This is a genomic window from Citrobacter sp. Cf125 (assembly GCF_030333935.1).
In the GTDB taxonomy this organism is placed as follows: Bacteria; Pseudomonadota; Gammaproteobacteria; order Enterobacterales; family Enterobacteriaceae; genus Citrobacter; species Citrobacter freundii.
Genome location: NZ_JAOWEY010000016.1, coordinates 1 through 230686 on the forward strand (window position 1 = coordinate 1; position 230686 = coordinate 230686).

At 52.9% G+C, this 230686-nt stretch carries 209 protein-coding genes, 1 tRNA gene, 2 other RNA genes, 3 pseudogenes and 1 riboswitch (1 of these 216 cut by a window edge); of the genes and pseudogenes, 85 read left to right on the forward strand and 130 right to left on the reverse strand.

Features of this window, described 5'->3' with window-relative positions; translation table 11 throughout:
• From tuf to fkpA, 9 genes are all read right to left on the reverse strand, one after another.
• Window positions 1-1169 (reverse strand): elongation factor Tu (gene tuf / locus OGV89_RS01175; RefSeq protein WP_049014834.1); only part of this gene is annotated, 1169 nt, incomplete at its 3' end.
• A 69-nt stretch (window positions 1170-1238) separates the two neighbouring features.
• Window positions 1239-3353: an elongation factor G gene (fusA, locus tag OGV89_RS01180; protein ID WP_003023659.1), complete on the reverse strand. Its 2115-nt coding sequence runs from the start codon at window positions 3351-3353 to the stop codon at window positions 1239-1241.
• Window positions 3354-3449: 96 nt separating this feature from the next.
• On the reverse strand, window positions 3450-3920 hold the full coding sequence (rpsG, locus tag OGV89_RS01185; RefSeq protein WP_003023657.1) for a 30S ribosomal protein S7: 471 nt from the start codon (window positions 3918-3920) through the stop codon (window positions 3450-3452).
• A 95-nt stretch (window positions 3921-4015) separates the two neighbouring features.
• Window positions 4016-4390, reverse strand: a complete 375-nt coding sequence (rpsL, locus tag OGV89_RS01190) for a 30S ribosomal protein S12 (RefSeq protein ID WP_003023654.1) — start codon at window positions 4388-4390, stop codon at window positions 4016-4018.
• 125 nt (window positions 4391-4515) lie between these two features.
• Window positions 4516-4803 (reverse strand): sulfurtransferase complex subunit TusB, encoded by a 288-nt coding sequence (tusB, locus tag OGV89_RS01195; protein ID WP_003023651.1) that lies wholly within the window; start codon window positions 4801-4803, stop codon window positions 4516-4518.
• A 7-nt stretch (window positions 4804-4810) separates the two neighbouring features.
• On the reverse strand, window positions 4811-5170 hold the full coding sequence (tusC, locus tag OGV89_RS01200) for a sulfurtransferase complex subunit TusC (RefSeq protein WP_003837966.1): 360 nt from the start codon (window positions 5168-5170) through the stop codon (window positions 4811-4813).
• Window positions 5170-5556 carry a sulfurtransferase complex subunit TusD gene (gene tusD / locus OGV89_RS01205; protein WP_003023646.1) on the reverse strand — a complete coding sequence of 129 codons (387 nt, stop codon included), beginning with the start codon at window positions 5554-5556 and terminating at the stop codon, window positions 5170-5172. Before tusD ends, tusC begins: the two co-directional genes overlap by 1 nt.
• On the reverse strand, window positions 5556-6278 hold the full coding sequence (locus OGV89_RS01210) for a helix-turn-helix transcriptional regulator (RefSeq protein WP_003023643.1): 723 nt from the start codon (window positions 6276-6278) through the stop codon (window positions 5556-5558). Before OGV89_RS01210 ends, tusD begins: the two co-directional genes overlap by 1 nt.
• A 167-nt stretch (window positions 6279-6445) precedes the next feature.
• Window positions 6446-7264, reverse strand: a complete 819-nt coding sequence (gene fkpA / locus OGV89_RS01215) for an FKBP-type peptidyl-prolyl cis-trans isomerase (protein ID WP_003023641.1) — start codon at window positions 7262-7264, stop codon at window positions 6446-6448.
• A gap of 232 nt (window positions 7265-7496) precedes the next feature.
• On the opposite strand from fkpA, the gene OGV89_RS01220 reads away from it, so the two are divergent.
• Window positions 7497-7715 carry a protein SlyX gene (locus OGV89_RS01220; RefSeq protein WP_003023639.1) on the forward strand — a complete coding sequence of 73 codons (219 nt, stop codon included), beginning with the start codon at window positions 7497-7499 and terminating at the stop codon, window positions 7713-7715.
• 199 nt (window positions 7716-7914) lie between these two features.
• Here the strand turns inward: OGV89_RS01220 and slyD are convergent, their stop codons facing one another.
• The 4 genes from slyD to kefG form a co-directional block, all read right to left on the reverse strand.
• Entirely contained in the window at window positions 7915-8520 is a 606-nt protein-coding gene (gene slyD, locus OGV89_RS01225) for a peptidylprolyl isomerase (RefSeq protein ID WP_003023634.1), read from the reverse strand.
• 94 nt (window positions 8521-8614) lie between these two features.
• Window positions 8615-8815 (reverse strand): YheV family putative zinc ribbon protein, encoded by a 201-nt coding sequence (locus OGV89_RS01230; RefSeq protein ID WP_003023632.1) that lies wholly within the window; start codon window positions 8813-8815, stop codon window positions 8615-8617.
• Window positions 8816-8824: 9 nt separating this feature from the next.
• On the reverse strand, window positions 8825-10630 hold the full coding sequence (gene kefB / locus OGV89_RS01235; RefSeq protein ID WP_003023630.1) for a glutathione-regulated potassium-efflux system protein KefB: 1806 nt from the start codon (window positions 10628-10630) through the stop codon (window positions 8825-8827).
• Window positions 10630-11181 carry a glutathione-regulated potassium-efflux system ancillary protein KefG gene (gene kefG, locus OGV89_RS01240; protein WP_003023629.1) on the reverse strand — a complete coding sequence of 184 codons (552 nt, stop codon included), beginning with the start codon at window positions 11179-11181 and terminating at the stop codon, window positions 10630-10632. The genes kefB and kefG overlap by 1 nt, the downstream gene beginning before the upstream one ends.
• A 132-nt stretch (window positions 11182-11313) precedes the next feature.
• Between kefG and OGV89_RS01245 the strand changes: the two genes are divergently transcribed.
• Entirely contained in the window at window positions 11314-13215 is a 1902-nt protein-coding gene (locus OGV89_RS01245; RefSeq protein ID WP_181825945.1) for an ABC transporter ATP-binding protein, read from the forward strand.
• A 109-nt stretch (window positions 13216-13324) separates the two neighbouring features.
• Here OGV89_RS01245 and OGV89_RS01250 read toward each other — a convergent pair whose 3' ends face one another.
• Together OGV89_RS01250 and prs are read right to left on the reverse strand one after the other, a co-directional pair.
• Window positions 13325-14815, reverse strand: a complete 1491-nt coding sequence (locus OGV89_RS01250; RefSeq protein WP_181825944.1) for a nicotinate phosphoribosyltransferase — start codon at window positions 14813-14815, stop codon at window positions 13325-13327.
• A gap of 14 nt (window positions 14816-14829) precedes the next feature.
• A complete protein-coding gene (gene prs / locus OGV89_RS01255; protein WP_003023622.1) occupies window positions 14830-15690 on the reverse strand; it encodes a ribose-phosphate diphosphokinase in 861 nt (286 codons plus the stop codon).
• A 191-nt stretch (window positions 15691-15881) separates the two neighbouring features.
• Between prs and OGV89_RS01260 the strand changes: the two genes are divergently transcribed.
• The 4 genes and pseudogenes from OGV89_RS01260 to OGV89_RS01275 all read left to right on the forward strand — a co-directional run bounded on the left by OGV89_RS01260 (window position 15882) and on the right by OGV89_RS01275 (window position 18843).
• Entirely contained in the window at window positions 15882-16601 is a 720-nt protein-coding gene (locus tag OGV89_RS01260; protein ID WP_003847950.1) for an NUDIX hydrolase, read from the forward strand.
• Between the two features lie 35 nt (window positions 16602-16636).
• Window positions 16637-17705 (forward strand): annotated as a pseudogene (locus OGV89_RS01265) (hydrolase).
• A complete protein-coding gene (locus OGV89_RS01270; RefSeq protein WP_003023615.1) occupies window positions 17702-17920 on the forward strand; it encodes a YheU family protein in 219 nt (72 codons plus the stop codon). Before OGV89_RS01265 ends, OGV89_RS01270 begins: the two are co-directional and overlap by 4 nt.
• 53 nt (window positions 17921-17973) lie before the next feature.
• Window positions 17974-18843, forward strand: coding sequence for a phosphoribulokinase (locus OGV89_RS01275; RefSeq protein ID WP_003827751.1), 870 nt, complete (start codon window positions 17974-17976; stop codon window positions 18841-18843).
• 98 nt (window positions 18844-18941) lie between these two features.
• Here OGV89_RS01275 and OGV89_RS01280 read toward each other — a convergent pair whose 3' ends face one another.
• Window positions 18942-19346, reverse strand: coding sequence for an OsmC family protein (locus tag OGV89_RS01280; RefSeq protein ID WP_003023611.1), 405 nt, complete (start codon window positions 19344-19346; stop codon window positions 18942-18944).
• A gap of 306 nt (window positions 19347-19652) precedes the next feature.
• On the opposite strand from OGV89_RS01280, the gene crp reads away from it, so the two are divergent.
• Together crp and OGV89_RS01290 are read left to right on the forward strand one after the other, a co-directional pair.
• The gene (gene crp, locus OGV89_RS01285) at window positions 19653-20285 is read left to right on the forward strand and encodes a cAMP-activated global transcriptional regulator CRP (protein ID WP_000242758.1); all 633 of its coding nucleotides are present in this window, start codon (window positions 19653-19655) and stop codon (window positions 20283-20285) included.
• Between the two features lie 51 nt (window positions 20286-20336).
• Window positions 20337-22424, forward strand: coding sequence for a YccS/YhfK family putative transporter (locus OGV89_RS01290; RefSeq protein ID WP_003023605.1), 2088 nt, complete (start codon window positions 20337-20339; stop codon window positions 22422-22424).
• On the opposite strand, the pseudogene OGV89_RS22960 reads toward OGV89_RS01290, so the two are convergent.
• The 6 genes and pseudogenes from OGV89_RS22960 to ppiA form a co-directional block, all read right to left on the reverse strand.
• Window positions 22417-22515 (reverse strand): annotated as a pseudogene (locus OGV89_RS22960) (hypothetical protein); the annotation flags it as partial. The gene OGV89_RS01290 and the pseudogene OGV89_RS22960 sit on opposite strands and share 8 nt — an antisense overlap.
• A 4-nt stretch (window positions 22516-22519) precedes the next feature.
• Window positions 22520-23737, reverse strand: coding sequence for a bifunctional acetylornithine/succinyldiaminopimelate transaminase (gene argD / locus OGV89_RS01295; RefSeq protein ID WP_003837946.1), 1218 nt, complete (start codon window positions 23735-23737; stop codon window positions 22520-22522).
• Between the two features lie 85 nt (window positions 23738-23822).
• A complete protein-coding gene (gene pabA, locus OGV89_RS01300; protein ID WP_003847954.1) occupies window positions 23823-24386 on the reverse strand; it encodes an aminodeoxychorismate synthase component 2 in 564 nt (187 codons plus the stop codon).
• A gap of 31 nt (window positions 24387-24417) precedes the next feature.
• Window positions 24418-25020: a putative adenosine monophosphate-protein transferase Fic gene (locus OGV89_RS01305; protein WP_096890047.1), complete on the reverse strand. Its 603-nt coding sequence runs from the start codon at window positions 25018-25020 to the stop codon at window positions 24418-24420.
• The gene (gene ficA / locus OGV89_RS01310) at window positions 25010-25177 is read right to left on the reverse strand and encodes a FicA/YhfG family antitoxin (protein ID WP_096890049.1); all 168 of its coding nucleotides are present in this window, start codon (window positions 25175-25177) and stop codon (window positions 25010-25012) included. Before ficA ends, OGV89_RS01305 begins: the two co-directional genes overlap by 11 nt.
• Before the next feature lie 106 nt (window positions 25178-25283).
• Entirely contained in the window at window positions 25284-25856 is a 573-nt protein-coding gene (ppiA, locus tag OGV89_RS01315) for a peptidylprolyl isomerase A (RefSeq protein ID WP_003023595.1), read from the reverse strand.
• Between the two features lie 264 nt (window positions 25857-26120).
• Here ppiA and tsgA point away from each other — a divergent pair, with 264 nt between their 5' ends.
• From tsgA to OGV89_RS01345, 6 genes are all read left to right on the forward strand, one after another.
• Window positions 26121-27302 carry an MFS transporter TsgA gene (gene tsgA / locus OGV89_RS01320; RefSeq protein ID WP_003847955.1) on the forward strand — a complete coding sequence of 394 codons (1182 nt, stop codon included), beginning with the start codon at window positions 26121-26123 and terminating at the stop codon, window positions 27300-27302.
• A gap of 306 nt (window positions 27303-27608) precedes the next feature.
• The gene (gene nirB / locus OGV89_RS01325) at window positions 27609-30152 is read left to right on the forward strand and encodes an NADPH-nitrite reductase large subunit (protein ID WP_003023592.1); all 2544 of its coding nucleotides are present in this window, start codon (window positions 27609-27611) and stop codon (window positions 30150-30152) included.
• The gene (gene nirD, locus OGV89_RS01330) at window positions 30149-30475 is read left to right on the forward strand and encodes a nitrite reductase small subunit NirD (RefSeq protein WP_286558035.1); all 327 of its coding nucleotides are present in this window, start codon (window positions 30149-30151) and stop codon (window positions 30473-30475) included. Before nirB ends, nirD begins: the two co-directional genes overlap by 4 nt.
• A gap of 186 nt (window positions 30476-30661) precedes the next feature.
• A complete protein-coding gene (gene nirC, locus OGV89_RS01335; protein WP_003023587.1) occupies window positions 30662-31471 on the forward strand; it encodes a nitrite transporter NirC in 810 nt (269 codons plus the stop codon).
• 15 nt (window positions 31472-31486) lie between these two features.
• A complete protein-coding gene (gene cysG / locus OGV89_RS01340) occupies window positions 31487-32860 on the forward strand; it encodes a siroheme synthase CysG (RefSeq protein WP_003847958.1) in 1374 nt (457 codons plus the stop codon).
• A gap of 271 nt (window positions 32861-33131) precedes the next feature.
• Window positions 33132-33302 (forward strand): YhfL family protein, encoded by a 171-nt coding sequence (locus OGV89_RS01345; protein WP_003837939.1) that lies wholly within the window; start codon window positions 33132-33134, stop codon window positions 33300-33302.
• 65 nt (window positions 33303-33367) lie between these two features.
• Here the strand turns inward: OGV89_RS01345 and OGV89_RS01350 are convergent, their stop codons facing one another.
• From OGV89_RS01350 to OGV89_RS01445, 20 genes are all read right to left on the reverse strand, one after another.
• Complete coding sequence (locus OGV89_RS01350; RefSeq protein ID WP_286558037.1) at window positions 33368-34456, reverse strand: aminotransferase class I/II-fold pyridoxal phosphate-dependent enzyme; 1089 nt, start codon at window positions 34454-34456, stop codon at window positions 33368-33370.
• A 13-nt stretch (window positions 34457-34469) separates the two neighbouring features.
• A complete protein-coding gene (locus tag OGV89_RS01355; RefSeq protein WP_046671293.1) occupies window positions 34470-35774 on the reverse strand; it encodes a YhfT family protein in 1305 nt (434 codons plus the stop codon).
• A gap of 11 nt (window positions 35775-35785) precedes the next feature.
• Window positions 35786-36139, reverse strand: a complete 354-nt coding sequence (locus OGV89_RS01360; RefSeq protein WP_003023576.1) for a DUF2620 domain-containing protein — start codon at window positions 36137-36139, stop codon at window positions 35786-35788.
• Window positions 36140-36149: 10 nt separating this feature from the next.
• Window positions 36150-37028: a phosphotriesterase-related protein gene (locus tag OGV89_RS01365; RefSeq protein ID WP_048232915.1), complete on the reverse strand. Its 879-nt coding sequence runs from the start codon at window positions 37026-37028 to the stop codon at window positions 36150-36152.
• The gene (locus tag OGV89_RS01370) at window positions 37025-38251 is read right to left on the reverse strand and encodes a phosphopentomutase (RefSeq protein ID WP_286558041.1); all 1227 of its coding nucleotides are present in this window, start codon (window positions 38249-38251) and stop codon (window positions 37025-37027) included. Before OGV89_RS01370 ends, OGV89_RS01365 begins: the two co-directional genes overlap by 4 nt.
• A complete protein-coding gene (locus OGV89_RS01375; RefSeq protein ID WP_003847973.1) occupies window positions 38251-39414 on the reverse strand; it encodes a YhfX family PLP-dependent enzyme in 1164 nt (387 codons plus the stop codon). The genes OGV89_RS01370 and OGV89_RS01375 overlap by 1 nt, the downstream gene beginning before the upstream one ends.
• Window positions 39415-39496: 82 nt before the next feature.
• The gene (locus tag OGV89_RS01380; RefSeq protein WP_003847975.1) at window positions 39497-39859 is read right to left on the reverse strand and encodes a hypothetical protein; all 363 of its coding nucleotides are present in this window, start codon (window positions 39857-39859) and stop codon (window positions 39497-39499) included.
• Window positions 39860-39874: 15 nt separating this feature from the next.
• Entirely contained in the window at window positions 39875-40780 is a 906-nt protein-coding gene (gene yhfZ / locus OGV89_RS01385; protein ID WP_003847977.1) for a GntR family transcriptional regulator YhfZ, read from the reverse strand.
• A gap of 165 nt (window positions 40781-40945) precedes the next feature.
• Window positions 40946-41950 carry a tryptophan--tRNA ligase gene (gene trpS, locus OGV89_RS01390; RefSeq protein ID WP_003023564.1) on the reverse strand — a complete coding sequence of 335 codons (1005 nt, stop codon included), beginning with the start codon at window positions 41948-41950 and terminating at the stop codon, window positions 40946-40948.
• Window positions 41943-42701 carry a phosphoglycolate phosphatase gene (gene gph, locus OGV89_RS01395; RefSeq protein ID WP_003837920.1) on the reverse strand — a complete coding sequence of 253 codons (759 nt, stop codon included), beginning with the start codon at window positions 42699-42701 and terminating at the stop codon, window positions 41943-41945. Before gph ends, trpS begins: the two co-directional genes overlap by 8 nt.
• Window positions 42694-43371 carry a ribulose-phosphate 3-epimerase gene (rpe, locus tag OGV89_RS01400; protein ID WP_003023561.1) on the reverse strand — a complete coding sequence of 226 codons (678 nt, stop codon included), beginning with the start codon at window positions 43369-43371 and terminating at the stop codon, window positions 42694-42696. Before rpe ends, gph begins: the two co-directional genes overlap by 8 nt.
• Before the next feature lie 17 nt (window positions 43372-43388).
• Complete coding sequence (gene dam, locus OGV89_RS01405; RefSeq protein ID WP_003023558.1) at window positions 43389-44225, reverse strand: adenine-specific DNA-methyltransferase; 837 nt, start codon at window positions 44223-44225, stop codon at window positions 43389-43391.
• A 117-nt stretch (window positions 44226-44342) separates the two neighbouring features.
• Complete coding sequence (gene damX, locus OGV89_RS01410) at window positions 44343-45644, reverse strand: cell division protein DamX (protein ID WP_032937261.1); 1302 nt, start codon at window positions 45642-45644, stop codon at window positions 44343-44345.
• 96 nt (window positions 45645-45740) lie between these two features.
• The gene (gene aroB, locus OGV89_RS01415) at window positions 45741-46829 is read right to left on the reverse strand and encodes a 3-dehydroquinate synthase (protein ID WP_003837915.1); all 1089 of its coding nucleotides are present in this window, start codon (window positions 46827-46829) and stop codon (window positions 45741-45743) included.
• 57 nt (window positions 46830-46886) lie between these two features.
• A complete protein-coding gene (gene aroK, locus OGV89_RS01420) occupies window positions 46887-47408 on the reverse strand; it encodes a shikimate kinase AroK (RefSeq protein WP_003023552.1) in 522 nt (173 codons plus the stop codon).
• Between the two features lie 404 nt (window positions 47409-47812).
• Entirely contained in the window at window positions 47813-49060 is a 1248-nt protein-coding gene (gene hofQ / locus OGV89_RS01425; RefSeq protein WP_032939331.1) for a DNA uptake porin HofQ, read from the reverse strand.
• Complete coding sequence (locus tag OGV89_RS01430) at window positions 48963-49376, reverse strand: HofP DNA utilization family protein (RefSeq protein WP_003847985.1); 414 nt, start codon at window positions 49374-49376, stop codon at window positions 48963-48965. The genes hofQ and OGV89_RS01430 overlap by 98 nt, the downstream gene beginning before the upstream one ends.
• Window positions 49366-49821 (reverse strand): HofO family protein, encoded by a 456-nt coding sequence (locus OGV89_RS01435; protein WP_032939332.1) that lies wholly within the window; start codon window positions 49819-49821, stop codon window positions 49366-49368. The genes OGV89_RS01430 and OGV89_RS01435 overlap by 11 nt, the downstream gene beginning before the upstream one ends.
• Window positions 49805-50344, reverse strand: a complete 540-nt coding sequence (locus OGV89_RS01440) for a PilN domain-containing protein (RefSeq protein ID WP_003847989.1) — start codon at window positions 50342-50344, stop codon at window positions 49805-49807. Before OGV89_RS01440 ends, OGV89_RS01435 begins: the two co-directional genes overlap by 17 nt.
• Window positions 50344-51123, reverse strand: coding sequence for a type IV pilus biogenesis protein PilM (locus tag OGV89_RS01445; RefSeq protein ID WP_003847992.1), 780 nt, complete (start codon window positions 51121-51123; stop codon window positions 50344-50346). Before OGV89_RS01445 ends, OGV89_RS01440 begins: the two co-directional genes overlap by 1 nt.
• A gap of 120 nt (window positions 51124-51243) precedes the next feature.
• Between OGV89_RS01445 and mrcA the strand changes: the two genes are divergently transcribed.
• Window positions 51244-53796 carry a peptidoglycan glycosyltransferase/peptidoglycan DD-transpeptidase MrcA gene (gene mrcA, locus OGV89_RS01450; RefSeq protein ID WP_003837905.1) on the forward strand — a complete coding sequence of 851 codons (2553 nt, stop codon included), beginning with the start codon at window positions 51244-51246 and terminating at the stop codon, window positions 53794-53796.
• A gap of 120 nt (window positions 53797-53916) precedes the next feature.
• On the opposite strand, the gene nudE is transcribed toward mrcA, so the two are convergent.
• Window positions 53917-54477, reverse strand: coding sequence for an ADP compounds hydrolase NudE (gene nudE, locus OGV89_RS01455; RefSeq protein ID WP_003023537.1), 561 nt, complete (start codon window positions 54475-54477; stop codon window positions 53917-53919).
• A gap of 322 nt (window positions 54478-54799) precedes the next feature.
• On the opposite strand from nudE, the gene igaA reads away from it, so the two are divergent.
• The 4 genes from igaA to hslO all read left to right on the forward strand — a co-directional run bounded on the left by igaA (window position 54800) and on the right by hslO (window position 58981).
• The gene (gene igaA / locus OGV89_RS01460) at window positions 54800-56935 is read left to right on the forward strand and encodes an intracellular growth attenuator protein IgaA (protein WP_086529785.1); all 2136 of its coding nucleotides are present in this window, start codon (window positions 54800-54802) and stop codon (window positions 56933-56935) included.
• A gap of 62 nt (window positions 56936-56997) precedes the next feature.
• Window positions 56998-57666, forward strand: a complete 669-nt coding sequence (gene yrfG, locus OGV89_RS01465; RefSeq protein WP_003023533.1) for a GMP/IMP nucleotidase — start codon at window positions 56998-57000, stop codon at window positions 57664-57666.
• A 10-nt stretch (window positions 57667-57676) separates the two neighbouring features.
• Window positions 57677-58078: a ribosome-associated heat shock protein Hsp15 gene (gene hslR / locus OGV89_RS01470; protein WP_003837900.1), complete on the forward strand. Its 402-nt coding sequence runs from the start codon at window positions 57677-57679 to the stop codon at window positions 58076-58078.
• Between the two features lie 24 nt (window positions 58079-58102).
• On the forward strand, window positions 58103-58981 hold the full coding sequence (gene hslO / locus OGV89_RS01475) for an Hsp33 family molecular chaperone HslO (RefSeq protein WP_003023531.1): 879 nt from the start codon (window positions 58103-58105) through the stop codon (window positions 58979-58981).
• Window positions 58982-59090: 109 nt separating this feature from the next.
• Here the strand turns inward: hslO and OGV89_RS01480 are convergent, their stop codons facing one another.
• Window positions 59091-60809 carry a DUF4153 domain-containing protein gene (locus tag OGV89_RS01480; RefSeq protein WP_286558048.1) on the reverse strand — a complete coding sequence of 573 codons (1719 nt, stop codon included), beginning with the start codon at window positions 60807-60809 and terminating at the stop codon, window positions 59091-59093.
• Between the two features lie 378 nt (window positions 60810-61187).
• On the opposite strand from OGV89_RS01480, the gene pckA reads away from it, so the two are divergent.
• The 3 genes from pckA (at window position 61188) to nadS (ending at window position 63599) form a co-directional block, all read left to right on the forward strand.
• On the forward strand, window positions 61188-62810 hold the full coding sequence (gene pckA, locus OGV89_RS01485) for a phosphoenolpyruvate carboxykinase (ATP) (protein ID WP_003023529.1): 1623 nt from the start codon (window positions 61188-61190) through the stop codon (window positions 62808-62810).
• 122 nt (window positions 62811-62932) lie between these two features.
• Entirely contained in the window at window positions 62933-63250 is a 318-nt protein-coding gene (locus tag OGV89_RS01490; protein WP_003847996.1) for a type II toxin-antitoxin system RelE/ParE family toxin, read from the forward strand.
• Between the two features lie 52 nt (window positions 63251-63302).
• Window positions 63303-63599 (forward strand): NadS family protein, encoded by a 297-nt coding sequence (nadS, locus tag OGV89_RS01495; protein ID WP_003837894.1) that lies wholly within the window; start codon window positions 63303-63305, stop codon window positions 63597-63599.
• Between the two features lie 56 nt (window positions 63600-63655).
• Here the strand turns inward: nadS and envZ are convergent, their stop codons facing one another.
• Both envZ and ompR read right to left on the reverse strand, forming a co-directional pair.
• Complete coding sequence (envZ, locus tag OGV89_RS01500) at window positions 63656-65008, reverse strand: two-component system sensor histidine kinase EnvZ (protein WP_003837891.1); 1353 nt, start codon at window positions 65006-65008, stop codon at window positions 63656-63658.
• Complete coding sequence (gene ompR, locus OGV89_RS01505; protein ID WP_001157751.1) at window positions 65005-65724, reverse strand: osmolarity response regulator transcription factor OmpR; 720 nt, start codon at window positions 65722-65724, stop codon at window positions 65005-65007. The genes envZ and ompR overlap by 4 nt, the downstream gene beginning before the upstream one ends.
• Before the next feature lie 225 nt (window positions 65725-65949).
• Between ompR and greB the strand changes: the two genes are divergently transcribed.
• The 6 genes from greB (at window position 65950) to OGV89_RS01535 (ending at window position 73239) form a co-directional block, all read left to right on the forward strand.
• The gene (greB, locus tag OGV89_RS01510) at window positions 65950-66423 is read left to right on the forward strand and encodes a transcription elongation factor GreB (RefSeq protein ID WP_003023524.1); all 474 of its coding nucleotides are present in this window, start codon (window positions 65950-65952) and stop codon (window positions 66421-66423) included.
• Window positions 66424-66521: 98 nt separating this feature from the next.
• Entirely contained in the window at window positions 66522-68855 is a 2334-nt protein-coding gene (locus tag OGV89_RS01515) for a Tex family protein (protein ID WP_003847997.1), read from the forward strand.
• Between the two features lie 375 nt (window positions 68856-69230).
• Entirely contained in the window at window positions 69231-69458 is a 228-nt protein-coding gene (gene feoA / locus OGV89_RS01520) for a ferrous iron transporter A (protein WP_003023519.1), read from the forward strand.
• An 18-nt stretch (window positions 69459-69476) separates the two neighbouring features.
• Window positions 69477-71795: a Fe(2+) transporter permease subunit FeoB gene (gene feoB, locus OGV89_RS01525; RefSeq protein WP_003023518.1), complete on the forward strand. Its 2319-nt coding sequence runs from the start codon at window positions 69477-69479 to the stop codon at window positions 71793-71795.
• A gap of 11 nt (window positions 71796-71806) precedes the next feature.
• Window positions 71807-72043: a [Fe-S]-dependent transcriptional repressor FeoC gene (gene feoC / locus OGV89_RS01530; protein WP_003023516.1), complete on the forward strand. Its 237-nt coding sequence runs from the start codon at window positions 71807-71809 to the stop codon at window positions 72041-72043.
• Between the two features lie 245 nt (window positions 72044-72288).
• Window positions 72289-73239 (forward strand): Rpn family recombination-promoting nuclease/putative transposase, encoded by a 951-nt coding sequence (locus OGV89_RS01535; protein WP_003847998.1) that lies wholly within the window; start codon window positions 72289-72291, stop codon window positions 73237-73239.
• 45 nt (window positions 73240-73284) lie between these two features.
• Here the strand turns inward: OGV89_RS01535 and bioH are convergent, their stop codons facing one another.
• Window positions 73285-74055 carry a pimeloyl-ACP methyl ester esterase BioH gene (bioH, locus tag OGV89_RS01540; protein WP_003847999.1) on the reverse strand — a complete coding sequence of 257 codons (771 nt, stop codon included), beginning with the start codon at window positions 74053-74055 and terminating at the stop codon, window positions 73285-73287.
• Window positions 74056-74092: 37 nt separating this feature from the next.
• Between bioH and gntX the strand changes: the two genes are divergently transcribed.
• The 3 genes from gntX to gntT all read left to right on the forward strand — a co-directional run bounded on the left by gntX (window position 74093) and on the right by gntT (window position 77095).
• On the forward strand, window positions 74093-74776 hold the full coding sequence (gntX, locus tag OGV89_RS01545) for a DNA utilization protein GntX (protein ID WP_016151104.1): 684 nt from the start codon (window positions 74093-74095) through the stop codon (window positions 74774-74776).
• Window positions 74777-74834: 58 nt separating this feature from the next.
• Window positions 74835-75410, forward strand: coding sequence for a Fe-S biogenesis protein NfuA (gene nfuA, locus OGV89_RS01550; RefSeq protein ID WP_003023509.1), 576 nt, complete (start codon window positions 74835-74837; stop codon window positions 75408-75410).
• Between the two features lie 368 nt (window positions 75411-75778).
• Complete coding sequence (gntT, locus tag OGV89_RS01555; protein ID WP_003023507.1) at window positions 75779-77095, forward strand: gluconate transporter; 1317 nt, start codon at window positions 75779-75781, stop codon at window positions 77093-77095.
• 96 nt (window positions 77096-77191) lie between these two features.
• Here the strand turns inward: gntT and malQ are convergent, their stop codons facing one another.
• Both malQ and malP read right to left on the reverse strand, forming a co-directional pair.
• The gene (malQ, locus tag OGV89_RS01560; RefSeq protein ID WP_230126774.1) at window positions 77192-79279 is read right to left on the reverse strand and encodes a 4-alpha-glucanotransferase; all 2088 of its coding nucleotides are present in this window, start codon (window positions 79277-79279) and stop codon (window positions 77192-77194) included.
• Between the two features lie 9 nt (window positions 79280-79288).
• Complete coding sequence (gene malP, locus OGV89_RS01565; protein WP_003837878.1) at window positions 79289-81682, reverse strand: maltodextrin phosphorylase; 2394 nt, start codon at window positions 81680-81682, stop codon at window positions 79289-79291.
• Between the two features lie 618 nt (window positions 81683-82300).
• Here malP and malT point away from each other — a divergent pair.
• Window positions 82301-85006: an HTH-type transcriptional regulator MalT gene (gene malT, locus OGV89_RS01570; RefSeq protein ID WP_003848003.1), complete on the forward strand. Its 2706-nt coding sequence runs from the start codon at window positions 82301-82303 to the stop codon at window positions 85004-85006.
• A 41-nt stretch (window positions 85007-85047) separates the two neighbouring features.
• Here malT and OGV89_RS01575 read toward each other — a convergent pair whose 3' ends face one another.
• The 3 genes from OGV89_RS01575 to glpE all read right to left on the reverse strand — a co-directional run bounded on the left by OGV89_RS01575 (window position 85048) and on the right by glpE (window position 87134).
• Window positions 85048-85806 (reverse strand): DeoR/GlpR family transcriptional regulator, encoded by a 759-nt coding sequence (locus OGV89_RS01575; RefSeq protein ID WP_003023499.1) that lies wholly within the window; start codon window positions 85804-85806, stop codon window positions 85048-85050.
• Between the two features lie 95 nt (window positions 85807-85901).
• Complete coding sequence (gene glpG / locus OGV89_RS01580; protein ID WP_003023496.1) at window positions 85902-86732, reverse strand: rhomboid family intramembrane serine protease GlpG; 831 nt, start codon at window positions 86730-86732, stop codon at window positions 85902-85904.
• Window positions 86733-86807: 75 nt separating this feature from the next.
• Window positions 86808-87134 (reverse strand): thiosulfate sulfurtransferase GlpE, encoded by a 327-nt coding sequence (gene glpE, locus OGV89_RS01585; protein WP_049003361.1) that lies wholly within the window; start codon window positions 87132-87134, stop codon window positions 86808-86810.
• Between the two features lie 198 nt (window positions 87135-87332).
• On the opposite strand from glpE, the gene glpD reads away from it, so the two are divergent.
• Window positions 87333-88841 (forward strand): glycerol-3-phosphate dehydrogenase, encoded by a 1509-nt coding sequence (gene glpD, locus OGV89_RS01590; RefSeq protein WP_286558052.1) that lies wholly within the window; start codon window positions 87333-87335, stop codon window positions 88839-88841.
• A 90-nt stretch (window positions 88842-88931) separates the two neighbouring features.
• Here glpD and glgP read toward each other — a convergent pair whose 3' ends face one another.
• The 6 genes from glgP to asd form a co-directional block, all read right to left on the reverse strand.
• Window positions 88932-91379 carry a glycogen phosphorylase gene (gene glgP, locus OGV89_RS01595; protein ID WP_003023492.1) on the reverse strand — a complete coding sequence of 816 codons (2448 nt, stop codon included), beginning with the start codon at window positions 91377-91379 and terminating at the stop codon, window positions 88932-88934.
• Window positions 91380-91398: 19 nt separating this feature from the next.
• Window positions 91399-92832 carry a glycogen synthase GlgA gene (gene glgA, locus OGV89_RS01600; protein ID WP_003023490.1) on the reverse strand — a complete coding sequence of 478 codons (1434 nt, stop codon included), beginning with the start codon at window positions 92830-92832 and terminating at the stop codon, window positions 91399-91401.
• The gene (gene glgC, locus OGV89_RS01605; protein WP_003023489.1) at window positions 92832-94127 is read right to left on the reverse strand and encodes a glucose-1-phosphate adenylyltransferase; all 1296 of its coding nucleotides are present in this window, start codon (window positions 94125-94127) and stop codon (window positions 92832-92834) included. Before glgC ends, glgA begins: the two co-directional genes overlap by 1 nt.
• 14 nt (window positions 94128-94141) lie before the next feature.
• A complete protein-coding gene (gene glgX / locus OGV89_RS01610; protein ID WP_046671275.1) occupies window positions 94142-96118 on the reverse strand; it encodes a glycogen debranching protein GlgX in 1977 nt (658 codons plus the stop codon).
• Entirely contained in the window at window positions 96115-98301 is a 2187-nt protein-coding gene (gene glgB, locus OGV89_RS01615; RefSeq protein ID WP_016151109.1) for a 1,4-alpha-glucan branching enzyme, read from the reverse strand. The genes glgX and glgB overlap by 4 nt, the downstream gene beginning before the upstream one ends.
• 273 nt (window positions 98302-98574) lie before the next feature.
• Window positions 98575-99681 carry an aspartate-semialdehyde dehydrogenase gene (gene asd, locus OGV89_RS01620; protein ID WP_003837862.1) on the reverse strand — a complete coding sequence of 369 codons (1107 nt, stop codon included), beginning with the start codon at window positions 99679-99681 and terminating at the stop codon, window positions 98575-98577.
• A 191-nt stretch (window positions 99682-99872) separates the two neighbouring features.
• Between asd and yhgN the strand changes: the two genes are divergently transcribed.
• Both yhgN and OGV89_RS01630 read left to right on the forward strand, forming a co-directional pair.
• Window positions 99873-100466 carry an NAAT family transporter YhgN gene (yhgN, locus tag OGV89_RS01625; RefSeq protein ID WP_003023480.1) on the forward strand — a complete coding sequence of 198 codons (594 nt, stop codon included), beginning with the start codon at window positions 99873-99875 and terminating at the stop codon, window positions 100464-100466.
• Between the two features lie 1032 nt (window positions 100467-101498).
• Entirely contained in the window at window positions 101499-101945 is a 447-nt protein-coding gene (locus tag OGV89_RS01630; RefSeq protein ID WP_003846194.1) for a lipoate--protein ligase family protein, read from the forward strand.
• A 95-nt stretch (window positions 101946-102040) separates the two neighbouring features.
• Here the strand turns inward: OGV89_RS01630 and gntU are convergent, their stop codons facing one another.
• The 5 genes from gntU to OGV89_RS01655 all read right to left on the reverse strand — a co-directional run bounded on the left by gntU (window position 102041) and on the right by OGV89_RS01655 (window position 107034).
• The gene (gene gntU / locus OGV89_RS01635) at window positions 102041-103381 is read right to left on the reverse strand and encodes a gluconate transporter (RefSeq protein ID WP_286558054.1); all 1341 of its coding nucleotides are present in this window, start codon (window positions 103379-103381) and stop codon (window positions 102041-102043) included.
• Entirely contained in the window at window positions 103381-103911 is a 531-nt protein-coding gene (gntK, locus tag OGV89_RS01640; RefSeq protein ID WP_003023475.1) for a gluconokinase, read from the reverse strand. Before gntK ends, gntU begins: the two co-directional genes overlap by 1 nt.
• Window positions 103912-104052: 141 nt before the next feature.
• A complete protein-coding gene (gene gntR / locus OGV89_RS01645; RefSeq protein WP_003023473.1) occupies window positions 104053-105048 on the reverse strand; it encodes a gluconate operon transcriptional repressor GntR in 996 nt (331 codons plus the stop codon).
• 129 nt (window positions 105049-105177) lie between these two features.
• On the reverse strand, window positions 105178-105873 hold the full coding sequence (gene yhhW / locus OGV89_RS01650) for a quercetin 2,3-dioxygenase (protein WP_003023472.1): 696 nt from the start codon (window positions 105871-105873) through the stop codon (window positions 105178-105180).
• A gap of 123 nt (window positions 105874-105996) precedes the next feature.
• Window positions 105997-107034, reverse strand: a complete 1038-nt coding sequence (locus OGV89_RS01655) for an oxidoreductase (RefSeq protein ID WP_003846193.1) — start codon at window positions 107032-107034, stop codon at window positions 105997-105999.
• A 416-nt stretch (window positions 107035-107450) separates the two neighbouring features.
• Here OGV89_RS01655 and yhhY point away from each other — a divergent pair, with 416 nt between their 5' ends.
• The 6 genes from yhhY (at window position 107451) to OGV89_RS01685 (ending at window position 113240) form a co-directional block, all read left to right on the forward strand.
• Window positions 107451-107939, forward strand: a complete 489-nt coding sequence (yhhY, locus tag OGV89_RS01660) for an N-acetyltransferase (RefSeq protein WP_003846192.1) — start codon at window positions 107451-107453, stop codon at window positions 107937-107939.
• A 46-nt stretch (window positions 107940-107985) separates the two neighbouring features.
• Entirely contained in the window at window positions 107986-108870 is an 885-nt protein-coding gene (locus OGV89_RS01665) for a hypothetical protein (protein WP_032937247.1), read from the forward strand.
• A gap of 322 nt (window positions 108871-109192) precedes the next feature.
• On the forward strand, window positions 109193-110407 hold the full coding sequence (locus tag OGV89_RS01670; RefSeq protein WP_134214922.1) for a PfkB family carbohydrate kinase: 1215 nt from the start codon (window positions 109193-109195) through the stop codon (window positions 110405-110407).
• Between the two features lie 15 nt (window positions 110408-110422).
• On the forward strand, window positions 110423-111184 hold the full coding sequence (locus tag OGV89_RS01675; RefSeq protein ID WP_286558056.1) for a glutamine amidotransferase: 762 nt from the start codon (window positions 110423-110425) through the stop codon (window positions 111182-111184).
• A gap of 53 nt (window positions 111185-111237) precedes the next feature.
• A complete protein-coding gene (locus OGV89_RS01680; protein ID WP_003846189.1) occupies window positions 111238-112209 on the forward strand; it encodes a DMT family transporter in 972 nt (323 codons plus the stop codon).
• On the forward strand, window positions 112206-113240 hold the full coding sequence (locus OGV89_RS01685; protein WP_003023461.1) for a phosphotriesterase family protein: 1035 nt from the start codon (window positions 112206-112208) through the stop codon (window positions 113238-113240). The genes OGV89_RS01680 and OGV89_RS01685 overlap by 4 nt, the downstream gene beginning before the upstream one ends.
• A gap of 44 nt (window positions 113241-113284) precedes the next feature.
• On the opposite strand, the gene ggt is transcribed toward OGV89_RS01685, so the two are convergent.
• The gene (gene ggt, locus OGV89_RS01690) at window positions 113285-115030 is read right to left on the reverse strand and encodes a gamma-glutamyltransferase (RefSeq protein WP_003023458.1); all 1746 of its coding nucleotides are present in this window, start codon (window positions 115028-115030) and stop codon (window positions 113285-113287) included.
• A gap of 118 nt (window positions 115031-115148) precedes the next feature.
• Here ggt and OGV89_RS01695 point away from each other — a divergent pair, with 118 nt between their 5' ends.
• Window positions 115149-115589, forward strand: a complete 441-nt coding sequence (locus OGV89_RS01695; RefSeq protein WP_003023456.1) for a DUF2756 family protein — start codon at window positions 115149-115151, stop codon at window positions 115587-115589.
• Here OGV89_RS01695 and ugpQ read toward each other — a convergent pair.
• From ugpQ to livK, 11 genes are all read right to left on the reverse strand, one after another.
• Window positions 115586-116329 (reverse strand): glycerophosphodiester phosphodiesterase, encoded by a 744-nt coding sequence (gene ugpQ / locus OGV89_RS01700; protein WP_003837846.1) that lies wholly within the window; start codon window positions 116327-116329, stop codon window positions 115586-115588. The genes OGV89_RS01695 and ugpQ overlap by 4 nt on opposite strands.
• Complete coding sequence (locus tag OGV89_RS01705) at window positions 116326-117396, reverse strand: sn-glycerol-3-phosphate import ATP-binding protein UgpC (protein ID WP_286558058.1); 1071 nt, start codon at window positions 117394-117396, stop codon at window positions 116326-116328. The genes ugpQ and OGV89_RS01705 overlap by 4 nt, the downstream gene beginning before the upstream one ends.
• Before the next feature lie 2 nt (window positions 117397-117398).
• A complete protein-coding gene (gene ugpE, locus OGV89_RS01710) occupies window positions 117399-118244 on the reverse strand; it encodes a sn-glycerol-3-phosphate ABC transporter permease UgpE (protein WP_003837843.1) in 846 nt (281 codons plus the stop codon).
• On the reverse strand, window positions 118241-119128 hold the full coding sequence (gene ugpA / locus OGV89_RS01715; protein ID WP_003837841.1) for a sn-glycerol-3-phosphate ABC transporter permease UgpA: 888 nt from the start codon (window positions 119126-119128) through the stop codon (window positions 118241-118243). Before ugpA ends, ugpE begins: the two co-directional genes overlap by 4 nt.
• 100 nt (window positions 119129-119228) lie before the next feature.
• Window positions 119229-120545, reverse strand: a complete 1317-nt coding sequence (ugpB, locus tag OGV89_RS01720; protein ID WP_003837839.1) for a sn-glycerol-3-phosphate ABC transporter substrate-binding protein UgpB — start codon at window positions 120543-120545, stop codon at window positions 119229-119231.
• A 246-nt stretch (window positions 120546-120791) separates the two neighbouring features.
• The gene (locus tag OGV89_RS01725) at window positions 120792-121073 is read right to left on the reverse strand and encodes a hypothetical protein (protein ID WP_003846186.1); all 282 of its coding nucleotides are present in this window, start codon (window positions 121071-121073) and stop codon (window positions 120792-120794) included.
• 102 nt (window positions 121074-121175) lie between these two features.
• On the reverse strand, window positions 121176-121889 hold the full coding sequence (livF, locus tag OGV89_RS01730; protein WP_003827581.1) for a high-affinity branched-chain amino acid ABC transporter ATP-binding protein LivF: 714 nt from the start codon (window positions 121887-121889) through the stop codon (window positions 121176-121178).
• Window positions 121890-121906: 17 nt separating this feature from the next.
• Entirely contained in the window at window positions 121907-122674 is a 768-nt protein-coding gene (gene livG, locus OGV89_RS01735) for a high-affinity branched-chain amino acid ABC transporter ATP-binding protein LivG (RefSeq protein WP_003023438.1), read from the reverse strand.
• Window positions 122671-123948 (reverse strand): branched chain amino acid ABC transporter permease LivM, encoded by a 1278-nt coding sequence (gene livM / locus OGV89_RS01740; protein ID WP_032950432.1) that lies wholly within the window; start codon window positions 123946-123948, stop codon window positions 122671-122673. Before livM ends, livG begins: the two co-directional genes overlap by 4 nt.
• Window positions 123945-124871 (reverse strand): high-affinity branched-chain amino acid ABC transporter permease LivH, encoded by a 927-nt coding sequence (livH, locus tag OGV89_RS01745; RefSeq protein ID WP_003023435.1) that lies wholly within the window; start codon window positions 124869-124871, stop codon window positions 123945-123947. Before livH ends, livM begins: the two co-directional genes overlap by 4 nt.
• A gap of 61 nt (window positions 124872-124932) precedes the next feature.
• The gene (gene livK / locus OGV89_RS01750; RefSeq protein ID WP_003846185.1) at window positions 124933-126042 is read right to left on the reverse strand and encodes a high-affinity branched-chain amino acid ABC transporter substrate-binding protein LivK; all 1110 of its coding nucleotides are present in this window, start codon (window positions 126040-126042) and stop codon (window positions 124933-124935) included.
• A gap of 423 nt (window positions 126043-126465) precedes the next feature.
• On the opposite strand from livK, the gene panM reads away from it, so the two are divergent.
• Window positions 126466-126849, forward strand: coding sequence for an aspartate 1-decarboxylase autocleavage activator PanM (gene panM, locus OGV89_RS01755; protein WP_003846184.1), 384 nt, complete (start codon window positions 126466-126468; stop codon window positions 126847-126849).
• A pseudogene (locus OGV89_RS22965) lies at window positions 126834-126961 on the forward strand (hypothetical protein). Before panM ends, OGV89_RS22965 begins: the two are co-directional and overlap by 16 nt.
• Window positions 126962-127044: 83 nt before the next feature.
• On the opposite strand, the gene livJ reads toward OGV89_RS22965, so the two are convergent.
• From livJ to ftsY, 5 genes are all read right to left on the reverse strand, one after another.
• Window positions 127045-128148: a branched chain amino acid ABC transporter substrate-binding protein LivJ gene (gene livJ / locus OGV89_RS01760; RefSeq protein ID WP_139153507.1), complete on the reverse strand. Its 1104-nt coding sequence runs from the start codon at window positions 128146-128148 to the stop codon at window positions 127045-127047.
• 270 nt (window positions 128149-128418) lie between these two features.
• Window positions 128419-129273: an RNA polymerase sigma factor RpoH gene (rpoH, locus tag OGV89_RS01765; RefSeq protein ID WP_003023425.1), complete on the reverse strand. Its 855-nt coding sequence runs from the start codon at window positions 129271-129273 to the stop codon at window positions 128419-128421.
• A gap of 255 nt (window positions 129274-129528) precedes the next feature.
• A complete protein-coding gene (gene ftsX, locus OGV89_RS01770) occupies window positions 129529-130587 on the reverse strand; it encodes a permease-like cell division protein FtsX (RefSeq protein ID WP_003023423.1) in 1059 nt (352 codons plus the stop codon).
• Window positions 130580-131248: a cell division ATP-binding protein FtsE gene (gene ftsE / locus OGV89_RS01775; RefSeq protein WP_003023420.1), complete on the reverse strand. Its 669-nt coding sequence runs from the start codon at window positions 131246-131248 to the stop codon at window positions 130580-130582. The genes ftsX and ftsE overlap by 8 nt, the downstream gene beginning before the upstream one ends.
• Window positions 131249-131250: 2 nt before the next feature.
• Window positions 131251-132762, reverse strand: coding sequence for a signal recognition particle-docking protein FtsY (ftsY, locus tag OGV89_RS01780; RefSeq protein WP_003846179.1), 1512 nt, complete (start codon window positions 132760-132762; stop codon window positions 131251-131253).
• A 276-nt stretch (window positions 132763-133038) separates the two neighbouring features.
• Here ftsY and rsmD point away from each other — a divergent pair, with 276 nt between their 5' ends.
• Window positions 133039-133635, forward strand: a complete 597-nt coding sequence (gene rsmD / locus OGV89_RS01785) for a 16S rRNA (guanine(966)-N(2))-methyltransferase (RefSeq protein WP_003837832.1) — start codon at window positions 133039-133041, stop codon at window positions 133633-133635.
• Window positions 133625-133900 (forward strand): DUF1145 family protein, encoded by a 276-nt coding sequence (locus OGV89_RS01790; protein ID WP_003846178.1) that lies wholly within the window; start codon window positions 133625-133627, stop codon window positions 133898-133900. The genes rsmD and OGV89_RS01790 overlap by 11 nt, the downstream gene beginning before the upstream one ends.
• Window positions 133901-133952: 52 nt before the next feature.
• On the opposite strand, the gene OGV89_RS01795 is transcribed toward OGV89_RS01790, so the two are convergent.
• From OGV89_RS01795 to OGV89_RS01810, 4 genes are all read right to left on the reverse strand, one after another.
• Window positions 133953-134462, reverse strand: a complete 510-nt coding sequence (locus tag OGV89_RS01795; RefSeq protein WP_003846176.1) for a DUF1240 domain-containing protein — start codon at window positions 134460-134462, stop codon at window positions 133953-133955.
• Between the two features lies 1 nt (window position 134463).
• The gene (locus OGV89_RS01800; protein ID WP_232727523.1) at window positions 134464-135345 is read right to left on the reverse strand and encodes a hypothetical protein; all 882 of its coding nucleotides are present in this window, start codon (window positions 135343-135345) and stop codon (window positions 134464-134466) included.
• Window positions 135346-135351: 6 nt separating this feature from the next.
• Window positions 135352-135831 (reverse strand): Hcp family type VI secretion system effector, encoded by a 480-nt coding sequence (locus OGV89_RS01805; RefSeq protein WP_003837826.1) that lies wholly within the window; start codon window positions 135829-135831, stop codon window positions 135352-135354.
• A 235-nt stretch (window positions 135832-136066) separates the two neighbouring features.
• On the reverse strand, window positions 136067-136426 hold the full coding sequence (locus OGV89_RS01810) for a DUF2500 domain-containing protein (protein WP_003837824.1): 360 nt from the start codon (window positions 136424-136426) through the stop codon (window positions 136067-136069).
• Between the two features lie 141 nt (window positions 136427-136567).
• Here OGV89_RS01810 and OGV89_RS01815 point away from each other — a divergent pair, with 141 nt between their 5' ends.
• Both OGV89_RS01815 and zntA read left to right on the forward strand, forming a co-directional pair.
• Window positions 136568-137194 carry a lysoplasmalogenase gene (locus OGV89_RS01815; protein WP_003846172.1) on the forward strand — a complete coding sequence of 209 codons (627 nt, stop codon included), beginning with the start codon at window positions 136568-136570 and terminating at the stop codon, window positions 137192-137194.
• Between the two features lie 74 nt (window positions 137195-137268).
• The gene (gene zntA / locus OGV89_RS01820) at window positions 137269-139467 is read left to right on the forward strand and encodes a Zn(II)/Cd(II)/Pb(II) translocating P-type ATPase ZntA (protein ID WP_003846167.1); all 2199 of its coding nucleotides are present in this window, start codon (window positions 137269-137271) and stop codon (window positions 139465-139467) included.
• Window positions 139468-139560: 93 nt separating this feature from the next.
• On the opposite strand, the gene tusA is transcribed toward zntA, so the two are convergent.
• Window positions 139561-139806, reverse strand: a complete 246-nt coding sequence (gene tusA / locus OGV89_RS01825; RefSeq protein WP_003023404.1) for a sulfurtransferase TusA — start codon at window positions 139804-139806, stop codon at window positions 139561-139563.
• Window positions 139807-139974: 168 nt separating this feature from the next.
• Between tusA and OGV89_RS01830 the strand changes: the two genes are divergently transcribed.
• Window positions 139975-140640 (forward strand): 7-cyano-7-deazaguanine/7-aminomethyl-7-deazaguanine transporter, encoded by a 666-nt coding sequence (locus OGV89_RS01830; RefSeq protein WP_003837818.1) that lies wholly within the window; start codon window positions 139975-139977, stop codon window positions 140638-140640.
• 72 nt (window positions 140641-140712) lie between these two features.
• The gene (locus OGV89_RS01835; protein ID WP_003837816.1) at window positions 140713-141270 is read left to right on the forward strand and encodes a DcrB family lipoprotein; all 558 of its coding nucleotides are present in this window, start codon (window positions 140713-140715) and stop codon (window positions 141268-141270) included.
• A gap of 3 nt (window positions 141271-141273) precedes the next feature.
• Here the strand turns inward: OGV89_RS01835 and OGV89_RS01840 are convergent, their stop codons facing one another.
• Window positions 141274-142491 (reverse strand): MFS transporter, encoded by a 1218-nt coding sequence (locus tag OGV89_RS01840; RefSeq protein WP_003846164.1) that lies wholly within the window; start codon window positions 142489-142491, stop codon window positions 141274-141276.
• 133 nt (window positions 142492-142624) lie between these two features.
• On the opposite strand from OGV89_RS01840, the gene OGV89_RS01845 reads away from it, so the two are divergent.
• The 3 genes from OGV89_RS01845 to nikR all read left to right on the forward strand — a co-directional run bounded on the left by OGV89_RS01845 (window position 142625) and on the right by nikR (window position 144766).
• On the forward strand, window positions 142625-143674 hold the full coding sequence (locus OGV89_RS01845) for an AI-2E family transporter (RefSeq protein ID WP_003023393.1): 1050 nt from the start codon (window positions 142625-142627) through the stop codon (window positions 143672-143674).
• Window positions 143675-143736: 62 nt separating this feature from the next.
• The gene (gene acpT / locus OGV89_RS01850; protein ID WP_003837810.1) at window positions 143737-144315 is read left to right on the forward strand and encodes a 4'-phosphopantetheinyl transferase AcpT; all 579 of its coding nucleotides are present in this window, start codon (window positions 143737-143739) and stop codon (window positions 144313-144315) included.
• A gap of 49 nt (window positions 144316-144364) precedes the next feature.
• A complete protein-coding gene (gene nikR / locus OGV89_RS01855; RefSeq protein ID WP_003023387.1) occupies window positions 144365-144766 on the forward strand; it encodes a nickel-responsive transcriptional regulator NikR in 402 nt (133 codons plus the stop codon).
• A 96-nt stretch (window positions 144767-144862) separates the two neighbouring features.
• Here the strand turns inward: nikR and OGV89_RS01860 are convergent, their stop codons facing one another.
• Genes OGV89_RS01860 through OGV89_RS01870 form a run of 3 tightly spaced genes read right to left on the reverse strand, consistent with a single transcriptional unit; the run spans window position 144863 to window position 149798 of the window.
• Complete coding sequence (locus OGV89_RS01860; RefSeq protein WP_003837801.1) at window positions 144863-145987, reverse strand: ABC transporter permease; 1125 nt, start codon at window positions 145985-145987, stop codon at window positions 144863-144865.
• Window positions 145987-148734 (reverse strand): ribosome-associated ATPase/putative transporter RbbA, encoded by a 2748-nt coding sequence (gene rbbA, locus OGV89_RS01865; protein ID WP_049025788.1) that lies wholly within the window; start codon window positions 148732-148734, stop codon window positions 145987-145989. Before rbbA ends, OGV89_RS01860 begins: the two co-directional genes overlap by 1 nt.
• Window positions 148731-149798, reverse strand: coding sequence for an HlyD family secretion protein (locus OGV89_RS01870; protein WP_032950442.1), 1068 nt, complete (start codon window positions 149796-149798; stop codon window positions 148731-148733). The genes rbbA and OGV89_RS01870 overlap by 4 nt, the downstream gene beginning before the upstream one ends.
• Window positions 149799-150199: 401 nt before the next feature.
• A riboswitch (M-box (ykoK) riboswitch) is annotated at window positions 150200-150383 on the forward strand.
• Window positions 150384-150438: 55 nt separating this feature from the next.
• Between OGV89_RS01870 and OGV89_RS01875 the strand changes: the two genes are divergently transcribed.
• Complete coding sequence (locus OGV89_RS01875; RefSeq protein ID WP_003837796.1) at window positions 150439-151452, forward strand: magnesium transporter; 1014 nt, start codon at window positions 150439-150441, stop codon at window positions 151450-151452.
• A 38-nt stretch (window positions 151453-151490) separates the two neighbouring features.
• On the opposite strand, the gene OGV89_RS01880 is transcribed toward OGV89_RS01875, so the two are convergent.
• Window positions 151491-152684 carry a BaiN/RdsA family NAD(P)/FAD-dependent oxidoreductase gene (locus tag OGV89_RS01880; RefSeq protein ID WP_003837793.1) on the reverse strand — a complete coding sequence of 398 codons (1194 nt, stop codon included), beginning with the start codon at window positions 152682-152684 and terminating at the stop codon, window positions 151491-151493.
• Window positions 152685-152913: 229 nt separating this feature from the next.
• Here OGV89_RS01880 and pitA point away from each other — a divergent pair, with 229 nt between their 5' ends.
• Window positions 152914-154413 carry an inorganic phosphate transporter PitA gene (pitA, locus tag OGV89_RS01885; RefSeq protein ID WP_003023373.1) on the forward strand — a complete coding sequence of 500 codons (1500 nt, stop codon included), beginning with the start codon at window positions 152914-152916 and terminating at the stop codon, window positions 154411-154413.
• A 64-nt stretch (window positions 154414-154477) separates the two neighbouring features.
• Here pitA and uspB read toward each other — a convergent pair whose 3' ends face one another.
• Entirely contained in the window at window positions 154478-154813 is a 336-nt protein-coding gene (uspB, locus tag OGV89_RS01890) for a universal stress protein UspB (protein ID WP_003023371.1), read from the reverse strand.
• A gap of 392 nt (window positions 154814-155205) precedes the next feature.
• Here uspB and uspA point away from each other — a divergent pair, with 392 nt between their 5' ends.
• Window positions 155206-155643, forward strand: coding sequence for a universal stress protein UspA (uspA, locus tag OGV89_RS01895; RefSeq protein WP_003023368.1), 438 nt, complete (start codon window positions 155206-155208; stop codon window positions 155641-155643).
• Window positions 155644-155924: 281 nt separating this feature from the next.
• Window positions 155925-157397, forward strand: a complete 1473-nt coding sequence (gene dtpB / locus OGV89_RS01900; protein WP_003023364.1) for a dipeptide/tripeptide permease DtpB — start codon at window positions 155925-155927, stop codon at window positions 157395-157397.
• A gap of 48 nt (window positions 157398-157445) precedes the next feature.
• Here the strand turns inward: dtpB and OGV89_RS01905 are convergent, their stop codons facing one another.
• Window positions 157446-157949, reverse strand: coding sequence for an RrF2 family transcriptional regulator (locus OGV89_RS01905; protein WP_003023361.1), 504 nt, complete (start codon window positions 157947-157949; stop codon window positions 157446-157448).
• Between the two features lie 232 nt (window positions 157950-158181).
• Between OGV89_RS01905 and OGV89_RS01910 the strand changes: the two genes are divergently transcribed.
• Complete coding sequence (locus OGV89_RS01910; RefSeq protein ID WP_003846157.1) at window positions 158182-159381, forward strand: NAD(P)/FAD-dependent oxidoreductase; 1200 nt, start codon at window positions 158182-158184, stop codon at window positions 159379-159381.
• Window positions 159382-159473: 92 nt separating this feature from the next.
• On the opposite strand, the gene rsmJ is transcribed toward OGV89_RS01910, so the two are convergent.
• Window positions 159474-160223 carry a 16S rRNA (guanine(1516)-N(2))-methyltransferase RsmJ gene (gene rsmJ, locus OGV89_RS01915; RefSeq protein WP_003837787.1) on the reverse strand — a complete coding sequence of 250 codons (750 nt, stop codon included), beginning with the start codon at window positions 160221-160223 and terminating at the stop codon, window positions 159474-159476.
• A gap of 134 nt (window positions 160224-160357) precedes the next feature.
• Window positions 160358-162400: an oligopeptidase A gene (gene prlC / locus OGV89_RS01920; protein ID WP_286558066.1), complete on the reverse strand. Its 2043-nt coding sequence runs from the start codon at window positions 162398-162400 to the stop codon at window positions 160358-160360.
• Between the two features lie 208 nt (window positions 162401-162608).
• Between prlC and OGV89_RS01925 the strand changes: the two genes are divergently transcribed.
• Both OGV89_RS01925 and gorA read left to right on the forward strand, forming a co-directional pair.
• On the forward strand, window positions 162609-163451 hold the full coding sequence (locus OGV89_RS01925; RefSeq protein WP_003023347.1) for a 23S rRNA (adenine(2030)-N(6))-methyltransferase RlmJ: 843 nt from the start codon (window positions 162609-162611) through the stop codon (window positions 163449-163451).
• A gap of 104 nt (window positions 163452-163555) precedes the next feature.
• Window positions 163556-164908, forward strand: coding sequence for a glutathione-disulfide reductase (gene gorA / locus OGV89_RS01930; protein ID WP_200002800.1), 1353 nt, complete (start codon window positions 163556-163558; stop codon window positions 164906-164908).
• A gap of 66 nt (window positions 164909-164974) precedes the next feature.
• Here the strand turns inward: gorA and dinQ are convergent, their stop codons facing one another.
• Entirely contained in the window at window positions 164975-165058 is an 84-nt protein-coding gene (gene dinQ / locus OGV89_RS01935) for a damage-inducible type I toxin DinQ (protein ID WP_200002810.1), read from the reverse strand.
• 27 nt (window positions 165059-165085) lie between these two features.
• On the opposite strand from dinQ, the gene OGV89_RS01940 reads away from it, so the two are divergent.
• Window positions 165086-165217: a hypothetical protein gene (locus OGV89_RS01940; RefSeq protein ID WP_005122496.1), complete on the forward strand. Its 132-nt coding sequence runs from the start codon at window positions 165086-165088 to the stop codon at window positions 165215-165217.
• Between the two features lie 223 nt (window positions 165218-165440).
• Here the strand turns inward: OGV89_RS01940 and OGV89_RS01945 are convergent, their stop codons facing one another.
• A complete protein-coding gene (locus OGV89_RS01945; protein WP_003837773.1) occupies window positions 165441-166835 on the reverse strand; it encodes a cytochrome-c peroxidase in 1395 nt (464 codons plus the stop codon).
• A 427-nt stretch (window positions 166836-167262) separates the two neighbouring features.
• Between OGV89_RS01945 and OGV89_RS01950 the strand changes: the two genes are divergently transcribed.
• Window positions 167263-168912, forward strand: coding sequence for an alpha,alpha-trehalase (locus OGV89_RS01950; protein WP_003837772.1), 1650 nt, complete (start codon window positions 167263-167265; stop codon window positions 168910-168912).
• A gap of 27 nt (window positions 168913-168939) precedes the next feature.
• Here OGV89_RS01950 and OGV89_RS01955 read toward each other — a convergent pair whose 3' ends face one another.
• Window positions 168940-170529 carry an STY4199 family HEPN domain-containing protein gene (locus tag OGV89_RS01955; protein WP_003846146.1) on the reverse strand — a complete coding sequence of 530 codons (1590 nt, stop codon included), beginning with the start codon at window positions 170527-170529 and terminating at the stop codon, window positions 168940-168942.
• Between the two features lie 167 nt (window positions 170530-170696).
• Between OGV89_RS01955 and OGV89_RS01960 the strand changes: the two genes are divergently transcribed.
• Both OGV89_RS01960 and OGV89_RS01965 read left to right on the forward strand, forming a co-directional pair.
• Window positions 170697-171236 (forward strand): GNAT family N-acetyltransferase, encoded by a 540-nt coding sequence (locus OGV89_RS01960; RefSeq protein WP_286558068.1) that lies wholly within the window; start codon window positions 170697-170699, stop codon window positions 171234-171236.
• Window positions 171237-171322: 86 nt separating this feature from the next.
• On the forward strand, window positions 171323-171673 hold the full coding sequence (locus OGV89_RS01965) for a glycoside hydrolase family protein (protein WP_016151134.1): 351 nt from the start codon (window positions 171323-171325) through the stop codon (window positions 171671-171673).
• 18 nt (window positions 171674-171691) lie between these two features.
• On the opposite strand, the gene OGV89_RS01970 is transcribed toward OGV89_RS01965, so the two are convergent.
• The 4 genes from OGV89_RS01970 to OGV89_RS01985 form a co-directional block, all read right to left on the reverse strand.
• Window positions 171692-172294 (reverse strand): response regulator transcription factor, encoded by a 603-nt coding sequence (locus OGV89_RS01970; RefSeq protein WP_044700371.1) that lies wholly within the window; start codon window positions 172292-172294, stop codon window positions 171692-171694.
• Between the two features lie 361 nt (window positions 172295-172655).
• On the reverse strand, window positions 172656-173504 hold the full coding sequence (locus tag OGV89_RS01975; protein WP_286558071.1) for an EAL domain-containing protein: 849 nt from the start codon (window positions 173502-173504) through the stop codon (window positions 172656-172658).
• A gap of 199 nt (window positions 173505-173703) precedes the next feature.
• Window positions 173704-174144 carry a winged helix-turn-helix domain-containing protein gene (locus OGV89_RS01980; protein WP_032937221.1) on the reverse strand — a complete coding sequence of 147 codons (441 nt, stop codon included), beginning with the start codon at window positions 174142-174144 and terminating at the stop codon, window positions 173704-173706.
• A gap of 521 nt (window positions 174145-174665) precedes the next feature.
• Window positions 174666-175424, reverse strand: coding sequence for an SDR family NAD(P)-dependent oxidoreductase (locus OGV89_RS01985; protein ID WP_003023319.1), 759 nt, complete (start codon window positions 175422-175424; stop codon window positions 174666-174668).
• A 119-nt stretch (window positions 175425-175543) separates the two neighbouring features.
• Between OGV89_RS01985 and OGV89_RS01990 the strand changes: the two genes are divergently transcribed.
• From OGV89_RS01990 to OGV89_RS02000, 3 genes are all read left to right on the forward strand, one after another.
• Entirely contained in the window at window positions 175544-176443 is a 900-nt protein-coding gene (locus OGV89_RS01990; RefSeq protein ID WP_003837759.1) for a LysR family transcriptional regulator, read from the forward strand.
• Window positions 176444-176490: 47 nt separating this feature from the next.
• Window positions 176491-177516 (forward strand): inner membrane protein YhjD, encoded by a 1026-nt coding sequence (gene yhjD, locus OGV89_RS01995; protein ID WP_016151136.1) that lies wholly within the window; start codon window positions 176491-176493, stop codon window positions 177514-177516.
• A gap of 350 nt (window positions 177517-177866) precedes the next feature.
• Window positions 177867-179189, forward strand: a complete 1323-nt coding sequence (locus OGV89_RS02000) for an MFS transporter (RefSeq protein WP_003023312.1) — start codon at window positions 177867-177869, stop codon at window positions 179187-179189.
• Between the two features lie 93 nt (window positions 179190-179282).
• On the opposite strand, the gene OGV89_RS02005 is transcribed toward OGV89_RS02000, so the two are convergent.
• Window positions 179283-181343: an AsmA family protein gene (locus OGV89_RS02005; protein ID WP_044700379.1), complete on the reverse strand. Its 2061-nt coding sequence runs from the start codon at window positions 181341-181343 to the stop codon at window positions 179283-179285.
• A 78-nt stretch (window positions 181344-181421) separates the two neighbouring features.
• Window positions 181422-182189, reverse strand: coding sequence for a cyclic-guanylate-specific phosphodiesterase (pdeH, locus tag OGV89_RS02010; RefSeq protein WP_003023308.1), 768 nt, complete (start codon window positions 182187-182189; stop codon window positions 181422-181424).
• A gap of 230 nt (window positions 182190-182419) precedes the next feature.
• Between pdeH and kdgK the strand changes: the two genes are divergently transcribed.
• Window positions 182420-183349: a 2-dehydro-3-deoxygluconokinase gene (gene kdgK, locus OGV89_RS02015; protein WP_016151138.1), complete on the forward strand. Its 930-nt coding sequence runs from the start codon at window positions 182420-182422 to the stop codon at window positions 183347-183349.
• A gap of 100 nt (window positions 183350-183449) precedes the next feature.
• Here the strand turns inward: kdgK and OGV89_RS02020 are convergent, their stop codons facing one another.
• The 4 genes from OGV89_RS02020 to OGV89_RS02035 form a co-directional block, all read right to left on the reverse strand.
• A complete protein-coding gene (locus tag OGV89_RS02020) occupies window positions 183450-184943 on the reverse strand; it encodes a M16 family metallopeptidase (protein WP_032937215.1) in 1494 nt (497 codons plus the stop codon).
• Window positions 184944-185164: 221 nt separating this feature from the next.
• On the reverse strand, window positions 185165-186451 hold the full coding sequence (gene dctA, locus OGV89_RS02025; RefSeq protein ID WP_032950477.1) for a C4-dicarboxylate transporter DctC: 1287 nt from the start codon (window positions 186449-186451) through the stop codon (window positions 185165-185167).
• A gap of 157 nt (window positions 186452-186608) precedes the next feature.
• On the reverse strand, window positions 186609-188615 hold the full coding sequence (gene hmsP, locus OGV89_RS02030; RefSeq protein ID WP_003023299.1) for a biofilm formation regulator HmsP: 2007 nt from the start codon (window positions 188613-188615) through the stop codon (window positions 186609-186611).
• 226 nt (window positions 188616-188841) lie between these two features.
• A complete protein-coding gene (locus tag OGV89_RS02035; protein WP_003023297.1) occupies window positions 188842-188949 on the reverse strand; it encodes a type I toxin-antitoxin system toxin Ldr family protein in 108 nt (35 codons plus the stop codon).
• 427 nt (window positions 188950-189376) lie between these two features.
• Here OGV89_RS02035 and megL point away from each other — a divergent pair, with 427 nt between their 5' ends.
• Together megL and OGV89_RS02045 are read left to right on the forward strand one after the other, a co-directional pair.
• A complete protein-coding gene (gene megL / locus OGV89_RS02040) occupies window positions 189377-190573 on the forward strand; it encodes a methionine gamma-lyase (RefSeq protein ID WP_003023295.1) in 1197 nt (398 codons plus the stop codon).
• Between the two features lie 117 nt (window positions 190574-190690).
• Entirely contained in the window at window positions 190691-191989 is a 1299-nt protein-coding gene (locus tag OGV89_RS02045; RefSeq protein ID WP_003837738.1) for an aromatic amino acid transport family protein, read from the forward strand.
• A 35-nt stretch (window positions 191990-192024) separates the two neighbouring features.
• Here the strand turns inward: OGV89_RS02045 and OGV89_RS02050 are convergent, their stop codons facing one another.
• From OGV89_RS02050 to OGV89_RS02115, 14 genes are all read right to left on the reverse strand, one after another.
• Window positions 192025-193227: a sigma-54 interaction domain-containing protein gene (locus tag OGV89_RS02050; RefSeq protein ID WP_003024321.1), complete on the reverse strand. Its 1203-nt coding sequence runs from the start codon at window positions 193225-193227 to the stop codon at window positions 192025-192027.
• Window positions 193228-193403: 176 nt separating this feature from the next.
• Complete coding sequence (gene dppF / locus OGV89_RS02055; RefSeq protein ID WP_003024319.1) at window positions 193404-194408, reverse strand: dipeptide ABC transporter ATP-binding subunit DppF; 1005 nt, start codon at window positions 194406-194408, stop codon at window positions 193404-193406.
• Window positions 194405-195388 (reverse strand): dipeptide ABC transporter ATP-binding protein, encoded by a 984-nt coding sequence (gene dppD / locus OGV89_RS02060; protein ID WP_003024317.1) that lies wholly within the window; start codon window positions 195386-195388, stop codon window positions 194405-194407. The genes dppF and dppD overlap by 4 nt, the downstream gene beginning before the upstream one ends.
• Before the next feature lie 10 nt (window positions 195389-195398).
• Complete coding sequence (dppC, locus tag OGV89_RS02065) at window positions 195399-196301, reverse strand: dipeptide ABC transporter permease DppC (protein ID WP_003837734.1); 903 nt, start codon at window positions 196299-196301, stop codon at window positions 195399-195401.
• Between the two features lie 9 nt (window positions 196302-196310).
• Window positions 196311-197330, reverse strand: a complete 1020-nt coding sequence (gene dppB / locus OGV89_RS02070; protein ID WP_003024312.1) for a dipeptide ABC transporter permease DppB — start codon at window positions 197328-197330, stop codon at window positions 196311-196313.
• A 166-nt stretch (window positions 197331-197496) separates the two neighbouring features.
• A complete protein-coding gene (dppA, locus tag OGV89_RS02075) occupies window positions 197497-199104 on the reverse strand; it encodes a dipeptide ABC transporter periplasmic-binding protein DppA (RefSeq protein ID WP_003837731.1) in 1608 nt (535 codons plus the stop codon).
• Window positions 199019-199255 (reverse strand): hypothetical protein, encoded by a 237-nt coding sequence (locus OGV89_RS02080; protein ID WP_127674029.1) that lies wholly within the window; start codon window positions 199253-199255, stop codon window positions 199019-199021. Before OGV89_RS02080 ends, dppA begins: the two co-directional genes overlap by 86 nt.
• A gap of 209 nt (window positions 199256-199464) precedes the next feature.
• Window positions 199465-199764, reverse strand: a complete 300-nt coding sequence (locus OGV89_RS02085; RefSeq protein WP_141110492.1) for a hypothetical protein — start codon at window positions 199762-199764, stop codon at window positions 199465-199467.
• Between the two features lie 73 nt (window positions 199765-199837).
• Window positions 199838-199972, reverse strand: a non-coding RNA gene (locus OGV89_RS02090) — RtT sRNA.
• 31 nt (window positions 199973-200003) lie between these two features.
• A non-coding RNA gene (locus OGV89_RS02095) (RtT sRNA) lies at window positions 200004-200137 on the reverse strand.
• A 31-nt stretch (window positions 200138-200168) separates the two neighbouring features.
• Window positions 200169-200245: transfer RNA gene (locus OGV89_RS02100), tRNA-Pro, on the reverse strand.
• Window positions 200246-200336: 91 nt separating this feature from the next.
• The gene (eptB, locus tag OGV89_RS02105; protein WP_286558074.1) at window positions 200337-202031 is read right to left on the reverse strand and encodes a kdo(2)-lipid A phosphoethanolamine 7''-transferase; all 1695 of its coding nucleotides are present in this window, start codon (window positions 202029-202031) and stop codon (window positions 200337-200339) included.
• Between the two features lie 213 nt (window positions 202032-202244).
• Window positions 202245-203447 carry an L-lactate MFS transporter gene (locus tag OGV89_RS02110; RefSeq protein WP_003024301.1) on the reverse strand — a complete coding sequence of 401 codons (1203 nt, stop codon included), beginning with the start codon at window positions 203445-203447 and terminating at the stop codon, window positions 202245-202247.
• A gap of 251 nt (window positions 203448-203698) precedes the next feature.
• Window positions 203699-204400: an autotransporter outer membrane beta-barrel domain-containing protein gene (locus tag OGV89_RS02115; RefSeq protein ID WP_003846109.1), complete on the reverse strand. Its 702-nt coding sequence runs from the start codon at window positions 204398-204400 to the stop codon at window positions 203699-203701.
• A 157-nt stretch (window positions 204401-204557) separates the two neighbouring features.
• Between OGV89_RS02115 and tag the strand changes: the two genes are divergently transcribed.
• A complete protein-coding gene (gene tag, locus OGV89_RS02120) occupies window positions 204558-205127 on the forward strand; it encodes a DNA-3-methyladenine glycosylase I (RefSeq protein WP_048232985.1) in 570 nt (189 codons plus the stop codon).
• On the forward strand, window positions 205117-205557 hold the full coding sequence (locus tag OGV89_RS02125) for an N-acetyltransferase (protein WP_003846105.1): 441 nt from the start codon (window positions 205117-205119) through the stop codon (window positions 205555-205557). The genes tag and OGV89_RS02125 overlap by 11 nt, the downstream gene beginning before the upstream one ends.
• Here the strand turns inward: OGV89_RS02125 and OGV89_RS02130 are convergent.
• A complete protein-coding gene (locus tag OGV89_RS02130) occupies window positions 205526-207859 on the reverse strand; it encodes a molybdopterin guanine dinucleotide-containing S/N-oxide reductase (RefSeq protein ID WP_003837720.1) in 2334 nt (777 codons plus the stop codon). The two genes, OGV89_RS02125 and OGV89_RS02130, sit on opposite strands and share 32 nt — an antisense overlap.
• A 159-nt stretch (window positions 207860-208018) precedes the next feature.
• Between OGV89_RS02130 and OGV89_RS02135 the strand changes: the two genes are divergently transcribed.
• The 6 genes from OGV89_RS02135 to ghrB all read left to right on the forward strand — a co-directional run bounded on the left by OGV89_RS02135 (window position 208019) and on the right by ghrB (window position 214244).
• Entirely contained in the window at window positions 208019-208681 is a 663-nt protein-coding gene (locus OGV89_RS02135; protein WP_286558076.1) for an OmpA family lipoprotein, read from the forward strand.
• 141 nt (window positions 208682-208822) lie between these two features.
• Window positions 208823-209839, forward strand: a complete 1017-nt coding sequence (locus OGV89_RS02140) for a LacI family DNA-binding transcriptional regulator (RefSeq protein WP_003837718.1) — start codon at window positions 208823-208825, stop codon at window positions 209837-209839.
• Window positions 209840-209938: 99 nt separating this feature from the next.
• Complete coding sequence (locus OGV89_RS02145; RefSeq protein ID WP_003024284.1) at window positions 209939-210688, forward strand: sugar phosphate isomerase/epimerase family protein; 750 nt, start codon at window positions 209939-209941, stop codon at window positions 210686-210688.
• Between the two features lie 3 nt (window positions 210689-210691).
• A complete protein-coding gene (locus OGV89_RS02150; RefSeq protein WP_003837715.1) occupies window positions 210692-211630 on the forward strand; it encodes a sugar kinase in 939 nt (312 codons plus the stop codon).
• A gap of 70 nt (window positions 211631-211700) precedes the next feature.
• The gene (locus OGV89_RS02155; RefSeq protein ID WP_032939182.1) at window positions 211701-213011 is read left to right on the forward strand and encodes an MFS transporter; all 1311 of its coding nucleotides are present in this window, start codon (window positions 211701-211703) and stop codon (window positions 213009-213011) included.
• Window positions 213012-213269: 258 nt separating this feature from the next.
• Window positions 213270-214244, forward strand: coding sequence for a glyoxylate/hydroxypyruvate reductase GhrB (gene ghrB, locus OGV89_RS02160; RefSeq protein WP_016151146.1), 975 nt, complete (start codon window positions 213270-213272; stop codon window positions 214242-214244).
• A gap of 58 nt (window positions 214245-214302) precedes the next feature.
• Here ghrB and OGV89_RS02165 read toward each other — a convergent pair whose 3' ends face one another.
• On the reverse strand, window positions 214303-215013 hold the full coding sequence (locus OGV89_RS02165) for a DUF3053 domain-containing protein (protein ID WP_003837709.1): 711 nt from the start codon (window positions 215011-215013) through the stop codon (window positions 214303-214305).
• 380 nt (window positions 215014-215393) lie between these two features.
• Between OGV89_RS02165 and OGV89_RS02170 the strand changes: the two genes are divergently transcribed.
• The 3 genes from OGV89_RS02170 to cueP all read left to right on the forward strand — a co-directional run bounded on the left by OGV89_RS02170 (window position 215394) and on the right by cueP (window position 216903).
• Window positions 215394-215684: an HTH-type transcriptional regulator gene (locus OGV89_RS02170; RefSeq protein ID WP_003024273.1), complete on the forward strand. Its 291-nt coding sequence runs from the start codon at window positions 215394-215396 to the stop codon at window positions 215682-215684.
• A gap of 279 nt (window positions 215685-215963) precedes the next feature.
• Window positions 215964-216176 (forward strand): transcription antiterminator/RNA stability regulator CspE, encoded by a 213-nt coding sequence (gene cspE / locus OGV89_RS02175; RefSeq protein ID WP_000014594.1) that lies wholly within the window; start codon window positions 215964-215966, stop codon window positions 216174-216176.
• A 187-nt stretch (window positions 216177-216363) separates the two neighbouring features.
• Window positions 216364-216903 (forward strand): copper-binding periplasmic metallochaperone CueP, encoded by a 540-nt coding sequence (gene cueP / locus OGV89_RS02180; RefSeq protein WP_044700400.1) that lies wholly within the window; start codon window positions 216364-216366, stop codon window positions 216901-216903.
• A 113-nt stretch (window positions 216904-217016) separates the two neighbouring features.
• Here the strand turns inward: cueP and glyS are convergent, their stop codons facing one another.
• The 3 genes from glyS to OGV89_RS02195 all read right to left on the reverse strand — a co-directional run bounded on the left by glyS (window position 217017) and on the right by OGV89_RS02195 (window position 220411).
• A complete protein-coding gene (gene glyS, locus OGV89_RS02185) occupies window positions 217017-219086 on the reverse strand; it encodes a glycine--tRNA ligase subunit beta (RefSeq protein WP_044700402.1) in 2070 nt (689 codons plus the stop codon).
• 9 nt (window positions 219087-219095) lie between these two features.
• Window positions 219096-220007 carry a glycine--tRNA ligase subunit alpha gene (glyQ, locus tag OGV89_RS02190; RefSeq protein WP_001168551.1) on the reverse strand — a complete coding sequence of 304 codons (912 nt, stop codon included), beginning with the start codon at window positions 220005-220007 and terminating at the stop codon, window positions 219096-219098.
• Window positions 220008-220102: 95 nt separating this feature from the next.
• Window positions 220103-220411: a YsaB family lipoprotein gene (locus OGV89_RS02195; RefSeq protein WP_003024259.1), complete on the reverse strand. Its 309-nt coding sequence runs from the start codon at window positions 220409-220411 to the stop codon at window positions 220103-220105.
• Between the two features lie 172 nt (window positions 220412-220583).
• Here OGV89_RS02195 and OGV89_RS02200 point away from each other — a divergent pair, with 172 nt between their 5' ends.
• Window positions 220584-221579, forward strand: coding sequence for an acyltransferase (locus OGV89_RS02200; protein WP_003837703.1), 996 nt, complete (start codon window positions 220584-220586; stop codon window positions 221577-221579).
• On the opposite strand, the gene yiaB is transcribed toward OGV89_RS02200, so the two are convergent.
• From yiaB to xylA, 3 genes are all read right to left on the reverse strand, one after another.
• Window positions 221576-221929 carry an inner membrane protein YiaB gene (gene yiaB, locus OGV89_RS02205; RefSeq protein WP_003837701.1) on the reverse strand — a complete coding sequence of 118 codons (354 nt, stop codon included), beginning with the start codon at window positions 221927-221929 and terminating at the stop codon, window positions 221576-221578. The two genes, OGV89_RS02200 and yiaB, sit on opposite strands and share 4 nt — an antisense overlap.
• Window positions 221930-222096: 167 nt before the next feature.
• Entirely contained in the window at window positions 222097-223551 is a 1455-nt protein-coding gene (gene xylB, locus OGV89_RS02210) for a xylulokinase (RefSeq protein WP_048232995.1), read from the reverse strand.
• A 71-nt stretch (window positions 223552-223622) separates the two neighbouring features.
• Window positions 223623-224945, reverse strand: a complete 1323-nt coding sequence (xylA, locus tag OGV89_RS02215) for a xylose isomerase (protein WP_181825912.1) — start codon at window positions 224943-224945, stop codon at window positions 223623-223625.
• 361 nt (window positions 224946-225306) lie between these two features.
• On the opposite strand from xylA, the gene xylR reads away from it, so the two are divergent.
• The gene (gene xylR, locus OGV89_RS02220; RefSeq protein ID WP_171858345.1) at window positions 225307-226485 is read left to right on the forward strand and encodes a D-xylose utilization transcriptional activator XylR; all 1179 of its coding nucleotides are present in this window, start codon (window positions 225307-225309) and stop codon (window positions 226483-226485) included.
• A 44-nt stretch (window positions 226486-226529) separates the two neighbouring features.
• Here xylR and OGV89_RS02225 read toward each other — a convergent pair whose 3' ends face one another.
• Window positions 226530-227354: a protein bax gene (locus tag OGV89_RS02225; RefSeq protein ID WP_003024247.1), complete on the reverse strand. Its 825-nt coding sequence runs from the start codon at window positions 227352-227354 to the stop codon at window positions 226530-226532.
• A 316-nt stretch (window positions 227355-227670) separates the two neighbouring features.
• Between OGV89_RS02225 and malS the strand changes: the two genes are divergently transcribed.
• Both malS and avtA read left to right on the forward strand, forming a co-directional pair.
• Window positions 227671-229701: an alpha-amylase gene (gene malS, locus OGV89_RS02230; RefSeq protein WP_003844574.1), complete on the forward strand. Its 2031-nt coding sequence runs from the start codon at window positions 227671-227673 to the stop codon at window positions 229699-229701.
• A 176-nt stretch (window positions 229702-229877) separates the two neighbouring features.
• A protein-coding gene (gene avtA / locus OGV89_RS02235; RefSeq protein ID WP_003844572.1) for a valine--pyruvate transaminase crosses the window boundary here: on the forward strand, window positions 229878-230686 show its 5' portion. 442 nt of this gene lie beyond the right edge of the window; 809 of the gene's 1251 nt are visible here — the first part of the coding sequence; it begins with the start codon at window positions 229878-229880; the stop codon falls past the right edge of the window.

The window sequence follows — 230686 nt, forward strand, 5'->3', positions numbered from 1 at the left end:
GCAACAACGCCCGCACCAACAGTACGGCCGCCTTCACGGATTGCGAAACGCAGACCGTCGTCCATCGCGATTGGGTGGATCAGGGTAACAACCATTTTGATGTTGTCGCCCGGCATTACCATCTCTACGCCTTCCGGCAGTTCGATGGTACCAGTCACGTCAGTAGTACGGAAGTAGAACTGCGGACGGTAGCCTTTGAAGAACGGAGTATGACGGCCGCCTTCGTCTTTGGACAGAATGTACACTTCAGATTCGAACTTGGTGTGCGGCTTGATAGAGCCCGGCTTAGCCAGTACCTGACCACGTTCGATTTCTTCACGTTTGATACCACGCAGCAGAACACCAACGTTCTCACCAGCACGGCCTTCGTCCAGCAGTTTGCGGAACATTTCAACGCCAGTACAGGTAGACTTAGCAGTCTCTTTGATACCAACGATTTCAACTTCTTCACCAACTTTGATGATACCGCGCTCTACACGACCGGTAACAACCGTACCACGACCGGAGATGGAGAATACGTCTTCGATAGGCAGCAGGAACGGCTTGTCAATCGCACGCTCTGGTTCTGGGATGTAAGAATCCAGGAAGCCAGCCAGTTCGATGATTTTCGCTTCCCACTCTGCTTCGCCTTCCAGCGCTTTCAGAGCAGAACCACGAACGATCGGAGTGTCGTCGCCCGGGAAATCGTACTGAGACAGAAGTTCACGAACTTCCATTTCTACCAGTTCCAGCAGCTCTTCGTCATCAACCATGTCGCATTTGTTCAGGAACACGATGATGTACGGAACGCCTACCTGACGACCCAGCAGGATGTGCTCACGAGTCTGCGGCATCGGGCCGTCAGTCGCAGCAACAACCAGGATCGCGCCGTCCATCTGCGCAGCACCGGTGATCATGTTTTTAACATAGTCGGCGTGGCCCGGGCAGTCTACGTGTGCGTAGTGGCGAGTCGGGGTGTCATATTCAACGTGAGAAGTGTTGATGGTGATACCACGTGCTTTTTCTTCCGGCGCGTTATCGATCTGGTCGAATGCACGAGCAGCACCGCCGTAGGTTTTAGCCAGTACGGTAGTGATTGCAGCGGTCAGGGTAGTTTTACCGTGGTCAACGTGGCCGATGGTGCCGACGTTAACGTGCGGTTTTGTACGTTCAAATTTTTCTTTAGACACGGCTATATTCCTTACTATAGTGCTCTCCCCTATGGAGAGAGCACGGGACTTAGGTTTTAATCCTGTGGATTATTTACCACGGGCTTCAATAACGGCCTGAGCAACGTTGTTCGGCGCATCGTCGTACTTCAGGAACTCCATGGAGTAAGAAGCACGGCCTTTGGTCAGAGAACGCAGCTGAGTTGCATATCCGAACATTTCAGACAGCGGAACTTCAGCATGGATAACAACGCCAGTGACGTTGGACTCCTGACCACGAAGCATACCACGACGGCGGCTCAAGTCACCGATTACGTCACCGGTGTTCTCTTCCGGAGTCTCTACTTCAACCTTCATGATAGGCTCAAGCAGAACTGGTTTCGCTTTCTTAAAGCCATCTTTGAAGGCGATAGAAGCGGCCAGTTTAAACGCCAGCTCAGAGGAGTCAACGTCATGGTAAGAACCGAAGTGCAGACGCACGCCCAGATCAACAACCGGGTAACCAGCCAGCGGGCCAGATTTCAGCTGTTCCTGGATGCCTTTATCAACGGCCGGGATGTATTCGCCAGGAATTACACCACCTTTGATGTCGTTGATGAACTCGTAGCCTTTCGGGTTTGAACCCGGCTCCAGCGGGTACATGTCGATAACAACATGACCGTACTGACCGCGACCACCAGACTGCTTAGCGTGTTTACCTTCGATATCGGTAACTTTCGCGCGAATCGCTTCACGGTAAGCAACCTGAGGTTTACCGACGTTCGCTTCAACGTTGAATTCACGCTTCATACGGTCAACGATGATGTCGAGGTGCAGCTCACCCATACCAGCGATAATGGTCTGGTTAGATTCTTCGTCAGTCCATACGCGGAATGACGGGTCTTCTTTAGCCAGACGGCCCAGAGCCAGACCCATTTTTTCCTGGTCAGCTTTGGTTTTCGGTTCTACCGCGATGGAAATTACCGGCTCAGGGAATTCCATACGTTCCAGAATGATCGGATGATCCGGGTCACACAGAGTGTCACCAGTGGTCACGTCTTTCAGACCGATAGCAGCAGCGATATCGCCCGCGCGAACTTCTTTGATCTCTTCACGTTTGTTAGCGTGCATCTGTACGATACGGCCGAAACGTTCACGTGCAGTTTTCACAGAGTTCAGGATGGTGTCACCGGAGTTAACCACACCAGAGTACACGCGGAAGAAGGTCAGGTTACCCACGAACGGGTCGGTAGCGATTTTGAATGCCAGAGCAGCAAACGGCTCGTCATCGCTAGCATGACGCTCAGCAGGAGTATCTTTACCGTCGTCCAGAATACCGTTGATCGCAGGTACGTCTACTGGGGATGGCAGGTAATCAATTACCGCATCCAGCATCGCCTGAACACCTTTGTTCTTGAACGCAGAACCACAGGTTACCAGGATGATTTCGTTGTTCAGAACACGCTGACGCAGAGCTTTTTTGATCTCTTCTTCAGTCAGTTCTTCACCACCCAGGTATTTCTCCATCAGCTCTTCTGAAGCTTCTGCAGCGGACTCGATCAGGTTCTGGTGCCATTCTTCAGCCAGTTCCTGCATGTCAGCCGGGATATCTTCATAAGTGAAGGTTACGCCTGCATCTTCTTCGTTCCAGTTGATGGCTTTCATTTTCACCAGGTCAACAACACCGGTGAACGCTTCTTCAGCGCCAATTGCCAGCTGCAGCGGAACAGGGTTCGCGCCCAGACGGGTTTTGATCTGACCAACAACTTTCAGGAAGTTCGCACCCATACGGTCCATTTTGTTAACGAACGCAATGCGCGGAACTTTATATTTGTTTGCCTGACGCCATACGGTTTCAGACTGAGGCTGAACACCACCAACTGCGCAGTAAACCATTACTGCACCATCAAGCACACGCATGGAACGTTCTACTTCGATAGTGAAGTCAACGTGCCCCGGGGTGTCGATGATGTTTACGCGATGCGGTTCATACTGCTTAGCCATACCAGACCAGAATGCAGTAGTCGCTGCGGAGGTGATAGTAATACCACGTTCCTGCTCCTGCTCCATCCAGTCCATGGTGGCTGCGCCGTCATGAACTTCACCGATTTTATGGTTTACACCGGTGTAGAACAGAATACGTTCGGTAGTAGTGGTTTTACCGGCGTCGATGTGCGCACTGATACCGATGTTACGGTAGCGCGCGATGGGTGTTGTACGAGCCATTTGATTCCTCGTTTATCTTTTAGGCGTTCAATTTAAGTAGCCCAAAGCGGGCTGCTTACTAGAAGCGCCCGCCTGGTGACTAAAACTCCGAAGGGATTACCAACGGTAGTGTGCGAACGCCTTGTTGGCTTCTGCCATACGGTGAACGTCTTCACGTTTCTTAACTGCAGTACCTTTGTTTTCTGCAGCATCAGAAAGTTCGTTCGCCAGGCGCAGAGCCATGGATTTATCACCGCGTTTACGAGCAGCTTCAACGATCCAACGCATTGCCAGAGCATTACGACGGACCGGACGGACTTCAACTGGTACCTGATAAGTAGAACCACCAACGCGGCGAGACTTAACTTCGACAGTCGGGCGCACGTTTTCGAGAGCTACTTCGAAAGCTTCCAGTTCGTTTTTACCAGAACGCTGAGCCAGGGTCTCCAGCGCGCTGTATACGATAGTTTCGGCAGTAGATTTTTTACCATCTACCATCAGGATATTTACAAATTTAGCCAGCAGTTCTGATCCGAACTTCGGATCCGGCAGAATTTTACGCTGACCAATGACGCGACGACGTGGCATGGAAATACTCCGTTGTTAATTCAGGATTGTCCAAAACTCTAAGAGTTTAGTTTGACATTAATATAAAACGTTTGGCCTTACTTAACGGAGAACCATTAAGCCTTAGGACGTTTCACGCCATACTTGGAGCGTGATTGCTTACGGTCTTTAACGCCGGAGCAGTCAAGCGCACCACGAACGGTGTGGTAACGAACACCCGGGAGGTCTTTTACACGACCGCCACGGATCAGGATCACGGAGTGCTCCTGCAGGTTGTGACCTTCACCACCGATGTAGGAAGTCACTTCAAAACCGTTAGTCAGACGAACACGGCAAACTTTACGCAATGCGGAGTTCGGTTTTTTAGGAGTGGTAGTATATACACGAGTACATACGCCACGTTTCTGCGGGCATGCTTCCAGCGCAGGCACGTTGCTTTTTGCAACTTTGCGTGCACGTGGTTTGCGTACCAGCTGGTTAACTGTTGCCATTAAATAGCTCCTGGTTTTAGCTTTTGCTTCGTAAACACGTAATAAAACGACCTCATACAATATGAGGACGCAGAATTTTAGGTCGGTGTCGAAAAGGTGTCAAGAAATATACAACGATCCCACAATTACCAGGACATCTGGCTGGGATGCTTCACCGTAAGTCTGACGAAGTCAGTATAGCTAACCCTGACGACACTGTCTGAAATTTGACCGCTCAACCCGCGAGCCTTAATGTCTTCTTCCAGTACATAGACCTTAATGGAGGCATTTTGCAGACTTTCAAGGAAACGGCTTCCTTCGATTGCTGCCGTCACGCCATCCTGGAGCAATAAAAGTTCATCGTCTTTATCAATCAGACGAAGAAGAGAGGAGAAATCGGTAAGCCACGCGGAGCGATGTAGTGTGTGCAGCATGAGAGTCTCAAAACCTTAAAATGACGTCATAGTTGCCTAACTCACGGCGTAAATCTTCCGGTTCAAGCGCTGTCGCATCGATCACAAAATTACTCCCCTGCTGAAGGCCCCGCTCGCGTAATGAGGCAGCGCAGAGCCAACATTGATCGATATCGTACAACCCTAACAGCTTGAAGGTCGCGATATAGTCTCGCGCCAGCACGGCATCCGGTTGCTGTCCCTGAAGGATTTGAAAGACGCCATCACCGATAAAAAACACGCCGAGGTCTTCCGTTAATGCAGAGGTCGCCAGCAATGCATCTAACCCTTCACGGCCAGATGCGCTGCCGTGCGGCACGGTAGAAAAGACAAAAGCAACACGTTTCATCAGAATTGCACCACGCGATCGCAGGTCAGGGATGCCTCAGCCAGCGATCCAAGCCCGCTGAGGTTAAAACCTGATTGTAAATTAGCTCCTGCCAGCCCCAGCCGCTTTGCCTCAGTCTCATCAACCACGCCGCGTCGCAACGCCGCAGCCACGCAAATATTCAGTGTTACACCATGCTGTTGGTTCAGCTGTTGCCAGGCCCGTACCAGATCGTATTCATCACTGGCAGGCGAAGTGAGTAGGTTGGCGTTATACACACCTTCACGATAGAAAAAGACGCTGCTTAGCTCATGCCCTTCTTTGAGTAGCGCATGAGCAAATTGCAACGCGCTGCTCGCCTGCTGCGTGCCGTACGCAGGCCCCGTCACCATGATGGCAAAACGCATTACTTATCTTGCCCCTGGAAATCGCCACTTTTGAACTGACGAATATAGAGGTAGACCGTATGTTTGGAGATGTTCAGCCGATCAGCGACCTGGTTGATGGCATCTTTAATATCGAAGATGCCTTTCTCATACAAATTCAGGACGATCTGGCGGTTCTTCGCGTTGTTGGAAACATTGCGATCGGCATTCACTTCTTCGATTGTGAATTCCAGCGTCTGGGTAACCAGATCTTCCACCGAAGAAGCGAAGTTGACGGCAGAGCCCACTTCCGGGGTTTCCGGTGGGATAAAGGTATTCATTATCTGCGAGAAAGGGACATCAAGGTTCATGTTGATGCACAGCAGACCAATCACGCGATGCTCACGGTTGCGAATGGCAATCGTCACCGACTTCATCAAGACACCGCTTTTCGCACGTGTGAAGTAACACTTCGACACGCTGCTATCCGCACCCGTCATATCATGCAGCATACGCAACGCAAGGTCGGTAATCGGTGAGCCAATTTTACGGCCCGTGTGTTCACCGTTAGCAATGCGGATGGCCGAGCATTTCAAATCCTGCAAAGAGTGCAATACGATTTCACAATGGGAACCAATGAGCATCGCCAACCCGTCCACTACCGCTTCGTAGGATTTGAGGATATCGAAGTCGGTTTGATCGAAAGGACGTTGATCCAGCAAATCTAGCTCACTGGTTTCGTTGGTTAAAAGCGACCTGGACATGAAAAAAAGCACTCCTTTTCAGGAGCCTGTCGTTATGTTGTCAGGGCAGGCTCATCACTATTATAGGGGCATCTAAAGTAATACAGCGCACAAGGCGCTTTCCAGTATTAATTATATCCTGTCGATAATAAAAAACCGCCGCCCTGTGGGCGGCGGTTTCTGTTAGCTTATTTTTTGCTGCTGTCTGCAGCTTTATCTGCCGGTGCAGCATCTGGCTGCGCGTCAGCTTTCGGTGCCGGTTTGATGTCTAACAGTTCAACATCAAAGACCAGCGTAGAGTTGGCCGGAATGCCCGGAACGCCCGTTTTGCCGTAAGCCAGATCCGGTGGGATAACCAGCTGGATTTTGCCGCCTTTCTTGATGTTTTTCAGGCCTTCAGTCCAACCCGGGATCACGCCGTCAAGACGGAAAGAGAGCGGCTCACCACGGGTATAAGAGTTATCAAACTCTTTACCATCGATCAGCGTACCTTTGTAGTTAACAACCACGGTATCGCTGTCTTTCGGTGCAGCGCCGGTACCTTCTTTCTCTACTTTGTAGACCAGGCCAGTAGCCGAGGTTTTAACGCCTTTCTCTTTAGCAAATTTCTCGCGGTAAACTTTACCTTTGGCTTCGTTGTCAGCCGCGTCTTTTTCCATTTTTGCCTGAGCGGAGCTCTTCACGCGCGCTTCAAACGCCTGCAGAGTTTGTTCGATTTCCTGGTCAGACAGTTTGCTCTTGTCTGCAAACGCATCCTGAACACCAGCGATCAGCTGATCTTTATCCAGTTTGATGCCCAGCTTTTCCTGCTCTTTCAGAGAGTTTTCCATATAACGACCCAGGGACGCGCCCAGCGCGTAAGCGGCTTTTTGGTCGTCATTCTTGAATGCTGCTTTGCTGTCAGCAGTAGCGGCTGGTTTCGCAGCATCAGCAGCGAAGGTGATCGGGGCATGCAGAGCAACAGCCATTGTGGTCGCCAGCAGCGTTACTTTAAACAGTGATTTCATCCATATCTCCAGGGCCGGGGCATCTCACCCCAGGGTTAACTAACATAAAAATGTACTATAAAGCGTTGCAGAACAAATCAACATACAGGCACGCCCTATTATCACCACTTTTCAGACTCTTTTTGTTTAAATTAGTTTCGTTACCGAAGATTGAGTGCTGTGCAAACAGGCAAAGTTAAGTAGAATTCGCCGCAGTCCGCGATCTGCCGGAGAAAAAAGAAAGAGGTGAATCATGCAGGATACAACAATGGAAACTCGCCTGGCTGAACTGGAAAGTCGCCTGGCATTTCAGGAGATAACCATTGAAGAGCTCAACGTGACGGTGACCGCGCATGAACTGGAAATGGCCAAACTGCGCGACCATCTGCGTCTGCTGACGGAAAAGCTCAAAGCAACGCAACCGTCCCACATCGCGTCGCAGTCTGAAGAGACCCCTCCGCCACATTATTGAGACGTAAAAAAAGCGGGGATATCCCCGCTTTTTTTGTGTCCGAAAGCGCTAACGCTTATCGGATCTACTCACATATACCCAAAGGATTTCAAATCACAGCAAGGCGGCAAGCTTGAGGAAGTCCTGGGAGCATAGATAACTATGTGACCAGGATTCGAAAGCGCAGCCAACACCGCTGTGGGTTGAAAGACGAAGGGTATTAGTGGCAACCGCAGCCGCCGCCGTTACCTTTACCGCCACCGCCGCAGCAGCCTTCGCCGCCGTGCTCGTGACCATGGTCGTGGCCGTGTCCACCGCAGCAACCGTCATGACCGTGGTCATGATCGTGGTCGTGACCGTGCGCACCGTGAACGTGGCCGTGAGCCAGCTCTTCTTCGGTCGCTTCGCGGATAGCAACAACTTCTACGTTGAATTTCAGATTCTGGCCAGCCAGCATGTGGTTACCGTCAACCACAACGTGGTCGTCTTCCACTTCGGTAATTTCTACCGGTACTGGACCCTGGTCAGTTTCAGCCAGGAAACGCATGCCAACCTGCAGTTCGTCAACGCCCATGAAGACGTCTTTAGGAACGCGCTGCACCAGGTTTTCGTCGTACTGGCCGTATGCGTCGTTTGCGCCAACAGCAACATCGAATTTGTCGCCAACTTCATGACCGTCCAGCGCTGTTTCCAGGCCAGAAATCAGGGAACCGTGACCATGCAGGTAGTCCAGCGGTGCACTCACCGGAGACTCATCAACCAACACACCGTCTTCTGTACGTACCTGATAGGCCAGGCTGACCACCAGGTCCTTTGCTACTTTCATGATATCTCCTGAGCATGGAAAGAATAGTGGCGCAGATTGTAGCGGAATTCTGCACCCGTGTACCCTCTAGCTTAAAAAAAGCTGCGCCATATCGCTAGTCCGGATGAAAAATCCCGATCACTTGCTCTTCTTTGCGAACGTGCTCGCGCGCCTCTTTATCGGCTTCCCGCATCTGATGACCGCACTTAACACACTCAACAATATCGATATTATTTTCACGCCACATCGCCAGCGTATCCTGCGACTGGCAGGACGGACATTTTGCGCCTGCGATAAAACGTTTACGAATTGCCATGATTATCCTCTACTCAAATTCATCCCAGCCATCCAGCTGACGTCGCTCTTGCTGCATCTCTCGTTGGAAAATTTCCTCCAGCTCGCGCCGTGCTTCCCTGGCTCGAGAGATTTGTACCGTATCGGTATGCATGGGGATCAGTTCCCGCAGCATGCGCATATCCAGCCGGCGAAAATGCAGCTGAGCACGCTGGGCCTGGTGCGGATGCATCCCCAGTGTAACCAGCGTTTTACGCCCCAACTCCAGCGCACTGGAGAACGTTTCGCGGGAAAACTGCGTCACACCGGCCTGTAATAACTCATGCGCCTCTACACGTCCGCGCGCTCGCGCAAGAATATGCAAATGCGGAAAATACTGTTGGCACAGTTCCACCAGTTTCATTGTGTCTTCAGGCTCATTACAGGTAATAACAATAGACTGTGCCGCCTCTGCCCCTGCAGAGCGCAACAGTTCCACCTGAGTGGCGTCACCGTAGTAGACCTTATAGCCATATTTGCGCATCAGATTCACCGCGCTGATATCTCGCTCCAGGACGGTAATACGCATTTTATTGGCCATCAACAGGCGACCAATAACCTGACCAAAACGCCCAAACCCCACCACAATCACCTGCGGTTTATCATCTTCCACCCAGGGTTTTTCGTCTTCCTCATCCGTGCCGTTAAACTGGCGGGAGAGCCATTTATCAATCAGCTTCATCACCAGCGGCGTGGTCATCATCGACAGCGTGACGGTCACCAGCAGCAACGCCATTTGGTCGCCCTGAAACAGCCGTTGCGAGGATGCCGTTGAAAACAGCACGAAAGCGAATTCACCGCCCTGACTTAAAACCCCGGCAAATTGCATCCGTTCAGAGCTTCTCATGCCGTTAAGACGCGCCAGTACATACAGCACCAGCATTTTTACGACCACCAGCACGATCACACTCGCTGCCACCCACAGAATATGGGTGTAGAGCACGCCGAGATTGAGCGACATGCCAACGGAGATAAAAAACAGCCCGAGCAACAGTCCTTTAAAAGGATCGATTGCCGTTTCCAGCTCGTGTCGGTATTCACTTTCCGCCAGCAGCACACCCGCGATAAACGTTCCCAGCGCCATTGACAGCCCCAGCGCATCCATAAATAAAGCAGAACCCAGCACCAACAGTAGCGTGGCAGCGGTGAACACTTCCCGCACGCCAGAATCCGCAATAAAGCGGAAAACCGGACGCAGCAAATAGCGCCCGCCAATCAGCATGCCGGCAAAGGCCAGCACCTTCATTCCCACTTTAATCCAGTCAAAATGTTCGTCAGCAGACCCCGCCAGCAGCGGAACCAGCGCCAGCGCAGGGATCACCGCCAGATCCTGAAACAGCAGCACCGAAAAACCCAACTGCCCGGATTCACTGCGGTTCATGCCTTTCTCACGCATCAACTGCAGCGCCATCGCGGTCGATGACATCGCCAGACCAATGCCGCCAACCACTGCCGCCTGCCAGGAGAACGCAGTGAGCATCAATAATCCGGCCAACACCACCGCGCTCAGCATCACCTGCGCGGCGCCGACGCCAAAAATTGAACGCCGCAGTTGCCACAGCTTGGCCGGATTAAGTTCCAACCCAATGATGAACATCAGAAAAACCACGCCCAGCTCGGAAAAGTGCAGGATTTCATCCACATCGCTGATGAACCCTAATCCCCACGGGCCGATGGCAATACCCGCCAGCAAGTATCCCAACACCGGGCCGATACCCAACCGCGATGCCAACGGTACCGCCGCCACCGCTGCGAAGAGGAACAACACTCCGGCTGTCAACAAATCTGAACCTTCCATCAGCGGCCTCCCACAGGGATCGGATTCGCCAGCCAGTCACCATACGCTTTCGCATGGCTGTCCAGCTCCTGCTTCGTTTGCCTTCTGGCCCAGTAAACGATAATAGGGCTCATCCAGTGCATGCGGCACATACCGGCCGTCAGCTCGAAAGGGCGCAGCACATCGCTCATTGGATAACGGTTTAGCGCGTCATAGCGGTAGGCACTTTCCGGTTCTCCGGTAGTGATAACGCTACGCCAGTACTTTCCCGCCAGTTGATTCCCTCCTGGACCGCTGGCAAATCCACGGCTCAGTACGCGGTCAAGCCACTCCTTTAACAGCGCCGGACAGCTATAGGTATAGAGTGGGTGCTGAAAAACAATCACATCATGCTCACGCAGCAGCGCCTGTTCATGCGGAATATCGATAAAAAAATCAGGATAGTGCGCGTAAAGGTCGTGCACGGTAACATTGCTGAGCTGCATGGCCGGTTTAAGCAGAACACGGTTCGCGACCGAGTCCTGAGATTCCGGATGGGCATACAGCAGCAAGACTTTCGCTGGCTGGAACATCATCCCCCTCCCGGTTTTGTCTTTTGTCTATTTTCGACGTTTTGGGCTACCATTGCGCCTCGGTGCGGCAAACGGCCCGCACATTACATTATCATAATGATAAATTAACATAGTCTGAACATACGGCGCCTTATGATTGTTTTCTCATCGTTACAAATTCGTCGCGGCGTGCGCGTCTTGCTGGACAATGCCACGGCCACCATTAATCCAGGGCAGAAGGTTGGCCTGGTGGGTAAAAATGGCTGCGGTAAATCTACCCTGCTGGCATTGCTGAAAAATGAACTCGGCGCCGACGCTGGAGGATTTACCTATCCGGGAAACTGGCAGCTCGCGTGGGTGAATCAGGAAACGCCTGCGTTGCCACAGCCCGCGCTGGAGTACGTCATTGACGGTGACCGCGAATATCGTCAACTGGAAGCGCAGTTGAACGACGCCAACGAACGTAACGATGGACATGCCATTGCCACTGTCCATGGCAAGCTGGATGCCATCGACGCCTGGACCGTGCGTTCACGCGCCGCCAGCCTGCTGCATGGCCTCGGTTTCTCCAACGAACAGCTTGAACGGCCGGTCAGCGACTTCTCCGGTGGCTGGCGTATGCGCCTCAACCTGGCCCAGGCGCTGATATGCCGTTCAGACCTACTACTGCTCGATGAACCTACCAACCACCTCGATCTCGACGCGGTGATCTGGCTGGAAAGATGGCTGAAAAGCTATCAGGGCACGCTGATCTTGATCTCCCACGACCGAGACTTCCTCGATCCGGTGGTGGATAAAATTATTCATATCGAACAGCAAACCATGTTCGAGTACACCGGCAACTACAGCGCGTTTGAAATCCAGCGTGCGACCCGCCTCGCGCAGCAACAGGCAATGTACGAAAGCCAGCAGGAGCGCGTGGCACATCTGCAAAGCTATATCGATCGTTTCCGCGCTAAAGCAACGAAAGCAAAACAGGCGCAGAGTCGTATCAAAATGCTGGAACGCATGGAGCTGATTGCCCCAGCGCACGTGGACAACCCGTTCCACTTCAGCTTCCGTGAACCGGAAAGCCTGCCAAACCCGCTGCTGAAGATGGAAAAGGTCAGCGCTGGCTACGGCGATCGCGTCATTCTCGATTCGATCAAACTGAACCTGGTGCCGGGTTCCCGCATCGGTCTGCTCGGTCGCAACGGCGCGGGTAAATCGACGCTGATTAAGCTGCTGGCCGGCGAACTGGCCCCCATCAGCGGCGAGATTGGCCTGGCGAAAGGCATCAAGCTGGGCTACTTCGCACAGCACCAGCTGGAGTTTTTACGCGCCGATGAATCACCAATTCAACATCTGGCGCGCATGGCGCCGCAGGAGCTGGAGCAGAAACTACGAGACTACCTGGGTGGATTCGGCTTCCAGGGCGATAAAGTCAGCGAAGAGACTCGCCGCTTCTCCGGTGGTGAAAAGGCGCGTCTGGTGCTGGCATTGATCGTCTGGCAGCGCCCGAACCTGCTGCTGCTCGATGAACCGACCAACCACCTGGACTTAGATATGCGTCAGGCGCTGACCGAAGCGCTGATCGATTTTGAAGGCGCGCTGGTTGTCGTCTCGCACGACCGTCACCTGATCCGCTCCACCACCGACGACCTCTATCTGGTACACGACAAGAAAGTCGAGCCGTTTGATGGCGATCTGGAGGATTATCAGCAGTGGCTGAGCGATGTCCAGAAACAGGAAAATCAGAGCGACGAACCAGCGAAAGAGAGCGTTAACAGCGCCCAGGCACGTAAAGACCAGAAGCGTCGTGAAGCGGAACTGCGCACTCTGACGCAACCGTTGCGCAAAGAGATCACCCGTCTGGAAAAAGAGATGGAGAAACTGCACGCGCAGTTAGCTCAGGCGGAAGAGAAACTCGGCGACAGCGAACTGTACGACCAAAGCCGCAAAGCCGAACTCACCGCTTGTCTGCAGCAGCAGGCCAGTGCGAAATCCGGGCTGGAAGAGTGTGAAATGGCTTGGCTGGACGCTCAGGAACAACTTGAGCAGATGTTGGGTGAGTAAGGTTTTGCCGGATGGCGACGCTGGCGCGTCTGATCCGGCCTACATAAAGCGTGCGGCCTGCTGCCCGTAGGCCGGATAAGGCAAAGCCGCCATCCGGCAAAAGCCCAGCTTAGCCTTGCATCGCCAGACGCTGGCGGATTTCTTCGAAATGCTCGCAGTTAAACAGCTTGCCGTTGAGAAAACGGGTTTTCAGCTCCCCTTCCTGCTCTTGCTCCCAAGTCTGTTCATCATGCAGACGCAGTTCCCCTTGCTCATCACGTGTGACGCGAAGCAGACCACGGGCTGAACGCTTCAGGCCATTATCGGTTTTCGGCTCTTTGAAAATCGTCCGGCCTTTGCCGTCGACTTCTCCCCACGTCGCTTTCATCGCAAAACCGAAGGTGTCACGCGTGTTGTACTGATAGGTAAAGGAACCGACGCCAAACACGACGTTTGAACTGGCAAAGCCTTTCGCTTCCAGACGACGCAGGATCTCATTCGCTCGCTCAAGGGTGATGGAGTCGCCATAAATCAGTCCAACATGTGGGTCGAGCACCTTGTAACCTTTGGCGTTAATCGTACCGCCAAAAATCTCCCACAGCACTTCCACGGACCCTTTCTCCTGAGCGGTACGATCGCTGCTTGTATCGTTATCTTCGCCAGTACCGCACAGAATCTCTACCGGGTTGCCGCTATCCGGACGGAATACCACACGACCTTCACGCGCCAGAATGATGCTCTTCAGTTCGCGAGTAAATTCCGTCAGCACCTGCCAGTAGTCCCAGGTATCAGATACTATCGATACAAATCCTTGCGGGTAGAGATCGGCAATCAGGCGGCGGAAGGTTTCAATCTCATGCTCGCGCTCGCCCATACACATCACGCTGTGTTCAGTAGCTGGAATGCTGGCGCCGATAAAATAGGGCTCGCCGTCGGTGTAGTAATCGCGGGCGTACAACAGAGATGGAATACTGTCGGTCCCTTTAAAGCTCAACAAATGCCCACTGCCCGCCTGCATGGTGTCCTGTAATCCGGACATACCGCGAAATGAAAAGTCATGGCACTGGAAGTCAAGATGCGTCAGGTCGCTACAGGTTTTCTGTGCCCAGCGTGCGCAGATTTTACGGTAATGGTGAGCAATCGTGGCGTTTGTCGACGCTTTCCACAATTCCGCCGACAGGACGGTCTCCAGGTAATTCACCAGCCAGAAAAATTCGGGTTTGGTGTTGATAATGGTTAAAACCGGCACAGTCATTGGAACTTTGCTACCTTCATCCAGCGCCTTGATATGCAGCGGCAGATAGCCCAACTGATGCAATGCACGAATATGGTCCACCGCCACCGCATCTTTGCCGAGATAGCTATCCATGACCTGTTTGTATTCACTCACAACCTCATCTTCCGGGCGGGCAAAGAACGCCTCATTAAACAGGTCGACTAAAAACCACTGCATAAACCCCTGCAGGCCGAAAAATACCAGTTTGCCATCCGCCAACGGCGAGGAGAAAAAGCGATCGCTGCGTGGGGTAAAGTTGGAATATACGCGACGGGTGCCCTGCGGATACTGAACGCGGTGAGACACTTTGTAGCCGTCGATAGCTAAAATTGGATTCATTTTCATAATCAGTCTCTCCCTCAGGCGCGGTAAATCGCGTCAATATCGATAAGTTCAAGCTGCGGATGTTCCAGCGTCGGGGCAGCTAAAGAAGTGGTGGTGTAGATGGCGTCAATACCGTTAGCAAACAGGTGTTCAACGCCCTTAGAAAAGATCCCGTGGGTGACGTACAGGCTAACGCTGCGGGCACCGGCATCACGTAGCACCTGCGCAGAACCTATGAAGGTGCCGCCAGCATCACACAGGTCGTCGACAATCAGCAGATCCCTCCCCCTGACGTCTCCGGCCAATAACGCAAATCCCGTCAGGCTGCCGCTTGCCACATCACGTTTTTTGCTCAGGATGGCGTACTGCTCCACACCGGCCGCTCTGGCTACGGCATCAATCTTCTTCAGCGATCCTGCATCGGGAGCAACCAACATCAGCGCGTTTTGCTGAAACAGCCGCGATAATGACGCGCTTTGCATCAGGCAAACCTCCTGGGGGATCGCCACAAAGTTGTCGATTGCAGCCGCCGCCGCGTCACTGTGCGGGTCGAGCACGTTGACCTTGTCAAATTTCAACGTATTGAGCTGACTGGCGAAGACTTTCAGCGCAAAGCTGTCACCCGATACCATATGTCTGTCCTGACGCGCCCACGGCAGCCAGGGAAGGTCGAGATGGCTGACCAGTACATCGGTCTGATGACGGACCGCCTCAACCAGTTGCGCCAGCAGCATAAAATCGTTCATATCGCGCATAGCCGTGGCACGGATGCGCATCAGGCGAGCAAAGGTTGGCAACGCATCGGTGACTTTTAACCAGACAGCACCATCAGGAAAAACACCGCTGGCAACGGCATAGACCTGGTCGTCCAAAGTTAGTGTCAATTTTATGTTCATCGCGCTCACCCCTTAATTGTGTCCCTTCGACACAATTAATAATGTCTCTAAGACACATATTAAGCAAGCAGAAAATGAATTATTTTTAAGCTGTTAGTTAATCCACTGATAAGTAATGAGAAAAAACGAACCTTGCCCCCCGGTGCCGGGCTGGTACACTTATCAGCGTTACAAATCATCGTGAGTACCTTATGACCACCGAAGCCGACTACCTGAATCAGTACGACGCCAGCCGCTTCCCTTCACCTCTGGTGACGGTAGATAGTGCGTTATTTACCCTGCATCAGCAGGCGCTGTGCGTATTACTGGTCGAGCGGGCAATGCAGCCGCAAAAAGGACGTTGGGGATTACCCGGCGGCTTTATTGATATCGAAAACGATGATTCAACCCGTGCCACCGCGCTGCGCAAACTCACTGAAAAAACGGGTGTTTCGCCTTCGTGGCTGGAACAAATGGATACCTTTTCCGGGCCTGATCGTGACCCGCGCGGCTGGAGCCTGACGGTCACCTGGTTTGCACTAATCGCCTGGGTAGACTGCGCGCCCCATATCGCCAGCGTCAGCAATGCCCGTTGGGTGCCGGTTGATGAGCTGAAAAACTATTCACTCGCGTTTGATCACGAGAAAATCATTACAGCGGCGCTGCATCGCTTGCGGCAAAAAACGATGTACTCGCTCCTGCCAGTGTACTGCTTGCCAGAAACATTTACCCATGGGCAACTACTCGAAGCCACTGAGGTGATCCTCGGTCAGTCGATCCAGCGTAAAAGTCTGATTCGTCGCTTTGAAGCGTCAGGAATGTTTGAAGATACTGGAGAAAGCGTGGCGACAGGGACGCGTAAAGCCCGCCTGTGGCGACGTAAACCTAACGTCGATTTTCATTTTTTCTCGCGTAACCTGCTGACTGACTAGCGACAAAATCACATATTGGCTAACCCGCACGCGCTGTGCGCGGTATAGTTATTCTTTCCGATTATTAATTGCTCCGGTGTTATGGTTGAAATCACGTCCACAGAAATGACCCCACCTACCGACGATTCGCGAGAATTCCGCCCGATGCGCGGTATCAGTAACCGCCATCTGCAGACGATGCTGCCGCGATTAATTCGCCGTAAGGTGAAGTTCGACGCCCACTGGCAGCGTCTGGAATTGCCCGACGGCGATTTCGTCGATCTGGCGTGGAGTGAAGATCCGCAACAGGCGAGACACAAACCGCGCCTGGTGGTTTTTCACGGTCTGGAAGGTAGTCTGAACAGCCCCTACGCACATGGCCTGATTGAAGCAGCACAAAAGCGCGGCTGGCTGGGCGTGGTAATGCATTTTCGCGGTTGCAGTGGTGAGCCCAATCGTTTGAACCGTATTTATCACTCCGGTGAAACAGAAGATGGCACCTGGTTTTTACACTGGCTGGATCGTGAGTTCGGTCGCGCACCGACCGCCGCGGTAGGTTATTCACTCGGTGGAAACATGCTGGCTTGTCTGCTGGCAAAAGAAGGCAACAATATTCCGATAGATGCAGCGGTTATCGTTTCTGCGCCTTTCGTGCTCGAAGCCTGTAGCTACCATATGGACAAGGGCTTTTCCCGTGTCTATCAGCGCTACCTGCTCAATTTATTGAAAGCCAACGCCTCGCGTAAGCTTGAGGCGTATCCCGGTTCGCTGCCGGTAAGCCTGGCCCAGTTGAAATCTTTGCGCCGCATTCGCGATTTTGACGATCTGATCACCGCCAAAATCCACGGTTTCGCCGATGCTATAGACTATTACCGCCAGTGCAGCGCCATGCCGTTGCTCAATCGGATCGCCAAACCAACGCTGATTATCCATGCTAAAGACGATCCGTTTATGGATCATCACGTGATCCCGAAACCGGAAAATCTGCCTTCGCAGGTGGAATATCAGCTGACTGAACATGGCGGCCACGTCGGATTTATTGGTGGCACAGTGCGCCGTCCTGAGATGTGGCTGGAATCAAGAATCCCGGACTGGCTGACAACGTATCTGGAGGCGTCATCATGATTATCCCATGGCAAGATATCTCTCCGGACGCGCTGGACAATCTGATTGAAAGCTTTGTCTTGCGTGAAGGCACCGATTACGGTGAACATGAACGCTCGCTCGAACAAAAAGTCGCCGACGTCAAACGCCAACTACAATCAGGTGAAGCCGTGCTGGTGTGGTCCGAACTGCATGAAACGGTCAACATTATGCCGAGGAAGCAGATTCACGAGTAATCCGTAGCCGCCGGCCGACTTTACTATAATTACAACCATTTCATGGAGTTGTTATGTCTGCCAAACATCCGGTGATTGCGGTAACAGGATCCAGCGGCGCGGGGACCACCACCACCAGCCTCGCGTTTCGTAAAATTTTCGCGCAGTTAAACCTGCGCGCCGCCGAGGTGGAAGGTGACAGTTTTCACCGCTATACCCGTCCGGAAATGGACATGGCGATTCGCAAAGCACGCGATGCCGGGCGGCATATCAGCTATTTCGGCCCCGAAGCTAACGACTTCGGTCTGCTGGAGCAAACCTTCATTGAATACGGCCAGACGGGCAAAGGTCAGTCGCGTAAATACCTGCACACCTACGATGAGGCCGTACCGTGGAATCAGGTTCCGGGGACATTTACGCCCTGGCAGCCGCTGCCTGAACCGACGGATGTCCTGTTCTATGAGGGACTTCACGGCGGCGTTGTCACCCCTCAGCAAAATGTTGCCCGGCATGTCGATCTGCTGGTTGGCGTGGTGCCGATCGTGAACCTGGAGTGGATCCAGAAGCTGACCCGCGATACCAGCGAGCGTGGACACTCGCGTGAAGCGGTGATGGACTCGGTGGTGCGCTCAATGGACGATTACATCAATTACATCACACCACAGTTTTCCCGTACGCATATCAACTTCCAACGCGTACCAACCGTCGATACCTCTAATCCCTTTGCCGCCAAGAGCATTCCGTCACTCGATGAAAGCTTTGTCGTGATTCATTTTCGTAATCTGGAAGGGATCGACTTCCCGTGGCTGCTGGCCATGCTGCAGGGCTCATTCATTTCTCATATCAATACGTTGGTCGTACCGGGCGGAAAAATGGGTCTGGCGATGGAATTGATTATGCTGCCGCTGGTGCAGCGACTGATGGAAGGCAAAAAGATAGAGTGATATGTGGAAAGCGCCCGATGGCGCTTCGCTTATCGGGCCTACGACTCAACATCACCCTATAGGCCGGATAAGGCAACGCCGCCATCCGGCATCAGCAATTACGCGGCAACCACTTCATAGGAGTGGGTAATATTCACCGCCTTTTCCAGCATCAGCGCCACGGAGCAATATTTTTCCGCCGAAAGATCGACCGCACGTGCGACGGACGCATCTTTCAGATCGTTACCCGTTACGATGAAATGCAGGTTGATATGGGTAAACAGGCGCGGCGCTTCATCACGACGCTCGGAGGTCAGCTTCACTTCGCAGTTGGTCACATCCTGACGACCCTTTTGCAGGATCGACACCACATCAATTGCGCTGCAACCACCCGCAGCCATTAAGACCATTTCCATCGGGCTCGGCGCTTTATCACCGGAGTTACCGTCCATCAAAATCTGGTGGCCAGAAGCGGACTCACCGAGGAAGGTCAGCCCTTCAACCCACTTAACACGTGCTTGCATATTTTATTACTCCGATGCATCAATTTTCCTGACAGATTACGCGCACACAACAAATCTCGCAACGGAAGGCGACCTGCGTCATGCTGAAGCGAGACACCAGGAGACACACGGCGAAAGCTATGCTAAAACAGTCGGGATGCTACAGTAATACATTGACGTACTGCATGTATGCAGAGGACATCACATTACAGGCCGTCGCACGTATTGACAGCCCCCTTCCCAGGTAGCGGGAAGCACATTTTTGCAAACCCAGAGACAGGATGTTTTTTGGCTCTGGAGACAGCTTATAACAGAGGATAACCGCGCATGGTGCTTGGCAAACCGCAAACAGACCCGACTCTCGAATGGTTCTTGTCTCATTGCCATATTCATAAGTACCCATCGAAGAGCACGCTGATTCACCAGGGTGAAAAAGCGGAAACGTTGTACTACATCGTTAAAGGCTCAGTGGCAGTGCTGATCAAAGATGAAGAAGGGAAAGAAATGATCCTTTCTTATCTGAATCAGGGCGATTTTATTGGTGAATTAGGCCTCTTCGAAGAAGGTCAGGAACGCAGCGCCTGGGTCCGTGCTAAAACTGCATGTGAAGTCGCTGAAATTTCCTACAAAAAATTTCGCCAATTAATCCAGGTCAATCCAGATATTCTGATGCGCCTGTCCTCTCAGATGGCTCGCCGTCTGCAGGTCACGTCTGAAAAAGTGGGCAACCTTGCCTTCCTCGACGTTACCGGTCGTATCGCGCAGACTCTGCTGAATCTGGCGAAACAGCCTGATGCGATGACCCACCCGGACGGCATGCAGATTAAAATCACCCGTCAGGAAATCGGCCAGATCGTTGGCTGCTCCCGTGAGACCGTCGGTCGTATTCTGAAGATGCTGGAAGATCAGAACCTGATCTCCGCACACGGTAAGACCATCGTCGTCTACGGCACACGTTAACCCCATCGAAGTGGCGCGTTACCCCGTAATGCGCCACTTTTGTTTGCTCCGATGTGGCGAAGACTGATATACCACCCAGAGATCAACTACGCACTACGACAAACGCTGGTGCTATGTTTACCTGTGGCCGTCGGTCTGATCATCGGTCAGCTTCATCTGGGACTCCTCTTTTCCCTCGTCCCTGCCTGCTGCAATATTGCCGGTCTTGATACTCCGCATAAGCGCTTTTTCAAACGCTTAGTGATTGGCGCGTCTTTGTTTGCCGGATGCAGTCTGATCATGCAATTACTGCTGGCACAGACTATACCGCTACCGCTGATCCTCACCGGCCTGACGCTGATTCTTGGTGTAACCGCAGAATTAGGCCCTCTGCATGCGCGACTACTACCTGCCTCGCTTATCGCGGCAATTTTCACACTCAGTCTGGCAGGTAACATGCCCGTCTGGGAGCCGCTGCTAATCTACGCGCTAGGCACATTGTGGTACGGTCTGTTCAACTGGTTCTGGTTCTGGATGTGGCGCGAGCAGCCGCTGCGTGAGTCGCTCAGCTTGTTGTATCGCGAATTAGCCGATTACTGTGAGGCCAAGTACAGCATGCTGACCCAGCATGCCGACCCAGAAAAAGCGCTGCCTCCCCTGCTGGTGCGCCAGCAAAAAGCGGTGGATTTAATTACCCAGTGCTATCAGCAAATGCATATGTTGTCGGCGCATCGCAACAACGATTATAAGCGCCTGCTACGTGCCTTTCAGGAGGCGCTCGATTTACAGGAACATATTTCCGTTAGCCTCCACCAGCCGGAAGAGGTGCAAAAGCTGGTCGAACGTAGCCACGCCGAACAAGTGATTCGCTGGAACGCACGAACCGTCGCCGAACGCCTTCGCGTACTGGCCGATGATATTTTGTATCACCGCTTACCGACCCGTTTCTCAATGGAAAAGCAGATTGGCACGCTGGAGAAAATCGCCAACCAGCATCCGGACAATCCGGTAGGTCAATTTTGCTACTGGCACTTCAGCCGTATTGCCCGTGTGCTACGCACCCAGCGACCACTGTATGCCCGTGATTTAATGGCTGACAAGCAGCGTCGGCTGCCGCTGATCCCTGCCCTGAAAAGCTATTTGTCGTTGAAATCCCCTGCGCTGCGTAATGCCGGACGCATCAGCGTCATGTTGAGCATTGCCAGCCTGATGGGCAGCGCCTTACACCTGCCAAAACCCTATTGGATTTTGATGACAATCCTGTTTGTCACGCAAAATGGCTACGGGGCAACCCGGGTACGTATCTTACACCGTTCAGTAGGGACGCTCGTCGGTCTGGTGATCGCCGGCGTCACGCTGCACTTTCATATTCAGGAAGGTTACACGCTGGCAGGCATGCTACTGATAACCCTGGTGAGTTATCTGACCATCCGCAAAAACTACGGCTGGGCTACCGTCGGCTTTACCGTCACCGCGGTATATACCCTGCAACTGCTGACACTGAACGGGGAACAGTTTATCGTGCCGCGGTTTATCGATACGGTCACTGGCTGCCTGATCGCTTTTGGCGGGATGCTCTGGCTGTGGCCGCAGTGGCAGAGCGGTTTACTGCGTAAAAACGCCCACGATGCGTTAGAAGCCGATCAGGAGGCCATTCGCCTGATTCTTAGCAACGATCCCCAGGCCACACCGCTGGCGTATCAACGCATGCGGGTCAACCAGGCGCATAACACGCTGTTCAACTCACTTAACCAGGCGATGCAGGAACCTGGGTTCAACTCGCACTATCTGGCGGACATGAAACTGTGGGTTACGCATAGTCAGTTCATCGTCGAACACATCAACGCAATGACTACGCTGGCAAGGGAACATACGATGCTGACGCCGGATTTGGCGCAGCGTTATCTGGAGTCCTGTGAAATTGCGATCCAGCGCTGTCAGCAGCGGCTGGAATATGACGGACCCGGAAGCTCCGGCGATGTGAATATTCTTGAGGCGCCAGAGATGCTGTCCCATGGGCCTTTAAGCACCCTTGAGCAGCATCTGCAGCGGGTTTTGGGGCATCTGAACACCATGCATACCATTTCGTCGGTAGCATGGCGTCAGCGACCGCACCATGGGATCTGGCTGAGCCGCCGGTTGCGGGATATGAAAGGTTAAGAGAGTTGCCGGATGGCGGCGTAAACGCCTTATCCGGCCTACAGAGTAAGGTGTGATTCGTAGGCCGGATAAGCGTAGCGCCATCCGGCAATCCGTCAACCCATCACTTTCGCCACGGCCTGCGCGAAGCGCTGCATCCCTTCATCGATATCAGTCTGCTCCACCACCAGCGACGGCGCGAAACGCATCACGTCCGGTCCGGCGTTCAATACCATCACGCCTTCATTCGCCGCGGCGTACAAGAAATCACGCGCCCGGCCTTTAAATTGCGGCTTCAGTTCGGCGCCAATCAGCAGTCCCATACCGCGAATGTCGCTGAAAATGTCAAACTGCTGGTCAATTTTCTGCAAATGCTGAACAAACGCCTGGCGTTTGGCCTGAATACCTTCCAGCACTTCCGGCGTGTTGATGATATCAAACGCAGCTCCCGCAACCGCGCAGGCCAGCGGGTTACCGCCGTATGTGGAGCCGTGTGAACCCACGTGGAACGCGGAGGCAATCTCCTGGGTGGTCAGCACCGCGCTCACCGGGAAACCGCCACCGAGCGCCTTGGCGCTGGTGAGGATATCCGGCGTCACGCCGTAGTGCATATAGGCAAACAGTGAGCCAGTACGCCCCATCCCGCTCTGTACTTCATCAAATACCAACAGCGCCTGGTGCTGATCACAAAGTTCACGCAAGCCATGCAGGAATGCCGGCGTTGCCGCAGTAACACCACCCTCGCCCTGAATAGGCTCGATCACCACCGCGCAGGTGTGATCGTCCATCACCGCTTTGACCGCATGCAGATCGTTAAACGGGACATGGATGATATCTGCCGGCTTTGGTCCAAAGCCGTCGGAATATTTCGGCTGCCCGCCGACGGATACGGTAAACAGCGAGCGACCATGAAACGCGTTATGGAAGGCAATGATTTTGGTTTTGAACGGGCTATGACGCACGCAGGCATAGTGGCGCGCCAGCTTAAAGGCGGTTTCGTTAGCTTCGGTACCGGAGTTCATGAACAGTACGCGTTCGGCGAAAGTCGCATCAATGAGTTTACGACCTAAGCGTAACGCCGGTTCGTTGGTGAAAACGTTGCTGGTATGCCACAGGGTTTCACCCTGGGTTTTTAACGCCTCAACCAGCGCAGGATGACAATGCCCTAACGCGGTAACTGCAATGCCGCCCGCGAAATCAACATACTCTTTACCCTGTTGATCCCATACTCGACTCCCTTTCCCTTTTACCGGGATAAACTCAGCCGGTGCATAAATCGGCAGAATCACTTCATCGAATGTCGCGCGTGTAATTGCAGTTTGTTCAGTTGCCATGTCATTACCACCCTGTTAAGCAGAAATGCTAGTGAAATTATAATCACAAAATATGAATAAAAAATCACTGAATAGCAACCACAAATCACCGGTTGAGGAAATTAGCCAGCAGCTGATGCCCCTGTTCGCTGAGAATGCTCTCCGGGTGAAACTGCACCCCTTCCATATCCCATTCCCGGTGGCGAATACCCATGATCTCCTGTGTTTCACTCCAGGCGGTCACCTCAAAGCAGTCAGGAAGGGTTTCGGGAGCGACCACCAGAGAATGGTAGCGCGTTACCGTTAATGGATTGGCGAGCCCCTGAAAAACGCCCTGCCCGTTATGCGTAATCGGCGACGTTTTACCATGCATCACTTTCGCCGCCCGAACCACGGTCGCGCCAAAGGCCTGCGCCATCGCCTGGTGCCCCAGACAAACGCCCAGCAGAGGGATCTTCCCTGCGTAATAGCGAATAACCTCCAGCGAAATACCGGCGTCATCCGGCGTACAGGGTCCCGGGGAAATGACGATTTTTTGCGGGCTCAGCGCGTCAATTTGCGCCAGCGTCAGCTCGTCGTTGCGCCTGACAAGGACATCAGCCCCCAGTTCGCAGAAGTATTGGTACAGGTTCCAGGTGAAAGAATCATAGTTATCGATAAGCAGGATCATGGCGGCTCCGGTACATAAGAACCGCGCTATTCTACTCAGTTTCCGGTGCTTCGCTTACCACTTTACGAAATATCGCCCGCAGTTCAGACAGGTCACCCATCGCCCCGCTCTGATTAGCCTGATTCCACTCCTCAACCGGAATGCCATCCCAGCTCAGCACATACCCTGCATGAATCGCTAACTGTTCGAAGAAAATACGCTGCGCCAGACCGCTACCAATGCGAAACGGATGCAGCACATTGATTTCGCAATAATAGTGCGCAAGACGATCGACAAACTTGTCTTCCGGTAATCCCACCAGCCAGGACTCATCTTCCAGGTCCTGCATCAGTGCATTGCCCTCTTTCTCGATATAGGCGAAATGGCAAAAGCGAGTATCGCCCTGGTAAATATCGACTTCGCGCAGGTGTCCCGCCCAGTCAAAAATATCTCGATACAGCTGGCGATGAATGGCGCACAGGTGCGGTAAGCCTCGTTTAAGCGGCCCCAATTCGATAGTCGCCGCACGCAGCGCCGTCAGTTCATAAGCCGCCTGCGCCAAACGCTGCGCCTGATGAATCCCCAGACGGTTACGCATGACATTCAGGCCCGGATATAAATACGGGTCGCGACCATCACCGAATTTATCGCTCATAGTGCCTCCTCAGCTCTTCAAGACGCGCCAGAGCGTCTTCAGCACTCAGAGTAACCCGTAGAATATCTACGCCTTCCAGCCGTCGGCTGGCCTGGAAATTGGCGTTTCGCCACTGTTCCCACAGCCTGGACTTTTGTTTATCGGTGAGTTTTTTCACGTGACCTCCCTGAATGAGCCGACACTTGCCACAAGTATAAGCAGCAATTTCGGGTTACGCAGAGAGAGGGGTGAACGCGGGCAAGAACTACCCGCGCTAGATGCGATTACGGCAGAACTTTAGCAGAAAGGATAACAATCGGTTTTGACGGAACATTCTGGTATGGACCGACATCATGGGTCTGTACCTGAGAGATCTTATCCGCGACATCCATACCTTTCACAACTTTTCCGAAGACAGCATAGCCAAAGTCGCGCTGGCCGTGATCGAGGAAAGCGTTGTCTGCAATGTTGATAAAGAACTGGCTGGTCGCGCTGTCTTTATCCGCTGTACGTGCCATAGCAATCGTGCCGCGGGTGTTACGCAGTCCGTTATCGGCTTCATTCTTGATTGGCGGGTTAGGTTTCTTCTGCTGCATCTGCTCGGTAAAACCGCCACCCTGCACCATGAAGCCAGGGATGACACGGTGGAACGTAGTGTTGTTATAGAAACCGCTGTTGACATAATCGACAAAGTTTTGCACTGAAACCGGGGCTTTCTGACTGTTCAGCTCCAGCTCAATGTTACCAGCAGAGGTTGTCAGCAGAACATGAGGGTCACCTTTTGCTGCCAGTGCTGCGGGAGAGAGAGCAGAAAGAGCGAGAACAGCTGCAACAGCCGCCAGAGTCGATTTGAGCATGAGAATTCCTTAACAAGAGCAGAAATGAAGCAAGTGAATTGATTCTAAAGAGCCTTCAAGGACAAGGCCATCCCTTTACCTAATTTTACGTACTTGAAACAAATGTAACCTTACTGCCGCATGAATCAATGTGATTTAGATCACATACAAAAATGTAATAAACAAAGTCATTACCAATAAATATTTAAATACATCACAAAAGCGCCTAAAATCTGCCCGCTCACGGCGCAGTCAATGCGCCTTACACTTCTATACAGGCCAGTCATGACTAACAGCAATCGCATCAAGCTCACATGGATTAGCTTTCTCTCCTACGCCCTGACAGGTGCGTTGGTAATTGTCACCGGGATGGTGATGGGAAACATCGCAGATTACTTCCATTTGCCCGTTTCCAGCATGAGTAACACCTTCACCTTCCTGAATGCCGGCATTCTGATCTCTATCTTTCTAAATGCATGGCTAATGGAAATCGTGCCCCTGAAAACCCAGTTGCGCTTCGGCTTTATCCTGATGGTACTGGCAGTCGCCGGACTGATGCTCAGCCATAGCCTGGCCTTGTTCTCTGCCGCCATGTTTGTATTGGGTCTTGTGAGCGGTATAACCATGTCGATTGGTACGTTCCTGGTAACTCAAATGTACGAAGGTCGCCAGCGCGGTTCCCGCCTGCTGTTTACTGACTCCTTCTTCAGCATGGCCGGTATGATTTTCCCGATGGTTGCCGCGTTCCTGTTAGCGCGCAGCATCGAATGGTATTGGGTCTATGCCTGCATCGGCCTGGTATACGTCGCCATTTTCCTGCTGACCTTCGGTTGTGAATTTCCGGCACTGGGTAAACACGCTCAGCAGTCAGACGCGCCGGTAGTAAAAGAAAAATGGGGGATTGGCGTGCTGTTTCTGGCGATCGCCGCGCTGTGCTACATCCTCGGTCAGTTGGGCTTTATCTCCTGGGTTCCGGAATACGCCAAAAGCCTGGGTATGAGCCTGAACGACGCAGGTAAACTGGTCAGCGACTTCTGGATGTCTTACATGGTTGGCATGTGGGCGTTTAGCTTCATTCTGCGCTTCTTCGATTTGCAACGCATCCTGACCGTACTGGCGGGTCTGGCCACCGTACTGATGTATCTGTTTATCACGGGTACGCCGGAACATATGCCGTGGTTCATTCTGACGCTGGGCTTCTTCTCCAGCGCGATTTATACCACCATCATTACCCTTGGCTCCCAGCAGACGAAGGTCGCCTCACCCAAACTGGTTAACTTCGTTCTGACCTGCGGCACCATTGGTACTATGCTCACCTTCGTGGTAACCGGCCCTATTGTGGCACATAGCGGCCCGCAGGCGGCATTGCAGACGGCTAACGGCTTGTATGCGGTTGTATTCGTAATGTGCTTTATTCTTGGCTTCGTCACGCGTCATCGCCAGCATAACGCGCCAGCAATGCATTAATCTCAGTGCCGGGGGCGCTTCGCTAGCCCGGCCTACACACTGCCGGATGGTATCCACATCATCCGGCATATTTTCGCCCCCTCTCTTCTTTCACTGGTCATGTAGGCCAATTCTTACAAAAACCCCTTAATTTGTACGCTATTTATACAAACACGAAAACTCAAATAATTCCGTCACTTATAAAAATGCTGACAAATCAGTTATATACCTCTTAAGGAGTATATAAGGGCGAATTTGATTTGCATCAATAAGTGCGGTTGCTGAATCGTTAAGGTAGGCAGTAATAGAAAAGAAATCGAGGCAAAAATGAGCAAAGTCAGACTCGCTATTATCGGTAATGGTATGGTCGGCCATCGCTTTATTGAGGATCTTCTTGATAAATCCGACGCTGCCAATTTTGATATTACCGTCTTCTGTGAAGAACCCCGCAAAGCATACGACCGCGTACACCTGTCTTCCTACTTCTCCCACCACACCGCCGAAGAGCTTTCTCTGGTGCGTGAAGGATTCTACGAGAAGCACGGCGTTAAGGTGTTAGTGGGCGAGCGCGCAATTACCATTAACCGCCAGGAGAAAGTAATCCACTCCAGCGCAGGTCGTACGGTTTACTACGATAAGCTAATCATGGCGACGGGCTCTTACCCGTGGATCCCACCGATTAAAGGTTCGGAAACCCAGGACTGCTTCGTTTACCGCACCATCGAAGACCTCAACGCGATTGAGTCTTGCGCGCGCCGTAGCAAACGCGGTGCCGTGGTCGGCGGTGGCCTGCTGGGCCTGGAAGCCGCTGGTGCGCTGAAAAGCCTCGGCGTTGAAACCCACGTGATTGAATTCGCCCCAATGCTGATGGCTGAACAGCTGGATCATATGGGTGGCGAGCAGTTACGTCGCAAAATTGAAAGCATGGGCGTGCGTGTGCACACCAGCAAAAACACCAAAGAGATCGTTCAGGAAGGCACCGAAGCGCGCAAAACCATGCGTTTTGCCGACGGTAGCGAACTGGAAGTCGATTTCATCGTCTTCTCTACCGGTATTCGTCCACGCGACAAACTGGCCACCCAGTGCGGCCTTGACGTCGCGCCACGCGGCGGTATCGTCATTAACGACACCTGCCAGACTTCTGACCCGGACATCTATGCCATCGGCGAATGCGCAAGCTGGAACAACCGCGTGTATGGTCTGGTCGCTCCTGGCTACAAAATGGCGCAGGTTGCCGTTGACCATATTCTCGAAACTGAAAACGCCTTTGAAGGCGCGGACCTGAGCGCCAAGCTGAAGCTGCTCGGCGTTGACGTCGGCGGTATTGGTGACGCGCATGCTCGCACGCCGGGTGCACGTAGCTATGTCTATCTCGACGAAAGCAAAGAAGTCTACAAACGCCTGATCGTTAGCGAAGATAACAAAACCCTGCTCGGCGCGGTTCTGGTTGGCGACACCAGCGATTACGGCAATCTGCTGCAGTTGGTGCTGAACGCCATTGAACTGCCGGAAAATCCAGATTCACTGATTCTGCCAGCGCATGCGGGCAGCGGTAAGCCATCTATCGGTGTCGATAAACTGCCGGACAGCGCGCAGATTTGCTCCTGCTTTGACGTCACCAAAGGCATGCTGGTTGCCGCTATCAACAAAGGCTGCCATACCGTTGCGGCGCTGAAAGCGGAAACCAAAGCCGGTACCGGATGTGGCGGGTGTATCCCGCTGGTAACGCAGGTCCTGAACGCCGAACTGGCGAAACAGGGTATCGAAGTGAATAACAACCTGTGTGAACACTTCCCGTATTCACGTCAGGAACTGTTCCACCTGATCCGCGTAGAAGGCATTAAAACTTTCGAAGAGTTGCTGGCCAAACACGGGAAAGGCTACGGCTGCGAAGTGTGTAAACCTACCGTGGGTTCTCTGCTGGCTTCCTGCTGGAATGAGTACATCCTCAAACCGCAGCACACGCCGTTGCAGGACACCAACGACAACTTCCTGGCTAACATCCAGAAAGACGGTACTTACTCCGTGATCCCGCGCTCTGCGGGCGGTGAAATTACCCCTGAAGGCCTGGTGGCCGTGGGCCGTATCGCGCGTGAATTTAACCTGTACACCAAAATTACCGGTTCTCAGCGTATCGGTCTGTTCGGCGCGCAGAAAGATGACCTGCCGGAAATCTGGCGTCAGCTGATTGAAGCGGGTTTTGAAACCGGCCACGCGTATGCCAAAGCGCTGCGTATGGCGAAAACCTGCGTAGGTAGCACCTGGTGTCGTTATGGCGTCGGCGATAGCGTCGGCTTCGGCGTGGAGCTGGAAAATCGCTACAAAGGCATTCGTACCCCGCACAAAATGAAATTCGGCGTCTCCGGTTGTACCCGCGAATGTGCGGAAGCTCAGGGCAAAGACGTAGGTATCATCGCCACTGAGAAAGGCTGGAACCTGTACGTTTGCGGTAACGGCGGGATGAAACCTCGCCATGCAGACCTGCTGGCAGCAGATATCGATCGCGAAACGCTGCTCAAGTATCTTGATCGTTTCATGATGTTCTACATCCGTACCGCCGACAAACTGACCCGTACCGCACCGTGGTTAGACAATCTGGAAGGCGGTATCGAGTATCTGAAGTCCGTCATCATCGACGACAAGCTGGGCCTGAACCAGCATCTTGAAGAAGAGATGGCCCGTCTGCGTGAAGCGGTGGTCTGCGAGTGGACAGAAACCGTTAACACTCCATCCGCGCAGGTTCGCTTCAAACACTTTATCAACAGCGATAAACGCGATCCGAATGTCCAGGTTGTGCCTGAACGTGAACAACATCGTCCGGCCACGCCTTATGAGCGTATCCCGGTGACTCTGGTGGAGGAAAACGCATGAGCCAGTGGAAAAACATCTGCAAAATCGATGACATTCTGCCTGCAACAGGCGTCTGCGCCCTGTTAGGTAACGAGCAGGTTGCAATTTTCCGCCCGTATCACAGCGACCAGGTGTTTGCGATCAGCAACATCGACCCGTTCTTTGAGTCCAGTGTGCTTTCTCGTGGGCTTATTGCTGAACATCAGGGCGAATTGTGGGTTGCCAGCCCGCTGAAAAAACAGCGTTTTCGTTTAAGCGACGGACTGTGCATGGAAGACGAACAGTTCTCCGTGAAACATTACGAAGCGCGAGTGAAAGACGGCACGGTGCAACTGCGCGATTAATAAATTTTTGGGAGGCGCAACGCCTCCCCTTTTTTGACGTATTTGTAGGTCTTTTATTGGTAGGCCTGATAAGCGTAGCGCCATCAGGCAATTGCAAAAGCACATTGCCGGATGGCGGCATAAATGCCTTATTCGGCCTACGGTTACGATTTCTTTTTATTTTTGTACTTCAAGGATAATCAACACATGTTCACAGACACTATCAATAAGTGTGCGGCTAACGCTGCGCGCATCGCACGCCTGTCGGCAAATAACCCGCTCGGGTTCTGGGTCAGTTCGGCAATGGCAGGGGCCTACGTTGGCCTCGGCATCATCCTTATTTTTACCCTCGGTAACCTGCTCGACCCGTCCGTACGTCCGCTGGTGATGGGTGCAACCTTTGGTATCGCCTTAACGCTGGTCATTATTGCCGGTTCAGAACTGTTTACCGGTCACACCATGTTCCTGACGCTCGGCGTCAAAGCGGGCACCATCAGCCACGGCCAAATGTGGGCTATCCTACCGCAAACTTGGCTGGGAAATCTGGTCGGATCCGTGTTTGTCGCCCTGCTTTATAGCTGGGGAGGCGGCAGTCTGCTGCCGGTCGATACCAGCATCGTCCATTCGGTCGCGCTGGCGAAAACCACCGCGCCTGCAACGGTGCTGTTCTTTAAAGGCGCACTGTGTAACTGGTTGGTTTGTCTGGCAATATGGATGGCAATCCGTACCGAAGGCGCGGCAAAATTCCTCGCTATCTGGTGGTGTCTGCTGGCGTTTATCGCTTCCGGCTACGAGCACTCGGTGGCCAACATGACGCTGTTTGCCCTCTCCTGGTTCGGCCATCACAGCGAAGCTTATACCCTGTCAGGAATTGGTCATAACCTGCTGTGGGTGACACTCGGTAATACTTTGTCCGGTGTCGTATTCATGGGATTAGGTTATTGGTATGCTACGCCAAAATCGGAGCGTCCGGCTCCGGCAAAAATCAACCAGCCAGAGGCGGCTGCTAATAATTAATTAAGGGGTAATGTCGTGGACCATTTGCCTATATTTTGTCAACTACGTGACCGCGACTGCTTGATCGTCGGCGGTGGTGATGTCGCAGAACGCAAAGCGCGGTTACTGCTGGAAGCGGGCGCCCGTTTAACGGTTAATGCACTGGCGTTTATTCCGCAGTTCAAAGTATGGGCAGATGAAGGCATGCTGACGCTGGTTGAGGGACCGTTCGATGAGTCCCTGCTCAACACCTGCTGGCTGGCTATTGCCGCCACCGATGACGATGCCGTCAACCAAAGCGTCAGCACCGCCGCGGAGTCACGTCGTATCTTCTGCAACGTGGTCGACGCGCCAAAAGCAGCCAGTTTTATCATGCCCTCCATTATCGACCGCTCGCCGCTGATGGTGGCGGTCTCCTCCGGCGGGACATCGCCGGTGCTTGCCCGTCTGCTGCGTGAAAGGCTTGAATCCGTACTGCCTCAGCATTTGGGCCAAGTCGCACAATATGCCGGCAAGTTGCGCTCTCGGGTGAAGAAACAGTTTGCCAGCATGGGTGAACGTCGCCGCTTCTGGGAAAAATTGTTCGTGAATGACCGCCTGGCGCAGTCGCTGGCGAACAATGACCTGAAAGCCGTCGAGGAAACCACCGAGCAAATGCTCAGCGAACCGCTGGATCACCGTGGTGAAGTGGTGCTGGTTGGCGCCGGTCCTGGCGATGCCGGCCTGCTGACGCTGAAAGGGCTACAGCAGATCCAACAAGCGGATGTCGTGGTCTATGACCGCCTGGTTTCCGACGACATCATGAACCTTGTACGCCGCGATGCAGACCGAGTGTTCGTCGGCAAACGTGCGGGCTATCACTGCGTACCGCAGGAGGAGATAAATCAGATCCTGCTGCGTGAAGCACAACAGGGCAAGCGCGTGGTACGACTGAAAGGTGGCGACCCGTTCATCTTTGGCCGCGGTGGTGAAGAGCTGGAAACCCTGTGCCATGCAGGTATTCCATTCTCTGTAGTGCCTGGTATTACCGCAGCCTCTGGTTGTTCAGCCTATTCCGGCATTCCACTGACCCATCGTGATTACGCTCAGAGCGTGCGTCTGGTTACCGGACACCTGAAAACCGGCGGTGAGCTGGACTGGGAAAACCTGGCGGCCGAGAAACAGACACTGGTGTTCTACATGGGGCTAAATCAGGCGGCCACCATCCAGCAAAAACTGATCGAGTTTGGCATGCCCGCAGACATGCCGGTTGCGCTGGTAGAAAACGGAACGTCCGTGAAACAGCGCGTCGTCAACGGCGTGCTTACACAACTCGGTGAACTGGCGCAACAGGTTGAAAGCCCGGCGCTGATTATCGTCGGTCGCGTGGTTGGACTACGCGATAAGCTGAACTGGTTCTCGAATCATTAATTGAATGCTAATAAATGCCCTGATATTCAGGGCATTTATTTATGATTCACAAAAGTTAATATTTAATCTAAATAAAATATCATCCATAGCATTCATCAATTTATTAAAAATAGATACATTTCATAGCATTTTAATTCATTAAAAATATAATTTACCCTAACATTATCATGTCCTTATTCGGACTATTTAAAATCTTCCTTAGTTGATATCTTAACCGCCGAGAAATGGATTTCATCCATTTAAAAAATAGATATCTTACAAGGATTTTATCATGTTTAAATTTGCAAAAATCACCATCGTGGCAGGTGTGCTGGCTACGCTGACCGCATGTACTGGTCATATCGAAAACACAAAAAACAACTGTAGCTACGATTATTTATTCCATCCAGCAATTTCAATTTCTAAAATTATTGGTGGCTGCGGCCCGGCTGCAAATCAATAATATACGCGATTGCGCAGATACAAAAAAACCGGGAATTTCCCGGTTTTTTCATTTTAGATTTACGCTCACTCACATGCACTCACGCTTTCCCGCAAAATCCGCAGCACCGTGTCCTCGCCACTGCGATTGGGATTAATACGAATCGCATAGTCGCCCAGCTCTGGATTCGCTTCACGGAAGGTCCCGGAGAGGCGATAAAACAGCGGCGGGATTTCATATTTCGACTCCGCTCCTACCGGATACGGTAGCGCACCTCTCTCTTGCGCCGCTTTCAGCACACGGGCGGCAATCGGCTGGTGAAACTCAACGATCAGCACCTTCGACTGGGCATTAGCAATAACCGCTTTTTTCACCTCAGGTATCGCTCCACTATCGAGCAGATTCAGCAGACGCTCAGAAACGCCAGCCTGCACCGCATGCATCACCGGAGCGAAAACCAGACCGCGAAGTACCTCGAGCGCCTGCGCTCCCTGGATCTGGCTGCCGCCGGAATAGAGGGTGCTACGAATTTTAGCGATGACCTCTGCCTTGCCGACAACCGCCCCTACGCCTTCCGGGCCGAAGAGCTTAAAGCAGGAAAAGGTGGACAGCGTCGCCCCACACTCGCAGCCGATACCCTCTACTTTCATCACCGCGTAGTTATCATCGGTTAACGTCGGCACGTCACACCGTGTAATTTCCGCCAGTACCTCGGCTAAAATATAGCTGTCCTGTGGTTGTTGACGCGTATGCTGCACCAACGCTGCATCGGGGCGGTGCTCAGTGATAGCCCGCTTAATCGCCGAAAGATCGTTGAAATCAGTCCTGACCAGCACGATCCCCATCTGATCAATAAGCACCTGTGTAGTGGGATACACAGGCGCATCATGAACCAGAAGCTGCTGGCCGGGTTTGAGCAGTGCGGCCAGCCCGGCGCGAATAGCCCCGGTGCCAGCACCCTGAACCAGCACGGCGGCTTCAGCATGAAACGCCTCGGCCAGCACCTTTTCCACACGCTGCGTGACCCGGGGCTGATTCAGCCCCGGGGCCAGCCCCAAATCGCCACCGGCCAGAAAGTCAGCGCCAGGAAAGTGACGGCAGAGCGTATCCACCAGCGCAAACTGCTTTTGTTGTGCTTGCGCGAGCGTAAGACTTTGCAGAGGGAACGTCTTCATGTTTTACGCCTCCTCAGGCCGGAACAAACAGACCAAACCAGTAGAGAATATTCAGCACAATACCCGTAATCATCACCGCCACGACCGGGGCCGCCATCTTCTGCACCGGACGCCCTATCGATTCGTTAAGGAAGTAAATCGCTACCGCAATCGAGAAACCGGTGTAGCCCGCCATCTTGATGGCGGCAAAAATCGAGCCTATCAGCAGCGCCATTTCCATCAGCATATTCATCGCATTACGAATATTGTCCGATGCGTTACGCACTGACGGATAACGCCCCAGCCATTTGCCAATTGAGCGCAGCAGCAGCACTTCCGCGGAAATCACGATAGCGCCCAGGATGGCCGCTATCCACGGGTTCGGAGCCAGATAACCAACGGAATAAACAAAGGTGAAGCCCGCTACCGCGTATACACCGGTTGCCAGCGCGGTGGTGGCAATCAACGGCACAAAACCCAACCCACGCATAAATTCCGCCAGCGCCGCCTGGTTAATCAGCGTCTGCGATTGCTCAGGCGTAATCCCCGCTGAATAGGCTTTTTCCAGCGTAAAAATTGAGACCTCGCTACCAGCAAAAATTTTCATACTGGCAACGGCGGCAATCAGCGCGCCAACGATGGCAATATACGGCAGGTTTTTAATAATCCGTGAGGTTCGTTCTTCAAAGACAGATAACCCGCTGGCATCCATCTCTTCATCGCCACGATGGCGAATATCATGCGTAATGGCGATCGCCAGCAGCATCATCATCCCCACAAAAATCTCAATTGATTCCGGGTTCAGATGCGGGAAGTAACGCACCACCACCACGCGGGTCATCAGTACCACCACCGCCGCGATAATGCTGTGTTTCCAGCCAAACTGGTAGAAAATCGCCACCAGCGGGAAGAGTGCGAATGCAGAAACCACCGGCGAACTTAATTCACCCAAGCTACCCAGCACATCCACCGGCAGCGCCGTGAGCAGATGGTTCACCGGCAGCAGGCAGGTCAGAATCAATACGCCCCAGATAGCGCCCAGACCGAACGCCAGCAGGCTGTTCATTGCCAGCACGCCGAGAATATCCGTCGGCAGGAACAGCAGCCAGGCGTTGAGCAAGCCGGTTTTCAGGGTAAAGGAGATCCCCACTGACGCGACAAAGCCGATACTCAGACCAAACGCGATACTTCCCGCCTCACGGCGGTTCATGTACCCCTCGATCAGCTGCGGCAGAATCGGGCGGATGCCGTCATGAAAGACGGCCGCCGAGCGGTGTGCCAGAAGTGACGTCATGCCGGTCAGGCAGGCCACCACCACAATCTGAATATACAGATCCATAGTCATGCCTTTTATTTCAGGTGGTTAACCAGCATCGGAATCGCATGTTCAACATGTTCGACGGAGAGACCAAACGCCACTTTCCCTTCCGCAACCATTTTTGCGATATGTTCGTCTTTCGCCTTAATACCCGGCTTGGCGATAGTGCAGCTTTTGTTGTAGCCAATCACCGCGATGGCAATCGACAGTGCTGCACCCGCGCCGGTGTTACAAGCGCCGATGTAGTAATCCAGTTGTCCGGATTTCACCTTCATCGCCGCTTCCATATCGTTATGAATGGAGACTTCAAAGCAGCCCGGTGCTGCGGTTTCGATGGTTTTTTTAATCTGCTCACGCTGTAAGCCAGCAACGCCAATCTTTTTCATGATTCTGTCCTTATTGGAAAAATTTTGAGGGGTTATCACGTAACATCATGTCCACATCGGCCTGACTGAATCCTGACTGGCGCAGCTGTGGGATAAAGGTGGTTAACAGATAGTCGTAGCCATTGCCGCCATTGGCTTTTAAATGCGAGCGGCGGGTAATGTCCATAGAGAGCATGACGTGGCTAAGCAGTTCGCGATCGCGTATCGCGTGCAGCATGGCGATGCGTTTCTCGTCCGGGTAATAGTTGTTTTTTCCGATGGTATCGAATTGCACATACGCGCCGAGCTCGATCATGCGTAAGATATTGTCGAGATTATCTTTCAGGTCGCAGTGACCCACGGTTACGCGGGAAAGGTCGACGCCGTGCGCCTGTAGCAACACCAGTTGTTCCACTCCCATCGTGCTAAAAGAGGTATGGGTTGAGATGGGGCGTCCGGTTTCGATGTGTGCCCGCGCCGCGGCGATAAACACCTTCTCTTCAAGCGGCGTAATCACGCCTTCACTAGAGCCGATTTCCGCGATAATTCCGGCCTTCAATTCAGTACCATCAATACCGATGACTATCTCATCGACCATCTCCTGCGCGAGCTGTTCCACGCTTCGGGCCGCAACATGTTCAGGGAAGAACGCATCCTGGTAATAGCCTGTGCAGGCCACGACGTTAATTCCGGTATCGCGCATCAGGTCGAGCATGAATTGCGGATTACGTCCCATATAGCGGTTGGTCATCTCAATAATGTTGCTGACGCCTAACGCCCGGAGATCCTTCATTTCCTGACAAATGAGATCGTACTGATCTAACCGGCAGTCGAGGTTATTCTTAAATCCGGAGAGATCGATATGCAGATGTTCGTGGACCCAGGTGTAGCCCGTCGGATCAAAGTTCATAAGGTGTCTCCTGTAAGGCGCAATGCCGAGAGAAAAGAACAGCCGTTTTGTGGCGCCGCCGCGCCGAAAAATTCACACACCGTAGCGCCAACATCGGATAACGTCGCCCGGATACCTAATTGCGCAGGCTCCAGCCCCTGTTGATACACCAATACCGGCACAACTTCCCGGGTATGGTGGCTGTGCCCTATGGTCGGATCGTTGCCGTGATCGGCCATGACCACCAGACAGTCATTTGGCTCCATAGCGGTCAGAAGGCGTGAAAGATTAAGATCAACAAGCTGCAGCCGTTCGGCATAACGTGCGACGTCTTCAGCGTGTCCGGCGAGATCGGTTTCCTGAATGTTGGTACAGATAAATACCGTCGACTCCGCGTTAAATTCGTTAAGCGTGATATCCATAATCTGCTGGCTATCTACCAGGTTTTGCCAGCTGCGCCCGTGCGGATTGCCAACGATGTCCGCCACTTTACCGACCAGCACGGTAGGGATTCCGGCGTCATGCAGTTTTTGCGGTACCTGTACCTGCTCATCTACGCCAAAGCCCATATGCCTGACCTGAAAACCGCTTTCATACACGCCGGAGCGTGGGGCATTAATGCCGACAAAGCGCCCTTCCATCGTTTCGGCGGCATCCAGAATGCGCTGGCTGTTCGCAAGCTGGCCGCCAAAGGTGATGACGCGCCCGACCTGAACCTGTTCACGCACTACGCGGCCAATCTTTAGCACCTCATCAAACGCAATGGCGGACAGGTTGGCAGTGACGTTGTAGACCTGACCTAAATCCGCCTCTAGGTTATCGCCCACTGCAACCGCATCGTTGACCCACAGAAACGCCAGTTCGCCGCCGCGACGTTCCACCTGCCAGCCTGCGGCTTTTAGCGCTTGCTCAACGCGATCAATGACGTCGCTAAATGGCATCCGCAGCGGGGCCTGAGGCCGTGTGCCTAAAATCTCCTGATGGCCCATAAAGGTATCTCCCCCTTCATGCTGCAGTTCCGCAACGCCCCAGACCGCCGATTCCGAAGGTTTCATCACGCCAGGCGCAAAGCCCAGAGCGTTAATCAGCCCCAACTTCTCAAGCGTTGGCAGCCGTAACTGCGGGAGTTCGCCCAGGATATGACCACAGGTATTCGCTCCGGCATCCTGCGGCCTGACCCGCGTGACGTCTTTCATTGCGCCAACGCCAAAACTGTCGATTACCAACACCACGAATCGGGCCATTAGTCCTCCAGAATATTGCCGAGACTGTCGTATCGCGCGACGATTTCAGCTACGCCGCGCTGAATGCCCGACACCAGCACCACGTCGCTACGCGTCACGAAGATCTGGGTGCGAAAACAGAAAATCACCGCGCTGCTCACCGGAAACTCACCGGCCACAGGCAGGTAGTAGTCAATGCTGCTGTCGTCGACGGGTTTAAGCTTTGCGGCTATAGGCGCGTCATTTTCTGGCGTAAAGACCAGCGCGTTTTGCGCGTGACCACGACGGTAATAGCCCCCGCCATAGCAATAACTGTCCCCACGAAACGTGTGTGAAACCTCGCTTAACCACAGCATCGCAATGCGTTCCGGCTGGTCGCCTTTTTGGTTACAAGGAATGGTGCCGGTCAGCGCATGACCCGGCTCAGCATGGGTGACGCCATATTCCGCCAACAGGGGAAGTGACGCGCAGCTACTGGCTGACGGCGCATTAAGTTGCTCAATGGCAATCCCGGCTTCCGCCAACTGACGTCGGGCGCTCACCAGCGTGTGCAGATTAGGCGTCGGCATCGTCTGCGCTGATTTTTCATCCCATAACAGGCAGGGGAAATGGGTTAACCCGCACAGACGCAGGCCCGGCAGGCTGCCGATTTCATTGACCACATCCGTCAGATACTTCAGCGGAAATCCGCTTTCCTGCCCCGGATAGAGAAAATCATCCTTGTCATACACCTTCAGCATCACGTTCTGTTCACAGCCGGCCTTCACCGCCGCAGCCGAAACTTCGCGCGCTTTCTCCAGCGAGAACAATGTGATGACCTCAGTGCCTTGCGCCACTGCCTCATTGACCAGCCGCGACGGGATCTGCACCAGATGTCCCTGATGCGCAACCGGTAACCCGGCGCGGCGCATGACGCGGCTCTCCTTGTAATCGACAACCACGATGCCTTCATAGCCAAGCTGCAACAGTTTCTCTGCCAGCCACGGGTTACGTCCTACCTGTTTGGTCATCAGATATAGCGAGATGCCATGTTGCCTGGCGACATCCAGCAGGCGTTTGCCATTCTCAATGACCTGATCAACATCAATGACCCAACTGTCAGGCGCGATCTTCCCTTGCTGCCACAACGCGATAGCGGCGGAGATAAGTGCGGGGTTCTGGCGTTTCAATGCATCTATAAACATTTCTCTGCCTCGTTCTAATCCTTCAGTTAAATATTCATTTTTTTGAATATTTAGAGTGCAATAAGCTCATTGCCCATTGATTTCAGACGCCTTCGTTCGCCGCCATCCACAATCCGTACAGGTTAGCCAACATATAGCCTTCTTCATTCGCGTGCGGCGTCACCGTGAACTCTTTCAGCAGCGCCTGATGTACCAATAAAATAGTTGGCCACAGATGAGATTGCGCCAACTCCTCCAACAGCTCACCATCCAGTGCTTCAATCACTTCCCCCTGGCGACTGCGCATTAGCGCGCTCGCCATATGGGTCATCGCCATGGTCCCTTGCTCGCTATAAACCGGCAAACACCACTCTTCATCCAGCCGCCTGACCACCTGCAGCATGCCGCTACAAATATCCTTGTCGATAACGCCTGCTTCACACAGCAGGTTAAGCCTGTTTTCCATGTCGTTTGCCTTCACTTAATAACTGGGTTCCTGTTCACCGTTCGCCACACGTTGTTGGTGGGCAAGCAGCGCCTCTTTGTTAACAACGGCGCGCAGTAGCTGCTGCATCGCATAATCCTCTGCGCGGGTAAGTACCACGGCCTCCGTGGCCTGCAGAAATCGCGGGTCGTTGGTGAGCGGCGTGGCTTCTAACCCCAGTACCGCCAGCTCGGCCTCTGCAACCACGTTCCAGATAACCGCATCCACATCCCCTTTCGCGATGCGCTGCAAGCTTTCGTGATAAGGCATATCGATCAATTCAACGTTACGGTTGCCAAAACAGGCCTCGGTCATGATTTTCTGATCCGCCGAACGGTTATCGAGCCCGACACGTTTTACAACTGCAGATTCGCCCTTGCGACAAATTAGCTGATGCTCGCCAACGTAGGTATGCGGTCCCAGCGCCAACGTGATGCGCAGCCCGTCCTGAGCAAGGTAACTTTCCGCTGCCAGACGAGAAACCACCGCCATGTCGTAGACGCCGTTTAGCAGGCATTCCACGCGAATATCAGCCCCACGCATGTGTGCGTAATAAAACGGGATCCCATCGAACTGCGCTTTCAGCCCACTCGCCAGCCCTTCATATAAACGGGTGTAAGGCAGCGGCATCGCACAGACCACGTTATTAATATCCACATGCTTTAGCAGCGTACGGTTATCCATATCCACCAGATAGCTACCGTTACGCCCACGACGCTCAATACGGATTGCCCCAGAGGATTCCAGCGTTTTCAACGCAGCCTGGGTTAACCCTACCGATGAGTGACACTCGGCAGCCAGTTCATCGATAGTTTTCAATCTGTTACCGCACTTCTCACCGAGCAGGTAACGGGCCAGGGTTGTCAGCACAACCCCCTCTTTCTTGATAAATGTCCGACGCATTTTATATTTTCAGTAAATTGAATATTTATATCTTCATTAAAGTGAAGATATAACGCAATGAGGAAATATGCAAACGGCGAGACGCTTCACATTTTTTGAGGTTCACAAACCAACAGGCGAAAAAAAACCGGGCGTAACCCGGTTTCTTCAACAACACAGAGCGCATTACGGCTTGGCGACAAAACCAATCGCTTCGTAAACGGCTTTCAGCGTAACAGACGCACGTGCGCTGGCTTTTTCCGCACCGTCTTTCATCACTTTCTGCAGGAAAGCTTCATCGTTACGGAAACGGTGATAACGCTCCTGAAGCTCGGTCAACATACCGGAAACGGCCTCTGCGACTTCACCTTTCAGATGACCATACATTTTGCCTTCGAAGTGCTGTTCCAGCTCCGGAATGCTCTGGCCGGTGACCGCAGAGAGGATATCCAACAGGTTGGAAACGCCCGCTTTGTTCTGCACGTCGTAGCGTACAACAGGCGGCTCTTCAGAGTCGGTCATCGCGCGTTTGATTTTCTTAACCACAGATTTCGGATCTTCCAGCAGACCGATCACGTTGTTGCGGTTGTCATCCGACTTGGACATTTTCTTCGTCGGCTCCAGCAGCGACATCACGCGCGCACCGGATTTAGGAATGAACGGCTCAGGCACTTTGAAGATCTCGCCATACAGGGCGTTGAAGCGCTGGGCGATATCGCGGCTCAGTTCCAGATGCTGTTTCTGATCTTCGCCAACCGGTACCTGGTTGGTCTGATACAGCAGAATGTCTGCCGCCATCAGTACCGGATAATCAAACAGGCCGGCGTTGATGTTCTCCGCATAGCGTGCGGATTTATCTTTGAACTGGGTCATACGGCTCAGCTCGCCGAAGTAGGTGTAGCAGTTCAGTGCCCAACCTAACTGTGCATGCTCCGGTACGTGAGACTGCACGAAAATTGTACTTTTTTCAGGATCGATACCGCATGCCAGGTACAGCGCCAGCGTATCGAGCGTTGCTTTACGCAGCTGCTGCGCATCCTGACGAACGGTGATGGCATGTTGGTCAACGATGCAGTAGATGCAATGGTAGTCATCCTGCATGCTCACCCACTGACGCAGCGCACCCATATAGTTGCCAATGGTCAATTCACCTGAGGGCTGTGCGCCACTAAAAACGATGGGCTTAGTCATTTTTTGATTCCTGATTTTCGCTATGCGGAAGCCCGAGAGCGGGCAGTAGTTCATTAATACGGTCGTAAATAACGTCGGGCTGGCTCAGCGCGATCGACTCACCGTAGTTGTAGCCATAGGTCAGGCCAACGGACGGACAGCCAGCAGCTTTTGCCGCCTGAATATCATTGCGTGAATCCCCTACGAAGAGCATTTGCTCAGGCTTGATGCCAAGCTTGCTTGCCACCAGCAGCAGCGGATCCGGATGCGGTTTTTTATTCTGCACGTCGTCACCACCGATGACCACGCTAAAGTATTTGGCGATATCTAATGCTTCGAGTAATGGTGCGACAAACGGGGTCGGTTTGTTGGTCACCAGACCCAGCGGCAATCCTTTCGCATGCAGCGCGCCCAGCGTGTCGGCAACATCAGGGAACAGGAATGTCCCCTCTTCTGCGACATCACCGTAGTATCTGTCGAACAGCTTACGCAAAATACGTACCTGTTCCTCAGCGGGAATATCATCATCAACGGGCGGTTTACCCATCGTTTTACGTAATGTCGCGCGCTCCTGACGAGACCACGCCAGCGCGCGCTCCATCAGTACGTCTGCACCGTTGCCAATCCAGGTGATAACGCGTTCTTCTCCGGCAACCGGCAATTCCAGCGCATACAGCGCCATATCCACCGCTGCGGCTAATCCCGGCGCGCTGTCGACCAGCGTACCGTCGAGGTCAAATGCAGCGCCCCGAATATCCTGAAACTTATCCATGACTTACCTTCGCCAGTTCATTGCGCATTTCATCAATGACTTTTTTGTAGTCTGGTTGGTCGAAAATCGCGGAGCCTGCGACAAACATATCTGCGCCTGCCGCGGCAATTTCGCCAATGTTGTTCACTTTGACACCGCCGTCCACTTCGAGGCGGATATCGTAGCCAGATTCATCAATGCGACGACGCACTTCGCGCAGCTTATCCAGCGTTTGCGGGATGAAGGACTGCCCGCCAAAGCCTGGGTTAACGGACATCAGCAGGATCACATCGAGCTTATCCATGACGTAGTCCAGATAGCTCAGCGGCGTTGCCGGGTTGAACACCAGGCCCGCTTTACAGCCATGCTCTTTGATCAGCTGTAAAGTGCGATCGACATGCTCGGAGGCTTCCGGGTGAAAAGTAATGATGCTGGCACCGGCGGCGGCGAAGTCCGGGACAATACGATCGACCGGTTTCACCATCAGGTGAACATCAATCGGGGCAGTGATGCCATATTTACGCAGCGATTTCAGTACCATCGGTCCGATGGTCAAGTTCGGTACGTAGTGATTGTCCATGACGTCGAAGTGCACGACGTCGGCACCGGCAGTCAGCGCTCTCGCAGTGTCCTCACCCAGGCGGGCAAAATCAGCCGACAGAATTGAGGGGGCGATCAAATACTGTTTCATCCGCTTCTCCTTGAGATTTATTTCTTCGCAGGCGTTACAACTCCTGGCTTATACAGTGCCAGCAGTTCGTTCACCTTTTTACGCGTGCCGCCATTGCTGCTTATGCTGCGCCGCACTTTGACCTGAAAATGTTTCGCCGCTCGGTACCATTCACGGGTATCGGGCGTATCGTGGTTCGAAATTAACACTGGGATCTGCTTACTGACCAGCTTTTCTGCCATCTCGGCCAAATGCGCCTGCTCTTTCGGGCTAAAGCTATTGGTGTGATACGCAGTGAAATTTGCCGTCGCCGAAAGTGGTGCATAAGGCGGGTCACAATAGACCACAGAGTTGCTATCCGCACGGTCCATGCACTCTTCATAGGAGAGGCAATGGAACTCCGCATTCTGCGCTTTCTCAGCAAAATGGTACAACTCGGCTTCCGGGAAGTAAGGTTTTTTATAACGCCCAAACGGGACGTTAAACTCGCCGCGCAGGTTATAACGGCATAATCCGTTGTAACCAAAGCGGTTCAGATACAAGAACAGCACTGCTCTGCGGAACGGATCCTGGCTGGCATTAAATTCTTCTCTGAACCGATAGTACACCTCAGCCTGATTGGTTTCAGGCATAAACAGCTCACGAGAAGCCTGCACATACTCATCGGTACGCGTCTTCACGATGTTATAGAGACTGATAAGGTCGCTGTTGATATCGGCAAGAATATAACGAGAAAAGTCGGTGTTGAGAAACACCGACCCGGCACCCACGAAAGGTTCAATCAGGCACTCACCCTGAGGTAAATGCCGTTTGATATCATCAAGCAGGGGGTATTTCCCCCCTGCCCATTTCAAAAAAGCGCGATTTTTTTTCATGCTGACTAACTAATTACACCTTCTCCGGCTGTGGAGAAAGCTCCGACAGCATCCTGCGCTTTAGTCTTTGTCCCGCAATTGGGCGAAACAGCAAACCATTGCAGAACATATCCTATCTTACTTCAAATCGGCCTGAACCTGGTGCAGCGGTTTTGCCCACGGGTTTTTCGCCTGAATATCAGCGGGTAACGTAGACACTGCACGTTTCGCATCTTCTTTAGACGCATACACGCCTGTCACCAGAACATACCACGGTTGACCGTTACGCGTCGTCTGGTACACCACATAGTTCTTCAGGTTTTCTTTCTTCGCCCAACCGTTCAGATTGTCGTAGTTAGAAGAACTGCTGAGCTGCAGCGTGTAATGGCTGGACGGCGCAGATTTTAACGCTCCAACGTTACCTGCACTTTTCGCTCCGCCAGCAACAGGTGTTGTCGTTGTTGCTGTCGCCGTTGGCGCAGGCGTTGCGGTCTGTGCTGGCGCCGTCGTGGTTGCTTTCGGCTCAGCGGTTGCTTTCGGCGTAGCGGTTACCACAGGCGCTTTGGTTGTGGTAGTCGGCGCAGTTGCGGTTGGTTTTGCCTGGGCAACAGGTTTCGGCTCTGTCGGCGTCGCTTTCACCGTAGTTTGCGGTTTGCTCTTCGGCTCAATTACGGCCTGTTTACGTTCCTGATGCGTAGCCGCAGGACGTTCAGTCGTTTCCGTTTTCGCAGTCTGGCGCGCAGCATTACCATTACGCATCGGCGCAACGGTCGCAGGTTCGGTCGGCAGCGTAGAGTTAACCACAGCGTTGTTAACTTGCTCCTGGCCTTGCGGTTGTGTCAGAGCGTTGTTCAAATCGCCCTGCACTTCAACACGCTGCTGCCCTTCAGTTGCCGCAGGTGCCTGACCTTGAGTCGGGGTAGAGGAAATCGGTGGCAGGGAAACATCCTGCTGGGTATTGCCAGCAGTCTGCTCTGCGCCCGTTGCAGGTGTCGTTGCACTCGCCTGATCCGTTGCATTGCTGCCAGAGAGATCGATGCTCTTCTCACCAGATGCTGCCTGCTCATTGGAAGAAGATGAGGGGGCTTTCAGCGCAGAACCAATGCCGATAATCAGCAGCAGCAGTACCAGAACACCCACGCCCATCATCATATACTGGCGGGAGGCAGGCTTGCTGGCGACTTTCTTACGCTTGCGCGGACGACGTTCTACACGCTCTTCATCCACGGTATCGTCATCAGATTCATACTCTTCTTCAATGTTCTGCTCTTCATCACGCTCTTTGCGTGCGCGCGCAGGACGGCGATCGTCAGCATCCAGATCAACATCATCAAAATTGATTTGCGGCTCATTATCGCGTTCAGACGATTGACGAGAACGACCAGTACGACGATCGCTGGGATCGGGTTTCAGCTCGTCTTCTGGTTTGAATTCATCCATTTAACACCCCACTCAAAGGTTAATGCTTACGACTTTGCACATAACCTGAAGCTAAAAGACCTACGTTTCGCAACGTAAGCCTGACCTTTCTTGTTGTTACGCCTGCTGGCAATCAGCAATAGCGTTAAGAACCACCTCGTGCGACACTCCGCCGCGCACTTCACTCTTCCCTATCGCTCGCGGAAGCACCAAACGAATCTCTCCCGCTAACACTTTTTTATCTCGCAGCATGTGCGGCAGATAAGCCTCAGTGGACATTTCACGCGGCCCATTCACCGGTAAGCCTGCTCGCTGTAACAGCGTAATGATGCGCTGCGTATCAGCGGAGGTGAACTGACCCAAACGTTCAGACGTACGGGCAGCCATTACCATACCTGCTGCAACTGCTTCACCATGTAACCAATTGCCATAACCCATTTCAGCTTCGATCGCATGGCCAAACGTGTGCCCCAGATTCAGTAAAGCACGTAAGCCCATTTCGCGCTCGTCTGCTGCGACAACTTCTGCTTTCAGCTCACAACAACGACGAATACAGTACGCCATCGCCGGACCGTCCAGACGCAACAACGCATCCAGATTGTCTTCCAGCCAGCTGAAAAATTCACCGTCAAGAATGATGCCGTATTTGATCACTTCCGCCAGCCCCGATGCCAGCTCACGCGCAGGAAGCGTTTTCAGACAATCGAGATCCACCACCACGGAGGCCGGTTGGTAAAACGCGCCAATCATGTTTTTACCGAGGGGATGGTTTACGGCGGTTTTGCCGCCAACGGAGGAGTCGACCTGCGACAACAGGGTTGTCGGGACTTGAATAAAACGAACACCACGTTGATAGCTGGCTGCCGCAAAACCGGTCAGATCGCCAATCACGCCGCCGCCAAGGGCAACTAACGTGGTATCACGACCGTGCGGTTTTTGCAGTAACGCGGTGAAAACCGTATCCAGAACCGTCAGGCTTTTATGCTGCTCGCCATCGGGAAGGATAACGCTATCAACGTTAACACCCGCCTGTTCAAGTACGCCGCGAACCTTATCGAGATAAAGGGGGGCCAAGGTTTCGTTGGTCACCAACATAACCTGATCGCCCGATTTCAGCGGTAAGAATGAAGCTGGCTCATTGAACAAACCAGCCGCGATGGTGATAGGGTAACTACGTTCCCCGAGAGTGACTGTGATCCTCTCCATTACGCGACATCCACCTTAGTTACTTGTACCCGCAGACGAGTGTGTATTCAGCCAGAATTAGTTGCTTTCCAACATATGAATAATCTGGTTTGCTACGACTTTTGCGCTCTGATCGTCGGTGCGAATGGTCACGTCAGCAATCTCTTCGTACAGAGGATTGCGTTCGTCAGCCAACGCTTCCAGAACTTCACGAGGCGGTGATTCTACCTGCAGCAACGGGCGTTTCTTGTCACGTTGAGTACGCGCAAGTTGTTTTTCAATTGTCGTTTCAAGATAGACCACGACGCCACGCGCGGAAAGACGGTTACGTGTTTCACGTGATTTTACAGAGCCACCGCCAGTTGCCAGCACAATACCCTGTTTTTCCGTCAACTCGTTGATGACTTTTTCTTCGCGATCACGGAAGCCGTCTTCACCTTCTACATCGAAGACCCAGCCCACATCAGCTCCGGTTCGTTTCTCAATCTCTTGATCAGAATCGTAAAATTCCATATTGAGTTGTTGAGCTAACTGGCGCCCAATAGTGCTTTTTCCGGCACCCATAGGCCCAACCAGAAAGATATTGCGTTTCTCTGCCATTTTTTCGGTACTACTAAGACTATTCGTTAATGGTAAACCCGCTTCGCAGACACCCAGCGCAGCAGGACATGAACTGAAACCTCATAAGATATTGCGAGAGTCAGACTGAAAATTATCTCAATACTCAAGCGGGTTTGGCAACTGAATAAATCACCAAACCTAACGCATTTCTGGTCGTGGCAGGCATGCTACCCTGCAAACATCAGACCTGGCGACGTATCGCGCAGCCAAATGACACCCAATAAGCCTATGGCACACCACCGGAAAGGCAAAGCGTATTCACTGCCGCATAAGTAAAGAAAAGTACCGACGCTCAAATCGGTACTCCTTGTATGCTAAATACACCCTCACGTCAAATCCCTGAAACGTGTTCAGTGCAAAAACAACGGCTTTTCATGCATAAGTTATTCCGTTGAAACCAGTCTGGGCGTTATAAAGACCACTAATTCGCGCCGTTCATCTTCTTTACCATCATGGCGAAAAAGAGAGCCAAGCCAGGGAATGTCGCCTAATAGCGGCACGCTGTCGGCTGCGGATTTATTCTTATGTGAAAAAATCCCGCCAAGCGCAATCGTCTCGCCGCTTCTTACCTCGACCTGCGTTTCAATCTCTTGCTTGTCGATAGCCAACACTTCGCCATCTGCCTGCTGTAGAACCTGTCCCGGAACATTCTGGCTGATATGCAGTTTCAGCCTGATTCTCCCTTTCTGCAACACCGTTGGCGTTACCTCCATCCCCAGTACCGCTTCCTTGAACTCGACGGATGTCGCACCGCTTTCACCGCTGGAGACCTGATAAGGGATCTCACTGCCCTGCTTAATACTGGCAGGTTGCAGGTGAGATGCCAGTAATCGTGGACTGGCAATGATATCCAGTTGCTGTTTTTGCTCCAGCGCAGACAACTCCAGTTCCAGTAAACGACCGTTAATACGGCCAATGTTAAATCCCACACGGGATGTGGCGGTGGCTACAGAGAGATCGCTGGCAAGCGTTGTGACATTCCCAACCGCCCCCGGTTGTTGTGCGTCAGCCAGTGACCACTTCACCCCCAGCTCACGCAAACTTTTCTCATTAATGGTGACGATATGCGCCGCCAGTTCAACCTGGGCAACCGGCAAATCCATTTGCGCCACCCACGTTTCCAGGGTGTTGAGAACAACACGATTGTCACGCAGCAGTAAGCGGTTGGTTCGTTTATCCACCGTCATGCTTCCTTTGGCACTGAGCAGCTTTTCTCCGGCTTTTACCAGCTCGGTGGCATCAGCATAGTGCAAAATGATGCTGCGATGTTCCAGCGGAAGACTAGCCTGAATCCGCGCCTGCTCGTTTTCCTGACGAGCCGCATTTTCACTCTGCCATTGAACAGAATGCACATGCAGGACGTTGCCTTCCTGACGTAATACCAGCCCGGCACTTTTTACCACCGTCTGCAATGCCTGCTTCCAGGGGACATCCGTCAAATGCAGCGACAGCACACCGCTGACATCCGGCGAAACCACCAGGTTTTTTTGTTCCTGTTCAGCCAGCGCCTGCAATACCTGCGTAACCGGCACATCATCGACCACCAGCGTCACGTTTTGCGGTTTCGTCGCCAGCGCGCTCGTTATCCCGACCGCCAGTGCCATTACTATCAACGCTATCCATCGCTTCATTTACCGCTCCTTGTCGCTGCCACTGCCACCGCGGCGGTTCGCAGTTTTTTTCTGTGTCGAGGGTTATGTTCTGGGCCGTTATCTGCATAATCGTCCAACCGTTTTTCAGGACGTCATTTCGCTTAACCCGCCGCCATTTTTTCTGGCTATCCTGAACGATGCCGATGGGTCGTGTGCCCTGACTCACCATGCCCTGAAAACGCCATGTCGACAGCTCAGCAATTTGACAACGGTCCTCCGGCGGCAGGAAGGGATTACGCATACCGGTGAGTATCAGTACGCTTATACATGCCAACAACCAGCGTTCAACCATCATTCAGGCGCTCCAGCTGTAGCGTTAGCAGCAGCTCTGTGCCTTCTGCGCTAAGCGAAAATCGGCTGACGTTCATCCCCTGATCCGCCAACTGGACAAACGTCAGCGGGATAGCATCCCAGGCCGATATCAGCGCCATCTCTCCCCCCTGAGCTGAGGGTTGCCAGTGGATAAGACGGGTAAGTGAATTCTGAAACAGCAGCGGGGAGAACAGGGTCAGTTTCTCTTCAGACTCTGCTGGTGATGCCGCCAGCAGATATACATCTCGCCATTGCATCTGAATAGCCGCACGTTGCTGGACCAGCGACTCGCGTTGCATAGTCCGCTCCCGCGCTACGGGGTAAAGACATAGCGTCACCAGTATGAGTAACCCCAACATCCAGCCGCACCAGCATATGATTCGAAAGCGTGGCGACTGCGCTAACCAGACATCACAGAGCGTTATCATGCGCACCGCTCCGTGTCAGTCGAAAGTGGAATTGCCAGCGTCCCTGCGCATCCTGCTGCGTTTCTCCAGGGCTGTTCAACATAAACAACGGCAACTGGCGTAATTGCGCTTCCAATGCCTTCAATGCGGCAAAGTTCAGTGTGTTTCCCGTCAGTTCCAGCGTGTCCTCCTGCCAGGTCATTTTTGTTAACCACGCCTGCTCCGGCAGTAATTCCGCCAGCCCTTGCAAAGCCCGCTGCCAGCTTCGGGTCTGCTCACGCTGTTTGTTCCGCGCCTGAACCTGCTGCCATCGTTGCTGGCGCTGTTGCATACGCGGCTTCAGCGCCATGAGGGCCTCGGCCCGCGTCTTTTCGGCGTCTGCCAGCAACAATTCAGCCCGATTTTCTACACTCAAAGCGCTGTAATAGCGCAACAACACGCCAATACTAAGCAAGAGTGAAGCGCTAAATAAGATGCCCCAGAAGCGCAGGCAAGCGTAACGCCGAGCCTGACGCCAGGGCAGAAGATTAATGGTCGCAATCATCAGTACACGCCCCCCATAGCGAGTCCCAGCGCAATGGCGAAGTGATGGCTTTGCGTTGGAATGGGCGGCTGGCGTACAAACACGGCGCTTAAAGGATCGAAGCCGCCGGGGGAGCATTGCGCAATGGCTGTCGTGGGCAGAGATAATGTCGTGGCAAGCTCCTCGATACAGCTAATATCGCCCGTTGATTTACGTCCCCATGCTGAACGGGTCGCCCATAACCACTGGGCATCATCACGCCATACCAGACACTGGTGATGCTCCGGCAGGAAGGGAATAAATCGCTGTAACGCGCTGGCGTCCGGGGTAATCGCCGTAACCTGCACCTTAAGGGTTTGGATAAGCGTCAGAAGCGCTGAAATCTCTTTGCTTTGCGCAGCAGTGACGTTAAACGCCGGGCTCAACGTGTCTTCGCTATAATCAAAATGCAGCGCATCCGGCGCCATATCCAGTTCACGCGCCATCGAACCGGACAACCATGCGGTTTGCTCTGGCTCGCGTAACGTCATTGTCGGACGAGGAAACTTTTTTTGTAACGTCCTGTTGGCGGGAAAAGAGAGATGAATATGGTGTCGGCGAGGGAGCTCCCGACTCCACGACAGTAGCGCGGCGACCAGCTGTTCAGGCTCGCGAATGTGACCATCGACGATAACCTGAGGCGTCAGCGGAATACGCCACCAGCGTTGCAGATACCAACCTGATGCTTCGCGAACGATAGCGACAGCCAGCACTTCATGTTGCTGAATATGCAGACCAATTTTCCAGATATTGAAAGCCATTGCTGATGATCTCCTTATCACCCGTCGCTTTAACGGGTATATCAATGCGTCTGGCTTGCCTTTATACTACCGCGCGTTTGTTTATAAACTGCCCAAATGCCACTAAATGGGAAATCTCCAGTGAAGTTCGTAAAGTATTTATTAATCCTTGCAGTATGTTGCATCCTGCTGGGAGCAGGCTCGATTTATGGCCTTTATCGCTATATCGAGCCGCAATTACCTGACGTCGCGACGCTCAAAGATGTGCGTTTACAGATCCCGATGCAGGTTTACAGCGCTGACGGCGAGCTAATCGCGCAGTATGGCGAGAAACGTCGAATCCCGGTCACTCTGGATCAGATGCCGCCGGTAATGGTTAAAGCCTTTATCGCCACAGAAGACAGCCGCTTTTATGAGCACCACGGGGTAGACCCGGTGGGGATTTTCCGTGCGGCCAGCGTAGCATTGTTCTCTGGTCACGCGTCGCAAGGGGCGAGTACCATTACCCAGCAGTTGGCGAGAAACTTCTTCCTGAGCCCGGAACGTACGCTGATGCGTAAGATAAAAGAAGTGTTCCTGGCGATCCGCATTGAACAACTGCTGAGTAAAGATGAGATCCTCGAGCTGTATCTGAACAAGATTTACCTGGGGTATCGCGCCTATGGCGTGGGTGCTGCCGCGCAGGTCTATTTCGGTAAAACGGTGGATCAACTCAGCTTAAGTGAAATTGCGGTGATTGCCGGTCTGCCAAAAGCGCCGTCAACCTTCAACCCTCTCTATTCGATGGACCGGGCAACCGCGCGACGTAACGTTGTACTGTCGCGTATGTTGAGCGAAAACTACATCACGCAGGCCCAGTACGATCAGGCGCGCGGCGAGGCCATTGACGCCAACTACCACGCGCCGGAAATCGCTTTCTCTGCACCGTATCTGTCTGAAATGGTGCGCCAGGAGATGTATAACCGTTATGGTGAGAAAGCCTATGAAGACGGGTATCGCATCACCACCACCATTACACGCAAAGTACAGCAGGCAGCTCAGCAGGCAGTACGCAACAACGTGATGGATTACGACATGCGCCACGGCTACCGCGGCCCGTCGAACGTGCTGTGGAAAGTGGGCGAAAGCAGTTGGGACAGCAAAAAAATCACCGATACGCTGAAAGCGCTGCCGACTTATGGACCGCTGTTACCGGCGGTTGTTACCAGTGCCAATCCGCAGGAAGCCATTGCCGCGCTGGCGGATGGTACGTCAGTGTCATTACGCATGGATGGCATGCGCTGGGCGCGTCCTTACCGCTCGGATACTCAACAAGGCCCAACGCCGCGCAAAGTGACCGACGTGGTACAGGCCGGCCAGCAAATCTGGGTACGCCAGGTGGGCGATGCCTGGTGGCTGGCGCAAGTGCCAGACGTCAACTCCGCACTGGTCTCCATCAATCCGCAAAACGGCGCGGTGCTGGCACTGGTTGGTGGTTTTGACTTCAACCAGAGCAAGTTTAACCGTGCAACGCAGGCGTTACGCCAGGTGGGTTCTAACATCAAGCCATTCCTGTATACCGCCGCGATGGATAAAGGTCTGACGCTGGCGAGCATGCTCAATGACGTGCCAATCTCCCGCTGGGATGCCGGTGCTGGTTCCGACTGGCAGCCGAAGAACTCCCCGCCGCAGTACGCCGGTCCTATCCGCTTACGTCAGGGGCTGGGTCAGTCGAAAAACGTGGTGATGGTACGCGCCATGCGCGCCATGGGCGTGGATTACGCGGCAGAGTATCTGCAACGTTTCGGTTTCCCGGCACAGAACATTGTGCATACCGAGTCACTGGCGCTGGGTTCGGCTTCGTTCACACCGTTGCAGGTGGCGCGCGGTTACGCAGTGATGTCTAACGGCGGCTTCCTGGTCGATCCGTATTTCATCAGTAAGATCGAAAGCGATATGGGCGGCGTTATCTTCGAAGCGAAGCCGAAAATTGCCTGCCCGGAATGCGATATTCCGGTGATTTACGGCGATACCCAGAAATCTAACGTGCTGGAAAACAGTAATGTAGAAGATGTCGCCGTCTCGCAGGAACAGCAGAATGCCGCCGTGCCTATGCCGCAGCTTGAGCAGGCTAACCAGGCACTGGTCGCGCAAAGCGGCACACAGGAATACGCTCCGCACGTGATCAACACACCGCTGGCCTTCCTGATTAAAAGCGCGCTGAACACCAATATATTTGGTGAACCAGGCTGGATGGGAACCGGTTGGCGCGCAGGTCGCGATTTACAGCGTCATGATATCGGCGGGAAAACCGGAACCACCAACAGCTCTAAAGATGCGTGGTTCTCCGGTTACGGACCAGGCGTGGTGACGTCAGTATGGATCGGCTTTGATGATCATCGCCGCAACCTTGGCCATACGACAGCTTCCGGCGCGATCAAAGACCAAATCTCCGGCTACGAAGGCGGTGCGAAGAGTGCGCAGCCAGCATGGGATGCCTACATGAAGTCCGTGCTGGAAGGCGTGCCTGAACAGCCGTTGACGCCGCCACCGGGTATCGTAACGGTCAATATCGATCGCAGCACAGGACAACTGGCAAGCGGTGGCAATAGCCGCGCAGAGTACTTCATTGAAGGCACTCAGCCGACGCAACAGGCGGTGCATGAAGTGGGGACGACCATTATCGATAATGGTGAGACGCACGAACTATTCTAATCTTTTGCCGGATGGCGACGCCAGGGGCGTCTTATCCGGCCTACATTTTCGGCGCAATTATTTGAAAGTGCTGAACTCTGTAGGCCGGATAAGGCGTCAGCCGCCATCCGGCAATATAAACTACAATCGCCCCTGCCCTTTCAGCCATTCGCGTACGAGGAACAACGCACTGACATTACGCGCTTCGTGAAAATCAGGATCTTCCAGCAGGTCCATCAAATGCGCCAGCGGCCAGCGCACCTGCGGCAATGGCTCAGGTTCATCACCCTCCAGCGATTCAGGATATAAATCTTCTGCCACCACGATGTTCATCTTGCTGGAGAAATAAGATGGTGCCATGCTGAGTTTCTTTAAAAACGTCAGATCTTTTGCGCCAAACCCCACCTCTTCTTTCAGCTCCCGATTCGCCGCCTCAAAAATGCTTTCGCCAGGATCGATTAATCCCTTGGAAAAACCCAGTTCGTAAGATTCGGTCCCGACTGCGTACTCGCGGATGAGGATCATGTGGTCGTCAACAATCGGCACAATCATTACCGCTTCACGCGTGGATGGACGCATACGTTCATAAACGCGGCGTACGCCATTGCTGAACTCAAGGTCCACGCTTTCGACTTTAAACAGCCGGGATTGGGCGACGGTTTCCACTTTCAAAATCGTGGGTTTCTGTAATGATTTGCTCATTGTGAGGATCTTTGCTGTGAAATCTGGGGTTATTGTGCGATATACCGCACGGTTTCGGCAATGTGAATTGCCGTTTATTTACATTTATGTAACGCACTAAAAGTTAATCCCTATTTCAAATTAAAAGTCAATAGGTTGAAATAACTCCAGGAATTTGCTGATATTCCATTTTTAGTGATTTTGCTATGATTCGCTTTTACTGGGCTGTACTTAAAGATGCTCAAGTTCGACTCCACACTTGCCGATAGCCAACCACAGAATCACGAATATTGAACAGGGTGCGACTGACCACGCCTGACAGACTAAGTAAGATGGGGAAAGCATGAGCACCATTCTGATTTTTTTAGCTGCTTTGCTGGCCTGCTCATTGCTTGCAGGATGGCTACTCAAATCAAAATCCAGGCAGAAAAATTTACCCTTGAGCAGCGTCTTCTCAGACGCCTCGAAACGTAAACTCGCGCCTGAAGAACGCACTGCCGTCGAAAACTATCTCGAAAGCCTTAGTCAAATTCAGCAAGTACCTGGTCCAACTGGAGCCAGTTCTGCGCCAGTCTCATTAACGTTGAATGCCCAAAGTAATAGCGTCATCGTGCTTACTCGTTCGATTACACGTTACGGCATCACTACCGACGATCCTAACAAATGGCGCTACTATCTTGATTCCGTTGAGGTACACCTTCCCCCTTTCTGGGAACAATACATCAATGACGAAAATAGCGTTGAGATAATCCATACCAATACAATACCGCTGGTTATCTCGTTGAACGGCCATACGCTGCAGGAATATATGCAGGAAGCGCGTGGCTATGCGTTGCAGCACACCGCTTCTACCCAGGCATCCATTCGTGGTGAAGAAAGTGAGCAGATTGAACTGCTGAATATTCGCCAGGAAACCCATGAAGAATATGCGCTCAGCCGCCCTTCGGGATTGCGCGAGGCGTTGCTGATAACCGCATCATTCCTGCTGTTCTTTTTCTGTTTGGTTATCCCGAATACGTTTGTTCCGTGGGCAGTCGGTGGCGCGGTGTTGCTGTTAGCTGCGGGTCTGTGGGGATTATTCGCCCCGCCGCCCAATACCGCCCTGCGGGAAATTCATTGTCTGCGCGGTACGCCGCGTCGCTGGGGGTTGTTTGGCGAAAACGACCAGGAGCAAATTAATAATATCTCGCTGGGTATTATCGATCTGATCTACCCACCTCACTGGCAACCTTACATCGCCCAAGACCTTGGCCAGCAAACGGATATCGATATTTATCTCGATCGCCACGTTGTCCGCCAGGGGCGTTTTTTATCTCTGCACGATGAAGTCAAAAATTTCCCGTTGCAACATTGGCTGCGCAACGCCGTCATCGCTGGCGGCTCGTTGCTGGTACTGCTGATGCTGCTGTTTTGGATCCCGCTGGATATGCCGATAAAGGTCACGCTTTCCTGGATGAAGGGCGCGCAAACTATCGAAGCCACCAGCGTTAAACAGCTCGAAAACGCGGGCGTTCGCGTGGGTGACACGCTGCACCTGAGCGGTACGGGTATGTGTAATATTCATACCCAAGGGAGCTGGAATGCGCAGCCCACCACGCCGTTTATGCCTTTCGATTGCTCGCAAATTATCTGGAATGACGCACGCGCATTACCACTGCCCGAATCCGATTTGGTGAATAAGGCCACTGCGCTCACGCAGGCCGTGAACCGCCAGCTGCATCCCAAACCTGACGATGACTCTCGCGTCAGCGCATCGCTACGCTCGGCAATCCAAAAGTCCGGCATGGTGTTACTGGACGATTTTGGTGAGATTGTCCTGAAAACGGCCGATCTGTGTGCAGCCAAAGATGAATGTGTACGCTTAAAGAATGCGCTGGTTAACCTCGGTAACAGCAAAGACTGGGCCGCGCTGGTAAAGCGAGCGAACGCAGGCAAACTGGATGGGGTGAACGTGCTGCTGCGTCCGGTAAGCGCTGAGTCGTTAGATAATCTGGTGAATACCTCTACGGCACCATTTATTTCACGCGAGACTGCGCGAGCGGCCCAGGCGCTGAATAGCCCTGCTCCCGGCGGTTTCCTGATTATCAGCGATGAAGGCAGCGATCTGGTCGATCAACCGTGGCCGACGACCTCGCTATATGACTATCCTCCCCAGGAACAGTGGAACGCCTTCCAGCGCCTGGCGCAGATGCTGATGCAGACACCATTTCGCGCAGAGGGGATCGTCACCAATATTTCGACTGACGCCAATGGCACCCAGCACATTGGCCTGCACCGTATCCCGGATCGTTCAGGGTTATGGCGCTACCTTGGCACGACGCTGCTGATGTTCTCCATGCTCGGATGCGCTGTCTACAACAGCGTGCAGGCATTCAGACGCTACCAGCGTCACCGCACCCGCATCGCGGAAATTCAGAGCTACTACGAAAGTTGCCTGAATCCAACGCTGATTGACGACCCGGAAAGCCTGATTCGATAACACGCTCGCACGACAGGATATGCTACTCTGTCGCGCATCATGTTTTCTTGTGGGGAGTTTCCATGCATATCAATATTGCCTGGCAGGATGTCGACACCGTGTTGTTAGATATGGACGGCACGCTGCTCGACCTGGCATTCGATAACTATTTCTGGCAAAAACTGGTGCCGGAAACCTATGGCGCGAAGCAGGGTATCTCTCCCCAGGAAGCCCAGGACTATATTCGTCAGCAGTATCATGCCGTGCAGCATACGCTAAACTGGTACTGCCTGGATTACTGGAGCGAGTGCCTGGATCTGGATATTTGCGCCATGACAACGGAACAGGGACCGCGCGCCGTTTTGCGTGAAGATACCGTACCGTTTCTTGATGCTTTAAAAGCCAGCGGCAAGCGCCGTATTTTGCTCACCAACGCGCATCCGCATAATCTGGCGGTGAAGCTGGAGCATACCGGTCTGGCCTCACACCTTGATTTATTACTTTCCACCCACACATTTGGTTATCCCAAAGAGGATCAGCGGTTATGGCACGCTGTGGCTGAAGAAACGGGAATGAGTGCAGAGAAGACGCTGTTTATTGACGACAGCGAACCCATTCTCGACGCCGCTGCTCTGTACGGTATTCGTTACTGCCTCGGCGTGACCAATCCCGACTCCGGCATCGCCGAAAAGCAGTACGCACGCCATCCGTCACTGAATGACTACCGCCGACTGATCCCCTCACTGATGTGAAGGAGACGCCATGAAAGAAAAGCCCTCTGCTGAAGTCAGGCTGGATAAATGGCTGTGGGCTGCACGCTTTTACAAAACGCGTGCGCTAGCTCGCGAAATGGTTGAAGGCGGTAAGGTGCACTACAACGGCCAGCGCAGTAAGCCGAGCAAGATTGTCGAGCTGAACGCCACCCTCACCCTTCGCCAGGGAAATGACGAGCGAACGGTCATTATCAAGGCCATTACCGAGCAGCGTCGCCCGGCAACGGAAGCCGTTACGCTGTATGAAGAAACCGCGGAAAGCGTGGAAAAACGCGAAAAAATGGCGCTGGCGCGTAAACTTAACGCGTTAACCATGCCGCACCCGGACAGGCGACCGGACAAGAAAGAGCGCCGCGACCTGTTACGATTTAAACATGGCGACAGCGAGTGACTGTCACCTGCAAGAGAGATGATTATGCCGCAACATGACCAATTACATCGTTATCTGTTTGAAAACTTTGCCGTGCGCGGCGAGCTGGTGACCGTTTCGGAAACCCTGCAACAGATCCTCGAAAATCATACTTACCCGCAGCCGGTCAAAAACGTACTGGCTGAGCTGCTGGTTGCCACCAGCCTGCTCACCGCTACGCTGAAGTTTGCCGGTGATATCACTGTGCAGTTGCAGGGTGATGGTCCGCTGAGCCTGGCCGTCATCAACGGCAACAACAATCAGCAGATGCGCGGCGTGGCCCGCATGCAGGGTGATATTCCTGAAGATGCCGATTTGAAAACCCTGGTGGGCAACGGCTACCTGGTGATCACCATTACCCCGGAAGAAGGCGAGCGTTATCAGGGCGTGGTCGGTCTGGAAGGTGACACGCTGGCAGCCTGTCTGGAAGACTACTTCATGCGTTCCGAACAGCTGCCGACACGCCTGTTCATCCGCACTGGCGATGTTGATGGCAAACCCGCTGCTGGCGGAATGCTGCTGCAAGTGATGCCGGCGCAAAACGCACAGGCAGATGATTTCGATCACCTGACCGCCCTGACCGAAACCATCAAGGCCGAAGAGCTGCTGACGCTGCCGGCCAACGAAGTGCTGTGGCGCTTATACCACGAAGAAGAGGTTACTCTCTACGATCCGCAGGACGTTGAGTTCAAATGCACCTGTTCACGCGAACGCTGCGCAGGCGCACTGAAAACGTTGCCGGACGAAGAAGTTGACAGCATTCTGGCGGAAGAAGGCGAGATAGATATGCACTGCGATTACTGCGGTAGCCACTATCTGTTTAACGCCATGGATATTGCAGAGATCCGCAGCAACGCCTCCCCTGCCGATCCACAGGTGCATTAATCACCGTCTTGCCTGAAGGCGCGGCGCTTATCAGGCCTACGGAAAAACTGTCGTAGGCCTGATAAGGCGTTCGCGCCGCTATCCGGCAAAAACGCGGTCGGCAACACACTCACTCGGTGTAATAAGTCATCGGCAGTCTTTTGCCATCAATAGTGATATCCCGCCAGATTCTGGGGGCTGAACCCAGTTGCTGATTCGCCACCGCCTGCAGCAATTTATCCTTATTGAATCCTTCTGGTAGCCTGGCAACAGCTAACAAATCCCATTTGTTTTTCTGCATGCCGAAGACCAGACTCTCCCCATCGCCAAAAGCATATAGCACCTGCTCAGGATGACCATCCGCATTGAGGTCCTGACTCACCAATACGCACGCATTCTGCTCAGCACAAGAGGTGATACGATACCCCTGTGCTTTGACAAACGTCCAGAACGCATCGTCTGGCTTCTCGCTCCCCGGAGCAATCACAACCTTCGATACTAACTGTGTTGCGGTTAGCTCTTTAACCGGATCCCGGCTCCCTTGCAGCAGAGAATTCAAGTCGCGTCTGCGCTTACTGTCTTGATTAAACGCCACATCTTTTTGTAATGCTTCCAACGCTGCGCGCCCCGGTTTTCCGCTGTGATCCAACATATACAGGCTGACCTGATCCGGTTTGATTTTCCCGCTGTGATACAGCCCCATATGGCTGCTAACGCTGATACGCCAGGCATCAATAACCGGCGACGACAGCAGAACCAACAGCCCCAAAGCCAGCAACGAAACGCCAAGAATAACCTGCCCCTGAAGCTCAAGCGGATTGCGCCCGCGGCGTAAAATGCTGGCCAGATAGCCAAACGACCATACCAGCAGTACCACGGCCACCAGCACGCCATACAAACGCTCAGGCGTCCAACCGTACTGCTGTATTCGCACCCACAGCGCCCAACCGGCAATCAGCGTATAGATGGGCGTGATAGCCAGAGCACATTTGATGAGATAGCGTAACGCGCCAGGATAAGGTAGAGCTTCTTTTTGCGGCTCACGCACCATCGCCATGAGCAGCAGCAGGCTAAACGTCAGCGTTGACATCAGCCCTGCCGCGGAAACACGCTGCGAAATAGCCTCCAGCCCGGTGAAAGGCAAAGTCAGCATAAACATCAGCGCGAGTAGCGCCATCAGAGGTAGCAAACCCGTGGCGATTAACGTCAGCAGCTTTTGTACCGCCGCAACCAGACGCGACTGCGTACGCGCCAGTACGACCGCCAACGCGGTAATCAGGCCTAACACGATGTAAGCAAACCAGTCGGTATCAAAAAAAAGCGTTTCAAAGAAAGTAATGCCGACGAGTTTAAACATCTCGCTCCACAGCAGGAGTACCATCCAGAACAACCCGTTGGAAATGAACACAATCAGCAGCGTCAGCGTGTTAAGCCACAATTGTGTATAAAATTGCGCATAGCGTGTCTGTTGGCGGGACGCGCGAAGCGAGTACTGAATCCAGGGCAAGGCAAGCATCGCCATCAGCAGTAAGCGCCAACCGTAGAACATAAAAACTTCATGTTGCCGCCACTTATCACTGTCCTCAACTTGCCACTTTAGCCAGATGCTCATCGCCAGCACCACAACAAAGATCAGCACCATCCAGTACCACAGCGCGCGTTGTTTGAAAGAAACGACAGTAAGCAAAAGTGCCGAGGTGATCGCAATCGTCGCAGGCATGCCATAGAACAGCCAGCCGTCGTTATGGGGCACCAGATATGTCATCAGCAGGTAGCATAATGCCCCCTGCAGCAGGCCGATAAATATCATGCCCAAACGCGTCGTACGTGAAATTTCAGCACTATCCATGTCAGTTTCCAGAATGAAGGGAAAAGCTAATTATCGCATCAACTTCACAATTTTGAGCATTGGTAGGCTGATTTCAGACTAACGCGACGGGAAGTGAATCGATATTGTATATGTATGAGTTACGTTATTTTCTTACGTGAATACGATTACACTCACAAGATTCCCGCCAAAAACACTCTTCATTAACGTTTTAAGAACATTTTCCACAACAAAAAAGGGTTTCCTGCCATAATATCCGCCTCTTTGTGACAGGAGTCGCAGCGTATTCGGTAACCCGTGATTTTCCCGGATGCGTAAATCTATGAGCCTTGTCGCGGTTAGCAATCCCTAAAAAACCTTACTATTCCAGGTAATACATATTGGCTAAGGAGCAGTGAAATGCGTGTGAACAACAGTTTAACCCCGCAAGATCTCAAGGCTTATGGTATCAATGACGTTCAGGATATAGTTTACAATCCAGACTACGACACGCTTTTCCAGGAAGAACTTGATCCAAACCTGGAAGGTTATGAACGTGGCGTGTTAACGAATCTCGGCGCCGTTGCCGTTGATACCGGTATCTTTACCGGACGTTCGCCAAAGGATAAGTACATTGTCCGTGACGACACCACGCGCGACACGCTCTGGTGGTCCGACAAAGGTAAAGGTAAGAACGACAACAAACCGCTCTCCCCGGAAACCTGGCAGCATCTGAAAGGATTAGTTACCCAGCAACTTTCCGGCAAGCGCCTGTTTATCATTGATGCATTCTGCGGTGCTAACGCCGATACCCGTCTTTCCGTGCGCTTCATTACCGAAGTTGCCTGGCAGGCGCATTTCGTCAAAAACATGTTCATCCGCCCAAGCGACGAAGAGCTGGTTGATTTTAAACCGGATTTCATCGTGATGAACGGCGCTAAGTGCACCAACCCACAATGGAAAGAGCAGGGTCTGAACTCTGAAAACTTCGTGGCTTTCAACCTGACTGAGCGTATCCAGCTGATTGGCGGCACCTGGTACGGCGGCGAAATGAAGAAAGGTATGTTCTCCGTGATGAACTACCTGCTGCCGCTGAAAGGCATTGCCTCCATGCACTGCTCGGCAAACGTTGGGGAAAAAGGTGATGTGGCAGTCTTCTTTGGCCTGTCCGGTACAGGTAAAACAACGCTGTCCACCGATCCGAAACGCCGCCTGATTGGCGATGACGAACACGGCTGGGATGACGACGGCGTATTTAACTTCGAAGGCGGTTGCTACGCGAAGACCATCAAACTGTCTAAAGATGCCGAGCCAGAAATCTACAACGCAATTCGTCGTGACGCGCTGCTGGAAAACGTCACCGTGCGCGAAGATGGCTCCATCGACTTCGACGACGGTTCCAAAACTGAAAACACCCGCGTTTCCTACCCGATTTATCACATCGATAATATCGTTAAGCCAGTGTCAAAAGCGGGTCATGCGACCAAAGTGATCTTCCTGACTGCCGACGCATTTGGCGTGCTGCCGCCGGTTTCTCGCCTGACAGCAGACCAAACTCAGTACCATTTCCTGTCTGGCTTCACCGCCAAACTGGCCGGTACCGAACGCGGCGTTACCGAACCGACCCCAACCTTCTCTGCCTGCTTCGGCGCAGCATTCCTGTCTCTGCACCCAACGCAGTATGCAGAAGTGCTGGTGAAACGTATGCAGGCGGCAGGTGCGCAGGCGTATCTGGTTAACACCGGCTGGAACGGTACTGGCAAACGTATCTCTATCAAAGATACCCGTGCGATTATTGACGCCATCCTGAACGGTTCGCTGGATGACGCAGAAACGTTCCGTCTGCCGATGTTTGACCTGGCTATCCCGACCGAGTTGCCGGGCGTGGATACGCGCATTCTCGATCCGCGTAATACCTACGCGTCTCCAGAGCAGTGGCAGGAAAAAGCCAATGCACTGGCGAAACTGTTTATCGAGAACTTCGAGAAATACACCGACACCCCTGCGGGTGAAGCGCTGGTTAGCGCCGGACCGAAGCTGTAATTTTTGATTCGTTATATAGCCCCTTATCCGAGAGGGTAAGGGGTTTTTTATTGTGTTTATCTTTTAAAATGTACTCCGTACACCTATAATCTGTACTATCAACCCCATGCGCAGGACGCGCTATGTTCACATTTATTGAGCTACAAGGATTTAGTAAACGCCGTCCGTTACTTTTGCCTGACGATGAGTTTCGCGCTTTTCAAGAGGCGCTTATAGAGAACCCTGAGGCTGGAGATACTATCGCTGGTACAGGTGGATTCAGAAAAATTCGCTGGAGTCGCTCTGGTATGGGCAAACGCAGCGGTATTAGGGTTATCTATTACAACGTGACGCGCAAAGGTCGAATCTATCTCGCTTTGCTCTATCCTAAAAATGAACAGGATGATTTAACCGAAGAGCAAAAAAGAGTTTTAATGCACTTATCCAATATGCTGATTTAATCATGGGAATTTTAATCATCAGGACACCGCTATCCGGTGTGGTGAGGCCAAAATGAAAGACGAATTATTTGCCGATTTGCTGGCCAGTGCAGAAGAAATGGTGCGTATAGAGAAAGGTGAAGAAACACCTAAGCCTGAACATGTACATACCTTTAGCGAAATTGATGTTAAAGCCATCCGCGAAGCAACAGGGTTACGCCAACAGGATTTTGCCATAGCTGTTGGCGTGAGTTATGACCTGGTTAAAAGCTGGGAAACGAAACGACGCCAGCCGACTGGTGCACCAAGAAAACTGCTTTTATTAATTCAAAAAAATCCATTTATAATTAATCAATTAAAAGCAATTTAAGCCAGAAGTTTTACTCTGTATCCCGTAAACAAAGGGAGGCATTTCGCCTCCCTTTCTTATACGTCTTTCGTGATACCCTGCGCGCGAGTGAAAGGAACCGGAAGCCATGCACGAATCGACAACCCACCACGTTCACTGGTACCAATCTCCAGCATGCCGTTATGGTTATCAATAATACGTTGCACAATCGCCAGACCCAGCCCCGTGCCGCTGGTACTGCGCGCGCTGTCGCCGCGGACAAATGGCTGGAACAGGTGCTTACGCTGCTCCGGCTTGATGCCCGGACCATCATCTTCTACCTGGAACCAGGCGCGATGCGTCTCCGTACCGCTACTGACCTTAATCCAGCCGTTGCCGTAACGGGCGGCGTTAACCACCATATTGGCAACCGCACGCTTGATCGACAGCGGGTGCATCTTCACCTGAATGGCGCCAGGCTGCAGCGCAGTTTCGATTTCACGTTCATAGCCGCTTTCTGCCGCAACCACTTCACCCAGCACCGAGTTCAGATCCGCCATCTCCATCGGCATCTCCTGACCGGTACGCAGGTAATCGATGAACTGCTCGATGATGGCGTTACACTCTTCGATGTCCTTATTGATGGACTCCGCAAGATAACCGTCCTCTTCGCCCATCATTTCCGTTGCCAGACGAATACGCGTCAGCGGAGTACGTAAATCGTGGCTCACGCCCGCCATTAACAGCGTACGGTCATCGGCCAACTGCTTCACACCTGCGGCCATGTGGTTAAAGGCTCGGGTTACGGAGCGCACCTCTGAAGCGCCATACTCACGCAACGGCGGTGGAATGATACCTTTCCCCACCTGCAGCGCCGCATGTTCAAGATCCACCAATGGTCGGTTCTGGATACGGATAAACAGCCACGCGCCACCGATAGCCAGCAGCATAATCGCCAGCGTATAGCGGAACAGCGGTGAGAAATCGCCTTGATGAATTTCCGTAAGCGGCACACGTACCCAGATGTTGGGCGACAGCCAGGTTTTCAGCCACACAACCGGCGAGCTTTTGTTTACCTCGACGCGGACTTCCGTTGGGCCACCCAACTGCTGCGCCATCTGATGGCTTAAGAATTCATAGTGTTGCGCCCAACGCAGTCCGGCTTCTTCAGCGGCCTCGTTGGAATAGAGGGAAATACCCAGCTCACGATAAATTTCCCGACGGAATGCGGGCGGCACCACCAGTTGCGTACCGTCCTCCAGCTGTAGTTTATCGGTCATCAGCATACGAACTTCGTAGGCCAGGACCTTATTAAACTGCTGGAGGCTCGGCAGAATCGCGAAGTTCAGCACTACCAGGTAAGTCGTCACAAGGCTGGCAAACAGCAAGGTGACGATGAGCAATAACGTGCGGGCAAACGAACTTCGTGGCGAGAAGCGCATTCGCCTCATGCTTTAGAACCGTCCGGAACAAAGACGTAGCCCAGACCCCATACAGTCTGAATGTAGCGTGGATGCGCCGGGTCTTCTTCCACCATGCGACGCAGACGGGAAATCTGGACGTCGATAGAACGTTCCATCGCAGAATATTCACGACCACGGGCGAGGTTCATCAACTTGTCGCGGGACAGCGGCTCACGCGGATGGCTGACCAGTGCTTTCAGCACCGCAAACTCACCGCTGGTGAGCGGCATAGGCTCATCTTCACGGAACATTTCACGCGTACCGAGGTTCAGTTTGAACTTACCAAACGCAATAACTGCTTCTTCCTGAGAAGGCGCGCCCGGCAGTTCGTTCGCCTGACGACGCAGCACAGCGCGAATACGCGCCAGCAGTTCACGCGGGTTAAACGGTTTCGGAATGTAATCGTCAGCGCCGATTTCCAGTCCAACGATACGGTCCACTTCTTCGCCCTTCGCCGTAACCATAATGATCGGCATCGGGTTGCTTTGGCTGCGCAGGCGACGGCAAATAGACAGGCCATCTTCTCCCGGCAGCATTAAATCCAGCACCATCAGGTGGAAAGACTCACGGGTCAGCAGACGATCCATCTGCTCAGCGTTTGCGACGCTTCGAACCTGGAAGCCCTGCTCGGTCAGATAACGCTCCAGAAGCGCACGTAAGCGCATGTCGTCATCGACCACCAGAATCTTATAGTTCTCTTGCATTGTTATTACTCCCAAAGGTTCGCAACAATTAAGTGTATATTCTTAAGAAAGCTAACGTGAGTCACCAGCGAATTCTGGTATGAATTCCAGGCTAAATTGTTACAAAGCATATTAAACAGCAGCTTAAGTATACAATGTTTCTCGCAATACATTATTTATTCTGTTGATATGCTCACGTAATACTAATTGTGCGCATCATCACAGAGTCGAAGGTAAAACAATAAGATGAAAACGCCCCTGATAACCCGTGAAGGGTATGAAAAACTCAAACAAGAGCTGAATTATCTCTGGCGTGAAGAGCGCCCGGAAGTCACCAAAAAAGTTACCTGGGCCGCAAGTCTGGGTGACCGCAGCGAAAATGCCGACTACCAGTATAATAAAAAGCGCCTGCGTGAGATCGACCGCCGCGTCCGATATTTGACCAAGTGCATGGAGAATCTGAAAATCGTCGATTACTCCCCGCAGCAGGAGGGCAAAGTCTTCTTTGGCGCATGGGTTGAGATTGAAAATGACGATGGCGACATCCGCAAATTCCGTATTGTTGGCTACGATGAGATCTTCGGTCGTAAAGATTACATCTCTATCGACTCACCAATGGCGCGAGCGCTGCTGAAAAAAGAAGTCGGCGATCTCGCAGTAGTAAACACTCCTGGTGGCGAAGCCAGCTGGTACGTGAACGAGATTGAATACGTTAAGTGAGACCGGAACAATCCGAAGCCCCGGCAGATGGCTGGCATTTTTGTCAGTCAATCCGTATAACTATCCCCTGATTTTTTATCCTATAGACGAAGCTATCCATGATGAATGATTCTTTCTGCCGCATTATCGCAGGTGAAATTCAGGCTCGTGCTGAACAGGTAGAAGCTGCCGTTCGCCTGCTTGACGAAGGGAACACCGTGCCGTTTATCGCACGATATCGTAAGGAAATCACCGGCGGTCTGGACGATACGCAACTGCGTAATCTGGAAATCCGTCTGGGATATCTGCGTGAACTGGAAGACCGCCGTCAGGCAATCCTGAAATCTATCGGCGAGCAAGGCAAACTGACCGACGACCTGGCGAAAGCGATCAACGGCACGTTAAGTAAGACCGAACTCGAAGATCTCTATCTGCCGTACAAACCTAAGCGCCGTACCCGTGGGCAGATCGCCATTGAAGCAGGCCTTGAACCGCTGGCAGACCTGCTGTGGAACGAGCCGTCTCACGACCCGGAAACAGAAGCCGCTAAATATCTCAACGCCGACAACGGCGTGGCGGATATCAAAGCGGCCCTCGACGGCGCACGTTACATCCTGATGGAACGCTTCGCTGAAGATGCCGCGCTGCTGGCGAAAGTGCGTGACTATCTGTGGAAGAACGCGCATTTGGTTTCCACCGTGGTAAGCGGTAAAGAAGAGGAAGGCGCGAAATTCCGCGACTACTTCGATCACCACGAACCGATCTCTACCGTGCCATCCCACCGTGCGCTGGCCATGTTCCGTGGCCGTAACGAGGGCGTGCTTCAGCTTTCGCTGAATGCCGATCCGCAGTTCGATGAGCCACCGAAAGAGAGCCACGGCGAGCAAATCATTCAGGATCACCTTGGCCTGCGACTGAACAACGCACCGGCAGACAGCTGGCGTAAAGGCGTTGTGAGCTGGACATGGCGAATTAAGGTGCTGATGCACCTCGAAACCGAACTGATGGGCACCGTGCGCGAACGCGCGGAAGATGAAGCAATCAACGTCTTTGCCCGTAACCTGCATGACCTGCTGATGGCGGCTCCGGCCGGCCTGCGCGCCACCATGGGCCTCGATCCCGGCCTGCGTACCGGCGTGAAGGTGGCGGTTGTTGACGGTACCGGTAAGCTGGTCGCGACCGACACCATTTATCCACACACCGGTCAGTCCGCCAAAGCCGCCGTTGCCGTTGCGGCGCTGTGTGAAAAATACAACGTTGAGCTGGTGGCGATTGGTAACGGTACAGCGTCGCGCGAAACCGAGCGCTTCTTCCTCGACGTGCAGAAACAGTTCCCGAAAGTCACCGCGCAGAAAGTGATCGTCAGCGAAGCCGGGGCATCGGTTTACTCGGCTTCCGAGCTGGCGGCGCAAGAGTTCCCGGATCTCGACGTTTCATTGCGTGGCGCAGTGTCTATCGCCCGTCGTCTGCAGGATCCGCTGGCTGAGCTGGTGAAAATCGATCCGAAATCCATCGGTGTGGGCCAGTATCAACACGACGTTAGCCAGACACAACTGGCGCGTAAGCTGGACGCGGTGGTGGAAGACTGTGTGAACGCCGTCGGCGTCGATCTCAATACCGCTTCCGTTCCGCTGTTGACCCGCGTGGCCGGCCTGACACGCATGATGGCGCAAAACATCGTCGCCTGGCGCGATGAGAACGGTCAGTTCCAGAACCGTCAGCAACTGCTGAAAGTCAGCCGTCTGGGGCCAAAAGCTTTTGAACAGTGCGCAGGCTTCCTGCGCATCAACCATGGCGATAACCCACTGGATGCCTCCACCGTTCACCCGGAAGCCTATCCGATTGTGGAACGCATTCTGGCCGCTACCGAGCAATCGCTGCGTGACCTGATGGGCAACAGCAACGAACTGCGCAATCTGAAAGCCGCCGATTTTACTGACGAACGCTTCGGGGTGCCGACCGTCACCGACATCATCAAAGAGCTGGAAAAGCCGGGTCGCGATCCGCGTCCTGAATTTAAAACCGCGCAGTTTGCCGATGGCGTCGAAACCATGAACGATCTGCTGCCGGGAATGATCCTGGAAGGGGCGGTCACCAACGTCACCAATTTCGGCGCGTTTGTTGATATCGGCGTTCATCAGGATGGCCTGGTGCATATCTCTTCGCTGTCGAATAAGTTTGTCGACGATCCACACACCGTGGTGAAAGCGGGCGACATTGTGAAGGTGAAAGTGCTGGAAGTGGACCTGCAACGTAAGCGTATCGCGCTGACCATGCGTCTGGACGAGCAGCCGGGTGAAACCAATGCGCGTCGCGGCGGCGGGAATAACGATCGCACTCAGGGCAATCGCCCAGCGCCAAAAGCGGCGAAACCGCGTGGTCGTGACGCCCAGCCTGCGGGCAACAGCGCGATGATGGATGCGCTGGCGGCGGCAATGGGTAAAAAGCGCTAAGTTTAAACCGTGTGCCGGATGACGGAATCAATACCTTATCCGGCATATTTAATATATCCCCCGCTTTTCACCACAATATATTTATCACTTTATTAACAGATGAAACCTTAATTAAACATTAAGATTCTCAATAATTACCTCCGCGAACCATTCTTTCCCTACCAGAATAAATATTGAGGAATATCAAAATTGGCTCAAATTATTATCCAATTGTACATTCCGTCACATTTATTCTATTGATGATAGAAACCATTCTCATTATCATTGTTTTGTTGATTATTTACTCTTTCCTTACGTTGGCTAATCATCTGGTCTCATGCCGCCCTGTCGCCCCATGAGGTAATCATCCAGTTAGCGAGATATAAGTAGGTCCCTATGCAATTCACTCCTGACAGTGCGTGGAAAATTACCGGCTTTGCCCGTGAAATCAGCCCGGCTTATCGTCAGAAACTGTTGTCACTTGGCATGCTGCCCGGCTCCTCCTTCAACGTGGTACGCGTCGCCCCGCTCGGCGATCCTATCCATATCGAAACGCGTCGCGTAAGTCTGGTATTGCGTAAAAAGGATTTGGCGTTATTAGAAGTGGAAGCGGTTTCCTGTTAATACAGTGAGTCTATAAAAATGAAAAAACTAACCATTGGTTTAATTGGTAATCCTAATTCCGGCAAGACAACTTTATTCAACCAACTCACCGGCGCGCGCCAGCGTGTAGGCAACTGGGCTGGCGTTACCGTGGAGCGTAAAGAAGGTCATTTCGCCACAACGGACCATCAGGTCACGCTGGTGGATTTACCCGGCACCTATTCTCTGACGACAATCTCATCCCAGACCTCTCTCGATGAGCAGATTGCCTGCCACTATATTTTAAGCGGCGACGCGGATCTGTTGATCAACGTGGTCGATGCTTCAAACCTTGAACGCAACCTCTACCTGACGTTGCAACTGCTTGAGTTGGGCATCCCCTGCATCGTCGCGTTGAATATGCTGGATATCGCTGAAAAGCAGCAAATCCGTATTGATATCGACGCCCTCTCAGCACGTCTTGGCTGCCCGGTGGTTCCGCTGGTTTCCACCCGCGCCCGCGGCATTGAAGCGCTGAAGCTGGCGATCGATCGCTACAAAGAAAACGACACTGTCGAGCTGGTCCATTATGCCCAGCCGTTGCTGCAGGAAGCGGATTCCCTCGCCGACGCGATGGCCAAAGATATGCCGCTCAAACAGCGCCGCTGGCTGGGCCTGCAGATGCTGGAAGGCGATATCTACAGCCGCGCCTATGCGGGTGATGCCGCGCAAAATCTCGATGCTTCCATCGCACGCCTGAGCGAGACTATGGACGATCCGGCGCTGCACATCGCCGATGCGCGCTATCAGTGCATTGCCGCTATCTGCGATACCGTCAGCAATACTCTGACGGCAGAACCGAGCCGTTTCACCACCGCGGTAGATAAAATCGTTCTAAACCGCTTCCTCGGGCTACCGATTTTCCTGTTCGTGATGTACCTGATGTTCCTGCTCGCCATTAACATCGGCGGCGCACTGCAACCGTTGTTTGACGTTGGCTCCGTAGCACTCTTTATCCATGGTATTCAGTGGATTGGCTACACGCTGCACTTCCCGGACTGGCTCACTATCTTCCTGGCCCAGGGCCTTGGCGGCGGGATTAACACCGTGCTGCCGCTGGTACCGCAAATCGGCATGATGTACCTGTTCCTCTCCTTCCTTGAAGACTCCGGCTACATGGCGCGCGCCGCGTTTGTGATGGACCGTCTGATGCAGGCGCTGGGACTGCCGGGCAAATCGTTCGTCCCGCTGATCGTCGGCTTTGGCTGTAACGTACCGTCCGTGATGGGCGCACGTACGCTGGACGCCCCGCGTGAGCGTCTGATGACCATCATGATGGCGCCGTTTATGTCCTGCGGCGCACGTCTGGCGATTTTCGCCGTCTTTGCCGCGGCGTTCTTTGGTCAGAACGGCGCACTGGCGGTCTTCTCGCTGTACGTACTGGGTATCGTGATGGCTGTGTTGACGGGCCTGATGCTCAAACACACCATCATGCGTGGTGAAGCAACGCCGTTCGTGATGGAGCTGCCGGTATACCACGTGCCGCACATCAAGAGTCTGATTATTCAGACCTGGCAACGCCTGAAAGGCTTCGTTCTGCGTGCAGGTAAAGTCATCATCATCGTCAGCATTTTCCTCAGCGCGTTTAACAGTTTCTCGCTGAGCGGGAAAATCGTCGATAACATCAACGACTCAGCTCTGGCCTCCGTTAGCCGTGTTATTACTCCAGTGTTTAAACCGATTGGCGTTCACGAAGATAACTGGCAGGCAACCGTAGGTTTGTTCACCGGCGCGATGGCGAAAGAAGTGGTGGTGGGTACGCTGAACACGCTCTATACCGCGGAAAACATTCAGGAAGAAGAGTTCAACCCGGCAGATTTCCACCTTGGTGACGAGCTGCTCGGCGCAGTGGATGAAACCTGGCAAAGCCTGAAAGACACCTTCAGCCTGAGCGTACTGGCTAACCCTATCGAAGCCAGCAAGGGCGACGGCGAAATGGCGACGGGCGCAATGGGCGTGATGGGCGAGAAATTTGGCAGCGCCGCCGCCGCGTACAGCTACCTGATCTTTGTTCTGCTGTATGTGCCGTGCATTTCAGTGATGGGCGCTATCGCACGTGAATCCAGCCGTGGCTGGATGAGTTTCTCGATTCTGTGGGGCCTGAATATCGCCTACTCTCTGTCGACGCTGTTTTATCAGACGGTCAGCTACAAAGAGCACCCGACCTACAGCCTGGTGTGCATTTTAGCGGTCATCCTGTTTAACATCGTGTTGCTGGGCCTGCTGCGTCGAGCTCGCAGCCGCGTGGACCTCGCACTGCTGGCAACCAACAGAACGGCGAGTTCCTGCTGTTCCAGCACGACTGGCGATTGCCACTAAGGTTATCGACAATGGCATCACTTATTCAGGTTCGTGATTTATTGGCTTTGCGGGGGCGCATGGAGGCGACACAAATAAGCCACACGCTGCATACCCCGCAGCCCATGATTGACGCCATGCTGAATCAGTTAGAAAAGATGGGCAAAGCGGTGCGGATTCAGGAAGATGCCGACGGGTGTCTTTCCGGAAGCTGCAAAAGTTGCCCGGAAGGTAAAGCCTGCCTGCGCGAATGGTGGGCTTTACGCTAATCAGATGCTATTTGCCGGATGGCGCTACGCTTATCCGGCCTACAAATGATGCAAACGTCCAGGCCGGATAATTCGTTTATGCAGATATCCGGCTTTTTTGCGTAATGGATTCCACATAGATTTCATTATTTCAGCAAAAAAGATCTATCCTCCAGCCAGCTACGCATCGTTATTAATTCGTGGATGATTACTGCCGACCATGAAAGTAGAGTCTCGTCATCTTGTTTCTCAGGTGACGGATCGCCATGAATACTGACACGACTGCTACGCCGCATGACGCGATTTTCAAAACGTTCTTAAACCACCCGGCAACCGCACGCGACTTTCTTCAGCTCCATCTTCCAGCCTCTTTACAAAAACTATGCGATCTTAAAACGCTGCAACTGGAATCTGGCAGCTTTATCGAGGACGATTTACGCGCGTACTATTCCGACGTGCTGTGGTCGTTAAAAACTCGCGAAGGTGATGGTTACATTTACACCATTATTGAACATCAAAGCAGCGCCGATGCTCACATGGCATTTCGGCTAATGCGCTATGCCATTGCGGTAATGCAGCGTCATCTGGATGCGGGACATAAGAAGCTGCCTCTGGTAATCCCCCTACTTTTTTATCATGGTGCAGCAAGCCCATACCCCTATTCACTTTGTTGGCTGGACGAGTTTGATGACCCAGAGTCCGCCAGACAGCTTTATAGCACCGCGTTTCCACTGATCGATATCACCGTTGTGCCCGATGACGAGATTATGCAGCACCGCCGGATGGCGCTGCTGGAGCTCATCCAAAAACATATCCGTAAACGCGATTTGATGGGGTTAGTAGAAAAACTCGCCATCCTGCTTGTTAAAGGACACGCTAATGACAACCAGTTGAAAGCCCTGTTTAATTACCTGATGCAGGCCGGGGACACCGCGCGTTTTAGCGAATTTATTCACCAGGTCGCCGAACGTTTACCCCAACACAAGGAGAGATTGATGACAATCGCTGAGAGGCTACGGCAGGAAGGACATTTTAATGGTCTTCAGGAAGGCCATCGGAAAGGATTACAAGAGGGGTTACAAACAGGTCTACAACAAGGCAAACGAGAGGAAGCTTTGCGCATCGCGACGACCATGCTAGCGGATGGTATCGACAGATTAACAATACTCAGAATTACCGGGCTTAGCGCTAAAGACCTGCCTGCGCAACCGCATTAATTTCAGGCCCGGCAAGCGCGACGCTACCGGGCAAGTCAACATTGGCTATAGCTGTTGTTTTAACGCCACCAGCGCTGAGCAGAACTCCGCCGGATGCGAGATAAACGGCGCATGCGCCGCCTTAGCAAACACCAACGACTCGCTCTGCGGCCACAGGGCATCCAGCATCGGGACGACTTTGCGCGGCACCAGGCCATCAAGATGGCCGTATAGCCGCAGGAAAGGCATTTCCACCGTGCACAGCGGTTCTCGCAGATCGACCGTTTTCAGGATCTCCAGCCCGCCATTAAGCACCTCGACGTCCGGCATGGGTAAAGCCAGCACCGTTTTCTTCAACGCTCGCGCATCCTGACGCGCGGTTTCCGTACCCATCGTTTGCAATGCCAGAAAACGCTCCACTGTACGCTGGAAATCTTCGCTCAGCTGCTGCTGGAAGCCTGCCAGCACCTCTGGCTTGATACCCGGCCACTCATCCCGCGCGCTAAAGCAAGGGGAAGACGCGACGGTCACCAGCGCCTGAACACGCTCAGGATGCGTTAGGGCTACCTGACTCGCGACCAGCCCGCCCAAACTCCAGCCGAGCCAGATAGCTTTCTCCGGTGCCTGTTTCAATACCCGCTCAGCCATCTCTTCCAGCGACATTGCACCGAAACCCTGGCTACGACCAAATCCCGGTAAGTCGACAAGATGCAGCGTAAAATGCGAACTCAGTTCCTCGCTTATGCAATGCCACACTTGCGCATTCAGTCCCCATCCGTGCAGCAGCACAAGATGGCAATTTCCCGAACCCTGGGTCTGCCACCAGATGTCATTCATCAGTTATTGTTCTCTTTTAGCCTGAAAGGATGCATCTATGCTAACAGTACCGGGATTGTGCTGGCTATGCCGAATGCCCCTGACGTTAGGGCATTGGGGGATCTGCTCAGTCTGTACGCGGGCAACGCGCCAACACGCCAGCCTATGCCCCCAATGTGGACTCCCTGCCGCTCATACCGTCATTCCCTGTGGGCGTTGCCTGCAAAAACCACCGCCGTGGCAGCGGCTGGTCACCGTCAGCGACTATGCTCCGCCGTTGAGCGGGCTTATTCACCAGCTCAAGTTTTCGCGACGCAGCGAAACAGCCTCCGCTCTTTCGCGTTTGCTGTTGCTGGAGGTACTACAGGCCCGGCGCGTCAGCGCTCTTCCTCTGCCGGACAGGCTGGTCAGCGTCCCGCTCTGGCAACGCCGACACTGGCGCAGAGGGTTTAATCAGAGCGATTTACTGTGCCGTCCGCTTGCACGCTGGCTGGGTTGCGACTGGGACAGCCGGACCATCTCGCGGGTTCGGGCAACCGCCACACAGCACCATCTCAGCGCCCGATTACGTAAACGTAACCTGAAAAATGCCTTTCGCCTTGAATTGCCGGTGCAGGGACTCCATATGGTTATTGTGGATGATGTCGTCACTACCGGAAGTACCGTCGCGGAAATCGCGCAGCTGCTTTTACGCAACGGCGCGGCGACTGTCCAGGTATGGTGCCTGTGTCGAACCTTGTAGAGCCTCGATGATGGGCGTATTATAACCAAGTAAAATAGTCAACTATTAGGCCATTACTATGATCCATATTTCCGATGCTGCACAAGCGCACTTTGCCAAACTGCTGGCAAATCAGGAAGAAGGGACACAAATCCGCGTATTTGTGATTAATCCCGGCACGCCTAACGCTGAATGCGGCGTTTCTTATTGTCCGCCGGACGCCGTGGAAGCAACCGACACCGCCATTAAATTTGACCTGCTGACCGCATATGTTGATGAACTGAGCGCACCGTATCTGGAAGATGCAGAAATCGATTTCGTTACCGACCAGTTAGGCTCCCAGCTGACCCTGAAAGCACCAAACGCCAAAATGCGTAAAGTTGCCGATGATGCGCCGCTGATGGAACGTGTGGAGTACATGCTGCAATCGCAGATCAACCCACAGCTGGCTGGCCACGGTGGTCGCGTATCTCTGATGGAAATCACCGATGAAGGCTACGCCATTCTGCAGTTTGGCGGCGGCTGTAACGGCTGTTCAATGGTCGATGTGACGCTGAAAGAAGGTATCGAGAAGCAGCTGCTGGCTGAATTCCCTGAACTGAAAGGCGTTCGCGATTTAACCGAACACCAGCGCGGCGAGCACTCTTACTACTAACGACCAGACTTGTAGGCCCGGTAAGACGCATCCGCGTCGCCACCGGGCATCGATGCCGGATGGCAGCGTAAACGCTTTATCCGGCCTACGCCCTTACATTTCTCTGCACGTATCCTGTAATAATCCCCCGCATAATTTGACCAGCCTCTCATAATTTAAATTTTGCCTGCCCAGGTGATTTTCAAGCGCCACATGTTACCCGTATCATTCGTATCAGCACCTAACACACACATAATAGTCCGCTAAACTGATTAGTTTTGCAGGCAACCAGCATTGGTGCTGAGAATACTCTGTTCCCGGTCGGGACAATCGGAATTTGTCATCTAAACACTGACGTTACCCATAACAAAGTTAAGGCCAGGTAAATCATGCCATTAGTCATCGTTGCTATCGGTGTAATCTTGTTACTCCTCCTGATGATCCGTTTCAAAATGAACGGTTTCATCGCTCTCGTCCTGGTGGCGCTTGCTGTCGGATTGATGCAAGGGATGCCACTGGATAAAGTCATCGGTTCAATTAAAGCCGGCGTCGGCGGAACCCTTGGCAGCCTCGCCCTGATTATGGGTTTTGGCGCCATGCTGGGCAAAATGCTGGCGGACTGCGGCGGCGCACAGCGCATCGCAACCACCCTGATTGCTAAATTCGGCAAAAAACATATTCAATGGGCGGTGGTATTAACCGGCTTCACCGTTGGTTTTGCCCTGTTCTACGAAGTTGGTTTCGTACTGATGCTGCCGCTGGTGTTCACCATTGCCGCTGCTGCCAATATCCCGCTGCTGTACGTTGGCGTGCCAATGGCTGCGGCACTGTCCGTAACGCACGGCTTCCTGCCACCGCACCCGGGTCCAACCGCTATTGCCACCATTTTCCACGCAGATATGGGTAAAACCCTGCTGTTTGGTACGATTCTGGCAATCCCGACCGTTATTCTCGCCGGTCCGGTATACGCACGTTTCCTGAAAGGCATTGATAAGCCAATCCCGGAAGGTCTGTACAGCGCAAAAACCTTCACTGAAGAAGAGATGCCAGGCTTTGGCGTCAGCGTCTGGACCTCTCTGGTCCCGGTTATTCTGATGGCAATGCGCGCCGTGGCGGAGATGATTCTGCCGAAAGGTCATGCTTTCCTGACGGTTGCAGAATTCCTCGGTGACCCGGTCATGGCAACGCTGATTGCAGTGCTGATTGCGATGTTCACGTTTGGTCTGAACCGCGGACGTTCGATGGATCAGATTAACGACACGCTGGTGTCTTCAATCAAAATCATTGCGATGATGCTGTTGATCATCGGCGGCGGCGGTGCCTTCAAACAGGTTCTGGTTGATAGCGGCGTCGACAAATACATCGCCTCAATGATGCACGGCTCTAACGTGTCTCCGCTGCTGATGGCATGGTCTATCGCTGCAGTACTGCGTATCGCATTGGGTTCCGCAACCGTTGCAGCGATCACCGCTGGTGGGATAGTGGCGCCGCTGATTGCAACAACCGGCGTAAGCCCTGAGCTGATGGTTATTGCGGTTGGTTCCGGTTCTGTCATCTTCTCCCACGTGAACGATCCAGGTTTCTGGCTGTTCAAGGAGTACTTCAACCTGACCATCGGTGAAACCATCAAGTCATGGTCAATGCTGGAAACCATTATCTCTGTCTGCGGTCTGGTAGGGTGTCTGCTGCTGGGTATGGTGGTCTGATAAAACGGTGCCGGGTGGCGCTTCGCTTACCCGGCCTACCGCTGTCATCGTAGGCCGGATAAGACGCACTCTGCGTCGCCATCCGGCAAAATAACACTACTTCTTCTTCGCGGCCGCTTTTCGCCGCTTATCCAAATCCTTAATTAGCTTATTCACTCTCTCATCGGCAAACATCTGCTCCAGCGTGGCGGTGAGCTTACGCCGCCAGTTTTTGTACTGGTCGCTGGTCCCCGGAATGTTGACCGGTTCAGCCATATCCAGCCAGTCTTCCGGTTGTAGGCCCAGCAGCGCACTGTTGCTGTCAGCGATGTAGCGTTGCATGCCGCGATTAAGAATCGGCGTCATCGACATCAGGGATGCCTTGTGACCGGCACGTTTTGGCAGGCAGCCGTATTTGTGCAGCGCGTCCAGCAGCCCCTGTTTCGCCAGTTCTCGGTCCTGATACAACCCGCGCAGCACGACTTCATCCGGATACAGGCCCAGTGCTTTACCTAGCGTCAAATCGCCGCTATCCCAATAACCTTTAAGCGTAGGAAGGTCATGCGTCGCCGCGACTGCCATTGATTGTTCCGGGTACGCTTTCGGCGTACGGAAGTTTTTCTCATGGTCATTCTCGAAATAAAGCACTTTGTAGGAGTACACGCCGCTGTCGCGCAGCTTGCTGACGATCTCCACTGGCACAGTACCCAGATCCTCACCAATTACCATGCAGTGATGACGTTTACTCTCCAGCGCCAGAATTGAAAGCAGGTCATCGACCGGATAGTGCACGTAAGCGCCGTGATCGGCAGTTTCACCGTAGGGGATCCACCACAGACGCAGCATCGACATAACATGGTCGATACGCAGCGCACCGCAGTTCTGCATATTGGCGCGCAGCAGTTCGATAAACGGTTCGTAGGCGCGTGCCGTAATGATGTGCGGATCCATCGGCGGCAGCCCCCAGTTTTGTCCGAGCGGACCGAGAATATCCGGCGGCGCACCAACCGAGGCTTTCAGGCAATACAGCTCGCGGTCGCACCAGGTTTCCGCCCCACCTTCGGCCACACCAACCGCCAGATCGCGATACAGTCCAATCGGCATCGCAAAACTCTGGCTGGTTTTCCAGCAGTCAGCAAACTGGGTATACGCCAGCCACTGTAACCACAGATAGAAATCCACATCGTCACGATGTTCTTCGCAGAAGTGTTTTACCTCCGACGAGTCCACTGACTGGAAAGCTTTCGGCCACACCGGCCATCCCCAGCGTAATGCGTCCTCTTTGACCTGATGCGCATGCAGCGCATCAAAGGCTGCCTGCCAGTAGAGGCTGTCCCCTTCCTGAGACACAAACTGGCGAAATGCCGCCATCTGCTCATCATCACGTGCGGAGAAGCTTTTCCACGCCATACGTAGCGCCGTCATCTTCAGTGCAGTAACGGCAGAATAATCAACCCACTCGGCATCGCGCGCACGTTGCAGAGCTTGCTGAGTCGCGGGTTTCTGCCACCACGCCTGCGCCTCTTTACTCAGGCGGAAATCGTCTACGGCGTTCACATCAATATAAATCACGTTCAACCAGCGGCGTGAAGACGGGCTGTACGGGCTGGCGCTCTCCGGGTTAGCCGGATACAGCGCGTGAATAGGATTTAGCCCGATAAACGCGCCGCCGCGTTGCGCCACATCTACCAGCATGGCGCGGAGATCGCCAAAGTCGCCAATCCCCCAATTCTTTTCTGATCGCAGGGTGTAGAGCTGAACGCATGCGCCCCACAGCTTCTGCCCGGCTAACAGCGCCTGCGGTTCATAGCAGCGCTTTGGCGCCACGATGATACGACAATGGGTACGCAGCTCGCCCTGGGTCAGGGTCAACGTGTGATACCCCTCCGGCAGCTTCGCCGGAAGAGTGAAAGATTTACCGCCGACGGCATGCCCTTTGTGCTGCACGCCCTCTTCGGTGGTCAGCAGCCAGTTAAACTCTCCGCTTCCCTCAACCGCCAGCGGCATTTTCTTGCCAGCGGTGTAGACCATGACATTCGGCACCGGAGTTACCGCCACCTGAGTGGCAGCGGTGGTGCGATGCATGGCGTCAAGCAAACGCCGTTTGGTTTCGGCACCAATAGACTGCGGTTTACCGTGGGCATTAATGTAATTGGGGCTGATCCCCGCCGCCAACGCGGCATTATCCAGACGTTTGCTTTCCATCGCGATTCCTTAACGTTTCGCCTGCCAGATACGAGCCTGATAATCGCGGATGGAGCGATCCGAGCTGAACATGCCGCAACGTGCGGTATTCAGAATCGCCGCCCGGGTCCAGGCTTCCTGGTCACGATACAACACGTCAACCTGCTTCTGAGCTTCAACGTAGGCCGCGAAGTCCGCCATCACCAGATACGGGTCGCCGCCCTGCTTGCCGATACTGTGCAGCATCTGGTCAAAGGCATGCTTGTCGCCGTCGCTGTATTTCCCGCTTTCCAGCTCTTTCAGGACAGCATCCAGCACTTTGTCTTTTTTACGCCATTTCACCGGGTCGTAGCCTTTGGCTTTGAGCACCTTCACCTCTTCCACGGTATGACCAAAGATAAAGATATTCTCGTCACCCACCTTCTCGGCGATTTCGACGTTTGCGCCATCCAGCGTACCAACGGTTAACGCACCGTTCAGCGCCAGCTTCATGTTACCGGTGCCGGAAGCCTCTTTCCCTGCGGTTGAAATCTGCTCAGAGATATCCGCCGCCGGGATCAGCATTTCCGCCGCCGAGACACAATAATCCGGCAGGAAGACGACCTTCAGCTTGTCGCCCACTTGCGGGTCGTTATTGATAGTTTGTGCAACCTGGTTAATGGCGAAGATGATATTTTTCGCCAGGTAGTAACCTGGAGCAGCTTTTGCGCCAAACAGGAATACGCGCGGCACGCGATCTGCCTGCGGGTTCTCACGGATTTCTTTGTACAACGCCAGAATATGCAGCAGGTTGAGGTGCTGACGCTTGTACTCATGCAGACGTTTAATCTGAATATCAAAGATAGCGTTAGTCGTTATTTCAATACCGGTACGCGCTTTAATAAACTTCACCAGGCGCTCTTTGTTCGCCAGCTTGATGTCGCGATACTGCTGACGGAACTTCGCGTCGTCGGCGTATTTTTCCAGGTTAATCAACTGGTCGAGATCGTTGGCCCACTCTTTTTTCAGCGTTTTATCCAGCAGTGCGGCAAGCGCCGGGTTGCACTGCTTAATCCAGCGACGTGGGGTAATCCCATTGGTGACGTTATGGAATTTGTTCGGCCAGAGCTGGTGATATTCAGGGAACAGATCTTTCACCACCAGATCGGAGTGCAGCGCCGCCACACCGTTAACCGCAAAGCCGCTGACCACGCACATGTTAGCCATGCGCACCTGTTTGTTGTGCACCACCGCCAGCTTCGCCCAGACTTCAGCATCACCCGGCCAGGTTTTATCGACCAACGCCTTAAAGCGCTCGTTAATCTCTTTGATGATTTGCATATGGCGCGGCAGTAGCGCTTTCACCAGCTTCTCGTCCCAGCACTCCAACGCCTCTGGCATAAGGGTGTGGTTGGTGTAAGCAAAGGTTTTGCTGGTAATGGCCCACGCATCGTCCCAGCTCATCTGGTGCTCATCAATCAGCACGCGCAGCAGCTCAGGAATGGCAATGGTCGGGTGAGTATCGTTGAGCTGAATAACTTCAAAATCCGCCAGCTCATGAAGTTTACGCCCTGCCAGATGATGGCGGCGCAGAATGTCAGCTACAGAACAGGCACACTGGAAGTACTGCTGCATCAGGCGCAGCTTTTTACCCGCGGTGTGGTTATCGTTCGGGTACAGCACTTTCGTCAGTTTTTCGGCGTCGATGCCCTGCTGCTCTGCGCGCAGGAAATCACCGTCGTTAAATTTGGTCAGGTTAAACGGATGCGCGTGGCTGGCCTGCCACAGACGCAGCGGTTGCGCTACGCCGTTACGGTAGCCGAGAACTGGCAGATCCCAGGCCTGACCGGTGATGGTAAAACCTGGCTCCCAGTGGCCTTCTTTGCTGACCTTGCCGCCAATCCCAACCTGCACATCCAGCGCCTCATTGTGACGGAACCACGGGTAGCTGCCACGATGCCAGTCATCCGGGGCTTCCATCTGTTGCCCATCGGCAAACGACTGACGGAACAGGCCGTACTGGTAGTTGAGGCCATACCCTGTCGCCGACTGGCCGACAGTCGCCATCGAATCGAGGAAGCAGGCTGCCAGGCGCCCCAATCCACCGTTACCCAACGCCGGATCGGTCTCTTCTTCCAGCAGGTCGGTCAGGTTGACATCATGTGCTTTCAGCTCATCGCTCACCTCCTGATACCAGCCGAGGTTGAGTAAGTTGTTGCCGGTCAGACGGCCAATCAAAAACTCCATCGAGATGTAGTTAACGTGACGCTGATTTTTTGCCGGTTTCGCCGCAGGCTGGGCGCTGAGTAACTCAGCCAACGCCCCACTCACTGCCTGCCACCACTGGCGCGACGTCATTTCTTGAGCCGACAGTAAACCGAAGCGCTGCCACTGACGCGTCAGGGCAGCCTGAAATTGATCTTTGTTGAAAGTAGGCTGTGACATAGGGGTTCCAGATCCTTAGGTAATAAAACAACGTTATCGCTAGTTTGCCTGGCTCGTTGTTGACATTCCTCATCCTGGCACGGATTAGGGAGGGAGGAGGAGCGGGGATGAGCATAAAAGTGTGATCTCCGCCACTTAAAGGGGGCGTAATCACCCGTAAATTCGCGCAAACCGTGCATAACGCCCTTTGGATGACGCATTAATAACAAAGGATTAATCCACAATCTCAAATAATGGAGTGACGATGAGAAACAAAATGTAAATAGAGAAATAGTTTCTAACCTGAAATATCTATGCCGGGTAAGATAATTCACATAAAAATTTTAAGTCGGCCACAAAATTCGTCGATTTTGATTAGTCGCCTGAGTAACTATATAAAAACAGAGGGATTTTTCGACACATTAAAAATTACAACGGATCCAGTCGCCACGCCTGTTGCGACTCTTTAAAACAATTATTGCAATAGATGTATAGATTTGTGACATAGTGCAAAATCAGACACACAAAAAGTCCGCTTAGCTTGCATAAAACACCAATCTGGCCGACCTTATATCTATTAATTACGAAGCGCAAAAAAAATCATTCTTCCCTATTTTCACACAGTGAAGTGACTAACTTATGTTGATTCCGTCTAAATTAAGTCGTCCGGTTCGACTCGACCATACGGTGGTTCGTGAGCGCCTGTTGGCTAAACTTTCCGGCGTGAACAATTTCAGGCTTGCCCTGATAACAAGTCCTGCTGGTTATGGAAAAACAACGCTGGTTTCACAATGGGCGGCGGGGAAGAACGACTTAGGCTGGTACTCTCTGGATGAAGGCGATAATCAACAAGAGCGCTTTGCCAGCTATCTGATCGCCGCCATCCAACAGGCAACGGGTGGACATTGCACCACCAGCGAAGCGATGGTGCAAAAGCGCCAGTACGCCAGTCTGACGTCACTGTTTGCCCAGCTATTTATCGAACTGGCCGAGTGGCACCGTCCGCTCTACCTGGTGGTGGATGATTATCATCTGATCTCCAATCCGGCTATTCACGAAGCGATGCGTTTCTTCCTGCGCCACCAACCTGAAAACCTCACGCTGGTCGTACTGTCGCGCAACCTGCCGCAGTTAGGTATTGCCAACCTGCGGGTGCGCGATCAACTGCTGGAGATAGGCAGCCAACAGCTGGCCTTTAACCATCAGGAAGCCAAACAATTTTTCGACCGACGTTTGTCCTCTCCCATTGAAGCGGCAGAAAGCAGCCGGATGTGCGATGACGTTGCTGGCTGGGCCACAGCGTTACAGCTGATCGCCCTTTCCGCCCGCCAGAACAATAACTCTGCTCACCAGTCGGCACGACGCCTCGCCGGGATCAACGCCAGCCATTTGTCCGATTATCTGGTTGATGAAGTGCTGGACAGCGTCGACCTCGGCACCCGTCACTTCCTGCTGAAAAGCGCCATTCTGCGTTCCATGAACGATGCGCTGATCGTCCGGGTTACCGGGGAAGAAAATGGCCAGATGCGGCTGGAAGAAATTGAGCGCCAGGGGTTATTCCTGCAGCGGATGGATGACGTTGGCGAGTGGTTCAGCTATCACCCGCTGTTTGGCAGCTTTTTACGCCAGCGCTGCCAATGGGAGTTGGCGAACGAACTGCCCGAAATACACCGCGCCGCCGCCGAAAGCTGGATGGCGCAAGGCTTCCCCAGCGAAGCTATCCACCACGCGCTGGCGGCCGGTGACGCCCATATGCTGCGCGATATCCTGCTTAATCATGCGTGGGGACTGTTTAACCACAGCGAGCTGACGTTACTGGAAGAGTCGCTGAAAGCCCTGCCGTGGGAAAGCCTGCTGGAAAATCCGCGTCTGGTTCTGCTACAGGCCTGGCTGATGCAGAGCCAGCACCGCTACGGAGAGGTTAACACCCTGCTGGCGCGCGCAGAGCAGGAAATAAAAGGCGACATGGAGCCAACGCTGCACGCCGAATTCAACGCTTTACGGGCGCAGGTAGCGATTAACGATGGCAACCCTGACGAAGCCGAACGCCTGGCAAAACTGGCGCTGGATGAATTACCCATCGCCTGGTTCTATAGTCGTATCGTCGCCACCTCGGTGCACGGCGAAGTCCTGCACTGTAAGGGCGATCTCACACGCTCTCTGGCGTTAATGCAGCAAACCGAGCAAATGGCACGTCATCATGACGTCTGGCATTACGCACTGTGGAGCCTTATCCAGCAAAGCGAAATTTTGTTTGCCCAAGGCTTTTTACAGGCCGCCTGGGAGACTCAGGAAAAAGCGTTCCAGTTGATCAAAGAGCAGCACCTGGAACAGCTGCCAATGCACGAGTTCCTGGTGCGCATTCGTGCGCAGCTACTGTGGGCATGGGCGCGTCTGGATGAATCAGAAGCCTCTGCCCGTAGCGGTATTGAACTGCTTTCCACTTTCCAGCCGCAGCAGCAGCTACAGTGTCTGGCGCTGCTGGTTCAGTGTTCACTTGCGCGGGGCGATCTTGATAACGCTCGCAGCCTGCTCAACCGTCTGGAAAACCTGCTGGGCAACGGTCACTATCACAGCGACTGGATCTCAAACGCCGATAAGGTGCGGGTGATTTACTGGCAAATGGTGAGCGACAAAAACTCTGCCGCCAACTGGCTGCGCCACACGCCGAAACCAGAATTCGCCAATAACCACTTCCTGCAAAGCCAGTGGCGCAACATCGCTCGCGCGCAAATCCTGTTGGGTGAGTTTGAACCGGCTGAAATTGTGCTGGAAGAGTTGAATGAAAATGCGCGCAATCTGCGCCTGATGAGCGATCTGAACCGTAACCTGCTGCTGCTTAATCAGCTCTACTGGCAGGCAGGGCGCAAAAATGACGCCCAGCGTGTGTTACTCGAGGCCCTACAGCTGGCGAACCGCACCGGGTTTATCAGCCACTTTGTTATCGAAGGCGAGGCCATGGCGCAACAACTGCGTCAGCTGATTCAGCTCAATACCTTACCGGAACTCGATCAGCACCGCGCCCAGCGCATTTTGCGTGAAATTAACCAGCATCATCGCCATAAATTCGCTCACTTCGATGAAGGGTTCGTTGAGCGTCTGCTGACTCACCCGGAAGTACCGGAGCTTATCCGCACCAGCCCGCTGACCCAGCGCGAATGGCAGGTTCTGGGACTAATTTATTCGGGCTACAGCAACGAGCAGATCGCCGCAGAGCTGGCCGTCGCGGCAACGACCATCAAGACGCACATCCGCAATTTGTACCAAAAGCTCGGCGTCGCACACCGCCAGGATGCGGTGCAACATGCGCAGAAGCTGCTGAAAATGATGGGATACGGCGTTTAGTTAATGCCTGATACGCGACGCTTATCAGGCCTGGAATTACCTTAGCACAGCTCTAACTGAATATGATGGTCAGCAATCACCTGCATCACACCAGCAGGCGGCAGCGTGTCGGTATACACCGCATCCACCATGCTGATGCTGCCCATATTCACCATCGCGTTACGCCCAAACTTCGAGTGGTCCACCACTAGCATCACATGACGTGAATTCTCAATGATCGCGCGTTTGGTGCGAACTTCGTGATAATCAAATTCCAGCAGCGAACCATCGCTGTCGATACCGCTGATGCCTAAGATGCCGAAGTCCAGACGGAACTGAGAAATAAAGTCGAGGGTCGCTTCGCCCATAATACCGCCGTCGCGGCTACGCAGTTCGCCACCGGCGAGGATTATGCGGAAATCCTCTTTCGCCATCAGCGTATTCGCCACATTGAGGTTGTTGGTCACAATGCGTAAATTGCTGTGATTGAGCAGCGCGTGAGCCACCGCTTCCGGCGTGGTTCCGATATCAATAAACAGCGTAGAACCGTTCGGGATCTGCGTGGCAACTTTGCGAGCAATGCGCTCTTTTTCCGCCGTCTGCGTTGCTTTACGGTCATGCCACGGGGTGTTAACCGAGCTGGATGGCAACGCCGCGCCGCCGTGATGGCGCAAAATCATGTTCTGATCGGCCAGATCGTTAAGATCGCGGCGAATCGTCTGCGGGCTGACGGAGAAATGCTCCACCAGCTCTTCAGTACTGACGTATCCCTGTTTTTTTACCAGCTCGATGATCGCGTCATGTCGTTGTGTTTGCTTCATTATTGTTCCCTGAAATTTTGCCGGATGCGCTGACGCTTATCCGGCCTACAAATTGGTCCAAACGCACACCGCCTTCCGGCACCACAAAACTTGAATCAAGTTCGTTTTCGTACATTTATAGTATCGGCAAACGCCATTGCCAAACCCACGGCCAACCCGGCGATATGAGCGCCATTCGCCATCGACATGCCGAATAGATCAAACCAGCCGGCAACAATCCAGATCAAGGCAAAGATAATCAAACCACGCTGCAGGAAAATACCGCTCTGCGGATCGCGCTCGCCGCGCAACCACACGTAGCCCATCAGCGCATACACCACGCCAGACAATCCACCAAACCACGGGCCGCTAAATTTCTGCTGAACATAGCCGCTCAACAGGGCGCTGATCACGGTAATAACAATCAGTTTTCCACTGCCCAGACGCTTTTCAACCGCACCGCCGAGATACCACCACCACAGCAGGTTGAACAGAATATGCATCAGCGAGAAGTGCATAAAAGCGTGGGTGAAATAACGCCAGAATTCAAATTTCAGCGAAGGGTCAAACGGCCATGCCAGCCAGAGCATCACAGCCTGGTCGCCCAGCACGTTCATCGCGATAAACACCAGCACACACGCGGCCATCACCAACCAGGTTACCGGACCTGCGCGTTCGCGCAATGTGGCCAGGAACGGATAACGTTGGTAGCGCAGACCGCTGTCGGTCTGACCCGACTGCCAGCTTGCTGCGAGGTAGCGCGGATCGCCCGGATTCTCCAGAAACCGCACCAGTTCAGCGTGCACGCGCTGAGCCTGGGACTCATCCGCCAGCCAGACATCCGTTTGCTGATGTTGTTGAATCGTCAGGATAACGCCCTGTGTCGCCATATAATCAACAAACGCCTGCGCCACGCGGGGGTTAGCAAAAGAGGTAATCATCAACATGGTTGCTGTCGCTTATTCCACACAAAAGAGGACAGTATATCTATCCTGCCCGTTTCAGGCTGCATCTTTGTTAGCTTACGAACCGTATGCCACTTCTGCCGGAAAATGTCGATGCCAGGCATCGAAGCCGCCGTCAACGCTGTAAACCGCGTCATAGCCCTGCTGCAGAAGATATTGCGCCGCGCCTTTACTGCTGTTGCCGTGATAACACATCACCAACACGGCGGTGTCGAAATCATACTCACGCATAAATGATCCCAGCGTGTCGTTCGTCAAATGAAATGCCTGTGGGGCATGGCCCATTGCATAGCTTTGCGGGTCACGAATATCCACTAACACCGCCGCCCCCTGATGCAGCTTCTGATGCGCTTCTTCGACATTAATACATTCAAACTGATCCATTGCTCTCTCTTCTTTATATGGCAGGTGACGCTTTTCGGACATGTTACTGCTTAGTGTACGTCCCGACGGCAGTTAAACGCCATAATGTTATATGTATCACTGTAAATTGTTTATCCGATGTTACCAATGGCGCGATTCTTTGCTATTATGCTCGATAACGAACATTAATGAGCTATAACGAAAGTGCGAGAGGCCAGCATGGAAACCAAAGATCTGATTGTGATAGGTGGAGGCATCAACGGTGCCGGTATCGCGGCAGATGCCGCTGGACGCGGTTTATCCGTGCTGATGCTGGAAGCGCAGGATTTAGCCTGCGCCACCTCTTCCGCTAGCTCCAAACTCATCCACGGTGGCCTGCGCTACCTGGAACACTACGAATTTCGTCTGGTGAGCGAAGCGCTGGCCGAACGTGAAGTGCTGTTGAAAATGGCACCACACATCGCCTTCCCGATGCGCTTCCGTCTGCCCCACCGCCCGCACCTGCGTCCGGCGTGGATGATCCGGATTGGTTTGTTTATGTACGATCATCTGGGCAAACGCACCAGTTTGCCAGGTTCTACCGGTTTGCGTTTTGGCGCAGATTCTGTAATGAAACCTGAGATTGTGCGCGGTTTCGAATATTCTGACTGCTGGGTAGACGATGCACGACTGGTTTTGGCAAACGCCCAAATGGTCGTACGCAAAGGCGGAGAAGTATTAACCCGCACTCGCGCCACCTCTGCTCGCCGTGAAAACGGTTTGTGGATTGTTGAAGCTGAAGATATCGATACCGGCAAAAAACACACCTGGCAGGCGCGTGGCCTAGTCAACGCCACCGGTCCGTGGGTGAAAGAGTTCTTTGACGACGGTATGCACCTGCCATCGCCGTACGGTATTCGCCTGATTAAAGGCAGCCACATCGTGGTGCCGCGCGTCCATACCCAGAAGCAGGCTTATATTCTGCAAAACGAAGATAAACGCATTGTGTTTGTTATCCCATGGATGGACGAATTCTCGATCATCGGGACGACAGACGTTGAATACAAAGGCGATCCGAAAGCGGTGAAAATTGATGAAAGCGAGATCAATTACCTGCTGAAGGTTTACAACGCGCACTTTAAGAAGCAGCTGGGCCGTGATGATATCGTCTGGACTTACTCGGGCGTGCGTCCGCTATGCGATGACGAGTCTGACTCACCGCAGGCAATCACCCGTGATTACACGCTGGATATCCACGACGAAAACGGCAAAGCACCGCTGCTGTCGGTCTTTGGCGGTAAGCTGACGACCTATCGTAAGCTGGCTGAACACGCGATGGAAAAACTGACATCGTACTATCAGGGCATCGGCCCGGCGTGGACCAAAGAGTGCATTCTGCCAGGCGGTGACATTGGCGGCGATCGCGAAGACTACGCGGCCAAACTGCGCCGTCGCTACCCGTTCCTGACCGAGTCGCTGGCGCGCCATTATTCTCGCACCTACGGCAGCAACACCGAATGGGTCATCGGCGAAGCCACCTCGCTTGCCGAGTTAGGTGAAGACTTTGGCCATGAGTTTTATGAGGCCGAGCTGAAATATCTGGTCGATCACGAATGGGTTCGTCGTGCGGAAGATGCGTTGTGGCGTCGCACGAAAGAAGGTATGTGGCTGAACGCTGAGCAGCAGTCGCGCATGACCCAGTGGCTGGCTGAATACATTGAGAAGCACCAGCTGTCGCTGGCGTCCTGATAAAAATGCCGGATGGCGGCGACGCCTTATCCGGCCTACAAAGGTGCATAAACGTAGGCCGGGCAAGCGCAGCGCCCCCGGCCTCGTGTTTTACAACCGCACCGAATCAATATGCCAGATGTTTTCGGCGTACTCTTTGATCGTCCTGTCCGACGAGAAGTAGCCCATGTTGGCGATATTAATCATCGACTTAGTAGTCCACTCTTCCGGATGACGATACAGTTCATCAACCTTATCCTGACAATCAACGTAACTACGATAATCCGCCAGCACCTGATAGTGGTCGCCAAAGTTGATCAATGAGTCCACCAGGTCGCGATAGCGTCCCGGCTCCTCTGGGCTGAATACGCCGCTGCCGATCTGCGTCAGCACCTGGTGCAGTTCCTCGTCTTTCTCGTAATATTCACGCGGCTTATAGCCCTGACTACGCAAAGCCTCAACCTCTTCCGCCGTATTACCAAAGATAAAGATATTTTCTGCGCCCACATGTTCCAGCATCTCGACGTTGGCACCATCCAGCGTACCGATGGTCAACGCGCCATTCAGCGCAAATTTCATGTTACTGGTCCCGGAGGCTTCGGTCCCGGCCAGTGAAATCTGCTCAGACAGGTCGGCAGCAGGAATTATTACCTGCGCCAGGCTGACGCTGTAATTGGGGATAAACACCACTTTCAGTTTGTCGCCAATTTGCGGATCGTTATTGATCACTTTTGCGACGTCGTTGATCAGATGAATGATGTGCTTCGCCATGTAATAGGCCGAAGCCGCTTTACCGGCGAAGATATTCACACGCGGCACCCACTCGGCGTCAGGATCGGCCTTAATGCGGTTGTAGCGGGTGATCACATGCAGCACGTTCATCAGCTGACGTTTGTATTCGTGAATACGCTTGATCTGTACGTCAAACAGCGATTTCGGATTCACTACCACGTTAAGCTGCTGGGCAATGAGCGTGGCCAGACGTTTTTTGTTCTCCAGCTTCGCTCGGCGTACCGCCTGGTTCACCAACGGGAAATCGCAGTGCTGTTCAAGCTCGCTCAACTGGCTGAGATCGGTACGCCAGGTGCGGCCAATATTCTCATCCAGTACCTCGGAGAGCGGCGGGTTAGCCAGCGCCAGCCAGCGACGCGGCGTCACGCCGTTGGTAACGTTGCAGAAGCGGGTCGGGAAGATCTTCGCAAAGTCAGCAAATAACGACTGCACCATCAGGTTGGAGTGCAGTTCAGACACACCATTAACCTTGTGGCTCACCACGACCGCCAGCCATGCCATACGCACCCGGCGGCCGTTAGATTCATCGATAATCGACGTCCGCCCAAGCAGACCGGTATCGTTCGGATACTGCTCCTGCAGCGTTTTCAGGAAGTAGTCGTTAATCTCAAAAATGATTTGCAGATGGCGCGGCAAAATTTTGCCCAGCATATCCACCGGCCAGGTCTCCAGCGCTTCGCTCATCAAAGTGTGGTTGGTATACGAGAAAACCTGACAGCACACTTCAAACGCATCATCCCAACTGAACTTGTGCTCATCAATCAATAGACGCATCAGCTCAGGGATCGACAGCACCGGATGGGTGTCGTTGAGGTGAATGGCGATTTTATCCGCCAGATTATCGTAGGTTTTGTGCAGTTGATAATGCCGATTCAGAATGTCCTGCACCGTGGAGGAAACCAGGAAATACTCCTGGCGCAAGCGCAGCTCGCGTCCTGAATAGGTGGAGTCATCCGGATAGAGCACGCGGGAGACGTTCTCGGAGTGGTTTTTATCTTCCACCGCCGCAAAGTAGTCGCCCTGGTTAAATTTACCGAGGTTGATCTCGCTACTGGCCTGGGCATTCCACAGGCGCAGCGTGTTGGTGGCATCGGTGTCGTAACCGGGGATAATCTGGTCGTAGGCAACCGCGAGGATCTCTTCGGTTTCTATCCAGCGCGTTTTCTTGCCTTCCTGCTGTATACGCCCGCCAAAGCGCACTTTGTAGCGCGTATTGTGGCGTTTGAACTCCCATGGGTTACCGTATTCCAGCCAGTAGTCCGGCGACTCTTTCTGTCGGCCATCAACAATGTTTTGCTTGAACATGCCGTAGTCATAACGAATACCATAGCCGCGTCCCGGCAGTCCCAGCGTTGCCAGCGAGTCCAGGAAGCAGGCCGCCAGGCGCCCGAGGCCACCGTTGCCTAGGCCTGGGTCGTTTTCTTCATCGATCAGATCTTCAAGATCCAACCCCATACCTTCCAACGCATTTTTGACATCGTCATAAATACCCAACGATAACAGTGCATTGGAAAGCGTGCGGCCAATCAAAAACTCCATAGACAGGTAATAAACCTGTCGAGTTTCCTGGGATAATTGCGCACGGTTAGAACGCAGCCAGCGCTCCACGAGACGATCGCGCACCGCGAACAACGTGGCGTTCAGCCACTCATGTTTATTGGCAATGACCGGGTCCTTACCAATCGTGAACATCAGCTTGTAGGCGATAGAATGCTTAAGTGCCTCTACGCTGAGTGTGGGCGATGCATAAGTAAATGGAGCATTCATATAGGTGATTCCTGGATATCTATTTCAAGCGATAGTAAAGCTCACGGTATGACTTCGCCGCGACTTGCCAGCTAAAATCCATGGTCATGGCCTGACGTTGTACAAACCGCCACAGCGAAGGCCGGGACCACAATACGAAAGCACGCCGGATCGCACGTAGTAGCGACCAGGCATTACTATCTTCAAATACAAACCCACTGGCGATACCGTCCGCCAGGTTTTCCAGCGAACTGTCAGAGACCGTATCAGCCAGCCCACCGGTGCGCCGCACCAGCGGCAGCGTGCCGTACTTCAGTCCATACAACTGCGTTAAGCCACATGGCTCAAAACGGCTGGGAACCAATATCACATCGGCTCCACCCATGATGCGGTGCGAGAAGGCTTCGTGATAGCCAATCTGCACGCCCACTTGCCCCGGATGTTCCGCCGCCGCGGCGAGGAAACCTTCCTGCAACACCGGATCGCCCGCGCCAAGTAACGCCAGTTGCCCCCCCTGCTCTAACAGACCCGGCAGAGCCTCCAGCACCAGATCCAACCCTTTCTGACTGGTCAGACGGCTCACGACAGCAAACAGCGGCACTTTGTCGTTAACCTTAAGTCCCATCGCGATCTGCAGCTGACGTTTGTTCTCCGCCTTCTCTTCCAGCGTGTCACGCGTATAGCGCGACGCTAGCAGCAGGTCGGTTTCCGGGCTCCAGATTTTTTCATCCACGCCGTTCAGCACGCCGGAAAGCCGTCCTTCCCGATGACGCTGCTGCAACAGACCTTCCATACCATAGGCAAACTGCGGCTCGGTAATCTCCCGCGCGTAAGTTGGACTCACTGCCGTAATGTGGTCTGCGTAGTACAACCCGGCCTTCAGGAACGAAATCTGGCCGTTAAACTCCAGCCCGTGCACATTAAAGAACGACCATGGCAATTGGATGTCATCCATATGCTTTGCATAAAACATGCCTTGATAAGCCAGGTTGTGTACGGTGAACACCGATTTCGCCGGATGACCGCGCGCCGCCAGATACGCCGGGGCCAGACCGGCATGCCAGTCGTGCGCATGCACCACATCCGGGCGCCAGAATGGGTCAAGGCCGCAGGCCATTTCACATCCGGCCCAGCCAAGCAACGCAAAACGCAGGACGTTATCGGTATAAGCGAACAGGTTGGTGTCGTGATACGGGCTACCGGGACGGTCGTAAAGATGCGGCGCGTCAATCAGGTAAATACCCACGCCGTTGAAATGCCCGAAAAGCAGCGTGATACGTCCAGCGAAGGTATCGCGACGCGTCACGACCTGTGCATCGGGAATGCCGCGACGAATATCTGGAAACGCCGGGAGCAACACGCGGGCATCCACGCCGTCCGCAATTTGCGCGGCAGGTAACGCCCCAATAACATCCGCCAGTCCCCCGGTTTTTAACAGGGGGAACATCTCTGAACAAACGTGTAAAACCTGCATTATCGCTCCTGTTTGATCTGCAGTTTGCGCAGCATTTCACGCGTGACCAGCACAATGCCTTCCTCTGAACGGTAGAAACGACGCGCATCTTCTTCCGCGTTTTCACCTATCACCATGCCTTCAGGAATAACGCAGGCGCGGTCGATAATGCAACGACGTAAGCGGCACGAACGTCCCACCCACACTTCAGGTAACAACACTGCCGAATCAATGTTACAGAATGAATTCACCCGCACTCGCGGGAACAGAACGGACTGCACCACCACCGAACCTGAAATTATGCATCCGCCAGAAACCAGCGAGTTCAGCGTCATTCCGTGGCTACCGGAACGGTCCTGCACAAATTTCGCCGGTGGCAGCGATTCCATGTGCGTTCGGATTGGCCAGTCCTGGTCGTACATATCCAGTTCAGGCGTCACCGAAGCCAGATCAAGGTTCGCCTTCCAGTAGGCTTCCAGCGTCCCCACATCGCGCCAGTACGGTTCGGATTCCGGGTCAGACTGCACGCAGGACAACGGGAATGGATGTGCATACGCCATGCCAGCTTCGGTGATTTTCGGGATAATGTCTTTGCCAAAATCGTGACTGGATTTTTCATCGAGATCATCTTCCGCTAGCAGTTCATACAGATAATCGGCGTTGAAAATGTAGATCCCCATACTGGCAAGAGATTTGGTCGGGTCGCCTGGCATGGCTGGCGGATTGGCGGGTTTTTCAACGAACTCGATAATTTTATCGGTGTCGTCCACGTCCATCACGCCAAACGCGCTGGCCTCTTCAATAGGCACTGGCATACAGGCCACGGTGCAACGCGCGCCCTTCTCGACGTGGTCGATCAGCATGCGTGAGTAGTCCTGCTTATAAATATGATCGCCCGCGAGGATCACCACGTATTCCGCTTTATAGCGTCGAATGATGTCCAGGTTTTGGGTCACCGCATCCGCCGTACCGCGATACCAGTTTTCACCCTGCATTCTCTGCTGGGCAGGCAGCAAATCGACAAACTCGTTCATCTCTTCGCTAAAGAACGACCAGCCGCGCTGAATATGCTGCACCAGCGTATGGGACTGGTACTGGGTGATCACGCCAATACGGCGGATCCCGGAGTTAATACAGTTGGATAAGGCAAAATCGATAATGCGGAACTTACCGCCAAAGTGCACAGCAGGTTTGGCACGTTTGTTGGTCAAATCTTTTAAGCGGGTACCGCGGCCACCGGCCAGGATCAGGGCAACAGATTTTAATGGCAGCTGGCGCGCCAACATTACACGATCGTTCTTCTCTAAACTCACCATGACTAACTCCTTTTTTATCTTCTCTGGAACACACACAGTCCGTGCGCAGGTCCCTGCCAGACAGCCGTAAGCACCGGATTATCCTCTCCGGCAAATGGGGGAATGGCATGCCATTCCCCTTCAGGTAAAACGATATCTGTCACCTCAAGCGTGGCGTTTATTGCAATCAGAAAACGGTCTGAAAGCTGGATTTGCATCTGCCTCGGGCCGTTTTGCCACTCATCCGCACTTAAGGGTTGTGCGTACTTATTCAGCCAACGAACATTGCCATCGCCCTCTTCCCACCAGCAATCCCCTGTTAATGCAGGTATTTGCCGGCGCAGATGAATCAGCGCGGCGGTAAATGTGGTTAGCCCACTGTTTGCCTGTTGCCAGTCCAGCCACGTTAAGGCGTTATCCTGACAATAAGCGTTATTGTTGCCGTGCTGGCTATGACCATGCTCATCGCCCGCCAGCAACATCGGCGTCCCCTGGGAGAGCAACAGCGTAGTTAACAGCGCATGAATGCTGTCGCGCCGCCGCTCAATCAGGTCCAGCGTGCCGCCTAATCCTTCTTTACCATGATTGTCGCTGTAGTTATTGCTAGTGCCGTCGCGATTTTCCTCACCATTCGCTTCATTGTGCTTATTTGTGAAGCACACACAGTCGCGTAGCGTAAAACCGTCGTGCGCGGTCACCAGATTGACCGTGGCGCTGGGTTTGCGGCCCTGGCGTTTAAACACATCGCTGGATGCGGCAAAACGCCCGGCAAACTCGCCCAACGAGAGATTACGCTGGAGCCAAAAGCGTCGCGTCGCATCGCGGAAATGGTCATTCCACTCGGCAAACGGAGGGGGGAAATTCCCCACCTGATACCCGCCTTCACCAATATCCCACGGTTCCGCAATCAGCTTCACGCGTGAGAGCAGCGGACAGGTTTGGATCGCGGTAAACAGCGGCGCATCCTGACGAAACGCAGGTGTACGCCCCATGACGGAAGCCAAATCAAAACGAAAACCATCTACATGGCAGGTTTCAACCCAATAGCGCAGGCATTCACATGCGTATTCCACAACGCCGGGATGGCTCAAATTGAGGGTGTTCCCACAACCGGTCCAGTTGTAGTAATCACCATCGTCCCTGATCCAATAATAGCTACGGTTATCAATTCCGCGCAGCGAGAAGACAGGCCCTTCAAGATCCAGCTCGGCGCTGTGGTTCAAAACGATATCGAGAATGACCTCAATCCCCGCTTTGTGCAGCGCTTTTACCGCGTCGCGAAACTCATCAAGCGCGCTCTCCGGCGAACAGGCATAGGCCGGATGCAGCGCGAACATGGCCACCGGGTTGTAGCCCCAGTAGTTCGACAGGCCCAGCCGCTGAAGTCGCGGTTCGCTGGCAAAATGCGCCACCGGCAGCAGCTCCAGCGCGGTAATGCCGAGACGCTTGAAATAGTCGATCATCACCGGATGACCCAACGCTTTGTAAGTCCCGCGAATCTCTTCCGGCAGGTCAGGATGCAAATACGTCAACCCTTTGACATGCGCTTCGTAAATCACGGTATTGCCCCACGGCGTGCGCGGCGGGGCATCATCCTCCCAGTCATAATGGTCGGACACCACCACGCCCTTCAGCGCGATGGCGGCGTTATCACGGTGATCCGGTTCATTTAGCCCGCCGTGCAGCAGCGGGTTATCTTTTAACTCGCCCTCGACCCGACGCGCGCAAGGGTCGAGCAGCAGCTTGGCTGGGTTAAACCGGTGGCCCTGCTGCGGTTGCCATGGGCCATGAACGCGATAGCCATAGCGCAGACCGGGCCGGGCGTTGGCCAAATAGCCGTGCCAGACATCACCGCTACGCCCCGGCAGGTCATAGCGAAGTTCACACCCTTGCTCGTCAAATACGCATAATTCAACGCGTTCAGCGTGGGCTGAGAAGAGAGTAAAATTAACGCCATGGCCGTCATACGTTGCACCATGGGGGGTGGCGTTGCCGGTTGCCAGTTGCGTCATTCCCCCTCCCGAACCAGCCAGATCGTTGCCAACGGCGGCAACGTGAGGCTCAGTGAATGCTGACGACCATGACTGGCGATTTCATCACTGTGCACCGCACCGCCGTTGCCAGTATTGCTGCCGTGGTAATGCATCGAATCGGTATTGAGGATCTCACGCCATTTCCCCGGCTGATTGATACCGAAGCGATAGCCGTGGCGGGGCACAGGCGTAAAGTTACTGACCACGATGATTTCATTGCCGACCTTGTCACGACGCACGAAAGCCAGCACCGAACGTTCTTTGTCATCCACCACCAGCCACTCAAAGCCATAGGCGTCAAAGTCGAGCTCGTGCAGCGCTTTGTGATGACGATAGGTGAGGTTCAGATCGCGCACCAGACGCTGTACGCCGTGATGCCAGTTATCACCGCCTTCCAGCAGGTGCCAGTCGAGGCTCGCGTCATGGTTCCATTCACGTCCCTGCGCAAACTCGTTGCCCATAAACAGCAGTTTCTTGCCAGGGAAGGCCCACATCCAGCCGTAGTAGGCGCGCAGGTTGGCAAACTTCTGCCACGCATCGCCCGGCATGCGGTCGAGAATCGATTTCTTGCCGTGCACCACTTCATCGTGCGACAACGGCAGGACAAAGTTCTCGGTGTAGTTGTACAGCATGCCGAAGGTCAGCTTATCGTGGTGATGTTGGCGATAAACCGGATCCAGCTTCATGTAGTCCAGCGTGTCGTGCATCCAGCCGAGGTTCCACTTATACCAGAACCCTAAACCGCCCATGTCCTGCGGTCTTGAAACGCCAGCAAAATCAGTGGACTCTTCCGCCATGCTCACCGCACCAGGCACCTGTTCGCCAAGAATACGGTTGGTATTGCGTAAAAACTCAATGGCTTCGAGGTTTTCACGACCGCCAAATTCATTTGGGATCCATTCCCCTTCTTTACGGCTGTAGTCGCGATAAATCATCGATGCCACGGCATCCACGCGCAGCGCGTCGATACCAAAGCGCTCAATCCAGTACAGGGCGTTGCCCACCAGATAGTTGCTGACTTCACGGCGACCGTAGTTGTAGATCAGCGTGTTCCAGTCCTGGTGATACCCTTCTCGCGGGTCGCTGTGCTCATACAGCCTGGTGCCATCAAACTCTGCCAGACCAAAGTCGTCCGACGGGAAATGGCCCGGCACCCAGTCAAGAATGACGTTCAGCCCCGCCTGATGCGCGGCATTCACAAAATAGCGGAAGTCATCGCGCGTACCAAATCGACGGGTCGGCGCATACATGCCGGTAGGTTGGTAACCCCAGCTACCGTCGAACGGATGCTCGTTAATCGGCAACAGTTCAAGGTGGGTAAAGCCCATCCACTTGGCGTAAGGCACCAGCTGATCCGCCAGCTCGCGGTAGCTCAGCCAGAAGTTGTTATCGGTATGACGACGCCATGACCCCAGGTGCACTTCATAGATAGAGATTGGCGCATCAAACTGGTTGGCTTTTTTACGCTCCTCGCTTTGCACCACTTTTTCCGGCAGACCACAGATAAGCGACGCGGTTTCCGGGCGCATTTGCGCTTCAAAGGCGTAAGGGTCCGCTTTGATTCGCAGCTTACCGTTGGCATCGATCATCTCATATTTATACAGCTGACCATGCTGCGCACCGGGGATAAACAGCTCCCAGATACCGCTTTCTTTGCGCAGGCGCATCGGGTGGCGACGGCCATCCCAGTAGTTGAACTGCCCCACCACTGACACGCGTTGAGCGTTAGGTGCCCAGACAGAGAAGCGCGTGCCGGTTACGCCATCCATGGTATCCGCATGCGCGCCCAGCGTTTCGTAAGGTCGCAGGTGCGTACCTTCAGATAACAGCCAGGCATCCATATCCTGGATCAGCGGGCCAAAACGATAAGGGTCATCAATCAGATTCTGCTGTCCATGCCAGACAACGGCCAACTGATAGCGAAAGAAATTTTTACGGCGGGGAAGTACTGCACAGAAAAAACCGCGAGAGTCGAGGCAGTCCAGCTTGCCGACTTTGCGTCCGGTTTTGGGTTCGATCACCCACACTTCGGTGGCGTCAGGTAATAGGGCGCGGACTTCAAGTCCAGCGTCAGTTTGGTGCATACCGAGTACGGAAAAAGGATCCGCAAAATGGCCTGCAATTAGCGCATTAATCACGTCTCTATCGATACGAACGGACATGGTTGTCATCCTGTTTTATGGTGTCACCCCTTCCAACTGATTTTCGACATCAGGTAGCGACACTTTTTTTGACCTGAACGGCGCAGCACAATTGTGCATCCTCTCTGCGTCGTCCCACCTTCAGGCAACAACTTAATACCTCCGGTACTAAGTCACCCTTAAAGAATAGCCAATGCTTTATCTTACTCCTGGTAAAAAATGAAACATCTGCGCTTACTCCTGTATTACGCAAAAAAAAGGGTGACTCAGCACCCTTTGATCATTAACAAACCATTACGCCAGTTGACGTAACATGCGGCGCAATGGCTCCGCAGCACCCCAAAGCAGCTGGTCACCTACGGTAAAGGCTGACAGGAACTCCGGTCCCATATTCAGCTTACGCAGACGACCTACTGGCGTGGTCAACGTGCCGGTAACGGCCGCCGGGGTTAACTCACGCATGGTGATTTCACGATCGTTTGGTACTACTTTCGCCCACGGGTTGTGCGCCGCCAGCAGTTCTTCCACGGTCGGAATAGACACATCTTTTTTCAGTTTGATGGTGAACGCCTGGCTGTGGCAGCGCAGCGCGCCGACGCGCACGCACAGACCATCAACCGGGATCACGGAAGACGTGTTGAGAATTTTGTTGGTTTCCGCCTGTCCCTTCCACTCTTCACGGCTCTGACCGTTATCGAGCTGTTTGTCGATCCACGGAATCAGGCTACCGGCCAGCGGTACGCCAAAGTTATCAACCGGCAGTTCACCGCTACGGGACAGGGTCGTCACTTTACGTTCGATGTCGAGAATAGCAGAGGATGGGGTCGCCAGCTCCTCGGCCACATGGCCATACAGATGGCCCATCTGAGACAACAGCTCGCGCATATGACGCGCGCCGCCGCCGGAAGCCGCCTGATAGGTCGCCACGGAGACCCAGTCGACCAGGTCGTTGGCAAACAGGCCACCGAGGGACATCAGCATCAGGCTAACGGTACAGTTACCGCCGACAAAGGTCTTAATACCTTTATTCAGGCCATCGGTGATGACATCCTGGTTAACCGGATCGAGAATAATGATGGCGTCGTCTTTCATACGCAGCGAAGAGGCCGCGTCAATCCAGTAACCCTGCCAACCGCTTTCACGAAGCTTTGGATAGATTTCGTTGGTATAATCGCCGCCCTGACAGGTCACGATGATATCGAGCGCCTTCAGCGCATCCAGATCAAAAGCGTCCTGAAGCGTGCCGGTCGCGGTTCCACCGAATGTCGGTGCCGCCTGCCCGAGCTGGGAAGTAGAAAAGAAAACAGGGCGAATGGCGTCGAAGTCACGCTCCTCAACCATGCGTTGCATGAGAACAGAGCCGACCATACCGCGCCAGCCGATAAAACCAACATTTTTCATAGCGTTTTTTTCCTGCAGAGATGTGTGCTGTGTATGTATGCCAGTGTCCTGGTGGCATATCCTTCACCATACAAAATGCAGCCAAAGTCGCAAGTGAAATTAATCAATGATAGCGAAGCCATCAGTAATGCGACTTATCCCGCTGCGCAAGCAAGCAGAAAGTCCGTGGTAATTATCAGGGAATTTGAGTTATGAATGAAATCATTTCAGCGGCAGTTTTATTGATCCTGATTATGGATCCACTCGGAAATCTGCCCATTTTCATGTCCGTATTGAAACATACCGAACCAAAACGCCGCCGCGCGATTATGATTCGCGAGCTGTTCATTGCGCTGTTGGTGATGCTGATATTCCTGTTTGCGGGCGAGAAAATTCTGGCATTTCTTAACCTGCGCGCGGAAACCGTTTCTATCTCCGGGGGCATCATTTTGTTCCTGATCGCCATTAAGATGATTTTCCCCAGCGCCACCGGGAATAGCACCGGGCTTCCGGCGGGTGAAGAGCCGTTTATCGTGCCGCTGGCGATCCCGCTGGTAGCCGGTCCGACAATCCTGGCTTCACTAATGCTGTTGTCGCATCAGTATCCTAATCAGATGGGGCATCTGGTAATCGCCCTGCTGATCGCCTGGGGCGGTACGTTTGTGATTCTGTTGCAGTCGTCGCTGTTTTTGCGTCTGCTGGGGGAGAAAGGGGTGAACGCGCTGGAGCGCCTGATGGGGCTGATTCTGGTGATGATGGCCACCCAGATGTTCCTCGACGGCGTACGGATGTGGATGAAGGGGTAATTTCTCCTTTTTGAACCGGATGACATGTTACCCGGAGAACGGTTCCGTTCACGTTATGTTCGTTGCTTCTCTGGAGTTTCTTCATCGGTGAACGTGTTAAGGGGGCTACGCAGCCCCCTTAACAATCCCGGCTCTCCGGCAGGAAAATTGTTGCTGCGCAATACCCTCCGCTTATTCCTCCAGGCTACCGGGCCGGGCGCGAGGAAACGTCCCTGTAAAACGCGCCCTGAGCCAGCATCCATGCTGACTCCCCCGGCCTTACGGAAACACGTCGGCAATTTTCAGCCGGACCAGCCCACACCTGACCATCTGCGTTTTTATTTGAACAGGTTTGGACAGCAAAACAAATTTAACTGGAAGTCAGAGCGTTGAAGCGATGACACCGGTCCGGCTGAAAATCGATGAGGCGTTGACGGCTGACCGGGTCTGCCCGCAGGGATGCGGGCAAAGGGGACGGCCTGCAGGGACGCAGGCTCGGCCCCGACCCGACAGGCAGACGGAATAAGACGAATAACTCGCGCAGCGACGATTTTCCCGCCGGGAGCCTGGGTTGCAAGGGAGGCGGCGGTGAGCCTCCCTTGCACGTTCACGGGTATCAGCGCTTCAAAGAAATGACACCACTGAGGTGAACGGAAACCTGAGCAATAATCACATGTTCACCCTACATGCTTAACTGAACGGCATTGCGCTGTAATTTCAGGTATTCCTTATGCTTTTAAGTCGCTGATATAACGTATTTTCATTTCTGCGAAGCGCCTTCCGGAATGCCCTCTTGTCAGCATCGTGAATTAGCCTTATCTTCTCGCTGCACCTGCAAAATCAGGTGTCAGAATTAGCCTTCTGAAAATCATACTGGCGACATATACTTCTATGTCGTGCGACCGATTTCGTCTCAATGGCGGGTCGAGCGGGGGCGTCGCAAGACGCGCCGGTATCCAGTATGACCGGTAAGGCTAACTCCGCTCGATTCTGCCACCCGCGAGATTAGCCTCTCCGGTGGTGGTTTAAATAAAACATACTGGAGGCTGCCCTATGGCGACTACCCCTCTCTTTTCACACTCTTTATTTACCCTGCCCTTTAGCCATGCCACGGACTTCACCGAACTGGCGGATAACTGCGAGCGTTTTGTCGAAGGACTGGTTGAATGCCATGACCCGGTTGAAAAACTGGCGATTTGTGCACGTCTGTCGGCCTGTCTCGCGTTATTGCAACCGACCTTAACGGAGCCTGTACCGCAGCATCTACAGGCCAGCCTGACGGTAGAAACCTTACCGACCCGTTTTCCCCTTTTCGAGCCTGAGCCCGACCAGATGGGGCGTTACTGCCAGCTTTTGACGCATTTGCTGATGAGCAAAACGCTTTCTGATGATATGGAGCGAGTAGCGGGTGATTTGTTGCAGGATTTGGTGGGGTATTTCGCCGACACGCTGAAAGCGCCGCGTTGGTTGAAAACAGAGGATGGTGTGATGGTGCTGTAAAAAAGCCGGGTGGCGCTTGCGCTTACCCGGCCTACGATGCGGATGTGTGCTCGTTTCCAGGCCCGGTAAGCGCAAGCGCCACCGGGCAACAAGACTCAGCTCAACAGCTGGAAAGCAATCATACCGACAATCGCGCCGACCGTACCGAGGATGGTTTCCATCATCGTCCAGGTCTTCAACGTTTGTGCTTCCGTTGCGCCGGTAAATTTACCGAACAACCAGAAACCGGCGTCGTTAACGTGGCTGACCACGATCGAGCCGCCTGCGATACAAATAGACAGTGCCGCCATCTGTGCGCCGGAGAAGTTTAGCTGTTCAATCACCGGCATCACCAGACCGACCGCCGTTAAGCACGCCACGGTCGCGGAACCCTGAATGATACGCACCGCTGCCGCCAGCACGAAGCAGGTAATGGCAATCGGCAGACCCATTCCGGTTAACGTTTCGCCCAGCGCCGGACCGACGCCGGAATCAACCAGCACTTGTTTAAACACGCCACCTGCACCAATCACCAGCAGGATAATCCCCGCCGGTTGCAGCGCATGACCGCAGATCTCCATCACTTTGTCTTTTGGCATACCCTGGCGAATCGCCAGACCGTAAATCGCCACCAGACAGGCAACCAGAATCGCGGTAAACGGGTGGCCGATAAACTCAAACCATTCGTAAGTTGAAGAACCAACCGGCACAAAGCGCGCGGCGATGGTTTTCAGACCAACCAATACCAGCGGCAGCAGGATCAGCGACAAGCTAAAGCCGAAGGACGGCATTTTACCTTCGCCCAGATGCGGCTCGGTAATGTCATCAGGAATGTTCAGCTCAACGTAACGGCTGATGAAATTACCCCACAGCGGCCCGGCGATAATCATGCCCGGAATCGCGGCACACAGGCCAATCAGGATCATCCAGCCAAAGTCAGCGTGCATCTGCGAAGCCAGCAACATCGGCGCTGGCCCCGGCAGTAAAAACGCCGCAGCCGCCGCTACGCCTGCAAATAACGGAATGACTAATTTAACCAGGTTGGTACCGGTGTGACGCGCCATCGAGAACGCCACGCTGATCAGCAGCACAATCGCCACCTCAAAGAACAGCGGTAGCGCACAGATAAGCCCGGCCAGGCCAATCGCGTAATGTGCGCGGCTGTGGCCGAAGGATTTCAGCATTTTGACGGCAATTTGATCGACTGCGCCGGTCTCATGCAAAATCTTGCCAAACATCGCTCCCAACGCCACAACAATCGCCAGGAAACCGAGCGTGCCTCCCATCCCTTTTTCCATAGTCGCGGCGATTTTATCGAGCGGCATACCGGAAAAGAGACCTGCACCAATAGACACCACCATCAAAGCAAGGAAGGCGTGCATACGCGCCTTCATCACTAAAAACAGCAGTAATAAAACGGACCCTACTGCTGTTAAAACAAGCGTTAATGTACTCACTACTTACTGCCCTGGTTAATAACCTCAATGGTGCTGGCGACCACACCGTCCAGTGGTTGATCGATATCGACCACCAGTACATCGTTTTCATTCGCACCTGGTTCTTCCAGCGCTTCAAACTGGGTCACCAGCATCTGCGTTTTGAAGAAGTGGCCTTTACGCGCTTTTAGACGACTTTCGATAACGTCAAAATCCCCTTTCAGATAGATGAAAGAGAGGTTCGGGTTACCGTCGCGCAGCTGGTCGCGATAGACTTTTTTCAGAGCGGAACAGACGATCAGCGAAACCTTGTTGGTACGCTGCATCGCAAAGGCGGCGTCATTCAGCGCCTGTAACCACGGTTTACGGTCATCATCGTTGAGTGGCTCACCGGAAGCCATTTTCATGATGTTGCTGCGCGGATGGAGAAAATCGCCATCAAGAAACGCGGCCTGCAGTTGATGCGCCACTTCGCTGGCGACAGCAGATTTACCGCTGCCCGATACGCCCATCAGAACGTAAACGTGGTGATCATGATTAGTCGTGCTCAAAGCGTTGCCCCCACTGGTACAAGAATCTGGAAATTGTTACGGGTAACTGTTATCGGTAACATTGTCCAGCCGGATAAATAGAGAAGCAATATCCATTCGTGCTCGAAGTGTATAAGTGTGAGCTACTTCAAACTTGTTGGCTTAAATAGATCCGCCCGGTGACAAGGTGAAACCTAAATCTAACATTTTAGGTGTGACTGCTTCACCACGGATGCGCGCCAGCAGGCGTTCAGCACCAATGCTGCCCATGCGTTCACGCGGCGTGAGCACGCTCGCCAGACGCGGCTCCATCACCTGTCCGATGTCGTGACCGTGGAATCCGGCAATCGCCATGTCATCCGGGATTTTTAGCCCTAAACGCTGGCATTCGAAGGCCGCCCCTACCGCCAGGTCATCGTTGGTACAGAAAATGCCGTCGAGCTGCGGGTATTCGCGCCGCGCCTGACGGATGAGTTCAATACCGGAGGAGTAGGAAGAAGACTGTTCCACCATCACGCTGTACGGCACCAGGTTGGCATCGCGCATTGCCTGCTCGTAGCCCCTCTGTTTGATGATAGTACGTTCATCAAGACGTGCGCCAAGATAGGCAACATGACGGTGCCCGCGGGCGATGATAGCGGCAGTCATCTGGCGCGCGGCTTCAAAGTTGTCGAAACCGACGGCGATATCCAGGCACGGGGACTGGCTGTCCATCAGCTCAACCACCGGGATACCGGCGACCTCAATCATTTTCAGCGTACGAGGCGTATGGCTACGTTCGGTGAGGATCAGGCCATCGATATTCCACGACAGCATCGATTCCAGGCGCTCTTGTTCCATCTCTGGCTTATAGCCGTAGTGCGCGAGCATAGTTTGATAACCATGGGCGTCGGTGACGGCCTCAATGCCGCGTAACACTTCAGCAAAAACCTGGTTAGTGAGAGACGGTAACAACACGCCGATAGCGCGACTGGTGGCGTTAGAAAGGATATCAGGAGCGCGATTGGGAATATAACCCAGCTCATCAAGTGCAGCGGCAATTTTGCCCCGCAGCGCCACGGAGACCTGCTCCGGGTTACGCAAAAAGCGACTGACCGTCATTTTGGTCACGCCCACGCGGTCGGCTACATCCTGAAGTACGGGTCTTTTCTTTTTCATCGTCCTGAAGCGTTAAAAAGGGATAGATTCCCCCAGTTTACCACGGACGCACGGAATTAATGACAAACGATGAAAAGCCGGATGGCAACGCTTTCGCGTCTTATCCGGCCTACATCAGGTTACAGCACGTTAGACAGGCGGCAGATCAAACAGTAACACTTCGCTGTCGCTGTCGGCATGAATAGAAATTGCCTGTTCATCCCAGATTGCCAGACCGTCGCTGGTGGTCGCTTTGGTTCCGTTAATGGTGACGTTGCCTTTAACGACCTGGATCCAGACGCGACGTTCAGCGGCAATCTGATGTACCGACTGCTCATCTTTGACCAGCGCCCAACGGTACAGCTCCATATCCTGGTACACTTTCAGTGAGCCATCGCGGGCATCAGGCGACAGCACCAGTTGTTTACCCTGAGCGGCATCGAAACGGCGCTGTTCATAGCGCGGCGTAATACCGTTTTCCTGCGGCATGATCCAGATCTGATACAGATGCAGCTTCTCAGTATTACTCGGGTTGTACTCCGAGTGACGGATCCCCGTCCCGGCGCTCATAATCTGAAACTCTCCGGCCGGCACCTGCTCTTTGTTGCCCATGCTGTCCTGATGTTCCACCGCACCTTCCAGCACGTAGGTCAGGATTTCCATGTCTTTATGGGGGTGAGTGCCAAAGCCCTGGCCTGCGTCAATCACGTCATCGTTAATCACGCGCAGTGCCGAGAACCCCATAAAGTTCGGGTCATAGTAGTTGGCAAAAGAGAAGGTATGCCAGGAATCGAGCCAGCCATGATTCGCATGACCGCGGTCGTTAGCTTTGCGTAAATAGATCATTGTGTTCACCCCCAGATGTTTTCGATGGAGTAAGTGTGGACTCAATCCGCCTGGGATCATAGAGGGTGAAAATTGACTCCTCTGTTCAAAAAATATGAATAAACCCAGAGGAGTCTGTGCAGGCTATTTGGCGAGGGTTATCGTCGCCGGAGATGCCTGTTCGAAGGCGCGTTCGAGAATCTCCAGGTTAGTTAGAACTTCAGATTCCTTGACGTAATTAGGCGTACCGGCGGTCAGCGTCTGGTACAACGCATCATAGACGCGACCGTAATCCCCCACCTCCGGCTTCACCTCTTCTTTTACTGTGATGCCGTCATCGTTGACATACTCCAGCATTCCGATGGAATCATCAGCAGCGAAACCAGGCTCACCCGGCATGATATTGGCCTTCAGACTGGTTTCCTGCTGGTCGATGCCGTACTTCACAAACGAGCCTTTGGTGCCATGGACGATAAACTTCGGATAGTCGATTTTCACCAAATGACTGGTTTTAACAATGGTTTTCAGGTCGCCGTAAAACAGCTGCGCTTCAAAGGTATCGTCCGGGTTCGCTTTATTACGCAGGCTGCGGATGTCATAGGCCACATGGTCGGGGCGACCAAACAGCGAGATAATTTGGTCCATCGTATGGACACCCAGCCCATAGAACGCACCGTCCTGCGGCAGACCCGGTTTGGTTTCCGCCACGGGACGGTAGTAATCGAAATGGCTTTCAACCTCAACAATTTCGCCGAGCTTGCCGCTCTCAATCGCTTTTTTAGCAGTGAGAAAGCAGGAGTCAAAACGGCGATTCTGATACGGCGTAACGATCAGCCCTTTGCTTTGCGCCAGTTCGAACAGCACTTTTGCTTCTGCCAGCGTCGGCGTGAACGGTTTCTCAACCAGCACGTTTTTACCCGCCTCCAGCGCACGTTTGGCGTAGTCAAAATGGCTGTCAGCATGGGTACAAACGATCACTAACTTCACCTGCGGATCGTTTAAGATCTCGTCGAGGTCGCTGGTGAAGTGAATATGTGAATACTGCGGCGCCTGCTCTTCCGGCCTGGCGTTACGGCGGAAAATGTGCGCGACATGCCAGCTATTTTTACGGTTGAGGACGTACGGCAAATGGTAGCGAGTGGTACTTTTACCAAAACCAATAAATGCGCAGTGTAAGGTCATGAGACAGTCCTTTTGAAGGTGATTGTCTACACCATAGCGCAAAGCGGCTGGAGACTGAATGTTGGATTCTTTGCCGGATGCGGCGTTGCCTTATCCGGCCTACAAAACCCAGGTCTCAGCCGTAGGCCGGATAAGCGCAAGCGCCATCCGGCATCATCCCAGGGACAAAATGACAAGTAAGCCAGGCTGAAACAAAACCCCAAAAAAAAAGCCAGCAAAAGCTGGCTAAAGTAATACTGGAAGCAATGTGAGCAATGTCGTGCTTTCAGGTTCTCCGTAGGGGTTCCCCTGAACGCAGAGCAATAATAATCATTCTCATTCGCACTTGTCTACTTCTTTTTGCAAAAAAATGCAGTTGACGGAATTTTCTTTCTCAGCGAGGGTAAAGACTCAATTAACCCTGAAGGAGATAAGGAATGAGTGAGATAGTGATACGCCACGCTGAACCGAAAGATTACGACGCAATTCGTCAGATCCATGCCCAGCCAGAGGTGTATCACAACACGCTACAGGTTCCTCATCCTTCCATGGAGATGTGGCAAGAGCGACTAACCGAACGGGTCGGAATCAAACAACTGGTCGCGTGCATTGATGATATCGTCGTCGGACATCTCTGCATCGACGTTGCTCAGCGCCCCCGCCGCAGCCATGTAGCCGATTTTGGTATCTGCGTTGATGCCCGCTGGCAGAATCGCGGCGTTGCCAGCGCGCTTCTCCGTACGATGATCGACATGTGCGACAACTGGCTGCGCGTCGACCGTATCGAGTTAACAGTGTTTGTGGATAACGAACCTGCGGTTGCGGTCTATAAAAAGCATGGCTTTGAGATCGAAGGGACAGGTAAGAAATACGGCCTGCGCAACGGCGAGTACGTGGATGCGTATTTTATGGCACGCGTGAAATAAATTTAAGGGCGAGTCTTATCGCCCTGCTTATTGAAAGGACGCAATAGTGAAAAAGTTTGTTCCCCTGGTTTTACTGGCCTCGCTCTCCCCAGCTTTTGCCACTACCGTACAAAATCTCGATGCCGTACCCGGCGTTATTCAACATACTGAAGGTAAACAGATTTTTGCTGAGCAAATGGCAGGGGCAACACCTGCGAAAGGATTTGGTGAACTTCCACAGGGATTATCAGAGAACCAGTGGATTGGCTGGGTTGCGCCGAACGAAAATCCTAATAATCTGATCCTCACCGGCGCCAAAGCCTGGGGAAAAGAGGGTAAATATATTGGCATTGCCTGTTTTGCTGACAATCAGGCCGATGCCGGGCAGGCAAAAAAGTACGCGGATAACACCTGTCCGGAAAACTACAACAACGGACGCGCCAATAAATTATATCTCGGCGTTTTCTCCTGGCAGAACCAACAGCTGCAGCCGATTGCCCGCTCGGAAAAACCATTAAACCAGATCTCAGCGTGGAATAAAGCTGCCGAGAAAGAGAGCGATGATGAGTCCGTCAGACCGCTGGCTTATTATACAAAATTGGATCTGGCACCGTACCGGATCGCTCCCGATACTCTGGCGTTCGGAGTGCGCGGTGGCTACTCCGATGCCTACTCCGGCGGCGGAGCGTTTTATGAAGTGCTGGAACTCTACACCATCAAAGACAGCAAGATAATCAACGTGTTTTCTGACCTTGTTTATTACTATTCGGATATCGCCGGAGACTGGAATAAAGACGGCACAAGGCAGCACGACATCAGCGAGAGTAAGTACATCCTGAAATTGCGGTCGGCAAAGACGCAGGGATTTTATGATTTAGAGGTCGTGAACCTGCAGGATAAAAGCAGCCAAATATTTCATTGGTCTGAATCACTGCAACAGTATGTTCCTTAAGGAACTAATAAGACCTGCAACGTTCAGAAGGCTGTAGGTCATTATCCTTAATTTCCCCGTCGTTACATGCAAAAGCGGAATTGCCATCCAATCCTGGCATAAAGTTGTTGATTGCAGTCCATCGCCTCCGCCGTCATCTTCAGGCGTAACAACCGCCTGAATCATAGGGTTATTTTACTTACTATCTTCATCGCTATTTATCTTAACTTTAATAATATTAATATTACATTTTTGTTTTTTTTTGGTTTCTGCCATCACTTTATGGTGACAATCACAACAATATACTTCCCCTGGGACTAACTTAACCACGGTGAGGTAAAAAATGAAATTTGAACGCCATCATAGAATATTGAAAGAAATCAGTATTTCGGGAGTTGTAAAAGTTTCAAATCTGGCGAAAAGTCTCAAGGTAACAAAGGAAACTATTCGCTCAGATCTCAATGAACTTGCCGGACAGGGATATCTCACTCGCTGTCATGGTGGTGCATTTATTACCCTTGACTCTCTTGATAACGTTGCAAAAAACGAAATTGCTTATGTGCTGGAAAAATATGAATCAGCGCAGAAAATAAAAAAAGGTCTCTCTGCCATGAAGAATAATGTATGTGTTATTGGCTCGTTCAATGTTGATATTATCAGTTACCTACCGAGGCTCCCCTCGACAGGCGAATCATTACTTGCCGATAAATTTATTTTTTCGCCCGGAGGTAAAGGATGCAATCAGGCATTAGCTGCAAGCTATGCCGATTCTGATGTGCATTTTATTACTAAAGTAGGGTCAGACCATTTCAGTGATTACGCCATTAATTTTATAAACTCATCAAAAATCCATAAAAGCGTTATCTATCAGACCAAAGAAACACAAACAGGTACAGCTACTATTATGGTGAATGGAGATACCGGGGATAACGTCATCGCTATCTACCCCGGTGCTAACATGACAATTTCCCCTGATGAAATCACCATACAAAAAGAAGCCATCGTTCATTCAGATATTGTTCTCGTACAACTGGAGACAAATTACGAAGCGCTTCACCAAACCATTCGTCTCGCACAGAAAAATGATATCCCTGTCATTATAAATCCAGCACCATACAATGAAATGGTCAATACCATTATTGATAATATTGATTATATCACGCCAAATGAAACCGAAGCGGGTCTGTTGGCAAACATGTCCGTCAATGATATTGAGTCGGCAAAAAGTGCGGCAAAGATTATTCATCAGAAAGGCGTCAAAAATACCATTATCACCCTAGGGAGCAAAGGCTCCCTCGCTTATGACGGAACACAATTCATCTATTCTCCGGCATTCCCGGCAGTTGTAAAAAATACCGCAGGAGCGGGTGATGCCTTCAATGGTGCACTCGCATCTGGCCTTGCTAAAGGAAAATCACTGGCATCTGCATTGTGCTACGCCAGTGCATTCGCCTCGCTTGCTGTTGAAACACCCAATGCCTCTGATATGCCAGAGAACGATTCCGTTCTTCATCGTATTCAGGGTTCACATTACAAACAAACTATCTCGACTCACTAAATCAAGGAGCAGACTATGAATAATACACAGAAAAAACTAAAGGTGCTCTTTATTGGAGAATCCTGGCATATTCACATGATTCATTCAAAAGGCTATGACAGTTTTACCTCCAGTAAATATGAAGAGGGTGCCACATGGTTACTGGAATGCTTAAAGAAAGGTGGAGTAGAAGTTGATTACATGCCCGCTCACACCGTGCAAATCGCATTTCCAGAAAGCGTTGATGAGCTAAACCGTTACGATGTCATTGTCATTAGCGATATCGGCAGCAATACGTTTCTGTTGCAAAACGAGACGTTCTATCAGCTAAAAATAAAGCCCAATGCTCTGGAATCAATTAAAGAGTATGTCAAAAATGGTGGTGGACTGCTCATGATTGGCGGCTATCTGTCATTTATGGGTATTGAGGCAAAAGCTAATTACAAGAACACCATTCTTGCCGAGGTTTTGCCAGTTATTATGCTTGACGGCGATGACCGGGTAGAAAAACCAGAAGGTATCTACGCTGAGGCTATTTCCCCTGAACATCCTGTCGTTAACGGATTCTCAGACTACCCGGTATTTCTTGGATATAACCAGGTTGTCGCCAGAGAAGATGCCGATGTTGTTTTAACAATAAATAATGACCCGCTGTTAGTGTTCGGTGAATACCAACAGGGTAAAACCGCCTGCTTCATGAGCGACTGTTCGCCGCACTGGGGAACACAGCAATTTATGTCCTGGCCGTTTTATACCGACCTGTGGGTTAACACGCTTCAATTCATCGCCAGAAAATAAAAAACAATGGAGTAACGAAAGTTACTCCTTTTATAAAATATAAGGATTGATGTATGAACAAGAATAAGTACTCAACCCCCTTACTGATGCTTGCCACCATCTTAGCCGGTATGCTTTCCCCTATGCAGTCTGCCGTTAATGGACAATTGGGACACTGGTTGCAGGATGGAAATGCTTGCGCAGTAATCTCGTTCGCCAGTGGTCTGGTCGTCATGTTTTTTATTATTATTGCGCGCAAAGAAACACGCCAGCAATTCGCATCGATCCCTGCTCTGATAAAAACGCGGAAAATCCCGCTATGGAATTGGTTTGCCGGATTATGCGGGGCGATGGTCGTATTTTCTGAAGGCGCATCAGCCAGCGCGTTGGGCGTTGCCACTTTTCAAACCGCATTGATTTCCGCCCTGCTCCTTTCCGGCCTGCTGTGCGACCGTTTTGGTGTCGGTGTGGATGAGAAGAAATACTTCACGCCATGGCGCGTTACTGGCGCATTATTCGCTGTTATTGCCACGGTTTTTGTCGTATCGCCACAGTGGCACTCAACGTCGTTTATTCTGCTCGCTATCCTTCCATTTTTGGCAGGATTACTTGCTGGCTGGCAGCCAGCAGGAAATGCCAAAGTCGCTGAAGCAACGGGCTCCATGCTGGTTTCCATTACCTGGAACTTCATCGTCGGCTTTTGTGTTCTGGGCGCTGCGCTGGCGATACGTGTCGCATTAGGTCATGTCACCGTCCAGTTACCCGATACATGGTGGATGTATCTCGGTGGCCCGCTGGGTCTGCTGTCCATCGGGCTGATGGCGATTCTGGTCAGAGGCTTAGGGCTGTTGATGCTCGGTGTTGCTTCTACCGCGGGTCAATTGCTTGGCTCAGTGTTGATTGATGAACTTATCCCGTCACTGGGTAATACGGTCTATCTGGTCACGATCATTGGGACGCTGTTTGCGCTAATAGGCGCAATTGTTACCACCATCCCCGAATACAGAGCATCCAAAATGGCGCAAAAAATGGAGGTGTCAGGATGAAAGGTTTCCTGCAAACCGTGACAGGCCCAGTGGCGCACACGGATATGGGTCTGACGCTACCGCATGAGCATCTGTTTAACGATTTATCATCGGTTGTTGACGAACCGCATTATGAATTCTCACAGCAACTCGTGGGGAAAAAGGTCAGCGCTGATCTGCAGTGGGGATTGAAACATGATCCCTACTGCTGCGCCGATAACATGGACAGAAAGGAAATTGATGATGTCATCTTTGAAATCAACAACTTTATGTCACTGGGAGGCAGGACGATTGTCGACGCGACAGGTTCTGAATCTATCGGTCGAGATGTCTTGTCATTGCGAGAAGTGGCATTAAAAACCGGTTTGAACATCGTAGCTTCATCAGGACCTTATCTGGAGAAGTTTGAAAGTGCCAGGATCCACAAACCTGTCGAGTTGTTAGCCTCACTTATTGATAAGGAACTGAATCAGGGGATAGGCGAGACGGATATTCGCGCCGGCATGATAGGTGAAATTGGCGTATCACCCGCTTTTACGCAGGCGGAACGCAACAGTCTGCGAGCGGCTTCTCTGGCACAACGTAATAATCCTCATACTGCGATGAATATCCATATGCCAGGGTGGCTGCGGCTGGGTGATGAGGTGCTGGATATTGTCCTTGAAGAGATGAACGTCTCTCCGGCAAAAGTCTCGCTGGCGCATTCAGATCCTTCGGGAAAAGATGTTGCCTATCAACGAAAAATGCTCGATCGCGGCGTATGGCTTGAATTTGACATGATTGGCCTGGACATCACTTTCCCAAAAGAAGGTATCGCCCCAGGCGTTCAGGAAACCGCAGATGCGGTAGCACATCTGATTGAATTGGGTTACGCCGATCAGATAGTTTTAAGCCATGATGTTTTTCTCAAACAGATGTGGGCAAAAAATGGGGGGAACGGTTGGGGATTTGTCCCGAATGTTTTCCTCGCCTATCTGGCCGCCCGTGGAGTAGACAACGATACTCTACGCAGGCTCTGTATTGATAACCCAGCGCGGTTGCTCACGGCATAGCCAACAAAACGCCCGGTGCCTGACACCGGGCTATTAATCAAAAATCAGTATCCCGCCGTTAAATCATCCACGGAACGCGGGTCAGATGCGCCATACAGTGCGCCATCCGGTCCTACCATAATGCTCTGCGTGCTGCCCATCGCTTCCTTCAGTGCGACTTTCTGCCCTTTCTGCTCCAGCAGCTTAATGGTGTCCGGGCTAAACCCTTTCTCAACGCGCAGTTCATCGGGCAACCACTGATGATGGAAGCGCGGCGCGTTGGTCGCTTCGGCGACGTTCATTCCAAAATCAATGCTGTTGACTACCATTTGCAGCACGGTGGTGATGATTCGGCTCCCGCCAGGGCTGCCGGTAACCAGCCAGGTTTTCCCGTCTTTTACCACGATAGTCGGCGACATTGATGACAGCGGACGCTTCTTCGGCCCAACCGCGTTAGCATCGCCACCCACCAGCCCATAAACGTTCGGCACGCCCGGCTTGGCGGAGAAATCGTCCATTTCGTTATTAAGCAGAATGCCGGTGTTACCCGCCACAATCCCGGTGCCGAAGGTGGTGTTCAATGTATACGTCACCGCCACGGCATTACCGTCTTTATCCACCACCGAGAAATGGGTGGTCTGATTGCTTTCATACGGCGCGAGCTTGCCAGGTTTGATCTGGCTGGAAGGCTTAGCCTTGTTGATATCAATTTGATCGGCAAGCGATTTGGCATAGGCTTTATTGGTCAGCGCCTGCCACGGTACTTTCACAAAATCCGGGTCTCCCAGATACTCCGAGCGGTCGGCGTAGGCATATTTCTCCGCTTCAGCCATTACCTGCATGGCATCAGCGCTGCCAAACCCGTACTTCTTCATATCGAAGTTTTCGAGAATATTGAGGATCTGCACGATGTGAATACCGCCAGAGGACGGCGGTGGCATGGAGAATACCTGATACCCGCGATAGTCGCCGCTAATCGGCGTACGCTCCACGGCTTTATAGCTGGCTAAATCCTCTTTGGTCATCAACCCGCCGTTTTTCTGCATTTCCCCAGCTATCTGTTCGGCAATTGCCCCTTTATAAAACGCATCCGGACCGTTCTCGGCAATCATCTCCAGGCTTTTCGCCAGGTTCGTTTGCACCAGCTTGTCGCCCTTTTTCAGCGGCTCGCCGTCTTTCCAGAAAATGGCTTTGCTGTTCTCGTGATTAGGGAGCACTTCGCTGCCATAGGTTTTCAGATCGTCAGCCAGTGCGTCGTTAACCACAAAGCCTTCTTCCGCCAGCTTCATTGCCGGGCGCACGACTTTGTTCAGCGGCATCGTGCCGTATTTCTCCAGCGCCAGCGAGAAACCCGCCACGGTACCCGGCGTACCGGATGCCAGATGTGAGGTTAGCGACTTTTTCGCATCGGCGTTGCCCTGTTCATCGAGGAACATGTCGCGGGTCGCGCCAGCGGGAGCCATTTCACGAAAATCGATCGCCGTGGTGTTACCGTCTTTGGTACGCAGCAGCATAAACCCGCCGCCGCCCAGATTGCCCGCCTGCGGATGCGTCACCGCCAGCGCGTAACCAACGGCTACAGCGGCATCAACGGCATTCCCGCCCTGTTTCAGAATATCCACCCCAACCTGGGTGGCTAAAGCATCTACGGAAGCCACCATCCCCTGTTGCGCGCGAACGGGATGGAACACATCTTCCTCGACACCGTAGGATACCGGCGGTGGCGCAGCCGGCGCGGCAGCCACGCTAAAACAACTTCCTGAGAGCAGAGCAGCAATGGCTACCCGGCGTAAAAACGTCGGTTTTATCATCGTTATTCTCCAGATGTACGGGGGTCGGCCCCCACTAAGCCTGGTGCATAACTCTGAAATAATCATCGTAACGGCGAGAAAGGAGTAAACTTAAATGATCCCCGAGAGGAGAAAAGCGATGAAACGACTCTTACTTTTAGCCATGCTCTTGCCGTTTGCAGGCTTTGCACAGCCCATCAACACCATGAATAACCCGAATCAACCCGGTTATCAGATCCCGAGTCAGCAGCGTATGCAAACCCAAATGCAATCACAGCAGATTCAGCAGAAAGGGATGCTCAACCAGCAGTTGCAAACGCAGACGCGCATGCAGCAACAGCATATGGAAAACCAAATCAACACCAACACCCAGCGCGTGCTGCAGTCTCAGCCGGGCGAGTTGAATCCTGGACAGCAGCAAATGCTGCCTAACAGCAACGGAGGGATGTTGAGTGGAACCCGTAATCCGGACAGCTCGCTGAATAAGCAACATATGCTGTCGGAGAAAAAGAACGGCGACATGCTGAAGCCCTCCAGCACGCCGCAACCTAACGTTCCGTTAAAAACGATTGGGCCTTAACTGGGCTGGAAATCCGGACCAATGGTATCAATGGCATCGGTACAGATGCTGTCTACGCCCCAGCGCAGCAGTTCTGCCGCGCGCTGGGGTCGGTTGACGGTATAAACCAGAATACGTAGCCCAGCATCGCGCAGCGCATCCACGCGCGCCTCATCCAGCAGCTTATGATTAAGATGAATAGAGACGCAGCCAAGCCGCGTGGTCAGCTCACGCCAGTCCTCGCGCCATTCATCCAGCAGCAAACCTCTCGGCAGTTCAGGCACCGCCTGCTGCGCCGCTTCTAGCGCATCAATTTCAAAGGATGACAACAGTGGTGGCGTCATTCCCGCCCACAGTTCACGTGCGGCCAGCGCCACGACCTTCCCGGTGAGCGCCCCCGTCCCGGTGGTGGGTTTGATCTCAATATTTGCCATCATGCCGTGCTGGCGACAGCGCTCAGCAACTTGCGAGAGCAGCGGCAACGGTTCGCCTTTAAACTCACCGCTAAACCAGCCGCCGGCGTCCACGCGCAATAGATCCTGCCAGTTCAATTCGCCAGCCACGCCCCAGCCGTTACTGGTGCGTTCCAGGTTGTCGTCATGCAGTAAGAAGATCTCACCGTCTTTCGACAATTTAGCGTCAAACTCAATCATGGTATGCCCATATTGCGCCCCCATGTCGATTGCCGCCAGGGTGTTTTCCGGGGCTAACTTACCGCCGCCGCGATGGGCGACAATATGGGGGTAAGGCCAGTTATTCATATGCGTTGTCCTGTTTCGCCATCAAAAAGATGCAGATGATGTTCTGGCAGATGCAGCCACAGCGTACTGCCTGCCGTCGGGCGATGCTGATGCGCCAGTCGCACCACCAGCTTTTGCTCACCCCAACGTCCATGTGCCAGATTATCCGCACCCAGCATTTCCAGCGTGTCGACGACCAGCGGCACGCCGCCTTCGGCCTGCGAGCTTAGCGCAATATGCTCCGGGCGGATACCCAGCGTCATGTTACGCCCAATACACTCCCTGGCGCTTCTGCCAATGGGCAACGTCATGCCGCCCTCCAACTCAAAATGGGTACCCGTAGCGCTGATGCGCCCATCGAGCAGATTCATCGCCGGGCTGCCGATAAAGCTCGCCACAAAGCGGCTGGCGGGTTTTTCATACACCTCAACTGGGGTGCCGATTTGCTCGGCAATACCTTTGTTCATTACCATTACCCGTTGGGCGAGGGTCATCGCTTCAACCTGATCGTGCGTCACGTACAGCGAGGTGGTTTTCAGTCGGCGATGCAGATGTTGTAACTCCAAACGCATCTGTACGCGCAGCTTAGCATCAAGGTTAGAAAGCGGCTCATCGAACAGGAATACCGCCGGGTCACGCACAATCGCTCGTCCCATCGCTACGCGCTGGCGCTGGCCGCCGGAAAGTTCGCGCGGACGACGTTTGAGCAGCTCACCCAGCTCGAGAATACGTGCCGCCTCTTTTACCCGCTCAGCAATGTGTTCCTTGCCCATCCCGCGGATTTTCAGCCCCCAGGCCATGTTTTCTTCCACGCTCATATGCGGGTAGAGAGCATAGTTTTGAAAGACCATCGCAATGCCGCGATCCTTCGGCTCCATCTCGGTGACGCGTTTATTATCAATCCAGATATCGCCGCCGCTTACCCGTTCAAGCCCGGCCACCATCCGCAGCAGCGTAGACTTACCGCAACCGGATGGTCCAACCATCACAATAAATTCCCCGTCCGCGACGTCCAGCGTCAGCGGTTTAATCACCTGGGTTTTACCGTCCCAGCTTTTGGTTACTGCCTGTAGTTTTAAACCAGCCATTTTTATTTCTCACTGTCCACTAAACCACGCACAAACGCGCGCTGCATGGCTAACACGATGATTACCGGAGGGATGAGCGTCAGCAGCATGGCGGCCATTACCTGGTTCCACTGCGTGGTGCCTTCACCGGTGGCAATCATGCCTTTGATACCCGCCACCGCAGTGCCCAAATTGACGTCGGTAATAATTAACAACGGCCACAGATACTGGTTCCAGCCGTAGATAAAGGTGATCACGAATAGCGCCGCCAGATTGGTTTTTGACAACGGTAGTACGATATCGCGGAAAAAACGCATTGGTGACGCGCCGTCAATACGCGCCGCCTCAACCAGTTCATCCGGCAGGGTCATAAAGAACTGACGGAACAGGAAAGTCGCTGTCGCAGATGCCATCAACGGCAGCGTCAGACCCGCATAGCTGTCGAGCATCTTCAGGTTGGCGATCACTTCTACCGTCGGGAAAATACGCACCTCAACCGGTAGCATCAGGGTAATAAAAATCATCCAGAAGAACAGGTTGCGCAGCGGAAAGCGGAACCAGACGATGGCGAATGCGGAGAGCATAGATACGGTAATTTTCCCTACCGTAATGCTGAACGCCATGATGAAACTGTTGAGCATCATCAGCCAGAACGGCGCGCTGTTGACGCCCACGCCGTTGACCCAGATGTATTTCATGTTTTCCAGCAGCTGCGAGCCGGGAACCAGCGTCATCGGCGTCTCAAACACCGCTTTGTTATCCAGCGTCGCCGCGACAAACGCGACGTACAACGGAAACAGGATCACCATGATCCCCATAATCAACATGGCATGGCTGAATATTGTCAGCCCACGACGGTTCTCAATCATTGGTAACGCACCTTACTTTCCACATAGCGGAACTGCACCACCGTCAAAATAATGACCAGGAACATCAGCACCACCGATTGTGCAGCGGAAGAAGCCAGATCCAGCCCGACAAAACCTTCGCGATAGATCTTATAAATCAGCGTCGTGGTCGCCTGTACCGGCCCGCCTGCAGTGGCAGCATCAATCACCGGGAAGGTGTCAAAGAAGGCATACACCAGATTCACCACCAGCAGGAAGAAGCTCACCGGGGCAATGAGCGGCAGCGCCAGTTTAAAGAAGCGGCGAACCGGCCCCGCACCGTCAATCGCGGCGGCTTCGATCAGCGAGCGAGGAATAGACTGCAATGCGGCAAAGAAGAACAGGAAGTTGTAACTAATCTGCTTCCAGACCGACGCAAACACCACCAGGAACATTGCCTGACCGCTGTTTTGCGCATGGTTCCAGTCATAGCCAAACTCACCGAGAAAATGGGTAATCAGCCCGCGCCCGGGGTTAAACAGGAAGATCCACAATACGGCGGCAACGGCGGGCGCAACGGCGTAAGGCAACAGCATCAGCGTTTGGTAAAAACGGCTGCCGCGCACCACGTAATTCACCAACGCCGCAAAAAATAACGACACCAGCAGACCGCTTACCGTGACTAACGTACTGAACTTAATGGTGGTCCAGAATGAGTCGAGGTAGTACGGGTCATGAAACAGCGCGACAAAGTTTTCCAGTCCGACAAACTGGCTGGAAAGACCAAACGGATCAACGGATTGTAGCGAGTACCACAGCGCTTCACCGGCAGGCCAGATAAAGAAAATAACGGTGATAACCAGCTGCGGAGCCACCAGTAAATAGGGAAGCCAGCGCGAACGGAACACCGGACGAGATGAAGACATGGAAGTTTGATTCCTGAACAGCGCCGGATGGCGCTACGCTTATCCGGCCTACGCGCATTTGTAGGCCGGGTAAGGCGCAGCCGCCACCCGGCATTTCACATTACGATTTGGTCGATTGCTCAAAGCGGCGCAGTAACTGATTGCCACGCTCAACGGCGGCATCCAGCGCCTGCTGCGGGGTTTTCTTCCCGGTCCAGACGCTTTCCAGCTCTTCATCCACAATGGTACGGATCTGCGGCATGTTGCCCAGACGCAGCCCTTTGGTGAACGGCAACGGCGGCTTGTTCAGCATCTGGCGGGTGGCGATATCAGCCCCAGGGTTCTTATCATAGAAGCCCTGCTCACGGGTCAGGTCGTAGGCAGCTGTGGTGATCGGCAGATAGCCGGTCTTCTGGTGCCATTCAGCAGCAATTTCAGGCTTCGCCAGGAAGTTGAGGAACTTCGCCACGCCTTCGTAGGTGGCTTTGTCTTTGCCCTGCATCACCCAAAGACTGGCCCCACCGATAATTGCGTTCTGCGGTGCGCCCTTCACATCGGCATCGTACGGCATCATTCCGACGCCATAGTTGAATTTCGCGTAATGGCGTATATCAGCCAGCGAACCGGAAGAGGCGGTGGTAATGGCACAATCCCCGTTATAGAACTTCTCAGTGGATTCGTCCTTACGCCCGAAGTAGCTGAAATCGCCTTTTTTGTTCAGCTCTTCCAGCAGAGCGATATGTTTTACCTGTTCCGGTTTATTGAACTCCAGCACTGCGTCAGTACCGTCAAAACCGTTGTTTTTGGTTGCTACCGGCAGACCGTTCCAGGCGCTGAAGTTTTCAATCTGAATCCATCCCTGCCAGCCGCTGGCGTAACCGCACTTCATGCCTGCCGCTTTCAGCTTCGCGGTGTACTCCGCCAGGTCCTGCCAGGTTTTCGGCGGCTGCTCAGGGTCTAAACCAGCTTTTTTAAAGGCATCTTTGTTGTAGTACAGCACCGGAGTGGAGCTGTTAAACGGTTGAGAAAGCAAATGTCCGCTTTTAGAGTCGGTGTAATAACCGGATACCGTCGGTACGAACTGAGACTCATCGAAGTTAATACCAGCCTCTTTGAATACTTCATAGACCGGTTTAATGGCTTTCGAAGCCATCATCGTTGCCGTACCCACTTCATAAACCTGTAGCAGCGCAGGCGCGTTTCCGGTACGGAAAGCGGCAATTCCTGCACTCAGGCTCTGCTCGTAGTTGCCTTTGTACTGCGGAACAATTTTGTAGTCGGGATTGGCGGCATTAAAACGTTGCGCCAGAGAATCAACTTCTTTACCCAGTTCGCCTTCCATTGAGTGCCAGAATGGGATGGTGGTGACCGCCAGTGCCTGACCTGCAAACGCCAGGCTAAGTGCCAGTCCTAAAGCTGTATGTCGTAACGATATCATCGGTTATCTCTCTTGTTGTGCCGGATGCGCGATATCACGCGTTTTATGCTCGCGGGGGTAACATGACATGCTCGAATGACAGAAAAATAACTTTTTTATTACAAAAAAAAGATAGTAAGGCGACAAACAGATGGCAAGGCGGTGAAAGCGTAGTGACAGGAAAATGCGGAGTGGTGCACAACAAAGCCGGGTAGCGGTATACCTTACCCGGCCAGGATGGCGTTATCTGTTGCTGCAGGAGAAAGATTAATCTCTGCGCCAGCGTCGTTCGTACTCATTCTGTAAACGCTGCTGCTCTCGTCGCTCACGTTCACGTTGGATATCTGATTTATCATCTTCCCAGCCCGGGCATACCGAGCTGGTAAACACTTCGCAGGGCGAGTCGGATTGCGCTAACGGGTTGTCCGATTTATCTTCCCAGATTGCGGGATCGCGCGGGTCAAACGCTGGCGGTGTTGAGGCCAGGGTAGTTAAAGAAAGCGTCAAAAACAAACTGCCAATCATCATGCAGGTACCTGAACGAATCATCCTTTCTCCATGTTCATTTTTTATTATTGATAACCATTCTCAATAATAACATAGAGCAATAAAAAGGGGCCACAGCGGGCCCCTTGTCTATTCAGAGAATGATTAACCGCCCAGATACGCACTGCGCACCGCTTCGTTAGCCAGTAGCGCATCGCCAGTGTCTTCCAGCACCACATGACCGTTTTCCAGCACGTAGCCGCGATCGGCGAGCTTCAGCGCCTGGTTAGCGTTCTGTTCGACAAGGAAGATGGTCATCCCCTGCTCGCGCAGTTGCTCAATGGTGTTAAAGATCTGCTGGATGATAATCGGCGCCAGACCCAGCGATGGTTCATCAAGCAGTAGCAGCCTCGGCTGGCTCATCAGCGCACGGCCTATCGCTAGCATCTGCTGTTCACCGCCGGACATCGTTCCCGCACGTTGAATACGACGCTCATGCAGGCGAGGAAACAGGTCATACACCCACTTGATGCGTTCCTGAAACTGGTCTTTCTCGGCAAAGAAACCGCCCATCGCCAGGTTCTCTTCCACCGTCATACGGGAAAACACGCGACGCCCTTCCGGCACAATCGCTACCGCTTCGCGCATGATTTTCGCCGTCTGCCAGTCGGTAATGTCTTTACCATCAAAGACGATTCGCCCGCTGGTCGCTCGCGGGTCGCCACACAATGTGCCGAGCAGCGTGGTTTTTCCCGCGCCGTTGGCACCAATCAGAGTAACGATTTCACCCTGGTTGATATACAAGCTGACGTCATGCAGCGCCTGTATCTTGCCGTAGTGGGCGTTGACTTTGTCGAACGATAACATCGCCTTATCCATATTAATCCTCGCCCCCATTATGCTTCACCTAAATAGGCGCGGATAACATCCGGGTTATTACGAATCTGTTCCGGCGTCCCATTCGCCAGCGGCGTGCCCTGGTTCACCACGTAAATACGATCGGAAATACCCATCACCAGCTTCATGTCGTGCTCAATCAACAAAATGGTGGTGTTGTGATGGTTACGCAGTTCAGCAATCAGCTCGTCCAGCTCTTTGGTCTCTTTCGGGTTGAGTCCCGCAGCGGGTTCGTCGAGCATCAGAATTTCCGGCTGGGTCACCATGCAACGGGCAATCTCCAGACGACGTTGATCGCCATAGGCCAGGTTACTCGCCTGACGGTTGGCGTGCTCCAGCAAACCAATACGCTCCAGCCAGGTGGCGGCACGATCCAACGCTTCACTCTGCGCGCGACGGAACGACGGAGTTTTCAACAGGCCGGAGAAGACGCCGGTTTTCAGTTGCTGATGTTGCGCCACCAGCAGGTTTTCAATCACCGTCATTTCGCGAAACAGACGTACGTGTTGGAAAGTACGCACCACGCCCATACGCGCGATTTGCTGACCCGGTAGTCCTTCCAGGTGCTGGTCGCGCAGCTTAATCGTCCCGCCGGTCGGCTTATAAAAACCGGTCAGACAGTTAAAGACCGTGGTTTTTCCCGCGCCGTTTGGCCCGATTAACGAAACTATTTCCTGCGGCCGCAGTTCCAGTTCAACGTTGTTTACCGCCAGCAGACCGCCGAAGCGCATCATCAGGCCGTTAACGGATAATAATGGCTGACTCATGCCTGCTCTCCTTTCGCTTCCCCGTTTTTCAGCTTCAACTGTGGACGGGTCATCGGCAACAAGCCCTGCGGACGCCAGATCATCATCAGTACCATTAAACCACCCAGCATTAACATGCTGTATTCGTTGAAATCACGCATCAGCTCGCGTGACACTACCAGCAGGATGGCCGCGAGGATCACCGCAAACTGTGAGCCCATTCCGCCCAATACCACAATCGCCAGCACAAAGGCCGACTCGGCAAAGGTGAAGGATTCCGGGCTGACGAAGCCCTGGCGCGCGGCAAACAGCGTACCGGCAAAACCGGCAAACGCAGCGCTGATGGTAAAAGCTGTCAGTTTGATGCGCGTAGGGTTTAAGCCCAGCGAGCGACAGGCTATTTCATCTTCACGCAGCGCTTCCCACGCACGGCCCAACGGCATACGCAGCAGACGGTTAATCACAAACAGCGAGAAGACCACCAGCAGCAGCGCCACCAGATAGAGGAAAATGACGCGGTCAGAGGGATCGTACTTGACGTTAAAGAAGTTGCTGAAGGTATCCCAGCCACCTTCACGAGCGGTACGGCTAAACTCCAGACCGAAAAAGGTCGGTTTCGGGATCTGGCTGATACCGTTCGGGCCACCGGTCACTTCGGTGTTGTTGAGCAGCAGGATACGGACGATTTCACCGAAGCCTAAGGTCACAATAGCCAGATAATCTCCGCGCAGGCGCAGTACCGGGAAGCCGAGCAGGAAGCCCGCAGCAGCGGAAACCAGCCCCGCCAGCGGCAGACAGGTCCAGAAGCCGAGTCCGTAATAGTGGTTCAGCAGCGCGAAGGTGTAAGCGCCGATGGCATAAAAGCCGCCGTAGCCCAGCACCAGCAGGCCGGAAAGCCCCACCACCACGTTTAAGCCGAGGCCGAGGATGATATAAATCATCGTCAGCGTGGCGATATCCACCGTACCGCGCGAGACCATAAACGGCCACGCCACGGCAATCACCAGCAACGCCACCAGGAACAGCTTCTGTTTAACGGTGGAGCCGTCAATCGCCGGCAGAATAAACTTCGGTCCGGAGACGCTCTTCATGCCCTTCTGGAAAGCTGGACGCAGCAACTGAAAGAGGAAGACCACGCCAGTACCAATAAACACCCACTGCCAGCGAATATCCGCCGCGGAATCCACCACCAGTTTGGTGCCGTCAAGCTCTAACTGAACGCCCATAAAGACGCCCGCCAGGACAAAGAACATGGCGGCAGAGAGCAGCGCCATTGCAAAATGCATCGGTTTCATACTTTCTCTACCTCCGGGCGACCCAGAATACCGGTCGGCATCACCAGCAGCACCAGAATCAGCAGCGCGAATGAAACGACGTCTTTGTATTCAGTACTCAGATAAGCAGAGGAGAGCGCTTCGGCGACGCCCAGAATCAGGCCGCCGATCATCGCCCCAGGAATGCTGCCGATGCCGCCAAGCACCGCTGCGGTAAAGGCCTTCATCCCGGCCATAAAGCCGATGTACGGGTTAATTACGCCATAGAATTGACCGAGCAGCACGCCCGCGACCGCCGCCATTGCCGCGCCAATCACAAAGGTCAGCGCAATCACGCGATCGGTGTTGATGCCGAGCAGGCTGGCCATTTTCAGGTCTTCCGCGCAGGCACGGCAGGCGCGACCCATACGGGAGTAACGGATAAACAGCGTCAGCGCCAGCATCGCCAGGAAGGTTACAATCCAGATAACCAGCTGCATGGTGGTGATGGAAGCAGAGAAGTTTTCGCTACTGCCAACGGTCCACTGGCCATTAAACAGGCTGGGCAGTGCCACATCGCGCGAACCTTCCGTCAGACTGACGTAGTTTTGCAGGAAGATGGACATCCCGATGGCGGAAATCAGCGCGATCAGGCGCTTGGAGCTGCGCACGGGTCGATACGCCACGCGTTCAATGCTCCAGCCGTAGGCGCTGGCAATCACAATCGCGCCGACGAAGCCCGCCGCGACCAGTAGCCAACTGGAATCAATGCCCATCATCATTAGCGCGGCGATGATCATAAAGGAGACATAGCTGCCGATCATATACACCTCGCCATGGGCGAAGTTGATCATGCCGATAATGCCGTACACCATCGTGTAACCGATGGCGATCAGCGCGTAGGTGCTTCCCAGCGTGACGCCGTTAAACATCTGCTGCAAGAAATAGAGGAACTGCTCGGACATAAGGTAACCTTTTTATACCCGCCCATTTTACACGGGCGGTGGGATAACTCGTCTTCAGGTATTACTTCGCAACGGTCGATGAACCGTCCGCATGCCACTGGAAGACACCAAACTCAAATCCCTTCAAATCGCCTTTTTCGTCCCATTTCAGCGGCCCAATCACGGTATCAGCCCCGTGTGCTTTCAGATCTTTCACCAGGTCCAGCGGCTCTTTGCTACCGCTGCGATCCATTGCTGCCGCCAATGACTGGACGGCTGCATAAGTGATCCACACGTACGGTCCAGTTGGATCTTTCTTGTCAGCTTTGAGCGCATCGACGATAGCTTTATTCGCCGGATCCTGGTCATAGCGTTTTGGCATGGTCACCAGCATGCCTTCAGCGGCATCACCAGCAATGTTAGACAGCGACGCATTGCCGACGCCCTCTGGTCCCATAAACTGGGTTTTCAGCCCGACGGAACGTGCCTGGCGCAGCATTTGCCCCATTTCCGGGTAGTAGCCGCCGTAATAAACAAAGTCGATATTTTCTTTTTTCAGGCGAGCGATCAGCGCAGAAAAATCTTTTTCCCCGGCGGTGATACCGTCAAAGAAAACGATGTTGGCTTTGCCCGCTTTCAGGCTGTCCTGCACTGAACGCGCCAGGCCTTCACCGTATTGCTGTTTATCGTGAATGATGGCAATGCGCTGCGGCTTCACCTTCTCCAGAATGTATTTCGCGGCGGTCGGCCCTTGAGAGGAGTCCAGGCCCGCTGTACGCATAATGTGAGCGTAACCGCGCTGGGTCAGTTCCGGGTTTGTGGCGCCCGGAGAAATCATCAGAATGCCTTCATCTTCATAGATATCTGATGCAGGCTGCGTGGAAGATGAGCACAGATGTCCAATAACGTACTGAATGCCGTCATTGACGATTTTGTTCGCTACCGCAACGGCCTGTTTCGGATCGCAGGCGTCGTCATATTCCACAGCGACCAGTTTGTCGCCTTTGACCCCGCCTTTGGCATTGATATCTTTAATGGCCTGACGTGCGCCATTAAATTCCATATCACCCCACTGCGCGACCGGACCTGACATCGCGCCGACAACAGCGACCTTGATATCTTCCGCCATGACCGCGTGTGACATTGCCAGTGCTATCACCCCTGCGATGATTGTTTTCGCATTCCGTTTCATTACCTGAATCCCCATTCGTGACGTAATTAATATTTTGTATTTATGTGGTTAAAAAGCAGTCTGTGCTTTTTTTGAACTGCACTATTTTTACCAGTCTCATTAATGGTTTAGCGCAGTCATTTAAGCAAAATCAGGCTAAAATCTCTATTTTTCAGTCGATTAAGAAAAGATAATATTCTGCTTTTCACTATAGATAAACAAAAAAAAGCACGTTTGTCAGCATAAAATAACGGTACAAAGAGCCGAATAAAATGCTGCATTCCAGGGTATTATTCTGCCTGTTTTTCAATCTCTACGGTTTCAAACTGTCATTACTGTTGTTACAAAATTATTAATCTGGTTATTCACATAAAAAAGAGAAAGCATCCGGGTGAATTATTTCGGTACACTCATTCCATCTTTTGTGATTTGGACATGCTGTTAATGAAGCTGACCATCGTTCGTTTAGAGAACTTTAGCGACCAGGACCAGATTGATCTGGGCAAAATCTGGCCGGAATATTCCGCCTCATCATTAAGCGTAGATGAAACGCACCGGATCTACGCCGCGCGCTTTAACGAGCGTCTGTTAGGCGCAGTTCGCGTAACCCTGAGCGGCACGCAAGGCGCATTGGATTCCTTGCGCGTACGCGATATCACCCGCCGCCGCGGCGTCGGGCAGTATTTGATCGAAGAAGTGATCCGGGAAAACCCTGACGTGAGTTCATGGTGGATGGCCGACGTCGGCGTTGAAGACCGCAGCGTGATGGCCGCGTTTATGCAGGCGTTAGGGTTTACGGCCCAGGAAAATGGCTGGGAAAAAAGATAAAAAAGCCGGATGGCGCTGACGCTTATCCGGCCTACATGCTGGGAGCAAAAAATAAAAAACCACCTCGCAATTTTCCAAGAATTTCACGTTGCAGGAAGGCGGCAAGTTATGAAGTCCCCGGAAGCTTACATAAGTAAGTGACCGGGGTTGAATAACGCAGCCAACGCGTCTGCAGCGCGAAAGGCGCCAGGAAAATTATTTGGCGTCGGTCGCCGTCCCGTTTGCATGCCAGTCAAACACGCCGAATTCGAAGCCCTTCAGATCGCCCTTCGCATCCCATGACAGCGGCCCCATTACGGTTTCCACTGAGTTTGCTTTCAGGTATTTGGCAATTTCAGCCGGGTCGTCAGACTGGTTCAGACCGGCCTGCAAGGATTGCAGCGCGGCGTAGGTGGTCCATACGAATGCACCGCTCGGATCCTGTTTCTTGGCTTTGATCGCGTCCACAATCGGTTTGTTCGCCGGAACCTGATCGTAGTTTTTCGGTTTCGTTACCAGTAAGCCTTCTGCAGACTCACCCGCGATGTTAGACAGCGACACGTTCGCTACCCCTTCTGGTCCCATAAACTGGGTTTTCAGACCCGCAGCGCGTGCCTGGCGCAGAATCTGCCCCATTTCCGGGTGGTAACCACCGTAGTAAACGAAATCGATATTCTCTTTCTTCAGACGCGCCACCAGCGTAGAGAAATCTTTCTCGCCAGCGGTGATCCCATCGAAGAACACCACGTCAGCGTTGGCTTTCTTGAGGTTGTCCTGCACGGAACGCGCCAGGCCTTCACCGTACTGTTGTTTGTCGTGAACGATCGCAATGCGCTTCGGCTTCACTTTTTCAACGATATATTTGGCAGCAGTCGGGCCCTGATCGGAATCCAGACCGGTGGTACGCATCACCAGGTTATAACCGCGCGCGGTCAGCTCCGGCGCCGTTGCCGCTGGGGTAATCATCAGAATGCCTTCGTCTTCATAGATATCTGACGCAGGCTGAGTGGAAGATGAGCACAGGTGGCCGATAACATATTTAATCCCGTCGTTGACCACTTTGTTAGCTACCGCTACCGCTTGTTTCGGGTCACAGGCATCGTCATATTTCACCATGACCAGTTTGTCGCCTTTCACACCGCCTTTGGCATTGATATCTGCAATAGCCTGCTCTGCGCCAGTAAATTCCTGATCGCCATACTGCGCTACCGGACCGGACATCGCGCCGACGACAGCAACTTTAATATCCTTAGCAAACGCCATATTGCTCAAAGACAGGGCGATACATCCTGCCAATAACGCTTTACCCTTCATATTCATCCTGACAATCCCCATTATTGTGGTTATTACGTGTGTTGTGATGTTGTTGTTCAGCACTTTATTTCGATTATTGGATAGCCACCCGTGCTTTAGCAGCATACTCTGCTAAAACATACCCGATTTTTATTATTTTGGAATAGCTAAATTTGACATACAGATAACAACTTGATGACAAAAAGCATAAACGTCAGGAGAGAGGAGGAGAGATAAAAACAAAAAACCCCGGATTTTCATCCAGGGTTTATCAGCATTTCCAGGTCGGCTGGAAGATTATGCTTCGATCGCCGCGCGCAATTTTTTCATGGCGTTCTTTTCAAGCTGACGAACACGTTCAGCGGAAACGCCGTAGCGATCGGCCAGTTCCTGCAACGTCGACTTGTTGTCTTCGTCCAGCCAACGAGCACGAATGATGTCCTGGCTACGCTCGTCCAGACCTTCCATTGCGTGGGTCAGTTTGTTCGCGGCCTGATCTTCCCAGTTATCTTCTTCAATGCCGTCGGCAAAGTTAGAAGATTTATCCTGCAGATACAGCACCGGGGCCATCGGCTGGCTGTCAGACTCATCGTCTGAAGACATGTCAAACGTCATGTCCTGCGCCGCCATACGGGATTCCATTTCGCGCACGTCTTTGCTGGAAACACCCAGCTCGCGAGCAACCATTTCAACTTCGTCCTGGTTAAACCAGCCCAGACGCTGCTTGGTTTTACGCAGGTTAAAGAACAGCTTACGCTGCGCTTTAGTGGTCGCGACTTTAACGATACGCCAGTTACGCAGAACATATTCGTGGATCTCAGCTTTGATCCAATGCACAGCGAAGGAAACCAGGCGCACACCCACTTCCGGGTTGAAACGGCGCACGGCTTTCATCAGGCCGATATTACCTTCCTGAATCAAATCCGCCTGCGGCAGGCCATAGCCCGCATAATTACGAGCAACATGAACAACAAAGCGCAGGTGAGACAGGATCAGCGTTTTAGCTGCTTCCAGATCGCCCTGGTAATGCAGCTTTTCAGCCAGTGCCCGCTCCTCGTCAGCCGACAACATCGGCCACGCGTTCGCAGCCCGGATGTAAGATTCCAGGTTACCAACAGGGGCTAAAGCTAAATTTTGCATTTCTTTGGTCATTCAAATCCTCTCAATCTTTTCATCTGGCGCATTGGCTAAAACCAATAGCAACAACCATGCCAGAGCTTATGAGCAACGAGAATATCATTCAATCTTTTATCAGACAGTGATTTTATCCACAAGTTCCATGTCGTAATGTGTATAGATTACGCACAAAATGTGACATCACAATGAATACGCCGGGAAGAGATCACAGGGACTCTTTCCCTGCAGAGCGAACTACTCAGTGCAGGGAAAGATTATACCAGAGATTTTTTAATCGGGGGTAAAGTGGCGTAAATGTTGAACCGTGGCAAGCCAGGCTGCCACCCAGCCAATCATCGAGCACACCAGCAGCAATAACAGGCATTCATCGAATGATAAGCCATTGATATCAAACTTGGTTCCAAATACCTGTGCCACTTCAGTCACCGCTGACGACAGACGCATCACCAAAATTTCTGACAAAATCAGTGAAAGAAATGCACCGGAAAAACCGAGCAGTGCCCCGCCGTAGAGGAACGGACGCAGGATAAATCCATCTGTCGCGCCAATCAGTTTTTGCACGTTAATGGTATCGCGACGCGCAAAAATACTCAGACGCACGCTGTTACCGATGACGAGGAAGACCGCCGCTACCATCAGCACGCCAATCATCGCAGAAACGCGTCCGACAAGGCCCGTCAGCGCCGCCAGGCGAGCGAACCAGCTGTCATCCATCCGCACTTCATCAATACCGTTGATTTGTGCGATGCGGTCACGCAGCGTGTTTAGCGACTCCGTACCCTGGAAGTCCAGTTTCGGGATTACCACCGCCACGGCCGGCAGCGGGTTCTCTTCCAGCATATCCAGCGCACCGCCAAATCCAGACCAGTTACGGAATTCGCCCAGCGCGTCGTCACGGGAAAGATAATTCACTTTCTCCACGCCCTGCTCGGCCTGCAACTGACCAACCACCCGCGCCGCCGCATCATCATCCAGCGTTTTTTGCAGGTAAACGGTGATCTGCGGGGACGGATAATACTGACTTGCTGCATGGTTTACGTTCTTATAAACCATGTAGCACACGCTTGGCAGCGTCAGGGAGATGGCAATAACCATCACCGTCAGGAACGTCGCCAGCGGCTTGCTTTTCAGGTCCTGTAACGCGCCCTGGAACGCATAACGTACCTGCTCATTAAAGACATTGGTTTTACGCGAGTTCGGCTTTGGCGTGGCCTTCGCACGCTTAGGCGCGTTGCGACCGCCATCACCCGGCGCACCGCCCGATTTACGAAAGCGATCCAGTCGGCCACCGAACTGTTTGATTTGGTTAATAGCGTCACGTCTATTCATGCGCCAGGCCTCCATGCAGATGTCCATCGCTCAGAACCATTTGGCGATAGGAGCGACGGGAGATCAGGCCAATATCGTGCGTGGCCATTAATACCGTGACCCCGACGCGGTTAAACTCTTCGAACAGGCGCAGGATCCCTTCCGACAGCGCGTCATCCAGGTTCCCCGTTGGTTCATCCGCCAGCAGCACCGCTGGTTTATTCACCACCGCACGGGCAATGCCGACGCGCTGTTGTTCACCGCCAGAGAGCTGAATCGGGAAGTTTTTCGCTTTGTCCAACAGCCCGACCTTATCCAGCGCCGCTGACACGCGACGACGAATATCGTCCCCGCTGGCGCCCGCGATGATCAGCGGAATTGCCACGTTATCAAACACGGTTCTGTCCATTAGCAGGTGGTGATCCTGAAAAATCATGCCAATCTGACGACGCAGAAACGGCACTTCGCGGTTTTTCAAACGGCTGATGTCATGCCCGCTAAAGTAGATTTTCCCGGCGCTGGGCCGTTCAATTCCACAAATCAGCTTCAGCAGGGTACTTTTCCCCGCGCCGGAGTGGCCGGTCAGAAACGCCATCTCGCCAGGCTGCATATGGAAGGTCACTCCCTGCAGCGCTTGTCTCCCACCGAGATAGGCCTTGCTGACATGTTCAAAGCGAATCATTGTTAATCCTCTCGGGCAAAAAGTGCCTCTATAAAATCGTCCGCTTTAAACGGACGTAAATCCTCGATACGTTCGCCCACACCGATATAGCGGATAGGGATGCCAAACTGATCGGCAACCGAGAAGATAACCCCACCCTTCGCCGTACCATCCAGCTTGGTCAGAGTGATACCGGTTAAGCCCACCGCTTCATGGAACAGTTTGGCCTGGCTTATCGCATTCTGCCCGGTGCTGGCGTCGATAGTCAGCATAACTTCATGCGGCGCATCTTCGTCCAGCTTCTTCATGACGCGAACGATTTTTTTCAATTCTTCCATCAGGTGCGATTTATTCTGCAAACGCCCTGCGGTATCAGCGATCAGCACGTCTACGTTACGCGCCTTCGCCGCCTGGATGGCATCAAAGATAACGGACGCGGAATCCGCACCGGTATGCTGAGCAATCACCGGAATATTATTACGCTGACCCCAGACCTGCAGCTGTTCTACCGCCGCCGCACGGAAAGTATCGCCCGCCGCCAGCATTACTGATTTACCCTGCTGCTCAAACTGACGCGCCAGCTTACCAATAGTGGTGGTTTTGCCCACACCGTTGACGCCAACCATTAAGATAACAAATGGTGTTTTGCCCTCAACATTCAGCGGTTCGTCAACCTTCGCCAGAATCTCGCCCATCTCTTCTTTCAGCAGGCCGTACAGCGCTTCCGCATCTTTAAGCTGCTTGCGGCTGGCACCTTCTGTCAGATTCGCAATGATCTTACGGGTCGTTTCTACGCCCACATCGGCGATCAGCAGTTGCTCTTCCAGCTCTTCAAACAGATCATCGTCGATCTTTTTACCACGGAACAGACTGATAAATCCGGAACCGAGGTTTTCTTTTGTTTTCAGCAGGCTGCGTTTCAGTCGCGCAAAGAAACCTTCTTTGGTTGGTTTTTCCTGCTCCTGGACTACCTCTTCTTCTACCGGTTCTTCTACCGGCGCCACCATAACCGCTTCTTCAGCAGCCTCAGCGGCCAGCGCCTGGGCTTCCAGCTCTTCGTCGGTCAGTTGCGGCTCGTTTTCAGCTTCTTCTTCAGCCGCCTCAACGATTTCCACGGTTTCCGCTTCGGCCTGCCACTCTTCGGCAGAAACTTCTTCGGTTTTCACCTCTTCCGGCAGCGGCAATTCTTCGCGTTCGATAACCACCGCCGCTGGCGTTTCCACTACAGTTTCAGCAACGGGTTCAGCAACCGGCTCAATTTCCGGCTGCGCTTGTTCGGCGACAGGTTCTTCTTCCGGCTGCAGTTTCTCAATTTCCGCAACCTGTTCAGTTACTTCAACGACTTCAGCAGCAAAGGCTTGCGTTTCCGCCTCGCTACGGGTTTCCTCGGCGCGCGGCTGTTCGTCAACGACGGTAGTTTCTTCAGCAACCGGTTGTTGTTCTTCGTTTTTTACTTCTGTCTCGTTTTCCGGTGCCTGCTCTTTTTGACCAAAGCCCAGCCAGGAAAAAAAGCCACGTTTTTTCTCTTTCGCCATTTGCGACTACACTCCCCCGCTGTTGCTTCATGGCACAGCGTCAACGCTATGTACATAGCAGCTAAAAAAATGATGAAATAGTCTATCACTTATACCCAATGAATTTCGAGTTACGTCAAGGCGGCAAGCGCACGAATCCCGATGAGCTTACTTTTAGTAAGTGATTCGGGTGAGTAAGTGCAGCCAACGAAGAGGTAACTTGAAAGGCGACGGGTTAACTTAACTCACATCACCGCCTGGAATGACATGCTATAGGCGGATTGAGCAATAATAGAAATGAAAAAACCGAATCACTCTGGTAGCGGCCAGATCCGCATTATTGGCGGGCAATGGCGTGGCCGTAAACTCCCGGTTCCGGACAGCCCCGGCCTGCGTCCGACCACCGACCGTGTGCGCGAAACGTTGTTTAACTGGCTGGCCCCGGTAATGGTCGATGCTCACTGTCTGGACTGCTTCGCCGGCAGCGGCGCGCTGGGGCTGGAAGCCCTCTCTCGCTATGCGGCAAATGCGACGCTTCTGGAGATGGATCGCGCGGTATCTCAGCAGCTACAAAAGAATCTCGCCACGCTGAAAGCCTCCCATGCCCGCGTCGTCAATACCAATACGCTGACATTTTTGGCTCAGACGGGTACGCCGCATAACGTGGTATTTGTGGATCCGCCGTTTCGCAAAGGGTTACTGGAAGAAACATTAACACTTCTGGAAACTCATGGCTGGCTGGCAAATGAAGCGTATATTTACGTTGAAAGCGAAGTAGAAAACGGTTTGCCGCCGGTTCCGGTGAACTGGTCGCTATACCGTGAGAAAGTTGCCGGACAGGTCGCCTATCGCCTGTACCAACGTGAAGCACGAGGAGAACACGATGTTGATTAACCTGGGACGCCTGCTGATGCTGTGCGTCTGGGCATTTTTACTACTGAATATTTTCCAACCCTTTCCACGCCCGCTTAACATCTTCGTTAACGTCGCACTGATATTTATGGTGCTGATGCACGGCATGCAGCTGGCGCTGCTAAAAAGCACCATGCCCAAAGATGGCCCGCAGATGACCACCGGCGAGAAAATCCGTATTTTTCTGTTCGGCGTCTTTGAGTTACTGGTGTGGCAGAAGAAGATTAAAGATCAACTGAAGAAGTAACTGCGATCTTTTCGCCCGGCGGCACGTTGCGAGCCGGGCCTGTAAAACACCATCACGGTGGTGATACGCCGTCCAGCTGATCTTTCAGTTTTGGAATATCTCTGCTGGCTCTTGTTTTCCGCAGGTGTTTCACCTGCTCACAAATCTCTTCGGTCCGGGTGTAATAGGTGCCAGACGTCGGGCCCGGACGCTCGCATAAAACATAGTTAGTACCAAGGGGATAAAAAATAACAATAAAAGAGAGGATATTTCCAACAACAAATCCTACCCCTGCGACGTGGAAAACAATGGTAAATGTCCTGTCGAAAAATTTGGGCGGCCGCATGCTTTTCGCAAAGGCCAGGTAGGCAATGCCTAAAGTAAAGCAACCCGTCACCGGAAACATGAATAATATGCAAAATGCCCCCCAGAAAAAGTAGACGATGCTTCTGGATTCAATGAGATCGGTGAGATCCGGTACGCTGGCAATATACCCCAACCAGGTCACCCCCCCAAAAAAGAACAAACAAAGAAACAACTTGCATCTTTTCTTAATATTCTCCAGATTAATATTAAAACTCATATCAATAAATTCCGCCGTAAAGTGAACCTCTATATCTCGAGTGTCGAGAGTTCCACTCTTCAATTTTTTGCTGCTCTTTCATCCCCTCACGAATACACGCTATCAGTTTGTCTGATAACTCATATTTTTTGTCCACTTCATTCAGAGACCAGGCAATAATAAAACCTAATACAACGACATAGACGATTTCTCCCCAGACCGGAACGGCCCCGCTAGTGATAAATAGAGGTACGGCGAACCTAAAAGCACTACCCGCTAATTTGGAGACAAAAACACTCACAATCACCTTCGCCACATCCATCGTCACGTTTCCCAGCAATGCGGCAACGTCATGTTCGGATTTAAACACCAGCTCAATGAACCGCCAGCATGCGGAAAACCAGATGCAGAATCTGGCCCCTGACATTATGCCATTTCGAAACCCGGCGCTGCCAATGCCCACTTCAAGTACTTTAGGATGATTTATCCGGTAACGGGTGCCGTTAAGAATGCGCCGCAGAGAAGGGTAGCCCGTAATCTTCACATACAGCTTTCCCTGATAAGCATATTGCGTTGCTTTAATCCCAAGGCCTTTTAAGGTTAAGACAATCTTTCCGGCCTGCTGATAAGAAAAAAGCTTTAGCAGTTTTTTCGTCGCATCAGCCGTATCTTTGATATTACCGGCATAATTCGTCGAAAAACTGACGGGTTTACTGCCCAGCAAATCATCAATCACGCCCTGAGCCTCTTCAAGCGTTAGCAGCATAATGTGTTGTGTATTGCTATTCAGGTTATTTTTCAGCGTTCTGATTTCGTTCTCGATACGCTGATTACGCTGCCAGTTATTTCCTCTAAGAATATCTTCACGATGATTCCCTATCCAGTCATAATAGCTTTCCATCATTACTCCTTAAAAAATTCGCTCATCCCAAAGGCTGTATGCGCTGGTTCCAGCAATAAGATGTTCCCAGGAAATAGACTCGTAAGACAGTTCAATGATTTCTTCTGGCTGACCCGCACTGTCATCGATGGTATGAGGCACCTGCAAATGGATGCTGGATATTCTGGCATTGATAAGTTTTAGTACGTAATAACACTCGTTTAAACCCGCCGGACTCGTGCGATAGAAGCTAAATTCACAGCTCAATATTTCATTGTCTGTTATGGCTTTTCCTAACAAAGGCGAGGATTTATCTACCGGCTTAATAAATGTCAAACATTGATGGTTCACATTTTGCACCCGGCTCATGCCATGGTTAACTGTCATTACCATTATCTGGTCACGATGGGCAGGTTGTGATTTATTTCCGATTGAACTTACCGAAGCACATCCAGCAGAAATCAAACCCTGCGCCTGCCCATTTAAGGCCAGCCACATTGTATTCGCCATATAAATTCCTTAGTCTATTTTTAAAATATTTATATATACGATGAAGTTGAAATAGCAGAATAGTGAAAGGCGGGTGGAAAAATAGTGATGCAATCGATGTTTTTAGGTAAGCAATAAATATGTAACCTACAAAATAATTATCGAGAAATTAATAAAAAATATACTTCATAAGCATTATATATTTAATTTAAATTTATTGTCGGCGCTGACGCGATAAACACAGCGCCGATCGGCATTATTGCACCGGCGTAAACCCCTCAAAACGCGAACCTTTGTAACTTAGCGTGCCTTTATCCCCGACCGTTAGCGCATGGTACTGCTGAGCATCCAGACGAAAAGTCTGCTCCAGGCCGCCGTTTTGTGGCTTAAAGCTGGCTTCATAGCGCATGCTGGTTCCCGCCGGGCTCACTTCCTGTTGACGGGATCGTCGATCGTTAAGCGGTTTTTCCCGTTTGTTACTCACCACCACCTGCTTTTGCACCAGCGGCGCCGCATCATTATCGGCTTTTTCACGCCGCTGCTGAACAAAGCGAAACGACGCGGCGACAACAATTAAGATAATGATAACAATGAAAAAAAGTGGTGGTTTGCTCATAGTATTAACCCATCAGAAAATGCGGAAATAAGCATACATTGCCCGTTATGGTGTTGTCATCTGGCTGTGTCGACCTCTACACTGGACAGTAGAGCCGTAAGCACCCCGCTTACGAAAAAATAACGAATTCAAGGAACTAAGATGCTTTGGTCGTTTATCGCTGTCTGCCTTTCCGCATGGTTGTTCGTGGATGCTTCCTATCGTGGGCCCGCCTGGCAACGCTGGGTCTTTAAACCCCTGACGTTACTCCTGCTGGCGCTGCTGGCCTGGCAGGCGCCAATGTTTAACGCTATCAGCTATCTGGTGCTGGCTGGTCTGCTGGCCTCGCTGCTGGGCGATGCGCTGACGTTATTGCCGCGCCAACGCCTGCTGTACGCCGTGGGGGCATTCTTCCTGTCGCATCTGCTGTATACCATTTACTTCGCCAGCCAAATGACGCTGTCGTTCTTCTGGCCTTTGCCGTTGGTGCTGGCGGTACTGGGGGCGTTGCTGATCGCCGTGATCTGGACGCGTCTGGAAGAGTTGCGCATTGCTATTTGTACCTTTATTGGCATCACGCTGATGATGGTCTGGATGGCTGGCGAACTGTGGTTCTTCCGCCCGACCGCTCCGGCGCTGTCGGCATTTATGGGCGCATCGCTCCTGTTCATTGGCAATATTGTTTGGCTGGGTAGCCATTACCGTCGTCGCTTTCGCGCCGATAACGCCATTGCCGCCGCCTGCTACTTCGCCGGACATTTCCTGATTGTTCGTTCGTTGTATCTTTAAAACGCTTGACTCTGGAGTCGACTCCAGAGTGTATCCTCCGGTTAATACGAAATGATTATCAACCGGAGGATGCCATGTCGACACCTGATACCAGTGGCAAAAAGGCCCCACAATTTTCTTCTTTCAAGCCAGCGCCTGCGCCACAAAAGGCGGATGACTGCTGCTGCGAAGGAAGCTGCTCCACTACACCGCCCGTATCCGATACCGTACTAGGTACCCGCTATTCTTGGAAAGTGGCGGGCATGGACTGTGCAGCCTGCGCCCGCAAAGTAGAGAATGCGGTCCGCCAGGTCAGCGGCGTCAACCAGGTCCAGGTTCTGTTCGCCACTGAAAAACTGGTGGTCGATGCCGGTTCCGATATCCGCCAGCAAGTTGAAAACGCGGTGCAAAAAGCAGGCTATACCCTGCGCGATGAGCACGCGACGGACGCCGCCCCCGAGTCACGTTTTAAAGAAAACCTACCGCTGATTTCGCTGATTATCATGATGGCGATTAGCTGGGGACTGGAGCAGTTCAATCATCCCTTCGGTCAGATAGCGTTTATCGCCACCACGCTGGTCGGTCTGTATCCCATTGCCCGTCAGGCCCTGCGTCTGATGAAAACCGGCAGCTACTTTGCCATTGAAACATTGATGAGCGTGGCCGCCATCGGCGCACTGTTTATCGGCGCGACGGCGGAAGCCGCCATGGTGCTGCTGCTGTTTTTAATTGGCGAACGCCTGGAAGGATGGGCCGCCAGCCGCGCCCGTAAAGGGGTCAGTGCACTGATGGCGCTCAAACCGGAAACCGCCACGCGCCTGCGTAACGGCGAGCGCGAAGAGGTGGCTATTAATAGCCTCCGCCCTGGCGATGTTATTGAAGTTGCCGCGGGTGGGCGTTTACCTGCCGACGGCAAACTGGTTTCCGGCTTTGCCAGTTTTGATGAAAGCGCCCTGACCGGCGAATCGATCCCGGTTGAACGCGCCACCGGCGAGAAAGTCCCGGCAGGTGCCACCAGCGTGGACCGTCTGGTTACGCTGGAAGTGCTCTCCGAACCGGGGGCCAGCGCCATTGATCGTATTCTGAAGCTGATTGAAGAAGCGGAAGAACGTCGCGCCCCCATTGAGCGCTTTATTGACCGTTTCAGTCGAATTTACACTCCAGCCATTATGGCGGTTGCGCTGCTGGTCACCCTCGTACCGCCGCTGCTGTTTGCCGCATCCTGGCAGGAGTGGATTTATAAAGGACTGACGCTGCTGTTGATTGGCTGTCCTTGCGCACTGGTGATTTCAACCCCCGCAGCCATTACCTCTGGTCTTGCTGCCGCGGCGCGTCGTGGGGCGTTAATCAAAGGCGGGGCCGCGCTGGAACAGTTGGGTAGGGTCACGCAGGTGGCGTTTGATAAAACCGGCACTCTGACCGTGGGTAAACCGCGCGTCACTGCGATTCACCCGGCGAGTGGTATTGGCGAAGCTGAACTGCTGGCGCTGGCGGCAGCGGTAGAGCAAGGTGCGACACACCCGCTGGCACAAGCGATTGTCCGGGAAGCACAAACACGCGAACTGACTATTCCTATCGCAAGAGAGCAACGGGCTCTGGTTGGCTCTGGAATTGAAGCGCTGGTCAACGGCGAACGCGTGCTGATTTGCGCCGCCGGTAAGCAGCCTGCTGATGCCTTTACCGGGCAGATAAGCGAGCTGGAAAGCGCGGGCCAAACGGTGGTGCTGGTGCTGCGTAACGATACTGTACTCGGCGTGCTGGCCCTACAGGACACGCTGCGCGACGACGCTCGCAGCGCTATCGCCGAGCTTGATCAGATTGGCGTGAAAGGCGTGATCCTGACCGGTGATAACCCGCGTGCGGCGGCCGCCATTGCCAGTGAACTGGGTCTCGAATTTAAAGCAGGACTCTTGCCGGAAGATAAGGTGCAGGCCGTTACCCATCTCAACCGACAATCGCCGCTGGCGATGGTTGGCGACGGTATCAACGACGCTCCGGCAATGAAAGCGGCTACCATCGGCATTGCGATGGGAAGCGGGACCGACGTCGCGCTGGAAACCGCCGATGCCGCCCTGACCCACAACCGCCTGCGCGGTCTGGTGCAAATGATTCAATTGGCGCGGGCCACCCATGCCAATATTCGCCAGAACATTGCGATTGCGCTGGGCCTGAAGGGGATTTTCCTCGTCACCACGCTGCTCGGGATAACCGGATTGTGGCTGGCAGTGCTGGCCGATACGGGGGCAACGGTACTGGTGACCGCTAACGCGCTGCGGTTGTTACGTAAAGGATAGTTTTTTGCCGGATGACGGCGTGGCCTTATCCAGCCTACGGGTTACACGTTCTTTGTAGGCCGGATAAGCGTTAGCGCCATCCGGCAAACAAAACTAGTGACCTTTACGCAGCAGATAGCGGTACGGCAGCGAGTCGGTCTCTTTGGCCACCAGCTCATGCTCCATAAAGGTACAGAAGCCAGGAATATCGCGGGTTGTTGCCGGATCGTCGGCGACAATCAGCAGTGTTTCACCGGCCTGCATGCCACGTACGGTTTTACGCACCATCATCACCGGTTCCGGGCAGCGCAGTCCCTGGGCATCAAGAGTATGGTCGGGGGAAGTAAACAGGTCGCTCATCGTCGTCTCATTCATACAAAAACGGCGTTATTTTACGCTCTGTTGTGGCGTAAGCCAATCAGGTTAACGATTGCGTGAAAAACAACCATTGCAATGTGCTCTTAAAGCAGTATCATGCGACGGTTTTTTATTGGGTTCCCTCACCCCATCCAACAAAAAGGTCACAATATGACTCCGTTTACACAAACTCAGCGCGTAAAAGCGTTGTTCTGGCTATCGCTATTTCATCTGCTGGTGATCACCTCCAGCAACTATCTGGTGCAGCTTCCAATCTCCATTTTTGGTTTCCATACCACATGGGGCGCGTTTAGCTTTCCGTTTATTTTCCTCGCGACCGACCTGACCGTGCGTATTTTTGGCGCGCCGCTGGCTCGACGTATCATCTTTGCGGTGATGATCCCCGCGTTGCTGATCTCCTATGTCGTTTCGTCCCTGTTTTATATGGGATCGTGGCAGGGATTTGGCGCACTGCTGCACTTTAACCTGTTTGTTGCCCGTATCGCCGCCGCCAGCTTTATGGCTTACGCGCTGGGACAAATTCTGGATGTGCATGTCTTTAACCGCCTGCGCCAGAACCGTCGTTGGTGGCTGGCACCGACAGCGTCCACGCTATTTGGCAATATCAGCGATACGTTGGCCTTCTTCTTTATCGCTTTCTGGCGTAGCCCGGATGCCTTCATGGCCGAGCACTGGATGGAAATCGCACTGGTCGATTACTGTTTCAAGGTGCTGATCAGCATTATTTTCTTCCTGCCGATGTACGGTGTGCTGCTGAATATGTTGCTGAAAAGGCTGGCAGATAAATCCGAAATCGCTGCATTGCAGACGAGTTAAAGGTTCATTTTCCGAGTTGTGATAAGATGGACGAATGAGCCGTTATGGCCGTTTATCGAAAGGAAGAAGTCAATGCGCAATCTGGTTAAATATGTCGGTATTGGCCTGCTGGTTATGGGGCTTGCAGCCTGTGATAATAGCGATACAAAAGCGCCAGCCGAGGGTGCTGCCGCAGAAAGTAGCGCCAGCGGACAACCGGTCAGCCTGCTGGACGGCAAACTCAGTTTTTCCCTGCCAGCGGATATGACCGATCAGAGCGGCAAGCTGGGCACCCAGGCGAACAATATGCACGTCTATTCTGACGCAACCGGCCAGAAAGCGGTGATTGTGATTGTTGGCGACAACACCAACGAAGACCTGGCCGTGCTGGCAAAACGTCTGGAAGATCAGCAGCGTAGCCGCGACCCACAGCTGCAGGTCGTCACCAATAAATCTATTGAGCTGAAAGGCCACACGCTGCAGCAGTTAGACAGCATCATCTCAGCCAAAGGCCAGACCGCTTACTCTTCCGTAGTGCTGGGTAAAGTGGACAATCAACTGCTGACCCTGCAAATCACGCTGCCTGCTGACGATCAGCAAAAAGCGCAGACTACCGCAGAAAACATCATTAACACGCTGGTTATCCAGTAACGGTTAAGACGATGACGCGGCCTCCGGTGACACCACCTGAGGCCGTTTTTTTAGCCGCCAGGTCAGCAATAGCGCCACCGCCACCAGCCCTGCTGCCGCCAGATAGATAACCGGCACGCCCGCCCACGTCATTATCAACCCAGCCAACGGCCCGGTAACCCCCAGCGATAAATCCATAAACACCGTGTAGGTCGCCAGCGCAGCGCCCTGATTTTGCTGCGGGACGGCTTTTACCGCGACCACGCCCAGCGCCGGGAAAACCAGTGAGAACCCAGCCCCAGCCAGCAGAACGCCGATTTTCGCCATCCACGGCATGGAAGCCATCCCGACCAGCAGCAGCCCGACAATCTCGACGCTAAAGCAGATCATTGCCACATTCAGCCCGCCTAAACGGTTGATACCATTTGGGAACAACAGTCGAGTGCCGACAAATGTGCAGCTAAAAAGCGTCAGCGCGAAAGCTGCGCCGTCCCAGCCTTTGGCATCATAAAACAGGGTAATAAACGTGGCGATCACCCCAAATCCAGCGGAAGCCAGGGCCAGCGCCATACCGTACAACCAGACACGCCCGAGCACCGCGCGAAACGGCAACGGTTTGCCTTTGCTGGCCTTCACCGCAGGACGAGGGAGCGCCAGCAGTATCGCCACCAGCGCCACGCCCATCACGGTCAGCGCCAGCCCCTGTAAGCCCCCCCAGGCATAAAACAGAACGCCCAGCGGCGCGCCTATCGCCATCGCGCCATAGGTCACGATGCCATTCCAGGAAATCACCCGTCCGATGTGCATTGAGCCAACAACCCCCACGCCCCACAGCGTAGAGCCAGTTCCGGCAAAGCTCTGCCCAATTCCGAGAATCACCCGCCCCAGACACAGCAGCAGCAGACTAGCCAACGGCCAGTCGTTCGTTGATCCTGCCAGCAAATAGCCCAGACCACTTAAAAAGCAGCCACACAGCCCGAATACCACAATTTTCTTTGGCCCCAGCAGGTCAGCATAGCGACCTGCATGCGGACGGCTCAGCAGCGTAGCGAAATATTGCAGGCTGATAACCAACCCCGCCCAGAAGGCGCTGAACCCCATCACATCGTGGACGTAGCCCGGCAATACCGCGAGCGGCAGGCCGATGGTCAGATAGCTGGCGAAGTTGAACATCACCACAGAGACAATGCGCAGATTAAGGCGTAAACCGCTCAGCGTCGGTTCAGCGACGGGTTCGGGCATGAAGGGTCACCACGTTTTCACAACAGTGTTTCATTTCTACCATGTTGCCGCGCAGAAATCAGCAGTCAGTTTAGGAATCTCAGCCGCAAGCCAGCCGCTACACTTAATGCAAAAACGCAAACAGGAAGAAAATATGACAACCGCTCAGCCCGATAAAACGGGTTTGCACATTTTGCTCAAACTGGCTGCTCTGGTGGTGATCCTCGCCGGTATTCATGCCGCGGCGGATATCATTGTGCAACTGCTGCTGGCCCTCTTTTTTGCCATTGTATTGAATCCGCTGGTCGCCTGGTTTATTCGCCGGGGAGTACGTCGCCCGGTTGCCATTACGCTCGTAGTGGTGGTGATGCTGTTCGTCCTCACGGCACTGATCGGCGTCCTCGCGTCTTCGATTACGGAATTCATGGCCATGCTGCCCAAATACAACAAGGAGCTGACACGTAAGGTCCTGCATCTGCAAGAGATGGTTCCCTTTTTAAATCTGCATATGTCCCCGGAGCGCATGCTACAACGCATGGACTCCGACAAAATAATGACCTTCACCACCACGCTGATGACAAGTCTTTCCGGCGCCATGGCCAGCGTCGTTCTGCTGGTGATGACGGTCGTCTTTATGCTGTTTGAGGTACGTCATGTTCCTTATAAGCTGCGCTTTTCGCTGAACAACCCACAAATCCATATTGCGGGGCTGCATCGGGCGCTCAAGGGCGTATCTCACTATCTGGCACTGAAAACGTTGCTCAGCTTATGGACCGGTGCCATTATCTGGCTGGGTCTGGCGCTGATGGGGATTCAGTTTGCTCTGATGTGGGGCGTGCTGGCCTTCCTGCTAAACTACGTGCCCAACATTGGCTCGGTCATTTCCGCCGTCCCGCCCATGATCCAGGCGCTGCTGTTCAACGGCATTTACGAATGCGTACTGGTTGGTGCGCTGTTCCTGGTGGTGCATATGGTTATTGGCAATATCCTCGAACCCCGCATGATGGGGCATCGGCTGGGATTATCGACGCTTATCGTCTTCCTCTCTTTGCTGGTATGGGGATGGCTGCTCGGCCCGGTAGGCATGCTGCTCTCCGTGCCGCTAACCAGCGTGTGTAAAATCTGGATGGAAACGACCACAGGCGGTAGCAAACTGGCAATTTTACTGGGACCCGGCAGGCCCAAAAGTCGATTACCGGGATAAACTTGCAAACAGCATGTGAAGAGTGGTACACAACCCCATTATTACTAAAGGTTAGTCCTGATATGTACCGGATCGTTCATGGGAAAGTTTCTGTTTTAAGCGCTGGCGAACTGCCTGCCGCGATGAAAGAGCAAGCGCCGCAAGGTGTTCGCCGTGCGCGCTGGCTGGCTGGTCGCGTGCTGCTTTCCCATGCCCTTTCGCCATTACCGAACATCATCTATGGCGAGCAAGGAAAACCGGCCTTTTCCGCCGACACGCCGCTGTGGTTCAATCTCAGCCATAGCGGCGATGACATCGTCCTGCTGCTCAGCGACGAAGGGGAAGTCGGCTGCGATATTGAAGTTATTCGCCCGCGCGATAACTGGCAAACGCTGGCAAATACGGTATTCAGTCTTGGGGAACACGCTGAAGTTGAAGCCGAACACCCGGAGCAACAGCTGGCGGCGTTCTGGCGCATCTGGACGCGTAAAGAAGCTATCGTGAAACAGCGCGGCGGCAGTGCCTGGCAAATCGTCAGCGTCGACAGTACCGCACTGACCTCCTCACTCTCCGTCAGCCAGTGCCAGATCGATACCCTGAGCCTGGCGGTTTGCACCCCCACGCCATTTACCCTGACCGCCGACGCCGTACACAGGCTGTAATGTTTTCATTCCCGTGCGCCGCCGCGCAATATCGTAAGGTTGAAATCTGATGCAACGTATCACCATCACACTTGATGACGATTTATTAGAAACGCTCGACGGCCTGAGTCAGCGCCGTGGCTACAACAACCGTTCCGAAGCGATCCGCGATATTCTGCGCGGCGCACTGGCGCAGGAAACCACTCAGGAGCACGGCACTCAGGGCTTCGCGGTGCTCTCGTATGTTTATGAGCATGAGAAGCGTGACCTGGCGAGCCGCATTGTTTCTACCCAACACCACCACCACGATTTATCGGTCGCCACGCTGCACGTGCACATCAACCATGACGACTGCCTGGAAATCGCCGTACTAAAAGGCGACATGGGCGATGTACAGCATTTTGCCGATGACGTGATCTCCCAGCGCGGCGTGCGCCACGGTCATTTGCAGTGCCTGCCGAAAGAAGAGTAATTGCCTGTTTCGTTGCCGGATGGCGGCTACGCATTATCCGGCCTACTCCGTTACCGTTTGTAGGCCAGGCAAGCGAAGCCCCCCTGGCAATAATGTTTACGCCATCGTGCCAATCGTCTTTCTAAAGCGCAGCAGCGCTATCAGGAAGAACGCGCTGCCAATCGCCAACAGCGTCAGGAACTGCGGCCAGACGATGCCAAACCCAGCGCCGCGGTAAAGTATCGCCTGCGCGAGGCTGACAAAATGGGTAGTTGGCATAGTCAGCATTATGTCCTGCACCGCCTGCGGCATGCTTTCACGCGGTGTAGAACCACCAGAGAGCATCTGTAGCGGCAGCAGTACCAGAATCATCAGTAACCCCAGTTGCGGCATAGAGCGCGCCAGCGTGCCCATAAAAATGCCGATCGAGGTGGTGGCGAACAGGCTCAGCGCCACGCCCAGCATAAACAGTGGTATCGAACCTTCAATGGGTACGCCGAGCACGCCTTTTACCATCAGCATCAGCGATAAACCGGAAACCACCAGCACCACCAGACCCATCGACCAGATTTTTGCCATCATGATCTCAAACGGCGTCACCGGCATAACCAGCAGATGTTCTATTGTCCCGTGCTCGCGCTCGCGGATCAGCGCCGACCCGGTAAGCACGATCGCCAGCATGGTGATGTTGTTGATAATCGCCATCACCGCGCCAAAGCGGGCAGGTTCCAGATTAGGGTTAAAGCGCATACGCATTTCCAACGCCACCGGCGGCTCATTGTTGTCACGGTAACGCGCCACAAAGCTGTTCACCTCGCCGCTGATGATATTCTGGATATAGCTGTTGCCGGTAAAGGCCTGGCTCATCCGCGTGGCATCGACGTTAACCTGTATATCCGGCTGCCGACCGGCCAACACATCACGCTGAAAATCAGGTGGAATGTTCACGGCGAAGGTGTAGCGCCCGGCGTCCAGTCCGGCATCCATCTCATCAGCGGTGATCATCTCCGGCGGTAAAAACCACGGGCGATAAAAGCTGTTCACAATCCGGTTCGACAACTGCGACTGGTCCATATCGGCAATAGCAATCGGAGCCAGATGCAGCGAACCCGGCAGGACGGTCGCGGAAGAATAAACCGAAATCGTGAAGGCAAAGACGATCAGCGTCAGCATCGCTTTGTCACCCAGCAGGCTGCGCAACTCTTTGATGCCGAGGTTATAAATATTGCGTAATCGGCGCATCACCCCTCCTGTTTTTTCAGCAGTAATACGCTCAGACCAATCACCACCGGAATGGCTACCGCCAGCGGAATAAACAGCTGCCAGAGATCGGTCAGATCCAACGCTTTAGAGAACGTCCCACGCGCGATGGTCAGAAAATGGCTGGTCGGGTAAATTTCACCAATCCAGCGTCCAGGCCCTTCGAGCGAGGCGACCGGATCGATCATCCCGGAAAACTGCGTCGCCGGGATCAGCGTAATAATCGCCGTACCAAAAATAGCCGCGATCTGGCTTTTCATAAACGTGGAAATTAACAGACCCAGCCCGGTGGCAATGGTGACGTACAACAGCGCGGCCAGCGTCAGGGTTAAAAAACTCCCTTTATGCGGTACGCCGAACACAAACACCGACAGCGCACACAGCAGCAGGAAGTTCAGCATCCCCAGCACGATGTACGGCAACTGTTTGCCGAGTAAAAACTCGCTGCGGGTCGTGGGCGTAACGTACAGGTTGATAATCGACCCCAGCTCTTTCTCACGCACTACGCTGAGGGCGCTGAGCATCGAGGGGATCATCATCAGCAGCAGCGGGATCACCGCCGGAACAATCGCCGGCAGACTCTTTACATCCGGGTTGTAACGATAGCGAGTTTCAATGGTCATCAGCCCGTTTTGCCCACTGGCATTGGGTTGCCGCGCCATCACGTCCTGCAGCCAGGTCTGGTGCATCGCCTGTACGTAGCCTCTGACCGTTTCAGCGCGGCTCGGCATTGCACCATCGACCCAGACGCCAATCTTCACCGGCGTGCCACGCGCGATATCGCGGCCAAAGTTTGGCGGGATCTCTATTGCTACCGCCACTTCGCCCGAACGCATCCGTTTGTCCAGCTCGTCATAACTGGTGAGCGGCGGCTGTTCGATAAAATAGCGCGATCCCGCCAGATTCAGCGTCCACGCCTGGCTGCTGACGGTCTGGTCACGATCGAGCACCGAAAAACGCAGGTTCTCCACATCCATGCTGATGCCGTAGCCCATGATCAGCATCAGGATCACTGTGCCCATCAGCGCCAGCGTTGAACGTACCGGATCGCGTCGTAGTTCCAGCGCTTCACGGCGGCTGTAGCTGAACAACCGCCGCAGGCTAAAGCCCTGCCGCGGCGGCTGACTATTTTCATGCGCTATCGGAACATTGGCTGGCGGTAACTGAGCTTCCGGTGCCGGGCCTGCCGCTTCCTGTAACCAGGAGATAAACGCCTCTTCCAGACTGGCAGCGCCACGCTGTTTCACCAGTTCCTGCGGCGTGCCGCTGGCCAGCACTTTTCCGGCGTGCATCAGCGACATCCGGTCGCAGCGCTCCGCTTCGTTCATAAAGTGGGTGGAGATAAAAATGGTCACTTTGTCCTGCCGCGACAGATCGACCATCAGTTGCCAGAACATGTCCCTCGCCACCGGATCGACCCCGGAGGTCGGCTCATCAAGAATGAGCATTTCCGGGCGATGGATCACCGCCACCGCCAGCGACAGGCGTTGACGGATCCCCAACGGCAGCGCGCCGGGCAACGCGTCTTCGACATCGGTCAGCGAAAAGCGCTCGCTCATCTCTTGTACCCGCCCGGGGATTTCTGCTTCGGGGATATGGAACAACCGCGCATGTAGTTCGAGGTTTTGCCGGACGGTCAGCTCGCTGTAGAGCGAAAACGCCTGCGACATATAGCCCACCCGGCGGCGGGTATCGATATTCTTCGGGTCAACCGCTTGTCCAAACAGCCACGCCTCACCTTCGCTTGCGGGTAGCAGACCGGTGAGCATCTTCATGGTGGTGGATTTACCGCAGCCGTTGGAGCCGAGAAAACCGAAGATTTCCCCGCGCGGAATACGAAAGTTAACGTGGTCAACGGCGACAAACTTACCGAAGCGCATAGTCAGGTCTTTCGCCTCGATAGCAATCTCTTCCTGCTCAGCGTGATACGGCGGGATCACCACCGGCTTATGCGCCTGGCGCTGGGCTTCAGGTAGCAGCGCGATAAACGCCTGCTCCAGCGTGTTGCTGTTGGTTTGTTCGCGTAGCTGCTGGGCGCTCCCGGTGGCTAACACCTCCCCGGCGTTCATCGCCACCAGCCAGTCAAAGCGCTCGGCTTCTTCCATGTAAGCGGTCGCAACCAGCACGCTCATGTTGGTCTGCCGCTGGCGAATGCTGTTAATCAGATCCCAGAACTGGGCGCGGGACAGCGGATCGACCCCGGTGGTGGGTTCATCGAGAATTAACAGTTCCGGGTCGTGGATTAACGCACAGCACAGCCCCAGCTTTTGCTTCATCCCGCCCGAGAGTTTCCCGGCGGGACGGTCGCGAAACGGTGCCAGGCCGGTGCTGTTCAGCAGCTCGGTAATCCGCGCTTCGCGTTCCGCTTTATCATGACCAAACAGCCGGGCAAAGAAATCGACGTTCTCATACACCGACAGCGTATGGTACAGGTTTTTCCCTAACCCCTGCGGCATCCAGGCAATGCGCGGGCAGACATCCCGTCGATGTTTTGGGTCGCGCATATCGCCGCCCAGCACCATCACGTTGCCGTGTTCAATGACCCGCGCGCCGGAGATGAGCGACAGCAGGCTCGATTTTCCGACGCCATCCGGGCCAATAAGCCCCACCATACAGCGGGCAGGGATATCCAGCGTGATGTTGTTCAGCGCGACCGTTTTCCCGTAATGCTGACTCACGCCGTCAAGGTGCGCCACGGGAGGAACGGGAACCAGCGCCAGATGCGTCATTGCGGCAACCTCACCACCAGGTCGTCAGGCCAGGGGCGATTTTCATCAACACGCACCCACGCCATGCCCGGCAGACCGGTTTTCACGTACTCCAGATGCTGCTGCAACAGCTCTGGCGGGATACGCGCTTTAACGCGGAACATCAGCTTCAGCCGTTCATCACTGGTTTCGACCGTTTTCGGCGTGAACTGCGCGACGCTAGCCACAAAGCTAATGGTCGCCGGAATACGCAGATCCGGCGCGGCATCCAGCACCAGGCGAGCTTCACCACCAATCTTCAATAAACCAGCCTGTTCGGTAGGTAAGAAGAACGTCATGTAGACATCGCTGAGATCGACCATATTCAGTACGCGACCGCCCGCGGAAAGCACCTCGCCCGGTTCAGCGACGCGGTACTGCACACGACCATCGCGCGGGGCTTTCAGCTCGCTGTCATCAATATCAGCGGCAATGCGACGTTCGGTGGCCTGCGCGGCTTCTACGCGGGTTTGCGCCTGAATGATGCTGGTACGAGCGGCTTCAATTGCGGCTTTTGCCGCAGAGACCTGCGCCTTTGCGGATTCCAGTGCCGCGCGAGCGCTTTCAGCCGCAGCCCTGTCGTCATCCAGTTGTTGCTCGGATACAGCCCCACGCAGGGATAGCGAACGGGAGCGAACGTGACGTTTAGAGACCGACTGCAGTTCCGCCTCGCGCTGTTTTACCACCGACTGCGCGGCGCGCATTTCACTTTGCCGCTGTTCCAGCAGCGCTCGTGCCGCCGCCACCGCGCTTTCGGCTTCTTTGATTTGCGCGACAGCTTCCAGCCGCTGCTCCTGCAGCACGCGGGTATCCATTTTCGCCAGTACCTCGCCCTGACGAACGAACTGTCCTTCCGATACGAGGATCGTATCGATACGCCCGGCAATTTTGGTGGCAATATCCACTTCGGTAGCTTCTATTCTGCCGTTGCTGGCCGCGAAACCTTCCGGAATCCCCGCAGGACGCAACATCCACCATGCCATTGCAGCAACCACCACCACAATACCCGCGCCCCACCACACCAGATGACGCTTAATCTTTTCCATATCCGACCCGCCGTAATCCCTGTTATCAAACGATGCGTGTCACAAAGCCCACTGAACAGCTATTCAGCGGGAGATTCCATCCGGGATGAGAAGGAATGAGAAATAATGGCCAGAGTGCGGACAGGCGTAATAGCAACGCACGCCGCGAAGGAAGTGAGTGACGAAAATGCTGTGAAATCGGGTAGTAATGTTGTCATCATCAGCGTTCCTGGCCGGAAATGAAACACGCATACTCATAACTGTTGTCTATTGAATACTAACACCTGGATTCAATATGTCTATTCGGTTGTCGTTTCCAGTTCAGCCCTGGCACAAGAAATATTTCGTATATCAACGATTGATAAACAATCGCAACTATAAACATAATCAATGATTAGGCATCCCTATAATAGCGGCTCATTTACCGATCTCGTTATGGCGAGGCTCCTGTACAAATACAAGTTACCGCCCTGCTGGTATCGAGAGAGACCACTCAGGGAAATACAGGCATCCATCGAATCAAGGTGTTGCCAAGGTAACTTCTGACGATTTCACCATCGGGCAGATACGTTGTTCAGTGCTAAAACCAGGACGTAGGGATCTGCCTGCGCTAACCCTGTCTTGTTCGCCCCTATGAGAGATTTTTATAGGGAATTACACCATGTCATCTATGCCACTCTGCGCCGCTCATCATCCTATGCCGGATTTCAACGGCGACGCTATCGCCCAATATATGCGCACCGATTTTATTACTCTGCCGGACCATCTCAGCGTGAACGGCGCTCGCGAGTACTTTGTCTCCCAACTCACAACGGATGACATCCCAGGCCAGGTCTTTGTTGTGGCCGGAAAAGCGCTGCGCGGGGTGTTATCCATCAAGCGCTTATTGCAGGAAAAAGATACGTCGCTGAACATCAACCATCTTACGGACAGCTGTTTATTTCATGTAAAGCCTGATGATGAACGGGCGCAGGTCGTTGCCGAGTTAGCCGAACGCGAAGTCGATCTGGTTGCTGTCGTTGAGAGAGGTGAGCTGGTCGGTTGTCTGATGGAAAAAGAGATCGCTCATCTACAGGAAGATGATGTTACCGAAGACGTTCAGCTTCAGGGCGCCACGCTACCGCTGGAAAAACCCTATCTGGAAATTAGTCCGTGGACATTGTGGAAAAAGCGTTCGGTCTGGCTCCTGCTGCTGTTTGTCGCAGAAGCCTATACCAGCAGCGTGCTTCAGCATTTTGAAGAGGCGCTGGAATCCGCAATTGCCCTGGCCTTTTTTATTCCGCTATTAATTGGTACTGGCGGCAACAGCGGTACGCAGATCACTTCGACGCTGGTACGTTCAATGGCGCTGGGAGAAGTGCGGCTGCGCGATATGGGCCGGGTGATCCGCAAAGAAGTTTCAACTTCGCTGCTGATCGCTCTGACGCTGGGCCTGGCAGGGTGCTTACGCGCGTGGATGATGGGCATCGGCATGGAAATCACGCTGATCGTCAGCCTGACGCTGGTTTGCATTACGCTGTGGAGCGCCGTGGTGTCATCAGTGATCCCCATGGTGCTCAAGCGTATCGGCATTGATCCCGCCGTGGTTTCGGCCCCGTTTATCGCCACGCTTATCGACGGTACCGGGTTAATTATCTACTTTAAAATCGCCCAGCACTTTCTTGGTCTGAACTAATGATAACGCCCGGCAGCTCAGGTTGTCGGGCGTCACAGTCAGGCTGGCGCTAAATCTTGCGCACACGCCCAGGCGCTCGACCATGCCCACTGGAAGTTATAGCCTCCCAACCAGCCGGTAACGTCCATCACTTCGCCGATAAAATAGAGTCCCGGCACTTTACGTGCTTCCATCGTGCGCGATGAAAGCTCATTGGTATCAACGCCGCCCAGTGTGACTTCAGCGGTACGATACCCTTCCGTACCGTTCGGCTGCACCCGCCAATCGGTCAGCGTCTCAACCAGCGTTTGTTGATCACGCACATTAAGCTGTTTCAGCGAGACGTCCGGGATTTGCCCTAACTGCTGTAAACATTCCACCAGCCGTTTTGGCAACTGCATAGCAAGCGTATTCTTTAAGCTCTGATTAGGGTGGGCGCTGCGTTGGTCATCGAGGAAGCTCGCAAGGTCAACATCCGGCAACAAATTAATGCTGACAAATTCGCCTGGCTGCCAAAAACTGGAAATCTGCAGTACGGCCGGACCAGAAAGCCCGCGGTGCGTAAAGAGCAGATTTTCACGAAAGACGGTGCCGTCCTCGGCGGTGATAACGGAAGAAACGGACACGCCAGAGAGCACCTGAAGCTGCTCCAGCAGTGGCTTATGCAACGTAAAGGGCACCAGTCCTGCGCGCGTTGGCAATACGTTCAGACCGAACTGTTCGGCAATTTTATAACCAAACGGCGTTGCCCCCAGACCCGGCATAGAGAGACCACCGGAGGCAATAACCAGCTTTTTCGTGCCCACGGTCATCCCGTTCAATTCGAGAATGAAATCATCACCCTCTCGCTCGACGCTCAGGACTTCGCTACGTAACCGCATAGTTACGTTACCTTTTTCACACTCGTCTACCAGCATATCGACAATTTGCTGTGCGGAATCATCGCAGAACAGCTGGCCTAGCGTTTTTTCGTGCCAGGCAATACCGTGTTTGCCCACCAGGTCGATAAAATCCCACTGCGTGTAACGCGCCAGCGCCGATTTGCAAAAATGAGGGTTTTGGCTCAAATAGGCGGCAGGCTCGACATAAAGATTGGTAAAGTTGCAGCGTCCCCCGCCAGACATGAGAATCTTACGCCCCGGCTTTTTACCATTATCAATCAGCAGTACGCGACTACCTGCTTGTCCTGCCTGCGCGGCACAAAACATACCCGCTGCGCCAGCGCCTATAATAACGGTATCAAACCTTTCCACGTTGCGATCCTCTCTAAAAAGCGGGTGTGAATTGTAAAGATTCCTCAGTGGTCGCACCAGCACCAAACTACCGATAAAGGGTATTTAACTGAAATATATAGGATAATTCTTTAGTGGTGTAAAACAAAGCAGGAGACAAATCAAAAAAACTCTATATTTCACTTTGCCCGCGCCGCCAAAGTCACTGATAATGCGCCGCGTTCATGTCCTCAAAATGGCGTAACGTCCTATGCTACATTTGTTTGCTGGCCTGGATTTACATACCGGGCTTTTACTATTGCTTGCTCTGGCTTTTGTGCTGTTCTACGAAGCGATTAACGGCTTCCATGATACAGCCAATGCTGTCGCAACCGTGATCTATACCCGTGCAATGCGTTCGCAATTGGCGGTGGTCATGGCTGCGGTGTTCAACTTCTTTGGTGTTTTGCTGGGCGGTCTCAGCGTGGCGTATGCCATCGTGCATATGCTGCCAACGGATCTGCTGCTCAATATGGGATCGTCACATGGCCTCGCCATGGTGTTCTCCATGCTGCTGGCGGCAATTATCTGGAACCTGGGTACCTGGTACTTTGGTTTGCCTGCATCCAGCTCCCACACGCTAATTGGCGCCATTATCGGTATTGGTTTAACCAATGCGCTGATGACCGGCACTTCTGTGGTAGATGCACTTAACATTCCGAAAGTTATCGGTATTTTTGCCTCGCTTATCATCTCGCCGATTGTCGGCCTGGTGGTTGCAGGTGGTCTTATTTTCATTCTGCGTCGCTACTGGAGCGGTACGAAAAAACGTGCCCGTATCCACCTGACGCCAGCAGAACGTGAAAAGAAAGACGGTAAGAAAAAGCCGCCGTTCTGGACCCGTATTGCCCTAATCCTCTCCGCTATCGGCGTGGCGTTCTCTCATGGCGCTAACGACGGGCAGAAAGGCATTGGTCTGGTGATGCTGGTGCTGATTGGCGTAGCGCCTGCAGGCTTCGTGGTGAATATGAATGCTTCCGGTTACGAGATTACCCGTACCCGTGATGCCATCAATAACGTCGAAGTCTTCTTCCAGCAGCGTCCTGACCTCCTTAAACAGGCCACAGGCGTAGACCAGTTGATTCCGTCCCCGACGGACGCGGCACCAGCGACGACGACAGAGTTCCATTGCCACCCGGCGAATACCATCAACGCGCTGGAACGTGCGAAAGGTATGCTGGCGAACCTGGAAACCTACGACAAGTTAAGCGTCGAACAGCGCGGTCAACTGCGTCGCATTATGCTGTGCATCTCTGATACCACCGATAAAGTGGTGAAACTGCCTGGCGTAAGCACTGACGATCAGCGTCTGCTGAAGAAACTGAAAGCTGACATGCTGAGCACCATTGAGTACGCGCCTATCTGGATCATTATGGCCGTCGCACTGGCGCTGGGCATTGGTACCATGATCGGCTGGCGTCGCGTAGCCACCACCATTGGTGAGAAAATCGGTAAGAAAGGCATGACCTATGCCCAGGGGATGTCGGCACAGATGACCGCCGCAGTCTCTATCGGTCTCGCCAGTTACACCGGTATGCCCGTTTCCACCACCCACGTTCTCTCCTCTTCCGTTGCGGGGACGATGGTTGTTGATGGCGGCGGTTTACAGCGTAAAACGGTGACCAGCATTCTGATGGCCTGGGTCTTCACCCTGCCAGCCGCAATTCTTCTTTCCGGCGGGCTTTACTGGCTCTCTCTGAAGCTTATCTAAGCGAATGCACGGTAAAAAAGCGGGTCAGTTTTCTGACCCGATTTTTTTGTATCTGTCGTTGGCATCAGTGCCAGATAATCAGCGCAACCATGCTGATTAGCACCAGGCCACATAGCGCGCTGGTGAGGATGAACTGACCGCGAACCCGCTCACAGCGGCGAATAAACTCATCATCATGATGATCGCGGTAACGCTGAGCGTAGATATACCACACCAGACGCATCTGCTTGTTCGGTTGCCCATGCGAGGTAAAAAAGCCCCCACCATCTACATACTGGTAAAGCAATGGATCGCAACCACGAAGTACCACTAACAGTGCGCGTAGCGAAGAAAAATAGCGCGCCATATTAACAATGCAAACGACACATAAAGCCCAGAACAATGCAATGGTGCTTATCATACCTCCTCCCCGGCGACCCGCCCACGGAACTCCTTTCCGGGACTACCGCTCCCCGATACCCTGCCAAACCATTCAGTGAAGAGTACAGCCGAACCGTTCGTATTAGTATCACGCATCCGAACGCCTCTCTAGATAGTGTAGGAGATTAGTTAATTTTTTTGCCAGAAGGTTAATCGCTATCAATGCAATTAACTAAAAAATTTGTTTAACTGCTTGGCAAGCAAGGCGGATTGACGGATTATCCTGGTCGCTATAATGTAAGGATAGTCCTTATATGGTACGTTTTTACGACTGGGCTAGCCCCGCGCGCAAGGTTCGCAGGATGCGGATGACGCGGCGGCAGGTAAACGCCAGCAGGCTAGTCATCGACAACTTATGGAAGGAGTAACACTATGGCTTATAAACACATTCTTATCGCGGTTGATCTTTCTCCGGAAAGCAAAGTTCTGGTTGAAAAAGCGGTCTCTATGGCGCGGCCTTACAATGCTAAAGTCTCCCTTATCCACGTTGACGTAAACTATTCCGACCTGTACACCGGGCTTATCGACGTGAATCTGGGCGACATGCAGAAACGCATTTCTGAAGAAACCCACCACGCGCTAACCGAGCTTTCCACCAACGCAGGCTACCCTATCACCGAAACCCTGAGCGGTAGCGGCGACCTGGGTCAGGTTCTGGTTGATGCCATCAAAAAATACGACATGGATCTGGTCGTTTGTGGTCACCACCAGGATTTCTGGAGCAAGCTAATGTCCTCCGCGCGCCAACTAATCAACACTGTCCACGTCGACATGTTGATTGTTCCGCTGCGTGACGACGAAGAAGCATAAAACGCTGGCCGTCGGGAGATAACCCGACGCGCTACAAGTCGTTAAGCCTGTAAACGCCCGCCTTTGCGGGCGTTTTTGTTTTTATCATTCAGACACAATTAGTACATCAATCCAACAAATAAATCATAATTAGTGTGATCAACTAATTGGATCGAAAACTATCTCTATAATACTCTACGCCTGCGGCCAATAACCGCAGTCTATAACAAAATAAGACTTTTTCGGCGCGTTTAAGCATACGCGTTCATACTTTTCGGGATGGCTTTGAAAGGCGATGGAATATGAATAAAACTGCACCTACGGGCTTGCTGCAGCAACCTCGTCCGTTCTTCATGATCTTCTTTGTTGAATTATGGGAACGATTTGGCTATTACGGCGTTCAGGGCATCCTGGCGGTATTTTTTGTTAAGCAGCTCGGCTTTTCGCAGGAACAGGCATTTGTCACCTTTGGTGCATTTGCCGCGCTGGTCTACGGCCTGATCTCGATCGGCGGCTACGTCGGCGACCATCTGTTAGGTACCAAGCGCACGCTGGTACTCGGCGCCATTGTGCTGGCGATCGGCTACTTCATGACCGGGATGTCACTGCTTAAGCCCGACCTGATTTTTATTGCTTTGGGTACCATTGCCGTCGGTAATGGGCTGTTTAAAGCCAACCCGGCAAGCCTGCTGTCAAAATGCTATCCACCGAAAGACGCCCGTCTGGACGGTGCTTTCACCCTGTTTTATATGTCGATTAACATCGGTTCACTGCTGTCGTTGTCGCTGGCACCGGTGATTGCCGATAAGTTTGGCTATGCGGTGACCTATAATCTGTGCGGGGCCGGGCTTATTGTCGCGCTGTTGGTCTACTTTGCCTGCCGTGGAATGGTGAAGAATATCGGTTCAGAGCCGGACCATAAGCCGCTGAATTTCCGTAATCTATTCTGCGTGCTGGCCGGAACGGTAGTGATGGTATTTATCTGCGCCTGGCTGATGCACAACGTGCAGATTGCCAACCTGGTGCTGATCGTCCTGTCAATTGCCGTGACGATCATCTTCTTCCGTCAGGCCTTCAAACTGGATAAAACCGGGCGCAACAAAATGTTCGTGGCCTTTATCCTGATGCTGGAAGCGGTGGTGTTCTACGTCCTGTACGCGCAGATGCCAACTTCACTGAACTTCTTTGCTATCAATAACGTGCACCATGAAATTCTTGGTTTCGCCATCAACCCGGTAAGCTTCCAGGCGCTGAACCCGTTCTGGGTGGTACTGGCGAGTCCGGTACTGGCCGCAATCTATACCCGTCTGGGCAACAAAGGTAAAGACCTGACCATGCCGATGAAGTTTACGCTCGGTATGTTCCTGTGCTCGCTGGGTTTCCTGACCGCCGCTGCAGCCGGAATGTGGTTTGCCGATGCGCAGGGGCTGACGTCGCCGTGGTTTATCGTGCTGGTGTATCTGTTCCAGAGCCTGGGTGAACTGCTGATTAGCGCCCTGGGGCTGGCTATGGTCGCCGCTCTCGTGCCACAACACCTGATGGGCTTTATTCTCGGGATGTGGTTCCTGACCCAGGCAGCAGCCTTCCTGATGGGGGGTTATGTCGCGACGTTCACCGCCGTACCAGAGAACATCACCGACCCGCTGCAAACGCTGCCTATCTATACCAACGTCTTCAGTAAGATTGGTCTGGTGACCCTGGCCGTAACGGTTGTGATGGCGATTATGGTGCCATGGCTGAACCGCATGATTAATACGCCGAGCACCGAGCAATAACCTTCAGTGCCGGATGGCGGCTATTGCCCTATCCGGCATTTTCACTCACTACCCTTTACGCGCGTCTATCCACTCCTGCACTTCCACCACAAAGGTGTCCGGCGCTTTGCGGTACATTTTGCGCGCCAAGTCCAGAATCGTATGCTGACCGAGCGCTTCTTCCATCCGCTGCTGGGCCATGTCCATTACCGAACGCACACCACAAATGCCTTCACAGGCCCACTCTGGTGGATGCTCCTCAAATACCGCCAACCGCTGGCGAATTTCACGACATTCAAAGATGCGCTTATCACCATCAATAGCATTCACCACATCCAGCACAGTGATGTGTTCAGCAGGTTTAGCTAACTGGAAACCACCGCCCTTGCCTTCAATGCTGCGCACCAGACCCGCTTTGGACAGACGGGTGAAAATTTTTGCCAGATAGTCATATGGCACACTTTGCAGTTCGGCAATTTCCCGCACGCTCATATCCCGCGCGTCGCCCTTACTGTCGACCATACACATCAGGCTATGAATGCCGTACTCAACCCCAGAACTGTAGAATGCCATTCTCTTATCTCAGTCAAAATTAATCTGAGTTTATTGTAGCTTTTTCGTTTCACTCATTCCAGACAGCAAAGTAACCCCTCTTCACAATAAAACTTTAAATACATATTTATCAAATAGATAATAAAAAACCCTCACCCTTTGAGGCAAAAAGGATCTCAATCGCATTGCAATTCATAACTACGACAAATAAAATCCGAGTAAATAACTCGTAGTCACCAGTGAGAAAACTCCAATGCGTAAACAAATTCTGATCGTGGGCGCCGGCTTTGCCGGTATGTGGGCAGCATTAAGCGCCGCACGACTGGCGGATAAACATCAGCAGGCCATTGATATTACAGTAATTGCGCCACAGCCAGAGCTGCGTGTCCGCCCACGTTTTTATGAAAGCGCCGTTCATACGCTGGTCGCACCACTGCAACCGCTGTTTGACGTTACCGGCGTCAACTTCCTGCAAGGTCACGTCGAGCAAATCCTCCCGGACTCTAAAGAGGTGAGCTGGAAAGATGCCAACGGTGACATTCATCTGCGCCGCTACGACCGCCTGGTGCTTGCCAGCGGAAGTCACGTAAACCGCGACGCCGTCACCGGTGCCGCCGAGCACGCGTTTGACCTCGACCAACTTGAGAGCGCCGCCGTACTGGAGCAGCACATTAACGATCTGGCATTACAACCGGAAAGTGAGGCTCGCAATACGGTAGTGGTCTGCGGCGGCGGCTTTACCGGCATTGAAATGGCGCTGGAATTACCAGGTCGTTTGCGCGAAATATTGGGCGCTGATGCTAAGACCAGAGTTGTCGTAGTTGAACGCGGTGCTCAGCCGGGCGGACGCTGGAGCCAGGAATTACGTGACGTGATTATCGAAGCCTCTGCTGAACTGGGTGTCGAGTGGCTGGTCAATGCAGAAGTAGAGTGCGTGGATGCCTCTGGCGTCACGCTAAAAGATGGACAGGTGATTTCTTCCCAGACAGTTATCTGGACCGTCGGCGTTCAGGCTAATAGCCTGACAGCACAGATTAACGCCCCGCGCGATCGCCAGGGCCGTCTGCATGTCAATGCCAATCTACAGGTTGTGGGTCACGATGATATCTACGCCACTGGCGATGTAGCCTACGCCGCCACCGACGACAAAGGCAATCATGCGCTGATGACCTGCCAGCACGCCATCTTGCTGGGTAAATTCGCCGGTAATAATGCCGCGGCAGACCTGTTAAACATAACACCACTGCCATATCGTCAGGAAAACTACGTCACCTGCCTGGATCTTGGTGCCTGGGGTGCGGTGTATAGCGAAGGATGGGATCAGCAGGTGAAACTGACGCGCGCAGAAGCGAAAAAGCTGAAGGTGTCGATTGTCAGCGAGCTGATTTACCCGCCGAAGGCGGACCGCGCGGTAGCGTTTGAGATTGCCGATCCGCTGGCACCGTTTGTTTAACCCGTGATGCCGGATGCGGCTACCGCCTTATCCGGCCTACTAACGGCACCGAGCTGTAGACCCGATAAGGGCACTATAGCTGACCATCTGGCCTATGCCGTTCCCGCATAAATATCGAACCGATGCCCTTTTGTAACTACCGCGTTCGGCGTTGCTACGTCGGCCAGCGGCGGCGCGTAGTCCGGACGCTTCACCACCACTCGTTTGGTGGCTAACTGACGAGCAGGCTCCAGCAGCCCATCCGCATCCAGATCCGGCCCCACCAGCGACTGAAACACACGCATCTCTTTTTTCACCAGCGCGCTTTTCTGCTTATGCGGGAACATCGGGTCGAGGTACACCACCTGCGGGCGCGGCGTGATATCGGTTAACGCCGTCAGGCTCGACGCGTGAATCAACTGCAAACGCTCCTGCAGCCACGGACCGATTTCCGGGTCGGCATACCCGCGCGCCAGGCCATCGTCAAGCAGCGCAGCAACCACCGGGTTTCGTTCCAGCATTCGTACGCGACAGCCTACCGAGGCCAGTACAAACGCATCGCGCCCCAGCCCTGCGGTTGCATCGACCACATCCGGCAGGTAATCGCCTTTAATGCCGACCGCCTTCGCCACCGCTTCACCGCGGCCACCGCCAAATTTGCGCCGATGGGCCATCGCACCGCCCACGAAATCCACGAAGATACCGCCGAGTTTAGGTTCGTCACGTTTGCGCAGTTCCAGATGTGCTGTCGTCATCACCAGCGCCATCAGGTTATCTTCATCGTGTTCCAGTCCCCAGCGGGCGGCCAGAACAGATAAGGCGCCGTCTCCGGCGCCTGTTTCATCAATTAAGCAGATTTTCAATTCCGCTTTACCCTAAATAATTCGAGTTGCATCAAGACAACAAGTGAAGGAATCCCTGGGAACGTACAAATAGTACGTGACCAGGGTGAGTGAGCGCAGTTGCCGAAGAGGCAGCTTGAAGTATGACGGGTAAATCAGCCTTTAATCCCGTAATGCTCCAGCATCGCATCCAGCTGTGGCTCGCGGCCACGGAAGCGTTTGAACAGTTCCATCGGCTCTTCAGAACCGCCACGGGTGAGGATGTTATCGAGGAACGATTGTCCGGTTTGACGGTTGAAAATCCCTTCATCTTCGAAGCGAGAGAAGGCATCTGCCGCCAGCACGTCGGCCCACAGATAGCTGTAGTAACCCGCCGCGTAGCCACCAGCAAAAATGTGGCTGAAGGCATGTGGGAAGCGGCCCCAGGTTGGGCCCGGCACCACTGCGACCTGTTTTTTAATTTCCGCCAGCGTGTCGAGGATTTTAGCCCCTTGCTGCGGGTTAAATTCCGCGTGCAGACGGAAATCAAACAGACCGAACTCCAGTTGACGCAGAATAAACAGCGCCGCCTGGTAGTTTTTCGCCGCCAGCATTTTATCCAGCAGTTCCTTCGGCAGCGGTTCACCGGTCTCAAAGTGACCAGAGATAAACGCCAACGCTTCCGGCTCCCAACACCAGTTTTCCATAAACTGGCTCGGGAGTTCGACCGCATCCCATGGCACACCGTTGATACCGGAAACGCCCGCGGTTTCGATACGGGTCAGCATATGGTGCAGACCGTGGCCGAACTCGTGGAACAGGGTAATCACTTCATCGTGGGTAAACAGAGCGGGTTTGCCGTTCACCGGACGGTTAAAGTTACAGGTCAGGTAGGCGACCGGTTTTTGCAACGTGCCGTCGGTTTTACGCATCTGGCCGACGCAGTCGTCCATCCACGCCCCGCCGCGTTTATGTTCACGGGCATACAGGTCGAGGTAGAAGCTGCCGCGCAGCTCGTTGTTTTCGTCGTACAGCTCGAAGAAACGAACTTCCGGGTGCCAGACGTCAACATCGGTGCGCTCTTTGGCAGTGATGCCATAAATACGTTTAACCACTTCAAACAGACCGTTAACGGCTTTGTTCTCCGGGAAATAAGGACGAAGCTGCTCGTCACTGATGCTGTAGAGGTGCTGCTTTTGTTTCTCGCTATAGTAGGCGATGTCCCACGGCTGAAGCTCATCAACGCCAAATTCCGCTTTCGCGAAGGCGCGCAACTGGGCCAGCTCTTTCTCACCCTGCGGACGGGCACGTTTCGCCAGATCGGTCAGGAAGTCGAGGACCTGCTGCGGGTTTTCCGCCATTTTGGTAGCCAGAGATTTAAAGGCGTAGCTTTCAAAGCCCAGCAGCTGTGCCAGTTCGTGGCGCAGCGCAAGGATCTCTTCCATTATCGGGCTGTTGTCCCATTTGCCAGCGTTCGGCCCCTGGTCAGACGCGCGCGTGGAGTAAGCGCGATACATCTCTTCACGCAGTCCCTGGTTGTCACAGTAGGTCATCACCGGCAGGTAGCTTGGGATATCCAGCGTTAACAGATAGCCTTCCTGCTCTTTGGCTTCCGCCTGGGCCTTCGCCGCAGCCAGCGCACTTTCCGGCATACCAGCCAGCTCGGCTTCATCGGTGACTAACTTCGTCCACCCCATCGTGGCATCAAGGACGTTATTGCTGTACAAGTTGCCGAGTTCAGACAGACGGGTGGCGATTTCACCATAACGCTGCTGTTTTTCCTTCGGCAGACCAATACCAGAAAGCTCAAAATCGCGCAGCGCGTTATCGACCGCTTTTTTCTGTGCGGTGTTCAGGGTGGCGTAATGATCGCCATCACGCAGGTCGCGGTACGCTTTGTACAGGCCTTCATGTTGTCCAACCCAGGTGCTGTATTCAGACAGCAGCGGCAGCGTTTGTTCGTAGGCTTCACGCAGTTCCGGGCTGTTTTTCACCGAGTTCAGGTGGCTAACAGGAGAGAAAATACGCCCCAGCACATCGTCAACTTCCGCCAACGGCTGGCAGAGATTTTCCCAGGTGTACGGCGCGCCCTGCGCAACCACTCGCTCAACGTTTTCGCGGCAATCGTTCAGCGCCTTAGTGACGGCAGGCACGACATGCTCAGGCTGAATTTTAGAAAACGGCGGCAGTTCGAAGGGAGTCAGCAATGGATTGGTCATTAGCGCGGTCCTGTTGAAAAGAGTGAATGAAGCGCGTATCCGGCGCTGTGCATATTAATTTGTACAATGGGGTTAAGTGTAGAGGATTTCAATGCTAACAGTGACGGAAAGACGCCCGGTGGTGCTGCGCTTACCGGGCCTACGGGTAATCTGTGCCGATCTGCTGTAAACTGTGGCAAATCGTCATTTCAGCGGAATTTCATTACCCATGCTCAGTTATCGCCACAGTTATCACGCAGGCAACCACGCCGACGTCCTGAAACACACCGTCCAGAGCCTGATCATTGAATCGCTCAAAGAGAAAGAAAAACCGTTTCTCTATCTGGACACCCATGCTGGCGCTGGCCGTTATCAGCTGAGCAGTGAGCATGCCGAACGTACCGGTGAATATCTGGAAGGGATCGCCCGTATCTGGCAGCAGGACGATTTGCCTGCCGAACTGGAACCCTACATTGGCGTAGTGCAACATTTCAACCGTAGCGGTCAGTTGCGCTACTACCCGGGCTCTCCGTTAATTGCTCGCCAGCTGCTGCGCGAACAGGATAGCCTGCAATTAACTGAACTGCACCCGAGCGACTTTCCCCTGCTGCGCGGCGAATTCCAGAAAGATGAGCGCGCACGCGTGGCCAAAGCCGATGGTTATCAGCAGCTGAAAGCAAAATTGCCGCCGGTTTCACGTCGTGGGCTGATCCTTATCGATCCACCCTACGAAATCAAAAGCGACTACCAGGCGGTGGTCACCGGTATTAACGAAGGCTACAAGCGTTTCGCGACCGGCACCTATGCGCTGTGGTATCCGGTGGTTCTGCGCCAGCAAATCAAGCGCATGATCCACGATCTCGAAGACACCGGCATCCGCAAAATTCTGCAAATTGAACTGGCAGTGCGCCCGGACAGCGATCAGCGCGGTATGACAGCGTCTGGCATGATTGTGATTAACCCGCCGTGGAAGCTGGAACAGCAGATGAACAACGTTCTGCCGTGGTTGCACAGCAAACTGGTTCCGGCAGGAACCGGTCATACCTCGGTAAGCTGGATCGTGCCGGAGTAATCGCAGCCATCGGTGGAACCTTTTAATATCAGGTATACAATCGCGAATATTTTGGCGGATGGCGTAACGCTTCTCCGCCCTACAATGAACATGAAGGAGCGGTCATGACCAAGCACTATGATTACATCGCTATTGGCGGCGGCAGCGGCGGTATTGCCTCCATTAACCGTGCAGCAATGTATGGCCAGAAATGCGCACTTATTGAAGCCAAAGAGTTAGGCGGAACCTGCGTTAACGTGGGCTGCGTACCAAAGAAAGTGATGTGGCATGCCGCCCAGGTTCGCGAAGCGATCCACATGTACGGGCCGGATTACGGTTTCGACACCACCATCAATAAGTTCGACTGGGATAAACTGATCGCCACGCGTACCGCTTATATCGATCGTATCCATACCTCGTATGACAATGTGCTGGGCAAAAATAATGTCGATGTGATTAAAGGTTTTGCCCGCTTTGTGGATGCCAAAACCATTGAAGTGAACAGTGAAACCATTACTGCCGATCATATTTTGATTGCTACCGGCGGTCGCCCGAGCCATCCGAACATTCCGGGTGTGGAATACGGGATCGACTCCGATGGCTTCTTTGAGCTGCCCGCACTGCCGAAGCGCGTTGCGGTCGTCGGCGCAGGTTACATCGCCGTTGAGCTGGCAGGCGTGATTAACGGCCTGGGTGCCCAAACGCATCTGTTCGTGCGTAAACACGCGCCGCTACGCAGCTTCGACCCGATGATCGTCGACACGCTGGTTGAGGTGATGAACGCCGAAGGCCCGACTCTGCATACTCACGCGATTCCGAAAGCGGTCGTTAAAAACGCTGACGGCAGCCTGACCCTGCAACTGGAAGATGGTCGTAGCGAAACGGTAGATTGCCTGATTTGGGCAATTGGTCGTGAACCAGCCACCGATAACTTCAACCTGGCAGTTACTGGCGTGAAAACCAACGAAAAAGGCTACATCGTCGTTGATAAATTCCAGAACACCAGCGTGCCGGGTATTTATGCCGTCGGCGATAATACCGGCGCCGTAGAGCTGACGCCGGTTGCTGTTGCCGCGGGCCGTCGCCTGTCCGAGCGTCTGTTTAACAACAAACCGGACGAACATCTGGACTACAGCAACATCCCGACCGTGGTCTTCAGCCATCCGCCAATTGGCACCGTCGGCCTGACCGAGCAGCAGGCTCGCGAACAGCACGGCGATGACCAGGTAAAAGTGTATAAATCATCGTTTACCGCGATGTATACCGCTGTCACCACGCACCGTCAGCCGTGCCGCATGAAGCTGGTTTGCGTCGGTCCGGAAGAGAAGATTGTCGGTATTCACGGTATTGGTTTTGGAATGGATGAAATGCTGCAAGGCTTCGCGGTCGCACTGAAAATGGGAGCAACCAAGAAAGACTTTGATAACACCGTTGCGATTCACCCAACGGCAGCAGAAGAGTTCGTTACCATGCGTTAATCGCACTTCATGAGTGTTAAAGGGCAAAGAGGGGTTAGCTCTTTGCCCTTAGTTACGTTTCCGCTATCAGTTCAAAGGTTGCAGCAGATAGCGGATCAGCTCCAGCAACGCGATTAACGCTCCCAGAACGATGATTGCTTTATCAATCACCCGTTTTCTCCATCAGATGGAGTGAGAATGCACCCGCTTACTCATCCATTGCCTGTCACGGGGCATGCTCCATTGTTAGATGATAACTATCTCACCCCGGCCAGAGCATCGGCCAACGGCACCACCCGTTTCGCCGATCAGGACTTAGAAAGCGTTTAGCGCGCGTCCGGAAGGGATAAGTTACAGAGCTAACTGGATAAGTATACAGTTCTTTTAATCGTAACTGCCAGCGCATTCTTGCAATAGTACCGTTAAGGTAATAGGATTGAAGCGTTAGATGATAACTATCTCACTTCGGCCAGAGCCACCAACTCGGGCTGAAGCGTAAAAAAACCGACGTGAAGTCGGTTTTTTTACGTCCGAATCAGGACCAGGGCAAAATCTATTTACCCTGCATATACGGCGTATACACGCCGTTTAAGCTTTCGAGGAACGCCACGATATCGTCGATATCTTCCTGCGGCAGTTCTTTACCCACCTGATAACGCAGCATCAGTTTTACCGCACCGTCGAGCGTAGGCACATCACCTCGATGGAAATAAGGCGCGGTCAGCGCAACGTTACGCAAGCCAGGGACTTTTTGACGCAGCTTGTCACGTAATTCATTAGTGACGTTCATGCGGCCAATATCTGCAGCAGTGACCTCGCCGAAATTAAAGTCCTTTTTCAAACCCAATGGCTCAAATGAACGCCCGCCTAAAATAATACCGCCATGACAGGTCGCGCACTTATTATCTTTAAACAACTGATAGCCATGTTTCTGCTGGGCAGTTAACGCCGCTTCATCGCCGCGTAGCCATTTATCAAACGGCGAATTTGGCGTAATTAGCGTTTTCTCAAACTCAGCAATCGCATCGGTAATATTATCTCCGCTGAATCCCTGCGGATAAACCGCGATAAACTCTTGTTTGAGTTGCGGATCTTTATCCAGTTTCTGAATAATTTCATCCCAGGATTTAGACGCCATCTCGATAGGGTTCAACGGCGGGCCGCCTGCCTGCGCCTGCAATGTTGGTGCTCGACCATCCCAGAATTGTTCCACGTTGAAGACAGAGTTAAATACCGTCGGCGCGTTGATAGGACCAACCGCGCCGCCTACGCCGATTGACGTTTTGCGACCATCTACGCCGCCCGCATTCAGGGCATGGCAGTGCGCGCAAGAAATCGTGCTGTCACCGGAAATACGCGGGTCGTGGTAAAGCGTAAAGCCCAGCGCCACTTTGCGGGCATCGGTCGGAATGCTTTCCGGTATCGGCTGCACAGGCTCGTTACGATGCTGCGCGGCGGTATCGTTACTGGCGTAATACTGCTCGCGCTGTTTCGCAATCCAGCCCAGGATCTCTGCTCGCTCCGTATCGCTTACCTTGCCAGCCCAGTGCAGTGCGGTATAACGCGTCGGCGGCATGGTGTCGTACTGCATCACCCATTCAATTTTATTCAGGTCGCTTTGCGAAACGGGTTTATCTGCGACCAGCGCCGCACGAACGGCCTCAAGATTGAATGATTTGTATCCCAGTTGAATATCGTAATTCATCAACTGCTTAGCGACAGGAAAAGAAGAATAGAAAGGTAATTCAGCTGAAGGCGTGTGACAATAATCGCATCCTTTTTCGCGTAAAAAACCTAATACTTTATTATTTTCTTCCAGCGTAGAGGCCTGAACATCTGCCTGTTTACTACGTTGATTATCGTGATACCACACATAACCGGATAATCCAAAATAACAAATCACGACGCCAGCTATGGCTATCGCGGTAAGACGGGTAATGATTTTCATTATTTTACCCTCACCGTTGTGAGTTATTGTGACCCAGAAAAATTAGAATAATGAGTGCATAGTCTTTATCAGACTTAACCATCATAGAAAGTAAGGGATTTATTATTTTGATAAGTATCAAGCAATTACATGGGGGATAACTATCGATAGAATAGCCTGTGCCTATTACGGAGATAAGCCGTTATGGTTTTCCGTTCACACCTCGTTGCAATCGAATGTTCTGAAAATGAAATATCTTCAGGTCACGGAGAATTTTGAATTCTTCATTATATTCATTGGGATAGTCTTATTTTCTAAATAATATGCAGCACTAAAACGTGATCAATCGCACGCTTTACTCACCAGACACCGAAGCGAATGTCTACGCTTAACTGACGACCGGGCAATAGCCTTAATCTTTCAACGTCCATCGGAGGTCTTTCTCATTATGCTCAACCAGAAACTACCCCACGCCCCTTCAGAAGAAATGACGATCGATATCGATCTGCTTTATGAAATGGATCCGTGCGAGTTAAAGCTGGATGAAATGATTGAGGCAGAGCCAGAGCCGGAGATGATTGCAGGGTTACCCGCGTCAGATGCGTTAACCCCGGCCGATCGTTACCTCGAGCTGTTTGAACACGTCCAGTCATCCAAACTATTCGCTGATAGCAAAACCTTCCCTGATTGTGCGCCCAAAATGGACCCACTGGACATTTTGATCCGCTATCGCAAAGTTAAACGCCACCGCGACTTTGATCTGCGACGTTTCGTCGAGAACCATTTCTGGCTACCGGAAACGCCCTCCAGTGAATATGTGTCCGATCCGGCAAGCTCGCTGAAAGAGCATATCGATCAACTGTGGCCTGTGCTGACGCGCGAGCCGCAGGATCACATTCCCTGGTCCTCGCTGCTGGCGTTACCGCAATCATATATTGTGCCCGGCGGACGTTTTAGCGAAACCTACTACTGGGATTCCTACTTTACCATGCTGGGTCTGGCAGAGAGCGGTCGCGAAGACCTGCTGAAATGTATGGCGGATAACTTTGCCTGGATGATTGAAAACTATGGCCACATCCCCAACGGTAACCGTACTTACTATCTAAGCCGTTCGCAGCCGCCGGTCTTTGCGCTGATGGTGGAACTGTTTGAAGAGGATGGCGTACGCGGCGCACGTCGTTACCTTGAACATCTGAAAATGGAATACGCATTCTGGATGGATGGCGCCGATTCCCTGGTGCTCAACCAGGCCTACCGTCACGTGATCAGAATGTCGGACGGCTCTCTGCTCAACCGCTATTGGGACGATCGTGATACGCCGCGTGATGAATCATGGCTTGAAGACGTCGAGACCGCCAAGCATTCGGGTCGTCCACCCAATGAGGTGTATCGGGATTTGCGCGCGGGCGCGGCCTCCGGCTGGGATTATTCCTCGCGCTGGCTACGCGATGCAGGCCGCCTTGCCAGCATACGCACCACGCAGTTCATCCCGATTGATCTGAACGCCTTCCTCTACAAGCTGGAAAGCACTATCGCCAATATTTCCGCGCTGAAAGGCGACAAAGAAACGGAAGCGCAGTTTCGCCAGAAAGCCAGTGACCGTCGCGATGCGGTAAACCGCTATCTGTGGGACGATGAAAACGGCTGCTATCGCGATTACGACTGGCGGCGCGAACAAATGGCCCTGTTCTCTGCCGCCAGTATTGTGCCGCTATATGTCGGTATGGCAACACATGAACAAGCCGACCGGCTTGCTAACGCGGTTCGCAGTCGCCTGCTCACGCCCGGTGGGATTTTAGCAACCGAGCATGAAACGGGTGAACAGTGGGATAAACCGAACGGCTGGGCGCCGCTGCAGTGGATGGCGATCCAGGGCTTCAAACTGTACGGTGACGACCATCTCGGGGATGAAATCGCCCGTAACTGGTTGAAAACGGTGAATCTATTTTATCAGGAACACCACAAGCTTATCGAAAAATACCACATAGCCGACGCAGCGCCGCGCGAAGGCGGCGGCGGGGAATATCCGTTGCAGGACGGCTTTGGCTGGACCAATGGCGTGGTGCGCCGACTCATCGGTTTGTATGGCGAACCCTAGCGGCTGACGGTCTGAGTCATCAGGATGTCAGTTAATCGCATCGTACAACTCGGCGTGAATTTTCTGCCATTTCTTGTTCTCAGGGCTTGGCTGGGCGCGAACACGCAGCTCGGCCTGCTCAAGATCATATTGCTGACGCGCAACGACCGCAGGCACGGAACAAAAACTTTGCAGATAACTTTTATGCAGCGATGTGAGTGACGCCCCATTCGACATCGCATGGCTGAGCGTAGTCATAAACTGTCGGCATGGTTTGCTTTCATCCATCTGCGAAGGGTAACGCAGCAGCAGTCTCAACACCTCGGTATTGCCCGCTGAGAACGCCTGCTCCGTCCACGCCAGCTTCCAGTCCATCCCACCCTGCAGGAACAGTGACGTCACGCGGGTGTCATTGCGATCGATAGCCGCCCGCATGTTAAAGGCATCCCAGGTGATACCCATTCGGGTCACCGCCTCCCGTGCGCTGGGGGCGTCACGTCGCGGTTCCTCCTGCACAATTTCAACGGATTGTCCGGATGACGCCTGTGGCGCTGGCGAAGTGAATAACCAGAACGCACCCAGCGAAATCGCCAGCACCATCACGCCGACTGCTACCCACAACATGCCGGAAATCAGCTGTTCACGTTCTTCCGCCGAACGTTTGGCTCGCTTCTCCGGCGGATCAATACTGTCTGCGATTTCATGCTTATCGCCTCCCGCTTGCTCGTCTTTTTGCTTTGCCGTTTCCCAAAACTGGCGGACCATGGACTCATCAGATTCCAGATACGACGCAGGATTAATGCGCGTACGTCGTTCTTCAAACGCCCGTTGCACAGGATGAGTTATCTGCCGGTACTGGTAGTCCAGCAACAGCAATTGTACTGAGGTTAGCGGTTGTTGCGCGATAACACAGTTACGAGCCAGGCGGCAATCATCCAAAAACATGCGTAGCGTGATGCGCGGCTCAACAAACGACATCAGCACCGAGGTATCGTTAAAAATCTGTGTAAAGTGGCGAACAAATAATTTCTTATCGACGACCATCAGTGCCAGCTCGCTAAACATCATACCGTCCAGCGCATCTCGTCCTTCGCCCAACTTTAGCCAGCGACGCAGACGTTCACCGCCAAAGTGCTGTTTCAGAAAGCTGTTGAGAGGATGTTGATCCGGCCATACCCGCGCAATCAGGGATTTGAGGGTTAATTCTATTGCGCGAAGTTGACGCTGTGCCCGCATCTGAGCATCCGGCTCTACAGGTGTAATTTCGGTTTGATACTTCAGGATGGGCTGTTGCTGGCGTAATTGTTCCAGAGAGGCCACAAAGCGCAGCGCTGAAATCAGCTGGTTTTCACTGACGTCCTGGCCATTTTCATATTGGGGTACACTCTGTTGAAGATGGCGTAGCCGCAGAGTGAACTGGCTCAATTGCGCATCATTCATCTGCAACCGTCTGGCGACAGCCCCCCAACCGCCCAGATTCAGTCGTGCCTGATCCAGTTGTTCGAGAAACCACCGAGGGTCTTTGCCTTCTGTGACATGTACGCCTAACAGCAGTAATATTTCTATCGACGCCTGACGGATAATCCCCAGACAATGTTCAAAGGGTGTACATGTCGCTTGTAACGCGCTATTGGTCATCATCTTCCCTAAAAGGACCCAAAACGTGCGGCCTCATCATGGTATGTAATTATCTTTTTTAAACGCAACGTTGTGCCGATGTAGACTAAAACACATTCATATAGCAAATAAATAAGTTTTACAGTGACTTCCGCACAATCATTGAAAATTATTCTGGAGATAAGCCTGTGCCTGTATTGCAAACATCACGTCTGCTCTGCCGCCCACTGACAGAAAATGACTGGACGTTCTTCTTAACGCTACAGCAGAATCCAGATGTGATGCGCTTTGTCGCTGACACGCGTACTGAAGAGGAGATACGGACAGCCTTCAACTCCCGCCTGCCTGAATGGTCTCCCGGCAGCCCGCACTGGCTATGTCTGGTCCTGTGCGATAAGGCATCGGGAGCACCGCTTGGAGTGACTGGATATATTCATGAAAACAATGAATGTGCCGAGGTCGGTTTTCTGCTCGCCCCTGAAGCGCAGGGGAAAGGTTATGGTACTGAATCTCTGCATGCAGTTTGCGATTTTGCATTTACCACCGGAGGGCTACGCCGGCTTACGGCTTGCGTCACCGCAGGAAGCGAAGCCTCACGGCGTCTGTTGGAAAAGGTCGGGTTCATTCACGAAGGCACGCTGCGGGAAAGCTACTGGTTGCATCAAACCTGGAATGATGACTGGATTTTCGGCCTGTTAAAACACGACTATCAGCCACCCGCAGCATAAGACGTTTTGCTGAAAAAACTGGCTGTATGACAACTGGCGTAACGGAGGCGGTTTCTTAAAATAGGTCTCTTTGTACAGAGATGAATATGCCACTCCATTCAACGTATTTCACGCCCGCCTGTGTTGCATTTATTAAACAATGGCAAGGCCTGTCACTGGAAAAGTATCAGGACAAAAATGGTGTCTGGGTGATTGGCTACGGGCACGAAATCACATCCGATGAAAGCTTTCCTGCGCCTGTTTCGGTAACGCAGGCAGAAACACTACTGCTCGCGGATCTGGAAATCTGCGAGGAATTCATACACCAGAAAATGCCGCAAATAAAAGAAAGGTTTCAACAGGAAGCGTTAATTGCGTGGATGCTCAGCGTGGGGATAAGCCGGTTTTGTGCTGCAGAATTCTGCTCGGGGGTTATTTCACAGCCAGAAACGTTCTGACTGTGAAATATTCGCCCGTTAAATTGCGTCGTTTAACATCATTGCCGCCTGCGTACGGTTTTTTACCTCGAGGCGCTGATACAGCGATTCAAGATGGGCTTTGACCGTTCCGGTGCTGATATTTAACAATCGACCAATTTGTTTATTTGATTCTCCGGCGGCAAGCATAGTCAGAATCTCTCGCTGACGCGCACTAAGCGATCTGATATTTTGCCCGCTGCTCTCGGGGGTTGTCATACAATCTCTGGGGATAAATACCATTCCCATCGCAATGCTATTGAGAGCCAGCGTGAAGGTTTCCGCGTCAGAGTCGCGTGGAACAATGGCCAGCACATTCAATTGCGTAACCTCATGCAGCCATTTTTTACGGCAGTCCGTTGCTGTTACCAGCACTTTTACTGTCGAAAAGCGTTGCGCTATCTGCTGTAGCAAGTTACGGCAGAACTCGGCGTCCTGGTCGCCATCCAGCATTATCAGTGCATCAGGGGTGTCTTCCAGTTTCTGCCAAAGGTCATCTGCCTGACTGACACCCTGAACATCCACTCCTGGAATACGCTCTTGTAAACTTACATTCATTCCATGAATAAATATCGACTGCCTGTCAAACATTATTACCTGCATTACTTATCTCCGTCTGAATAAGATACTAGCCTTAACACGCGGAAGGGTATTACCCGAGGGGTAAAATAAGAAGTCACCATTTGGCGGGGGCCATTTTACCGATAGACGGAGAAGAAAAAAGTAGAAATCAAAAATAGTTACAGCTCAAACCGAATAATCACACAAAGGGACAAAAGTGGCGCTAAACATTAAGGAAATCCTTAATATCCAATGCTCAAAATCAGCTTATTAATATTAATTTTTTGGAGTCTATATTTTCTAATAAAAATAAGGAACTCACAGTAACAGACAAATATGTTACAAAATAAAATGTCGCATCAATTGATCATCACCTGTGGTTTCCCCAGGCAGTATTGCTGTATCAATCGACACTAAAGGTTGCGGGCGATTGCATCACTCCGATCAGATCTTCAAGTGGAACGGGTCTGCATAAATAATACCCTTGTAAAAAATCACAGCGTTTCATGCGCAGATAATCGGCCTGAACCTGAGTCTCAACGCCCTCGGCAATCATTCGCAGACCCATCTTCTGCGCCAGCTCAATAAGCGTATCGACAATGCGGGTATCGCCCCCCTCACCAATCTGGCTGACAAACAGTTTATCTATCTTAATAAACTCCGGTTCCAGCGCGTGGAGGTAACACAGATTCGAGTATCCCGTCCCGAAATCATCTAACGCTACGGCGATATTGGATTTTCTCAACGCGGCAAACCACTCGCTTAGCTGAGGGGTAAAGTGCAGAGGGCGTCTTTCGGTAATTTCGATAACCAGTTGAACCTGAACCGGGGCAAGCTTTTGCATGAGCGCCACGACGTCCGACTCAAAGCGCGGATCGAGGCAGTTTTCGGGGCTCAGATTTAGGTTAAGGTAAAGTCCATTTGGGAAAAGGGGGAGCCGCGACTGCAGGTCGGCAATGACTTGCTGAATAAGTTGATGCGTCAGCGAGGCGATAAGACCATGCTCTTCCGCAAGGGGAATAAATATATCAGGGGGAATAGCGCCATACTCGGGATGCGTCCACCTGGCGAGTACCTCAATACCTGCAATTTCACCCGTCTGGCTGTTAAAAATGGGTTGATACACCGGTTGGAACTGCCGTTGAAGAATGGCTGCATTCAACGTTTTTACCGGTGCACAGGTGAGGAAACGGGCCAGTAATTCGCTGGCGTCAGAGAATAATATCGGGAGTTGCCTGGTTGTGGTAATCATCACGAGCCTCAAGCGTGCGGCGGCCTATTGAGGGCAACCGCACAGCAATCATCAGAACCTGACCCAATCGCCCTGGCCGTTATTGGTATCTATCGAACAATAACGCTATTTAGCGAAAATACATTGAAAATAAAAAGTAAATATAACGATAAAAAAAGCCCCTCGCACTGCATGCTCAGGGCAAATACCTGGGTTGACATCACTCACTCAGGTTATCTATTTTCTCCCTTTTTTTGACAGCATGAGTTGGGAGTTCGCTCACTTTGTAATAAACGGGAATGACATCAGGATAATTGATGACATAACCCTGACCTCTTATATTAAGGATAAAATCCCTGGGTAACCCCAGCAGGCCAAGTTTATTATTAAGATTGTGCAGGACTTGCCATAATCTTTGCGCAGAGGGGCTCAGATTATGCGCTTCCCAGATTTTCTCAAATAATTCTTCTTTCGGTACCGGCTGGCTCCTGGCATTTATTAATAAATACAGGAAAAGCCTGAGCATTGTTTCATTAAAGTAAATTGACGCAAAAACGATGTTTTTCTCGGTATGGCTACCAGTAAGCCGATACAGTCGGCGATTAGAAATGTCAAAATGAATTTCAGCACCAATCATAAATCCATATAGACGATAGCCCATATCTTATACCCACGTTAAATGAAGACGAACATGCACCTCTACATATAAGCGTTGAGATAATCCATACCGTTTGTATGGTGGATTATATGACTGCTATAAATGCTTTCCAATCTTCATCCCAATCTACTATGAGGAAGCGGTCGTTTAGTATTCGTTTATGGTAGATTTGAGGTTATAAATGAAATTCACGATTTATTATTCTTCCTATGCGAAATTTTTAGCACATAGGCCATGTTTTCACATACGCGATCGAACGCTCAATTTTTAATGTCGAATTTTTAACATTTTAAAGAATTAAATTCTGAATCCGTGGGGGATGCGGAAGTGATCATGGTTTCTTCTGAGACAAATCCGCTGTCGAAGAAAAATGAGTTATCAGAAAGTTTATCCCGGATTTCTTTCGGCACCGCGATCGCTGAATTAGATTGCAGATAATGCCGGTAAACGCCACTAGCTATATTTTTACCTGGAGTGGCGCACCGGTTTTCTATTGCTCAAAAGCTGAATAAGATACGAGCGATTTACAGGAACATTCCGCCCGATACTTCGATACGCTGCGCTGTCATCCAGGCCAGCTCATCGCTGAGCAACGCGGCAATCGCGTCGCCAATATCATCCGGCAAGCCCGCGCGTCCCAGCGCCGTTTGCGATGCCACATATGCATTCAGCTCTTTATTATCCCGCAGTCGACCGCCGCCAAAATCGGTTTCAATCGCCCCAGGCGCGATGATATTTACTGAAATACCCCGCTCTCCCAGTTCTTTCGCCTGATAACGCGTCAGTACTTCCATCGCCCCTTTCATTGAGGCATAGGCGGCATACCCTGGCAGTGCAAAACGCGCCAGTCCCGATGAAACATTCAGGATCCTGCCGCCATTCTGGATCAACGGCAACAGACGTTGGGTCAGGAAGAAGGGGCCCTTAAAGTGAATGTTCACTAATTGATCAAACATCGCTTCGGAGGTATCGGCAAAAGCGCCATACAGACCAATTCCGGCATTGTTCACTAAATAATCAAACGCCTCACGATTCCACATGCTTTTCAGCTGCGCTTGCACCTCATGGGTAAAGGACTCAAAGCCAGCCACATCGCTGACATTCAGTTGTATTGCCGCAGCTTTTCTGCCTTTTTGCTCAATTTCAGCAACCACATCCAGCGCCGCCTGCTGCTGGCTGTTGTAGGTAAAGATAATGTCCGTTCCTCTGTCAGCCAGCTTAAGTGCGGCGTTTTTACCGAGCCCACGACTACCACCAGTCACTAATGCGATACGTTGCGTCATAAGAAACCTCATTTCCGACGTTGTGATGATTGAGATAAAGCTTATTAGGTGATAGAAAAACAATAAATGTCGTCTGTTGCGCATTACTGTTTCATTTGGAACAACAATAGGGCATAAGAATGGATAAAATTCACGCAATGCAGTTGTTCATCCGCGTCGCAGAACTGGAGAGCTTTTCGCGTGCGGCAGACACCCTTGGTCTTCCTAAAGGTAGCGTATCTCGCCAAATCCAGGCCCTGGAAAATCATCTGGGCACGCAGTTGTTGCACCGCACTACCCGCCGCGTTCAGCTTACACAAGACGGTATGATCTATTACGAACGCGCAAAAGATTTGTTGAGCAATCTGGATGAGCTGGATGGACTATTTCATCACGATCCGTCCAGCATCAGCGGCAAGCTGCGCGTCGATATGCCGGTTGGCGTGGCGAGAAATCTGGTGATGCCCCGCTTACCCACTTTCTTGCATCAGTATCCCGGCCTTGAGCTCGAACTCAGCAGCAGCGACCGCCTGGTGGATCTGGTCCGCGAAGGTTTCGACTGTGTGGTACGCGTAGGCACGCTGAAAGATTCAGGGCTGATTGCGCGCCCACTGGGGAAACTCACGCAGATTAACTGCGCCAGCCCGCAGTACCTCGCCCGCTTTGGTTATCCGGAAAGCCTGGAGGATTTAGCTTCACATGCAGTGGTGCACTACTCGGTCAATTTGGGAACGCGTGCGCAAGGCTTCGAAGTGGCGACAGAAAACGGCACGCAATGGGTTAAAACCGGCGGCATGCTAACGGTAAACAGTACCGAAACCTATCACGCGGCATGCCTTGCCGGTCTGGGCATTATTCAGGTACCGCGCGTTGGCGTGCGTGATGCCCTGCGCGCCGGTACGCTGGTCGAAGTGTTGCCGCAATATCGCGCCGAGCCAATGCCGGTCTCTTTGCTTTATCCGCATCGACGCAACCTCTCTCGCCGGGTACATCTGTTTATGGAATGGCTGACTGGCGTGATGAAAGACTATGTGGACTGACAAGCTATACTGTCCTGAGAATGAACAGAACAAGGATTATTGCCCTGATGACGCAGGAAAAAGAGATTAAACGCCCCATTCAGGAACTTGAGCACGCCCCCATCCTAAAAATTGAGCCCCTGGAGCAGGAAAATACAGAAACCAATGGTAAGACCAACCAGGCGTTGAAAACTGCCCTGACCTTCGCTGAAAAAGTTCAACGCCAGCCCATGATTGCCCATCTGATTCGGGCTGCGGAGCGGTTTAACGATCGCATGGGAAATCAGTTTGGTGCCGCGATTACCTACTTCTCGTTTCTGTCGATGATCCCGATCCTGATGGTGTCGTTTGCCGCCGCGGGTTTTATTCTCGCTTCGCATCCTACGCTGTTACAGGATATCTTCGGCAAAATTCTGCTCAACGTCAGCGATCCGACGCTCGCCTCTACGCTGAAAAACACCATTAATACTGCCGTACAGCAACGTACCACCGTCGGTCTGGTGGGGCTTGGCATCGCGCTCTATTCCGGCATTAACTGGATGGGAAACCTGCGCGAAGCAATTCGTGCCCAGTCGCGGGATGTCTGGGAGCGTACCCCGCAGGATCAGGAAAAAATTTGGGTCAAATATCTGCGTGATTTTATCTCATTGATTGGCTTACTGATTGCGCTGATTGTTACTCTGTCCATTACCTCCATTGCCGGCTCCGCCCAGCAGATGATTATCTCTGCGTTGTATCTCGACGGTATCGAATGGCTGAAGCCCGCCTGGCGGCTGATCGGCCTGACCATCTCTATTTTCGCCAACTACTTGCTGTTCTTCTGGATTTTCTGGCGGCTACCGCGTCACCGACCGCGTAAAAAAGCGCTCATACGCGGCACATTTATCGCGGCTCTGGGGTTTGAAGTCATCAAAATGATCATGACATATACCCTGCCGTCACTGGTGCAATCGCCGTCAGGCGCGGCGTTTGGTTCCGTGCTTGGATTGATGGCGTTCTTCTACTTCTTCGCTCGTCTGACTCTGTTTTGCGCTGCCTGGATTGCCACGGCGGAATACAAAGACGACCCGCGTATGCCGGGGAAAACGCAGTAGCCACCGCCGGATTAGTTGTTAATTGCCGGATGGCGACGCACGCGTCTTATCCGGCCTACGGGTGAGTTTTGTAGGCCGGATAAGCGCAGCGCCATCCGGCAATTATAATGCCGCCCAATCTCACCGATTTAGTGAATAAATCCAACCCGTAACTTTTATTTAACCAAAAACCAGTTTTATCATCTAAGTTTTAAATTATGTGAAGCATTTCATGGAAGTGAAATCTCGAGCCTAAAAATTATCCCCTTTTTGCTCTATTTTTGACCGCTATCAAAGTTTGTTACAGATTGAAATATCTCTTTTGCTGTGCGTAATATGGCCTCTCGTTCGGCCAAAAATAAGAAAATATTATGCAAGCAACAGCCACAACACTCGACAACGAACAGGAACACACCCCGGTCAACTCGCGCAATAAAGTCGTCGTCGCCTCGCTCATTGGCACCGCCATTGAGTTCTTCGACTTCTATATTTACGCCACCGCCGCGGTGATCGTGTTCCCGCACATCTTCTTCCCGCAGGGGGATCCGACTGCCGCGACGCTACAGTCCCTGGCGACTTTTGCTATCGCCTTTGTGGCACGACCGATCGGTTCTGCTGTATTCGGGCATTTCGGCGATCGCGTCGGCCGTAAAGTCACGCTGGTTGCCTCACTGCTCACCATGGGGATTTCGACGGTCGTCATTGGTCTGCTGCCGGGCTATGAAACGATCGGCATTTTCGCCCCACTGCTGCTGGCGCTGGCGCGTTTTGGCCAGGGGTTAGGTCTGGGCGGTGAATGGGGCGGTGCTGCGCTGCTGGCAACGGAAAACGCACCACCGCGCAAACGCGCTCTGTACGGATCATTTCCGCAGTTGGGCGCGCCTATTGGCTTCTTCTTCGCCAATGGTACCTTTCTGCTGCTCTCCTGGCTGCTGACCGACGAGCAGTTCATGAGCTGGGGTTGGCGCGTACCGTTCATCTTCTCTGCGGTACTGGTGATTATCGGTCTGTACGTTCGCGTTTCGCTGCATGAATCCCCGGTCTTCGCCAAAGTAGCCGCGGCGAAAAAGCAGGTGAAAATCCCGCTGGGTACTCTGCTGACCAAACATGTTCGCGTGACGATCCTCGGCACGTTCATCATGCTGGCGACCTATACGCTGTTCTATATCATGACCGTCTATTCGATGACGTTCAGCACCGCAGCCGCGCCTGTAGGACTTGGCCTGCCGCGGAATGAAGTGTTGTGGATGCTGATGATGGCGGTGATTGGCTTTGGCGTCATGGTACCGGTGGCGGGCCTGCTGGCCGACGCATTTGGTCGTCGCAAGAGCATGCTCATCATCACCACGCTCATCATTCTGTTTGCGCTGTTTGCCTTTAAACCACTGCTCGGCTCTGGCAATCCGGTGCTGGTTTTCGCCTTCCTGTTGCTGGGCTTAAGCCTGATGGGACTGACATTTGGTCCGATGGGCGCGCTGCTGCCGGAGCTGTTCCCGACTGAAGTGCGCTATACGGGAGCGTCGTTCTCGTACAACGTTTCGTCGATTCTTGGTGCTTCCGTTGCCCCTTACATTGCCGCATGGCTGCAGGCGAATTACGGCCTGGCGGCGGTCGGTACGTATCTGGCATCAATGGCGGCGTTAACGTTAATTGCGCTGCTGTTAACCCATGAGACACGGCATCAATCGCTGTAATTTGATTGCCTGATGGCGCTATGCTTATCAGGCCTACAGACTGCAATCCCCCGTAGGCCGGATAAGGTGTTTACACCTCATCCGGCGCTCTCATCACTTCTTCATCTGCGACAGGATTGTCCGGCACTGATTAGCATCCCCTTCAGAAGGTGAAATCAGCGCCAGCAGGGCTGCCGCTGGCGTCACCAGCGTTGCCAGCGCAGCAGCAACCGCACCGCGCGCAATTAGCGGTCCGGCCTTCACGCCTGCCTGCGGATTCTTAAAGGTACCGCGAACATACAACGGCGAACGCAGAGTAATAATACGAATCCCTTTGCTCTCCGGATCGATGGTTAAATCCAGTTGCTCCGACGCAAAACTTGCCGTACCGGTGACATTAATGACTGCGTTTTCTGTATCAAAAGCAAAAATCTGCGGACGCGCCACGCCGTTAACAATATCCAGATTCGCCGCCGCGCAGTTCACCCGCACTTCGTCATCGCCAAATATCTGCCCGACAAGATAGTTCCCCAGATTCAAGCCCACAATTTCCATCAGATTCCGGCTGATCAAACCGTCATTCATCAGCAGTTTCAGGTTGCCATTGCTGTTACCCAACAGCGCCGCCACCGAGTTTCCGCTCCCACTAAACCTGGCGTCACCGTTCATTTCACCAAGGGTTTTTTGCATCAGTTCCACATCCGGCATCAGCGCTTTAAGCTTCAGGCGGCGAGCCTGGATATCCGCCTGCCCCCGCATCGGCTTTTTATCCCCTTCCAGATGGATGCTGGAAACAATGCTGCCTCCCGCAAGACCAAATTTCAGCGGTTGCAGACGCAGGTCGGCATTTTTCAGGATGATATGAGTGGAGAGATCGCTGATCGGCAGACTACTGCCATGCTCAATACGCCGTCCTTTGAAACGCACGTCAGCGTCCATTACGTTCCATTTGTCTGTTTCAAAACGGTCATACGGCAACACCTTGTCCGCAGGCTGAACGCTCTTCTCACCTTTGCGCTGTTCAGATTGTTTTGCCCGTTCCGCCCCTTTGCCTGAATCCACCCCGATCAGCGGCCCCAAATCGGCCAGCCTCAGCTGGCGTGATTCCACATCGCCCTTCAGCATGGGTCGCGGCTTGCCGGTGGTGTAGGCCAGCGTTCCGTGAATATCGCTGTCGCCAATGCGGCCATTGAAATCGCGATAATCAAAAACAGAGGATTTTTCCGGGTCAATTTTCGCTACCAGACGTCCGTCGGTTTCAAACGGCGGCGTATCCGGGAGCAGCACGCCGGTCAAATCGTATAAATCCCCTAGCGAATCTCCCGAGAATTTAAGTCGCAGATCCGCCCCGCCCATGTTCATCGGATCGTTTATCGTGCCGATAAACGCTACGCGCGTATTGCCCGAACGGAAATCAGCCTGAATCGGGAAAGGCGTATCTTCACCACGCAGCGCCAGCATTCCGCCAATTTTTCCGCTACCGCTTAGCGGTTCGCCGTTATATCGCCCTTGCACTTTCAGACCAAACACGTAGTCCTCGACGCGGGCGTTGCTCTCTTTACCTTTTGCGCCGGTCACTTCGCTAAAGGGCAACGGTTTGCCAAGCGGATCGACCAGGATCTCAATCTCCGACTTCGTCACCTTATCGTTAATGGCGATGCGTCCCTGGTCAAACAGAATGTTATCCAGCCGGAACGACCACGCGGATGGCGGCGCATTAGAATCGCGGTTTTCGTCCCCAGCTAAGTTAAAGGTCCAGTTATTGTTTTTCTCCGACAGGCGGATCAGCCGCGCATCGGGTTTGACCAGCTTGACCCACGGGAGCCAGACGTTTTTTGTCAGCAGTGCCAGTGGGGCGAGCGTAGCTTCAACACGCGGGAGATGCACCATGGTAACGTCAGGAATGTCTGGCGGGTTGCCGAGGATGATATCTTCAGCATGAACATGCGGCCACGGAACCCAGCTACGCCAGCCGGTTTCCTGCTTCTGGCGTTCCCAAACCACGCCCAGGTCACCCCGTATAGCAAAGGGCCGGTTGAGTTCTGTAGAGACTTTCTGGTTGATGGTCGGTTTGAGCCGGTTCCAGTCAAATGTCGCAATCACAATGATGAGTACGACGATCAACAACAAGAAAACCCCTATTACTGAAGTGGTTATTTTACCTGTTTTCGTCATGTCTAACCTCTCTACTTCCTTCCTTGCCTGTCCTAAAGATAGTCCAGCAGGATGAAAAGGAGGTGTGCTACGTCCTCATCAAAGCGACAGGATCACCTCTTCAAGCGTGTCCAGAGGCACTGGACGAGAGAGAAAATAGCCTTGTGCGGCAAAAGCCGGTGAGTTTTGCACATCGCGCCACTCTTCCAGCGTTTCAACGCCTTCGACAATCACACCGCGGCAATAGCGGTTCATCAGCTGTAATAGTAGTGTGAAGAGATTACGTCCCTCCGGCGTCTTGCGCAGCATGACGAACAGGTCTCGCGCCACTTTGATATAGTCATAATTCACTTCACTAAGCGCCGAGAAGTTCGCCATTCCGGTACCAAAATCATCCAGCCAGAGCGGGCCAAACTCGCACATTGAGGCGAAGGACGACCCCTTCGGTAAGCGGATATGTTCCACTAGCTCAAAACGCAGCCACGGCAGGCCTTCAATGATTTTCAGGATTTCGGGATCCTGGCGCATCGCTATGAGCGTTGGTCCGTCGACGTTCACGGAAGCCAGTAGGTTGTTGGCTCTGAAAAAGTCCCCTTTCAGCTCAAGTTGAAGAAGTTGCTCTATCACCACATCAACACGATGTCGGACGGTTACTTCGGCAAAATAGCGGTCTGGCGCAATACGTTGGGATGGATTATCAGGATGGCTCACGACAGTCAGCAGTTCAACGGCCATCAGTCGTCCGTTGGTCTGGTAAATTGGCTGGTAGGTGTAAGCACGCTCGCACTGCAGCCAATAGCGTCTCTCCTGCAAGTTTTCAATACTCGCATCGAGCGTAATGAGCTGCTGGGTAACCTGCTTTATCATCTGAGATGTCCTGTAAATAAGAGTGTGACTGACCGGACTCGTCAAAGGTTATCGGCGCTCAGACGCAGAACTTTACGTTCAGCTGTGCGCAAAAATAAAAACTAAGCGGCAAAAACAACGCAGAACACGTGCTGGCTCAAAAAAATAATGGAACGTTGTTTTAATATAGTTGACCACTTAACACCCACAGCGCACACTAACGCTAATTTTTTTCAGAGCAGGTTACGACTATGTCCAGAAAGATTGCCGTGATTGGCGAATGCATGATTGAGCTGTCACAGAAAGGCGCTGACGTTCAGCGCGGATTCGGTGGCGACACGTTGAATACATCCGTTTATATCGCCCGTCAGGTCGATGCTACGGCACTTTCCGTACACTATGTGACTGCACTGGGTACCGACAGTTTTAGCCAACAAATGCTGGAGTCCTGGCAGGGTGAAAACGTGGATACCTCATTAACCCAGCGCATGGAAAACCGCCTGCCGGGTCTCTACTACATTGAGACCGACAGCACTGGCGAGCGCACCTTCTATTACTGGCGTAATGAAGCCGCCGCAAAATTCTGGCTGGAGAGCGAGCAGTCTGCCGCGATTTGCGAAGAGCTGGCGACATTTGATTACTTGTATCTGAGCGGAATCAGCCTGGCGATTTTAAGTCCGGCAAGTCGTGACAAGCTGCTGTCGTTGCTGCGTGAATGCCGTGCCAACGGTGGAAAGGTCATTTTTGATAATAACTACCGCCCACGTCTGTGGAGCAGCAAAGAAGAAACCCAGCAGGTGTATCAGCAGATGCTGGAATGCACCAATATCGCATTCCTGACGCTGGACGATGAAGACGCGCTGTGGGGTGAAAAACCCGTTGCTGAGGTGATTGCCCGTACTCACGCAGCTGGTGTACAGGAAGTGGTTGTGAAGCGTGGCGCAGACTCTTGCCTGGTTTCCATCGCGGGCGAAGCGCTCATCGACGTTCCGGCCGTTAAATTGCCGAAAGAGAAGGTGATCGATACCACTGCGGCCGGAGACTCCTTCAGCGCCGGATATCTGGCGGTACGTCTGACCGGTGGCGATGCTGCTGAGGCCGCAAAACGCGGCCACCTGACAGCAAGCACCGTGATTCAGCATCGCGGGGCGATTATCCCACGCGACGCTATGCCGCAATAACGTCGATTATCCGGTCTGCATACCGTAGGCCGGGCAAGCGAAGCGCCCCCGGCATCTCCAATGCCGGATGGCGGCGTAACCGTCTTATCCGGCCTACAGGTTATTGTACCGGCGGGATATCCGTCACTTCAGGGTGTGATTCATCCGTTTCAACAGATGTTGCCGCTGCGGTAACGGGCGCCATAATGCTATCCCACGTCGCCTGCAGATCCTTCATATTGAATTCAGGTTCACCCTTCGGTTGCAGCAGAATTAACGCCATATCTTGCGACAGCTGCTGTCGCAGGTCCTGATTCAGCATCTCAACACTCAGGCTGTTGAGGAAGCTCTGGCGTAAACGCTGATACTGTTCAGGCGCAATATCCACCACCTGATTTTGCAGCGAGCGCAAACGCTGGCTGATCAAAATATCGGTATCAGTACGACCATAGGTGGCAAACAGCTTCTGCAGTTCCAGATTCTTTTGCGCGACCAGCGCATTGAACTCTTCTTCCGGAAGTCCCTTATCACGCACTTTCGCCAGCTCACGCGCAACCGTACCCAGATTGGCGTTCAGCTTATCGTTTGGCGACTCAACGTTAATCGCACACTGCGCGCGCAGGAACAGCACCCGGCAGTCAAATCCGAGGCCAATGTCTTTGGCATTGTTTTTGGTTAGCTCTTGCTGAATGTGCCAGAACAGCGCCTCACGAGCTAAATCAGCGCGCCAGTAACGTAACAACGCGGCAGATTCACGGATCGGTTGCCACGGCGTATCCCACATAATAGACAGGCGATCCTGGCGTACCGCATCGGTCATAATGCTTACGGCTTCTGCTCGCAGCGGAGAGAGCGTAGGTACCGGTGCAGGCGTTTCGCGTTTTCCTTTTAACTCGCCAAAGGTTTTATTGATTTGCTCAGCTACGCTGCGTGCATCAACGTTACCGACGATGATCAGCGTCATCGCGTCCGGGGTATACCATTTCTGGTAGAAAGACTGAATTTTCGCCGCATCTACAGGCGTTTTCAGCGGATCGGCGGGATCGTGCCCCAGCAGGGTCGATCCCTTCAGACGGTAACGCCACCACCCTTCTTTGGTATCTGACGGCCAGGTTGCAACCATATCTTCGCTGCTCAGCGCATGATTGACCGTTTCAGAGGTGATGCTCAGATTGCCGGAGATATTCGCCAGGTAAGAAAGTGACTCTTTCAGTAGATCGTTACGGCTGTTTGGCAGACTGAGGTTGTACAAGGTGGAATCATAGGAAACGATAACCGGCGGCATGGGACGTTTGGGATCGAACCCCTGCTGCCACAATGAACGGGCTTGCGTGGCATCGAGGCCACCGCTTTGCGTCAGCGCGATACGTGGGATCGCATGGCTGAAACCACTCTGTTGCGTATTTTCGGTGAGTGAACCGGTATTAACCAGCAGGCGGACCTCAATACGGTCGCTGGGGCGCTGGGGAGTGGCTAACACTTGCCACTGTAGACCATTTGCCAGCGTGCCCTGTTGCCACGCCGGGTCAGGCTGGAGCGCATCTGCCTGCACATAGCTGGCAGTGGCCATCATCAGCAAGCCGCCCGCTAAAAGTCGAATTTTTGTGCCCTGCATGTGAACCCCTGATCAACTATCCTGGAAATAAAAAGACAGCCCTCGAAAGGACTCTCTGAATATGACGTTAAAAACACTTCGTGTTAGACCGCGAGAACATAAAAATGTCACGGAAGAAGTGAAAAAATCCCGAGCCGACGAATCGACGGTTTCAGGCACAGGGGGTAATTATGCGCAAACGCCCGCAGTCCTGGAAGGGACTACGGGCATAAGTGGAGAGATTAAGAGGATATTTCGTGCGATTTGCCATCCGGCGCACGATTATTCAGCACATCGTCCAGCTTTTTATGGTCCAGTTCTTTGACCCATTTAGCGACGACGACAGTTGCCACACCGTTACCGACCAGGTTAGTCAGCGCACGTGCTTCAGACATAAAGCGGTCAATACCAAGAATCAGTGCCAGACCAGCAACCGGCAAGTGACCCACCGCAGAGATCGTCGCGGCCAGAACAATAAAGCCACTCCCGGTCACACCCGCTGCACCTTTTGAGGAGAGCAGGAGCACCACCAACAGGGTTATCTGATGGAAGATATCCATATGGCTGTTGGTTGCCTGAGCGATAAACACCGCCGCCATCGTCAGATAGATTGATGTCCCATCAAGGTTAAACGAGTAGCCCGTGGGTATAACCAATCCGACAACTGACTTCCGACAGCCCAGTTTCTCCATTTTATCGAGCATACGCGGCAGCGCGGATTCAGAAGAAGACGTACCCAGTACGATCAGCAGTTCTTCACGGATATAGCGGATGAATTTGAAAATGCTGAAGCCGGTTGCGCGAGCAATGGAGCCCAGAACCACAACCACAAACAGAATACAGGTGATGTAGAAGCAGATTATCAGCTGACCCAGTTGCACCAGCGTTCCGACGCCATATTTACCGATGGTAAAGGCCATGGCCCCGAAAGCACCGATCGGCGCCAGGCGCATGATCATATTGATGATGCCGAAAATAACCTGCGAGAAGCTTTCAATCACGTTGAAAATCATCTGGCCTTTGCTGCCCAGACGGTGCAGCGCAAAACCAAACATTACCGCAAACAGTAATACCTGCAGGATGTTACCGCTGGCGAACGCGCCAATGACGCTACCCGGGATAATATCCATCAGGAAGCCTACGATCCCCTGGTCTTTTGCCTGTTCAGCGTAAATGGCAACCGCTTTAGCGTCCAGCGTCGCCGGATCGACGTTCATTCCGGCACCGGGTTGCACCACGTTAACGATGATAAGGCCGATGATCAGCGCAATCGTACTGACAATTTCAAAATAGAGCAGTGCAACCGCACCGGTGCGGCCTACTGCTTTCATACTTTCCATGCCTGCAATGCCGGTCACGACAGTACAGAAGATGACAGGTGCGATGACCATCTTGATGAGCTTAACGAAAGCATCACCAAGCGGCTTCATTTGGGCGCCTAATTCAGGGTAGTAATGGCCAAGGAGAATACCAATGGCAATTGCTGTCAGGACCTGAAAGTAAAGGCTTTTGAATATAGAGGTCTTCATAGGGTGTCCTTAAAGTAAAAACCACAGGTCTTGTAAGGTTTTGTTTAACCTGCGGCCTTAAAGTAACACCCACTCAACATGACAGAAATGCACCTGGATCATAATTGATACAAAAATGTTAAAAATTTTGAGCTGGCTCGCACAAGCGAGACCTTTTTTAACTTTTGTAATCAGCGCTTTCCGGTGCCAGATAACGTTCTTCAAAGATATTTGCCGGAACGGGTCGGGCAAACAGGAATCCTTGCGCCACTTCCACCCCGGCTTTTGATAACCATTCGCGTTGCGCTTCGGTTTCAACGCCTTCGGCGATCATCTGCAAGTTGAGGCTATGTGCCAGCTGAATGATGGCGGAGATCATGCTGCAATCTTCGGGCACGCCATCGACAAACATCTTATCGATTTTGAGTACATCCACCGGCAGCGACTTCATATGCTGTAGCTGTCGCAGACCCGCATACCCCATGCCAAAGTCGTCCAGGGCGATGCGCACGCCCGCGTTGCGCAGCGGTCGCAAAATGGCCACTGCGGCGTGAGGATCGTCAATATGCCGGCTTTCAGTCACTTCCAGAATCAATGTGCCTGGCTTAATGCGATAGCGCGTCAACAATTCCAGCAGATCAGACACCATACTTGGGTGCATCAACTGGAGAGCTGATAAATTCACCGAGAGCGGCAGCATGAGACCGCGTTCTTGCCAGGCTGACAGCTGGCGGCATGTTTCTTCCAACACCCAATAACCGACGGTCACCATCAGACCACAAGACTCAATTCTGTCGATTAACCCTTCAGGCAGCTCCCAGCTACCGTCCGGCTGCTGCATCCGCAATAATGCTTCTGCGCTCAATACCTTGCCGCTGGACATCTCTACCTGGGGCTGCATCCAGAGCGCAAATTGCTGGTTATCCATGGCGGTTAAAATATCGTTCTCTTGGGTTAAACGCTGCTGCGCCTCTTCCATCTGCAACGGATCAAAGAACTGAATTTGGTTTTTACCTTTATGACGCGACGTTAACACAGCTGACAGGGCGCGGCGGTAGAGCTGCTCTGCGGTTAAATCACCATAAAACATCGCCACCCCAATGTTGCAGGTAGGACGTAGTTGAATGCCCTGAATCGGTAACCGCTCATTAACGATAGTGAGTACTTGCTGACCTAGCGTAATAGCGTGCCAGGGTTCTTTTACACCATGGGCGATAATGGCAAAGTCATAGCCACTCACCTGGGTAAGCACCATCCTGGGAGCCAATACCGACTTCAGTTTTTCGACCAGCGTAAGTAACAGGATTTCTCGCTGGGTTTCGGTTAACACACCCGCGGTGTCACGTAGGGTTTCGCAGGTGACAATCATCAGCGCCGTCGTCTGTTGGCGGGTAACAACCTGCTCCAGTAGCCCCATTAAAAACGACTTATTGGGCAGTTCGGAAACCGGGAAACGCATTGCTAAGTCGCTTTGATCTTCGCTATGTCGCTGAATCAACTGCTGATTAAGATTGTAGCTACGCACCAGCATACCAATCTCATCATCCTGATGTAGACGCGGCAATGCCAGTTGATAACCAATCAGGTCCTGCTGTTGAATGTCGTTCAGCTCACGGGCTATTTTACGTAAGGGGTGCACAATCAAGCGGTTAATGCACCAGGAGATAGCGACGGTCAGTATTAGCGACAAAAGTAAGTAAATGGTCACTAACGTCGAGAGCGTACTCATCACGAATTTGTACATGCGGTACGAATCCGCCTGCAGCACCAGATACGCCAGCGGTTGTGGGTTAGCGGAACGTTCAAGAGAATAGATCGGCAGCGAAATTTGTACCGGAAGCTCAAACAGGCGGGTCACCGTAACCGGAACCGGACGTTCGGGTATAAAGCTCATCCGCAGCGCCTGAAACTGATTAGGCAGCACCACATCGGCGCGACTTACCACGCCTGCTGGCCGAATACTTCTTAAAATAGCTTCCGCTTCGGGAATATCCCCTTTCAGGATAGTGTTCGACAGAGGTTCACGAACAGAGCGAGCGATACTTTCCAGTTGCGTAGCCGTGTTATAGCGGTTTTGCTGGACCAGATGGAACAACAAAACGGTGCAAAAAATAAAAACGAACACCATAACAACGGCCGCAACCATTGCCATCTGCTTAATTGTTAACGAGCGACTGACACGCAAACTGACTCTCCACGGATAGACGAAACTGCCGTCAGAGTATACCCGATCGTAGCGGTATTAAGAGAGGCGGTATCTGAAAACTTCCCAGCGTGCATTATCGCGACAGGATAGGCACCTGGCGACGAGATTTATCTGCATTTAAGCCGAAAAAGGCCGCAAGGTTAGCCCCTGCGGCCTGGTTCGGGCGCATGTTGCCATTACGGCAGGCAGACGCCCGCAAAGTGCATTACTTCCTGTTACGCAGCCAGTTCACAATCAAGCTGGCAATAATGCCAGCGATAATTGGAGCCGCTAAATCGTGCCAGAAAGCCACGCCTAACTGTGCGAGCGTCATATAGCCGCCTGTGTTGCAATGGCAACTGTTCGCGGCTATTCTTGAGTTGTTGAGGTTCAAGTTAGCCCCCGTTTTGTTGCTAGGTTTATACCGAACAACGTGCGGGGGTTTTCTCTTTCCAGCAACATATGCCGCCGGGGATCAAGCCCCCGCAACATCGCGCCTCACCGGGTAAACCCGGCTTGCTGCTGATTCTACGGTAACACTTTCGTCTCATCACCCCGAGGTGATCCAGTCTGCGTAAAGCCTCGCAATTACGACTTAATAAATCCGCCAATCGCTGGAAAGTTTCTTGCCAACTGGCAACTTTCCTGACGGCCACCCGCACGATAAAACCACTAAAACATTGATATCTATTAGTTTATTTTCTGGCACAGCGATTGCTATATGACTGTGAGCTGTTCTGTTCCGAATCAAAGGAGATATCATGTCTGACTGTCGTACTTACGGATTCAACACCCAGATCGTTCACGCGGGGCAACAACCCGACCCTTCAACTGGCGCGCTCAGTACGCCTATTTTCCAGACTTCAACGTTTGTTTTTGACAGCGCCGAACAAGGTGCCGCCCGCTTTGCGCTCGAAGAGTCCGGGTACATTTACACCCGCTTGGGTAACCCTACCACTGATGCGCTGGAGAAAAAGCTGGCGGTACTGGAAAGAGGTGAAGCCGGGCTGGCTACCGCGTCCGGTATTTCTGCGATCACCACAACGCTGTTGACGCTTTGTCAGCAGGGTGACCATATCGTTTCCGCCAGCGCGATTTACGGTTGTACCCACGCGTTTTTGTCGCACAGCATGCCGAAGTTTGGGATTAACGTCAGCTTTGTCGACGCCGCGAAACCGGAAGAAATCCGCGCCGCCATGCGCCCGGAAACCAAAGTTGTGTATATCGAAACGCCCGCTAACCCGACGCTGTCGCTGGTCGACATTGAAACCGTAGCCGGCATCGCCCATCAGCAAGGCGCATTACTGGTGGTGGATAACACCTTTATGTCGCCGTACTGTCAGCAGCCTTTGCAACTGGGCGCAGATATTGTGGTGCACAGCGTCACCAAATATATCAACGGTCACGGGGATGTGATTGGCGGCATCATTGTTGGTAAGCAGGAGTTTATCGACCAGGCGCGGTTTGTTGGCCTGAAAGATATCACCGGCGGCTGCATGAGTCCTTTCAATGCGTGGTTGACGCTGCGCGGCGTTAAAACGCTGGGCATTCGTATGGAGCGTCACTGTGAAAATGCGCTGAAAATCGCCCGCTTCCTCGAAGGGCATCCGTCCATTACTCGGGTGTATTATCCAGGCCTGTCATCGCATCCGCAGTATGAGCTGGGCCAGCGACAAATGAGCCTGCCAGGTGGAATTATCAGCTTCGAAATCGCTGGCGGCCTCGAGGCTGGCAGACGGATGATCAATTCTGTAGAATTATGCCTCCTCGCGGTCAGTCTCGGTGATACCGAAACCCTCATTCAGCACCCAGCGTCTATGACACATTCGCCCGTTGCGCCAGAGGAACGGCTTAAAGCAGGTATTACCGACGGGCTTATCCGTCTTTCTGTGGGTCTTGAAGATCCAGAAGATATTATTAACGACCTTGAACACGCCATCAGAAAGGCAACATTCTGACCAATATGGCCTGAACCGACGCCGTTCGGTTCAGGTTGTTGAGAATCAAGGCACAACAGTCTGGCAATACGCGCAATCCTCTTTCGGGGAGAACGTGTATTTTGGGCAGGGGGTTCTATGCAGGACAACACATTACAATTAAGCAACAATACAGCAACCGCCGTACCATTCTCAAAAAAAATACCGTTTACGAAATACGATTTTGGCTGGGTATTACTGTGCATAGGCATGGCCATTGGTGCCGGAACGGTACTGATGCCGGTACAAATTGGCTTAACAGGCATTTGGGTATTTATTGTCGCCTTTATTATTGCTTATCCGGCAACTTATATTGTGCAGGATATTTATTTAAAAACATTATCAGAAAGTGAAACCTGTAATGACTACACGGACATTATAAGTCATTATCTGGGAAAAAACTGGGGCGTATTTCTTGGCGTCATCTATTTTCTGATGATTATTCACGGCATATTTATTTATTCCTTATCCGTGGTTTTTGACAGCGCTTCATATATCAAAACCTTCGGCTTGACCGAGACCGATCTTTCACAGTCGATAATCTACAAAGTGGCCATTTTTGCCGTGCTGGTCGCCATTGCTTCCGGGGGAGAAAAACTGCTGTTCAAAATCTCCGGCCCGATGGTAGTGGTCAAAGTGGGTATCATCATCGTATTTGGTTTTGCGATGGTTCCGCACTGGAACTTCGCTAATATCAGCGCCTTCCCTGAAGCCTCGGTGTTCTTTCGCGATGTGCTGCTGACTATCCCGTTCTGCTTCTTCTCCGCGGTGTTTATTCAGGTGTTGAACCCTATGAACATCGCCTACCGCAAACGGGTGGCGGACCGGGTACTGGCCACACGTATGGCTATACGCACGCATCGGATCAGTTACATTACGCTGATAGCGGTCATCCTGTTTTTCTCTTTTTCTTTTACCTTTTCCATTAGCCATGAAGAAGCCGTTTCGGCCTTCGAACAAAATATTTCCGCACTGGCGCTGGCGGCACAGGTCATTCCGGGACAGATTATTCATATCACCTCAACGGTATTAAATATCTTCGCCGTATTAACCGCGTTCTTTGGTATTTATTTGGGATTCCACGAGGCGATCAAAGGAATTATTCTTAACGTACTGAGCCGCGTTATTGACGTGGAAAAAATTAATCCTCTGGTGCTTACGCTGGGTATTTGTACCTTTATTGTTATCACCCTGGTGATTTGGGTATCGTTTCGCGTATCAGTACTGGTGTTCTTCCAGTTAGGCAGCCCGCTGTACGGGATTGTGTCGTGTATTATTCCGTTTTTCCTGATCTATAAAGTCACACAGCTGGAAAAACTACGCGGGCTGAAAACCTGGCTAATCCTGCTGTACGGGATCCTGCTGTGCCTGTCGCCATTACTGAAGCTGATTGAATAACCCGCGTAAACTGCGCCGTCAGCTCCTGGCGGCGCTTAGCTCACACTCTCCAGTTGATAGCTGCGAATTTTATTCAGTACCGTGGTATGTGACACCCCCAGCGCTTTGGCGATATGCCGCGACGACACATTCTCTTCCATCATCTGTTCAATAAGCTGGCGTTCCGCATACAAAACCTGCTCTTTAAAAGGACGTTCTGTCGGGCCTTGCTCAGCGGCGGGCAAATTCACCATCCCTAATTCTTCGGGCGTAATGACATCGGATTCCGCCATTAGCATCAGACGAATAATGGTATTTTCCAGTTCGCGCACGTTTCCCGGCCAGCTGTGATGGTGCAAGGCATCAAAACAAGCTTTATCCAGAATGATCCGCCGTTGGAATTCCTTCGCGTATTTCTGCACAAAGTGGCGAATCAACAGACTGATATCCTGCGGACGCTCCCGCAAAGGCGGAATAGTCAGGGAAAGTACATTGATGCGGTAATAGAGATCGGCGCGCAGCAGACGTTGTTCCACCATATCTTCCAGATTGGCGTTGGTTGCCACAATAATGCGAACATTAACCGGAATAATTTGCGCCCCGCCAACGCGACGGATCCCACCATCCTGCAGGACGCGCAATAATTTAGCCTGTAAGCCCAGCGACATTTCACCAAATTCATCGAGAAAAAGGGTGCCTTTATCGGCCATTTCAAACAGCCCTTTTTTGCCTTTACAATCCGCGCCGCTAAAAGCCCCTTTCTCATAGCCAAAGAATTCACTCTCCATAAGCGACTCAGGTAGCGCAGAGCAGTTGACCGGAATAAACGGATAAAAACGTCGCTGCCCGGAATTATGGATAGCCCGGGCCAGCAGCTCTTTGCCGGTACCCGTATCGCCACGGATCAGAACGGTATATTTGCTGTCAGCAATTTTTATCGCCTTTTCGATAAGCGCGTGCATGCTCTGGCTGCTGCAAATAATGTCAGAGAAATAACGCGGGCGTTCCGGCTCCGGCGTTGACAGCTCGCTTATCTCCTCACAGAGGTAGGCGACATTAATAATATCGGCGCGCTGGCTTAAACAGGATTGCACACAGGAAATATCCTGTAGCTGGCGGCACCAGGATTTAATCAGGATCCGTCCAGGTGTGACTTTCATGGAGATGATATTGATATCGCAGCAGGAAAATTCCTTCAGGACATCCTCAACCATCGACAGACGATCAATTGTTTTAATATCCCAGCGTATCGTGACCACATTTGCTCCTGATAGTTAGCAACTGCGAAATAGATATTTCTGTGACGAGAGGAAACCTGACTACATTTTAGACGCTGTGGAATAATGTTCTGCCAGAGGACTCACATTGTGGACGGAAAAACAAAATATAAAAAAACCGGAGCACAAGGCTCCGGTTATCGGGTCATAACCCACGTTTATTGCTGTGGGTTTTCGTCCTGGTCAACGGCGAAACAGGCCACCAGCTGACCGCCATAGTCTTTTAACTGTGGCTGAAGCTGAGTACACGGACCAAAGCGACGGCGGCAACGGGCGTTGAATGCGCAGCCTGGTGGCGGATTCAGCGGGCTTGGCAGCTCACCGGTCAGCTTGATACGCTCGCGGCGATCGTCCGGGTTCAGGCGCGGCGTTGCGGAGAGTAGCGCCTGAGTGTACGGATGCCGTGGATTATTGAAGATCTGATCCTTGGTTCCTTTTTCCACACAGCGGCCTAAATACATCACCATCACTTCATCGGCAATGTGCTCTACCACCGACAGGTCGTGCGAGATAAAAACATATGACAGCCCCAGTTCCTGTTGCAAGTCCATCATCAGGTTCAGCACTTGCGCACGTACGGAAACGTCCAGCGCCGAGACCGGTTCGTCGGCAATCACCACATCCGGGTCAAGCATCAGACCGCGGGCAATGGCGATACGCTGACGCTGGCCGCCGGAGAACATATGCGGATAGCGGTCGTAGTGCTCGGTTTTCAGCCCCACTTTCGCCATCATCGCCAGCGCTTTTTCACGACGCTCCTCTTTGCTTAGCGTGGAGTTGATCAGCAACGGCTCTTCCAGAATCTGCCCTACTTTTTTACGCGGGTTCAGGGAACCATAGGGGTTCTGGAACACTATCTGGATTTTCTGCCGACGCAGCTTCTGCGCCTGCGGGTCATGCTTGAGTAAATCCTGACCCTGGTAATACAGCTCACCGCCAGTCGGGATTTCAATCATCGTCAGCAGACGGCCAAGGGTGGATTTCCCACAGCCCGACTCACCTACCACCGCCAGCGTTTTACCGCGCTCCAGAGTAAAGGAAACGCCATCCAGCGCTTTCACCAGGCGTTCCGGGGCGAACATGCCCTTCTTCACCGGGTAGTGTTTTTTCAGGTCAATTGCCTGCAACAGCGGCTGTTGCGCGGCGGCCTTTTGCGTACTCATAGCCCAGGCCTCCCGGCATCATCAAGTGGGTAGTGGCATTTCGACTGACGACCGCCTTCCAGCAGGTTCAGTTCAGGTTCTTCAGCACGGCATTTGTCGGTCGCATAGGGGCAGCGTGGATTCAGCAAACAGCCGCTCGGGCGGTCATATTTACCGGGAACCACGCCCGGCAGTGAGGCCAGACGCGCTTTGTCCTGAGCAAACTCCGGCAGCGCGCGCAGCAGCGCCTGGGTGTAAGGATGACGCGGCGCGCGGAAGATATCCTGCGCGGCCCCGGTTTCCACTACCTGCCCAGCGTACATCACGATGATTTTGTGCGCCGCTTCAGCCACCAGCGCCAGATCGTGCGTAATTAAGACCAGCGCCATGTTCTCTTTTTGCTGCAATTCCAGCAGTAGCTCGATGATCTGCGCCTGAATGGTCACATCCAGCGCCGTTGTCGGTTCATCGGCAATCAGCAGCTTCGGACGACAGGCAATCGCCATCGCGATCATCACGCGCTGACTCATCCCACCGGACAACTGGTGCGGATAGACATCCAGACGCGAGGCCGGATCGGGGATCCCCACCAGCGTCAGCAGATCAATTGCCCGCTGAATACGCGTTTTTTTGTTGCCGCCCTGGTGCACCTTGATGGCTTCCATAATCTGGTAGCCGACGGTGTAGCAGGGGTTAAGGCTGGTCATCGGGTCCTGAAAGATCATTGCCACTTCCGCACCCACCAGTTGGCGACGCTCTTTCTCAGAGATGCGCTTCAGGTCGCGACCATTAAACTCCAGATTTTCGGCCATAACGCGGCCAGGGTAGTCAATCAGTCCCATAATCGCCAGCGAGCTGACGGACTTACCAGAACCAGACTCCCCAACAATGCCAACCACCTCACCCTGATTCACACTGTAGCTAATGCGGTCTACGGCGCGGAATTCGGAACCTACGTCGCCGAAATGCACCGATAATTTATCTACATTTAATAACGCCATCTCGAACCTCTTACTGCTTCAGTTTGGGATCGAGCGCGTCACGCAGACCGTCACCCATCAGGTTAAATGCCAGCACCGTCAACAGGATCGCCAGCCCCGGGAAGGTCACAACCCACCAGGCGCTTTGGGCAAACTGCAGAACGTCAGAGAGCATGGTGCCCCATTCCGGCGTAGGCGGCTGTGCGCCCATCCCCAGGAAGCCGAGGGCAGCCATATCGAGAATGGCGTTAGAGAAGCCAAGCGACGCCTGAACAATCAGCGGCGCAAGACAGTTAGGCAGAATATTGACGAACATCTGGCGCATCGCGCCGGCTCCCGCCACGCGGGATGCGGTGACGTAGTCGCGGTTAACTTCCACCAGCACAGCGGCGCGCGTCAGACGCACATAGTGCGGCAATGCCACAAACGTCAGCGCCAGCGCAGCGTTGCCTATCGAGGGGCCAAATACCGCCACCAGCACCAGCGCCAGTAACAGGCTCGGCAATGCCAGCATGATATCGACCACACGCATGATGACGTTATCGACAATTCCACCAAAGTAGCCAGCGATCAGCCCAAGAACCACGCCCATCAGCAAGGAGAGTACAACCACCAGACAGCCAACCAACAGCGACAGACGCGCACCGTACATCAGGCGGGACAGCACGTCGCGGCCCACATCATCAGTACCAAACAGATGCGCCATGGAACCGCCTTCCTGCCACGCAGGAGGAGCTAGTAGCGTATCGCGGAACTGGTCTGCCGGGTTGTAGGGTGCAAGGACGTTGGCAAAGACCGCAATCAGGATCATTACCACCACATACACCAGCCCAACAACCGCGCCTTTGTTGCGTTTAAAATAGTGCCAGAACTCCTGCAGCGGCGTCATCGGCACCGGTGCAGCAATAACTTTGTTTTCAGTAACCTGTGACATGATGGCCCCTTACTTCTTATGCCGAATACGCGGGTTCACCACGCCATACAGCAGGTCTACCAGCAAGTTGACGAGGATAATCATCGTCGCGACCAGCAGTACCCCGCCCTGCACTACCGGATAATCACGGCGTTGCAGCGCATCGATCAGCCAGCGTCCCAGCCCCGGCCACGAGAAGATAGTCTCGGTCAGGATTGCCCCAGCCAGCAACGTACCAACCTGCAGGCCGATAACGGTTACAACGGGCAGCATCGCGTTACGCAGAGCGTGAATGATGATGACGCGCATACGGGTCAAACCTTTAGCGCGCGCGGTACGAATGTAATCCTCACCCAGCACTTCCAGCATCGATGAACGGGTCATACGCACAATGACCGCCAGAGGTATAGTGCCCAGCACCATTGCCGGTAGGACCATATGCGCCAACGCATCGATAAAGTTGCCCTCTTCACCCCAGATGGCGGTGTCGATCAGCATAAAACCGGTCAGCGGATTGGAATCATCAAGGAACACCATGTCGCTCACCCGCCCAGAAACTGGCGTCAGGTTCCACTGCACGGAAACCAGCATGATCAGCATCATGCCCCACCAGAAAATCGGCATGGAGTAACCGGTCAGCGCCAGGCCAACGGCGGTATGATCGAAAATGGAGCCGCGCTTAACGGCAGCAAGTACACCCACCGGGATACCCACTGAGACGGCGAAAATCATCGCGCAGACGCCGAGTTCCAGCGTGGCTTTGAATCGAGGTACAAACTCTTCCCACACCGGTAAGCGGCTTTTCAGTGAGATACCTAAATCGCCATGCATAACCCCCCAGATATAGTGGAGGTACTGCTGCCACATCGGCTTATCCAGACCGAGTTCAGCCAGCAGTTGAGCATGACGCTCAGGGGAGATCCCACGTTCACCTGCCATGATCATAACCGGATCGCCGGGGATCATATGGACGAAGGCAAAGGTGAGAAGAGTGATACCGATAAACGTGGGGATGACGAGTCCCAAACGTCGGAGAATGAACTGCAACATAACCCGGATTCTCTCTAATGACGCACGGCCTGGAACCGTGAGTCTGCATTGCTCACAAATCTTATCCCACGCAAACTGCATCGTGGGTAAAGCATTACGCCGGATGGCGCTGCGCTTATCCGGCCTACACAATACCGGGGCGCAGCGCTTCCTTGATTGCTTTTAATTATTCGACAGAGACGTTTTCGAAGTGGTGTTTGCCTAATGGATCAACCACATAGCCTTTTACTTCTTTACGCACTGGTTCATACACGGTGGAGTGAGCAACAATCAGAGCCGGGGCCTGATCGTGCATAACAACCTGAGCTTGCTTGTACAGTTCAATACGTTTGTTGTGATCGTCGGTCGCACGCGCCGGTTGGATCAGGTCTTCAAACGGCTTGTAGCACCAGCGAGAGTAGTTGGAGCCGTCTTTCGCTGCCGCACAACTGAACAGGGTGGCGAAGAAGTTGTCCGGATCCCCGTTGTCACCGGTCCAACCCATCATCACTGCCTGATGTTCACCCGCTTTGGCACGTTTCAGATACTCGCCCCACTCGTAGGTCACAATCTTGGCCTGAACGCCAATTTTCGCCCAGTCAGCCTGAACCATTTCCGCCATACGACGTGCGTTCGGGTTATATGGACGCTGTACCGGCATAGCCCACAGCTCAACGGTAAAGCCTTTGTCCTGACCGGCTTCCTTCAACAGCGCTTTGGCTTTCTCAGGATCGTAGGTGTAGTCTTTAACGTCGTCGTTATAGCCCCACATGGTCGGTGGGATCAGGTTTTTCGCGGCAACGCCAGCACCCTGATAAACCGCTTTGATGATCGCTTCTTTGTTCACCGCGTAGGTCAGCGCCTGACGGACTTTCACATCATCAAACGGTTTCTTCTCGGTGTTGAAAGAGAGGTAGCCAACGTTCAGACCGGCCTGCTCCATCAGGTTGATATTTTTATCCTGCTTCATGCGCGCGATGTCAGCCGGGTTCGGGTACGGCATCACCTGGCACTCGTTCTTCTGCAGTTTGGCGTAACGCACAGAAGCGTCAGGCGTAATGGAGAAGACCAGACGGTCGATCTGCGGCTTAGTGCCCCAGTAACCTTCGAATGCTTTATACAGAATACGAGAATCTTTCTGGTACTGCTGCAGCTGGAACGGACCGGTACCGATTGGGTTCAGATCCACTTTCTCCGGGGAACCGGCTTTCAGCATGTTGTCCGCATATTCTTTGGAAAGAATAGAAGCGAAGTCCATCGCCAGGTCAGCCAGGAACGGTGCTTCCGGGCGAGTCAGTACGAACTGAACGGTTTTATCATCCACTTTTTTCACTTCGGAGATCAGGTCTGGCAGACCCATCCCTTCGAAGTATTCATAGCTGCCGCCAGAAACTTTATGGTACGGGTTCTGGGCATTTTTCTGACGATCGAAAGAGAACACCACGTCATCGGCGTTTAAATCGCGCGTCGGTTTGAAATCTTTGTTGTCCTGCCACTTCACGCCCTGACGCAGGTGGAAGGTATAGGTTTTACCGTCTTCGCTGATTTCCCACTTCTCAGCAAGTCCCGGGATCACTTCAGTTGTGCCGGTTTTGAACTCGACCAGGCGGTTATAGATCGGCACGGAGCTGGCATCATAGGTGGTACCAGAGGTGAAAAGCTGCGGGTTAAAGCCTTCAGGAGATCCTTCTGAACAATAAACCAGAGTTTTAGCCTGTACGCTTGCTGCGACGGTCATAGCCACCAGGCTCAGACCAAGCTTCAGCATCCCTGACTTCTTCAAGGAAATACTCATTCTTCTGCTCCAAATGTGATGTTTGTTGTTTTACCCTTTGCAATGGGTTTGCACCGCCTGGCCTTTTTTGTTTTTTACCCGGCCGGGTCAGCGTTAAGAGGATGGGGATTCCGTTCACATAAGCGACTGAGTTGCAGTGCGGATTCTCCATGAAATGCCCCTCATACCCTACAATCTGTCAACAGAATGTGAAAACGTCAATACAGGTAACCGCGATTTACACCAACGGTGAGAATTGGCAAACAAAGATTAAAAAAAGTGCAAGCGGGTATTTTCAGCAGGGAAATTTGTGCTACGCGCACTATGCCAGAATAAACATCTTCATACTTCGCAACATTTGGAGATTAACATTTATGCAATTTATTCAAATTTTCCCAATGAATGCTGCATATCTGAGCGATTAATGCCATGAACGTTAAAACGCACAGCGGAAAATGCCAGCGCCAGCCATAAGTAGCGCAAAAAAAGTTTCAAGCAAACATAAAAAAAGGCAATGGAATATGTCACAGAATCGTTAACTGTCAGTGGGAAGTGATGCACAATTTTTGCAGATAAAAGGAAGGTCAAAGGTGGGGTTGGAATAACGCCATACACGCCGGGATGAAACTGAGTCTGTAGGCCGCATAAGGCGCTTGCGCCGCCATCCGGCAATGTCTCCAATATTGCCTGATGGCGCTTCGCTTATCAGGCCTACAAAACAAAAAACCCTGCTCGTTGAGCAGGGTTTTAAATTTGGTCGGTGATAGAGGATTACTCGCCACTACGTGGCTCGCCCCGCGGGCCGTTGCTGACGCAACGTTCTCTCGCTACGCTCGAGTCGAACCTCTTACCCCCCGGAGGTTCTCATCCTCCTGGGCTATAAAGCAAAAAACCCTGCTCGTTGAGCAGGGTTTTAAATTTGGTCGGTGATAGAGGATTACTCGCCACTACGTGGCTCGCCCTGCGGGCCGTTGCTGACGCAACGTTCTCTCGCTACGCTCGAGTCGAACCTCTTACCCCCGGAGGTTCTCATCCTCCTGGGCTATAAAGCAAAAAACCCTGCTCGTTGAGCAGGGTTTTAAAATTGGTCGGTGATAGAGGATTCGAACCTCCGACCCCTTCGTCCCGAACGAAGTGCGCTACCAGGCTGCGCCAATCACCGAATGCGGGGCGCATCTTACTGCTCAGCCGCGCGCCCGTCAATCCCTTAGTATCAAAATGCCATTTGATCGGCGAGAAAGTCAGCAGCTCTGTTACTGGGCTGTAACCTTCTTCGCGTCCGGGATACGACACCAGTTGTTATTCTCGTTAATCCCCCCATTTGGCGAGGTATAACCAAGGCAACCCAGAACGGTATCGTACAGTTCCACATGACGACGCGGCACCTTCATCTCAGCTTCTTGCTTCAGGTGCGCAAATGCCTTCGCATGGTCAGGGTCTTCCAGATATTTGTCTGACATCCACACCATCATAGGAACGCGGAACTGCTCTGGCGGCGCCATTTTACGCGGCGTCCCGTGCAGGTGCTCACGCTCGTTAATCGACTCACCATGATCGGCGGCGTAGAACACTATCGCTTTCATATCGCGCAGCTGGTCAAACACTTGCGTAATAAAGTGATCCACATAGGTTACCGAGTTATCGAATGAGTTGATCATCTCAGCTTTTGAGCAGCCGCTATCAACATTGACACACTCCGGCTTCCACTGTGCATATTCGCGGGTGTAGCGCTGGGTGTAGTTAAAATGCGAGCCCTTGGTGTGCAGAATAATCAGACGCTTTTCGCCATCATCAGTCTTCTGTAAAGATTGCTGCATCTCATTAATCAGCAGCATATCGTCAACGTTTTTGCCACGGTTACGCGGCTCTGCGCCAATCTGTTCACGATAGGCAATGTTTTCCGCCATGGTATTGCTGTAGAACCACATCTCGCTTTGCATCGCGTACAGATCGGTTTTAAATCCTAACTGGCCGAGCACAGAAAAGACGTTTTGTTCTTTCAGCGTACGCTGTGGGTTTTCTTCCGCCCCACCTTCACGAACGAACATGCAGCGTAGCGAAAGCTTGGTCGCGGTATCACAGGAATATCCACGGAAAGCCGCCAGGTTTTTCTCCTGAGCCAGCCTTGGCGTGGTGTTTCGCTCATAGCCAAAAATCCCCATATGATCCCAGCGCGTGGTTTCACCGATAATAAACACGACATAGGTGTCGTCGAGATTGTTGGGGGCAACGTAGGTGAACTTCTTCGCCGGGTTCATCAGCGATTTGTTGTCTGAAGATTCATCCACCTGCGCCCAGGCGTATAAACCCAGCGCAGAGAGCCAGTTTGACGGCAAATAGGAGTTCGCAACGACTCCGCCGTAGCTGGGTAAATCGATCCCTGTTTCACGCTCAACGCTTTTTTGTTGCATGCTGAGCAGACGAATGGGCGCCCACACCATCAGGCCAGCCAATAAAACCGCCGCTACGCTACGCCATCTCATGCCAGGCGTACGAATCTGTTTCATCAGGGTATAACGACAGCGGTTACTCCAAATCAACACCAATGGGATAATACTGACTGAAACCAGCCAAACGATAAAATGCCAGCCGACGACTTCTTTTGATAAATCAATATCGGTGGTCATGACCGAGGCAATAATACCGTAGCCAATGACCACGTTCAGGAAGGTCATGTAATAGCTGGCGCCGGCAGAACAGAGCACCACAAACGTTGCCAGTACACGCCAGGCGCGTCGGCCAAATAAAGAGAGAACACGGAGTAAAAAGAAGGTCACCAGCACAGTGCCAGCTAATTCAACAACCGCAGAGAGTCCTTTCCAGACGGTAAACTCGTGCGCATATCCGCTAAAGCGACGGAAAAACACAGCGCAATTCATAAAAAGACCGATATAGATCGCCAGCAAGAAACTCAGCTTCTGCTGCGTCATCGATTTGATATATCTCATGCAAACAAACCCTGGAGGAAGGGATAAAAACACCCTGCGCAAAAGCCTGTCAGGCCATACAGGGGAAAAGTGCGACAAGTGCAGATAATAAGAAAATTCTACAGCGCAGGTAAGTAGACCACAGGAGGGAAGAAAAGTGCTTATAGAGAATGCAAACGGCGCATATATTTTTGTAAATATATGCGCCGGGCATTAATCAGACCACTAATAGATTCAGGCGTGTGCCTCGGTATAGACGCTACGCTGCGGCTGACGAATAGTGGTAGAAAGCGCCAGCGAGATAATTAACAGCGCAAAGATAACGCAGAAGGTCACATAGAATCCGCCGAACAGCGAGGCGATAATGGAACCACAAATGCTGCCGATACCGAAACCTAAGTAAATGACACCGTAGTTTTTAGCCAGGTTGTTCAAACCGAAGAACTCACTCACCAGTGACGGGAACACGGTGATGGTGCCGCCAAAGTTAAATGCCACACAGGCAATCGCCGTAAAGAAGGTCACATCATTCAACGGCGCGAACAGCAGTGCGGCCATACCCACCAGCGAAACGACCTGACCAATGGTGATAACGCGAATACGAGAGATTTTGTCGGACAGAATCCCCAGAACCAGACGACCGGACAGGTTAGCGATAGAAATCACGGTCACCGCGTTTGCCGCCGTTGCCACATCCATATGTGCCAGACTTTGTGCGATATCTTTCGCCACGCCAATTACGTACAGCCCGCTCATACATGCCGTCAGGAACATGACCGCCAGCATCCAGTACTGCGGTTTACGCATGGACTGCGCCAGGGTGTAGTCATTCTCAACCACGCCATTTTTCGTTTTCACTTCCTGATTCGGCGCGTCTTTCATCAGCGTGGAGCCAAAGACGATCATTACCAGCACAATCGCGCCCCAGATCATGAAGGTTTTTTCCAGACCCACGGTGCTCAACAGTTGGCTATCGATGAATTTAAAACCGAGGCTGCCAAGACCGTAAGAACCGATAGCGAAGGCGGAAATCAGCCCTTTACGCTCCGGGAACCATTTTACACAGTTGGAAAGTGTTAACAGGTAGCCTGCGCCATCCGCCAGACCAACCAACACACCAGCGCTCAGCCACAGCATAATCAGGCTGTCAGAGTGGGCGGTTAAGAAGAAGCCCACACCGAGTAAAATACCGGAGGCCATGGTGACGCGTTTCACGCCAAAACGTTCCTGCAGTTTCCCGGCGACGGAAGAAGAAATTGCCAGCCCGAGGCTCAGCAGGCCAAAGGAAAAGGCAACCTGACTCACCGGCGCATCAAGCTTAGAAGAAAGCGCACCGTTAAACAGGCTCCAGGTATAAACAGAACCTAAAGCAAATTGGGTAATGATGGTGCCGATCAGTGTCAGCCAGCGGGTACGCTGATAATCAGAAGTTTTCATGGCAGTCTTCCTGCATAAACAAAAGGGGAAATTCTCTGCCAACAACCATACCGAAGCGTTTTTATGAGCAGGGGAAAACGGCATGAAATGCCGCCAGGACGGAATGAAATGCCTGGAATGCGGAATGAATGACGAGACAAAAAGTCGGGTTACTGAATTTTATCGCATGAGTTAGTACACGCTATCGCTGGAGTGCGTGTGATTGTTGATCTCAACATGTAATCAAGATGTTTATGTGATGATTGTTTACGTTAAAATTTGGCGCTCACTCCCATGGTGTACATATAGTCGCTGTTGTTGGTGCTATTTTCCGCCTGCGACAGCGCCGCGTAAGCCGCCATGTGCGGGTTCAACAGCATATCCGCACCGACGGTAACATCTACCCAGTTACCGTCCTGACCCGCCGCCGTCATGCGACTGAGACCCGACTGCGCCTTCCAGATATTTTCGCCAAACTGCTGGTTATAGCTGATTTGCGCCCACGGTCGCACATCACCGAACTGCGAATTGACTCGCCAGCCCAACGAGCTCACGCTGGCATGCCACAGCGGATCGTTCTGCGTTACCGACGTCGCGCTATCGCCAAATTCGTTGTAAGTGGATGTGGTGGAACCGTCATAATGCAGCGCGGCAACCGGACCGGTTGTCACCTGTCTTGAAAGCGGGAAGTTCCAGCCCATACTCATGCCGCTGGTGGCATCCATTGGTGTCTCATCCGCCAGATTCACCACGGGCCCCGCCACGTTCTGAGTGGAACGAATACGTTCTTCCAGAATGTCGTTATAACGTGGTTGGTGATCGCTGTCCCATGTATAACGTTCAGCCGTATGCCCTGACAGCGCATCAACGATATATTCTTGTTGCCAGCCATATGCTGTATTGATGGACAGCGCACAAACTATGACGCTCGCCAGAGTTAACCTTTGGCGACCACTACTGTTTCTTATAAGCATCAACGCGACTCCAGAAAAGAGCCGAATTCGGCGATATTATTGTCATTGTGTGAAGTATTTGGGCCAGCAGGCCTTGTATTAAATATTGTCTTTTTAGCTGGCGCGTCAAGGCGGGCCGAATGAAATTTTTACGCCAGTAAAAACAGCGAGGAAGAATATGCAGCGTTGCGGATGGGTCAGTCAGGATCCACTTTACATTGCCTACCACGACAAGGAATGGGGCGTCCCCGAAACCGATGGCAAAAAGCTGTTCGAAATGATCTGCCTCGAAGGCCAGCAGGCCGGGTTATCGTGGATTACCGTACTCAAGAAACGGGAAAATTATCGCCACGCTTTCCACCATTTTGACCCGGAAAAAGTGGCGGCCATGACCGAAGAGGATGTGGAAAGGCTGGTACTGGATGCCGGCATAATTCGTCATCGCGGAAAAATTCAGGCCATTATCGGCAACGCTCGTGCCTTTCTGACGATGGCACAAAACGGAGAGTCGTTTAGCGAGTTCGTCTGGTCATTTGTTGATAACCAACCACAAGTGACCTGCGCCGCCAACCTGAGCGATATTCCCACCTCCACGCCTGCGTCAGACGCGCTGTCTAAAGCGTTAAAAAAACGCGGTTTTAAGTTTGTCGGCACCACCATTTGTTACTCCTTTATGCAGGCATGCGGCCTGGTCAACGATCATGTCACCAGCTGCATCTGTTATCCGGGAGAACAACATGATTCGTGAATCAAAGGCTGAAGATATACCAGCGATTCTGACGCTGTGGATGGAAAGCACAATCCATGCCCATCCGTTTATCGAAGAGCGCTACTGGCGCGAAAGTGAATCAGTGGTGCGGGATGTTTATCTGCCAGCCGCGCAAACCTGGGTGTGGGAAGAAGAAGGCGAGCTCAAAGGTTTTGTCAGCGTCATTGATGACCGCTTCCTCGGCGCGCTGTTTGTCGCGCCTGCCGCCATCAGAAGCGGGATCGGCAAAGCGCTGGTGCAGCATGTGCAGCAGCGCTTTTCGTTACTCAGCCTGGAGGTCTACCAGAAGAATCAATCAGCGGTGAACTTCTACCATGCGCTGGGTTTTCGCATTGAAGACGGCGCATGGCAGGAAGAGACTCACCATCCCACGTGGATTATGGGCTGGCAGGCGGATCAAACGCCGTAAGCGTCAACGTGGGTCCGCTGTATTTTTCGAGCCACGCCAGCGCGGTGTTGCCCGCGCAGCCATTCCCCAGCTTCGAGCTGGGGAGATCTTTGGTCAGCACGTTGACGGCGCCATTTTTACAAATACCGTTCGCTGCGAGATCCAAATCAGGCCAGGCGCCTTCATGAATACAGATAACGCCGGGTTTAATACCCGCCGTCACCACCGCGCCCGCCAGAACTTGACCACGCTGGTTCCACACCCTGACCGTATCGCCATCCGCAATGCCGCGTGCGTGGGCATCCTGCGGATGAATCGTTACCGGCTCACGATCCGCTACCGCGTACTGCTCACGTAGCGCACTGTAGTTAAGCTGACTATGCAAACGGTGCGCCGGATGGGCGGAAAGCAGCTGTAGCTGGTCCGGTTCGGCGTTACCGAACCACTCATCCGGCTCCAGCCACATCGGGTGCCCCGCACAGTCCGCGTAGCCGTAACCAGCAATCCTCGCGGAGTAGATTTCAATTTTTCCGCTGTCCGTTTTCAGCGGATGAGCCTGCGGGTCGCGGCGAAAATCCGCAAAACGGATAAACTGCGCGCTGGCGGCATTTTCCGGCATTTCGATCAGGGCGTTGCGCTGCCAAAACTCGGCGAAAGGCGGCAATGTCACCTGCTGACTGGCCCCTCGTTGCCCGGCAATATTGTAAAACGTCTCCAGCCATTCCAGCTCGCTTTTGCCTTCGGTGAATCGCTCGTAACCGCCCTCTTCCCAGCGTTCACTCAGCTCGGCAAAAACATCATAATCATTTCGCGCTTCGTCCTGCGGCGGCACAACCTGTTTCATCGGCACCAGGTGCTGGTTGCTGTAGTCGCCGGTCATGGTCAAATCATTGCGCTCAAAGGAGGTGGTCGCTGGCAGTACGATATCGGCATGCTTCGCTGCGGCGGTCCAGAAACACTCCGAGATAACCACCAGCTCCGGTTTTTGCCAGGCGCGAATTAAACGGTTAGTGTCCTGATGATGGGTGAAGTTAGCGCCACCAGCCCACCACAACATGCGGATGTCCGGGAAATGGCGGTCCATGCCGTTGTGCTGGTAAAAACCACCGGGATTTTCCAGCGCTTCAACAATTCGCGCCACCGGGATTTTATCTACCGCGTCGGTACCACCTTTAACGCTGCCCTGCATTGAAGCCAGCACCGCAGCCCGGCGCGTTGGGTTGCCACCGTTGGCAAAATGGTACGACAGCCCAAAACCGCCGCCTGGCGTCCCGATTTGCCCGAGCATGGCGGCCAGGGTGACGATCATCCAGTGTTTCTGCTCACCATACTGTTGGCGCTGCATCCCCCATCCGGCCATCAGCATGGTGGTATTTTGGTGAAATATCGCCGCAAGTTCGCGTATTTTTGTTGCGGGTATACCGCAAATCTCCGCAGCCCACTCTGCCGTTTTCACAACATCATCAGATTTACCCAACAGATAGTTTGCAAAACGGTCATAGCCGGTGGTACACCGGGCGAGAAAATCCTCGTCATGCCAGCCGTTTTCCACCAGCGTATGCGCGATGCCCAGCATCAGCGCCACGTCGGTCCCCATATGCGGGGCAATCCATTCCATCTTTTCGCCAAAGAATTCGACGCTTTCCGATCGCATCGGATCGATACAGATCAACCGTTTACCGCTGTCGCGCAAAGCCTCAAAGTAAGCAAGCCCCTGCTCATCGGACGCGTTCCAGGCAATCTTCAGTGTATTCAGCGGATTAGCGCTCCATAACACCACCACCTCGCTGTTCTCAAGCACCACTGGCCAGCTGGTTTGCTGCTGGTAAACTTCGTTACCGCCCACCACGTACGGCATGATCGCCTGCGCAGCCCCCGTCGAATAATCTCCCAGATGCCCGGTATAACCGCCTGCCAGCGCCATATAGCGTTGTAGCAGGGTTGCCGCTTTGTGTAACACGCCGTTAGAGCGCCAGCCGTAGGAACCGGCAAAAATCGAGGCCGGGCCGTAGCTGTCACGGATGCGTTTATGCTGCGTATGGATAAGATTCAGCGCGTCGTCCCAACTGACGCGAACAAATTCATCCTGCCCACGCACGCCCTGGGGATTCTCCGGCGAGGCGAGAAAGCCTTTACGCACCATTGGAAAACGTACCCGCGTTTTACTGTGAACCTGGTCGCGCACCACGGTTTGCAAAGAGTTGGGATGGGAAGTGGGCAGCGCGCCACGCGAGGAGAAAACCGTCTCACCATCGGTGTCGACGAGAATTGGTCCCCAGTGGGCGGCGGTTAACACCGAGTAATGTGCGGGTGAATTAGCCAAGATGGCGCTCCTGAATGCGATGTGACGGCTTATTTATTATGCCGTTCAATGTTACTTACAAATTTCAGAGTCTTCCCTGGAATTTTCTTCATGTTCACACGTCATAATCAACCGCCACGGTCGCTGTGGCAAAGAAGAAAAAGTCATTAAGGAATTAAGATGAAGAAACGTGTTTTTGTTATTGCTGCCATTGTGAGCGGCGCCCTGGCGGTTTCTGGCTGCACAACAAACCCTTACACCGGCGAACGCGAAGCAGGTAAATCCGGCATTGGCGCGGGTATTGGCTCTCTGGTCGGCGCGGGCATTGGCGCACTCTCTTCTTCGAAGAAAGATCGCGGTAAAGGCGCACTGATTGGCGCAGCGGCGGGTGCGGCCGTTGGCGGCGGTGTCGGTTATTACATGGACGTGCAGGAAGCCAAACTGCGCGAAAAAATGCAGGGAACGGGCGTCAGCGTGACGCGTAGTGGCGATAACATCATTCTGAATATGCCGAATAACGTCACCTTCGACAGCAGTAGCGCCAACCTGAAACCTGCTGGTGCCAACACCCTGACCGGCGTGGCAATGGTACTGAAAGAGTACAATAAAACCGCCGTCAACGTGCTGGGCTTCACCGACAGCACCGGCAGCCAGGATCTGAATATGCGTCTGTCTCAGCAACGCGCGGACTCCGTGGCCAGCGCCTTAATCACGCAAGGGGTTGCCGCTAATCGTATCCGCACTCAGGGCATGGGTCCGTCAAATCCGATCGCCAGCAACAGCACGGCGGAAGGTAAAGCGCAGAACCGTCGCGTAGAGATTACGTTGAGTCCTATGCAGTAATCGTTGAGCCGGGTAGCGGCTTCGCCTTACCCGGCCTACGTTCGACATGTAGGCCCGGTAAGCGCAGCGCCACCGGGCAAATTACTTGCTTCGTCAGATTTTCCCGCTAAGGTATTCACACGAAATTCAGGGAAATCAGCGATGAGCAAATCAACACGGGCAACCATCAGCGATGTGGCGAAAGCCGCAAAAACCGGCAAGACCAGCATTTCACGCTATCTCAACGGTGAAAAGCACCTGCTTTCCGACGCGCTACTGGCCCGCATTGAACAAGCCATTGCCGATCTCGACTACCGTCCCAGCCTGATGGCAAGAGGACTGAAACATGGTCGTACCCGCCTGATTGGTCTGATCATCGCCGATATTACCAATCCCTACTCCGTCAACGTGTTGAGCGGCATTGAAGCTGCCTGTCGTGATAAAGGCTTTACCCCGCTGGTGTGTAACACCAACAACGAAGTGGATCAGGAACTGCATTATCTTGACCTGCTGCGCAGCTACCAGGTCGAAGGGATTGTGGTCAACGCCGTCGGGATGCGCGAAGAGGGGCTAAATCGGCTGCAGCAGTCTGCGCTGCCGATGGTGCTGATTGACCGTAAAATTCCCGATTTCGCCTGTGATATGGTCGGGCTGGATAACACCCAGGCGGCAACGGTTGCCACGGAACATCTGGTCGAACAAGGTTTTGAAGCCATCCTGTTCCTCAGCGAACCGCTCGGCATGGTGAATACCCGCCGCGAACGCCTGAGCGCTTTTCGCGCCACCCTCGCACAGTACCCCGGCGTTATCGCACAAAATGCCGAAGTCCCGCTCACGGACAATACGCAGCTGGACGAAACCCTGCGCCAGTTCCACCAGCAGCACCGGGGAATGCGCAAAGCTGTTATCTCAGCTAATGGCGCTCTCACACTGCAGGTTGCCCGCGCCCTGAAACGCATTGGCCTTAACTGGGGCAGCGATATCGGCCTGCTCGGTTTTGACGAACTGGAATGGGCCGAACTGGCGGGCGTTGGTATTACCACGTTGAAACAACCTACCTGGCAGATTGGCTACACCGCCGTTGAGCAGGTTGTACGCCGGATCGATGGCGGCTCTGCTGCCATTCAGGAACAGGTCTTCTCCGGCGAACTGATCGTTCGCGGCTCTACCGCCCGTTAAATTTCCTTCGTGATGGTGATCATAAATTCAACATCATAAGCTTTTCTTTGGAACCGGTTCCATCTAGCGTTATAGCAAGAACGCTAGTCTGGAGTTTCCATGAAAAGAAAAATTATGGTGGTCACCGCCGCTTACGGCCACGACCAGGTACGGGCCGCTGGCGGGCAAACGGCAATGCTGCCCATTATCGCTGAAGCCGGTGCTGACGGCGTCGAAATCCGCCGCGAATTGCTGACCGACGCCGAGCTGCACACGCTGTCCACGGTGGCATCTGCTATCGAAATCTTCGGCCTGCTGGCCTGTTACTCAGCGCCTGAGCCGTTGTTCCTTGAGGACGGTAGCCTCAATCCCCGACTTCCTGCGCTACTTGAAGAAGCACAGGCCCTGCAGGCGCTATGGCTAAAAGTCTCCCTCGGCCATTTCTCCCATACAGAACAGTTCAACGTGTTACGTGAATGGCTGGACAACAGCGGAATGGAACTGGTTGTCGAAAACGATCAGACCGCCTGCGGACGCCTGAAGCCGATGCAGCGCTTTAACGAAGCCTGCCAGACGCAAAATCTGCCGATATCTCTGACCTTCGATATGGGCAACTGGCTGTGGGTGGGCGACTCCCCGGAACAGGCGGCGCAGAAACTGGCGTCAACCGTTGGGTATATCCATGTCAAAGCCGCCGTTGCACATCGCGACAGCTACCGTGCCGTACCGCCTGATGCAGCCGATCCGCGCTGGCTGACGCTGTTGAAAACGCTGCCGGGCGATGTTCCACGCGGCATTGAGTTTCCCCTGGAAGGGCAGGATTTGGCGGCGGTTACCCGCCGTTACGTCGAGTTGTTACGCGAGGAGTAACGCATGAAAAAGTCACTGGATGTGGTAACGATTGGTGAAGCGATGGCGATGTTTGTCGCCACGCAAACCGGCGAACTGGCGGATGTGGAGCAGTTTATCAAGCGCGTTGCTGGCGCTGAACTCAATGTGGCGACCGGTCTTGCCCGGCTGGGCCTGAAGGTCGGTTGGGTAAGCCGTGTAGGCAACGACAGTTTTGGCCGTTTTATCGTTAAGTCGCTGGAAAAAGAAGGGATTGATGCGCAGGGAGTCACCCAGGACGAGCGTTACGCTACCGGCTTTCAGCTTAAATCTAAGGTCGAAAATGGAACCGATCCCATTGTGGAATACTTCCGCAAAGGTTCCGCTGCCAGCCACCTCAGCATTGAGGATTATCACGAAGCCTACTTCGCCAGCGCGCGCCACCTGCACCTGAGCGGCGTAGCGGCGGCACTTTCTGCCAGCTCTTATGAACTGTTAGCCCATACCGCCCGCACACTGAAAGCACAAGGGAAGACCATCTCGTTCGACCCGAATTTACGCCCTGTGCTGTGGAAAAGCGAAGCCGAGATGGTGGAAAAACTGAACCGTTTGGCATTCCAGGCCGACTGGGTTTTGCCTGGATTAAAAGAGGGCATGATTTTAACCGGTCAGCAGACGCCTGAAGCCATCGCCGACTTTTATCTGCGCCACGGGGTGAAGGCCGTGATCATCAAAACAGGGGCCGATGGCGCCTGGTATAAAGCCGCCAACGGCGAGCAGGGCTGCGTCGCACCGGTAAAAGTCGACAACGTGGTCGACACCGTCGGCGCAGGCGATGGCTTTGCCGTGGGCGTTATTAGCGCCCTGCTGGAAGGCCGCTCGCTGCATCAGGCAGTGACCCGCGGCAATAAAATTGGCGCACTGGCCATTCAGGTTCAGGGCGACAGCGAAGGATTACCCACACGTGAACAATTAGGGGAATAAATTCCCGGCCAACTCTGTCTCTGTACCCTACATTCAGAGGCGGCGTATCAGTATAACCAGAGGGCAGTCTATGAATAGCTCAACTAATGCAGCAAAACGCTGGTGGTACATCATGCCAATCGTGTTTATCACGTATAGCCTGGCGTACCTTGACCGCGCGAACTTCAGCTTCGCCTCCGCCGCAGGTATCAACGAGGACCTCGGCATTACCAAAGGGATCTCTTCCCTGCTGGGCGCGCTGTTTTTCCTCGGCTACTTCTTCTTTCAGATCCCGGGCGCAATTTACGCCGAACGCCGCAGCGTACGAAAACTGATTTTTGTCTGTCTGATCCTCTGGGGTGCCTGTGCGTCGTTAACCGGCATGGTCAGCAATATTCCAATGCTTGCCGCCATCCGCTTTATTCTTGGCGTCGTTGAAGCCGCGGTTATGCCCGCAATGCTGATTTATATCAGTAACTGGTTTACGAAGTCCGAACGTTCGCGCGCAAACACTTTCCTGATCCTCGGTAACCCGGTTACCGTCCTGTGGATGTCCGTGGTTTCCGGGTATCTGATCCAGGCACTGGGCTGGCGGGAAATGTTCATCATCGAGGGCTTCCCGGCCATCATCTGGGCGTTCTGCTGGTGGGTGCTGGTAAAAGACAAACCGTCTCAGGTCGGTTGGCTGTCAGAATCTGAAAAAGCCGCCCTTCAGGCACAACTGGAAAAAGAGCAGCAAGGCATCAAAGCCGTACGGAACTATAGCGAGGCTTTCCGCTCACGTAACGTCATCCTGCTGTGTATGCAGTATTTCACCTGGAGTATTGGCGTCTATGGTTTTGTCCTGTGGCTGCCGTCGATTATCCGCAACGGCGGTGCAAATCTGGGGATGGTTGAGGTTGGCTGGCTGTCATCCGTACCTTATCTGGCGGCGACGGCGGCGATGATCCTCGTTTCCTGGGCCTCCGATAAACTGCAAAATCGTAAGCTGTTTGTCTGGCCACTGTTACTGATAGCTGCTTTCGCTTTTATCGGCTCCTGGGCCGTGGGCGCAGACCACTTCTGGATTTCTTACACGCTGTTGGTTATTGCGGGTGCGGCAATGTATGCCCCTTATGGTCCTTTCTTTGCCATCATTCCTGAAATGCTCCCGCGTAACGTTGCCGGGGGTGCAATGGCGCTGATTAACAGTATGGGCGCACTAGGCTCATTCTTTGGTTCATGGTTTGTCGGCTACCTCAATGGCGCTACCGGCAGCCCGTCCGCCTCGTACATTTTTATGGGGGTAGCGCTTTTTGTCTCAGTATGGCTAACTCTCATTGTGAGGCCGAGTCCTGCCATTGAACACACCGTCGACACTGTGGCAGAACCGCGTAATCAAGGCGGAGGGCGCTGGGCATAGTGAACTATGCCCAAGCCAGACAACGAAGAGTTCGTGGTTCTGACGCGTGTCCCGAAGGGCTGGGGCTATTTTTGCCCATTGCGGCGTTACTCCCAGCTCGTTTGGTTCACCAAACTTCTCTGCTCGTGCCTTGCACTGGGCAAAAATAACCGCCAGCGACGTGCGTGTGCAACGGCAGGACTCGGCCTGAGCCTGCTAATAATCAACAGCTACCTATTGGCGCACGCCACGCTTAAATTTTAACTTACGGAGATTCGCATGAAGCCGTCCATTATTCTCTATAAAGCGTTACCTGACGATTTACTGCATCGCCTGGAAGAGCATTTTACTGTGACTCGTGTGCCTAACCTGCGCCCGGAAACGGTCGCACAGCACGCCGAAGCGTTTGCCAATGCGGAAGGTCTGCTGGGCTCCAGTGAAGCCGTCAATACCGCTCTACTGGAGAAAATGCCGAAACTGCGTGCGACCTCCACGATTTCCGTCGGCTATGACAACTTCGACGTCGATGCCCTTAACGCGCGTAAGGTGCTGTTGATGCACACGCCAACCGTACTGACAGAAACCGTCGCCGATACGGTGATGGCGCTGGTGTTAAGTACCGCTCGCCGCGTGGTAGAAGTGGCTGAACGGGTGAAGGTCGGTGAATGGACCAAAAGTATCGGGCCGGACTGGTTCGGTACGGATGTGCACCACAAAACGCTGGGGATTGTCGGCATGGGCCGTATTGGCTTGGCGCTGGCACAACGTGCGCATTTCGGCTTTAGCATGCCGATTCTCTATAATGCGCGCCGTCATCATCAGGAAGCAGAAGAACGTTTCAACGCGCGCTACTGCGATCTTGATACGCTGTTACAAGAATCCGATTTTGTCTGCCTGATCCTGCCGTTAACCGACGAAACGCATCATCTGTTCAGCACCGAACAGTTTGCCAAAATGAAGTCTTCCGCCATTTTCATTAACGCCGGACGTGGGCCGGTGGTCGATGAAAAAGCACTGATTGCCGCCCTGCAAAACGGCGAAATTCATGCCGCTGGCCTGGATGTATTTGAGCAGGAGCCATTACCGGCAGACTCACCGCTGCTGTCGCTGCCAAACGTGGTTGCTGTGCCGCACATTGGTTCAGCCACGCACGAAACACGCTATAACATGGCGGCCTGTGCGGTGGATAACTTAATCGATGCGCTGCAAGGACGCGTTGAGAAGAACTGCGTAAACCCGCAGGTCGCGCGATAAACAAAAGGCCGGGTAGCGCTTACGCTCACCCGGCCCTTCATATCTTACAGCGGCTTAATTACTGAGCGGCATTCACCGCAGCAGTCCAGGCCTGGTTAAATGCCTGATGTTGAGAAGCCAACGGGCCAATCAGCGTGTTGTACTGACTTGCCTGCTGTGACGTTGGGAACTGGATACCGTTGGCGACAAAGCTCACCTGCGTATCCTGCTGCGCCACAAAATCACCAACCTGCACTAACTGCTGCGTGAAGATTTGCGCTGCAGGGATCAGCGGCTGTAACGCCTCTGCAGGTACAGTGACGACTTTATTGTAAACCTGGTCAAAGACCGGCTTCAGATCTTCGCCCTGCTTCAGCGCGCCATGCGCAGCATCTGCCTGTAGTTTCGCATTCTGCAACTGTTGCCCTAATACACCTAGCGCACCATTTGCCTGACGCAGCGGCTCACGCTGAGTCACATAATCCTGAGGAACACGAATCGCATTTACGCTATCAACCACCGGACGCAGACCGGAGTCCATCGCCTGATTAACCTGCTGCGAATAGCCATACAGAATCGCGTAATCGGACACAAACGGGCCAAACTGTTTTTTCTGATCGGCGGTCAGCGTTGGTAAACGCTCTCCGCTACGCATTGCAGTATTCTGCAGAAAATCGATAAACGCTTTGCGTTGATCGCCTTCTTTATCAAAACACCCACTCAGGCCAACTACCATTAAGAGCGCCAAAACAGGCGCAAACCAGCGAGAGCAGGACTTACCTGTCGCCATTTTAATACTCCTTTCACCCAAAAATGCGCACAACGACACCCGCGTGCCTGACGTTAACAAGGATAGTCCAGGTCAGCCCCGCAAGATACCCTTTCCGCATAATCTTGTGGGGGAAAATAACCGTTCCCACCACCGTTCGTTTTGCTAAACAATGCTGCATTTACTACTCGGCGTCATAGTTTAGTCATCTTTACAATCGGAATCGATCGTTCGGAGATCCCGACCTTTATCAGTTTGTTAGCCTGCGAAAGATTGTTGCCCACCGTTTGCTGAAACGAATCCATCTCTCAAACCCCGAATCCGACTTCATTTTTTCCGACTACTCTTAATGAGCTTCGAAGAAATTCACGATCCCGCTGTGTGATTTGTAGGAGTTCTCAATGGAATACAAAGATCCTATGTTTGAACTGCTGAGCAGTCTGGAGCAGATTGTTTTTAAAGATGTATCGCAGACGGTCACTCTGACGCAAAAAACCAACCCTTTCACCGAATTTGAACAGTTACGACGAGGGACGGGTTTAAAAACAGATGATTTTGCCCGAGTAATGGGCGTGACAGTCGCGATGGTTCATGAATGGGAGTCTAAACGCGTAAAGCCTTCCACTACCGAATTGAAGTTAATGCGCCTGATCCAGGCAGATCCAAGATTAAGTAAGCAACTGATGGATTGAACTATTTTTCAATTTTGCTTAAGAACGGTCCTGTAACGGGGCCGTTCCCTTACGAAGGTTATCCACAAAAAAGAAAATAGTAGTTGCATCCACATGCGTAAAATGAGTTAATGCCCTCAACGGTTTGACGTACAGACCATTACAGCAGTTAGTAAGGCAAGTCCCTTCAAGAGTTATCGTTGATACCCTTCGTAGTGAGCATTTCCTTTACTGTTAAAAAATCTGTAAAGCACGCCATATCGCCGAAAGGCACACTTATTTTTTAAAAGGTAATACACTATGTCCGGTAAAATGACTGGTATCGTAAAATGGTTCAACGCTGACAAAGGTTTCGGCTTCATCACTCCTGACGATGGCTCTAAAGACGTGTTCGTACACTTCTCTGCTATCCAGAACGATGGCTACAAATCTCTGGACGAAGGTCAGAAAGTTTCCTTCACCATCGAAAGCGGCGCTAAAGGTCCGGCAGCTGGCAACGTAACCAGCCTGTAAGCTTAAAAAGCTCAAGATTCTGAATCCCTGCCAAACGGCGGGGATTTTTTTTATCTGTACTTCTTAAAACGCCTCGCCCACACGCGTCTTTGCATTACTTTACCCGCAGCCCCTTTGACCTTTCCCTAAGGGCAAGCTTTATAGTGAGCCAGTCTGTATTCCACAACGTTCACAAGGAATTGAAGCTATGTCGAAATCCTCATTACTGCTGGTTTTAGGTTTACTCACCACCGGTAGCGCGTTCGCCGCAACCCCTGAAGCCACTTTTTTGGCGGAACACGGGCTCAGCGGAAAATCCGTCGAGCAAATCGTCGAGGCCATTGACCAGTCTCCACAGAGCCGCCCACTGCCCTACTCGGCATCCGTCACCAGCACTGAACTGAAGCTCTCTTCAGGCGATCAGATCTATACCCTGCCGCTCGGTGACAAGTTCTATCTGTCATTTGCCCCTTATGAATGGCAAACACATCCTTGCTTCAACCACAGCCTTTCCGGTTGCCAGGGCGAAATGCCGGAGAAGACATTCAATGTCAAAGTGACGGATAACAAAGGTGATGTAGTGCTACAAAAAGAGATGAAGAGCGGTCGAAATGGCTTCGTCGGGGTTTGGCTACCGCGCAATATGGCAGGCACCATCGCAGTAAGCTACAACGACAAAAAAGCGGAGTATCCCATTAAGACCATGGAAGACAGCCAGACCTGTCTGACTAAATTACAGCTGCGCTAACAACATAAAAAAATGCCGGATGGCGCAATGCTTATCCGGCCTACTGGTGTTTATCTCGTAGGCCGGATAAGGCGAAGCTGCCATCCGGCATTTTCTAAGTCAGCTCAGGACCGTTACTGCAGCAGCGAAATATCCGCCACGCGCAGGAACAGTTCGCGCAGTTTTTCGAGCATGGAGAGACGGTTGATACGCAGATCTTTATCATCTACGTTGACCATCACTTTCTCGAAGAACGCATCAACCGGCTCACGCAGTTCCGCTAACTCAACCAGCGCTTCCTGGTAATGGCCAGCGGCGAAAACAGGCTCCAGCTTATCGCGCAGCACCACAACCTGCATCGCCAGCGCAATTTCTTCCGGCTCTTTCAGCGTTGCCGCATTCACACGGTCATTCAGCGTTTCTTCAGACTTCGCCAGGATGTTCGATACACGTTTGTTCGCGGCAGCCAGCGCGGACGCGGCCTCCAGTGTACGGAAGTGCGAAACCGCCTTCATACGTGCGTCGAAATCAGCCGGACGAGTCGGACGACGCGCCAGCACGGCCTGAATAGTATCGACGGTATAACCTTCGTCCTGATACCAGGCGCGGAAGCGACCAAGCATAAAGTCGATAACGTCATCCACCACGTTGGCGTTGGTCAGCTTGTCGCCATACAGACGAACAGCCTCTTCCGTCAGCGTTTGCAGATCCAGATTCAGGTTCTTCTCAACAATGATACGCAGCACGCCCAGCGCAGCACGACGCAGCGCAAACGGGTCTTTATCGCCTTTCGGATGCTGACCAATACCGAAGATACCCGCCAGGGTGTCCATCTTGTCAGCAATCGCCACGGCACAAGCCACCGGATTAGACGGCAGGTCATCACCGGCAAAACGCGGCTGATACTGCTCGTTCAGCGCCACAGCAACATCTTCCGCTTCGCCATCGTGACGCGCGTAGTGCATTCCCATCACGCCCTGGGTGTCGGTGAACTCGAAGACCATGTTGGTCATCAGGTCGCACTTGGACAGCAGGCCAGCACGCGTTGCGTGGTTAACGTCAGCGCCAATTTGACCAGCAATCCAGCCCGCCAGCGCCTGGATACGGTCAGTCTTATCGCGCAGCGTACCCAGTTGCTGTTGGAACAGCACGGTTTGCAGACGCGGCAGATGGTCTTCCAGGCGTTTTTTACGGTCGGTATTGAAGAAGAACTCAGCATCCGCCAGACGCGGACGAACAACCTTCTCGTTACCGGAGATAATCTGGGTCGGATCTTTCGATTCAATGTTGGCAACGAAGATAAAGTTCGGCAGCAGTTTGCCGTCATTCGCGTATACCGGGAAGTACTTCTGGTCACCTTTCATGGTGTGTACCAGCGCTTCAGACGGAACAGCGAGGAATTTCTCTTCGAATTTCGCGGTAAGCACTACCGGCCATTCTACCAGCGAGGTGACCTCTTCCAGCAGGCTTTCGCTCAGATCGGCGTTGCCGCCAATCTTACGCGCCGCTTCTTCAGCATCGGCTTTGATTTTCGCTTTACGCTCAGCGTAATCCGCAATGACTTTGCCGCGCTCACGCAGGATTTCCGGATACTGATCGGCAGAATCGATAGTGAATTCCGGCTCGCCCATAAAGCGGTGTCCACGGATCACACGATCGGACTGAATGCCCAGAATCGTTGCCGGAATCACCTTGTCGCCCAGCAGCAGAGTCACGGTGTGAACCGGACGCACGAAGTGAACGTCAGACGCGCCCCAGCGCATCAGTTTAGGGATCGGCAGCTTCGCAAGCGAAGTGGCGATCATGTTTGGCAGCAGCGTTTCAGCGCTTTCGCCTTTCACATGCGCGCGATACAGCAGCCATTCGCCTTTGTCGGTAGTCAGACGCTCAGCCTGATCAACCGTGATGCCGCAGCCACGTGCCCAGCCTTCTGCCGCTTTGCTCGGTTTGCCTTCAGCGTCAAACGCCTGGGCAATGGCCGGACCGCGTTTTTCAACTTCACGATCGGGTTGAGATTCCGCCAGATTCGCGACTTTCAGCGCCAGACGACGCGGCGCAGCGAACCACTCAACGTTGCCGTGCGCGATGCCAGCGTTATCCAGCTCCGCGGTAAAGTTTGCAGCAAAGGACTCAGCCAGGCTGCGCAGTGCTTTTGGTGGCAGCTCTTCAGTGCCGATTTCCACCAGAAAAGTTTTCTCAGACATGGCCGCCTCTTATTTGTCTTTGTTGCACATCGGGAAGCCAAGGGCTTCACGGGAAGCGTAGTAAGCTTCTGCCACTGCTTTGGTCAGGGTGCGAATGCGCAGGATATAGCGCTGACGCTCGGTGACGGAAATGGCTTTACGCGCATCCAGCAGGTTGAAGCTATGGGCGGCTTTCAGAATACGTTCATACGCAGGCAGCGGCAGCGGATTTTCCAGCGCCAGCAGCTGCTGCGCTTCTTTCTCGTACTGCTCGAAGCAAGTGAACAGGAAGTCCACATCGGCGTATTCGAAGTTGTAGGTGGATTGCTCCACTTCGTTCTGATGGAACACGTCACCGTAAGTGGTTTTACCCAGCGGGCCGTCGCTCCAGACCAGGTCGTAAACGCTGTCTACGCCCTGAATGTACATGGCCAGACGTTCCAGACCGTAGGTAATTTCCCCGGTTACTGGTTTACATTCCAGACCACCAACCTGCTGGAAGTAGGTGAACTGAGTCACTTCCATGCCGTTCAGCCACACTTCCCAACCCAGACCCCAGGCACCCAGCGTCGGGTTTTCCCAGTTATCTTCCACGAAACGGATATCGTGAATGGTCGGGTCCATACCCAGCTCTTTCAGAGAACCCAGGTACAGCTCCTGAATGTTGTCCGGTGACGGCTTAATCACTACCTGGAACTGATAGTAGTGCTGTAAGCGGTTCGGGTTTTCGCCATAGCGGCCATCGGTCGGACGACGGGAAGGCTGCACATAAGCAGTCGCCATCGGTTCCGGCCCCAGCGCACGCAGGCAGGTCATTGGGTGAGATGTTCCCGCGCCGACTTCCATGTCCAATGGTTGAACAATGGTGCAGCCCTGGCGAGCCCAGTAATCCTGTAAGGTCAGGATCAAGCCCTGGAAGGTCCTGGTATCAAACTTTTGCATATTATTTCGTGCTGGATACGTGTGGATTTAAAGGAAGCGATCAGTATACCCGCTGGCTGCAAGATATACAGTACGAAACGGGAAAAAGGGGGAACTTAGCGCATGGAAAGGTGCAAAAACTGCCCGTCTGCATCAAAAGAACAGACAAAACTCTCTTTACGGAAGGTAGAACCACGCATCTCATAGCTGCCCTGGAATTGCTCCAGGCCGGAGATATCAATTTTCTGCGCGCCAGTGTTGTAGCGTTGCGCCGCCTCATTTTTGCACAATGACTCCATATCCAGCGAACGTGTGGCACTGACCTTAACCTTTTGCGCTTTCTGCGCGGGTGCAGACGGTTGTGTGTCAGCGCACGCTACCAGCAAAAGGGTAGCGATTGTGGGAAAGAAATACTTCATCATCATTTTATTACCGCCTGGTTTGCTGGTCAGTCTTATTATTAGTGTCTGGAAACAGATCCTATTTTGAGAATCTCATCAGACCATCTCAAGCTTTAGCGTAAGAACTCGGATTATTCCAGTGAGCTACGTTCGCAAAATATCGGTCAGACTTTTTTTAATGGACACAGAGGAACTGATGCAGCCCAAAATTTTCTGGATTGATAACCTGCGCGGGATAGCCTGTTTAATGGTCGTGATGATCCACACCACGACCTGGTACATCACCAATGCGCAAAGCGTCAGCCCGTTGAATTGGGATCTGGCTAACGTGCTCAATTCAGCCTCTCGCGTCAGCGTCCCGCTGTTCTTTATGATTTCGGGCTATCTGTTTTTTGGTGAGCGTAGCGCCAAACCGCGCCATTTCCTGCGCATCGCGCTCTGCATTTTGTTTTACAGCAGCGTGGCGCTGGCCTATATCCTGCTGTTTACCTCGATCAACGCTGAGCTGTCGCTGAAGAACCTGCTGCAAAAGCCGGTGTTCTATCATCTGTGGTTTTTCTTCGCGATCGCCGTCATCTACCTGGTTTCTCCGCTGATACAGGTGAAAAATATCAGCGGCAAGATGCTGCTGGCGTTGATGGTGGTGATAGGCGTAATTGCCAATCCCAATACCGTCTCGCAAAAAATTGGCGGTTTTGAATGGCTACCCATTAACCTGTACATCAGCGGCGACACCTTCTATTACATCCTGTACGGCATGCTGGGCCGGGCGATTGGCATGATGGATACGCAAAAGCGCGCGCTCAGCTGGCTCTGTGCGGCGTTATTCATTACCGCAGTATTTATTATTTCTCGTGGCACATTGCATGAACTGCGCTGGCGAGGCAATTTTGCCGACACCTGGTACCTCTACTGCGGCCCTGCGGTATTTATTTGCGCCGTCTCACTCCTGACGCTGGTCAAAAATACGCTCAGCACACGTACTCTGCCGCTACTGGGCCTTATTTCTCGCCATTCATTGGGCATTTATGGTTTTCATGCGCTGATCATTCACGCACTACGAACCAACGGAATTGAACTCAAAAACTGGCCACCGCTGGATATGCTGTGGATTTTCAGCGCCACGCTGGCAGGTAGTTTACTGTTGTCCATACTGTTGCAGCGTATCGATACGCGCAGGCTGGTGAGTTAATCCCCCATATTTTGCAGACGTAGCAACAAAACTTGCCCCAGTAAACATACGATGAATGCCACCGGGTACAGCCCTTTTTCGAGGGGAGATAACGGGGCATTCCATACACCCACCAGCAGCAATCCTGCCGTGATGAGTGTGACCATTTGACATACAGAGGCGAAGCGTTCGTCGCTCTGATTGAGATTCACTGCACGCTGATAAACATACGCCACAAACATCCCTGTCATTAGCACGCCCAGAAAATAGCCTTTGCCACTCAATAACGGGCATGCCTGCCATAAGCCAATAACGTAAATCAGTGCGCCAGACAGGAATAATATCCATGGCAACAGCCTTGTCGTCTTCATTGGGATCTCCTTATCCATCATGGATACAATATGAATAACCCGCTAAAGACAACACAGAAAAATGGCACTACGCCGGACTTTCAGAATAAATCCATGCGTACTAACTATTTATTGGATTGAAATATACATTTGATAAATCCCCTCTGTTTACCAGAGGGGAACGAGGATCAGGACATCAGCGGTTGCAACTGCTGGTAGATTCGGCGGAAGGTTTCCCGACGTTGTTGGTAAAGCGCGTGGCGCCCGGCGTCAGGATAATGCGCTTGTTCCAGCGTAAGCTGAGGCAGAAGGTCTGATAAAGGCCGCTGCGGATTCATGGCAATTTGCGCCAGTCGCGCCGCACCAAGTGCAGGGCCGACATCACCGCCGGTACGATAATCCAGCTGCAATCCGCTGATGTCAGATAGCATCTGACGCCAGTATTCACTGCGCGCCCCGCCGCCAATCAACGTAATGCTGGCGGGCTGCACGCCGCAGGCATGTACCACGTCCATACCGTCAGCCAGCGCAAACCCCACACCTTCCAGCACCGCCTGCGCCAGTTCTGCCGGACCATGCTGATGCGTCAGACCGAAAAATACGCCCTTGGCCTGCGGATTGTTATGCGGCGTACGTTCACCGGAAAGATAAGGTAAAAACCAGACCGGCTCCGCGAGTTCATCAGCCTGTTGCGCAGCGTCAATCAATGCAGGAACGCTCGCCAGTCCGGTTAATTTTGCCGCCCAGTCCAGACACGATGCCGCACTTAACATCACAGACATCAGATGCCATCGCTCAGGCAAAGCATGGCAAAAACTGTGAACCGCACTTTCCGGTTTGCTAAGGAAACCATCACTCACCGCAAAATAGACACCGGATGTCCCCAGCGAAAGCATCGCCTGACCGGCATTCATCATGCCTACGCCAACCGCTCCCGCCGCGTTATCACCACCTCCGGCAACAACCGCAATCTCCTGCATTCCCCAGGCTTTAGCGACGTCTGGCAACAAGGTTCCGGTAATCTCGCTGCCTTCATAGAGCGCAGGCATATGTGCGCGAGTCAGTTTACAGGCAGCCAGCATGACATCGCTCCAGTCACGCTTCGCGACATCCAGCCACATTGTCCCTGCCGCATCAGACATATCGCTGGCAAAATCACCGGTCATGCGCAAACGCAGGTAATCTTTCGGCAGCAGAACTTTATCAATCTGTTTGAAAATCTCCGGCTCGTGGCGTTGCACCCACAGCAGTTTTGGCGCGGTAAAGCCAGGCATCATCAGGTTGCCGGTGATCGCACGAGACTGCGGAACCTGATTCTCCAGCATCACGCACTCTTCACCACAGCGACCATCGTTCCACAGAATAGCCGGACGCAATACCTTCTGTTGCTCATCCAGTAGCGTCGCGCCGTGCATCTGTCCGGCAATCCCCAGCGCTTTCACCTCGCGAAGCGAATGCTGCTGGCCCAATGCTTTCACAGCCCGATCCGTTGCCGACCACCACTGCTCAGGGTCTTGTTCAGACCATAACGGATGCGGGCGCGAGACGGTGAGTTTCTCCGTGTGCGAAGCGACCACATCCCCCTGCTCGTTGAGCAGGATGGCCTTTACGCCTGATGTGCCAAGATCTATCCCGATATACATAAGGCATCGTTCCTTAAAGAAAGGCCCGGTAGCGCGAGCTGACCGGGCTTACGGACGTTCTCAGAAACCCGTTATTTGTCGAACAAATAATGGTTCACCAGATTTTCCAGCAATTCCTGATGACCGCTCTGGTGCACCGGCGCCAGGTTATGTTGTTCAGCGTACTGCGCAATTTCCGTCAGCGTCATCTGCCCTTTCAGAATTTGCTGGCCCAGCTCACCATTCCAACCGGCATAACGTTTTGCCACGCGCTGATCCAGACCACCGTCTTCAATCATACGGGCCGCAATTTTCAACGACAGTGCCATGGTATCCATCGCGCCAATATGACCATAGAACAGATCATATTTATCGGTACTCTGACGACGCACTTTGGCATCGAAGTTCAGGCCACCGGTGGTGAAGCCGCCCGCCTTCAGGATTTCGTACATCACCAGCGCGTTCTCTTCTACGCTGCTCGGGAACTGATCCGTGTCCCAGCCCAGCTGCGCGTCACCACGGTTGGCATCGACAGAGCCAAACAGACCCAGCGCGATAGCGGTGGCGATTTCGTGATGGAACGAGTGGCCCGCCAGCGTGGCATGGTTAGCTTCGATATTCAGTTTGATCTCTTTTTCCAGACCGAACTGCTTGAGGAAGCCGTAGACGGTCGCCGCATCGTAGTCGTACTGGTGCTTGGTCGGTTCCTGCGGTTTCGGCTCGATAAGCAAAGTGCCCTGGAAACCGGTTTTGTGTTTGTGTTCCACCACCAGTTGCATGAAGCGACCAATTTGCTCACGTTCCTGACGCAGATCGGTATTCAGCAGCGTCTCATAGCCTTCACGACCACCCCACAGAACGTAGTTTTCACCACCTAACTTGTGCGTGGCATCCATGGCCGTAACCACCTGCGTGGCGGCCCAGCTGAACACTTCTGGATCCGGGTTTGTTGCCGCACCCGCGCCGTAGCGTGGGTTGGTAAAGCAGTTTGCTGTTCCCCACAGCAGCTTCACGCCGCTCTGTTCCTGTTTTGCCGCCAGCACATCAACCATCTGCGCAAAGTTGTTTTTGTACTCTTTCAGTGAAGCCCCTTCAGGCGAGACATCCACATCATGGAAGCAGTAGTAAGGCACGTTCAGCTTGTGGAAGAACTCAAATGCCACGTCCGCTTTGCGTTTCGCCAGCGCCAGTGCTTCACCAGGCTGCTGCCACGGACGATCGAAAGCGCCCATACCGAACATATCCGCACCGTTCCAGCAGAAGGTATGCCAGTAGCAGGCAGCAAAACGCAGATGATCTTCCATACGTTTGCCCAACACGATTTCGTCAGGATTGTAATGGCGAAATGCGAGCGGGTTGGTGGATTGAGTACCTTCAAAACGAACACGATCGAGTTGGTCAAAATAAGCCGGCATAATAAGCTCCATAATCAGGTAATACGGTAAGTAAACTGCGATATGGCTATACTGGAATTTCCTGATTTATTGCTCAATTACGTTATTTCACACCGCTATTAAGAGAATACCCAAACGTGCGCTGGCTCCCAAAAAAACGCGCTGAAAAACGAAATAAAAAAGCGATCGCGATCGAAGGTTAGCCATTAAACAAAAAACCGTAATGCGCAGATGAAAAATGACAATTGTCATCCCGCTGACAGTATGTAAATTTTGCCTGGCCTCAGGCAATCAGGAAATTTGTCACGCTTCATCAAGCAGTCGTACCGGCGGTTTTGCTAGTATCGACAGGCCCACGTTAACCTTTCCAGGACAGGTTCTTATGTTTGATAAACGTCACCGCATCACTCTGTTATTCAATGCCAATAAAGCCTATGACCGTCAGGTGGTAGAAGGAGTGGGTGAATATTTACAGGCATCGCAATCCGAGTGGGATATATTCATTGAGGAAGATTTCCGCGCCCGTATCGATAATATTAAAGACTGGTTAGGCGATGGCGTTATTGCCGATTATGACGATGATGACATTGCGCAATTACTTGCCGATGTCGATGTTCCGATCATCGGCGTTGGGGGTTCCTACCATCGGGAGCAAGATTATCCCCCGGTACATTACATTGCTACCGACAACCACGCGCTGGTAGAAAGCGCTTTTCTGCATCTGAAAGAGAAAGGGGTTAACCGTTTTGCATTTTACGGCCTGCCTTCCTCAAGCGGTAAACGCTGGGCCGCAGAACGTGAATATGCCTTTTGCCAGTTGGTGGCTAAAGAAAAGTACCGCGGCGTCGTCTACCAGGGGCTGGAAACTGCGCCGGAAAACTGGCAGCACGCGCAAAATCGTCTGGCAGACTGGCTACAAACGTTGCCGCCGCAAACCGGCATTATCGCGGTCACCGACGCGCGGGCACGACACGTCCTGCAAGTCTGCGAGCACCTACATATTCCGGTACCGGAAAAGCTATGCGTGATAGGAATAGATAACGAAGAACTGACCCGTTACTTATCACGGGTAGCGCTGTCATCCGTGGCTCAGGGAGCCCGGCAGATGGGCTACCAGGCCGCAAAACTCCTGCACCGCTTGCTGGCGAATGAGACGCTGCCGCTGCAACGCATTCTGGTTCCTCCGGTGCGCGTGGTTGAGCGGCGCTCAACCGATTACCGCTCCTTGACCGATCCTGCCGTCATTCAGGCGATGCACTTTATCCGCAATCATGCCTGCAAAGGGATTAAGGTTGAGCAAGTTCTTGATTCAGTAGGGATTTCACGTTCAAATCTGGAGAAGCGTTTTAAAGAAGAGGTCGGAGAGACTATTCACGCCGTGATTCATGCCGAAAAGCTGGAAAAAGCGCGCAGTCTGTTGATTTCTACCACGCTTTCAATCAACGAAATTTCACAGATGTGTGGCTATCCGTCTCTGCAGTATTTCTATTCGGTCTTCAAGAAAGAGTACGACACGACGCCAAAAGAGTATCGCGATGTGAACAGCGAAGTGTTGCTGTGAGGATTATTGCCGGATACGGCGAAGCCGCCATCCGGCACACAGAATTACATATGCGCGGCGATTAAACGCTGGTTATCCTGATACATTGCGAACAGATAGTTGTTGTAGCTCTGTCCTTTAGTGGAATAACCCTTCAGCTTATGGATCATCGCGGTAGCGGTGACTTCCTGATCGGCTTTACGCAGCTGCGCACGTGATTTACGGAAAGAAGAGTAAGCCGGGTGCGTGTTCAGGTTGATGACGTAAGCATTCACCGACTCTTTTACCGATTCAAACTGTGAGTAGCCTTTCACCTTACCTGGGGCATTGTTACAACGACCTTTGCCACATTTCATGCCAAACAGGTTGTTGTTGCTACGCGCCAGCTTCGACGTACCCCAGCCGCTTTCGGCCGCAGCCATGGTTGCCACCATGCTCGTCGGGATAATGTCTACGCGCTCAAGCAGCGTATTCCACGGAATTTTACGCGTGTTGCCAGACCAGCTCACCTTGTAGCGCTTCGCGATGTCTTTCATACGCGTACGCTCAGTCGGTGACCAGCGGTTCTGGTACTGTTTTGAAATCAGCCAGTTACGGTCCGCAGTAATGGCAGCATTTTGACTGGTAATATAAGGCATAACCGTCCGGAGAAACGCTTTTTTCCTTGGTGTTCCGGAAGGGTATTTTCGCAAATCAGGAAGTGAACTACTCTTTGCACTATTGCGAGAATACTCTTGTTTACTGCTAACCTGTTTATTACTTGCCTTGGTTATCTGGGGCTTGTGACTCGTTGTCGCCGTGTGTGTCTTTGCCAGCACCTCACCCGAAAATGCAACGGTGAGTAACATAAGAATCATTGCCCCATATCGTCGAATGGGAGTCAATATCATTAGGTCTCCTGGTCGGATTTATACATTCCAACACCTTATATTTTTCACAAAAATGAGAGATGAATCTCAAATCATATCAAAAATAGCCGTCAAGAGCACCCAAAGGAATAGTCCAATTCTGAAACTATGTCACGCATTAACGGTTCAGGGTGCCATTAATTCGAAGAAAATGTGGAGGTTATCGCAAAATAAGTTCATTTTTTGAACGCGATCGCTCACCCTCACTTCTCCTCCTGGCGGAATCGACTCAAAGGATGAGTTTCCAGCCTGATTTCACTGGCAAACTGGCGAAAACAGCAGCACCAAGGACAGCATTATGAAACTTGCCGCCGTTGCGCTGGCGCTCATGCCCGGCATTGCCATCGCCTCATCATGGACTTCTCAGGGACTCCCCAACTTCGAAGCGGAAGGTACGGGTAAATTCGTCAGCCATGCAGCGTTGACGAAGGGTACTCGTCCTTTAATCCTGAATTTTGACCAACAGTGCTGGCAGCCTGCTGATGCGATAAAACTCAACCAGATGCTATCGCTAAAACCGTGTGAAGGAGCGCCGCCGCAGTGGCGTTTATTCAAAGACGGCGATTACACGCTGGAAGTCGATACCCGCTCCGGAACGCCAACGTTGATGCTCTCGGTAAAAAGCGCCGCAGACCCTGTCACGACCCAGATTCGCCAGTGCTCGAAATGGGATGGTTCGCCGTTAACACTGGATGTGAGCCAGACCTTTCCGGAAGGTGCCGTGGTGCGCGATTACTACAGCAAACAAACGGCAACGGTAAAGAATGGGTCGATTACCCTACAGCCTGCCGCAGCCAGTAACGGGCTGTTGCTGCTGGAACGGGCAGAAACCGATGCCCCGGCTGCTTTCGACTGGCATAACGCTACGGTGTATTTCGTTCTGACGGATCGCTTTGTAAATGGTGACCCAGGCAACGACCACAGCTACGGACGTCGCAACGACGGCATGCAGGAAATTGGCACTTTCCACGGTGGCGATTTGCGCGGACTCACCAGTAAACTCGACTACCTGCAACAGTTGGGCGTCAACGCCTTGTGGATCAGCGCACCGTTTGAGCAAATTCACGGTTGGGTCGGCGGTGGCACCAAAGGCGATTTCCCCCACTACGCTTATCACGGCTATTACACTCAGGACTGGACCACGCTCGATGCGAATATGGGTAATGAAGCTGACCTGCGTGCCCTGGTTGAGGGTGCGCACCAGCGCGGCATTCGTATCCTGTTCGATGTCGTCATGAATCATACCGGCTACGCCACGCTGGCGGATATGCAGGAATATCAGCTTGGAGTGCTGTACTTGTCGGGCGATGAACTGAAAAACACGCTCGGTGAACGCTGGACGGACTGGAAGCCAGCCGCCGGGCAAAGCTGGCACAGCTTTAATGATTACATCAACTTCAGCGATAAAGCAGGTTGGGAAAAATGGTGGGGGAAAAACTGGATCCGTACCGATATTGGCGATTACGACAATCCTGGCTTTGACGACCTGACCATGTCACTGGCCTTCCTGCCCGATCTGAAAACCGAATCCACCACACCTTCCGGGCTGCCAAACTTTTATCAGCATAAGCCAGATACGCGCGCTAAAGCTATCGCCGGTTACACGCCCCGCGATTATCTGACGCACTGGCTCAGCCAGTGGGTGCGTGATTACGGGATTGACGGCTTTCGGGTTGATACCGCCAAACACGTCGAGCTTCCCGCCTGGCAGCAATTAAAAACACAGGCCAGCGCAGCGCTGGCTGAATGGAAGAAAGCCAACCCGGATAAAGCGCTGGATGATAAACCTTTCTGGATGACCGGCGAGGCCTGGGGCCACGGCGTAATGCAAAGCGACTATTACCGTCACGGCTTTGATGCGATGATCAATTTCGATTACCAGGAGCAGGCGGCAAAGGCCGTCGATTGTCTGGCAAATATGGATGTCACCTGGCAACAAATGGCTGAAAAACTGCAGGATTTCAACGTCATGAGCTATCTCTCCTCGCACGATACGCGTCTGTTTCGCGAAGGTGGAGACAAAGCCGCCGAGCTATTGCTGCTGGCGCCTGGCGCGGTACAACTCTTTTACGGCGACGAGTCGGCCAGACCCTTTGGACCAACAGGTTCAGACCCATTGCAGGGCACGCGCTCAGAAATGAACTGGCAGGATGTGAGCGGGAAATCTGCTGCCAGCGTCGCACACTGGCAGCGCATCAGTCAGTTCCGAGCCAGACATCCCGCCATCGGCGCCGGTAAACAGACTACGCTTACCCTGAAGCAGGGATACGGATTTATCCGCGAGCATGGCGACGATAAGGTGATGGTGGTGTGGGCCGGCCAGCCCTGATCCCAACAGGCTTCCCGCTGTGCATACGGCGGGAAGCCCAACACAAAATAAAAAACCAGCCAGGCAAACATCTGCAGCACAAAACATCAATCCGGTCCGCTTCCCCTGATTTGCACCCTGCCATGGGTAGCGCTATGGTTAGCCACTTTACTACTCAGTTCGACAGACCCCCTGCTATGACATTCTCACTTTTTGGCGACAAATTTACCCGCCATTCAGGCATCACCCGCCTGATGGAGGACCTCAACGACGGTTTACGCACCCCAGGCGCCATCATGCTCGGCGGTGGTAATCCGGCGCAAATTCCAGAGATGCAAAATTACTTCCAGTCTCTGCTGACAGATATGCTGGCAAACGGCAAAGCCACTGATGCGCTTTGCAATTATGACGGTCCGCAAGGGAAAACCGAGCTCCTGTCTGAGTTGGCGAAACTGCTACGTGAGAAGCAGGGATGGGATATCGAGCCACAAAATATTGCACTGACAAATGGCAGTCAGAGCGCGTTTTTCTACTTATTCAATCTGTTCGCCGGACGCCGCGCTGACGGAACAACGCAAAAAGTGTTATTCCCATTAGCCCCGGAATACATTGGCTATGCCGATTCCGGGCTAGAAGAAGATCTTTTCGTCTCCGCGCGTCCGAACATCGAACTGTTACCGGAAGGCCAGTTTAAGTATCACGTTGATTTTGAACACCTGCACATCGGTGAAGAGACGGGGATGATCTGCGTGTCACGCCCGACTAACCCGACAGGCAACGTGATCACAGACGACGAGCTGATGAAGCTGGACCGGCTGGCCAACCTGCATGGGATCCCGCTGGTGATTGATAACGCCTATGGCGTACCATTCCCTGGCATCATCTTTAGCGAAGCGCGTCCGCTGTGGAACCCCAACATTGTGCTGTGCATGAGCCTTTCCAAGCTGGGCCTGCCAGGTTCCCGCTGCGGCATCATTATCGCCAATGAAAAAATCATCACTGCGAT

Excerpts from the sequence above, each read along its gene's own strand:
- nudE (WP_003023537.1), bottom strand. The coding sequence starts at position 54,477 with ATGAGCAAATCATTACAGAAACCCACGATTTTGAAAGTGGAAACCGTC.
- OGV89_RS01380 (WP_003847975.1), bottom strand. The coding sequence starts at position 39,859 with ATGGAAAACAGGCTTAACCTGCTGTGTGAAGCAGGCGTTATCGACAAG.
- prlC (WP_286558066.1), bottom strand. The coding sequence starts at position 162,400 with ATGACCAATCCATTGCTGACTCCCTTCGAACTGCCGCCGTTTTCTAAA.
- OGV89_RS01925 (WP_003023347.1), top strand. The coding sequence starts at position 162,609 with ATGCTCAGTTATCGCCACAGTTATCACGCAGGCAACCACGCCGACGTC.
- OGV89_RS01840 (WP_003846164.1), bottom strand. The coding sequence starts at position 142,491 with ATGCCCGAACCCGTCGCTGAACCGACGCTGAGCGGTTTACGCCTTAAT.
- livK (WP_003846185.1), bottom strand. The coding sequence starts at position 126,042 with ATGAAACGGAATGCGAAAACAATCATCGCAGGGGTGATAGCACTGGCA.
- glpD (WP_286558052.1), top strand. The coding sequence starts at position 87,333 with ATGGAAACCAAAGATCTGATTGTGATAGGTGGAGGCATCAACGGTGCC.
- gph (WP_003837920.1), bottom strand. The coding sequence starts at position 42,701 with ATGGATAAGTTTCAGGATATTCGGGGCGCTGCATTTGACCTCGACGGT.
- OGV89_RS01270 (WP_003023615.1), top strand. The coding sequence starts at position 17,702 with ATGATTATCCCATGGCAAGATATCTCTCCGGACGCGCTGGACAATCTG.
- igaA (WP_086529785.1), top strand. The coding sequence starts at position 54,800 with ATGAGCACCATTCTGATTTTTTTAGCTGCTTTGCTGGCCTGCTCATTG.
- OGV89_RS02005 (WP_044700379.1), bottom strand. The coding sequence starts at position 181,343 with ATGACGAAAACAGGTAAAATAACCACTTCAGTAATAGGGGTTTTCTTG.
- uspA (WP_003023368.1), top strand. The coding sequence starts at position 155,206 with ATGGCTTATAAACACATTCTTATCGCGGTTGATCTTTCTCCGGAAAGC.
- kdgK (WP_016151138.1), top strand. The coding sequence starts at position 182,420 with ATGTCCAGAAAGATTGCCGTGATTGGCGAATGCATGATTGAGCTGTCA.
- OGV89_RS02020 (WP_032937215.1), bottom strand. The coding sequence starts at position 184,943 with ATGCAGGGCACAAAAATTCGACTTTTAGCGGGCGGCTTGCTGATGATG.
- OGV89_RS01685 (WP_003023461.1), top strand. The coding sequence starts at position 112,206 with ATGAAAGGTTTCCTGCAAACCGTGACAGGCCCAGTGGCGCACACGGAT.
- OGV89_RS01985 (WP_003023319.1), bottom strand. The coding sequence starts at position 175,424 with ATGACGCAACGTATCGCATTAGTGACTGGTGGTAGTCGTGGGCTCGGT.
- zntA (WP_003846167.1), top strand. The coding sequence starts at position 137,269 with ATGTCGACACCTGATACCAGTGGCAAAAAGGCCCCACAATTTTCTTCT.
- yhgN (WP_003023480.1), top strand. The coding sequence starts at position 99,873 with ATGAATGAAATCATTTCAGCGGCAGTTTTATTGATCCTGATTATGGAT.
- aroB (WP_003837915.1), bottom strand. The coding sequence starts at position 46,829 with ATGGAGAGGATCACAGTCACTCTCGGGGAACGTAGTTACCCTATCACC.
- OGV89_RS01990 (WP_003837759.1), top strand. The coding sequence starts at position 175,544 with ATGGATAAAATTCACGCAATGCAGTTGTTCATCCGCGTCGCAGAACTG.
- OGV89_RS01345 (WP_003837939.1), top strand. The coding sequence starts at position 33,132 with ATGTTTAAATTTGCAAAAATCACCATCGTGGCAGGTGTGCTGGCTACG.
- OGV89_RS01250 (WP_181825944.1), bottom strand. The coding sequence starts at position 14,815 with ATGAAAATGAATCCAATTTTAGCTATCGACGGCTACAAAGTGTCTCAC.
- ugpQ (WP_003837846.1), bottom strand. The coding sequence starts at position 116,329 with ATGAATAACTGGCCTTACCCCCATATTGTCGCCCATCGCGGCGGCGGT.
- acpT (WP_003837810.1), top strand. The coding sequence starts at position 143,737 with ATGTACCGGATCGTTCATGGGAAAGTTTCTGTTTTAAGCGCTGGCGAA.
- OGV89_RS01680 (WP_003846189.1), top strand. The coding sequence starts at position 111,238 with ATGAACAAGAATAAGTACTCAACCCCCTTACTGATGCTTGCCACCATC.
- OGV89_RS01705 (WP_286558058.1), bottom strand. The coding sequence starts at position 117,396 with ATGGCTGGTTTAAAACTACAGGCAGTAACCAAAAGCTGGGACGGTAAA.
- uspB (WP_003023371.1), bottom strand. The coding sequence starts at position 154,813 with ATGATAAGCACCATTGCATTGTTCTGGGCTTTATGTGTCGTTTGCATT.
- OGV89_RS01260 (WP_003847950.1), top strand. The coding sequence starts at position 15,882 with ATGACCACCGAAGCCGACTACCTGAATCAGTACGACGCCAGCCGCTTC.
- yhhY (WP_003846192.1), top strand. The coding sequence starts at position 107,451 with ATGAGTGAGATAGTGATACGCCACGCTGAACCGAAAGATTACGACGCA.
- dctA (WP_032950477.1), bottom strand. The coding sequence starts at position 186,451 with ATGAAGACCTCTATATTCAAAAGCCTTTACTTTCAGGTCCTGACAGCA.
- nikR (WP_003023387.1), top strand. The coding sequence starts at position 144,365 with ATGCAACGTATCACCATCACACTTGATGACGATTTATTAGAAACGCTC.
- malS (WP_003844574.1), top strand. The coding sequence starts at position 227,671 with ATGAAACTTGCCGCCGTTGCGCTGGCGCTCATGCCCGGCATTGCCATC.
- OGV89_RS02140 (WP_003837718.1), top strand. The coding sequence starts at position 208,823 with ATGAGCAAATCAACACGGGCAACCATCAGCGATGTGGCGAAAGCCGCA.
- OGV89_RS01360 (WP_003023576.1), bottom strand. The coding sequence starts at position 36,139 with ATGAAAAAGATTGGCGTTGCTGGCTTACAGCGTGAGCAGATTAAAAAA.
- OGV89_RS01305 (WP_096890047.1), bottom strand. The coding sequence starts at position 25,020 with ATGAGCGATAAATTCGGTGATGGTCGCGACCCGTATTTATATCCGGGC.
- dam (WP_003023558.1), bottom strand. The coding sequence starts at position 44,225 with ATGAAAAAAAATCGCGCTTTTTTGAAATGGGCAGGGGGGAAATACCCC.
- gorA (WP_200002800.1), top strand. The coding sequence starts at position 163,556 with ATGACCAAGCACTATGATTACATCGCTATTGGCGGCGGCAGCGGCGGT.
- ugpA (WP_003837841.1), bottom strand. The coding sequence starts at position 119,128 with ATGTCTTCATCTCGTCCGGTGTTCCGTTCGCGCTGGCTTCCCTATTTA.
- nirD (WP_286558035.1), top strand. The coding sequence starts at position 30,149 with ATGAGCCAGTGGAAAAACATCTGCAAAATCGATGACATTCTGCCTGCA.
- malQ (WP_230126774.1), bottom strand. The coding sequence starts at position 79,279 with ATGGAAAGCAAACGTCTGGATAATGCCGCGTTGGCGGCGGGGATCAGC.
- kefB (WP_003023630.1), bottom strand. The coding sequence starts at position 10,630 with ATGGAAGGTTCAGATTTGTTGACAGCCGGAGTGTTGTTCCTCTTCGCA.
- glgB (WP_016151109.1), bottom strand. The coding sequence starts at position 98,301 with ATGTCCGTTCGTATCGATAGAGACGTGATTAATGCGCTAATTGCAGGC.
- OGV89_RS01245 (WP_181825945.1), top strand. The coding sequence starts at position 11,314 with ATGATTGTTTTCTCATCGTTACAAATTCGTCGCGGCGTGCGCGTCTTG.
- ppiA (WP_003023595.1), bottom strand. The coding sequence starts at position 25,856 with ATGCTCAAATCGACTCTGGCGGCTGTTGCAGCTGTTCTCGCTCTTTCT.
- OGV89_RS02225 (WP_003024247.1), bottom strand. The coding sequence starts at position 227,354 with ATGATATTGACTCCCATTCGACGATATGGGGCAATGATTCTTATGTTA.
- OGV89_RS01800 (WP_232727523.1), bottom strand. The coding sequence starts at position 135,345 with ATGATGGAAAGCTATTATGACTGGATAGGGAATCATCGTGAAGATATT.
- OGV89_RS01815 (WP_003846172.1), top strand. The coding sequence starts at position 136,568 with ATGCTTTGGTCGTTTATCGCTGTCTGCCTTTCCGCATGGTTGTTCGTG.
- fkpA (WP_003023641.1), bottom strand. The coding sequence starts at position 7,264 with ATGAAATCACTGTTTAAAGTAACGCTGCTGGCGACCACAATGGCTGTT.
- OGV89_RS01230 (WP_003023632.1), bottom strand. The coding sequence starts at position 8,815 with ATGGCAATTCGTAAACGTTTTATCGCAGGCGCAAAATGTCCGTCCTGC.
- ugpE (WP_003837843.1), bottom strand. The coding sequence starts at position 118,244 with ATGATTGAGAACCGTCGTGGGCTGACAATATTCAGCCATGCCATGTTG.
- aroK (WP_003023552.1), bottom strand. The coding sequence starts at position 47,408 with ATGGCAGAGAAACGCAATATCTTTCTGGTTGGGCCTATGGGTGCCGGA.
- cspE (WP_000014594.1), top strand. The coding sequence starts at position 215,964 with ATGTCCGGTAAAATGACTGGTATCGTAAAATGGTTCAACGCTGACAAA.
- panM (WP_003846184.1), top strand. The coding sequence starts at position 126,466 with ATGAAGCTGACCATCGTTCGTTTAGAGAACTTTAGCGACCAGGACCAG.
- glgP (WP_003023492.1), bottom strand. The coding sequence starts at position 91,379 with ATGAATGCTCCATTTACTTATGCATCGCCCACACTCAGCGTAGAGGCA.
- OGV89_RS02110 (WP_003024301.1), bottom strand. The coding sequence starts at position 203,447 with ATGAAAACTTCTGATTATCAGCGTACCCGCTGGCTGACACTGATCGGC.
- OGV89_RS01220 (WP_003023639.1), top strand. The coding sequence starts at position 7,497 with ATGCAGGATACAACAATGGAAACTCGCCTGGCTGAACTGGAAAGTCGC.
- OGV89_RS01515 (WP_003847997.1), top strand. The coding sequence starts at position 66,522 with ATGATGAATGATTCTTTCTGCCGCATTATCGCAGGTGAAATTCAGGCT.
- OGV89_RS01945 (WP_003837773.1), bottom strand. The coding sequence starts at position 166,835 with ATGAAAATCATTACCCGTCTTACCGCGATAGCCATAGCTGGCGTCGTG.
- yhfZ (WP_003847977.1), bottom strand. The coding sequence starts at position 40,780 with ATGCGTCGGACATTTATCAAGAAAGAGGGGGTTGTGCTGACAACCCTG.
- ggt (WP_003023458.1), bottom strand. The coding sequence starts at position 115,030 with ATGATAAAACCGACGTTTTTACGCCGGGTAGCCATTGCTGCTCTGCTC.
- OGV89_RS01905 (WP_003023361.1), bottom strand. The coding sequence starts at position 157,949 with ATGGCATTCTACAGTTCTGGGGTTGAGTACGGCATTCATAGCCTGATG.
- gntR (WP_003023473.1), bottom strand. The coding sequence starts at position 105,048 with ATGAAAAAGAAAAGACCCGTACTTCAGGATGTAGCCGACCGCGTGGGC.
- ftsX (WP_003023423.1), bottom strand. The coding sequence starts at position 130,587 with ATGAATAGACGTGACGCTATTAACCAAATCAAACAGTTCGGTGGCCGA.
- OGV89_RS01375 (WP_003847973.1), bottom strand. The coding sequence starts at position 39,414 with ATGTTTATAGATGCATTGAAACGCCAGAACCCCGCACTTATCTCCGCC.
- glgA (WP_003023490.1), bottom strand. The coding sequence starts at position 92,832 with ATGCAGGTTTTACACGTTTGTTCAGAGATGTTCCCCCTGTTAAAAACC.
- OGV89_RS01435 (WP_032939332.1), bottom strand. The coding sequence starts at position 49,821 with ATGATAACGCTCTGTGATGTCTGGTTAGCGCAGTCGCCACGCTTTCGA.
- glyQ (WP_001168551.1), bottom strand. The coding sequence starts at position 220,007 with ATGCAAAAGTTTGATACCAGGACCTTCCAGGGCTTGATCCTGACCTTA.
- pabA (WP_003847954.1), bottom strand. The coding sequence starts at position 24,386 with ATGATCCTGCTTATCGATAACTATGATTCTTTCACCTGGAACCTGTAC.
- nfuA (WP_003023509.1), top strand. The coding sequence starts at position 74,835 with ATGATCCATATTTCCGATGCTGCACAAGCGCACTTTGCCAAACTGCTG.
- OGV89_RS01975 (WP_286558071.1), bottom strand. The coding sequence starts at position 173,504 with ATGATTACCACAACCAGGCAACTCCCGATATTATTCTCTGACGCCAGC.
- OGV89_RS01290 (WP_003023605.1), top strand. The coding sequence starts at position 20,337 with ATGTGGCGAAGACTGATATACCACCCAGAGATCAACTACGCACTACGA.
- livG (WP_003023438.1), bottom strand. The coding sequence starts at position 122,674 with ATGAGTCAGCCATTATTATCCGTTAACGGCCTGATGATGCGCTTCGGC.
- OGV89_RS01950 (WP_003837772.1), top strand. The coding sequence starts at position 167,263 with ATGCTCAACCAGAAACTACCCCACGCCCCTTCAGAAGAAATGACGATC.
- OGV89_RS02115 (WP_003846109.1), bottom strand. The coding sequence starts at position 204,400 with ATGCTTATAAGAAACAGTAGTGGTCGCCAAAGGTTAACTCTGGCGAGC.
- cueP (WP_044700400.1), top strand. The coding sequence starts at position 216,364 with ATGTCGAAATCCTCATTACTGCTGGTTTTAGGTTTACTCACCACCGGT.
- ftsE (WP_003023420.1), bottom strand. The coding sequence starts at position 131,248 with ATGATTCGCTTTGAACATGTCAGCAAGGCCTATCTCGGTGGGAGACAA.
- rbbA (WP_049025788.1), bottom strand. The coding sequence starts at position 148,734 with ATGACGCATCTGGCGCTGGTTCCCGTTCCTCCCGTGGCGCACCTTGAC.
- OGV89_RS01830 (WP_003837818.1), top strand. The coding sequence starts at position 139,975 with ATGACTCCGTTTACACAAACTCAGCGCGTAAAAGCGTTGTTCTGGCTA.
- OGV89_RS01910 (WP_003846157.1), top strand. The coding sequence starts at position 158,182 with ATGCGTAAACAAATTCTGATCGTGGGCGCCGGCTTTGCCGGTATGTGG.
- OGV89_RS01805 (WP_003837826.1), bottom strand. The coding sequence starts at position 135,831 with ATGGCGAATACAATGTGGCTGGCCTTAAATGGGCAGGCGCAGGGTTTG.
- rpsL (WP_003023654.1), bottom strand. The coding sequence starts at position 4,390 with ATGGCAACAGTTAACCAGCTGGTACGCAAACCACGTGCACGCAAAGTT.
- tsgA (WP_003847955.1), top strand. The coding sequence starts at position 26,121 with ATGACTAACAGCAATCGCATCAAGCTCACATGGATTAGCTTTCTCTCC.
- OGV89_RS01575 (WP_003023499.1), bottom strand. The coding sequence starts at position 85,806 with ATGAAGCAAACACAACGACATGACGCGATCATCGAGCTGGTAAAAAAA.
- OGV89_RS02165 (WP_003837709.1), bottom strand. The coding sequence starts at position 215,013 with ATGGCGACAGGTAAGTCCTGCTCTCGCTGGTTTGCGCCTGTTTTGGCG.
- trpS (WP_003023564.1), bottom strand. The coding sequence starts at position 41,950 with ATGACTAAGCCCATCGTTTTTAGTGGCGCACAGCCCTCAGGTGAATTG.
- OGV89_RS01275 (WP_003827751.1), top strand. The coding sequence starts at position 17,974 with ATGTCTGCCAAACATCCGGTGATTGCGGTAACAGGATCCAGCGGCGCG.
- megL (WP_003023295.1), top strand. The coding sequence starts at position 189,377 with ATGTCTGACTGTCGTACTTACGGATTCAACACCCAGATCGTTCACGCG.
- gntX (WP_016151104.1), top strand. The coding sequence starts at position 74,093 with ATGCTAACAGTACCGGGATTGTGCTGGCTATGCCGAATGCCCCTGACG.
- livJ (WP_139153507.1), bottom strand. The coding sequence starts at position 128,148 with ATGAATATGAAGGGTAAAGCGTTATTGGCAGGATGTATCGCCCTGTCT.
- ugpB (WP_003837839.1), bottom strand. The coding sequence starts at position 120,545 with ATGATATCGTTACGACATACAGCTTTAGGACTGGCACTTAGCCTGGCG.
- OGV89_RS01810 (WP_003837824.1), bottom strand. The coding sequence starts at position 136,426 with ATGAGCAAACCACCACTTTTTTTCATTGTTATCATTATCTTAATTGTT.
- damX (WP_032937261.1), bottom strand. The coding sequence starts at position 45,644 with ATGGATGAATTCAAACCAGAAGACGAGCTGAAACCCGATCCCAGCGAT.
- glpE (WP_049003361.1), bottom strand. The coding sequence starts at position 87,134 with ATGGATCAGTTTGAATGTATTAATGTCGAAGAAGCGCATCAGAAGCTG.
- gntT (WP_003023507.1), top strand. The coding sequence starts at position 75,779 with ATGCCATTAGTCATCGTTGCTATCGGTGTAATCTTGTTACTCCTCCTG.
- OGV89_RS01210 (WP_003023643.1), bottom strand. The coding sequence starts at position 6,278 with ATGTCCAGGTCGCTTTTAACCAACGAAACCAGTGAGCTAGATTTGCTG.
- OGV89_RS01490 (WP_003847996.1), top strand. The coding sequence starts at position 62,933 with ATGTTCACATTTATTGAGCTACAAGGATTTAGTAAACGCCGTCCGTTA.
- OGV89_RS01790 (WP_003846178.1), top strand. The coding sequence starts at position 133,625 with ATGTTGATTAACCTGGGACGCCTGCTGATGCTGTGCGTCTGGGCATTT.
- hslO (WP_003023531.1), top strand. The coding sequence starts at position 58,103 with ATGCCGCAACATGACCAATTACATCGTTATCTGTTTGAAAACTTTGCC.
- asd (WP_003837862.1), bottom strand. The coding sequence starts at position 99,681 with ATGAAAAATGTTGGTTTTATCGGCTGGCGCGGTATGGTCGGCTCTGTT.
- slyD (WP_003023634.1), bottom strand. The coding sequence starts at position 8,520 with ATGAAAGTAGCAAAGGACCTGGTGGTCAGCCTGGCCTATCAGGTACGT.
- malP (WP_003837878.1), bottom strand. The coding sequence starts at position 81,682 with ATGTCACAGCCTACTTTCAACAAAGATCAATTTCAGGCTGCCCTGACG.
- nirC (WP_003023587.1), top strand. The coding sequence starts at position 30,662 with ATGTTCACAGACACTATCAATAAGTGTGCGGCTAACGCTGCGCGCATC.
- kefG (WP_003023629.1), bottom strand. The coding sequence starts at position 11,181 with ATGTTCCAGCCAGCGAAAGTCTTGCTGCTGTATGCCCATCCGGAATCT.
- feoA (WP_003023519.1), top strand. The coding sequence starts at position 69,231 with ATGCAATTCACTCCTGACAGTGCGTGGAAAATTACCGGCTTTGCCCGT.
- glpG (WP_003023496.1), bottom strand. The coding sequence starts at position 86,732 with ATGTTGATGATTACCTCTTTTGCTAACCCCCGCGTGGCGCAGGCGTTT.
- OGV89_RS02045 (WP_003837738.1), top strand. The coding sequence starts at position 190,691 with ATGCAGGACAACACATTACAATTAAGCAACAATACAGCAACCGCCGTA.
- OGV89_RS01695 (WP_003023456.1), top strand. The coding sequence starts at position 115,149 with ATGAAACGACTCTTACTTTTAGCCATGCTCTTGCCGTTTGCAGGCTTT.
- OGV89_RS02170 (WP_003024273.1), top strand. The coding sequence starts at position 215,394 with ATGGAATACAAAGATCCTATGTTTGAACTGCTGAGCAGTCTGGAGCAG.
- glgX (WP_046671275.1), bottom strand. The coding sequence starts at position 96,118 with ATGACGCAACTGGCAACCGGCAACGCCACCCCCCATGGTGCAACGTAT.
- OGV89_RS02080 (WP_127674029.1), bottom strand. The coding sequence starts at position 199,255 with ATGGAGAATCCGCACTGCAACTCAGTCGCTTATGTGAACGGAATCCCC.
- tag (WP_048232985.1), top strand. The coding sequence starts at position 204,558 with ATGCAGCGTTGCGGATGGGTCAGTCAGGATCCACTTTACATTGCCTAC.
- argD (WP_003837946.1), bottom strand. The coding sequence starts at position 23,737 with ATGGCAACTGAACAAACTGCAATTACACGCGCGACATTCGATGAAGTG.
- OGV89_RS01445 (WP_003847992.1), bottom strand. The coding sequence starts at position 51,123 with ATGGCTTTCAATATCTGGAAAATTGGTCTGCATATTCAGCAACATGAA.
- yhjD (WP_016151136.1), top strand. The coding sequence starts at position 176,491 with ATGACGCAGGAAAAAGAGATTAAACGCCCCATTCAGGAACTTGAGCAC.
- hofQ (WP_032939331.1), bottom strand. The coding sequence starts at position 49,060 with ATGAAGCGATGGATAGCGTTGATAGTAATGGCACTGGCGGTCGGGATA.
- yiaB (WP_003837701.1), bottom strand. The coding sequence starts at position 221,929 with ATGAAGACGACAAGGCTGTTGCCATGGATATTATTCCTGTCTGGCGCA.
- livM (WP_032950432.1), bottom strand. The coding sequence starts at position 123,948 with ATGAAACCGATGCATTTTGCAATGGCGCTGCTCTCTGCCGCCATGTTC.
- OGV89_RS01480 (WP_286558048.1), bottom strand. The coding sequence starts at position 60,809 with ATGGATAGTGCTGAAATTTCACGTACGACGCGTTTGGGCATGATATTT.
- OGV89_RS02150 (WP_003837715.1), top strand. The coding sequence starts at position 210,692 with ATGAAAAAGTCACTGGATGTGGTAACGATTGGTGAAGCGATGGCGATG.
- tusA (WP_003023404.1), bottom strand. The coding sequence starts at position 139,806 with ATGAGCGACCTGTTTACTTCCCCCGACCATACTCTTGATGCCCAGGGA.
- OGV89_RS01355 (WP_046671293.1), bottom strand. The coding sequence starts at position 35,774 with ATGGATCTGTATATTCAGATTGTGGTGGTGGCCTGCCTGACCGGCATG.
- OGV89_RS02145 (WP_003024284.1), top strand. The coding sequence starts at position 209,939 with ATGAAAAGAAAAATTATGGTGGTCACCGCCGCTTACGGCCACGACCAG.
- OGV89_RS01630 (WP_003846194.1), top strand. The coding sequence starts at position 101,499 with ATGGCGACTACCCCTCTCTTTTCACACTCTTTATTTACCCTGCCCTTT.
- OGV89_RS02155 (WP_032939182.1), top strand. The coding sequence starts at position 211,701 with ATGAATAGCTCAACTAATGCAGCAAAACGCTGGTGGTACATCATGCCA.
- OGV89_RS01845 (WP_003023393.1), top strand. The coding sequence starts at position 142,625 with ATGACAACCGCTCAGCCCGATAAAACGGGTTTGCACATTTTGCTCAAA.
- pitA (WP_003023373.1), top strand. The coding sequence starts at position 152,914 with ATGCTACATTTGTTTGCTGGCCTGGATTTACATACCGGGCTTTTACTA.
- OGV89_RS01875 (WP_003837796.1), top strand. The coding sequence starts at position 150,439 with ATGTCATCTATGCCACTCTGCGCCGCTCATCATCCTATGCCGGATTTC.
- dppA (WP_003837731.1), bottom strand. The coding sequence starts at position 199,104 with ATGAGTATTTCCTTGAAGAAGTCAGGGATGCTGAAGCTTGGTCTGAGC.
- OGV89_RS01535 (WP_003847998.1), top strand. The coding sequence starts at position 72,289 with ATGAATACTGACACGACTGCTACGCCGCATGACGCGATTTTCAAAACG.
- yrfG (WP_003023533.1), top strand. The coding sequence starts at position 56,998 with ATGCATATCAATATTGCCTGGCAGGATGTCGACACCGTGTTGTTAGAT.
- dppF (WP_003024319.1), bottom strand. The coding sequence starts at position 194,408 with ATGAGTACGCAAAAGGCCGCCGCGCAACAGCCGCTGTTGCAGGCAATT.
- ghrB (WP_016151146.1), top strand. The coding sequence starts at position 213,270 with ATGAAGCCGTCCATTATTCTCTATAAAGCGTTACCTGACGATTTACTG.
- OGV89_RS01955 (WP_003846146.1), bottom strand. The coding sequence starts at position 170,529 with ATGACCAATAGCGCGTTACAAGCGACATGTACACCCTTTGAACATTGT.
- OGV89_RS02035 (WP_003023297.1), bottom strand. The coding sequence starts at position 188,949 with ATGACGCTCGCACAGTTAGGCGTGGCTTTCTGGCACGATTTAGCGGCT.
- rpe (WP_003023561.1), bottom strand. The coding sequence starts at position 43,371 with ATGAAACAGTATTTGATCGCCCCCTCAATTCTGTCGGCTGATTTTGCC.
- greB (WP_003023524.1), top strand. The coding sequence starts at position 65,950 with ATGAAAACGCCCCTGATAACCCGTGAAGGGTATGAAAAACTCAAACAA.
- xylB (WP_048232995.1), bottom strand. The coding sequence starts at position 223,551 with ATGTATATCGGGATAGATCTTGGCACATCAGGCGTAAAGGCCATCCTG.
- OGV89_RS01870 (WP_032950442.1), bottom strand. The coding sequence starts at position 149,798 with ATGGAAAAGATTAAGCGTCATCTGGTGTGGTGGGGCGCGGGTATTGTG.
- OGV89_RS01970 (WP_044700371.1), bottom strand. The coding sequence starts at position 172,294 with ATGCAGGTAATAATGTTTGACAGGCAGTCGATATTTATTCATGGAATG.
- OGV89_RS02000 (WP_003023312.1), top strand. The coding sequence starts at position 177,867 with ATGCAAGCAACAGCCACAACACTCGACAACGAACAGGAACACACCCCG.
- nadS (WP_003837894.1), top strand. The coding sequence starts at position 63,303 with ATGAAAGACGAATTATTTGCCGATTTGCTGGCCAGTGCAGAAGAAATG.
- OGV89_RS01940 (WP_005122496.1), top strand. The coding sequence starts at position 165,086 with ATGCACCCGCTTACTCATCCATTGCCTGTCACGGGGCATGCTCCATTG.
- OGV89_RS02135 (WP_286558076.1), top strand. The coding sequence starts at position 208,019 with ATGAAGAAACGTGTTTTTGTTATTGCTGCCATTGTGAGCGGCGCCCTG.
- rpoH (WP_003023425.1), bottom strand. The coding sequence starts at position 129,273 with ATGACCAAAGAAATGCAAAATTTAGCTTTAGCCCCTGTTGGTAACCTG.
- OGV89_RS01280 (WP_003023611.1), bottom strand. The coding sequence starts at position 19,346 with ATGCAAGCACGTGTTAAGTGGGTTGAAGGGCTGACCTTCCTCGGTGAG.
- OGV89_RS01795 (WP_003846176.1), bottom strand. The coding sequence starts at position 134,462 with ATGAGTTTTAATATTAATCTGGAGAATATTAAGAAAAGATGCAAGTTG.
- feoC (WP_003023516.1), top strand. The coding sequence starts at position 71,807 with ATGGCATCACTTATTCAGGTTCGTGATTTATTGGCTTTGCGGGGGCGC.
- OGV89_RS01365 (WP_048232915.1), bottom strand. The coding sequence starts at position 37,028 with ATGAACTTTGATCCGACGGGCTACACCTGGGTCCACGAACATCTGCAT.
- OGV89_RS01835 (WP_003837816.1), top strand. The coding sequence starts at position 140,713 with ATGCGCAATCTGGTTAAATATGTCGGTATTGGCCTGCTGGTTATGGGG.
- dtpB (WP_003023364.1), top strand. The coding sequence starts at position 155,925 with ATGAATAAAACTGCACCTACGGGCTTGCTGCAGCAACCTCGTCCGTTC.
- feoB (WP_003023518.1), top strand. The coding sequence starts at position 69,477 with ATGAAAAAACTAACCATTGGTTTAATTGGTAATCCTAATTCCGGCAAG.
- rsmD (WP_003837832.1), top strand. The coding sequence starts at position 133,039 with ATGAAAAAACCGAATCACTCTGGTAGCGGCCAGATCCGCATTATTGGC.
- OGV89_RS01370 (WP_286558041.1), bottom strand. The coding sequence starts at position 38,251 with ATGGCCCGATTCGTGGTGTTGGTAATCGACAGTTTTGGCGTTGGCGCA.
- nirB (WP_003023592.1), top strand. The coding sequence starts at position 27,609 with ATGAGCAAAGTCAGACTCGCTATTATCGGTAATGGTATGGTCGGCCAT.
- tusB (WP_003023651.1), bottom strand. The coding sequence starts at position 4,803 with ATGCTGCACACACTACATCGCTCCGCGTGGCTTACCGATTTCTCCTCT.
- OGV89_RS01965 (WP_016151134.1), top strand. The coding sequence starts at position 171,323 with ATGCCACTCCATTCAACGTATTTCACGCCCGCCTGTGTTGCATTTATT.
- bioH (WP_003847999.1), bottom strand. The coding sequence starts at position 74,055 with ATGAATGACATCTGGTGGCAGACCCAGGGTTCGGGAAATTGCCATCTT.
- dppB (WP_003024312.1), bottom strand. The coding sequence starts at position 197,330 with ATGTTGCAGTTCATTCTCCGACGTTTGGGACTCGTCATCCCCACGTTT.
- OGV89_RS01725 (WP_003846186.1), bottom strand. The coding sequence starts at position 121,073 with ATGATTCGTTCAGGTACCTGCATGATGATTGGCAGTTTGTTTTTGACG.
- malT (WP_003848003.1), top strand. The coding sequence starts at position 82,301 with ATGTTGATTCCGTCTAAATTAAGTCGTCCGGTTCGACTCGACCATACG.
- OGV89_RS01670 (WP_134214922.1), top strand. The coding sequence starts at position 109,193 with ATGAAATTTGAACGCCATCATAGAATATTGAAAGAAATCAGTATTTCG.
- OGV89_RS02125 (WP_003846105.1), top strand. The coding sequence starts at position 205,117 with ATGATTCGTGAATCAAAGGCTGAAGATATACCAGCGATTCTGACGCTG.
- glgC (WP_003023489.1), bottom strand. The coding sequence starts at position 94,127 with ATGGTGAGTTTAGAGAAGAACGATCGTGTAATGTTGGCGCGCCAGCTG.
- glyS (WP_044700402.1), bottom strand. The coding sequence starts at position 219,086 with ATGTCTGAGAAAACTTTTCTGGTGGAAATCGGCACTGAAGAGCTGCCA.
- dppC (WP_003837734.1), bottom strand. The coding sequence starts at position 196,301 with ATGTCACAGGTTACTGAAAACAAAGTTATTGCTGCACCGGTGCCGATG.
- OGV89_RS01980 (WP_032937221.1), bottom strand. The coding sequence starts at position 174,144 with ATGGGCTATCGTCTATATGGATTTATGATTGGTGCTGAAATTCATTTT.
- OGV89_RS01440 (WP_003847989.1), bottom strand. The coding sequence starts at position 50,344 with ATGATTGCGACCATTAATCTTCTGCCCTGGCGTCAGGCTCGGCGTTAC.
- yhhW (WP_003023472.1), bottom strand. The coding sequence starts at position 105,873 with ATGATCTATTTACGCAAAGCTAACGACCGCGGTCATGCGAATCATGGC.
- ompR (WP_001157751.1), bottom strand. The coding sequence starts at position 65,724 with ATGCAAGAGAACTATAAGATTCTGGTGGTCGATGACGACATGCGCTTA.
- tusD (WP_003023646.1), bottom strand. The coding sequence starts at position 5,556 with ATGCGTTTTGCCATCATGGTGACGGGGCCTGCGTACGGCACGCAGCAG.
- OGV89_RS01860 (WP_003837801.1), bottom strand. The coding sequence starts at position 145,987 with ATGCGCCGATTACGCAATATTTATAACCTCGGCATCAAAGAGTTGCGC.
- eptB (WP_286558074.1), bottom strand. The coding sequence starts at position 202,031 with ATGAGATATATCAAATCGATGACGCAGCAGAAGCTGAGTTTCTTGCTG.
- dppD (WP_003024317.1), bottom strand. The coding sequence starts at position 195,388 with ATGGCGTTATTAAATGTAGATAAATTATCGGTGCATTTCGGCGACGTA.
- livH (WP_003023435.1), bottom strand. The coding sequence starts at position 124,871 with ATGTCCGAGCAGTTCCTCTATTTCTTGCAGCAGATGTTTAACGGCGTC.
- xylR (WP_171858345.1), top strand. The coding sequence starts at position 225,307 with ATGTTTGATAAACGTCACCGCATCACTCTGTTATTCAATGCCAATAAA.
- OGV89_RS01350 (WP_286558037.1), bottom strand. The coding sequence starts at position 34,456 with ATGAAGACGTTCCCTCTGCAAAGTCTTACGCTCGCGCAAGCACAACAA.
- pckA (WP_003023529.1), top strand. The coding sequence starts at position 61,188 with ATGCGTGTGAACAACAGTTTAACCCCGCAAGATCTCAAGGCTTATGGT.
- ftsY (WP_003846179.1), bottom strand. The coding sequence starts at position 132,762 with ATGGCGAAAGAGAAAAAACGTGGCTTTTTTTCCTGGCTGGGCTTTGGT.
- tusC (WP_003837966.1), bottom strand. The coding sequence starts at position 5,170 with ATGAAACGTGTTGCTTTTGTCTTTTCTACCGTGCCGCACGGCAGCGCA.
- rpsG (WP_003023657.1), bottom strand. The coding sequence starts at position 3,920 with ATGCCACGTCGTCGCGTCATTGGTCAGCGTAAAATTCTGCCGGATCCG.
- OGV89_RS02200 (WP_003837703.1), top strand. The coding sequence starts at position 220,584 with ATGCAGCCCAAAATTTTCTGGATTGATAACCTGCGCGGGATAGCCTGT.
- OGV89_RS01430 (WP_003847985.1), bottom strand. The coding sequence starts at position 49,376 with ATGATGGTTGAACGCTGGTTGTTGGCATGTATAAGCGTACTGATACTC.
- hslR (WP_003837900.1), top strand. The coding sequence starts at position 57,677 with ATGAAAGAAAAGCCCTCTGCTGAAGTCAGGCTGGATAAATGGCTGTGG.
- pdeH (WP_003023308.1), bottom strand. The coding sequence starts at position 182,189 with ATGATAAAGCAGGTTACCCAGCAGCTCATTACGCTCGATGCGAGTATT.
- crp (WP_000242758.1), top strand. The coding sequence starts at position 19,653 with ATGGTGCTTGGCAAACCGCAAACAGACCCGACTCTCGAATGGTTCTTG.
- xylA (WP_181825912.1), bottom strand. The coding sequence starts at position 224,945 with ATGCCGGCTTATTTTGACCAACTCGATCGTGTTCGTTTTGAAGGTACT.
- livF (WP_003827581.1), bottom strand. The coding sequence starts at position 121,889 with ATGGATAAGGCGATGTTATCGTTCGACAAAGTCAACGCCCACTACGGC.
- OGV89_RS01675 (WP_286558056.1), top strand. The coding sequence starts at position 110,423 with ATGAATAATACACAGAAAAAACTAAAGGTGCTCTTTATTGGAGAATCC.
- envZ (WP_003837891.1), bottom strand. The coding sequence starts at position 65,008 with ATGAGGCGAATGCGCTTCTCGCCACGAAGTTCGTTTGCCCGCACGTTA.
- OGV89_RS01655 (WP_003846193.1), bottom strand. The coding sequence starts at position 107,034 with ATGACCTTACACTGCGCATTTATTGGTTTTGGTAAAAGTACCACTCGC.
- OGV89_RS02195 (WP_003024259.1), bottom strand. The coding sequence starts at position 220,411 with ATGATGATGAAGTATTTCTTTCCCACAATCGCTACCCTTTTGCTGGTA.
- fusA (WP_003023659.1), bottom strand. The coding sequence starts at position 3,353 with ATGGCTCGTACAACACCCATCGCGCGCTACCGTAACATCGGTATCAGT.
- prs (WP_003023622.1), bottom strand. The coding sequence starts at position 15,690 with ATGAACATAAAATTGACACTAACTTTGGACGACCAGGTCTATGCCGTT.